This is a genomic window from Stenotrophomonas thermophila (assembly GCF_001499715.1).
Classification (GTDB): domain Bacteria; phylum Pseudomonadota; class Gammaproteobacteria; order Xanthomonadales; family Xanthomonadaceae; genus Stenotrophomonas; species Stenotrophomonas hibiscicola.
In genome coordinates this window covers 1-173,091 of the sequence record NZ_CVIW01000062.1, presented here as the reverse complement: position 1 = coordinate 173,091, position 173,091 = coordinate 1, and the positions used below count along the sequence as shown (strand labels likewise).

Annotated in this window: 139 protein-coding genes and 3 pseudogenes; 62 read left to right on the top strand and 80 right to left on the bottom strand. The window is 67.5% G+C overall.

From position 1 onward, the window contains the following. Window positions 1-624 (bottom strand): annotated as a pseudogene (locus BN1263_RS18550) (transposase); the annotation flags it as partial. A gap of 286 nt (window positions 625-910) precedes the next feature. Between BN1263_RS18550 and BN1263_RS18545 the strand changes: the two are divergent. From BN1263_RS18545 to BN1263_RS18505, 9 genes are read left to right on the top strand one after another with little or no spacing between them, the layout of a single operon-like run. Then, the gene (locus BN1263_RS18545) at window positions 911-2,542 is read left to right on the top strand and encodes a TldD/PmbA family protein (protein WP_058983266.1); all 1,632 of its coding nucleotides are present in this window, start codon (window positions 911-913) and stop codon (window positions 2,540-2,542) included. 30 nt (window positions 2,543-2,572) lie between these two features. Further along, a complete protein-coding gene (locus BN1263_RS18540) occupies window positions 2,573-4,207 on the top strand; it encodes a TldD/PmbA family protein (protein WP_058983264.1) in 1,635 nt (544 codons plus the stop codon). Between the two features lie 21 nt (window positions 4,208-4,228). Further along, window positions 4,229-5,563: a TldD/PmbA family protein gene (locus tag BN1263_RS18535; RefSeq protein WP_019661955.1), complete on the top strand. Its 1,335-nt coding sequence runs from the start codon at window positions 4,229-4,231 to the stop codon at window positions 5,561-5,563. After that, entirely contained in the window at window positions 5,563-6,270 is a 708-nt protein-coding gene (locus tag BN1263_RS18530) for a DUF4159 domain-containing protein (RefSeq protein WP_058983262.1), read from the top strand. The genes BN1263_RS18535 and BN1263_RS18530 overlap by 1 nt, the downstream gene beginning before the upstream one ends. A gap of 16 nt (window positions 6,271-6,286) precedes the next feature. Next, complete coding sequence (locus BN1263_RS18525; RefSeq protein ID WP_058983260.1) at window positions 6,287-7,270, top strand: AAA family ATPase; 984 nt, start codon at window positions 6,287-6,289, stop codon at window positions 7,268-7,270. Between the two features lie 7 nt (window positions 7,271-7,277). Next, entirely contained in the window at window positions 7,278-8,174 is an 897-nt protein-coding gene (locus tag BN1263_RS18520) for a DUF58 domain-containing protein (RefSeq protein WP_058983258.1), read from the top strand. Then, window positions 8,171-9,292 carry an N-terminal double-transmembrane domain-containing protein gene (locus tag BN1263_RS18515; protein WP_058983256.1) on the top strand — a complete coding sequence of 374 codons (1,122 nt, stop codon included), beginning with the start codon at window positions 8,171-8,173 and terminating at the stop codon, window positions 9,290-9,292. Before BN1263_RS18520 ends, BN1263_RS18515 begins: the two co-directional genes overlap by 4 nt. Next, on the top strand, window positions 9,289-11,454 hold the full coding sequence (locus BN1263_RS18510; RefSeq protein ID WP_058983254.1) for a hypothetical protein: 2,166 nt from the start codon (window positions 9,289-9,291) through the stop codon (window positions 11,452-11,454). Before BN1263_RS18515 ends, BN1263_RS18510 begins: the two co-directional genes overlap by 4 nt. Further along, the gene (locus BN1263_RS18505; RefSeq protein WP_058983252.1) at window positions 11,451-13,259 is read left to right on the top strand and encodes a hypothetical protein; all 1,809 of its coding nucleotides are present in this window, start codon (window positions 11,451-11,453) and stop codon (window positions 13,257-13,259) included. Before BN1263_RS18510 ends, BN1263_RS18505 begins: the two co-directional genes overlap by 4 nt. A gap of 71 nt (window positions 13,260-13,330) precedes the next feature. Here BN1263_RS18505 and BN1263_RS18500 read toward each other — a convergent pair whose 3' ends face one another. After that, a complete protein-coding gene (locus BN1263_RS18500) occupies window positions 13,331-14,005 on the bottom strand; it encodes a hypothetical protein (RefSeq protein ID WP_058983251.1) in 675 nt (224 codons plus the stop codon). 39 nt (window positions 14,006-14,044) lie between these two features. Next, window positions 14,045-14,557, bottom strand: a complete 513-nt coding sequence (locus BN1263_RS18495; protein ID WP_058983249.1) for a hypothetical protein — start codon at window positions 14,555-14,557, stop codon at window positions 14,045-14,047. A gap of 329 nt (window positions 14,558-14,886) precedes the next feature. On the opposite strand from BN1263_RS18495, the gene BN1263_RS18490 reads away from it, so the two are divergent. From BN1263_RS18490 to BN1263_RS18480, 3 genes are all read left to right on the top strand, one after another. Further along, complete coding sequence (locus BN1263_RS18490) at window positions 14,887-17,376, top strand: DEAD/DEAH box helicase (RefSeq protein WP_058983247.1); 2,490 nt, start codon at window positions 14,887-14,889, stop codon at window positions 17,374-17,376. Then, window positions 17,373-18,395 (top strand): ribonuclease H-like domain-containing protein, encoded by a 1,023-nt coding sequence (locus BN1263_RS18485; protein WP_058983245.1) that lies wholly within the window; start codon window positions 17,373-17,375, stop codon window positions 18,393-18,395. The genes BN1263_RS18490 and BN1263_RS18485 overlap by 4 nt, the downstream gene beginning before the upstream one ends. Before the next feature lie 78 nt (window positions 18,396-18,473). Next, window positions 18,474-18,788, top strand: a complete 315-nt coding sequence (locus BN1263_RS18480) for an I78 family peptidase inhibitor (RefSeq protein ID WP_058983243.1) — start codon at window positions 18,474-18,476, stop codon at window positions 18,786-18,788. Between the two features lie 40 nt (window positions 18,789-18,828). On the opposite strand, the gene BN1263_RS18475 is transcribed toward BN1263_RS18480, so the two are convergent. Both BN1263_RS18475 and BN1263_RS18470 read right to left on the bottom strand, forming a co-directional pair. Then, window positions 18,829-20,811 (bottom strand): M56 family metallopeptidase, encoded by a 1,983-nt coding sequence (locus BN1263_RS18475; RefSeq protein WP_058983241.1) that lies wholly within the window; start codon window positions 20,809-20,811, stop codon window positions 18,829-18,831. A gap of 3 nt (window positions 20,812-20,814) precedes the next feature. Continuing rightward, on the bottom strand, window positions 20,815-21,201 hold the full coding sequence (locus BN1263_RS18470) for a BlaI/MecI/CopY family transcriptional regulator (RefSeq protein WP_019661969.1): 387 nt from the start codon (window positions 21,199-21,201) through the stop codon (window positions 20,815-20,817). A gap of 189 nt (window positions 21,202-21,390) precedes the next feature. Here BN1263_RS18470 and BN1263_RS18465 point away from each other — a divergent pair, with 189 nt between their 5' ends. Continuing rightward, the gene (locus tag BN1263_RS18465) at window positions 21,391-22,458 is read left to right on the top strand and encodes a serine hydrolase domain-containing protein (protein ID WP_058983278.1); all 1,068 of its coding nucleotides are present in this window, start codon (window positions 21,391-21,393) and stop codon (window positions 22,456-22,458) included. A gap of 30 nt (window positions 22,459-22,488) precedes the next feature. Here BN1263_RS18465 and BN1263_RS18460 read toward each other — a convergent pair whose 3' ends face one another. Continuing rightward, on the bottom strand, window positions 22,489-23,595 hold the full coding sequence (locus tag BN1263_RS18460; RefSeq protein ID WP_058983239.1) for an SDR family oxidoreductase: 1,107 nt from the start codon (window positions 23,593-23,595) through the stop codon (window positions 22,489-22,491). 197 nt (window positions 23,596-23,792) lie between these two features. On the opposite strand from BN1263_RS18460, the gene BN1263_RS18455 reads away from it, so the two are divergent. Next, the gene (locus BN1263_RS18455; RefSeq protein WP_019661972.1) at window positions 23,793-24,101 is read left to right on the top strand and encodes a putative periplasmic lipoprotein; all 309 of its coding nucleotides are present in this window, start codon (window positions 23,793-23,795) and stop codon (window positions 24,099-24,101) included. Here the strand turns inward: BN1263_RS18455 and BN1263_RS18450 are convergent. Then, window positions 24,089-25,147, bottom strand: a complete 1,059-nt coding sequence (locus BN1263_RS18450; protein WP_058983237.1) for a DNA topoisomerase IB — start codon at window positions 25,145-25,147, stop codon at window positions 24,089-24,091. The genes BN1263_RS18455 and BN1263_RS18450 overlap by 13 nt on opposite strands. A gap of 111 nt (window positions 25,148-25,258) precedes the next feature. On the opposite strand from BN1263_RS18450, the gene BN1263_RS18445 reads away from it, so the two are divergent. From BN1263_RS18445 to BN1263_RS18435, 3 genes are all read left to right on the top strand, one after another. Then, entirely contained in the window at window positions 25,259-25,648 is a 390-nt protein-coding gene (locus BN1263_RS18445) for an I78 family peptidase inhibitor (protein ID WP_058983235.1), read from the top strand. Between the two features lie 174 nt (window positions 25,649-25,822). Beyond that, window positions 25,823-30,277 carry a glutamate synthase large subunit gene (gene gltB, locus BN1263_RS18440; protein WP_058983233.1) on the top strand — a complete coding sequence of 1,485 codons (4,455 nt, stop codon included), beginning with the start codon at window positions 25,823-25,825 and terminating at the stop codon, window positions 30,275-30,277. An 85-nt stretch (window positions 30,278-30,362) separates the two neighbouring features. Next, the gene (locus BN1263_RS18435) at window positions 30,363-31,808 is read left to right on the top strand and encodes a glutamate synthase small subunit GltD family protein (RefSeq protein ID WP_058983231.1); all 1,446 of its coding nucleotides are present in this window, start codon (window positions 30,363-30,365) and stop codon (window positions 31,806-31,808) included. Here the strand turns inward: BN1263_RS18435 and BN1263_RS18430 are convergent. Next, window positions 31,794-34,202 carry an ATP-binding protein gene (locus BN1263_RS18430; RefSeq protein WP_058983229.1) on the bottom strand — a complete coding sequence of 803 codons (2,409 nt, stop codon included), beginning with the start codon at window positions 34,200-34,202 and terminating at the stop codon, window positions 31,794-31,796. The two genes, BN1263_RS18435 and BN1263_RS18430, sit on opposite strands and share 15 nt — an antisense overlap. A 167-nt stretch (window positions 34,203-34,369) precedes the next feature. On the opposite strand from BN1263_RS18430, the gene BN1263_RS18425 reads away from it, so the two are divergent. Next, a complete protein-coding gene (locus BN1263_RS18425; protein ID WP_058983228.1) occupies window positions 34,370-35,236 on the top strand; it encodes a methylglyoxal synthase in 867 nt (288 codons plus the stop codon). Window positions 35,237-35,561: 325 nt separating this feature from the next. Here the strand turns inward: BN1263_RS18425 and BN1263_RS18420 are convergent, their stop codons facing one another. Genes BN1263_RS18420 through ttcA form a run of 3 tightly spaced genes read right to left on the bottom strand, consistent with a single transcriptional unit; the run spans window position 35,562 to window position 38,263 of the window. Further along, window positions 35,562-36,341, bottom strand: a complete 780-nt coding sequence (locus BN1263_RS18420; RefSeq protein WP_058983227.1) for a M48 family metallopeptidase — start codon at window positions 36,339-36,341, stop codon at window positions 35,562-35,564. Window positions 36,342-36,400: 59 nt separating this feature from the next. Next, a complete protein-coding gene (locus BN1263_RS18415) occupies window positions 36,401-37,306 on the bottom strand; it encodes a recombination-associated protein RdgC (RefSeq protein ID WP_021202267.1) in 906 nt (301 codons plus the stop codon). 36 nt (window positions 37,307-37,342) lie between these two features. Further along, entirely contained in the window at window positions 37,343-38,263 is a 921-nt protein-coding gene (gene ttcA, locus BN1263_RS18410) for a tRNA 2-thiocytidine(32) synthetase TtcA (RefSeq protein ID WP_186008986.1), read from the bottom strand. A gap of 90 nt (window positions 38,264-38,353) precedes the next feature. On the opposite strand from ttcA, the gene BN1263_RS18405 reads away from it, so the two are divergent. Continuing rightward, the gene (locus tag BN1263_RS18405) at window positions 38,354-38,557 is read left to right on the top strand and encodes a YdcH family protein (RefSeq protein WP_005407501.1); all 204 of its coding nucleotides are present in this window, start codon (window positions 38,354-38,356) and stop codon (window positions 38,555-38,557) included. 116 nt (window positions 38,558-38,673) lie between these two features. On the opposite strand, the gene plsB is transcribed toward BN1263_RS18405, so the two are convergent. From plsB to BN1263_RS18385, 4 genes are all read right to left on the bottom strand, one after another. Next, on the bottom strand, window positions 38,674-41,310 hold the full coding sequence (gene plsB, locus BN1263_RS18400; RefSeq protein ID WP_019662245.1) for a glycerol-3-phosphate 1-O-acyltransferase PlsB: 2,637 nt from the start codon (window positions 41,308-41,310) through the stop codon (window positions 38,674-38,676). Continuing rightward, complete coding sequence (locus tag BN1263_RS18395; RefSeq protein ID WP_058983223.1) at window positions 41,310-42,263, bottom strand: hypothetical protein; 954 nt, start codon at window positions 42,261-42,263, stop codon at window positions 41,310-41,312. Before BN1263_RS18395 ends, plsB begins: the two co-directional genes overlap by 1 nt. A gap of 423 nt (window positions 42,264-42,686) precedes the next feature. Continuing rightward, on the bottom strand, window positions 42,687-43,412 hold the full coding sequence (pyrF, locus tag BN1263_RS18390) for an orotidine-5'-phosphate decarboxylase (protein ID WP_058983220.1): 726 nt from the start codon (window positions 43,410-43,412) through the stop codon (window positions 42,687-42,689). Beyond that, on the bottom strand, window positions 43,409-44,332 hold the full coding sequence (locus BN1263_RS18385) for a 5'-nucleotidase, lipoprotein e(P4) family (protein WP_058983218.1): 924 nt from the start codon (window positions 44,330-44,332) through the stop codon (window positions 43,409-43,411). The genes pyrF and BN1263_RS18385 overlap by 4 nt, the downstream gene beginning before the upstream one ends. A 101-nt stretch (window positions 44,333-44,433) precedes the next feature. On the opposite strand from BN1263_RS18385, the gene BN1263_RS18380 reads away from it, so the two are divergent. Further along, window positions 44,434-45,087, top strand: a complete 654-nt coding sequence (locus tag BN1263_RS18380; RefSeq protein ID WP_058983217.1) for a YceH family protein — start codon at window positions 44,434-44,436, stop codon at window positions 45,085-45,087. A gap of 72 nt (window positions 45,088-45,159) precedes the next feature. Here BN1263_RS18380 and BN1263_RS18375 read toward each other — a convergent pair whose 3' ends face one another. Both BN1263_RS18375 and BN1263_RS18370 read right to left on the bottom strand, forming a co-directional pair. After that, window positions 45,160-45,687: a GNAT family N-acetyltransferase gene (locus BN1263_RS18375; protein WP_058983216.1), complete on the bottom strand. Its 528-nt coding sequence runs from the start codon at window positions 45,685-45,687 to the stop codon at window positions 45,160-45,162. 261 nt (window positions 45,688-45,948) lie between these two features. After that, complete coding sequence (locus BN1263_RS18370; RefSeq protein ID WP_058983214.1) at window positions 45,949-47,925, bottom strand: UvrD-helicase domain-containing protein; 1,977 nt, start codon at window positions 47,923-47,925, stop codon at window positions 45,949-45,951. Between the two features lie 100 nt (window positions 47,926-48,025). Between BN1263_RS18370 and BN1263_RS18365 the strand changes: the two genes are divergently transcribed. Next, window positions 48,026-48,646 (top strand): thymidine kinase, encoded by a 621-nt coding sequence (locus BN1263_RS18365; protein ID WP_021204637.1) that lies wholly within the window; start codon window positions 48,026-48,028, stop codon window positions 48,644-48,646. A 534-nt stretch (window positions 48,647-49,180) separates the two neighbouring features. On the opposite strand, the gene BN1263_RS18360 is transcribed toward BN1263_RS18365, so the two are convergent. The 4 genes from BN1263_RS18360 to BN1263_RS18345 all read right to left on the bottom strand — a co-directional run bounded on the left by BN1263_RS18360 (window position 49,181) and on the right by BN1263_RS18345 (window position 53,254). Next, a complete protein-coding gene (locus BN1263_RS18360; protein WP_058983212.1) occupies window positions 49,181-50,785 on the bottom strand; it encodes an OpgD/OpgG family glucan biosynthesis protein in 1,605 nt (534 codons plus the stop codon). A 105-nt stretch (window positions 50,786-50,890) separates the two neighbouring features. Then, window positions 50,891-51,703 carry a bifunctional DNA-formamidopyrimidine glycosylase/DNA-(apurinic or apyrimidinic site) lyase gene (gene mutM, locus BN1263_RS18355; protein ID WP_058983210.1) on the bottom strand — a complete coding sequence of 271 codons (813 nt, stop codon included), beginning with the start codon at window positions 51,701-51,703 and terminating at the stop codon, window positions 50,891-50,893. A gap of 19 nt (window positions 51,704-51,722) precedes the next feature. Continuing rightward, a complete protein-coding gene (locus BN1263_RS18350) occupies window positions 51,723-52,055 on the bottom strand; it encodes an EF-hand domain-containing protein (protein ID WP_058983208.1) in 333 nt (110 codons plus the stop codon). Next, a complete protein-coding gene (locus BN1263_RS18345) occupies window positions 52,052-53,254 on the bottom strand; it encodes a DesA family fatty acid desaturase (protein WP_058983206.1) in 1,203 nt (400 codons plus the stop codon). Before BN1263_RS18345 ends, BN1263_RS18350 begins: the two co-directional genes overlap by 4 nt. 187 nt (window positions 53,255-53,441) lie before the next feature. Here BN1263_RS18345 and BN1263_RS18340 point away from each other — a divergent pair, with 187 nt between their 5' ends. Further along, complete coding sequence (locus BN1263_RS18340; RefSeq protein WP_058983204.1) at window positions 53,442-54,227, top strand: ABC transporter ATP-binding protein; 786 nt, start codon at window positions 53,442-53,444, stop codon at window positions 54,225-54,227. 202 nt (window positions 54,228-54,429) lie between these two features. Here the strand turns inward: BN1263_RS18340 and BN1263_RS18335 are convergent, their stop codons facing one another. Next, a complete protein-coding gene (locus tag BN1263_RS18335) occupies window positions 54,430-55,632 on the bottom strand; it encodes a DUF4785 domain-containing protein (protein ID WP_058983202.1) in 1,203 nt (400 codons plus the stop codon). A gap of 11 nt (window positions 55,633-55,643) precedes the next feature. After that, window positions 55,644-56,522: a lipase family protein gene (locus tag BN1263_RS18330; RefSeq protein ID WP_058983200.1), complete on the bottom strand. Its 879-nt coding sequence runs from the start codon at window positions 56,520-56,522 to the stop codon at window positions 55,644-55,646. A gap of 262 nt (window positions 56,523-56,784) precedes the next feature. Here BN1263_RS18330 and BN1263_RS18325 point away from each other — a divergent pair, with 262 nt between their 5' ends. Then, the gene (locus tag BN1263_RS18325) at window positions 56,785-57,624 is read left to right on the top strand and encodes an acid phosphatase (protein WP_021204632.1); all 840 of its coding nucleotides are present in this window, start codon (window positions 56,785-56,787) and stop codon (window positions 57,622-57,624) included. 157 nt (window positions 57,625-57,781) lie between these two features. Here the strand turns inward: BN1263_RS18325 and BN1263_RS18320 are convergent, their stop codons facing one another. Then, a complete protein-coding gene (locus tag BN1263_RS18320) occupies window positions 57,782-60,052 on the bottom strand; it encodes a TonB-dependent receptor (RefSeq protein WP_058983198.1) in 2,271 nt (756 codons plus the stop codon). Between the two features lie 159 nt (window positions 60,053-60,211). On the opposite strand from BN1263_RS18320, the gene BN1263_RS18315 reads away from it, so the two are divergent. Next, the gene (locus tag BN1263_RS18315) at window positions 60,212-61,225 is read left to right on the top strand and encodes a TIGR00266 family protein (protein WP_019658836.1); all 1,014 of its coding nucleotides are present in this window, start codon (window positions 60,212-60,214) and stop codon (window positions 61,223-61,225) included. 173 nt (window positions 61,226-61,398) lie between these two features. Next, entirely contained in the window at window positions 61,399-62,391 is a 993-nt protein-coding gene (locus BN1263_RS18310; RefSeq protein WP_058983196.1) for a patatin-like phospholipase family protein, read from the top strand. 39 nt (window positions 62,392-62,430) lie between these two features. Here the strand turns inward: BN1263_RS18310 and BN1263_RS18305 are convergent, their stop codons facing one another. Together BN1263_RS18305 and BN1263_RS18300 are read right to left on the bottom strand one after the other, a co-directional pair. Further along, entirely contained in the window at window positions 62,431-64,428 is a 1,998-nt protein-coding gene (locus BN1263_RS18305; RefSeq protein WP_058983195.1) for a hypothetical protein, read from the bottom strand. A gap of 85 nt (window positions 64,429-64,513) precedes the next feature. Next, window positions 64,514-64,996 (bottom strand): Lrp/AsnC family transcriptional regulator, encoded by a 483-nt coding sequence (locus BN1263_RS18300; protein WP_004153377.1) that lies wholly within the window; start codon window positions 64,994-64,996, stop codon window positions 64,514-64,516. A gap of 125 nt (window positions 64,997-65,121) precedes the next feature. On the opposite strand from BN1263_RS18300, the gene phhA reads away from it, so the two are divergent. After that, window positions 65,122-66,015, top strand: a complete 894-nt coding sequence (phhA, locus tag BN1263_RS18295) for a phenylalanine 4-monooxygenase (RefSeq protein ID WP_019658833.1) — start codon at window positions 65,122-65,124, stop codon at window positions 66,013-66,015. Between the two features lie 31 nt (window positions 66,016-66,046). Beyond that, window positions 66,047-66,706 carry a DMP19 family protein gene (locus BN1263_RS20295; RefSeq protein ID WP_080398880.1) on the top strand — a complete coding sequence of 220 codons (660 nt, stop codon included), beginning with the start codon at window positions 66,047-66,049 and terminating at the stop codon, window positions 66,704-66,706. Between the two features lie 55 nt (window positions 66,707-66,761). Here the strand turns inward: BN1263_RS20295 and BN1263_RS18285 are convergent, their stop codons facing one another. From BN1263_RS18285 to BN1263_RS18245, 9 genes and pseudogenes are all read right to left on the bottom strand, one after another. Then, window positions 66,762-67,862: a GDSL-type esterase/lipase family protein gene (locus BN1263_RS18285; protein ID WP_058983192.1), complete on the bottom strand. Its 1,101-nt coding sequence runs from the start codon at window positions 67,860-67,862 to the stop codon at window positions 66,762-66,764. 101 nt (window positions 67,863-67,963) lie between these two features. Next, a complete protein-coding gene (gene kduD / locus BN1263_RS18280) occupies window positions 67,964-68,719 on the bottom strand; it encodes a 2-dehydro-3-deoxy-D-gluconate 5-dehydrogenase KduD (RefSeq protein ID WP_005421125.1) in 756 nt (251 codons plus the stop codon). 71 nt (window positions 68,720-68,790) lie between these two features. Continuing rightward, window positions 68,791-69,639 carry a 5-dehydro-4-deoxy-D-glucuronate isomerase gene (kduI, locus tag BN1263_RS18275; RefSeq protein ID WP_058983190.1) on the bottom strand — a complete coding sequence of 283 codons (849 nt, stop codon included), beginning with the start codon at window positions 69,637-69,639 and terminating at the stop codon, window positions 68,791-68,793. A 197-nt stretch (window positions 69,640-69,836) separates the two neighbouring features. Further along, window positions 69,837-70,895, bottom strand: a complete 1,059-nt coding sequence (locus BN1263_RS18270) for a LacI family DNA-binding transcriptional regulator (protein ID WP_019337388.1) — start codon at window positions 70,893-70,895, stop codon at window positions 69,837-69,839. Window positions 70,896-70,934: 39 nt separating this feature from the next. Then, a pseudogene (locus BN1263_RS18265) lies at window positions 70,935-72,438 on the bottom strand (family 43 glycosylhydrolase); the annotation flags it as partial. A gap of 104 nt (window positions 72,439-72,542) precedes the next feature. Beyond that, window positions 72,543-73,826: a TRAP transporter large permease gene (locus BN1263_RS18260; RefSeq protein WP_058983188.1), complete on the bottom strand. Its 1,284-nt coding sequence runs from the start codon at window positions 73,824-73,826 to the stop codon at window positions 72,543-72,545. 3 nt (window positions 73,827-73,829) lie between these two features. Continuing rightward, window positions 73,830-74,360, bottom strand: coding sequence for a TRAP transporter small permease (locus BN1263_RS18255; RefSeq protein WP_019658831.1), 531 nt, complete (start codon window positions 74,358-74,360; stop codon window positions 73,830-73,832). Between the two features lie 10 nt (window positions 74,361-74,370). Further along, window positions 74,371-75,372 (bottom strand): TRAP transporter substrate-binding protein, encoded by a 1,002-nt coding sequence (locus BN1263_RS18250; protein WP_021204623.1) that lies wholly within the window; start codon window positions 75,370-75,372, stop codon window positions 74,371-74,373. 40 nt (window positions 75,373-75,412) lie between these two features. After that, the gene (locus BN1263_RS18245; RefSeq protein WP_058983186.1) at window positions 75,413-76,240 is read right to left on the bottom strand and encodes a 2-keto-4-pentenoate hydratase; all 828 of its coding nucleotides are present in this window, start codon (window positions 76,238-76,240) and stop codon (window positions 75,413-75,415) included. Window positions 76,241-76,414: 174 nt separating this feature from the next. On the opposite strand from BN1263_RS18245, the gene BN1263_RS18240 reads away from it, so the two are divergent. The 3 genes from BN1263_RS18240 to BN1263_RS18230 are packed head-to-tail and all read left to right on the top strand — an operon-like array spanning window position 76,415 to window position 79,647. Continuing rightward, a complete protein-coding gene (locus tag BN1263_RS18240; RefSeq protein ID WP_058983184.1) occupies window positions 76,415-77,389 on the top strand; it encodes an alpha/beta hydrolase in 975 nt (324 codons plus the stop codon). Then, window positions 77,386-79,008 carry a carboxylesterase/lipase family protein gene (locus BN1263_RS18235; RefSeq protein WP_058983183.1) on the top strand — a complete coding sequence of 541 codons (1,623 nt, stop codon included), beginning with the start codon at window positions 77,386-77,388 and terminating at the stop codon, window positions 79,006-79,008. Before BN1263_RS18240 ends, BN1263_RS18235 begins: the two co-directional genes overlap by 4 nt. Window positions 79,009-79,059: 51 nt before the next feature. Next, complete coding sequence (locus BN1263_RS18230) at window positions 79,060-79,647, top strand: cysteine dioxygenase family protein (RefSeq protein ID WP_019658826.1); 588 nt, start codon at window positions 79,060-79,062, stop codon at window positions 79,645-79,647. Between the two features lie 34 nt (window positions 79,648-79,681). Here BN1263_RS18230 and BN1263_RS18225 read toward each other — a convergent pair whose 3' ends face one another. Together BN1263_RS18225 and BN1263_RS18220 are read right to left on the bottom strand one after the other, a co-directional pair. Continuing rightward, entirely contained in the window at window positions 79,682-83,485 is a 3,804-nt protein-coding gene (locus BN1263_RS18225) for a LamG-like jellyroll fold domain-containing protein (protein ID WP_058983182.1), read from the bottom strand. 138 nt (window positions 83,486-83,623) lie between these two features. Further along, window positions 83,624-86,374, bottom strand: coding sequence for a TonB-dependent receptor (locus tag BN1263_RS18220; RefSeq protein WP_029550752.1), 2,751 nt, complete (start codon window positions 86,372-86,374; stop codon window positions 83,624-83,626). A 285-nt stretch (window positions 86,375-86,659) separates the two neighbouring features. Here BN1263_RS18220 and BN1263_RS18215 point away from each other — a divergent pair, with 285 nt between their 5' ends. The 4 genes from BN1263_RS18215 (at window position 86,660) to BN1263_RS18200 (ending at window position 89,949) form a co-directional block, all read left to right on the top strand. Then, window positions 86,660-87,679 (top strand): sugar kinase, encoded by a 1,020-nt coding sequence (locus BN1263_RS18215; RefSeq protein WP_026346897.1) that lies wholly within the window; start codon window positions 86,660-86,662, stop codon window positions 87,677-87,679. Further along, complete coding sequence (locus tag BN1263_RS18210) at window positions 87,666-88,304, top strand: bifunctional 4-hydroxy-2-oxoglutarate aldolase/2-dehydro-3-deoxy-phosphogluconate aldolase (protein ID WP_058983180.1); 639 nt, start codon at window positions 87,666-87,668, stop codon at window positions 88,302-88,304. The genes BN1263_RS18215 and BN1263_RS18210 overlap by 14 nt, the downstream gene beginning before the upstream one ends. A 96-nt stretch (window positions 88,305-88,400) precedes the next feature. Next, window positions 88,401-89,429 carry an alcohol dehydrogenase AdhP gene (gene adhP, locus BN1263_RS18205; protein WP_021204618.1) on the top strand — a complete coding sequence of 343 codons (1,029 nt, stop codon included), beginning with the start codon at window positions 88,401-88,403 and terminating at the stop codon, window positions 89,427-89,429. Window positions 89,430-89,556: 127 nt separating this feature from the next. Then, window positions 89,557-89,949, top strand: a complete 393-nt coding sequence (locus tag BN1263_RS18200; RefSeq protein WP_058983178.1) for a hypothetical protein — start codon at window positions 89,557-89,559, stop codon at window positions 89,947-89,949. A 75-nt stretch (window positions 89,950-90,024) separates the two neighbouring features. Here the strand turns inward: BN1263_RS18200 and ligD are convergent. The 3 genes and pseudogenes from ligD to BN1263_RS18185 all read right to left on the bottom strand — a co-directional run. Then, a pseudogene (gene ligD / locus BN1263_RS18195) lies at window positions 90,025-90,972 on the bottom strand (non-homologous end-joining DNA ligase); the annotation flags it as partial. Between the two features lie 109 nt (window positions 90,973-91,081). Beyond that, window positions 91,082-92,002, bottom strand: coding sequence for a non-homologous end joining protein Ku (gene ku, locus BN1263_RS18190; RefSeq protein WP_058983173.1), 921 nt, complete (start codon window positions 92,000-92,002; stop codon window positions 91,082-91,084). 163 nt (window positions 92,003-92,165) lie between these two features. Next, complete coding sequence (locus BN1263_RS18185) at window positions 92,166-92,564, bottom strand: hypothetical protein (protein WP_058983171.1); 399 nt, start codon at window positions 92,562-92,564, stop codon at window positions 92,166-92,168. 147 nt (window positions 92,565-92,711) lie between these two features. Here BN1263_RS18185 and BN1263_RS18180 point away from each other — a divergent pair, with 147 nt between their 5' ends. Beyond that, on the top strand, window positions 92,712-93,050 hold the full coding sequence (locus tag BN1263_RS18180; protein WP_005411772.1) for a hypothetical protein: 339 nt from the start codon (window positions 92,712-92,714) through the stop codon (window positions 93,048-93,050). Between the two features lie 80 nt (window positions 93,051-93,130). Here BN1263_RS18180 and BN1263_RS18175 read toward each other — a convergent pair whose 3' ends face one another. After that, window positions 93,131-95,221 carry a TonB-dependent receptor family protein gene (locus BN1263_RS18175; protein ID WP_058983169.1) on the bottom strand — a complete coding sequence of 697 codons (2,091 nt, stop codon included), beginning with the start codon at window positions 95,219-95,221 and terminating at the stop codon, window positions 93,131-93,133. 172 nt (window positions 95,222-95,393) lie between these two features. Here BN1263_RS18175 and BN1263_RS18170 point away from each other — a divergent pair, with 172 nt between their 5' ends. The 3 genes from BN1263_RS18170 (at window position 95,394) to BN1263_RS18160 (ending at window position 98,691) form a co-directional block, all read left to right on the top strand. Next, window positions 95,394-96,596 carry an amino acid aminotransferase gene (locus tag BN1263_RS18170; protein ID WP_058983167.1) on the top strand — a complete coding sequence of 401 codons (1,203 nt, stop codon included), beginning with the start codon at window positions 95,394-95,396 and terminating at the stop codon, window positions 96,594-96,596. 259 nt (window positions 96,597-96,855) lie between these two features. Further along, on the top strand, window positions 96,856-97,872 hold the full coding sequence (locus tag BN1263_RS18165) for a class 1 fructose-bisphosphatase (RefSeq protein ID WP_058983165.1): 1,017 nt from the start codon (window positions 96,856-96,858) through the stop codon (window positions 97,870-97,872). 108 nt (window positions 97,873-97,980) lie between these two features. After that, a complete protein-coding gene (locus tag BN1263_RS18160) occupies window positions 97,981-98,691 on the top strand; it encodes a 2OG-Fe(II) oxygenase (RefSeq protein WP_058983163.1) in 711 nt (236 codons plus the stop codon). Between the two features lie 62 nt (window positions 98,692-98,753). On the opposite strand, the gene BN1263_RS18155 is transcribed toward BN1263_RS18160, so the two are convergent. From BN1263_RS18155 to dnaA, 17 genes are all read right to left on the bottom strand, one after another. Next, window positions 98,754-99,224, bottom strand: a complete 471-nt coding sequence (locus BN1263_RS18155; RefSeq protein WP_260833000.1) for a hypothetical protein — start codon at window positions 99,222-99,224, stop codon at window positions 98,754-98,756. Next, complete coding sequence (locus BN1263_RS18150; RefSeq protein ID WP_058983161.1) at window positions 99,221-99,511, bottom strand: hypothetical protein; 291 nt, start codon at window positions 99,509-99,511, stop codon at window positions 99,221-99,223. Before BN1263_RS18150 ends, BN1263_RS18155 begins: the two co-directional genes overlap by 4 nt. Window positions 99,512-99,652: 141 nt before the next feature. Beyond that, window positions 99,653-100,744 carry a PA0069 family radical SAM protein gene (locus tag BN1263_RS18145; RefSeq protein WP_058983158.1) on the bottom strand — a complete coding sequence of 364 codons (1,092 nt, stop codon included), beginning with the start codon at window positions 100,742-100,744 and terminating at the stop codon, window positions 99,653-99,655. A 143-nt stretch (window positions 100,745-100,887) separates the two neighbouring features. After that, window positions 100,888-101,631, bottom strand: a complete 744-nt coding sequence (locus BN1263_RS18140; protein ID WP_058983156.1) for a pyridoxine 5'-phosphate synthase — start codon at window positions 101,629-101,631, stop codon at window positions 100,888-100,890. A 9-nt stretch (window positions 101,632-101,640) separates the two neighbouring features. Then, window positions 101,641-101,910 carry a hypothetical protein gene (locus BN1263_RS18135; RefSeq protein WP_019658804.1) on the bottom strand — a complete coding sequence of 90 codons (270 nt, stop codon included), beginning with the start codon at window positions 101,908-101,910 and terminating at the stop codon, window positions 101,641-101,643. Window positions 101,911-101,950: 40 nt separating this feature from the next. Then, a complete protein-coding gene (gene cls / locus BN1263_RS18130) occupies window positions 101,951-103,411 on the bottom strand; it encodes a cardiolipin synthase (RefSeq protein ID WP_058983273.1) in 1,461 nt (486 codons plus the stop codon). Between the two features lie 101 nt (window positions 103,412-103,512). Next, window positions 103,513-103,926: an ExbD/TolR family protein gene (locus BN1263_RS18125; RefSeq protein ID WP_005411740.1), complete on the bottom strand. Its 414-nt coding sequence runs from the start codon at window positions 103,924-103,926 to the stop codon at window positions 103,513-103,515. Window positions 103,927-103,929: 3 nt separating this feature from the next. Then, window positions 103,930-104,355 (bottom strand): ExbD/TolR family protein, encoded by a 426-nt coding sequence (locus BN1263_RS18120; RefSeq protein WP_005411739.1) that lies wholly within the window; start codon window positions 104,353-104,355, stop codon window positions 103,930-103,932. Window positions 104,356-104,417: 62 nt separating this feature from the next. After that, window positions 104,418-105,179 (bottom strand): TonB-system energizer ExbB, encoded by a 762-nt coding sequence (gene exbB, locus BN1263_RS18115; protein WP_004132614.1) that lies wholly within the window; start codon window positions 105,177-105,179, stop codon window positions 104,418-104,420. 93 nt (window positions 105,180-105,272) lie between these two features. Continuing rightward, window positions 105,273-105,941, bottom strand: coding sequence for an energy transducer TonB (locus BN1263_RS18110; protein ID WP_005421199.1), 669 nt, complete (start codon window positions 105,939-105,941; stop codon window positions 105,273-105,275). A 143-nt stretch (window positions 105,942-106,084) separates the two neighbouring features. Further along, window positions 106,085-107,272, bottom strand: a complete 1,188-nt coding sequence (locus tag BN1263_RS18105; protein ID WP_058983155.1) for a tetratricopeptide repeat protein — start codon at window positions 107,270-107,272, stop codon at window positions 106,085-106,087. 132 nt (window positions 107,273-107,404) lie between these two features. Then, complete coding sequence (locus BN1263_RS18100; RefSeq protein WP_058983152.1) at window positions 107,405-108,211, bottom strand: M48 family metallopeptidase; 807 nt, start codon at window positions 108,209-108,211, stop codon at window positions 107,405-107,407. 71 nt (window positions 108,212-108,282) lie between these two features. Continuing rightward, window positions 108,283-109,128, bottom strand: a complete 846-nt coding sequence (locus BN1263_RS18095) for a CPBP family intramembrane glutamic endopeptidase (RefSeq protein WP_021204594.1) — start codon at window positions 109,126-109,128, stop codon at window positions 108,283-108,285. 67 nt (window positions 109,129-109,195) lie between these two features. Next, window positions 109,196-111,655 (bottom strand): DNA topoisomerase (ATP-hydrolyzing) subunit B, encoded by a 2,460-nt coding sequence (gene gyrB / locus BN1263_RS18090; RefSeq protein WP_058983151.1) that lies wholly within the window; start codon window positions 111,653-111,655, stop codon window positions 109,196-109,198. Window positions 111,656-111,767: 112 nt separating this feature from the next. Then, window positions 111,768-112,862 carry a DNA replication/repair protein RecF gene (recF, locus tag BN1263_RS18085; protein ID WP_058983149.1) on the bottom strand — a complete coding sequence of 365 codons (1,095 nt, stop codon included), beginning with the start codon at window positions 112,860-112,862 and terminating at the stop codon, window positions 111,768-111,770. Between the two features lie 979 nt (window positions 112,863-113,841). After that, window positions 113,842-114,942, bottom strand: coding sequence for a DNA polymerase III subunit beta (dnaN, locus tag BN1263_RS18080; protein ID WP_058983147.1), 1,101 nt, complete (start codon window positions 114,940-114,942; stop codon window positions 113,842-113,844). Between the two features lie 275 nt (window positions 114,943-115,217). Beyond that, entirely contained in the window at window positions 115,218-116,549 is a 1,332-nt protein-coding gene (gene dnaA, locus BN1263_RS18075; RefSeq protein WP_058983145.1) for a chromosomal replication initiator protein DnaA, read from the bottom strand. A 255-nt stretch (window positions 116,550-116,804) separates the two neighbouring features. Between dnaA and rpmH the strand changes: the two genes are divergently transcribed. The 6 genes from rpmH (at window position 116,805) to BN1263_RS18045 (ending at window position 124,607) form a co-directional block, all read left to right on the top strand. Beyond that, entirely contained in the window at window positions 116,805-116,945 is a 141-nt protein-coding gene (gene rpmH, locus BN1263_RS18070; protein ID WP_005411729.1) for a 50S ribosomal protein L34, read from the top strand. Window positions 116,946-116,950: 5 nt separating this feature from the next. Then, window positions 116,951-117,445 (top strand): ribonuclease P protein component, encoded by a 495-nt coding sequence (gene rnpA, locus BN1263_RS18065; protein ID WP_021203275.1) that lies wholly within the window; start codon window positions 116,951-116,953, stop codon window positions 117,443-117,445. Continuing rightward, window positions 117,445-119,160, top strand: a complete 1,716-nt coding sequence (yidC, locus tag BN1263_RS18060) for a membrane protein insertase YidC (RefSeq protein ID WP_021203276.1) — start codon at window positions 117,445-117,447, stop codon at window positions 119,158-119,160. Before rnpA ends, yidC begins: the two co-directional genes overlap by 1 nt. 177 nt (window positions 119,161-119,337) lie before the next feature. Then, complete coding sequence (locus BN1263_RS18055; RefSeq protein WP_058983143.1) at window positions 119,338-122,010, top strand: polysaccharide deacetylase family protein; 2,673 nt, start codon at window positions 119,338-119,340, stop codon at window positions 122,008-122,010. Between the two features lie 3 nt (window positions 122,011-122,013). Continuing rightward, window positions 122,014-123,363: a tRNA uridine-5-carboxymethylaminomethyl(34) synthesis GTPase MnmE gene (mnmE, locus tag BN1263_RS18050; protein ID WP_058983141.1), complete on the top strand. Its 1,350-nt coding sequence runs from the start codon at window positions 122,014-122,016 to the stop codon at window positions 123,361-123,363. Window positions 123,364-123,500: 137 nt separating this feature from the next. Then, a complete protein-coding gene (locus BN1263_RS18045) occupies window positions 123,501-124,607 on the top strand; it encodes a glycerophosphodiester phosphodiesterase (protein ID WP_058983139.1) in 1,107 nt (368 codons plus the stop codon). Window positions 124,608-124,701: 94 nt separating this feature from the next. On the opposite strand, the gene BN1263_RS18040 is transcribed toward BN1263_RS18045, so the two are convergent. Next, window positions 124,702-125,472, bottom strand: a complete 771-nt coding sequence (locus BN1263_RS18040; RefSeq protein ID WP_058983138.1) for a rhomboid family intramembrane serine protease — start codon at window positions 125,470-125,472, stop codon at window positions 124,702-124,704. A 93-nt stretch (window positions 125,473-125,565) separates the two neighbouring features. Then, window positions 125,566-126,528 (bottom strand): TerC family protein, encoded by a 963-nt coding sequence (locus tag BN1263_RS18035; protein ID WP_019658790.1) that lies wholly within the window; start codon window positions 126,526-126,528, stop codon window positions 125,566-125,568. A gap of 293 nt (window positions 126,529-126,821) precedes the next feature. On the opposite strand from BN1263_RS18035, the gene BN1263_RS18030 reads away from it, so the two are divergent. Together BN1263_RS18030 and BN1263_RS18025 are read left to right on the top strand one after the other, a co-directional pair. Next, entirely contained in the window at window positions 126,822-127,991 is a 1,170-nt protein-coding gene (locus BN1263_RS18030) for a class I SAM-dependent rRNA methyltransferase (RefSeq protein WP_019658789.1), read from the top strand. 135 nt (window positions 127,992-128,126) lie between these two features. Beyond that, window positions 128,127-129,368 carry a dipeptidase gene (locus BN1263_RS18025; protein ID WP_058983136.1) on the top strand — a complete coding sequence of 414 codons (1,242 nt, stop codon included), beginning with the start codon at window positions 128,127-128,129 and terminating at the stop codon, window positions 129,366-129,368. Window positions 129,369-129,417: 49 nt separating this feature from the next. Here BN1263_RS18025 and BN1263_RS18020 read toward each other — a convergent pair whose 3' ends face one another. From BN1263_RS18020 to BN1263_RS18010, 3 genes are all read right to left on the bottom strand, one after another. Continuing rightward, window positions 129,418-130,845 carry an amino acid permease gene (locus BN1263_RS18020; RefSeq protein WP_058983133.1) on the bottom strand — a complete coding sequence of 476 codons (1,428 nt, stop codon included), beginning with the start codon at window positions 130,843-130,845 and terminating at the stop codon, window positions 129,418-129,420. 204 nt (window positions 130,846-131,049) lie between these two features. Further along, the gene (leuE, locus tag BN1263_RS18015) at window positions 131,050-131,679 is read right to left on the bottom strand and encodes a leucine efflux protein LeuE (RefSeq protein ID WP_058983131.1); all 630 of its coding nucleotides are present in this window, start codon (window positions 131,677-131,679) and stop codon (window positions 131,050-131,052) included. A 14-nt stretch (window positions 131,680-131,693) separates the two neighbouring features. Further along, window positions 131,694-132,665: a LysR family transcriptional regulator gene (locus BN1263_RS18010; RefSeq protein ID WP_058983128.1), complete on the bottom strand. Its 972-nt coding sequence runs from the start codon at window positions 132,663-132,665 to the stop codon at window positions 131,694-131,696. Between the two features lie 91 nt (window positions 132,666-132,756). On the opposite strand from BN1263_RS18010, the gene BN1263_RS18005 reads away from it, so the two are divergent. Beyond that, a complete protein-coding gene (locus tag BN1263_RS18005; protein WP_058983127.1) occupies window positions 132,757-133,764 on the top strand; it encodes a zinc-binding alcohol dehydrogenase family protein in 1,008 nt (335 codons plus the stop codon). A gap of 68 nt (window positions 133,765-133,832) precedes the next feature. Here the strand turns inward: BN1263_RS18005 and BN1263_RS18000 are convergent, their stop codons facing one another. Continuing rightward, the gene (locus BN1263_RS18000; protein WP_058983123.1) at window positions 133,833-134,438 is read right to left on the bottom strand and encodes a glutathione S-transferase family protein; all 606 of its coding nucleotides are present in this window, start codon (window positions 134,436-134,438) and stop codon (window positions 133,833-133,835) included. Between the two features lie 45 nt (window positions 134,439-134,483). Here BN1263_RS18000 and BN1263_RS17995 point away from each other — a divergent pair, with 45 nt between their 5' ends. The 3 genes from BN1263_RS17995 to BN1263_RS17985 all read left to right on the top strand — a co-directional run bounded on the left by BN1263_RS17995 (window position 134,484) and on the right by BN1263_RS17985 (window position 137,178). Next, entirely contained in the window at window positions 134,484-136,040 is a 1,557-nt protein-coding gene (locus BN1263_RS17995) for a DNA recombination protein RmuC (RefSeq protein WP_019658781.1), read from the top strand. Between the two features lie 71 nt (window positions 136,041-136,111). Then, window positions 136,112-136,507 carry a hypothetical protein gene (locus tag BN1263_RS17990; protein ID WP_058983121.1) on the top strand — a complete coding sequence of 132 codons (396 nt, stop codon included), beginning with the start codon at window positions 136,112-136,114 and terminating at the stop codon, window positions 136,505-136,507. Window positions 136,508-136,632: 125 nt separating this feature from the next. Next, window positions 136,633-137,178 carry a glutathione peroxidase gene (locus BN1263_RS17985; RefSeq protein ID WP_058983272.1) on the top strand — a complete coding sequence of 182 codons (546 nt, stop codon included), beginning with the start codon at window positions 136,633-136,635 and terminating at the stop codon, window positions 137,176-137,178. A gap of 83 nt (window positions 137,179-137,261) precedes the next feature. On the opposite strand, the gene BN1263_RS17980 is transcribed toward BN1263_RS17985, so the two are convergent. The 6 genes from BN1263_RS17980 to BN1263_RS17955 are packed head-to-tail and all read right to left on the bottom strand — an operon-like array spanning window position 137,262 to window position 141,357. Continuing rightward, entirely contained in the window at window positions 137,262-138,275 is a 1,014-nt protein-coding gene (locus BN1263_RS17980; RefSeq protein ID WP_058983119.1) for an MlaA family lipoprotein, read from the bottom strand. Between the two features lies 1 nt (window position 138,276). Next, window positions 138,277-138,588: an STAS domain-containing protein gene (locus BN1263_RS17975; protein ID WP_058983118.1), complete on the bottom strand. Its 312-nt coding sequence runs from the start codon at window positions 138,586-138,588 to the stop codon at window positions 138,277-138,279. Beyond that, entirely contained in the window at window positions 138,578-139,240 is a 663-nt protein-coding gene (locus BN1263_RS17970) for an MlaC/ttg2D family ABC transporter substrate-binding protein (protein ID WP_021203288.1), read from the bottom strand. The genes BN1263_RS17975 and BN1263_RS17970 overlap by 11 nt, the downstream gene beginning before the upstream one ends. Next, a complete protein-coding gene (mlaD, locus tag BN1263_RS17965) occupies window positions 139,237-139,761 on the bottom strand; it encodes an outer membrane lipid asymmetry maintenance protein MlaD (protein WP_058983117.1) in 525 nt (174 codons plus the stop codon). The genes BN1263_RS17970 and mlaD overlap by 4 nt, the downstream gene beginning before the upstream one ends. A 58-nt stretch (window positions 139,762-139,819) precedes the next feature. Further along, window positions 139,820-140,569, bottom strand: coding sequence for an MlaE family lipid ABC transporter permease subunit (locus BN1263_RS17960; RefSeq protein WP_005414955.1), 750 nt, complete (start codon window positions 140,567-140,569; stop codon window positions 139,820-139,822). Beyond that, complete coding sequence (locus BN1263_RS17955; RefSeq protein ID WP_058983116.1) at window positions 140,569-141,357, bottom strand: ABC transporter ATP-binding protein; 789 nt, start codon at window positions 141,355-141,357, stop codon at window positions 140,569-140,571. Before BN1263_RS17955 ends, BN1263_RS17960 begins: the two co-directional genes overlap by 1 nt. Window positions 141,358-141,546: 189 nt before the next feature. Between BN1263_RS17955 and recC the strand changes: the two genes are divergently transcribed. From recC to recD, 3 genes are read left to right on the top strand one after another with little or no spacing between them, the layout of a single operon-like run. Then, on the top strand, window positions 141,547-144,894 hold the full coding sequence (recC, locus tag BN1263_RS17950) for an exodeoxyribonuclease V subunit gamma (protein WP_058983115.1): 3,348 nt from the start codon (window positions 141,547-141,549) through the stop codon (window positions 144,892-144,894). After that, window positions 144,891-148,571 carry an exodeoxyribonuclease V subunit beta gene (recB, locus tag BN1263_RS17945; protein ID WP_058983113.1) on the top strand — a complete coding sequence of 1,227 codons (3,681 nt, stop codon included), beginning with the start codon at window positions 144,891-144,893 and terminating at the stop codon, window positions 148,569-148,571. Before recC ends, recB begins: the two co-directional genes overlap by 4 nt. Continuing rightward, complete coding sequence (gene recD / locus BN1263_RS17940) at window positions 148,568-150,448, top strand: exodeoxyribonuclease V subunit alpha (RefSeq protein WP_058983111.1); 1,881 nt, start codon at window positions 148,568-148,570, stop codon at window positions 150,446-150,448. Before recB ends, recD begins: the two co-directional genes overlap by 4 nt. A gap of 332 nt (window positions 150,449-150,780) precedes the next feature. On the opposite strand, the gene BN1263_RS17935 is transcribed toward recD, so the two are convergent. The 6 genes from BN1263_RS17935 to BN1263_RS17910 all read right to left on the bottom strand — a co-directional run bounded on the left by BN1263_RS17935 (window position 150,781) and on the right by BN1263_RS17910 (window position 156,461). Then, window positions 150,781-151,179 (bottom strand): hypothetical protein, encoded by a 399-nt coding sequence (locus BN1263_RS17935; protein ID WP_058983108.1) that lies wholly within the window; start codon window positions 151,177-151,179, stop codon window positions 150,781-150,783. 94 nt (window positions 151,180-151,273) lie between these two features. Further along, window positions 151,274-153,313, bottom strand: a complete 2,040-nt coding sequence (locus BN1263_RS17930; RefSeq protein ID WP_058983106.1) for an FUSC family protein — start codon at window positions 153,311-153,313, stop codon at window positions 151,274-151,276. Between the two features lie 3 nt (window positions 153,314-153,316). Then, window positions 153,317-154,777, bottom strand: coding sequence for an efflux transporter outer membrane subunit (locus BN1263_RS17925; RefSeq protein ID WP_058983104.1), 1,461 nt, complete (start codon window positions 154,775-154,777; stop codon window positions 153,317-153,319). Further along, window positions 154,774-155,691 (bottom strand): efflux RND transporter periplasmic adaptor subunit, encoded by a 918-nt coding sequence (locus BN1263_RS17920; protein WP_058983271.1) that lies wholly within the window; start codon window positions 155,689-155,691, stop codon window positions 154,774-154,776. The genes BN1263_RS17925 and BN1263_RS17920 overlap by 4 nt, the downstream gene beginning before the upstream one ends. Next, entirely contained in the window at window positions 155,688-155,897 is a 210-nt protein-coding gene (locus BN1263_RS17915) for a DUF1656 domain-containing protein (protein ID WP_010487502.1), read from the bottom strand. Before BN1263_RS17915 ends, BN1263_RS17920 begins: the two co-directional genes overlap by 4 nt. Window positions 155,898-156,005: 108 nt before the next feature. After that, entirely contained in the window at window positions 156,006-156,461 is a 456-nt protein-coding gene (locus BN1263_RS17910; protein WP_012481667.1) for a MarR family winged helix-turn-helix transcriptional regulator, read from the bottom strand. A gap of 610 nt (window positions 156,462-157,071) precedes the next feature. Here BN1263_RS17910 and folE point away from each other — a divergent pair. The 4 genes from folE to BN1263_RS17890 all read left to right on the top strand — a co-directional run bounded on the left by folE (window position 157,072) and on the right by BN1263_RS17890 (window position 163,350). Continuing rightward, complete coding sequence (folE, locus tag BN1263_RS17905; protein WP_004141296.1) at window positions 157,072-157,683, top strand: GTP cyclohydrolase I FolE; 612 nt, start codon at window positions 157,072-157,074, stop codon at window positions 157,681-157,683. Between the two features lie 112 nt (window positions 157,684-157,795). Then, entirely contained in the window at window positions 157,796-159,265 is a 1,470-nt protein-coding gene (locus BN1263_RS17900) for a DUF3375 domain-containing protein (protein ID WP_058983101.1), read from the top strand. Continuing rightward, on the top strand, window positions 159,252-159,953 hold the full coding sequence (locus BN1263_RS17895; protein ID WP_019658765.1) for a DUF4194 domain-containing protein: 702 nt from the start codon (window positions 159,252-159,254) through the stop codon (window positions 159,951-159,953). Before BN1263_RS17900 ends, BN1263_RS17895 begins: the two co-directional genes overlap by 14 nt. Before the next feature lie 16 nt (window positions 159,954-159,969). Beyond that, on the top strand, window positions 159,970-163,350 hold the full coding sequence (locus tag BN1263_RS17890; RefSeq protein WP_021202048.1) for an ATP-binding protein: 3,381 nt from the start codon (window positions 159,970-159,972) through the stop codon (window positions 163,348-163,350). A gap of 97 nt (window positions 163,351-163,447) precedes the next feature. Here BN1263_RS17890 and BN1263_RS17885 read toward each other — a convergent pair whose 3' ends face one another. Further along, window positions 163,448-164,227 (bottom strand): sulfite exporter TauE/SafE family protein, encoded by a 780-nt coding sequence (locus tag BN1263_RS17885; protein ID WP_019658763.1) that lies wholly within the window; start codon window positions 164,225-164,227, stop codon window positions 163,448-163,450. An 81-nt stretch (window positions 164,228-164,308) separates the two neighbouring features. Here BN1263_RS17885 and BN1263_RS17880 point away from each other — a divergent pair, with 81 nt between their 5' ends. Continuing rightward, window positions 164,309-164,701 (top strand): YchJ family protein, encoded by a 393-nt coding sequence (locus tag BN1263_RS17880; RefSeq protein WP_058983270.1) that lies wholly within the window; start codon window positions 164,309-164,311, stop codon window positions 164,699-164,701. Here BN1263_RS17880 and BN1263_RS17875 read toward each other — a convergent pair. After that, window positions 164,683-165,966 (bottom strand): GGDEF domain-containing protein, encoded by a 1,284-nt coding sequence (locus tag BN1263_RS17875; RefSeq protein ID WP_058983099.1) that lies wholly within the window; start codon window positions 165,964-165,966, stop codon window positions 164,683-164,685. The genes BN1263_RS17880 and BN1263_RS17875 overlap by 19 nt on opposite strands. Before the next feature lie 150 nt (window positions 165,967-166,116). Between BN1263_RS17875 and egtB the strand changes: the two genes are divergently transcribed. From egtB to BN1263_RS17855, 4 genes are all read left to right on the top strand, one after another. After that, window positions 166,117-167,388 carry an ergothioneine biosynthesis protein EgtB gene (egtB, locus tag BN1263_RS17870; RefSeq protein WP_019658761.1) on the top strand — a complete coding sequence of 424 codons (1,272 nt, stop codon included), beginning with the start codon at window positions 166,117-166,119 and terminating at the stop codon, window positions 167,386-167,388. Continuing rightward, window positions 167,385-168,359: an L-histidine N(alpha)-methyltransferase gene (gene egtD, locus BN1263_RS17865; RefSeq protein ID WP_058983098.1), complete on the top strand. Its 975-nt coding sequence runs from the start codon at window positions 167,385-167,387 to the stop codon at window positions 168,357-168,359. Before egtB ends, egtD begins: the two co-directional genes overlap by 4 nt. A 78-nt stretch (window positions 168,360-168,437) precedes the next feature. Next, on the top strand, window positions 168,438-170,624 hold the full coding sequence (locus BN1263_RS17860) for a lytic murein transglycosylase (RefSeq protein ID WP_260832999.1): 2,187 nt from the start codon (window positions 168,438-168,440) through the stop codon (window positions 170,622-170,624). Between the two features lie 26 nt (window positions 170,625-170,650). Beyond that, the gene (locus tag BN1263_RS17855) at window positions 170,651-171,424 is read left to right on the top strand and encodes a DUF2628 domain-containing protein (protein ID WP_058983096.1); all 774 of its coding nucleotides are present in this window, start codon (window positions 170,651-170,653) and stop codon (window positions 171,422-171,424) included. A gap of 6 nt (window positions 171,425-171,430) precedes the next feature. Here BN1263_RS17855 and BN1263_RS17850 read toward each other — a convergent pair whose 3' ends face one another. Both BN1263_RS17850 and BN1263_RS20790 read right to left on the bottom strand, forming a co-directional pair. Next, window positions 171,431-172,618, bottom strand: coding sequence for a benzoate/H(+) symporter BenE family transporter (locus BN1263_RS17850; protein WP_058983094.1), 1,188 nt, complete (start codon window positions 172,616-172,618; stop codon window positions 171,431-171,433). A gap of 94 nt (window positions 172,619-172,712) precedes the next feature. Continuing rightward, window positions 172,713-173,091: hypothetical protein (locus BN1263_RS20790; RefSeq protein ID WP_222102702.1), on the bottom strand; the 379-nt coding region annotated here is incomplete at its 5' end.

Sequence of the window (173,091 nt, the reverse complement as noted above, 5' to 3'; positions counted from 1 at the left end):
ACCTCGTCCTGATCCGGATGGGCCAGGACATGGTTCTGGTAATAGAACGTACTGCGTGACAGCTCCGCCGCTTCGAGCAGAAGCGACAGCGTATGAACCTGCCTCAATCCTTGGATGGCTTGCGCTTTGCATCTTGCGCCGCCTGCTCTTCCCGGATCAAGGCATCGAGTTTTTTAGGTAGTCGGTCTCCGCACGCAGATAGGCGACTTCCTTGAGCAGCTCTTCGCGGCTCATCTCCTCAGGTGGCTTGGACGAACGGGTCTTTTTCATCGGCTTTCGGGGCAGCGGCGGAGGCGGTGCCAACGCTTGGGCACCGCCTTGAGCATACAGGCGCCGCCATCGCCCCACCGCGCCGGCATCACCGATCTGGAAGTAGGTGGTGGCCTCCCGCCCGGACATACCGTCCTGGCTCATTTTTTCCAGGACAGCCAACTTGAACGGGAGGTCATAGAACCGGGCCTGGCGATGAAATCCGCGCCAACCATGCAGCCGATAGGTCGCCACCCAGCGCCTGACCGTGGAGGCCTCCAGGCTGTGGCGACGAGCAACGGCTTTGACTGATGTGGAGGTCTTGCAGGCCTCTTTGGCGACTTGCAGTTTGAAACGAGCGTCGTATCTGTTCATGTATCCCTCGGGGTTGGATCTGGCGTCCAACTCCCGGGGGTCACTTCATGGATGGGTTCACGGCGTGTCCTGCCCATCCACACCGCCCCGCCATCCCACGGAATGCCGCTCTGGCTCTGGCTTTGGCCGTTGCATTGAGCAGGTGCAGGGCTGCAAGCGCTGCCGAAACCCTCCCAACCATGACTGCAGTCACTTGCCCGCACGCGCCGCGCTGGCGAAAGTCGAGAAGTTGACGTGATCGGCTCGACCCATTGTCGGCCGCACGCAAGCGAGAGAGAGAAACGCTGTGCAACGACGTGAGTTCCTGGCATTTTCCGGTCTGGGCCTGGCGGGCCTGCTGCTGCCGCATTCCCGTGCCATCGCCGCCGAGCAGTTGCTGGCCCCGGTCGACACCGCCCAGCGCAGGCGCCTGGCCGAGGTCGCGCTGGCCGCCGCACGCACCGCCAAGGCCAGCTACTGCGATGTCCGCATCGGCCGCTATCTCAACCAGTCGGTCATCACCCGCGAACACCAGGTCGGCAATGTGACCAACCGCGAATCATCCGGTGTGGGCGTGCGGGTGATCGTCAACGGCGCGTGGGGCTTCGCTGCAACCCATCAGCAGACCGAGGCCGCCGTGCGCGCCGCGGTCGAGCAGGCAGCGGCAATCGCCCGCGCCAATGCCGGCATCCAGACCCGGCCGGTACAGCTGGCGCCGACGCCGTCGGTCGGCGAAGTGCGCTGGCAGACGCCAGTGCGGAAGAACGCCATGGCGGTGCCGATCCAGGACAAGGTCGAACTGCTGCTGGCGCTCAACGCCGCCGCGCTGGATGCGGGCGCCGACTACATCAATTCCACGTTGTTCCTGGTCAACGAACAGAAGTACTTCGCCTCCAGCGACGGTTCGTTCATCGACCAGGACATTCACCGCATCTGGCTGCCGTTTACCGCCACCGCCATCGACAAGGCCAGCGGCAGGTTCCGTACCCGCGCCGGCCTCTCCTCGCCGATGGGCATGGGCTACGAGTTCCTCGATGGCGATGCGCGTGGAAAGGTCCAGCTGCCCGGCGGCATCACCGCCTACCGCGATTCCTACGACCCGGTCGAAGACGCCATCGCCGCCGCCCGCCACGCGCGCGAGAAGCTGAAGGCGCCGTCGGTGAAGCCCGGCAAGTACGACCTGGTGCTGGACCCGTCCAACCTGTTCCTGACCATCCACGAGAACGTCGGCCACCCGTTGGAGCTGGACCGCGTGCTCGGCTACGAAGCCAACTACGCCGGCACCAGCTTCGCCACGCTGGACAAGCGCGATGCCGGCTTCCGCTGGGGCAGCGACATCGTCACTTTCTTCGCCGACAAGACCCAGCCGGGCAGCCTCGGCGCCGTCGGCTACGACGATGAAGGGGTGAAGACGCAGCGCTGGGACCTGGTGCGCGACGGCATCCTGGTTGACTACCAGGCCACCCGCGACGAGGCCCATATCCTCGGCCGCGATGCATCGCACGGCTGCAGCTACGCCGATTCCTGGTCCAGCGTGCAGTTCCAGCGCATGGCCAATGTCTCGCTGGCACCGGGCAAGCAGCCGCTCAGTGTCGAGGACATGATCAAGAACGTGGAAAACGGCATCTGGATCCACGGCCGCGGTTCGTATTCGATCGACCAGCAGCGCTACAACGCGCAGTTCGGCGGCCAGCTGTACTACCAGATCAAGGATGGAAAGATCGCCGGTATGGTTGAGGATGCGGCCTACCAGATCCGCACGCCGGAATTCTGGAATGCCTGCACCGCCATCTGCGATGAACGCGACTTCCGTCTGGGCGGTTCGTTCTTCGATGGCAAGGGCCAACCCGGCCAGATCTCGGCGGTCTCGCACGGTTCGTCCACCACCCGCTTCAACGGCATCAACATCATCAACACCGCGCGCAGTCTCGGCGCTTGAGCCACCCATCCTTCGACATGGAGAGCAGCCTTGCAAAGACGTGACTTCCTGGCCCTGACCGGGCTTACTGCGGGCGGGCTGATCGTGCCCTCCTTCTTCGGCAAGGTGATCGCCGCCGAGCAGCTGCAGGCCAGCCTGGACCCGGCGCTGAAGAAGCGCCTGGCCGACGCTGCGTTGCAGGCCGCACGCAGCGCCGGTGCCACCTACTGCGACGTACGCATCGGCCGCTACCTGCGGCAGTTCGTGATCACCCGCGAGGACAAGGTGCAGAACGTGGTGAACACCGAGTCCACCGGCGTGGGCATCCGCGTGATCGTCAACGGCGCCTGGGGCTTTGCCGCCACCAATGCGCTGGGTACCGCCGATGTGGCCAGGGCGGCGCAGCAGGCCGCGGCGATCGCCAAGGCCAATGCTGGCGTGCAGACCGCGCCGGTGCAGCTGGCCAAGGCGCCGGGTGTGGGTGAGGTGAGCTGGCGCACGCCGATCCGCAAGAATGCGATGGAGGTGCCGATCAAGGAAAAGGTCGATCTGCTGCTGGACGTCAACGCCGCGGCGATGGGTGCCGGCGCCAGCTTCGTCAATTCGATGCTGTTCCTGGTGAACGAGCAGAAGTACTTCGCCTCCACCGACGGCTCCTACATCGACCAGGACGTGCACCGCATCTGGGCGCCGATGACGGTCACCGCCATCGATAAGTCCAGCGGCAAGTTCCGCACCCGCGAGGGCCTGTCCTCGCCGATGGGGCTGGGCTACGAGTACCTCGATGGCGCCGCGGCCGACAAGGTGCACAGCCCCAATGGCGTGGTCAACTACAGCACCTCCTACGACATGAAGGAGGACGCCGTCGCCGCCGCCAGGCAGGCACAGGAAAAGCTGAAGGCACCGTCGGTGAAGCCGGGCAAGTACGATCTGGTGCTCGACCCGTCACACACCTGGCTGACCATCCACGAGTCGATCGGCCACCCGCTGGAGCTGGACCGTGTGCTCGGCTACGAAGCCAACTACGCCGGCACCAGCTTCGCCACCCTGGACAAGCGCGAACAGCAGTTCCAGTACGGCAGCGAGCTGGTCAACATCTTCGCCGACAAGACCCAGCCGGGCAGTCTGGGCGCGGTGGCGTACGACGATGAAGGCGTGAAGTGCAAGCGCTGGGACCTGATCAGCAACGGCAAGCTGGTGGATTACCAGACCATCCGCGATCAGGCCCACATCCTCGGCAAGAGCGAGTCCGACGGCTGCTGCTATGCCGACTCGTGGTCCAGCGTGCAGTTCCAGCGCATGGCCAACGTGTCGATGGCACCGGGCAAGAAGCCGCTGAGCGTGCCCGACCTGATCAAGGACGTGGAGAACGGCATCTACATCATCGGTGACGGTTCGTTCTCGATCGACCAGCAGCGCTACAACGCGCAGTTCGGCGGCCAGCTGTTCTACGAGATCAAGAACGGCCAGATCACCCGCATGCTGGAAGACGTGGCCTACCAGATCCGCACGCCGGAGTTCTGGAATGCCTGCACCGCCGTGGCCGACGAGCGCGACTACCGCCTGGGCGGTTCGTTCTTCGACGGCAAGGGCCAGCCGGGCCAGGTCTCGGCGGTCTCGCACGGTTCGTCCACCGCGCGCTTCAACGGCATCAACGTCATCAACACCGCACGCAGCCTCGGCTGATCGGTCAGGAGCCCTTACACCATGAGTATCTTCACCGAAGCCCAGGCCAAGGCCATCCTCGACAAGGTCATCGCCCTGTCCAAGGCCGACGAGTGCACCGCCGTGCTGTCCGGCGCGATCAGCGGCAACATCCGTTTCGCGCTGAACAATGTCTCCACCAGCGGCATCGTCGACAACACCGAGCTGGCGGTCACCGTCGCCTTCGGCAAGCGCGTCGGCACCGCCTCGATCAACGAGTTCGACGACGCCGCGCTGGAACGCGTGGTGCGCCGTGCTGAAGACCTGGCGCGCCTGGCCCCGGAGAACCCGGAGTTCATGCCGGCCATCGGCAAGCAGAGCTACCGTCCCAGCCCGACCTTCAGCGAATCCACCGCCGCGATCGATCCGGCCTTCCGCGCGAAGGTCGCCGCCGATTCGATCGCCCCGTGCCGTGGCAACGGGCTCATTGCCGCCGGCTTCCTCGAGGACGGCCAGGGCTTCCAGGCGACCGCCAACAGCAACGGCAACTTCGCCTACCAGCGCACCACCAACTTCGATTACACCTGCACCGTGCGTACCGAAGATGGCCGCGGTTCGGGTTGGGTCGGCCGCAACCTGAAGGATGCCGCCGACTTCAAGGCCGACCAGGACATCCGCATCGCCATGCGCAAGGCCACCGAATCGGCCGAAGCCAAGGCGCTGGAACCGGGCAAGTACACGGTGATCCTGGAGCCGGCCGCGGCGGCAGGCCTGATCAGCTTCATGATGAACTTCTTCAGCGCACGCTCGGCCGATGAAGGCCGCAGCTTCCTGTCAAAAAAGGGTGGCGGCAACAAGCTGGGCGAGCAGGTCTACGACCCGCGCGTGACCATGATCGCCGACCCGTGGCATCCGGAGGCGCCGGTGCTGCCGTGGGACAATGAAGGCCTGCCGCGCGAACGCATGGCGATCATCGAGAACGGCAGGATCGCCAACCTGGACTACTCGCGATTCTGGGCGCAGAAGCAGGGCAAGACCGCCAAGGCCTCACCGGGCAACCTGCTGATGAGCGGTGGCGACAAGAGCACCGCCGAGCTGGTACGCGGCACCCAGAAGGGTATCCTGGTCACCCGCACGTGGTACATCCGCATGGTCGATCCGCAGACCGTGCTGCTGACCGGCCTGACCCGCGACGGTACCTTCTACATCGAGAACGGCCAGATCAAGCATCCGGTGAAGAACTTCCGCTTCAACGAATCGCCGGTGATCATGCTCAACAACATCGAAGAGCTGGGCAGGCCGGTGCGCGTGGCCGGTGATGAATCCAGCTTCGTGATGATGATCCCGCCAATGAAGCTGCGCGATTTCACCTTCACCTCGCTGTCCGACGCGGTCTGATGGATCGCCGGGCCTGCCTGCGCTGGTTGGCTGCTGCCGCTTCGGCGGCGGCGCTGCCGGCCTGGGCACAGGCAGGCCCGCGCAGTTCGCGCTACGACTTCTGGTTCACCCGCCTGCAGTACGACTCCGGTGACTGGGACGTGGACGCGCGCATGCCGTCCAACCTGATCACCTCGCTGATCGACTACACCTCGCTGCGCGTGGACCCGCAGGAGCACGTGGTGGCACTGGCCGACCCGCGCATGCTGGAAGCGCCGTTCTGCTACCTGGCCGGCCACACGCTGGTGGAGTTCAATGCCGCCGAGCGGCAGAACTTCGTGCGCTATGTGCGCAATGGCGGCTTCGTCTTCGCGGACGACTGCAACCACGACATCGATGGCCTGTTCGCCACCTCGTTCGAGGCGCAGATGGGGCGCCTGTTCGGCCCGAAGGCACTGCAGAAGCTGCCCAACAGCCACCCGCTGTACCGCAGCTTCTTCCGCTTCCCCGACGGCCCGCCCGCCACCAGTTTCGAACTCAACGGCTGGGGCGACGACCTGGTGCACGACTACCTGAAGGGCATCGAGGTCGATGGCCGCCTGGGGCTGCTCTACAGCAACAAGGACTACGGCTGCGAGTGGGACTACGACTGGCGCAACAAGCGCTTCCTGGCCGAAGACAACACCCGCTTCGGCGTCAACATCGTGATGTACGCGTTGAACAACTGATAGGACCTGCACGCCCATGACCTCCCCCGACCTCGATTCCCTGCTGCCGCGCCTGCACGATCTGCGCGCCGCGCTCGCACGCGCAGTGGTGGGCCAGAACACCGTGGTCGAGCAGCTGCTGATCGGCCTGCTGGCCGGCGGCCACTGCCTGCTGGAAGGCGCGCCCGGGCTCGGCAAGACCCTGCTGGTGCGCTCGCTCGGGCAGGCGCTGGAGCTGCAGTTCCGGCGCGTGCAGTTCACCCCCGACCTGATGCCCAGCGACATCCTCGGCACCGAGCTGCTGGAAGAAGACCACGGCACCGGCCATCGCCATTTCCGCTTCCAGCAGGGCCCGATCTTCACCCACCTGCTGCTGGCCGACGAACTCAACCGTACCCCGCCCAAGACCCAGGCCGCACTGCTGGAAGCGATGCAGGAGCGCACGGTCAGCTACGCCGGCACCACCTACGCGCTGCCCGCGCCGTTCTTCGTGCTGGCCACGCAGAACCCGATCGAGCAGGCCGGCACCTACCCGCTGCCGGAGGCACAGCTGGACCGCTTCCTGCTGCACGTGCTGGTGGATTACCCCAGCGAAGACGAGGAGCGGCAGATCCTGGAACAGACCACCGGCGGTACCACCGACGCGGTACCGAAGGTGATGGATGCCGAAGCGGTGACCGCACTGCAGGCGGCCGTGCGCCAGGTGCATGTCAGCCCCGATGTGCTGGCCTGGATCACCCGCCTGGTGCGTGCCAGCCGGCCGGGCCAAGGCGCACCGGCGGCGATCAACCAGTGGGTGAAGTGGGGCGCCGGTCCGCGCGCCGGCCAGTCGCTGGTGCTCGCGGCAAAAGCGCGCGCACTGCTGCAGGGCCGCTTCGCCGCCACCCGCGAGGACGTGCAGGTACTGGCCGCACCGGTGATGCGCCATCGCCTGCTGCTGTCGTTCGCCGCCGAAGCCGAGCAGAAGCGTGCCGACGACGTGGTCGCTGCCCTGCTGCAGGCCGTGCCGTTCCCGGGTTGAGCCACGCGTGGACGCCGGTACCCCGCTGACCTTGCCACCGGACTTGCGTGCGCGCCTGCGCCTGCTGCGGCTGCGGCCGCGCCTGGCCAGCGGTGCCAGTGGCATCGGCCAGCACGCCAGCCGCAGCCGCGGTGCCGGCCTCGAGTTCGCCCAGTACCGGGCCTACGAGCCGGGAGACGAACTGCGCCAGATCGACTGGAAGCTATACGCCCGCTCAGATCGCTTCTTCGTGCGCGAGTCCGAACGCGAAAGCCCGATCACGGTCTGGCTGTTGCTCGATGCCACCGCCTCGGCCGGCCAGGCCGATCGCGCGGCACCGCAGCGCACGCGCTTGGATCACATGCGCGGCGTGGCCGCCTGCGTGGTGGAACTGGCGCTGCAGCAGGGCGACCGTTTCGGCCTGCTGGCGATCAATGGCGATGGCCTGCTGCTGGTTCCCGCGGCGAACGGCGCACGCCAGCGTGATCGCGTGCATCTGCAACTGCATGCCTTGCAGGCGCGCGGCGCCTGGCCTGCGGCCGATCGCCTTCGGCCGCTGTGGGAACGCGTGCGCCCGGGCGACCTGCTGCTGGCGATCGGCGACGGCTTCGACGACTCCGGCATCGTGCTGCTGGAACAGCTGGCCAGCGCGCGCCGCGAAGTGGCACTGCTGCAGATCCTCACCGCCGACGAGCGCGACTTCCCGTTCGACGCCGGCCACCGCTTCCGCGATCCGGAGACCGGCGAGGAACTGCTGGGCGACGGCGCGGCGATCCGCGCCGACTACCTGCAGCGCTTCGCTGACGCACGCAGCGCATTGCATGCGCGCCTGCGGTCCAGTGGCATCGCCAGTGCCAGCGGCTGGCTGGACCAGCCGCTGGACCAGGCACTGCAGGCGCTGTTCGGCCGTGGGGGCGGTGCATGACCCTGCTGTTCCCGCTCGGCCTGGCCGCGCTCGCCGCAGGGCTGCTGCCGCTGCTGATCCACCTGGCCCGCCGCCATCCGTATACGCCACTGGATTTCGCCGCGCTGCGCTGGCTGCGTGCACAGATACGGCCGCGCCAGCGCATCCGCCTCGATGACTGGCCGTTGCTGCTGGTGCGGCTGCTGTTGCTGGCTGCATTGGCCATTCTGCTGGCACGACCTGCGTTGACCGGGCCTGCGCCAGCCCCCATTGCGTGGACGGTCGTTGCTCCAGGGCTGGACGCGACCGCACTACGTGGCACCGCCGAAGCCGGCAACTGGCATTGGCTGGCGCCCGGCTTCCCGGCCATTGATCAAGTGCCACCTGCGTCCACGGCGTCCCTGCCCAGCCTGCTGCGCGAACTGGACGCACAACTGCCTGCGGGCACCGCATTGACCGTGCACGTTCCCGATCCCCTGCCCGACCTGGATGGCGCTCGCCTGCAGCTGTCGCGCGAGGTGCAGTGGCGCCCGCAGCCGATGCCGGTCGCTGCGCAACCGGGTGCCGCAGCGATGCCGCGTCTGCGCGTGCACAGCGATGCGCCGGCCGCCGCCCAGCGATGGTTGAACGCAGTGCAGCGCGCGTGGGGCCTGCCGTCGCCGCTCGCTCCGCTGCCGACGGATGCCCTGCCGGAGCGCGGCGAGATTGGTGTGTGGAGCCGCAGCGATGCACTGCCGGCGAACTGGCAGGCGTGGCTGCGTGACGGCGGTCGTGTCATGACTGCCGGCAAGCCTGCTGCCAGTGCCAGCATCCTGCTGCGCGATGCCGAGGGCACACCGCTGCTGTGGCAGCAACGCATCGGCCACGGCTATCTGCTGTCGCTGCCGGGCGACTGGAATGCCGCCAGCAACGCCGCGCTGCGCGATCCGCGCCTACCGCGTGCCCTGCTGCTGACGCTGCAGCCGCCCACGGCTCCGCGCCTGGGCGATGCACGTGACCAGGCACCGCAGCGGGCCGCATTGCCTGCTGCAACGCCACCGCTGCGTGAGCCGACGCCTTGGCTGTTGCTGGCTATCGTGCTGCTGTTCGCGCTGGAACGCTGGATGGCCAGCAGCGCCTGCCGCAGGGAGGCCGCATGAATACCCTGCAGCACGCCTGGCAACGTGCGCGCCGCCGCCGTGCGCTCATCACCCTGCTGCTGGGCCTGCCATGGGCGCTGGCTGCGGCGGTGCTGGCCCTGCGTCTGGCAGGTTTCGATATCGCCTGCGTCGTCGGTACGATCAGCCTGCTCGCGTGTGCGGGCTTCGCCACTGCGCGTGCCCGCCAACTGGACCGGCAGTGGCTGCAGCGCCAGCTCGATGGCAGCGGTGTCAGCGAGGACAGTGCGGACCTGCTGTTCGCTGATGTCACCGCGCTCAATCCGCTGCAGCAGCGCCAGCGCACGCACGTGCTGGCCACACTGGAGCGCGCGACACCAGAACTGCGTCCGCGCTGGCCGCGCAGGGCATTGGCGCTGAGCTGGATCGCAGGCCTGGCCGTCGCTGTGCTGGCATTCGGCTGGCCACGTTCCAGCCCCGGCGCCGCGCCGGCCCGCACGCCGGCGCGTGGCGGCACGGCGGCTGCGGGTCCACTGCGCCTGCAGTCCACCCGCCTGCGCATCGATGCACCGGCCTACACCGGCCAGGCCACGCTTACCCAGAGCGCACTGGATGCCAAGGTTGCCGCCGACAGCCGGCTGTCGTGGTCGCTGCGCTTCGACCGCGCCCCGGACAAGGCATGGCTGCAATTCCACGATGGTCGTCGGTTGCCACTGAGCGAGCACGAAGGACAGTGGCAGGCACAGGACATTGCACGCACGCCGGTGCTGTACCGCGTTGTGAGCGAACCGGCACTGGCAGAGACCCGCCTGCATCGGCTGGATGTGGTGGCCGACCGTGCACCCAGCGTGCGCGTACTGGAGCCCGCGGCCAGCCTGGTGCTGGGCACGCCCGGGCAACGGCAGTGGGCACTGCGCTTCGAGGCCAGCGACGATTACGGTGTCGCGGCGCAGGCAACGCTGTCGATCACCACCACCCAGGGCAGCGGTGAGAACATCACCTTCGTGAAGCGCAGCGTCACGCTTGCCGGCAGCGGCGAAGCCACCGCGCGGCGTTTCGCCCACACCCTTGGTCTGGCGTCGCTGGGCGCGCAGCCCGGCAACGATGTGATCGCCCAGCTGGAGGTGCGCGACAATCACGCACCCACGCCGCAGACCGGGCGCAGCAGCAGTGTGATCCTGCGCCTGCCCAGCGCCGAAGTCGCGCTCGGAGCAGAGCTCGAGGGCCGCATCAAGAAGACCCTGCCTGCGTATTTCCGCAGCCAGCGGCAGATCATCATCGATGCCGAAGCGCTGATCCGGCAGCGACGCAGCCTGGCCGCCGAGGACTTCGTGAAGCGCAGCGATGCGATCGGTGTCGACCAGCGCATCCTGCGCCTGCGCTACGGCCAGTTCCTGGGCGAGGAAAGCGAAGGTGCGCCAAAGCCGCCGCCGACCAGCGACCTGCCCACCAGCGATGCGCCGACCGCAGAGGGCCACGACGACGATCACGAGCACGTCCATGGCACGCAGGCCGGTGCGCACGACGACCATGGCCACGATCATGGCGGTGCAGCCAACGCAGATATCCCGCCGGTGTTCGGCAGCGCGACCGACGTGCTTTCCGAATACGGGCACACCCATGACCACGCCGAGGCGGCCACCCTGCTCGACCCGCAGACCCGCGCCACGTTGAAGGCCGCGCTTGACCAGATGTGGTCGGCCGAAGGTGAGCTGCGCCAGGGCCGCCCGCAGCAGGCGCTGCCATTTGCCTACAAGGCGCTGGGCTTCATCAAGCAGGTGCAGCAGGCCGAGCGCATCTACCTGGCCCGGGTCGGGCCGGAGCTGCCACCCATCGATGAAAGCCGCCGACTGGGCGGTGATCGCGCCGGACTGGCCAGTCGCGAACTGCCATTGGCCGCGCGCACCCCGCCCGATCCGGCCATCGTTGAAGCCTGGCAGCGCCTCGGTGATGACAACGGCGCACCGGATCTCGATGCGCTCGCGGCCTGGCAGCAGCGCAACGCGGCCTACCTGCCCGATGCATTGGATCTGGCTGCGGCCATCGAGCAGCTGCGCATCGAGCCCGACTGCATCGACTGTCGCCAGCGCCTGCGTGCGCAGCTGTGGCGCGCGCTGCAGCGTCCACTGCCGCAGGCGATGCGGCGCAGTGCGGCCGATGCGATGGGACAGCGCTACCTCGATGCGCTGGAGGCGCAGCCATGACCGCCACCAGCCTGAACCTGTGGATTGCGCTGGCACTCACTCTGGTCGTGGTCATCGCCAGCGTGCGCCAGTTGCGTGGAAGCACAACGCACCCTGGCCGCCGGTGGAGCGTGATCGCACTGCAGGTCATCGTCGCCACGCTGCTGTACTTCTGCCTGATGCCGCCCACCCGCCAGCAGCCCGCAGGCGGGCTGGTCGTGCTTGGCGTCGATGCCGGCAAGGCCGGCGCACCCCCGGCCAGCGAAGGCCCGCTGTTGCTGTTGCCCGAAGCTGCCGATGTGCCCGGCGCACAGCGCGTTCCCGACCTGGCCACCGCGCTGCGCCAGCATCCGGCCGCCACGCTGACGCTGGTCGGTGCAGGCCTGGCCGCACGTGACCGCGACACGGTGCTGCCGCCGGATGTACGTTGGCAGGCCGCACCGGAGCCGCGCGGCTGGATCGCACTGCAACCACCGGCCGATGTCGCACCCGGTGCCCGCTTTGACGTGCAGGCACAGGCGCGTGGCGTGGCCAAAGCGAAAGCAGAACTGCTCGACCCGGCCGGCAGCGTGGTCGATCGCACGGAGGTTGCCGACGACGGCCGCGTGCAGCTGAGTGGTGTCGCCCGCGCCGAAGGCCGCAGCGTGTTCCAGCTGCGCCTGCTCGATGCCGACGGCCATGTGGTGGACAGCCTACCGGTGCCGCAGCAGACCCTGCCGTCCGCACCGCTGCGCCTGCTGGTGCGCGCCAGCGCGCCGGGGCCAGAGCTGAAGTACCTGCGCCGCTGGGCAGCCGATGCCGGCATCCGTGTGCAGGTGCAGGCGGATACCGGGGCCGGACTCAGCATCGGCGATGGCGCGGTGGCGATTGATGCAGCATCGCTCACGCGCAGCGATCTGCTGCTGCTGGACGAGCGCAGCCTCGTAGCATTGAGTGCGGGCCAGCTGGCCGCCGTGCGCCAGGCGCTGCGCGATGGACTGGGTGTGCTGGTACGCAGTGCGGGCGCACCTTCGGCCAGTGCACGCCAGCGCCTGCGCGATCTGGGCCTGCCAGTGCAGGGTGATGGCAGCAGCCACCCCCTCGAACTTCCCGGCGATGGCGAAGGCGCGATCCTCGCCGCACGCCGTGGCCCGCTCGCCGCTGGCACATTGCCGACCGGCTACGGCGAAGAGGCCGACCGCAGCTCGCACAGTGCCGCGCTGCCTTCGCTGGAAGCACTGGCGTTGCAGGCGCCGGGCGGCAGCGCACTGCTGCACGATCGAGCTGGCAACGCCATCGGTGGCTGGCGCGCGGTCGGCAAGGGCCGCATCGGCCTGCTGCCCATCACCGACAGCTGGCGTTGGGTGCTGGCCGGCCGCGATGACCGCCACGGCGAACTCTGGAGCGACGCGGTGGCCACGTTGGCACGCGCGCAGGACAGCGCTGATGCACTGTGGTCACCGCAGCCGATCGCCTGGGCAGGTGAACGACAGGCGCTGTGCGGTGTGCAGGCACCACTGCAGGCCTTCAACAAACGCGGCGACGACGTGCCCCTGATCGTCGATGGCACGGCGTCGGCGCTGCGCTGCGCCGGCTGGTGGCCCCGTGAGGCAGGCTGGCAACGCCTGCAGCATGGCGACAGCGTTGTCTGGCGCTATGTGTTCGACCCGAAGGATGCACCGACGCTGCATCGACAGGTGATGATCGATGCGACCACGCGGGCGTTGGCTGCCAGCACGCTGGCAGACGCGTCGGTGGTGCAACCCGTGCCGGGCTCGCGCTGGCCGTGGTGGCTGGCGTTCGTGCTGTGCGCCTCGCTGCTGTGGTGGCTGGAGCGGCGGCGCTGACCGCATCGATTGAATCGCGGGCAGCACCCACGCGTGGCGTGGATCTACTGGCCCCAATCCTCATGCGCCATTCAACGTTTTCCGGCGCGCCGGTACACACCGTTGAAACGCACGTTCATGCCACCGCATTCGCTGTTGTCGGCCACGATCAGCACCTCACCCAGCGAGTGCACGCGCACCCGGCACGTGTCCTCGGCGAACTCGACATCGGCACCCTGCGCTATGGCACGCGCTTCCACCTGGCCCAGGTTCGGCCCATACGGGCGCTGTTCCGGCGTGGGGTTGGCGGAGGGCCAGTAGGCGTCGCCATCCACGTGCAGTTGTCCACCCTGCACGGTGATGCGCAGGCCGTTGTCGCCATCTTTCCAGTGGCCCGCCCAATCCTGCAGCGCTGGCACGACCACCGGCAACGCCTGCAGCTTGCTGCGGTCGACCCAACCGGCGCTGCCACCCACCCTGTTCGGGAAGAACGCGCAGCGGTAACGGCCCAGGTCGCGACCGGTCACCACCGTATCGCCGTTGACCACATAGCTGCGCTGGCGGCAGGCCGGTTCGCCCTTGGCGGGGCAGCCATCCATGTCGCCGAGCAGGTACAGGCGCGGTACATCGACCACCCGCGCCAGCGCGAACCGGCTCTGTTCGGAGGGGAATGCGCCATTGCGGCAGGCGCCGCCATCGGCGATATCGGACGCGAAGGCGGAGGCCGGCAGCAACGCGGCCAGCAGGCAGAACGAACGCAGGGACATGACAGCATTACCGGTGGGCGGCCAGCAGCATATACCGGCCTACTTCACTGGCGCTGTGTCGCCGGCATCCTGCTCCTGTGAGAACCGCAGCGCGCGCTGCTGCTGTTCGGCGCTGAGCTCTGGCGGTGGCCGCGCCACGGCCGCCTGGATCTGGTCCGGCCCGCCGGTGAGTTTGTTGATGCCTTTGGCTGCCGCCATCACACCCTTGACCACGCCCATCATGATGTAGCCGCCGCCCATGCTGACCTGCTCCGGCGACGGCGGCTCGCTCCAGTCACGGCTGAAGCGGTTGTCGCCGAACTTCACCGGGTTCTTGAAGCGGTACAGGTCCACCGGCTCGTCATCCGGCTTGAGCGCGCGAACTTCTCCCAAGGTGGTGACGCCGTCCTGTGGCGGGGGGGGGGAGATCGGCGCGGGGGGTGCAGCCGGCGCATCTACAGGAGGTGCAGGCGCAGGACCAGACGCAGGCACCGACTGCTGCGCCTGCGCGATGCCCGCCAGCAACAGGCTGGCCAGCAGTGCTCCCTGCGTTCCCGGTCGTGCCACAGCCATCCACCCTGTTGGTTGCGTCCAGTGAACAAGGATACGGATGCGGGCTTCAGATTTCGTTGGCATCGGCGGGGGCATTCAGGGTGTGTCACGCATCGTCGCTGCGCGGACCGGGCACCGAAGTTTGCAACGAACTTCATTTCCCCCGGGGGATGGGGACGGCATCCATGGTGCAGTTCCTCCGCCGCAGCGAGGCGCTTGACACGGACATCGCGCAGCGTCCGGACCCGTGGCAATGAACGGTTCACGCCCTTCGCGCGCGATGTCTCACATCCTGAGACGTGGATGTGGTGCCATGTGACCCCTCGCAATCCGTCCCCGCTTCCTCTTCCATGGCCTACGAACTCGCCAAGCGCACCGCCGATGCCGAGCAGAAGCTCGCCACCCGCGATGGCCTGCCCGCCCGTGACGGCGCCCTGCTCAGCGCGCGCCTGCAGCGCCGCTACCAGGACCGCATCACCGGCAGCTTTGCCATTCCCGGCCGCGAGGGCCGCTATGCCCCCATTCCCGATGCGGTACCGCCGGCCCTGGCCGCGGCCCTGAAGGCACGCGGCATCGAGCAGCTCTACAGCCACCAGGCCGAGGCCTGGGAGGCCAGCCAGCGTGGTGAGCACGTGGCCATCGTCACCCCCACCGCCAGCGGCAAGTCGCTGTGCTACACCCTGCCCGTGGTCAGCGCGGCCATGCAGGACAAGGCCAAGGCGCTGTACCTGTTCCCGACCAAGGCGCTGGCACAGGACCAGGTGGCCGAGCTGCTGGAACTCAACCGTGCTGGCGATCTGGGCGTCAAGGCCTTCACCTTCGATGGCGATACCCCGGGTGATGCGCGCCAGGCGATCCGCCTGCATGGCGACATCGTGGTGTCCAATCCGGACATGCTGCACCAGGCGATCCTGCCGCATCACACCAAGTGGGCGCAGTTCTTCGAGAACCTGCGCTACATCGTCATCGACGAAGTACACACCTACCGCGGCGTGTTCGGCAGCCACGTCACCAACGTGCTGCGCCGGCTCAAGCGCATCTGCGCGTTCTACGGCGTGCAACCGCAGTTCATCCTGTGCTCGGCCACCATCGGCAACCCGCAGGCACATGCCGAGGCGCTGATCGAGGCGCCGGTCACCGCCATCACCGAATCCGGCGCGCCCAGCGGGCCGAAACAGGTGCTGCTGTGGAACCCGCCGGTGATCAATCCGGACCTGGGCCTGCGCGCCTCGGCGCGGTCGCAGAGCAACCGCATCGCGCGCATCGCGATCAAGTCCGGGCTGAAGACCCTGGTGTTCGCGCAGACGCGGTTGATGGTGGAGGTGCTGACCAAGTACCTGAAGGACATCTTCGATCACGACCCGCGCAAACCGCCGCGCATCCGGGCGTACCGCGGTGGCTACCTGCCCACCGAGCGCCGCGAGACCGAACGGGCGATGCGCGCCGGCAACATCGACGGCATCGTCAGCACCTCGGCACTGGAGCTGGGCGTGGATATCGGCAGCCTGGACGTGGTCATCCTCAATGGCTACCCCGGCAGCGTGGCCGCCACCTGGCAGCGCTTTGGCCGTGCCGGTCGCCGCCAGCAGCCCGCGCTGGGGGTGATGGTGGCCAGCTCACAGCCGCTGGACCAGTACGTGGTGCGGCATCCGGACTTCTTCGCCGAGGCCTCGCCCGAACATGCACGCATTGCACCTGACCAGCCGCTGATCCTGTTCGACCACATCCGCTGCGCAGCCTTCGAACTGCCGTTCCGGGTTGGCGATGGCTTCGGCCCGATCGATCCGGAGGTATTCCTGGAAGCGCTGGCAGAGACCGAAGTGATCCACCGCGAAGGCGAGCGCTGGGAATGGATTGCCGACAGTTATCCCGCCAATGCGGTCAGCCTGCGCGCGGTGGCCGACGGCAACTTCGTGGTGGTCGACCGCAGCGATGGCCGCCAGCAGATCATCGCCGAGGTCGATTATTCCGCCGCCGCACTCACCCTGTACGAGGGCGCCATCCACATGGTGCAGTCCACGCCCTACCAGGTGGAGACGCTGGACTGGGAGGGCCGCAAGGCCTACGTTACCCGCACGCATGTGGATTACTACACCGACAGCATCGACTTCACCAAGCTCAAGGTGCTGGACCGTTTCGACGGTGGCGTGGCCGGCCGTGGCGATTCGCACCATGGCGAAGTGCACGTGGTGCGTCGCGTGGCCGGCTACAAGAAGATCCGCTATTACACCCACGAAAACATCGGCTACGGCCCGGTGAACCTGCCTGACCAGGAACTGCACACCACGGCGGTGTGGTGGCAGCTGCCTCAGGCGCTGCTGCTGCGTGCGTTCGCCAGCAAGCAGGATGCGCTGGATGGTTTTCTCGGCGCCGCCTACGCGCTGCACATCGTTGCCACCGTGGCGGTGATGGCCGATGCGCGCGACCTGCAGAAGTCGGTCGGCAACGGCGATGGTTCCTGGTTCGCCATCGCCGATCAGAGTGGCCGTGGCCAGCTGCGCGGCAGCGAGGGCGATCCCGCTGGAGTGGAGCTGCTGCAGGAATTCGTGCCCACCGTGTACCTGTACGACAATTTCCCCGGCGGTGTCGGCCTCAGCGAACCGCTGTGGCAACGCCAGGCCGAGCTGGTGCAGCGCGCGCGCGAACTGGTGCAGCGCTGCGACTGCAAGGCTGGCTGCCCGGCCTGCGTGGGCCCGGTGCTGGCCGCGCAGGAAGACGATGAGACTTCGCCGCGCACGCTGGCGCTGCGCGTGCTCGACCTGTTCGATGCCGACGCCTGCCAGCATGTGCCCGACGTGGTGATCACCACGCGCGAGCCGATGGAGTTGCTGGCACCGTGAGCCTGAGCCTGGACAAGCTGCGCCTGCTGCGGAAGCAGGCCGGCGACCCGAAGGCGAGCACACCGGCCGCGCCGGACGTGCCCCCTGCGCCACCGGCACCCGTGGCCGCCAACGATGCGCGGCAACCACCGGCCGAACGTTCGGTGTTCGCCTGGGTCGAACAGGAAATCCGCCACAAGCCGACCGGCACTGCGGCCTCCGCACCGGCACCCGTACCGCTGCGTCGGCCGGAAGCAGGCAGCCTGCATCGCCTGCTCGGCCTGCGCTCCCGCGGCAGTACCACGCCGGCACGCGCCAGCGCACAGGATCGTCAGCTGCCCGGCGAGGAGATCGCACCGGGCCTGTTCCTGATCGAATCGCTGCAGCCGCAACCAATCCCGACCGCCCCGCTGTCATTGGCCTTCGCCAAGCGCGAGGACCAGCACGTAGCTGCGCGCGACCTGCTGTTCTTCGATACCGAGACCACCGGCCTGGCCGGTGGCACCGGCACGCGTGCCTTCATGATCGGCGCGGCCGACTGGTACGTGTGCCCGCAGCGTGGCGAAGGCCTGCGCATCCGCCAGCTGCTGATGTCCACCATGGCTGCGGAAGAAGCGATGCTGGCCACCTTCGCCAGCTGGCTGCAGCCCTCCACCGTGTTCTGCAGCTACAACGGCCGCAGCTACGATGCGCCGCTTCTGAAGGCGCGCTACCGGCTGGCGCGCCAACGCGATCCGATCACGGCGCTGGACCATGTGGACCTGCTCTACCCCACCCGCCGGCGCTATCGCGGCACCTGGGAGAACTGCAGGCTGTCCACCATCGAACGCCAGCTGCTGCGCGTGGTGCGCGAGGACGACCTGCCGGGCTCGGAGGCACCGGGAGCATGGTTGCGCTTCCTGCGTGGCGGTGACGCCGTGAACCTGCGCCGGGTGGCCGATCACAATCATCAGGACGTGGTGACGCTGGCCCTGCTGCTGCAGCGGCTGGTGCGCGAGGAACAGCGCGAGCGCGAGACACTGGCGCTGGTCGGGCAGTAATGACACGGGGCAGCGTTGACATGCCCTGACGGTGGCAGCGGTGACACTGCCGCCACCATCCACGCCTGGAGCCCGACGATGCGCCTCAATCCCCTGGTCCTGCTCGCCATCCTGCCCTTGGCCGCCTGCAGCCATGCCGGCAGCAGTACCGCCCCCGATCCCGCGCCAGCGCCCGTGGCCGACGCCGCGCACGAATGCAGGCCGGAGGCGCTCGAGGCCTTCACCGGCAAGACGGCTGACGAAGCCACCATCAAGAAGCTGGTGGCCGCCAGCGGCGCGCGCGGTGCACGGGTGGTCAAGCCAGGCATGGCGGTGACCATGGACTTCCGCCAGGACCGCGTGACCGTGCAGGTGGATGCGCAGAACCGCATCGAGCGCGCCAGCTGCGGTTGATCGACCCGGGGTAGTGCCGGCCAGCGGCCGGCACTACCGATCAGAGTTGCTCGGCCTTGCCGCTGGCCAGTGCACGCGCGATCACCTGCTGTGCCTGCTGCGATGCCTGCGCATGCACGCGTGCCTGGCGCTCGCCCAGCGCGGCCTGCTGGCTGCCCAGTGCCGCCTGGCGGCTGGCCAGTTCAGACTGCTGGTTGGCCAGACGCCGCATGTCACGGGTGCGGCCGGACTGCGTGGCCTCGCTGCGGGCTTCCTGCATCGCACGACGTGCCTCGGCGGCGGCCTCGCGTGCAGCCTCACGCGCAACGGCCATATCGCCGGTTGCACCGCGCGCTGCCTTCGCCGCTTCCGCGGCGGCCTCACGGTTGATGTCGTGGGCGGCCATCGCATTGCGTGCAGCCTCGGCGGCAATCAGTGCGATGCGGCGCGACTCCTCGCCCTGCAGGCGGCTCATCTCACCCATCTGCCTGCCGAGTTCGCCCTGCTGGCGACCCAGCGCACTCTGCTGGCGGCCCAGTTCGCTCTGCTGGCGACCCAGCTCTGCGGCACCACTGTAGGCACGCTGCAGGCTTTGGATCAGCATCGGGTCGCGCACCACATAGCGCTTGTCGCCTTGGCGGAACCACAGCGCCGGGCCCTTGCCGAGCTGCCTGCGGGCCACCGTCACGTCGTCCATGCCGCCGTTGGCGAAAGTCGAATCACCATCGACCAGCACAAAAGCCTCCCGGGGCGACTTGCCCAGGTCCAGGCGGCCGTAGGTAGTGATGGAGCGGGCGGCCGACGCCGTGCCTTCATCGTCTTCGGCCATGCCGGTGGAATCGTCGACGTCGGCCACGTCGGCATCGTCGGGCCCGGTCGCGTCAGCAGGTTCGGCCGGGGCTGCCGGTGCGGCAGGTGCCGCTGGGGCAGCCGCGGCCGCCGGCGGTGCGGACGGTGCTTCCGGGGCCTTAGGCGGTGGCGGCGCCACGGCCTTCGGCGCGGCCGGAGGGGCGGGCGGGGCGGGCGGCACCGGCGCTGCGACCAGCCGCATCGGCGCCACGCCCACCACCACCACCGCAGCGGTCAGCGCCACCGCCAGCAGACGCGGGCAGGACCGGGGCGACTGCAGCGAAAGCAGGCGACGCTTGAGGCTGGGGGTGCTCGGTGCGGCGCTGGCCACGCCCAGATGCGGCTGCGGGGCCACGCCCAACTGCAGCAACAGGCGGCCATAGGCCTGGCGGCTGGCGCCATGTTGGCCAACCACCGCTGCATCCACCGCTTCCTCGCGCGCCTGTGCATATTCACGCACCGACAGGCGCAGCAGCGGGTGGAAGAAGAACAGGTGCTGGGCCAGTGCAGGCAGCAGGCCCCATTGCAGGTCACGCCGCTGCAGGTGCTGCAGTTCGTGGGTCAGGGCCAGGTCCAGCGCATCGCCCTGCAGGGCATTGTTGCCGGCCGGCAGCAGCAGCACCGGGCGGAACGGCCCGACCAGCTGCGGTGCGTCCACCTGCGTGCTCATCCACAACCGCGGCGCAGGACGCACGCCGTGCGCATCGGAGGCCAGCTGCAGCGCCTGTACCAGCGCCTCGTCCTCGCAGGGATAGGCCGCAGCCAGCAGTGCGCGGCAGCGGCGCCACTCACCCAAGGTGCGCAGCGCCATCAGCAGCACGCCGGATGCCCACAGCGCAGCCAGTGCAACGGCCCACCACGCCACTGCCGGCACGTCCGCTGCAGGCATCGGCATCGCGGCCAGCAACTGTGCCGAGGCCTCCGGGGCCAGCGGGTAGACCATGTCAGCGGCCACGTCGGTTGCGGTCATCGCCACCGCCTGCGGGGCCGGCAGCCAGGGCAACTGCAACGGCTGGCTCCAGAACAGGCCGAGCACGGCCTGCAGCGAGACCAGCCACCACAGGCGGCAGCGGGTGGCCGCCGACAGCGACGGCAGCACGCGGCACAGGCCGTACACCAGCGCCACCAGCAGTACGGTCTGCAGGCTGGTCCAGCCCAGCCGTTCCAGCATCGGGATCAGCATCGTGGTGTCCATGGCTCAGCCCTCGTGGCGACGCGATTGGAGTTGGGCGACCAGCGCTTCCAGCTCGGCCAGCTCGTTGTCGCTGACCTGCTGGCGCTGCGACAGGTAGGCCACGAACGGCGACACCGAGCCCTGCAGGGTGTTGTCGACGAACTGGGCCACGGCACCCTGCAGCACGCTCTGCGGGCCACGGGTGGCCTGGTAGCGGTAGACGCCGTCCTGCTGCCGGCGCTGAAGATACCCCTTCGCCCGCAGCCGCTCCATCATCGTCAGCACGGTGGAACGGGCCAGGCCTCGGGCCTCTCCATATCCACTGGCGACCTCGCCGACGCTGGCCGGCGCATGTTCATCGATGTACTGCAGCAGGGCCAGCTCCTGGTCCCCGATGGTCTTGCCACGCATGACACCACTCCCTTGACTACACGTGTCGCCACTGTCAGCTTGACGACAGCTGTAGTCAACCCCCCGCAAGTCATGGGCCGACGAACGGTAGCGGCGCCGAGCACTTAAACCTTTGGCGCGCTGTCCGCATCCGATCCGCAACGCCCGCTGGAATTCCGCATGTTCCGTCCAATGCTCCGAGTCGTGCTCATGCTCATCAGTGCCCTGCCCTTCACCGCCGTCTCTGCCAGCCAGGACCATGCCAACGACCAGACCCGCCGCCTGATCCGCCAGATCATGATGCAGCAGCGCATCCCCGGGCTGCAGGTCGCGGTGGTCAAGGACGGGCAGATCGTGCTGTCTGAAGCCTACGGCCTGGCCAACGTCGAGAACGGCGTGCTTGCCTCGCGCCACACCCGCTTCCCGCTCAACTCGGCCACCAAGGCGTTCACCGGCGTAGCCGCCGCGCAGCTGGCTCAGCAGGGGCAGCTGGATCTGGACGCGCCGGCCTCACGTTACCTGGATGATCTTCCACCAGCGTGGAGAGACGTACGCGTACACCAGCTGCTGGCGCATACCTCCGGCCTTCCGGACATCCTTGATGCGAACGGGCTGTTGGGCGGTGGTTCCGAAGCACAGGCATGGGCGGCGGTGACGACCCGGCCACTCGAAGCAGCGCCCGGGCAGCGCTTCGCCTACAACCAGACCAACTACGTTCTTCTGGCACGGATCATCGCGAAGCAATCCGGCATGCCCTACGAACGTTTCCTCGCCACCGGCCAGTTCAGCAGCGCGCGCATGGCACGCACCACCTTCGGCGACAGCTACGACCTGATTCCGGATGCGGCGACGATGTACAGCCTGGCCCCGCGTGCCACCGACGCGGCCGATGCACCGCCGCGCCTGTCGCACTGGTTCTACGACATACCGCCTTCGCTGTGGGCAGGTGGCGGCATCCTCACCACCGCCGACGACACCGCGCGCTGGCTGGCGGCGCTGACCGAAGGCCGCCTGCTGCCGGAGGCGGCCCTGCGGCGGATGTGGAGCGCAGAGCGCTTGGCGGATGGCCGTGCCGGCCCGTGGGCGGGGGGCTGGCCGGTACTGCGCGCATCGCCCGACCTGCAGGTGGCAGGTATCGGCGGTGCGCGTGCGGCGTTCGTGGTCTATCCCGAGCGCGGCGTGGCGGTGGTGGTGCTGACCAACCTGGTCGGTGCCAATCCACAGCAGTTCATTCCACGCATTGCCGATTTCTATGCGCCTGCGGTGACCGCGCCTTGAGGCTGCCGGCCAGCGGCCGGCAGCCCCGTCTCACCCCCGTGGACCGCCCATCACCGGCAGGATCACCCCGCTGATGTAACTGGCACAGGCCGGAGAGGCCAGGAACACGTAGGCCGGTGACAGTTCCTCCGGCTGTGCGGGCCGGCCCATGTCGCTGTCCTTGCCGAACTGGGCGACGTCCTCGGCCTGCTTGTCGGCCGGGTTCAGCGGCGTCCACACCGGCCCCGGCGCCACGCAGTTCACCCGGATGCCACGTGGCAGCAGCTGGCTGGCCAGCGACTTGGTGAACGCATGGATCGCGCCCTTGGTGGCCGAGTAGTCGATCAGCGCCTTGCTGCCGAAGATGCCCGTTTCCGAACCGGTGTTGATGATGCTGGCGCCCTCGCCCAGATGCGGCAGCACCGCGCGCGCCATCTGGATGTAACCGCCGATGTTGGTCTGCAGGGTCTCCTGCAGGTGCGCGTCTTCCAGGTCTTCCAGCCGCTCGCAGTGCAGCTGGAACGCGGCGTTGTTGACCAGGATGTCGATGCCGCCGAACGCCTTGGCCACCTGCTTCACCGCTTTCTCGCAGAAGCGCGGATCGCGCACGTCACCGGCGATCACCACGCAGCGACCGCCTTCGCGCTCCACGTGCTGGCGGGTGATGTCCGCGTCCTCGGCCTCGTCCAGGTGCAGCACGGCCACGTCCGCGCCTTCGCGTGCGAACAGCACCGCCACCGCACGGCCAATGCCGGAGTCGCCACCGGTGACGATCGCACGCATGCCCTGCAGCTTGCCGCTGCCCGCGTAGTCGGGTGCAAGGAAGCGGGGCGCCAGCTCCAGTTCGTGCTCATGCCCGGGCTTGGCCAGCTGCTGCGCCGGCATCGCCTCCGGCTGGCGCCGTGCGCCGGCCTGGGTCGCGGTCTTCTTCGTGGCCTTGCTGGCCGCCCGGGCGTCCTTGGCCTTCTCCTGGTCCTGCAGGCGCCGCTGCCGGGCCGCGACGCGTGCTGCCCGCGGATCGCTGGCGGCCGCCTTGCGGGTCGCGGTCTTCACTACTCGCGGGCGATCGGGGTCGGCGACCGCCTTGGCCGGGGTGCTGCCTTTACGCACTTTCGGCGATGCCTTTCGGCGGGCGGGTGTCTTCTTGGTGGTGGCCATGCAGGTCTCCTCGGGAGGGAACGGGGCTGCCGGCCAGCGGCCGACACTACCGGGGGGGCGGCGCGCGCCGCACCTGCAGTCTCTCTACGCACGCTGTTGGCGGCAGTGAGCGCGCCGTGTCCACGATGTGCACGGCATTCATTCCGCCACCACGTGCGCCGTCGCACCCTGCACGCAACCACACAGGGAACGCCTCCATGAAACATGCCATCGCCACCGCCGCCGTCTGCTTTGCCCTCGCCGCCTGCAGCAGCACACCGATGGCCCAGGTGCAGCCGATCGACGGCGTGATTTCCGGCCAGTGCCACAGCGACAGGGTGCGCGGCGCGGTGGGCCTGGCCGCCTCGGACGCCACTGTGGCCCGTGCACGCGTGGACAGCGACAGCCTGCACGTGCGGGTCCTGCGCCACGACGGCCCGCGGGTGCCACCGGCCAGCGAAGGCGGCGACCGCCTGACCATCGAGAAGGGCCGCACCAACAATATCGTCGCGATCTACTGCGGCTGACGACTGCGGCTGAGCCGGCGTGCCCTGCGCAGCACGCGCAGGGTGGCCTGCTCCCACTGGCGCGGCCCGCGCAGGCCGGCCAGCTTGGCCAGTTCACCGCGCTCCCAGCCGACGAACACGCACGGGTCGATATAGGCCTTGCGGCACACCGCCGGCGTGTTGCCCAACCGGGCCGCCACCTGGCACACCACGCTGCGCTGTGCCTGCGCCAGCGCACGCCGGCTGGCCGGTTCCGGCAGCTCGGTGGCAGCAAACGCCTGCACCGCCGCGACGGTCCCGCCCCAGGTGCGGAAATCCTTGGCAGTGAAGTCCTCGCCCATCACCTCGCGCAGGTAGTCGTTCACCGCACCGGAGTCGACCGGCTGCAGCGCACCGTCGTCATCGCGGTACTGGAACAACGCCTGCCCCGGCAGCTGCTGCAGGCGCCGCACCAGCAGCCCCAGCCTGCGGTCGCCCACGGTCACCTCCTGCAGCTGCCCGGACTTGCCGCGGAAACGCATGCGCACCCGGCCGCCACGCAGCAGCTCCAGATGACGGTTACGCAGTGTGGTCAGTCCGAATGACCGGTTCTGCTGCGCATAGGTCTCATTGCCGACCCGCACCAGGGTGTCGGCCAGCAACGCGACCACCATGGCCAGCACTTTTTCCTTAGGGAAACCCGGCCGTTTCAGATCCCGCGACAACCGCCGCCGCAGCGTGGGCAAGGCCTCGCCAAAGGCGATGATGCGGTCGAACTTGCCGGCGTCGCGCTCCTTCGCCCAGTCGGGGTGGTAACGGTACTGCTTGCGCCCGCGCGCATCGCGGCCTGTGGCCTGCAGGTGGCCGTTGGCGTGGGCGCAGATCCACACCGCGGTGTAGGCCGGTGGAATCGCCAGTGCGCGGACGCGTTGCAGGGTGGTGGCGTCGCGTATCGCGTGGCCATCAGCATCGCGGTAACTGAAACCTTTTCCGGCGCGGCGCCGGCTGATGCCCGGCTGGGTGTCGTCGACATAGCGCAGGCCGGCCGCGCGCGCGGCCTGTCGTTCGGGAGTGGAGGCGGTCGGCATGCCAGTAGTGTCGCGGTCGCCGTGCCGCGATCCTGTCGATAACACAAGACAAACACGTGAGGGCCGGTTCGCCGCTATGCTCGGGTCTTCACAACCCCTTCCGGAGTCATGATGTCGTTCCCGATTCGCGCCCGTTCGCTCTCCGCCCTGCTGCTGCCGGCCGTGCTGGCCTTGACCGCCTGCCAGGCACCGGCGCTGGATGAACAGGATTCGGCCACGGCCCACGCCCAGCAGGCGGCCGAAGCCGCCAAGGCACCGGCCGACGAAGCCGGCAAGGCCATCGAGGCGCCGCCGGTCGGCACCTGCGATGCCAGCCAGGTGCAGAGCCTGGTCGGCCAGGCCTACACCGATGCGCTGGGCAAGCAGGCGCAGGAAGATGCAGGCGCCAGCCAGGTACGCGTGCTCAAGCCCAATGATGTGGCCACGATGGAGTTCCTCGGCGACCGCCTGAACATCGAAGTGGACGCCAAGGGCGCCATCAGCGGCGTGCGCTGCGGCTGAGTCCCGCCCCGCGCCGGCACTGGGTTGCCGGCGCGTTCTGTTGCACCTGCAACCGTGTATTGCGGCGTTGCAGCAACCTGTGATCTAGTCGAGGCATCCGGTGGCCTCACGATGCGCTCCAGGGAATGAGCGGGGACGAGTGTCGCCGCCAACCCTATACGCATCGAGGTAGAGATGGCCCCCCGCAACCGCCAAGGGCTTTACGACCCGCGCTCCGAGCGCGATGCCTGTGGATTTGGCATGGTCGCCCAGCTCGACGATCAACCATCGCGCCTGTTGGTTGATACCGCCATCGCCGCGCTTTCGCGCATGACCCACCGTGGCGGTGTTGCCGCCGATGGCCTGACCGGTGATGGCTGCGGCCTGCTGCTGCGCCGCCCCGATGCGTTCCTGAAACTGCTGGCCAGCGAAGCCGGCATCGCCACCGCCGCGCGTTTCGCCGCCGGCCTGGTATTCCTGCCGCGCGACGCCGACGCGGCGCAGGCCTGCCGCGCGCAGCTGCAGGCGCAGGTGGAAGCGGTGGGCTGCAAGGTCGCTGGCTGGCGCGAGGTACCGACCGACGACAGCGTCTGCGGCCAACTGGCGCGCGACACGCTGCCGCGCATCGAGCAGGTGTTCGTCGATGCGGGGGTTGGCCAGGATGATGCCGGCTTCGCGCTGGCGTTGTTCCTGGCCCGCCGCCGCAGCGAACAGCAGCTGCGCGATCACGCCGACTTCTACGTCACCACCCTCACCCCGGATGCGATCAGCTACAAGGGCATGGTGCTGCCGGACAAGCTCAGCCGCTTCTTCCCGGACCTGCAGCGCCGCGAGCTGGCCTCCAGCGCGATCGTGTTCCACCAGCGCTTCTCGACCAACACGCTGCCGCGCTGGCCGCTCGCCCATCCGTTCCGCATGCTCGCCCACAACGGCGAGATCAACACCATCGAGGGCAATCGTCGCTGGGCGCAGGCGCGCAGCAAGGTGTGGAAGACGCCGCGCTTCGATATTGGTGAATTCGACCCGGTCATCTCCATGCACGGTTCGGATTCGCAGAGCCTGGACAACATGCTGGAGCTGATGGTCGCCGGTGGCATGGAGTTGATCCAGGCGCTGCGCATCCTGGTGCCGCCTGCCACGCAGTCGCTGGAATTCAAGGATCCGGACCTGGCGGCCTTCTACGAGTTCCACGGCCTCAACAGCGAGCCGTGGGACGGCCCGGCCGGCATCGTCGCCTGCGACAGCCGCTATGCGGTGTGTACGCTGGACCGCAACGGCCTGCGACCGGCGCGCTGGATGCTCACCGCCGACCGCCACTTCCTGGTCGCCTCCGAAGCCGGCGTGTGGGAAGTGCCGACCGAGCGCGTGGTGCGCAAGGGCAAGCTCGGCCCCGGCGAGATGATCGCGATCGACCTCAAGCGCGGCGACCTGCTCGACTCCGATGCGGTGGACCGCATCAACCGTGGCCGTGCGCCGTACAAGCAGTGGCTGCAGCAGGGCGTGACCTACCTGCAGACCGAACTGATCGACCCCTCGCTGGTGGAAGAACCCTTCGACGAAGGCACCCTGCGCAGCTACCACAAGCTGTACCAGCTCAGCAGCGAGGAAGTGGAACAGGTGCTGCGGCCGCTGGCCGAGACCGAGCAGGAAGCCACCGGCTCGATGGGCGACGACACGCCGATGGCGGTGCTGAGCCAGCGCAGCCGACCGCTGTACGACTATTTCCGCCAGGCCTTCGCGCAGGTCACCAACCCGCCGATCGACCCGCTGCGCGAGGACTGCGCGATGTCCCTGTCCACCCAGCTCGGCAGGGAAACCAACATCTTCCATGCCGGCCCGGAGACGGTGAACCACGTCATCCTCAATTCGCCGGTACTGAGCCAGCGCAAGCTGCGCCAGCTGTTGAAGATGGACCAGTACGTGCAGGCCAACCGCCTGCTCGACCTTTCCTACAGCGAAGACGAAGGCCTGCGCGCCGGCATCGAACGCATCTGCAGCGAAGCGGAACAGGCCGCGCGCGATGGCATGGTGATGCTGCTGCTGTCCGACCGCTACCCGGTGGCCGGGCGGCCGATGGTGCATGCGCTGCTGGCCACCAGTGCCATCCACCACCACCTGTCTCGGCTGGGCCTGCGCTGCGACGTGAACCTCATCGTCGAGACCGGCACTGCACGTGACCCGCACCACATGGCCTGCCTGCTCGGTTTCGGTGCCACGGCGGTTTACCCGTACCTGGCCTACCAGACCCTGTTCGACCTGGGCCGTCGCGGCATCCTCAAGCTCAGCAAGGGCGGCGAGCAATCGCAGATCGGCCGCCGCTACCGCAAGGGTATCTACAAGGGCCTGTCGAAGATCATCTCGAAGATGGGCATCTGTACGGTGGCCAGCTACCGCGGCGCGCAGCTGTTCGAGATCATCGGCCTGGAACCGGAAGTGGTGGACCTGTGCTTCCCCGATACCGCCTCGCGCATCGGCGGCGCCGGCTTTGCCCGCCTGGATGCCGACGCGCGCGAACTGTGCGCGCAGGCCTGGGACGCGCAGCAGGGCGTGGATGTCGGCGGCCTGCTGAAGTACGTGCACGGCGGCGAATACCACATGTACAACCCGGACGTGGTGACCACCCTGCAGCGCGCGGCGCGCAGCGGTGACCCGCGTGCGTGGCAGCAGTACTGCGATGCGGTGCATGCGCGCCCGCCATCGGCGCTGCGTGACCTGCTGGAGCTGGTGCCGGCGGCCGCGCCCGTGCCGCTGGACGAGGTGGCTCCAGCCAGTACCCTGTTCCCGCGCTTCGATACTGCGGCGATCAGCCTGGGCGCACTGTCGCCGGAAGCACATGAAGCATTGGCCATCGCCATGAACCGCCTCGGCGGCCGCAGCAATTCCGGCGAAGGCGGTGAGGATCCCGCCCGCTATGGCACCGCGAAGCGCAGCAAGATCAAGCAGGTCGCCTCGGGCCGCTTCGGCGTTACCGCCGAGTACCTGGTCAATGCCGAAGTGCTGCAGATCAAGGTCGCGCAGGGCGCCAAGCCCGGCGAGGGCGGCCAGCTGCCCGGCCACAAGGTCAACGAACTGATCGCACGTCTGCGCTACGCGCGGCCGGGCATCGGCCTGATCTCGCCGCCGCCGCACCACGACATCTATTCGATCGAAGACCTGGCGCAGCTGATCTACGACCTCAAGCAGCTCAACCCGACCGCGCTGGTATCGGTGAAGCTGGTCAGCCATGCCGGCGTTGGTACCATCGCCGCCGGTGTGGTCAAGGCCGGTGCGGACCTGATCACCATCTCCGGCCATGACGGTGGCACCGGTGCGTCGCCGGTCAGCTCGATCCGCTATGCCGGCGTGCCGTGGGAGCTGGGCGTGGCCGAAGCGCACCAGGCGCTGCTGGCCAACGACCTGCGCGGGCGCACCCTGCTGCAGACCGATGGCGGCCTGAAGACCGGCCTGGACGTGGTCAAGGCTGCGCTGCTGGGGGCGGACAGCTTCGGCTTCGGCACAGCGCCGATGATCGTGCTGGGCTGCAAGTACCTGCGCATCTGCCACCTCAACAACTGCGCCACCGGCGTGGCCACCCAGGACGAGCGCCTGCGCGAGAACCACTTCACCGGCCAGCCGGAGCGCGTGGAGAATTTCTTCCGCCTGCTGGCCGAAGAAGTGCGTGGCTGGCTGTCCTACCTGGGCGCGCGTTCGCTGGAAGAGATCGTCGGCCGCACCGACCTGCTGCGGCAGATCGAGGCCGCGCCGCGTGACGGCGTGCGCGTGGACCTGTCGCGCCTGCTGGCCGATGCCCGTTACGAGGGCAGCCACTGCGCCGCCCAGCGCCTGTACGAGTCGCCGGACAGCCTGGCCACGCAGATGGACGGCCTGCTTGCCTCCGCCATTGAACACAAGCGCGGCGGCGAGCATCGCTTCCTGATCCACAACACCGACCGCAGCATCGGCACCCGCCTGGCCGGCGCGGTGGCGCGTGCGCACGGCAACCAGGGCATGGCCGAGGCACCGCTGGAACTGCGCTTTCGCGGCAGCGCCGGGCAGAGCTTCGGCGCGTTCAACGTGGGTGGCCTGCACCTGGAGGTGGAAGGCGAAGCCAACGACTACGTCGGCAAGGGCATGGCCGGTGGCCGCCTGGTGGTGCGACCGCCGCGCGGTGCCCGCTTCGAGGCACGCAGCACCGCCATCATCGGCAACACCTGCCTGTACGGCGCCACCGGCGGCGAGCTGTTCGCCGCGGGCAGGGCGGGCGAGCGCTTCGCGGTACGCAACTCCGGCGCGCTGGCGGTAGTGGAGGGTGCCGGCGACCACTGCTGCGAGTACATGACCGATGGCGTGGTACTGGTGCTGGGCAAGGTCGGGCTGAACTTCGGTGCCGGTTTCACCGGCGGCCTGGCCTACGTGCTGGACGTCGATCGCGATTTCGTCGACCGCTACAACCACGAGCTGATCGACATCCATCGCGTGTCCGCCGAGGGCTTCGAGAACTATCGCCAGCACCTGCACCGCCTGATCGGCCGCCACCGCGAGCTGACCGGCAGCATCTGGGCGCAGCAGATCCTGGACGAGTTCCGCGATTACATCGGCAAGTTCTGGCTGGTCAAACCGAAGGCCGCCAGCATCGAGTCGCTGACCGAAACCCTGCGACGCGCCGCGTAACGGTAGTGCCGGCCGTTGGCCGGCATCCCAGGATCACGTAGTGCCGGCCGCTGGCCGGCATCCGGAAAACACCACAGAGCCCGCCATGAGCCGCAAGCACGCTTTCCAGTTCCTCGACCTGCCCCGCACCATGCCGCAGCGCATTCCGGTGGAACTGCGCACCTCCGGCGACTGGGGTGAGCTGTACGGCAGGTTCGGCAAGGAAGACGCGCAGTACCAGGCCGGCCGCTGCCTGGACTGCGGCAACCCGTACTGCAGCTGGAAGTGCCCGGTGCACAACGCCATTCCGCAGTGGCTTCAGCTGGTGCAGGAGAACCGCATCCACGAGGCGGCCACGCTGTGCCACAGCACCAACCCGCTGCCGGAAGTGTGCGGCCGGGTGTGCCCGCAGGACCGGCTGTGCGAAGGCAGCTGCACGCTGGAGGAGTTCGGTGCGGTCACCATCGGCGCGGTGGAGAAGTACATCGTCGATACCGCATTGGCCAGTGGCTGGCGCCCGGATCTGGCCGCGGTGCAGCCGACCGGCCACAGCGTGGCGGTGATCGGCGCCGGTCCGGCGGGGCTGGCCTGTGCCGACCGCCTGGCTCGCGCCGGCATTGCCGCCGTGGTCTATGACCGCTACGAGCAGATCGGCGGCCTGCTGCAGTTCGGCATCCCCAGCTTCAAGCTGGACAAGGACGTGATCCGTCGCCGCCGCGACGTGCTGGAGGGCATGGGGGTGCAGTTCCGCCTCGGCGTGGAGATCGGCCGCGACATCAGCCTGCAGCAGCTGCTGGATACCCACGATGCGGTGTTCGTCGGCACCGGCGCCTACCGCTACACCGATGGCGGCCTCGACGGCCAGGACCTGAAAGGCGTGCTGCCGGCGTTGCCGTTCCTGGTGCAGAACAGCCGCATCGTCGGTGGTGATGATCCGAAGGGCCGGCCGATTGCCGGCTGGGAAGACACCATCGCCCTGCCCGATCTCAACGGCAAGCGCGTGGTGGTGCTCGGCGGTGGCGATACCGGCATGGACTGCGTGCGCAGCGCGATACGGCTGGGCGCGGCCAAGGTCACCTGCGCCTACCGCCGCGACGAAGCAAACATGCCCGGCAGCGCGCGCGAGGTCGCCAATGCACGCGAGGAAGGTGTGCGCTTCCTGTTCAACCGGCAGCCGCTGTCGATCGAAGCCGGCGCCGATGACGAAGTAATCGGCGTAACCGTGGTCGAGACCCGGTTGGGTGAGCCGGATGCGAACGGCCGCCAGAACGCGGTGCCGATCGATGGCAGCGAATCGCTGCTGGAGGCCGACGTGGTGATCATCGCCTTCGGCTTCTCGCCGACCGTTCCGGCATGGCTGGCCGCGCACGGCGTGGAAGGCCGGTCCAACGGCCGTATCGTGGCCGGAGGCAAGGATCGCCTGCCGTTCCAGACCGCGCATCCGCGCCTGTTCGCCGGTGGTGATGCGGTACGCGGTGCCGACCTGGTGGTGACCGCCGTGGCCGAGGGCCGCGATGCCGCCGCCAGCATCGTCCGGCTACTGGCCCACTGAGTCCGGCGCCAGCAGTACCGCCAGCAGCGCCCGCAGCACGTGCGGCTCCACCGGCTTGGCCAGGAAGTGGTCGATGCCAGCCGCGCGACAGGCTTCGCGGGTGCTTTCCATCACGCTGGCCGTGAGCGCGATGATCGGCACCTGCGCACGTGCCGGGCAGGCATCAGCGCGGATCGCCCGCGCCAGTGCGAAGCCGTCCATGCCCGGCATGTGGCAGTCAGTGATCACCAGCTCGAACGGCTGCGCCTGCCATGCTTCAAGCGCCGACTGCCCATCGGTACAGGCGTGGACCCGCAGCCCCAGCGCGCACAGGCGCTGCTCCAGCAGCTGCAGGTTGGTAGGATGGTCTTCAACCACCAGTACGCACGCCGCCGGCAATGGATGCTCATCCGCTGATGCCGCCGAAGGTGCGGCCATGGGTGCCTCGCAGGCCTCCAGGTCCAGATCCATCCATACCGTGGTGCCCTCCCCAGGGGAGCTGCGCAGCTGCAGCTCCGCCCCCATCGAGGTTGCCAGCTCGCGGCAGATCGCCAGGCCCAGCCCACTGCCGCCGAAGCGCCGCGTGGTCGAGCGCTCCGCCTGGGCATAGGCGGCGAACACCGCCTGCTGTCGTTCCTCGCTGATGCCCACGCCGCTGTCGCTTACCTGCAGGCGCAGCCGCTGCCCGCGGGCATGCTGCTGCAGTACCTGCAACCGCAGTTCCACGTGGCCGTGCCGGGTGAACTTCAGTGCGTTACCGGCCAGGTTGAACAGGATCTGGCGCAGGCGCAGGCCATCGGCCAGCGATCCCGGCTGCATCTCCGGATCAAGCACCACCTGCAGGTGCAGGCCGCGGCTGGCGGCCACCGGCATCAGCAGCTGCTGCACCGCGCGCACCAGTGCCGCCAGATCGGTGGGCCGCAACTGCAGCGGTGCGCCCTGCAGGCGCTGGCTGTGCAGTACATCGTCGAGGATCTGCCGCAGCATCCGCGCCGCATCATCCACCGTGGCCAGCACCTGCTGCTGGCGTGGCTCCAGCCTGCTGCCCGCCAGCCGTTCGAGCATGCCCAGCAGCGTGCTCATCGGCGTGCGGATCTCATGGCTCATCGTGGCCAGGAAGTGCGCCTTGGCCTGTGCCACCTGCTCGGCCTCGCGGCGCGCGTCGGCCAGCGCGCGGGTACGTGACTGCACCTCGCTGACGTCGATCCAGTAGCCGCTCCACTCGACGTCGCTGTCGTCGCAGGGCAACGGCCGCCCATGCGAACGCACCCATCGCCAGCCCTGTGGTGAACGGGTGCGGAAAGTGACGTCGATCGGGCCACGCGCCAATGCAGCCGTCTCGATACAGGCCATCACCTTGCTGCGGTCTTCAGGGTGGACCGCGGCCAACAGCCGCTGGTGATCGATGCGCGCGGTCTCCACGCTGATTCCGAACAGGGACTGCACGTCGCCGGCGATCTGCGGAAAGCTGTAGTGACCGCACGCCGACCGACGCGCCTGGTAGACCACCGCCGGCAGGTTCGCAGTCACCTCCTGCAGGCGCTGCTCCACGACTCGGCGGCGCACGCTTTCGCGATGCACCCGCCAGTAACCGTAGGCATGTACCAGCGCCAGGGCGAGCAGGATCAACGAGGCCGGCACCAGCCAGCGCAGGGGCGACGATGACGGGGAATTACGCGGCCGGTCCGGCAGCCAGTCCGCGCGGATCTGTTCGCGCTCGGTATCGGTCAGCTGCGACAGCGCGTGCTCGAAGCCGACGATGACATCGGCGCAGGCGGGCGTGGTCGCCAGCACCAGGGCATCATCGAAACCGGCCGGCGCAGCGATCAGCAGTGCATCGCCCTGGTAGCGGCGCAACGCGGCCTCGACGTCGCCGAGGTTGGCGACGACCGCATCGATCAATCCGGTGCCCAGCAGCGGGAGCGCATCGTCCAGCGCTGCCGGTGGCAGCAGCTGTGCACCCGCTGCCTGCTCGGCCAGCAGCCCCTGCAGCGGCATCCGGCTGGGGCTGGCCACGGTTCGTCCACGCAGATCTTCCAGGCCCAGCACCGGCGGCGTACCCTCCCGGCGGACGATCACCTGTGGCAGCTGCAGGTAGGGCGTGCTGGCCACCCACCCGGCGGGCAGCTGCGAGCGTGGCCACCCCAGCAGCGCCTGGGTGCCGGCCGGCAGCTCATCCCGGTCCACGCTGGCGGCCGGCACGGGCAGCAGCTGCAGTGGCCGTTGCCGGCCCAACAGCTCCAGGTACACCGCGCCGAGCCCCCGTGCCTCACCCTGTTCGCTGGACGACAAGGGTGCGCGGTCGGAAGGCCAGGCGATGCGCAGCGGTGTCCTGCAGCCCGTGGCGGAGGCCGTGGCAGCCAGCAGCAGGCTGGCCATGACAGCAATGGCTGCCGGGAAGCCGGCGACATTCACGGTAGGCATCCTCATCTCGCGGGCGGAAGGAACGGCCGCGCTGCGGTACCGCTGCCTGCCACGCTATCGACGTGCGGACCGATGGCAATGAAGAAAGTTGTAAAAGCATCCAGATAGGGGAATGCCGACATACACTGCCGCCTTCACCCGTAACTGCGGAGCGTTCGATGCGCATCGGCCTGGCTGCCAACCGTCTTCATCACCACGACGCGCGCGCCGCGCTGTTCCGTTGGCTGCGCAGCAGCGAGGCCGGCCTGCGCGAGCTGGGCGTGTCGCTGCATGCGGTCGGTCGCACCCATGACGCGATCGAACGACAGGGCTTCCTGACCGGGTACGCGGGCCTGCACCGTTACCCGTACGGACGCGAGGGCGGCCTGATGAAGCTGGTCGCCGAAGTCGTCGGCATGGGTCCGGATCGGACACTGGATGGCGCGATCTACCTGATCGACCCGGTCGATCCGTCCTCGGTATTTCCGGAAGCCACGGCGCTGAAGCGCCAGTGCGTGATTCACGGCAAGCCGTTCATTTCGACCGTGGCCACTGCACGCGACTGGGTCGAAGTGGAGCGCGTCCACGCCGGGCTGGCGGCAGACGGCGGCGCCGACGACCTGCATGCGTTCGAAGGCCAGACGCTGGCGCTGATCGCGCACGATGCGATGAAGCCGGCGATGCTGGCCTTCGCCGATGAGCACTTCGATGTGCTGGCCCGGTTCGGTGAGCGGGTGGCGACCGGCACCACCGGCCAGCGTTTGAACGAACTGGCCTGGAGCCGGGGCTGGCCGCGTGATACGCCGTGGGTGACGCGCTACCAGAGCGGCCCGATGGGCGGTGATGCGCAGATTGCCGACCGGGTACTGGAGGGGCGTTGCCAGCGTGCGATCTTCTTCGAGGACCCGCATGTGGCGCGCCAGCATGAGGCGGATATCCAGCTGCTGGAGCGTGCGGTGACGACGGTGACCGACCAGGCAGTGTGCATTACGGCGCCGCGGGTGGCGGCGCGGTGGGCGGCGGCGGCGGCGCTGCGGGCGGGGTGAGGGTTTCGGCCAACGGCTGGGCCCCTCGTGGTGGGTCGTTCAAATCAGAAGCCGTGCTCGGCCGGCCGGGGTGGATTGCGCAGGGGGCGCTGCAAGTACGTCCTTGTAAGCTCGGTCGCCGCATCCATGCGGCTCACGCCCCTGCGCAACCCACCCCGCCCGGCCACGGACAGTTTCCTGTGTGCCCATCACGGAAGGAAGAAGGAAGAGCAGGAGCGGGTCGCGCGCTGCGCGCGCTTTTGTAGAGCCGAGCCATGCTCGGCTGCTGTCGATCGCGAGGGCTGGATATCTGCGCCACGCGCGTCAGCCGAGCATCGGCTCGGCTCTACAGCAGCTGGCGAAGCATCGCCTTCAGCCTGCGGCCTTCCAGCTGGAAGTAGTCGCGCTGCTCGCGCCAGGCGGGGAAGCGTTGTTCCACTTCGTGCCAGAACGCAGGCGAGTGATTGGGCTGGATCAGGTGGCAGAGCTCGTGCACCAGCACATACTCGAACGCTTCCGGACGACCGAGCACCAGGGCCAGGTCCAGTGCCATGCTGCCGTCGGGGGCCAGCGAGCCCCATTGCGAGGACATCACCTTCAGCCGCAGGCGGCTGGGGGCGCGCGGCAGAGTGGGCAGGTACTTCGGCAGCCAGCGGCCGACGTCGGCGCGGGTCTGGGCTTCGTAGAACTCGCGCAGCAGACGGCGCAGGGTGGCGTCACCACCACGGGTGGGCCACTGCACGCAGGCGCCGTGCGCGTCGATCTCCAGGCGCGCATAGCGGCCTTCCTGCCAGCGCAGTGGCAGCAGTTCGCCGCGCAGGGGCAGCACGCCGTCTTCGCCGGGCTGCAGCGGCGCCGGCAGGCCCTGGCCCTGGTACTGGCGCAGCTGCAGTGCCAGCCAGTCGCGGTGCTGTTCCAGGAAGCGTTCGCCCATCGCCAGGCTTGCCCGCGGCGGCAGGGTCAAGCGCGCGCCCCGCTCATCCACGCTCAGCTTGATGCGCCGCGCACGCGGATCACGCACGCGCAGTACCTCGATCTCGGCATCCTCCAGGCGCAGGCGAACGGTGTCGCGCTGTACGGTGGCGGGCGGGGTCGGGCTGATCAGGCGGCGCAACAGACGGCTCATGCACCCAGCATAGCGCTGCTTCGGGCCGCCGGATGACCGGCGGCCGTCGGGCTGCCTGTTCAGTCAGCCTTGCTGAGCTTGAAGGCTTCTTCCAGCAACAGGAACAGGCGGCGGATCTCGGCGCTCTGCAGGGCGAAGCGGGCGTCGAACTCGGCGCGGCGGCCATCTTCGTCGGCATGCTCCAGCTGGTCCAGGGCACCGTCGAGGAACTTCAGCTTGCGCACGATCAGGTCGTCGCCGATCACGAAGGACAGGTTGTCCTCGAAGATCAGCGCCAGCTTGGTCACCTGCTTGCCGGCGTCCAGGTGCTTGTCGATCTCGTCGCAGCGCAGCTCCTGGTGCTGGCACTTGACCACCGCGCCACCTTCCACCGGGTCCTTCATCTCGCACTCTTCGCCCAGGCTCAGCCCGGTCGGCAGCGGCTCGCCGGCGATCCAGCCGGTCAGGATCGAGCGCGGCGCGACTTCGGCGTTCAGCGGCATCGCCGGGAAGCTGCCGAGCAGGCCGCGGATGTCGGACATGAAGTATTCGCCGGTCTTGCGGCTGGAGGTATCCACTGCCACGTAGCCGTGCTGCAGGTCGATGAAGGCGTCGTTGCGCGAGGACTTCACGAAGGCGCGCGGCAGCAGTTCATGCAGCAGGTCGTCCTTCATACGCTTGCGCTCGCGGCCACCCGGGCGGCGGCCTTCCTTCTCCTCGATCTCCTCCAGCTTGCGCTCGAGCAGGTCGTTGACCACCGCCGCCGGCAGGATCTTGTCCTCGCCGCCCACGGTCAGCCACAGGTGTTCGGCGATGCGGTGGGAGAGCTGCTCCTTTTCCTCGCGGCCGAACGGCGAGATGAAGCCGCGCGAGTTCATTTCCAGCGCGCCAACAGGCTTGAGCACGGCGTGCGGCAGCAGGGTATCGACTTCGGAAAAATCGGTGGCGGTCGGAAAACGGAAGAACGTCAGGTTGCGAAAGAACATGGAATTCCGGATGGCAAAGAGGAAGGGCGACCGACCTTAAACGGTGGGCGTCTCGGGATCTGCGTCGGCGTCGGCCGGGGAACCGGCCAGCCAGGCATGGGCATCGGGCAGCGGCGCGTCGTCGCGACGGCCCAGCGCCATGAAGTCGAACAGGGTAGTGTCGGCCAGCTGCGAGGGCCGGACGTCGCCCATGGCGCGCGCGATCTGCTCGATGCGGCCGGGATGGTCCTTTTCCCACTGCTTCAGCATCAGGCCGACCTGGCGGCGCTGCAGGTTCTCCTGGCTGCCGCACAGGTTGCAGGGAATGATCGGGAACCGGCGTGCCTGCGCGTAGTCGACGATGTCGCTTTCGCGCACGTAGGCCAACGGCCGGATCACCACGTGCCTGCCGTCATCGCTGCGCAGTTTCGGCGGCATCCCCGCCAGCTTGGCGTGGTGGAACAGGTTCATGAAGAAGGTGGCCACCATGTCGTCGCGGTGATGGCCCAGCGCGATCTTGGTGAAACCGTGGGTTTCGGCGTAGTTGTAAAGCGCGCCACGACGCAGCCGCGAGCACAGCGAACACATGGTCTTGCCTTCCGGGATGACCCGGCTGACCACCGAGTAGGTGTCCTGCTCGATGATGTGGTACGGCACGCCCAGCCCAGCCAGGTAGTCCGGCAGGATGTGCTCAGGGAAGCCCGGCTGTTTCTGGTCCAGGTTCACCGCCACCAGCTCGAACGGCACCGGTGCCTTCTTCTGCAGCTGCAGCAGCACGTCCAGCAGGGTGTAGCTGTCCTTGCCGCCGGACAGGCAGACCATGACCTTGTCGCCGGCCTCGATCATGCCGAAGTCGGCGATCGCCTCGCCGACCTGGCGGCGCAGGCGCTTGGCCAGCTTGTGCTGCTCGCGCTCGGCCACGCGTGGATCGCGGGCGGCGCGCGGCTGGGGATCGGGAAGGGAAATCACGGCACTCATGGGCTCCATTCTAACGGCTCGGAGCGGCCCCGGCCGGGGGCGGTATTCCCCTCTCCCGGCGGTCATCATCGCTGTGTATGCTCGGAACCTGTGGACACCTACGACCCCGCCGAGATCGTCGAACGCCTCGCCGCCCTGCGCGCCGAGCACCGCCTGCTGGATGAACAGATCACCCGCATGGCGGCCAACGGCGAGGACGAACTGGAAGCCAAGCGCCTGAAGCGGCGCAAGCTGCAGTTGAAGGATTGCATCGCCAGGCTGGAGAGCCTGCAGATTCCCGACGAGCCGGCCTGAGCCGGGTTCAGATGGGTGCCAACCCGGGTTGGCCTCCTGCTCCGGTACGTGCCAACCCTGGTCGGCACGACGGGAAGGTGTGCGGACCAAGGTCCACACCCACCGCAGGATTCAGTTCAATCCTGCGGCGCCGGCTCATCCGGGCGCGCCGCTTCCGGGCTGACCCGCTCGATGGTGTGGCGCAGCTCGCGGCCGAGGATGAACTTGGCATCCTTGGCCCAGGCATCCAGGCGCTCGTCGAACAGCAGCTTGCTGTTCTCGTCCGGCCACACCAGGCGCAGCTCGCGCAGCTTCTGGATGAAGCCACGGAACAGGGCCTTGTCGAAGAACTCCGGCGCCGCCGGCGCATAGAGCAGGCTCAGGCGCTGCGCGGCCTGCTGGCACAGGCTTTCCAGTTCGGCGGCGCCAAGCACGCCGGGGCCGTTCTTCACCAGCACCGAAATGGCGATGTAGTAGCGCTCGAACGCCTGCTGCAGCGAGTGCCCGATGGCGCGCAGGCGGAACACCTCGTCGGTCTGCCCGGTGTTGCGCGCCAGAATGCCGCCGTCGTCATCATTGACGTTCTGCAGCAACCCCTCACGCACGAACACGTTGATGGTCTGGTCGATGCGCTGGGCGAACTCGTCCTCGCTCCACGGCAGGAACAGCTCGGCCTGCAGGAACGGGTACACCGTACGGCCCAGCTGGACCAGGCCGGCGCGGCTCATGCGGCGGTTGTTCTGGAAGCAGCAGGCCACCCACGATGAGGCGGTGAACAGGTGCAGCACATTGTTGCGGAAGTAGCTCAGCAGCACCGCGGTATCGCCGCTGACGCTGAGCACATCGCCCAGCGGGTGCTTGATGCGGGTGAGGACGTTGATTTCCTCGGCGTGGGCGATGATCCGCTCCGGCGAGTGCGGGGTCACCGTCACCCGGTCCGAATATGGCATCTCGACCAGCAGGGTCTTGCACAGCTCGATCTGCGCGATCAGGTCGGCCTCGCCCATCGCGTGCTTCGGCGTGGACAGCAGAGCCAGCGCCAGCAGGTTGATCGGGTTGACGTCGGCGGCGCCGTTGATGCGCACCTGGATGCGTTCGGCCAGCGTATCCACCGTGGTCGACAGCCAGGCCGGCTTCTCGTCCTCTGACACCGCCTCGCCCTTCCACTCCGGCGCCTTCTCGGCCAGCACGTCGTTCAGTGCGATCGGTTCGCCAAAGTTCACCACCACCTGGCCGTAGTTCTGCTTGAGCACCTTGGGGATGCCCCACAGCAGCGACCAGATCGACTCCTTTTCCTTCGGCCGGCCGGACAGTTCGTCCAGATAGCTGCCGCCTTCCATCAGTTTCTCGTAGCCGATGTAGACGGGCTGGAACAGCACCGGCTTGCGCGGCTGGCGCAGGAACGCACGCAGCGTCATCGAGATCATGCCGCCCTTGGGCTGCAGCAGGCGGCCGGTGCGCGACCGGCCACCCTCAACGAAATACTCCAGCGAATAGCCACCGGCCACCAGCTGCGCGACGTACTCGCTGAGCACCGCCGAGTACAGCGCGTTGCCGCGGATCGAGCGGCGGATGAAGAACGCACCGCCCTTGCGCAGCAGGGTACCCACCACCGGCAGGTTCAGGTTGATGCCGGCCACGATGTGCGGCGGCACGATGCCACGGTCGTACAGCAGGTAGGACAGCAGCAGGTAGTCCATGTGGCTGCGGTGGCTGGGCACGTACACCACTTCGTGGCCCGGCGCGGCAGCCTTGAACTTGTCCAGGTGGTGCACCAGCACGCCCGCATAGATGCGGTTCCACACGTGGCTGAGCATGAAGCTGGCCGAGCGCACGACCGGGCTGGAATAGTCCGCGGCGATTTCCCAGGCGTAGGCGTGTGCCTTCTTCCAGGCATCGGCCGGCTTCGAATTGTCGCGCTTGGCCTGTGCGGCGATCGCCTCGCGCACCGGTTCGGCAGCCAACACCTGGTCCACCAGCAGGCGCCGCGTCGACAGGTCCGGGCCGATCACCGATTCACGGATGCGCCGGAAGTGCGTACGCAGCACGCGCTGCAGCTTGCGCACCGTGCGCTCCGGCTCCAGGCCTTCGTCCACGGTGCTTCGCAGCGAGATCGGCGGGGCGAAGCGCACGATGGTATTTCGCCCGTTCAGCAGCAGGCCCAGCAGGCGGCGGAAGCGACCGACCAGCGCCCAGTTTTCCGAGAACAGCACCGCGAACCAGCCGCTCTGCTTGTCCGGCGCGCGGCCGACGAAGATAGACACCGGCACCAGATGCACATCCAGGTCGTCGCGCACGCGGTGCGCCTGCAGGACCTTGGCCAGCGAATCGGAGTGGGTCTTGGCGCCGCGCTGCTCGGGAATCAGCGAGTTGCTGGAGCTGCGCCGCGACAGCGCCAGGTAGGCGCGCTTGCGCCCGGTCGGGTCACCGGCCAGCGGCACCAGCGGCGAGGGCAGCCCGGCCTGGCGGCAGGCCTTGTCCAGGATCAGCGCGTTGGACAGGCCGTAGTCTTCCAGCACGTACACGACCGGACGGCCATCGTTGTACTGGCCTGGGTCTTCCGGCTCGATCTTCAGCGACAGCCACGGCTCGACCAGGCGGCCCAGCAGGCGAGCCCACAGCGGGCGGCGGCCGGCCGGACGCGCGTGCACGGGCGGCGGCACCGGGTTCGGGCCGGTGCCGGTCGAGGGGGACGCCGGCACCGTATCGGCGGGCGTCGACTGGGATTCTTCGCCGGGAAACGGCAGCGGGTTCTGTTTCGACATCGGCGCCATTATGGCTTAGGCGGCGGCGTTGCTGCTTCCCCACCCCCAGCAGGGGCTTCAGCCGGTGATGGCGAGGCCGCAGCGCGGGCCGCGTCGGCCTTGCGCAGCAGCGCATCGGTGTCGGCCAGGGTGCGGGTCAGGTACCAGTGGCCCTCGCGGCGGCTCAGCGGCAGCTGCAGGATCATTTCGCGGCCAGCCAGGTCGTAGTGCAGGCGTACCAGCGCATTGTCACCCTCCACCGAGAGCAGCTCACCGCGCACGCTGCGCAGCGCCTCGTCCACGCCCAGTCCGTAGCTGCCCAGCACGGCCTTGAGGGTGTGGATGAACGGCGCCAGCTGCTGCAGGCTGCCTTCCATGCCGGCGGCCTGCAGGCCGGCCTCATCATCGAACCCAACCTTGCCGGCCGCGCCAACCAGTGCGGCGATGGTGCTGCGCGCGCGGGCGCGGTCACTGATCGGTGCGCCCTGCGCCCAGCTGGCGAGGGTTTCCACCAGGGCGATGTAGTGCGCCTGTTGGCCGGGCGTATAGCCCTTCTGATGGCGCAGGTACTGCACGCCGAAGTTGCCCATCGACTGCGCGGCCTGGCGGACGGCGCCGGCCTGTCCGGCCAGCTGGCGATCGAAGCTGCGCTGCAGTTCGGCGCTGGCGTTGGGCTTGCGCAGCGCGGCCAGCATCGGCAGCAGCTGGTCACCCAGCGGCAGTTCGGTCAGCGGCCACTGGCTGTGGCCTTCGGTCCAGGCCTGTTGCAGGCGCTGGTACTGGCTGGGCGGTACCGACAGCTTCGCGTAGCCGGCCAGATCGTCCTCGGCCAGGCGCAGGGCCATCGCCTGCACCGCCGCGACCGGTTCGGCTGCCGGCTTGGCCGGATCATCGGCTGATTCGCGGCACGCGGCCACCGCCAGCAGCAGCATGGCTGCCAGCCCCCATCCACGCGCAGACCTTCCTCGCACCGCCACGCTCATGCAATCGGACTCCCCGGACCGGTCCGCATCTTGCGGCCTGCGACGTGACAGCGGCAAGCCGGGACGTCACGGTTTCCGCTGTTGCCTGTGCAAGTCACTGACGGGAATAAAAAAGAGCCGGGATCACGGGGATCACAGGCTCTTCAAACCGGCGCAGGGCCGGTGGACAGTGTTGTGGCACATGTCCGGTCCGAGGACCGGATGGCGGCGATCCTACGCTGCCGCTCAAGTTAAGGCAACACTTCACGTAGTGCGCCTTAAACTATTGATTTTATTGATTCACCTGATGATGGGGGTGGAAGCAATGAAATCTACGGCAGGTTTTGCGGCGATTCGGGCACAACCGCTCGGTAGACGGATGCAAAAACGCCATCCCGCGCGGGCCGGGATGGCGTTCGGGCCTGCAGCCTTCGCAACGGAACCTCAGCGCGCACCCAGTGCCGACGCGATTTCCTGCTGGATGGCCCGGGCCGCGGCCTGCGGATCGGTGGCCAGGCGGATCGGACGGCCAACCACGATGGCATCGGCACCATCGGCAAACGCCTGGGCCACGCCAACGGTACGCTTCTGGTCATCGCCGATCGGGCCACCGGGGCGGATGCCCGGGCAGACGATCGAGAACCCGGCGCCGGTCGCGGCGCGGATCGGGCCGGCCTCCTGGCCCGAGGCGATCACGCCATCGATGCCGGCCGCCTGCGCGGCCAGCGCGCGTTCGACCACCACCTCCACCGGTTCACGGTCGATGCCCATCTGCGCCAGGTCCGGGCGGCCCATCGAGGTCAGCACGGTTACCGCCAGCAGGCGCATGTCGCTGCTGTTGGCGGCGGCGCAGGCTTCCATCATCGCCGGGTGCCAGCCGTGGATGGTGGCGTAGCTGACCGGCCACTGCGAAAGGCGCTTGATCACCGCCGCGGCGGTGGCCGGGATATCGAAGAACTTCAGGTCGACGAACACGCGCTTGTCGCGGCGGGCCAGCTCGTCCAGCACCTGGAAGTACTCGCCCGACGCCAGCAGTTCCATGCCGATCTTGTAGAACGCCACGCTGTCGCCGAGGCGGTCGACCCACTCCAGCGCCTGCGCGCGATCAGGCACGTCCAGCGCGAAGATCAGGCGCTCGTCGTCGCGCAGCGGCAGTGGCGCGCGGCTCATGGTGCGTAGTCCAGGGCAGCGCGCTTGGCGTCGTGGCGGGCCTGGCGCGACTGGCTGTAATCGTTGTTGAACTGCGCCGGCTCGAAGCCACCGTAGGTCGGGTTGGGCAGCATCCACCAGCGCTCGCCGAACCAGTCGTGGTACTGCTGCAGCAGTGCGTCACGGCCGTCGTTGGTGTTGGCGGTCACTTCCACGAAATCGCCCAGCTGGTCGCCGAACTGCATCAGCACGCGGTACTTCTGCCCGGCCAGGCGGCGGCGGCAGTTCTTCTCGCTGCCGGCCTGCTCGCACCCTTCGACCACGGTGCCCAGGCCCAGGAACACGCTGTCATCGGCCACCGGCAGGCCCTGCTCGCGCAGGTTGGCCAGGGTCGCGTCCTTCAGGTGCACGGCGCGGTTGGAGATGTACAGCAGGGTCACGCCCTTGGCGTTGGCAGCCTTGGCGAAATCCACCACGCCCGGAATGGCCTTGGCCTTCTTCTCGGCCACCCACTGGTCCCAGCTCAGCTCGTCGTATTCCTTGCCGTCGCGCACCAGGCGCGCCTGGTAGGGCGAGTTGTCCAGCACGGTCTCGTCCACGTCCAGTACCACGGCCGGCTTCAGGCCCTTGGCCTCGTTGCCGCGTTCTTCCGGCACCAGTGCGTCCCAGTGGGCTTCCTTCAACGCGACATCCAGGTGGTCGGCGGCGGCACGATAGGTCTGCTCGGTGATGGCCTTGTACTCCTGCGCGCGCTGCATCCACAGCACCGCATTGAGATTGTCGTTGGCCGTGGCATCGCGCGCGCCGTCAGCCTTGGCGGCAGAGGCCGGGGCCTCCGGCGCAACGGCTTCGGCGGCAGGCGCTTCCACGCGCTTGCAGGCGGACAGGCCCAGCGCCGCGGTAGCGAGCAGGGTCAGGGGCAGGGAAACAGGACGACGCATGGATTCACCGGCAATCAGATATACCGGCGCATTTTACCGGCAAAGGCGGCCCCGGGACGGCTATGCTTGGCGGTTGACCCGTTGTCCTTCCGGAGGCTGCCATGACCGATTCCACCCAGACCCCCGACGTCCCCCTGCTCGACGCCGTGCAGGCACGCCTGTTGGGCTGCCTGGTGGAAAAGGAGGCGACCACACCGGACACCTACCCCTTGACAGTCAATGCCGCCCAATCGGCCGCCAACCAGAAGACCGCGCGCGAGCCGGTGATGAACGTCGATGCCGGCAGCGTGCAGCACGCGCTGCGCCAGCTGGAAACGATGGGCCTGGCCCGCCAGCACTTCTCCTCGCGCGCGGACCGCTACGAGCACCGCCTGCAGGCCGCGCTGGACCTGACCCGGCAGCAGACCGTGCTGCTGGCGCTGCTGCTGCTGCGTGGGCCGCAAACCCTGGGCGAGCTGGTGTCGCGCAGCGAGCGTCTGTACCGTTTTGCCGACACCGACGAAGCCCGCCACGCCATCGAGCGCCTGCAGCAGCGCGCGCTGCTGGTGGTGCTGCCGCGCGCCAGCGGCCAGCGCGAAGACCGCTACATGCACCTGCTGTGCGGAGAAGTGGACGGCGCGGCACTGGCAGCGAAGTACGCCAGCGGCGGCGGTGGCAGCAGCGATGCGGCCGATCCGGGATTGGCCGAGCGCGTCGCCCAGCTGGAAGCAGCGGTGGCCGAGCTGCAGGCGCAGCTGGCGGAACTGCGCGGTTGAACGTCCACATCCGGTAGTGCCGGCCGCTGGCCGGCATCCAGGCATGACCAGGTTGCCGGCCAGCGGCCGGCACTACCCGACGTCAGCCGCGCCCGGCGTGGCATACAACCGGCTCGGGCTGTCCACGCCCGGCAACTGGATCACCCCGCGCTCCTGCATGCCCAAGCCCAGCAGGATCTTCCCGGACACCACGTTGTCCAGGTCGGTGATGCCATACAGATCGTGCAGGCCCAGCGCTCCGCGTGCATGCGCGAACACCGCCCGCGCCGCCTCACCGGCATAGCCCTGCCCGGCGAATTGCGAAAGCACCGCATAGCCGATATCCGGCCCCGGCAGGCCATCCCGCCGCACCAGCCCGGCATTACCCACCCAGGCACCATCGGACAACCGCTCGATGGCATACATGCCGAAGCCATTCAACGCATAGCTGTGCAGCACCCGCAGCGCAATGTACTCGCGTGCCTGTTCTTCGTCGCGCACGTTGCGGTCACCGATGAAACGCACGAAGCCCGGATCGTTGAGCAGGGCCAGCATCGGTGCCGCATCACGGTCAGGTTCAATGGCCCGCAGCCGCAGGCGCTCACTCTCGATCGGTTGCACAGGCAGACCTCCAGCCGAAACCCCGATTCTGCCTCAACCCCCGGCTGTTGCTTTTGATTTCCTCTGCATTGCCGTGGAAGGAAGCGCCCGGAATCTGTCAGAGGCCGGTCGGGGTGGGTTCGCGGGGGTATCCGCGCCATGGATGGCGCGGCTAAGCCCCCAAGGACGGGTTCACGGCGTCCCCCGCGAACCCACCCCGACCGGCCACACTGCGGAACCAACGCGCGCTCCACCACGGAGGGGCGGCGCCGTTGGAGCGCCCTAGTCGAACAGCGCCTCAATCGCCGCCAACCCCGCGCTCGCCCGTTCCTTCTTCCGCGCCGCATCCGCCACCGGATCGGCGCCATCGCGCTGGATCTCCTCGGCCGGAATCTCCTCGAAGAACCGGCTCGGCTTCAGGCGTACGTGTTCGCCGAACTTGCGCGTCAGCTTGCTGTAGCTCATCCACAGCTGGATCTTGGCGCGGGTGATGCCCACGTACAGCAGGCGCCGTTCTTCCTGCAGGTTGCCCTCGTCCAGGCTGACCTGGTGCGGCAGCACGCCGTCCTCGCAGCCGACGATGAACACGTACGGGAATTCCAGGCCCTTGGAAGCGTGCAGGGTCATCATGCGCACCTGGTTGCCGCCCTCGTCCTTGTCGCTGCGCGACAGCAGCGCCAGCTGGCCGGCCAGGTCGGCGGCGGTTGCACCGCGCGGGCCGCCCTCGAACCACTGCGCCAGTTCCTCGATGTTGTTTGCGCGGCGCTGGTAGCTGGCCTCTTCCTTGGCCTGCTGGCGCAGCTCGCTCAGCAACCCGGATTCCTTGGCCACCTTGCGGATCATGTCGCCGGACGTCACCTGGCGCATCTGTGCACGCAGGTCGCGCAGGATGTCGGTGAAGCGCGCCAGGCTGTTGGCCGCGCGCGGTGGGAGCTGCTGCAGGGCACCGATGGTTTCTGCCACATGCGCCATCGGCATGTCCTTTTCCTGGGCCAGCTCGGCCAGCTTGGCCAGCGTGCCGGCACCGACGTCGCGCTTGGGCGACTGCACCGCACGCATGAACGCGGTGTCGTCATCCGGGTTCACCAGCAGGCGCAGCCAGGCCAGGGTGTCCTTCACTTCCTGGCGTTCCAGGAACATGGTGCCGCCGGTCAGGTGATAGGGAATGCGCAGCAGTTGCATCGCCTTTTCCAGCGGGCGCGACTGGAAGTTGCCACGGAACAGGATGCAGAAGTCACTCCACGGCACGTTGCGCGATTGCGCCACGAAGGCGATCTCGGCGGCGACCTTCTCCGCTTCGTGTTCGCTGTTGCGGCATTCCCAAACACGGATGCGTTCGCCGTCGGCCTGGTCGCTCCACAGCTTCTTCAGGTGCTCATGCGGATTGTTGGCGATCAGCGCGTTGGCGGCGCGCAGCACGCGGTTGGAGCAGCGGTAGTTCTGCTCCAGCTTGATGATTTCCAGCGTGGGGTAATCGCGCCCCATCTGCTGCAGGTTTTCCGGGTTGGCACCACGCCAGGCGTAGATCGACTGGTCATCGTCGCCGACGCAGGTGAAGTTGCCCTTCTCGCCGGCCAGCTGCTTGAGCAGGCGGTACTGCGCGTCGTTGGTGTCCTGGCATTCGTCCACCAGCAGGTAGCCGATGCGCTCGCGCCAGGCCAGGGCGATGTCCGGATTCTCTTCCAGGATCTGCACCGGCAGACGGATCAGGTCATCGAAGTCGACCGCATTGAACGCGGTCAGCCTCAGCTGGTATCGCTCGTAGACGCTGGCCGCTTCCTTCTCGCGGTTGCTGCGTGCGGCGGCCATCGCCTGTTCGGGCGACAGGCCGGCGTTCTTCGCGCGCGACACCAGGTTCTTCATGTCCTCGATGTCGTCGGGCTTGGCCCCGTGCATCAGGTCCTTGATCTGCGCAGCGGCATCGTCGGCGTCGAAGATCGAGAATCCACGCTTCAGGCCCACCGCCGCGTGCTCGATCTGCAGGAACTTCAGGCCCAGCGCATGGAAGGTGCAGATCGTCACCTCGTCGGCATCCTGCTCGCGCAGGCGCTTGGCCACACGCTCGCGCATTTCCTTGGCCGACTTGTTGGTGAAGGTGATCGCCGCGATGCGGCGTGCCGGGTAGCGGCCACAGCTGATCAGGTGGGCGATCTTTTCCACGATCACGCGCGTCTTGCCGCTGCCCGCGCCGGCGAGCACCAGCAGCGGACCTTCGATGTGCAGGACGGCGGCGGCTTGGGGGGGATTGAGACCGTGCATGGGATGGGGATTGTAGCGGGGCGGGGTGACGACCACAGCGGCCTGCCGGCGGGTTGCTGAACGGCTTCGGCGAAGCGGGGCCGCGGCGTACAATCCGTCGATGGCCAAGCTCTACTTCTACTATTCGGCGATGAACGCCGGCAAGACCACCACCCTGCTGCAGAGCGCCCACAACTACCGCGAGCGCGGCATGCGGGTGGCGATCCTGACCCCGCGCCTGGACGATCGTGCCGGCGCCGGCGTGGTTGCCTCGCGGATCGGCCTGCGCGCCGAGGGCATGGCCTTCGACCGTGATACCGACCTGCAGCGCTGGGTAGAGCAGGACCTGGCGGCGAACGGGCCGATGGGCTGCGTGCTGGTGGACGAAGCGCAGTTCCTCACCCGCGCCCAGGTCTGGCAGCTCAGCGAGGTGGTCGACCAGCTGCGCATTCCGGTGCTGTGCTACGGGCTGCGCACCGACTTCCGCGGCGAACTGTTCGAGGGCAGCCAGTACCTGCTGGCCTGGGCCGACGAGATGCAGGAGATCAAGACCATCTGCCACAGCGGCAAGAAGGCAACGATGACGGTACGCGTGGATGAGCATGGCCACGCAGTACAGGACGGCCCGCAGGTGGAGATCGGCGGCAACGACCGCTACGTGTCGGTCAGCCGCGCCGAGTTCAAGAAGATCACCCGCGGCGAAGGGCGGATCGATCCGGCGCAGGCGCCCCTGCCGCTGTAAGGGGTGTTCTTTTGCAGGGCTTGCAGCCCTGCACCTGCTCAACGCCACGGCAACGGCCAAAGCCAAAGCGGCATTCCGCGGGATGGCGGGGCGGTGTGGGTGGGCAGGACACGCCGTAAACCCGTCCCTGGGGGCTCGATGGCGCCATCCATGGCGCCAACGGTCCTGCCCACCCAAACCGCCCCACCTCTGACAGTTTCACGCGGCTGTTGGTGGGTGCCGACCGTTGGTCGGCACATCTGTCAGATATCGAAATTCATCTATCGAAATTCATCTGGGGTCAGAGCCCGTTGCGCAGCAACGGGATCCGACCCCGTGCTCCGACAGATCGCGGCGATCTGTCGAAGGCGGGGTGGGTCCGGTTGAGGGGGCGTGAGCGCCATGGATGGCGCGACCGAGGCTACATGGACGTATTTACGCCGTCCCCCTCAACCGGACCCACCGCGCCTCCCCACAGGAAACCAGCTTCTGCCGTTGCTTCGGCTCTGGCCTCTGCAGGTGCAGGGCTGCAAGCCCTGCAAACCCGCACCCCTCTTAGTACAGCGTGCGCTCCGGCGCTCCGGCCGGCGGCGGGGTGTACTGGTACAGCCAGGTCTCGGTGAGGGTCTTGCCACCACTGCGCAGGAACAGGCGGATGTCGATCTGCTCGGTACTGCCTTCCGGCGGCACCAGGTCGAACATCGCGCGGTAGCCGTTGATCTCGCGCAGCGGCCGCGCCGACACGATCTCGACCCGGCCCCGGCTGGCTTCCACCACCGCCTCGACCTCGCCCTTGTCGATCAGCCTGGCAAGTTCGCCACCTTCGAAGTCCACCGCGAAGCGCCAGCTGAAGTACTCGCGCTTCTTGCCGACCACACCGCCCAGGCCGGTGCGGCTGGCCACGCAGTGCGCCATCGGCGGCCGTGCCGGCGGCTCGGCGCCCCAGTACAGGCGGTAACGGACCAGCAGCTCCTGGCCCGGCTGCGGCTTTTCCTTGGGATTCCAGAACGCCACGATGTTGTCGAAGGTCTCGTCCACGGTGGGGATCTCCACCAGCTGCACCGAGCCCTCGCCCCATTCGCCCTTCGGCTCCACCCACAGGCACGGCCGCTTCTCGTAGAACACGCCGTCATCCTGATAGTGGTCGAAGTTGCGGTCGCGCTGCAGCAGGCCGAAGCCGCGCGGGTTGCGGTCCACGAACATGTTGAAGCGCAGGTTGCGCGGGTTCAGCAGCGGGCGCCAGATCCATTCGCCGGCACCGGTCCACAGCGACAGGCCGTCGGTATCGTGGATCTCCGGGCGCCAGTCCCAGCCCATGCGGCGGTCGTTCTCGCCCACCTGGTACATGCTGGTGCACGGGGCGATGCCCAACCGCTCGATCGCCTTGCGCGGGTACAGCGCGCTGTCGATGTCCATCAGCAGCACGTCACCGTTGGTGATCGCGAAGCGATAGGCACCGGCCACGCTGGGCGAATCCAGCAGGCCGTAGACCACGATCGTGTCCGAATCAGCCGACGGCTGTTCCAGGTAGTAGGCGATGAAATCCGGGAATTCCTCCGGCTTGCCCATGCCGGTATCGATCGCCAGGCCACGCGCGGACTGGCCGTACTGACCCTCCTTGCCGACCGCGCGGAAGTAACTGGCGCCGAGGAAGGCGGCGAAATCGCGGTCGGTGTCCTTGCGGGTGTTCAAGCGGAAACCGGCGAACCCCAGGTCGGCCGGCAGCTCGCCGTCCTTGATGCCGCTCTTGCCGTAGTTGAATGCCGCGCCGTCATAGGCCAGCTCCTGCGCCTTGCCGTCGACCACGTCGAACATGCGCACCGGCGAATGGAAGTACAGGCCCAGATGGAAGAACTTGGCCTGGAACTTGCCTGGCTGGTCAGCCCACAGCGCATGGTCCTGGCGGTAACCGATCGACTGGTACTGGTCCCAGTCCAAGCCTTCCAGGCGGCCCGGCAGCACCCGCTTGTGGCTCTTGTAGGGCGCCTGTGCCAGCGCGCGCGCCTGGCCCTTGAGGGTAGCGAAGTCGAACGGCTGCGGCTGGCCGAGGCGGCGCAGGCCCATCTGGCCGCTCCTGCTGGCCGCGCACGCGGGCAGGGACGGCAGGCCGAATGCTGCCAGGGCGAGGGAGGCATTGCGGATGAAGTCGCGTCGTTGCATGCAGGCGCGTCAGGCACGAAGGGAAGGTCGGCCATGATAGGCAGACAAACGTTAACGGGCAGCGGAGACGTCTCCTGCCCGTTCAGCTGCCGCTGGCCGCCCGGCTCAGCGCTGGCAGTGGTTGCACCAGACGCTGGCGCGCTGGCCGATGGTGGCGTGCTTCAGCGCGCGGCCACAGTTCGGGCATGGCAGGCCGTCGCGGCCGTACACCAGCAGTTCCTGCTCGAAGTAGCCCGGTGCGCCGTCAGGGCTGATGAAATCACGCAGCGTGGTGCCGCCCCGGGTGATCGCATAGCCGAGGATTTCCTTCACCGCCCCGGCCAGCCGCTGGTAGCGTTCGCGCGAGATCTTGCCCGCCTCGCGCAGCGGGCTGATGCCGGCCTTGAACAGGCTCTCGGCGGCATAGATGTTGCCGACGCCCACCACCACCGCCTGGTCCATCAGGAAGGTCTTCACCGGCGCACTGCGGCCCCGGCTGCGGGCGAACAGGTAGTCGCCGTCGAAGGCCTCGTCCAGCGGCTCCGGACCCAGCCCCTGCAGCAGCGGGTGGACCTCGCCGACCGGCTGCCAGAGCAGGCTGCCGAAGCGGCGCGGGTCGTTGAACCGCAGCAGGCGGCCGTTGTCCAGGCTGATGTCGACGTGGTCATGCGCCCGCAGCGGGGTATCACCGGGCAGCACGCGCAGGCTGCCGGACATGCCCAGGTGCAGCACCGCGCTGCCGACGGCGGTATCCAGCAGCAGGTATTTGGCGCGCCGGCGGATGTCTTCGATGCGCTGCCCCGGCATCAGCTCGGCCACTTCCGGTGGAATCGGCCAGCGCAGGTCGGCGCGGCGCAGGATCACGCCATGCACGCGGCGGCCCTGCAGGTGCGGCGCCAGGCCGCGGCGGGTGGTTTCGACTTCGGGCAGTTCGGGCATGGGGTGATTCTACCCCCGCTCAACGCGGCGGCGCGGACAGCTCGCGGGCGTCGAGGAAGCCATCACCGTTGGCATCCTGCTTGTGGAAGCGCTGCACGATCACCTGCCGCTGCTGCTCGCGGCTGATCGCCCTGCCCTTGCCACCGGGCAGCTCCTCGGCCGTCAGCACACCATCACCGTTGCGGTCCATGCGGTCGAAGGCATACAGCATCCACTGCACGTACTCGGCCTCGCTGACCCTGCCGTCGCCATCGCGGTCCATCCGCTGCAGATAGCTGGCGGTGTCGGTGACCTGGGCCAGCGCCGCGCCCGGCAGCAGTGCCGCCAGCAGAAGCCCGTACCCTGCCCTCACGCGCCCACCAGGCTGTAGCCCTTCAAGCGTGCGGCGTAGGCCTGCAACGCCGCGATACCGCTTCCCTCGGCCTCGCGGCACCACGCCTGCAGCTGATGCAGGCGCTCGGCAGCATCGTGGCCGCGCGCCTCCAGCAGTGCCGCCAACCGTGCGCGGTACTCGACCAGGGTGCGGATGCGCGGGCGCTGTGCCACCCAGGCGCTCAGCTGGGCACGGCTGTCCGGCTTCAGCCAGCGGCCATCGTTGACCAGACCGCGGCGCAGCCGGCGCGGCAGCAGGCGGCGCAGCTTGGCTCCGGCCTGGGCGGCTTCCTCGCGCAGGGCTGGCATGAACACATTGCGCTGGTAGTCGGTCATCGCCTGGAAGCGGTGCGACAGCAGCGCCTTAAGGGTCTCGGCATCGGGCACGGCGATGTTCGGGCGTACGTCCATGGCCGGTGCCACCCGCAGCACCTTGGCCAGGCGCAGCGCCTGCAGCAGGCGGATCGCACTCCAGCCGATGTCGAATTCCCAGCGCCGCATCGCAAAGCGCGCCGAGCTGGGGAAGGCATGGTGATTGTTGTGCAGCTCCTCGCCACCGATCCAGAACCCCCACGGCGTCAGGTTCGTGGAGGTATCGGCCGATTCGTAGTTGCGGTACCCCCACCAGTGGCCCAGGCCATTGACCACGCCGGCCGCCCAGAACGGGATCCATGCCATCTGGATCGCCCAAAGGGCCACGCCGGGCAGGCCGAACAACACGCTGTTGATCGCCAGCAGCAGCACCGGGCCGAGCGTGGCATGCGGGGTATACAGGCGGCGCTCGATCGCATCATCCGGGGTGCCGCGCCCGTACTGTTCGATGTCCGCGCGCATGCCGCGCGCTTCGCGGTACAGCTCCACGCCGTGCCAGAACACCTTGCCGATGCCGCGGGTAACCGGGCTGTGCGGGTCGTCCTCGGTCTCCACCTTGGCGTGGTGCTTGCGGTGGATGGCCACCCATTCCCGGGTGATCATCGAGGTGGTCAACCACAGCCAGAAGCGGAACAGGTGGGCCAGCGCCGGGTGGAAGTCGACCCCGCGATGGGCCTGGCTGCGGTGCAGGTACAGGGTCACCGAGAAGATGGTGATCTGGGTGAAGACCAGCAGCACGGCCAGCATGGCCCACCACCCCAGGCCGAGAACACCACCGGTCAACAGGGACATCAGGGCATCAGGCATGGCAGCTCTCCGGATCTACGCGGGGATGGCAGACATGATGGGCGCTTGCGTTGCAAACTGCATCCCTGCGGCGGTGCTTGGCATCGCCATCCGTGGCACCGTTCACAGTTGGGGACCTGAGTTGTCGAGCCTTGATCCACGCGCCAGCCGCATTTCCGCCGCCCCGCCCGTCGCGGAGCTGCCCCCCTTGATCGAACTGGACCGCGCCACTGTGGTGCGTGGCCAGGTGAAGGTGCTTCATGGACTCAGCCTGCGCATCGCGCAGGGCCAGCACACCGCCCTGCTCGGCCCCAACGGCTGTGGCAAATCGACCTTCATCAAGCTGATCACCCGCGAGCTGTACCCGCTGGCGCAGGTCGATGGCTCCGTCGCGGTGAGGGTGCTGGGCCAGAACCGCTGGCAGGTGGACCGGCTGCGCTCGCAGCTGGGCATCGTCACCGGCGACCTCAGCAGCAACCTGGCCGACATGCCGGGGCTGACCGTGGAACAGGCGGTGCTGTCCGGCTTCTTCGCCAGCTACGTGGTGCCGGCCTTCCGCGAGGTGACCGCCGACATGCGCGCACGTGTCGGCGAGACACTGGCGATGACCGGCGCGCTGTCCCTGCGTGAACGTGCCTACGCCGAGCTGTCGGCCGGCGAAACCCGCCGCGTGCTGATCGCGCGCGCGCTGGTCAACCGGCCGCAGGCGCTGCTGCTGGACGAACCCTCCACCGGGCTGGACCTGGTCGCCCGCGAGCAGCTGGTGGCGACCATGCGCGTGCTGGCCCAGCAGGGCATCACCCTGGTGCTGGTGACCCACCACATCGAAGAGATCATTCCCGAGATCGAACGCGTGGTGCTGCTGCGTGACGGCCGCGTACTGGCTGACGGTACCCGCGCCGAGCTGCTGCGCAACGAACCGCTGTCGGCGGTGTTCGGCGGCGCGATCACCGTGTGCGAGCAGGAAGGCAGGCTGACTGCGTACGCGGGGTGAGGCGGAGCCCTCGGGAAACCCGAGGGGCTTGGAAAACCGGCGACGGTAGAGTCGACTGTTAGTCGACTATCGCGCGCAGCGCGGGATCTTTGCGATCCAGGCGAAAGGCAGTCGACCAACAGTCGACTCTACCCCGTCGTGATGCCATTCCATCACCATGCCGGTGCAGCGGGCCGAATGTTCCGGCCCGCCACCGCCTTGCTCAGAACTTCAACGCCAGCGCGCGCGATTCAATCGGTGCCATCCGGCTCTGGTCGAGCAGCTGCAGGTCGCGCAGTTCGTAGGGTGCGCCGAAGCCAGCCGGCAACGCGGCCTGGTCGAATGGCAGCACCAGCTGGCCACGCCCCGGTCCATCGAACCACTCGGCCGCATGCGCCTGCGCCACCGGCTTCAGCTGGCCATCGCGGCCGGTGGCATACAACGTGCCACGCGCCTCGTAGCGACCGGCGGCGGCCACCTGCAGCGGCAGCGCGACCTGGCGGCTGGCCGGGTCGGGTGCCGCCTGGCCACTGAAGCGAGCAGTGGGCCGTGCCACCGCGAAAGCCACCTTGCCGTCGCGCAGCACGCCATCGGCGTGGGCGAACACCTGCAGTTCCCACAGCCCCTGCACGCTGCCGACATCAGCCGGAATCCGCACCTGTGCACGCAGGGCACCATCGGTGGTGCGCAGCAGGCGCTGCGGCCAGCTGCGGCCATCCGGTGCGACCAGCAGGGCTTCACCGCCCAGGCCGCCACGGCGCGAGGCCAGCTGCGCGGTGGTGGCGCCGTCTTCCAGCAGGCGTGCCTGCAGCTGCACGTTGCCACCGGCCAGCACCTGCGCCTGGTTGGCCTGCACTTCCAGCCGCAGCGGGCTGTTCGGCTCAAGCACCTGCACCACATAGCGGCCCTGCGCCTGCGTGCTCTGCAGCGTGTACGCACCGGCCGAACTGGTCGCGCCGGTGCGCAGCATGCTGCTGCCATCACTCACCGGCATGCCGGCATCCTGCAGCGCGCGCGCATCGACACTGCGGGCCACGCTGCTGCGGCCAGCCGGGTCGCGCATCTGCAGGGTGTTGGCAGGCAGCGCGCGGGCACCTGCGGCCGGGCTCAGCTGGATCACCGCATCGGGCGCCGTCAGCGGCAGGTCCAGGCCGCGTTGCAGCTGCGAGCCATCGACCTGCTGCCAGTAGCTGCGGCTGACCGAAGCATACGGCGTGGCCGCCTGCAGCGGTTGTGCTGGGTCCAACGCCCAGGCGAAGGACAGCGGTGCACGTTCGCTGTCATCGGCCGGCAATGGCGCGGCAACCAGCGCCGCAGGCACCTGGTCGCCCACGCGGGCCGCCTGCAGAGGCTGCGCGGCCTGCGCGGCGGAAAGGGACAGGACTGCCAGCACCGCACTGGCCAGCAGGGTGGAATGAATCGTCATGGTCGTCTCCCTCACTGGGTCAGGTCGTTGCGCAGCAGGGTGCCGAGGCCGAAGCACTCGCGGCGGCTCTGGTTGTGGCTGAGCGGCTCTGCCCCCTGGGTGCGCTGCGTGTCGGTGAACCAGGTGGTGCCGGCGGCCTTCTGGCTGCTGCACTCCAGGAAGCCATCGGAGCAGGAGGACAGCCAGTTCTGGGTGAACTCCAGGCCGACATTGGCGGCGTAGCCACCGCAGTAGCTGTTGCTGTCCCATACCGCCGATTCCACGTCGCTGCCGACCACCGCACGGAACGGCTTGGGCAGGGCGGGACGGCCTGCGGTGCCGTACAGGTTCTGCGCGTTGTAGGTGGCCATGCTCGCCACCTGCTGCTGGCGCACCGCGTCGTTCTTGTAGCCCAGCAGCCAGCCCAGCGAGGTTTCGAAGGTATTGCCGTTGAGCACCGCATCGGCCAGCGGCGTGCCCGCCGAAGACGGCGCCAGCGCGGTGACCTTGCGCACCGTGCGGATGATCTTCGGATAGCGGCTGTCGTAGGTCGGGTTGGACAGGATCCAGCGCACCACGTTGCCGCCGTTGGAGTGGGTGATCACCACCAGCTGGGTGATGCCACGGCTGTCGATGAAACGGGTCAGCTGGTTGGCCAGGCAGCCGGCCGCTTCCGGTTTCCACATGTACTGGGTGAAATCGCAGTTGATGACCACGTAATTGCTGCTGTTGGGCAGGCCCTGGCGCACGGTGTCGATGATGGTCGGCTGCCAGTAGTCCTGGGTGGCGTTGGTCTGCGCGCCGGTGCCATGCACGAAGGCCACGCCGACCACGTCGGCGGCCTGCGCCGGCGCTGTTGCAAGCCCCAGGAGCAGGGCCAGGACGGTACTTCCTGTTGCGGTGCTGCGCATCGCGTCTCTCCCTCTGTCTTCGGATCCCCCCGACCCGGCTGGAACTGGACGGCCTCTGGTGCCTGCCGATGTGCCGATGCTCACGGCGCGGGCGCGTGAAAGTCCGTGCGCTGCGCCCGGATTCAGGAGACTGGCGTCACTTGATGACGTTTTTCATCTTGTTTCGATGACCATGCCGGTTCTGGCCGTATGACCGATGGCCACTGCGGTGCCGCACTGGGACTGCGATCATGACGCGATGTTCTTTCTCCGGAGCCCGTCCATGTCGCTGATCTCCCACCCTGCCCGCCCGCTGCTCGGCCTTGCCGTGGCCGCTGCCCTGGCCGGTTGTGCCGCCACCGCCGCCAAGCCGACCGCCGTCGAAGCCAACATCACCACCAAGGCGGTGGGTTATCTGGACAAGAGCGCGGTTCCGGCCAGCCTCGACCTGGTACCGGCACCACCGGTGGCCGGTTCGGCCGCGTTCGCCCTGGACGAGCAGGTCAGCCGTGAGGCCCGCGCGCTGCGTGGCAGCCCGCGCTTCGCCCAGGCCGGCGTCGATGCGGAACTCGGTTTCCCCGAAGGCGCCAACCACTTCTCCTGCGCCGCCGACATCGACGTCGATGCGGTGAAGACCCCGGCGCTGTATCGCCTGCTGGAGCGCAGCCGGATCGACGCCAGTGCGGCGACCAAGGCGGCCAAGAACCACTACCAGCGCCCGCGTCCGTTCATGGTCAACGGTGAACCGACCTGCTCGCCGAAGGACGAAGACGGCCTGCGCAAGAACGGCTCGTACCCGTCCGGCCACACCTCGATCGGCTGGGCCTGGGCACTGATCCTGTCGGAGATCGCGCCGGACCGCGCCGATGCCATCCAGGCCCGCGGCCGCAACTACGGCGAGAGCCGCCTGGTGTGCAACGTGCATTGGCAGAGCGACATCCTCGAAGGCCGCTTCATGGGCGCGGCCGCCGTGGCCCGCCTGCACGACAACGCGGCCTTCAACAAGGACCTGCTGGCCGCACGCAAGGAGATCGAAGCGGCGCGCAAGGCCGGCCTGCACTCCAGCCGCGACTGCGCCACCGAGAATGCGGTGCTGAAGGTGCGCCCGCAGAGCGCGCTGTAGGCCACGCCTCTGTAGAGCCGAGCCATGCTCGGCTCAGAGCAGCCGAGCCATGCTCGGCTCAGAGCAGCCGAGCGCAGGCTCGGCTCTACACGAAGCAGGAAACAGAAGGGCCGGCAGTGCGCCGGCCCTTCTGCATTGCATCAACGCAGCCACCGCATCAGAACTTCGCGGTGAACTCCACGCCCCAGGTACGCGGCTCGTTGAGGAAGCCGGTCAGGTTGTTGAAGTCGATCGCGCCGACCACGCGGGTCTGGTTGGTCAGGTTGCGACCGAACACCGCCACGTCGTACTGGCCGTAATCCCAGTTGTAGCCCAGGCGCAGGCCGCCTTCCAGCGAACTGCGGCCGCGGAATTCCGGCGACTCGTAGATGAAGAAGTTCACCGCGCTGCGGTAGGCCCAGTCGGTGTAGGCGTACAGCTCGCTGCCATCGCTGAGCGGGAAGCCCACGCGCAGGGTCGCGTTGTGGATCCATTTCGGCGCCTGCGGCAGCGGGTTGCCGTTCACCAGCGCATAGGTGCCGCCGTTGATGACCGTGGTCGGGTCGTTGATGGTGCAGCCACCGCCGCAGATCGCCACCGCAAGGTTCTTGTCCTTGATCTCGGTGTCGTTGTAGCTGCTGCCGAAGGTCAGCAGGACGTTGTCGGCCAGGTAGGCTTCCAGGTCCAGTTCCACGCCCTGGCCGATGGTCTTGTCGGCGTTGAGCAGGGTGGCGGTGTTGTTGGCACCGCCCACGGCGATCAGCTGCTGGCCGTCAACGTTGTAGCGGAACACGCTCAGGCCCAGGCGCGCGCGGCGCTCGAACAGGTCGGCCTTGATGCCGGCCTCGTACGAGATGACCTTCTCCGAATCGGCCTGCGACAGGCCCGGCGCAAAGGCCAGGCGGCCCTGGATCGACGGCGCGCGGAAGCCCTTGGCGACGCGGGCGTAGGCGTTGATGTCGTCGGTCAGCTTGTACACGCCGCTGACGTCCCAGCTGACGTCGTTGACGTCGGTGTTGGCCAGGTACGGGCCGCTGACCGGGGTGCCGAACGGAACGGCCTGCAGCACGCTGGCGCTGAAGTCCTTCTTGTCCTGGGTATAGCGCACGCCGGCACGCAGCTTGAAGCGGTCGGTGACATCGAAGTCGCCCGAAGCGAACACCGCCCACGCCTTGTTGCGCTGGTTCTGCACCACGTGGCCGGTCTGCGGATTGCCCGGGGTCAGCGAGTCGTAGTTGAAGTTGTTGATGGTCACGTCTTCATCGAAGTAGAAGACGCCGGCCTGCCAGTCGAAGCGGCCCCATTCGTTGGACTCGATGCGCACTTCCTGCGTCCACTGGCGGTGGTGCGGCAGGCCGTCGGCCGACTCCGACGAGAACGGAATCAGGCCCGGACCGTAATTGCCGGCGCCGAGGAAGGCCGCGCCGTAGCCGCCGTCGATGTCGCCACGGTTGAGCGACTCAGCGGTCTCGTAGCCGGTGATCGAGTGCAGGGTCACCGAACCGAGGTTCCACTGCAGGCGCGCGCTGCCGCCCCAGGTCTCCAGGTCGGAGAAGTTGACGCCGTCGTTGGCCACCTTGTCGCGGTCGAAGTTCTCGACCAGCGAATTGCCACCTTTCTGGATGATGTTGGCGCGGAACAGGCGGGCGGTACCGTTGAGCTTGCGCTTGTGCAGGTTGAACAGTGCTTCGAAGTCGTCGCCTTCGTACAGGAACTGCACGCGGCCGGCGGCTTCGTCATAGCCTTCGAAGCCACTGTTGGGAGCGCCGACGCGGGTGTTGTCGACCCAGTCGTCGCGGCGCTGGTAGATGGCCGAGACGCGTGCCGACCAGCGGTCGGTCAGCGGGCCGCCGTAGGCGCCCTGCACATTCCAGCTGTTGTAGCTGCCGTAGCCGACACGGAGGTAACCATCGGCATCCTGCGACGGGCGTGCCGAATCGAACTTGACCACACCGGCCGGGGTGTTGCGGCCGAACAGCGTGCCCTGCGGGCCACGCAGCACTTCCACGTTGGCCAGGTCGAACAGCGGGAATCCCTTCAGCAGCGGGCTTTCCTGCACCACGTCGTCATACACCAGCGACACCGGCTGCGAGGCATTGAGGTCGAAATCGGTGTTGCCCAGGCCGCGGATGTAGAAGCGCGGGAAGGCACGGCCGTAGGACGACTCGATGTTGAGGCTGGGCACGCGTGCGGCCAGGAAGCGGATGTCATCGCCGGCCGAGCCGAGCACATCCAGCTTCTCGCCCTGGATCGCGCTCAGTGCGACCGGTACGTCCTTGGCGTTCTCGACGCGCCGCTGCGCGGTCACCTGCAGGGCATCGAGGGCAACCGGATCCTTGGCAGCGGGAGTTTCCTGGGCGGCCGCAACCAGCGGCAGCAGGGCGGAAAGAGCGGCAACGAGGGGGCGCGCGACCGGAAGGCGGCCACGGGAAGTACGGGTCGGGGACATGGCGGTAGGCTGTGTTTGGAGGGGTGGTAAAACGGCGCTACCAGATAATTGTTGCAATACAGCACCTGCCCCGCAAATGCCCGCCGTTCATGGGCCTGTCGCCCCGGCCCGGGCGCCCTCGCTAGACTCGGGGGTTTCCAGCCCTGCGGAGCCGCCGCGATGACCCAGTGGTATTTCCATGCCTCCGCCCAGGCCGAGCGTATCGGCCCGCTTGATGACCAGGCTGCGCGCCGTTATGCGCAGGCCAACCCGCGCGCGCTGGCCTGGTGCCAGGGCATGAGCGGATGGACCTCGATTGCCGAGGTGCCCGAACTGCAATCTGCGGCCCCGGGCATGCCGAACAGCCCGCCGCCGGTCCCCTCCGCCAGCGGCCGCGCCGACGACATCGAATTCCGCATCGTCGGCCATGAAATGCAGTTCGTGGAGATCGAGCTCGACCCCGGCGAGAGCGCCATTGCCGAGGCCGGCGCATTGATGTTCAAGGACGCCACCGTGCAGATGGACACGGTGTTCGGCGCCGCCAACGGCGACCAGGGCGGCGGCTTCATGGGCAAGGTGATGGCCGCCGGCAAGCGCGTGCTGACCGGCGAGAGCCTGTTCGCCACCGTCTACACCCAGAGCGGCCACGGCAAGGGCAAGGTCGCCTTCGCCGCGCCCTACCCGGGCACGGTGCTGGCGATGAAGCTGGACCAGCACGGCGGCCGCCTGATCTGCCAGAAGGACAGCTTCCTGGCCGGCGCGCGCGGCGTGCAGATCGGCGTGCAGTTCCAGCGCAGGATCATGACCGGCCTGTTCGGCGGCGAAGGCTTCATCATGCAGAAGCTGGAGGGCGACGGCTGGGTGTTCATCCACGCCGGCGGCTGCGTGGTCGAGCGCGAACTGGCCGCGGGTGAGCGGCTGGACGTGGATACCGGCTGCGTGGTGGCCTACCACCCCACCGTGGACATGGACGTGCGCCGTGTTGCAGGCATCAAGAGCATGCTGTTCGGCGGCGAAGGCGTGTTCCTGGCCACGCTGACCGGTCCAGGCAAGGTCTGGCTGCAGTCGCTGCCGTTCTCGCGCCTGGCCGGCCGCATGTGGATGGCCGCGCCGCAGGGCGGCGGCCAGAACCGCGGCGAAGGCTCGGTGCTGGGCGGCCTGGGCCGGATGCTGGACGGCGACAACCGGTTCTGACCGCCTCGCGGTAGTGCCGGCCGCTGGCCGGCTGTTTCACGAGGGTGCCGGCCAGCGGCCGGCACTACCCGAAGCATCCGATGAATGGGCGGGCCGACCTACCCTGCCCGCCCTGCGGCACCTTCGGTATGCTGGCGCCCTTTCCTGAATCCGGCGCCGCGAGCGCACTGCCGATGAGCCTGTTCCGATCCCGCATGCTGCTGTCCGTCGCCCTGATCGGCCTGCTGGCCGGCTGCGGTGGCGACCCGGTCCGCCCTGCGCCGCCGCCGGCGCCAACCGTGGTACCGCAGGCCAAGCCGGTGAAGATCGGTATCGCCCTCGGCGGTGGCGCAGCCAAGGGCTTCGCCCACATCGGCGTGATCAAGATGCTGGAGGCCAACGGCTTCGAACCGGCCGTGGTGTCCGGTACCAGTGCCGGCAGCGTGGTCGGCGCGCTGTATGCCAGCGGCATGGACGCCTTCCAGATGCAGAGCAAGGCAGTGGCGCTGGACGAAGCGAGCATCCGCGACGTGCGCCTGTTCTCCGGTGGCCTGGTGCAGGGCCAGAAGCTGCAGGACTACGTCAACGAGCAGGTTGCCAACCGTCCGGCCGAGCGCCTGAAGAAGCCGTTCGCCGCCGTCGCCACCCAGCTGGAAACCGGCGAACGCGCGATCTTCGTGCGCGGCAACGTCGGCCAGGCCGTGCGCGCGTCCAGCAGCATTCCCGGTGTGTTCGAGCCGGTGAAGATTGGTGGCCGCAACTATATCGATGGCGGCGTGGTGAGCCCGGTGCCGGTGGATGCCGCGCGCCAGCTCGGCGCCGACTTCGTGATCGCCGTGGACATCTCCAGCAAGGCCAGCGGCAAGGCGCCGACCGACATGCTGGGCATCGTCAACCAGTCCATCTCGATCATGGGCCAGCGCCTGGGCGAACAGGAACTGGCGCGCGCCGACATCGTCATCCGCCCGAAGGTGCTGGACATCGGCGCCGCCGATTTCAGCCAGCGCGGCACCGCGATCCTGGAAGGCGAGAAGGCCGCAATGGCGGCGATGCCGCAGATTCGAGCGAAGATCCAGCAACTGCAGCGTGCACGTGCCGCCGCAGCGGCACCGGCCCCGGTGGCTGCACCGAAGTGCGAGGAACCCTCGCGCCTGGGCAGGCTGATGGGCCGCAAGGACAAGTGCTGACCTGAACCGGCGTGCCGCTGCCAGACAGCGACGCGCGTTCTAGCGCGCGGGCCGGTAGCCACTGGCCTGCTGCCGTTCGCGCCTGCGCATCTGGCGGGCCTGCTCCTGCAGTGCCGCCGTGTGCTGCAGCTGCTCCATGCCATCGGCCGGTACATGCAGCTGGCGTCGCGCACGGGTGAGCGCCAGATAGACCGCGCGCACCGGGTTGTGCCAGATGCGCCCACCCTGCCCCGCACGGAAACAACCGGGTGACAGCGAGACCACGTCGAACTGCAGGTTCTTCGCGTGTTCGGCCAGGCACAGCGCCACCCGCCCTTCAGCGGGCGTGTCCTGGTCGTCGAGCGCCTGCAGCAGTGACTGCACCCGATCGGCAGACGCAAACAGTTCGACCAGCGCGCCCTGCCCTTCGTCGGCCTGCGTGGCCAGGAAGCGCTCCCACTCCGGGTCCGATGCGCTGGCGTGGCGACGGCGCCACGCATCCAGCGGGCGCTGCAACACACCGCGCAGCGCGCGCAGCGATGCCGGATGCAGGTAGGGCCGCAGCCCGAGCGCCTGCAGCTGCGCCGCATCGAGGGCCAGATCGGCGACGCTGCCATGGATGCGCAGGCCCTCGCTTGGTACCTGCGCCCAGTGGCGGTAATGCAGCACACCGGTGGCGCGGTCGGCGGCACCGACGAACGGCCCACTGTCCTGGCCCAGTCCATCCAGCGCCAGGGTCTGGTTGACCAGGCCCTCGACCTGGTTGCCCTGGCGCACCGACTGGTGCATTTCCAGCACCTTCGACGCGCCCCAGCGCGGCACCGTGCCGGACAGGCACTGATGCGGATCGCCCAGACTGACCACGCCCGGCGCATGGCCGGCCAGCAACTGCTTCCACGACGGGCTGAGGTCATGCGCCTCGTCCACCAGCAGCATGCCCATGTCCAGCGGCGGGGGGGCGCCGCGCAGCGCCAGCCACTTGCCGATGTGCGCCGGGCTGAGGCTCAGCAGCGTGCCCCGCTGCAGCTCGGCGTCGAACATGCAGCGCCAGACGTGCTCGGCAGCCGCCATGTACGGTGACACGTCGAGCATCGCGGCGGGCACCGAACGGTCGAAATGCTGGAACGCCAGGCCCGGTGCCGACGATGCGCACCAGCGGTTGATGGCCTCGAACGCGATAAGCAGCACCTGCTCCGGGCTGCGCCCACCGATGCCCTGCAGGCCGATGCGGCCGGCAATCTCGCGCGGCGTACGGGTGCTGCGCCGGTAGCTGGCAACGAAGCCTCCGGTCCGGCCACTGCGCGCAGCGTGCTGGGCCAGGCGGTTGGCGAACTCGATCTGGGTCAGCAGGCGCACCGCGGTGCTGGCCGGCACGCGGGCGCGGAAGGCTTCCACCTGCCCACGCGAGGGCGCCACGTAGGTGTAGCGGCCCGGCCGCGCCTCCATCAGCGCCAGCACCAGGTGGCTCTTGCCGGTGCCGGCATAGCCATCGAGGTCGATCAGTTCATCGGGGTTGGCGGCGATGGCGCGCAGCACGCGGGCCTGCTCGGAGGTATACAGGCCATGGTGTTCGATCGCCCGCGCATCCTCGGCCGCAACGTCGTCCTGCGTGAGCGCCTCGTCACTGGAAAAGGTGGCGGGAAAGCGGATCTCATGCTCGGTCAGGGTTTCCTGGCAGGCCTGCTGCAGGGCCAGGCCCGGATACTCCGATGGCGACTGCGCGATGACGTCCTGCAGGATCTGCGCCGGCGCCAGCAGCACGCCGTGGGCGGCCAATGCGGTCAGCCAGGCATCCAGCTCCGGCTGGCCTCCGCCACCGGGGCCGGCCAGCTGCGCGGCGGCGCCTTCGTTGCCGGCAAACAGCGCGCAGGCATCATGCAGCAGGCGTTCGATCTCGGCCGGTGGATGGCCGCGCGTCCGGCACAACTGCGCGGCCATCAGCCCGGCCTGCTCCACTGCCGTCTGCGGCGGCGTGCCGTGAGCGATGTAACGTGCCAGCGACTTGCGCTGCAGCGGCAGGAAGATGGTGGTGGGCACCGGGTGCTGGAGTTCGGACATGCGTGGAACCGGAAAGGAACGCTGCGGCGCGCGCAGGGCGGTGATGCTCGGCTACCCGCCCGGCCGCGTCAAATCGCCGCAGCGCTCATTCCAGCTGCGACAACGGCAATGCCTGGAAACCCTTCACCGTGCGCAGCACGAAGCTGGAATTGGCGTCGGCCACGCCGCCGGCGTTGAGCAGGCGGTCCAGCAGGAAGTGCGAAAAGTGCTCCAGGTCGCGCACGTAGACGTGCAGCAGGTAGTCCATGTCGCCGGTCAGCGCATGGCAGGCCACCACCTCGTCCCAGCCCTGCACGCTGTCCACGAAGTGGCCGATGGCGGCCTGGTCGTGCTTTTCCAACTGCACGCGCACGAAGGCCTGCAGGCCCAGGCGCAGCTGCCGCGGCTCCAGCCGCGCGCCGTAGCCGACGATCACGCCCTCGCTTTCCAGCCGCTGCAGGCGGCGCAGGCAGGCCGAGGGCGACAGGTTCACCCGTGTCGCCAGCTCCGCGTTGGTGGCACGCCCATCCCGCTGGATTTCAGCCAGCAGGCGTATATCCGTGCGATCAAACTGGACTTCTCCGGCCATTGCTGCTCCGCAACATGGTGACTGCGCAAGGATATTGCGCCAACAATGCCAATCGGCGCAACTTTTGCAACCCTGTTGCGCGCGCCCTGCCCTAGCATCGTGGCTATCCCTTCAAGGAGTGCCCCATGGACCTCGCCCAGCCCCGCCGCGTCGAACACCAGCAGACCGACAAGGGCTACGTGCCGGTGTACACCACCGCGCTCGTCGAGCAGCCGTGGGACACCTACAGCGCCGACGACCACGCCACCTGGAGCACGCTGTACCAGCGCCAGCGCGAGCTGCTGGTCGGACGTGCCTGCCAGGAATTCCTGGACGCGCAGGACGAGATGGGCATGAACGCGCACATGATTCCGCGCTTCGACCAGCTCAACGAAGTGCTGGGCGCGGCCACCGGCTGGACCCTGGTCGGCGTCGAAGGCCTGCTGCCGGAACTGGATTTCTTCGACCACCTGGCCAACCGCCGCTTTCCCGTGACCTGGTGGATCCGTCGCCCGGACCAGATCGACTACATCGCCGAGCCGGACCTGTTCCACGACCTGTTCGGCCACGTGCCGCTGCTGATGAACCCGGTGTTCGCCGACTACATGGAGGCCTATGGCCGTGGCGGCGTCAAAGCCCACGCGATCGGCCCGGACGCGCTGCAGAACCTCACCCGCCTGTACTGGTACACGGTGGAGTTCGGCCTGATCGACACGCCCGACGGCCTGCGCATCTACGGTGCCGGCATCGTGTCGTCCAAGGGCGAGTCGCTGTACTCGCTGGAATCGGCCGCACCCAACCGCATCGGTTTCGACCTGCAGCGGATCATGCGAACGAAGTACCGCATCGACACCTTCCAGAAGACCTACTTCGTCATCGACAGCTTTGAACAGCTGATGCAGGCGACGTCGCCGGACTTCACCCCGATCTACGCGGCACTGGCCGACCAGGCGCACCTGCCTGCCGGTGACGTGCAGGCTGACGACCACGTGTTCCAGGCCGGCACGGGTGAAGGCTGGGCGGACGGCGGCGACGTGTGATGCGCGCTGCCGCGCGGGTATCCTGCACGGCATGACTGATGCATTTGCTTCGCTGCGCGTAACCGATGTCGCTTTCGACGACGACTTCATCCTGCTGACCCTGGCCGATGGCCGCCGTACCCGCCAGCCGCTGCGCTGGGTACCCGCGTTGTTCGAAGCCGATGCAGGGCAACGCGCGCGGTGGGTCGCCACCGCCGATGGCCTGGGCGTGAACTGGCCGGCCCTGCTGCCGGCGCGCGAGGCGGGCGTGGTCGATATCCTCAACCAGGTCTGGGAAGACCGCTACGAGGCCGCGCTGGCGCGACTGAAGGCAGCCGCGTGGACGCTGGATGCGCTGTCCGACGAAGACCAGCAGCTGGTGGCGCTGTGGCGCATGGAGGCCGACATCAACAACGGCGGCTTCATGCAGTTCCTGTGCAACTGGGGCGACCCGACCTGCCAGCTGGCGTTGCGTGCGCTGCAGGCGATGGGCGCGGCGAAGACCCACGCGATCCTGGCCGGCATGCGGGGGCTGGTCGACCGGCTGGAAGATGACCCGGCGGTCAAGCAACTGACCGACCTGTACGGCGCGATGACCGAACAGGAGCAGGAGGCGCTGCACGCCTTCGACGAAGCCTATTTCGAGCGACCGGAAGACCTGGCCAGGTTGGGGCTGAAGCACTTCGGCCCGGAGCCTGTCGAACGACGATGACCATGCACGCCGGCGCTGTTCTGTAGAGCCGAGCCCATGCTCGGCTGCGTTTCAATCAGCGCGGGTACACCAGCAGCACCACCAGATCCTCCTCACCCACCTGCTGCAGCGCATGGCGGCTGCCCTTGCGGGTCAGCAGCGCGTGCCCGGCGTGCACGTCGTACTGCCTGCCATCCAGCACATAACTGCCCTGCCCGCTCACGATGTAATAGATCTCGTCCTTGTGCTGCGGATGCAGGCCGATGCCCGCGCCTTTGTGCAGCACACGCTTGCGCAGCACGAACGGCAGCCCTTCGGCATCGGCGAAGAACGGATACGCCGTGGTCGGGCCGGCACCGCCGTGCGGGCCTGCTTGCGTGCGCACAACACTGTCTTCGTGCACCACCTGCGAGGGCAGGGCTGGGTCGCTACCCTGCCCTTCCGCCACCACGTCGCAGTCGATATCCCGCACCAGCGCCGGCTGCAGCGCGGGTAGCAGCGGCACCGCCTCGCGCAATACCAGGCAGGCCACCGCATGTGCGCCGGCCACGCTGAAATGGGTGCCGTCGGCCTTGTTCTGTTCGGGCACGAACAGGAAGTAGGGTCGCGCGCCCTCCTCACCCAGCGCGCGGATCCAGCGCATGCTGCGGTCATTCAGATCAATCAGCGCAATCTGCTCGCGCGCGGCCAACGCCTTCATCGACTGCGTGTAGCGGCCATGCGTATCCAGCAGTGAACCGAAGTCGTACAGCAGCCGCGCCACCGGCGTGACCAGCACCGGCGTGGCGCCCTTTGCGCGGGCCACCTGTACGTAACGCATCAGCAGGCGTGGGTAGTCGCTGTCCGGATCGGTGTAGCGCGTGCGGTCTTCGAACTTCGCATCGTTGTGGCCGAACTGGATCAGCAGCACGTCGCCTTGGCGCAGCTCGGCGGCGATGGCCTCCAGGCGCCCTTCCTCGATGAAACTGCGCGTGCTGCGCCCGCCCTTGGCGTGGTTGTGCACCTCCAAGCGCGCCGGGTCCAGGTAGCTCTGCAGCGCCTGGCCCCAGCCGGCCTGCGGCGCGCGCTCGGGGCCGTATGCGGCCGCAGTGGAGTCACCGGCAATGAAGACCCGCACGGGCGCCGCCTGCGCGGTGGTGCACGACAGCAGCAACAACAAAGGCAACAGGGTGCGCATGTCCGGTCTCCGGTAGTGCCGGCCGCTGCCCGGCAACCTCATGAACGGCGGAAGCATTGCCAGGACGCCGGCCAGCGGCCGGCACTACCGCGGATCACGCGTCAGCGCGCCAGCCAGCCACCATCGACCGGCAGCACGGCGCCGTTGATGTAATCCGACGCCGACGAGGCCAGGAACACCGCCGCACCGGCCAGGTCATCCGGCGTGCCCCAGCGACCGGCCGGGATGCGCTCCAGGATCGCCTTGTTGCGCGCTTCGTCGGCGCGCAGCTGGGCGGTGTTGTCGGTGGCCATGTAGCCCGGGGCGATGGCATTGATGTTGATGCCCTTGCCCGCCCACTCGTTGGCCAGCAGCCGGGTGATGCCGGCGATGCCGCTCTTGCTGGCGGTGTACGACGGCACGCGGATACCGCCCTGGAAGGACAGCATCGAAGCGATGTTGATGATCTTGCCGTGGCCCTGTTCGATGAAGTGGCGGCCGGCGGCCTGCGAAATGAAGAACGCGGACTTGAGATTGACGTTCATCACGTCGTCCCAGTCCTGCTCGCTGAAGTCCACCGCATCGGCGCGGCGGATCAGGCCGGCGTTGTTGACCAGGATGTCCAACCCGCCCAAGCCTTCGATGGTCTCGCGGACCACGCGCGCCACCGGCTCGATGCTGATCAGGTTGGCTTCGATGGCCAGGCAGCGGCGGCCCAGCGCGGTGATCTTTTCGATGGTATCGGTGGGCGGGGCGATGCCGGCCACGGCGACGTCGGCACCAGCGGCGGCCAGTGCCACGGCGATGCCCTGGCCCAGACCGGTATTGCCACCGGTTACCAGAGCGACCTTGCCTTCCAGGCTGAAGGGATTAGCCATTGCGTATGCGTTCCTTGATAGAGACGAGCGGTGTCGACGGCCGGCACACGGTGCGCGGCGGCCAGGCGGGCTTACTTGAGCTGGCAGATGTCCAGCACGTGCATGTCGGTGTAGTCCAGGTTCTCGCCACCCATCGCCCAGATGAAGGCGTAGTTGCTGGTGCCGGCGCCCATGTGGATCGACCACGGCGGCGACACTACCGCTTCGTTGTTCCGGATCACGATGTGACGCTGCGCGGCCGGCTCGCCCATGAAGTGGTAGACGCGGTCGCTGTCACCCAGGTCGAAGTAGAAGTAGACCTCGCTGCGACGGTCGTGCAGGTGCGGCGGCATGGTGTTCCACACGCTGCCCGGCTTGAGCACGGTCAGGCCCAGCAGCAGCTGCGAGGACTGGCAGGTGGCCGGCACGATGTACTGGTAGATGGTGCGCTCGTTGCTGGTTTCCAGCGCGCCGCGGTCCAGTGCAACGGCGTCCTTGATGGACAGCTGCCTGGTTTCGAAGCGGGCATGGGCCGGGGTCGAGGCCAGATAGAACTGGGCGGGGTTGGCGGCGTCCTGCGAGGCGAACACGACCTCCTTGCTGCCCATGGCCACGTACAGACCGTCCTTCGGACCCAGCGTGTAGCCGGTGCCATCCACGGTGACCGTACCGGTGCCGCTGCCGACGTTGATCACGCCCAGTTCCCGGCGCTCCAGGAACGGGTGGCCTGCGGCCGAAGCGGGTTCGGTCTGGGTCGGCAGCGCAAGCGGTGCGTCCACCGGGGCGGCGCCACCAATCACGAAGCGCTCGTAGTGGGTGTACTTGAGGGTCACCGCACCGGCGTTGAACAGGCCATCGAGCAGGTACAGGTCACGCAGCTGGTCGTTGCTGGCACCGTGGATGGCATCGGGATGGGTGGCGTAATGGGTCTTGCTGTACATGGCGTCTCCAGAGCGGGGGGCGGGCCGACGGGTCGGCCCCGGCGCGGTTCACGGTCAATTCTAGCCAGACAGGAAACCGGTGTCATTTTGCGTCGCACGATGCCGGGATGGCCCGGCCAGGGCGCGGTGGATCGGGTGGATGGGGCAGGGGCGTGTCACGACCAGAGGTCGTGACCTGCAGGATTGATCCTTGGGGATCAATCCTCCGGCGGCTGGCAGGAATCGCGGACGATCAGGTGCGGCCGCACGCTGGCAATGGGCAGCGCGGCCTGGCCTTCGGGCTGGATCAGCATCGCCGCGGCGGTGCGTCCGGTATCGCGCGTGTGCCGGCGCACCGAGGTCAGCGAGGGCCACAGGCGCGAGGCAAGCGGGCTGTCGTCATAGCCGACAATGGACAGCTGGCGCGGAATGTTGATGCCCGCGCGCAGCGCCACCTTGTAGATACCGGCGGCCATTTCATCGTTGCCGGTGAAGATGGCGGTCGGGCGGCGCTTGCCCAGCAGCAGTTTCTCGGCAGCGGCGACACCGGATTCGAAGGTGTAGCCGGCCTCGATGATGCGGTCCTTCGGCAACTCGATACCGCGTTGCGACAGTGCGTCGATGAAGCCGGCGGTACGTTCATGGGCCGAACGGTAGGCGCTGGGACCGGTCACCAGGGCAATGTCACGGTGGCCGAGCGAGAGCAGGTAGTCGGCGGCTTCGGCCGCACCATCGCGGTCATGGGTAACCACCATCTGCGAGCTTTCGTCCAGCGGCAGCGCTGCCACGCGGGTAAACCGGCAGCCGATCTCATCGAGCATGTCCGCCAGCGCCTGGTCTTCCGAGGCACGCGGCACCAGGATCACGCCGTGCAGCTTCTGCTGCTGCACGAAGCGACGCACGCCTTCGATGTAGCCGGGGCTGCGGCTGTCACAGGGATGCACCACCAGCTCGAAACTGGATCCACGCAATGCATCCAGCGCGCCGTACTGCATGTCCACGATGTACTGCGCGGTGGGGTTGTCGTAGACCATGCCGATCAGGAAGGAGCGGCGGAACGCCAGCCCGCGGGCCAGTGGATCGGGCGTGTAGCCCACTTCACGCATCAACGCTTCCACCTTGTCGCGCGTGTCCTTGCGCACCAGTGGCGAGTTGTTGATGATTCTTGAAACCGTTTTCTTGGATACACCCGACAGTCGCGCGATGTCGTTGATGGTGGCTGCCTTGCCCTTCGCCAATGCCGGCGTAGCGGCATCGTTCTTGTTGCGCACTGACATGTTTTGAACCCGGTAAGTCTGGGGATTCCGGCTCCGCGCTCAGTCCAGCGCGCGGTAGCGGAAGTTGCGGAAGGTTACCGCACCGTCGCCGGCCGCATACAGCGCCGGCTTCAACGCCAGGAACCTGCCCGCGACATTGTGATGGTAACCGGACACTTCCATCTGAACCGGATACTTCTGCCAAGTGTGCCCGTCGGTGCTGGAGTGGAAGGTGACGATGTGGCGGTTGTTGGTCACCCGGCAACCACAGCCGGCCGCCGCGGCCCGGGGCCGGTCGGGCAGGGCGCTCCTCGCCGTAGCGATGCATGATGAACGACTCGCCGTTGCTGCCCACGCCCGCGTACAGCCGGTCGCTGTAGAACAGCAGCGCGCCGCCCACGGCACCGGGGGCGATCTCCATCTCCACCTCGAACTGATAGGCCCGGTCGCCGGCGATGGTGGTCAGCGGCGAGGCGTCGCGCGGCGTGCTGCCCTTGCCCTGCAGGACAAGGCCGTTGCCACTGAAACCCAGCCGGCGGTACTCATCCTGCGCCGGGTTGAAGAACGCCCACTGCGGGCCAAGCGTGCTGCCGCGGAAATCATCCGACAGCGCCATGCCATGCGGCGACAGCGCCTGTCCGGCCGGCTTGCGCAGTGGCTGACCAAGGTCTCCGCCCGTGGCCCGGAACCAGCCGTCAGCGGTCCATTCGATCGGTTCGAGCAGGGCCTGCCGACCCAGCGTCCAGAAGCCGTTCTCGTACCCGTGGTACATCATCCACCAGCGTCCATCGGTCCCTTCGATCACCGTGGCGTGGCCGCGTGACCACCAGGGCTCGGCCGCCGACTGCGTGCGCGTGATCGGGTTGTTGGGCGCGTTCTCCCATGGTCCGTGGATCGAACGCGAGCGCGCGGTGATCACCATGTGCCCGGTCGGCGGACCGGCGGTGCCGCCCACTGCCGTGGTCATGTAGTACCAGCCGTCGCGGACGTGGATCTTCGGGCCTTCCTGCGCGTAGGCCTCAACGTCCCAGTCCTGCGGGTAGCGCCAGCCGTCATAGACGTGTTTCGGCGTGCCGACCACGCTCAACCCGTCGTCGGCCAGCTGCACGTAATCACCGCCACTGAGGAACAGGTAGCGCTTGCCGTCTTCACCCACTGCATGGCCGGGATCGATGTAGCCACCCAGGCCGATGTCGATCGGCGCGCTCCACGGGCCCTTGATGTCATCGGCCCAGACCACGAAGTTGCTGCGGCGCTCGCCGGTGCGGGCCGGGAAGTAGATGAAGTAGCGCCCCCGATGCTTGACGATGTCCGGCGCCCAGATCGCCCCCACGTTGCGGGTGACCGCATGTCCCAGCGGCTGCCAGTTCACCAGGTCGCGCGAGTGCCAGATCGGGAGGCCGGGGTAGGCGTCGAACGACGACAGCGTGAGGTAGTAATCGTCCCCGTCCTTGAGCACCGAGGGATCCGGATGGTCACCGGCCAGCACCGGATTGAGGAACGTGCCATCACCCCGGTCCGCCTGGCGCTGGTGTTCCAGCCCCCGCGCCCACTGCGCCGGGGCGCGCGCGGGCTCCGCCGCGGGTGCAGGCCGTGCCGGCAGCAACAGCACAAGCAGAGTGATGGTGGCGGCGATACACAGTGCACGCATGGCAGTCTCCTTGTGGCTCAGCCGCGCAGCGCGGCGGGCAGCCACAACGACAGTGAGGGGAAGAAGGCCACGACCAGCAGCACGGCGAGCGCGGCGAACCAGAACGGCCAGATCGTGCGCATGCTCTGGCCCACGCTGATCTTGCCGATGGCCGTGCCGATGAACAGCACAGAGCCCACCGGGGGCGTGACCAGACCCAGGCCACCGGTGAGCACCAGCACCAGGCCGAAGTGGATCGGATCGATGCCGTAGGCGCGGGCCACCGGCAGGAAGATCGGCGTGCAGATCAGGATCATCGGCGCCAGGTCCATGAAGGTGCCCAGCAGCAGCAGCATCACCACGATCATCAGCAGCACCATGAACTGGCTGTGCGCGAACGACTGCAGGAACTCGACGGCGGCCGCGGGCACCTGCAGGTAGGCCAGCAGCCAGCCAAACACGGCAGCGGTGGCGATCACGAACAGGATCACGCCCGTGCTGCGCGCAGCGTGGATGACGGTGTCGAAGAACTCGCGCCAGCGCAGTTGCCGGTACAGCACGGTGGTCACCAGCAAGGCGTAGACCACGGCGATCGCCGCGCTTTCCACTGCGGTGAAGATGCCGGCACGGATACCGATGAAGATCAGCGCGACCAGGCCCAGGCCGGGCAGGGCGGAGACGATGCGCAGGGCCACGGCGCGCCAGCCGGGAAAGACCTCCACGCCATAGCCGCGGCGACGTGCGACCACATAGCCGGTGACCATCAGCGCCAGCGTCATCAGCAGCGCAGGGACAATGCCGGCGGCGAACAGGTCGGCGATGGACAGGCCCCCGCCGGCGGCAGCGGAGAACAGGATCAGGTTGTGCGACGGAGGCACCAGCAGCGCCACCAGCGCGGCGGTGATGCTGACGTTGACGGCGAAATCGCGGTCGTAGTCGCGCTTGACCATCTGCGGGATCATCGTGCCGCCGACCGCCGAAACGTCGGCGATGGCCGAGCCGGACACGCCGCCGAAGAACAGCGAGGACAGGATCGAGACCTGGCCGAGGCCACCGCGCAAGCGCCCCACCAGCGACGAGGCCAGGGCGATCAGGCGCTCGGAGATGCCGCCGCGCATCATGATCTCGCCCGCGAAGATGAACAACGGAATGGCGATCAGCGAGGCCGAGCCGGTACCGGCCGAGATCTGCTGCACCAGCACGATGCTGGGGATATCCAGGTAGAGCAGGGTGGCCAGCGCAGCAGCGGCCAGCGCGTAGGCCACCGGCACGCCGAGCAGCAGCAGCACGGCAAACACGGAGAACAGGATGGTGATACCCATGGATCAACGATCTCCTTCAGCGTCTTCGGCGCCGGTGGCGCGGGCCTGCAGCGCGTTCCACGCACGGTTCAGCGCGAACAGCAGCATCAGCCCGCCGCCCACCGCCAGTGGCAGGTAGTTGATGCTCTGCGGCAGATCGGCGCCGGCGGTCTTGATGTCCAGGCCGTCGAGCAGCAGATCACCCGACCAGAAGGCGATGAAGCCTCCCAGCACCGCCACCACCAGCTGCACCAGCACGTCCACCGCACGGCGCAGGCCGGGGCCCAGGTAGGCATGCAGCAGGAAGAAGCCGAAGTGGCGGTTGGTGTGCACACCGCAGGCGGCACCCAGGCTCATCGCCGTGGCCAGCAGCAGCAGCGTGACCGGCTCGGTCCAGCTGGGCGAATCGTTGATCACGTAGCGCGCGAACACCTGCCAGCCCTGCACCACCACCAGCCCCAGCAGGGCAGCAACGGCGCCGTAGATGGCGATGTCGGCGATGCGGTCCAGCAGGCGCTGGCCAGGCCCGGTGGCGGGCGTCGTCGTCTCAATCATGGCAGTGTCCTCAGGCGGCGCGGATGCGGTCGACCAGCGCGGCGATCTCCGGCTGCTGCAGGTACTGCTGCAGCAGCGGCTGGGCGGCGGTGCGGAAGGCGGGCATGTCCACCTCGTTGGCTTTCACCCCATAGGCCAGCACGGCGCGGCGTGCGGCGTCCTCCGACGCATCCCACTGCTCGCGCATCACCTTCACCGACGCGCGCGCGGTCTGCAGCAGCAGCTGGCGGTCGTCAGGCGACAGGCGTTCGAAACTGGCGCGCGACATCAGCAACACATCCGGCGCGTACGAATGGTCGCTCTGCGACCAGTAGTGCGCCGCTTCGAAGTGGCGGCTGGAATGGAAGCTGCGCATGTTGTTCTCGGCGCCGTCGATCATGTGGGTTTCCATCCCGGAGAACGTGTCGCCCAGCGACATCGGCGTCGGGTTGGCGCCGAGCAGGCGCATCAGCTGGATGAAGATGTCCGATGAGGCGACGCGCAGCTTCAGGCCGTGCAGGTCCTTGGGCGAAACGATGGGGTGCTTGGTGTTGTAGAAGCAGCGTGCACCGGAATCGTAGATCGCCAGGCCGACCAGGCCGCGGCCCTGGAAGCCGCGCAGCACGGCTTCGGCCACACCGTCATCCAGCGCGGCACGCTGGTGCGCCACCGACGTGAACACGTAGGGCAGGCACAGCGCCTGGGTCAGCGGAAAGGCATTGTTCAGCGCACCGGCATACACGCGGGTGATATCGATGGCGCCGAAGCGCGCCATGTCGATCGCCTCGGATTCGCGGCCCAGCTGGCCGGAGTGGTACTGACGCAGGCGCAGGCGACCGTTGGTTTCGCGCTGCAGCGTTTCGCCGATCCACTTCACCGCGGTGACGGTAGGGTAGTCGGCCACATGCACGTCGGTGGCGGTCAACAGCGCGCCACCGGCCATATCGCCGCCCGGCCCGCGGCCACAGGCGGCGAGCATCGGGGTGGCCAGGGCAGCAGCGCCACCGGCCAGGAAGTTACGTCGTGTGATCATCTGCGCCCTCCCGCGCGTGTTCACCAGGGCAGCCCCGCGGTCATCCCGCGGGCACGGCCCGGCAGGCAATGTCACCGAAGCCGGCAAAGCGCACCAGCGCCGTTTGTCCTGCCTCGATATCGTGGATGCCGGTGGCATTGCCGGTGGCGATCAGGTCGCCCTTGCGCAGCGGCCGGCCACGCAGGGCCGAACGGGACAGCGCAAAGGCATAGGCCGCGCGCAGGCCACCGGGCAGGCGGGTGGCGCCACCGGTGCCGACCACCTCACCTTCGATCAGTGTCTCGGCACGCAGCGAGTTTTCGTCGCGTGCGGTCCAGTCGACGATCTCCGGGCCCAGCACCAGGCCGTTGTTGTTGCCAAAGTCGGACACCACCACGCGCGGACCAAGTTCGTTGATGGTGGCCAGCGGGCTGCTGGCCACTTCCACGCCGATATAGAGGCGCGCAGGCAGCGCTTCGGCCTGTTCCGGGGACCAGTCCAGCTGTCCGGCCGGCGCGTCCTCCAACAGCTCCAGCACGTACTCTGCTTCGACTGCGCCGAAGCCCCCGACGAAGACCGGGATGTCGGCTGTTCCACCGGTATCATTCCAGAGCTGACGTTTGAAGATCGGCCCCAGCAGGCGCTCATCGCCGGAGCCGTCGCGGCGCTCGGCAGCGATGTAACCCACCTTCCAGCCGACCACCGTATCGCTCCACAGGCCAATGGCCTGGTCCTGCACGTGGTAGGCAGCCACCAGATCGACGGGGATCTCTCCGGGGAACGCGGGCAGGGCCTTGCCTGCGCGGCGTGCATCGGTGAAGGCGCGGGCGATGGCGGCTGCACCGTCCGGCGCCGGCCTTTGCCCCTGTGTGCCGTGTTCGTTGCTCAAGAACGGTCTCCCTCTGCGTTGTTGCACTGCCCATCGACAGCGTCTGCAGGAGGTGTATATGGTAAACCGGTGTCATCACGCAAGCCGCAGCGCATCACACCCGCTTCCGGGGCGCCTGCGGCACGCTGCCCACCCTTCGCTGGAGCCCGGTCCGCCATGCGTCTACCCCCTCTTGTGCTGTTCCTGTGCGTTCTGTTGACGCTTGCCCCGGCACGTGCCAGCGACGTCCCGCTGCGCGACGGCCAGCGGCTTGCCGGGGGGGGGGGGGGCGAACGCCTGCCGCTGTGGCCGGACGGCCAGGTACCTGGCCAGAGCGCTCCGGCACGGAAGGCGCGGGTGGTTGAGCGCAGCCCCGATCCGGCCCATCCGGACCGGTTCGTGGACGGGATCGATGCGCCATACATGATCGTGCACGCGCCGCCACGTCCGAACGGGCAGGCGGTGCTGGTCATTCCGGGCGGCGGCTACCAGCGGGTGGTAATCGACAAGGAGGGCAGCGCGCTGGTGCCGGACTGGGTGCAGCGGGCAGGCTTCACCCTGTTCGTGCTTCGCTACCGCCTGCCGCAGCCGGGCAGGGACCGCCAGGCGGCGCTGGCCGATGCCCAGCGTGCGCTGCGGGTCGTGCGCGACCAGGCCGCGCGCCGCGGCCTGGAGGCGGACAATGTGGCGGTCATGGGCTTTTCCGCCGGCGGCCACGTGGCTGCGCGGCTGGCCACCGGCTTCGATGCGCCGGTCTATCCCGCACGCGATGCGATCGATCAGCTGAGCGCGCGCCCGGCACGGGTGGTGCTGGTCTACCCGGTCATCGACATGGGCGCGCATGCGCACAGTGGTTCGCGCGGGCGATTGCTGGGCGAGCGCCCTGACCCCGCATTGGCGACGCAGTACTCGGTGCAGGAGCACGTGCGTGCGGACATGCCGCCGACGATGCTGATCCATGCCAACGACGATCGCGTGGTCAGCGTGCACAACAGCGAGGTGATGGCGCAGGCGCTGGTCAGGGCGGGCGTCGAGCACGAACTGCATGTGTTCGCCCATGGTGGCCACGGCTTCGGCATGCGCCTGCAGCCCGGCTCCACCCTGGCGCAGTGGCCAGCGCTGGCGCAGGCATGGCTGACAGCAGGAAAGGATGCGGAGCGCAGCCGATGACGGGAGCACCCGACGATCTGCAGCGCCGCCGTTTCCTGCGCGACAGCGCGCGCTGGGCGCTGGCCACGGCCACGCTGGTGGCACTGCCGGCAGCGGCGATGCCCGGTGCACGCGACGAACGCCTGCCGATCGTCCGCGTGCGCGGGGGGCGCCTGCGCGGCCAGCATGAACAAGGCGTGCTGGTATTCCGCGGTGTGCGCTACGGCGCCGATACCGGCACCCATCGCTTCCAGCCACCACGCCGGGAAGCGGCATGGAACGGGATCGCCGATGCACTGGACTATGGCGCGGCCGCACCGCAGGGCGGCGCGGAAGGCCCCGGCAGCGAAGACTGCCTGTTCCTCAACGTCTGGACCCCCGCACTGGGGGATGGCGGCCGCCGCCCGGTGCTGGTCTACATACACGGGGGTGGGTTCAACAACGGCTCCGGCAGCGATCCGCTGTACGACGGCAGTGCGCTGTGCCGCCGCGGCGATGTGGTGGTGGTGACCCTCAATCATCGGCTGAACACCTTCGGTTACCTGTACCTGGGCGCACTTGGCGACGCACGCTACGCCGCGTCGGGGAATGTCGGCCAGCTCGACCTGGTACAGGCGCTGCAGTGGGTGCGCGAGCACGCGGCGATCTTCGGCGGTGACGCTGGAAACATCACCGTGTTCGGCCAGTCCGGGGGCGGCGCCAAGATCGCCACGCTGATGGCGATGCCGGCGGCACGCGGCCTGTTCCAGCGCGCGTGGACGATGAGCGGGCAGCAGGTCACCGCGGCCGGCCCGCGTGCCGCCGCGCAGCGCGCTGCCATCGCAATGGAGGCAGTGGGTGCAAAGGACCTGTCTGCCCTGCTGCGGCTCCCGGCCACGGATCTGCTTGCAGCCACCCGTGCCCGCGATCCATCGCGGGTGGAAAGCACGTCGCTGTACTTCGGGCCGGTACTGGACGAAGTCTCCCTTCCGGTGCATCCGTTCTGGCCGCAGGCGCCGCGGCAGTCGGCCAGCATTCCGATGGTCATCGGCAATACGCGCGACGAGACCCGTGCGTTCCTCGGCAACGATCCGGCCAACTTCACCTTGACCTGGGAGACGCTGCCGGCACAGCTGCAACGCCAGCAGTTCGTGGATCTGCTGCCGCAGACGGTGATCGCCGAGTACCGGCGCCTGTACCCGCATTACACGCCTTCGGAGGTGTTCTTCGCGGCCACTACCGCAGGACGCTCCTGGCGCGGCGCAGTGGAGGAGCTGGAAGCGCGTGCGCGCCAGCCCAGCGGGGCCGCGCCCACCTGGGCCTACCAGCTGGACTGGGGCTCACCGGTGGAGCAAGGCCGGCTGCGCGCCTTCCACACGCTGGACATCCCGCTGGTGTTCGACAACGCCGGCCTGCCCGGCGCACGCACCGGTGGCGGCGCGGACGCGCATACGCTGGCGGCGACAATGAGCGACGCACTGATCGCCTTCGCGCGCAACGGCGACCCCAATCATCGCGGAATGCCGCAATGGCCCCCCTACGCGCTGCCCCGGCGGCAGACCATGCTGTTTGATCGCCAGAGCGGCGTGGTGGACGATCCTCGTGCCGGCGAACGTGCGCTGTATGCAAAAGTACCGTTCGTGCAGCGCGGCACGCAGTGATGACACCGCGGTGCAAACATTCTGTTAACCCCTCTCGGCTAGAGTCGGGGCATGGGAACGATGTCCTTGCCACCGTCATTCACCGGCCGGGAGCGGCTGTTCGCTGCGATCGATGCCGCGGTGATGCTGGGCACGCCGGAGGCCATTACCGGTGCGCTGCAGCAGGTGCTGCGCGAGGCCATCGTCGATCCGTCCATCCAGCTGCCCCCCTGCGTGCGGCGCCCGGTCGAAGGGCATTACGCACGCCGTGAACTGCACCGCAGCCCGACCCTGGGCTACAGCGTCATCGCCATGTGCTGGGGCCCGGGCCAGGGCACGCCGCTGCACGACCACGATGCGATGTGGTGCGTGGAAGGCGTCTGGCAGGGCGAACTGATCGTCACTCCCTATGCGCTGATTGAACAGGATGGCGAACGTCATCGCTTTGCCGCCCAGCCCACGCTGTACGGGCACCGCGGTAGTGCCGGCAGCCTGATTCCGCCGCACGAGTACCACACGCTGTGCAACGCCAGCGACGCGGACGTGGCCGTGTCGCTGCATGTCTACGAGGGCGTGATGGAACGCAGCGCGGTGTTCGAGCCGTTGGATGATGGCTGGTACCAGCGCCGGATGAAACGGCTGGAGACCGAGGCGTCCTGACCCACGCCGGATCACGCCCGGCGTAATGCAGGCATCATCGCGGCACGCCGACCACGTTGTTGAGCCGGGTCACTTCCTCGCCACCGTCGGCCAGCGCCACGCGCACGCGCAGGCCGCTGCGGTCACCGGCCGGCAACGGCAGCCAGACCTGCACGGTCTTCGGCTGCAGGTCACTGGGTGCCCCCAGCGCCGGCACGTCCGTGCGGGCGATCTCGCGACCGCGCGCGTCTTCCAGCATTGCTACGGCCACGCCGGTGCCGACATGGCCCAGGCTGTGCACGGTCACCTGCAGCTGGCTGCCGTCGATGCGTACGTCGCCGCGACCCACGCCCAGGTCCGGCCGTGTTTCCACCGGTGTTCCCTCGGACACGCGTTCGAACTCGAACACCTCGGTACGCCCGGGACGGAACTGCAGCGCCACCGAAGCGCTGGTTTCCAGCTGTACGCGGCGTTCGGCGGGCGTGCCGTCGATGTGGCCATCGCCATCGGCATCCACGCCGCTGCGTATCCGCCAGGTCCCGCTGGCCACGTTCCAGCCGGTCATGTCGGCGCCGATGGTGCGCGTGCCCAGGTTGTAGCTGGTAACGGTGAAACGTTCACGCGACGGCGCATGCACCAGCAGGGCGACCTGTTCGGCCGCTCCATCGCGGTCGAAGCGCCAGCTGACGGTGTGGCCGGGCCAACTCTGGTTGCGCTTCAGCGCGATCCCACCCAGGCGTGCGCGCTGGAGGAATTCACTGGGCGCTTCCACGCGGTCGGACCACCAGTGGCCCTCGGTGTTCATGTACGCGCGCTGCACTTTCGCCTGCAGGCCGTCGGCATGCAGGGCGGCGATGTATGACCTGTCGCCGCTGGCCTGCCAGGCCATCAGGCTGGCGAAGCCGGTTTTTCCCGCGTCGGCCTCGGCGCGCAGCAGCGGATACCAGTCCTGTTGCCGGCCCAGTACGTCCACGACGTTTTCGCCCAGGTTGGCCAGTGCGCCCGGGCCGCCACGGGCCACGCGGTAGTCCAGTGCCTGCAGGTACTTCGCATCGCCGCTCCAGCGCCACGCCGCCCAGAAGGTGTGCATCGTGTCGCCACTGCCGGAGCCGTTGTTCAACTCGCCGCCGCGGGTGGCACCGCTGGCCCAGTTGATCTCGTTGGGCAGGGTGAAGCGTCCCTTGTCGTCCTTGCCTGCGTGGGCCAGATAGCCATCGGCCAGGCCGATCACCAGCCCGCGGCCGGTGGGATCGGCGTTGTACTGGCCCAGCAGGAACGCCGGGTGCAGCACCGGGAACGAATACGGCTTCTGCCACTGCCAGTTCGGTTCGCGGTAGACCTTGTTGCCACCGAACCAGTTGCTGGAGAACAGCAGGTGGCCCTGCGGGTTGCGCAGGATGATGCGCTCGTCGAAGGCCTTCACCGTTTCCATCAGGCGTTCCAGCGTCAGCGGATCGCCCCAGTTGAGGTAGAGCATGGCGCTGTTGGTGTTGATGCCTTCCTCATAGGAATGCAGCTCGTCGGTCTCGATGGTACTCAAGCCGTTGCTGAACATGCCGTTGCGGTACACCGCGTCGGACAGCGCGGTCAGCGAGGCGTTCAATCGATCCGGCTGCACGCCCATCAGGGCCAGCCCCGGCCACTGCTGGGTCAGGTCGGAATCGTCCGAAATGCCACCACCGAAGTCACCGTAGGCCACCTGCCGTTCGTCGATCCACCAGTCGACGAACTGCCGCACCTGCGCCAGGTCCTGCACCTGGTTGAATGCCCACGCCGGCACGCCCCTGGGCACGGCAGGCGCCGTGTAGGGCGGGCGGCCCTGGCTGTTGTAGCTGATGTAGTTCCAGTACAGGCGGCCGAGTTCATGGTCCGGGTCCACCCGCAGCAGGTCGCTCAGGTCCGCGTACACGCGCGCGTACAGGCGCTGGCGCTTGGACGTGGTGTGCTCTTCCACCAGGAAGCCCCAGTTGTCGCGGACCTGGTTGAAGCGGTCGGCCACGTGCTCCTTCAGCGCGTCGGCACGCGGCTTGAACACCAGCCGGACCTGCGCACCGTCGAGGGCATCGGCATCGAAGCCTGGTGCGGCCGAGGCGATGCTCAGCCACAGGCTGTCCGGGGTGAGGATGCGATCGCGCAGGTCCAGCCACAGCGTGCGCGCCTGCCGTGGCGGCACCGACACCGATACATCGATCATGTCGCGCGCCGGCCAGATCGGATCCTTGATGCGGATATTCAGCGGGATCAGTCCATCGTGGGTGGGCGGCAGGTCCAGCGCGGGAAGGTCGATGGCCACGCCGTCCAGGCCGTCGTGCATGTTCTCCCAGCTGTAGGCCCAGCTGCGGATCAGCGGCTGGTTGGCCGGCGCGTCACCTACCCCGGAAGGAATCAGCACGTGCACGATCGGCTGCGGATGTGCGGGCAGGGTGCCGGCATCCCGGCGGCGGGAACCGGCGCCCTTCGGCAGCGCCATCACCGTGCTCCGTTCGGCGGCCGGGAAACGTCCGTCGATGTAGCGGCGCAATGCGTCCAGGTTGGTGTAGTCGGGCAGCGCGTGGCTGTCGATGATGTAGGTCTGCTTCACCGTGCCTTCCGGCTCGGTGCCCTCGCTCACGTGGTAGGCCCAGATTTCCTGGATCGGTGTTTCCTGCTCGACGTTGCTGAAACGCAGCGCGCCGCCGCGCTGCGCGGCAATGTCGTCGACGCTGCGCACCACGCCGCGCGGGCGCCTGACCAGCACGTCGGTGGCATGTCCGGCGTCGGGCCCGTGGGAAAGGGTGCCGAAGGCCGCACCACGGATCTCCACCCGGTTCACCGTTTCGGTGGCCGGCAGGGTCAGGTCCAGGTGCTGGCCGCCTTCCACATAGGTGTTCCAGTCCGGAAGCTGGAAGTAGTCATTGCGGCCGGGCAGGCGCGAGCGGTTGTACACGCCCGGCCAGGTGGTTTCGGCGATGCCATCGGTGGCCTTCCACATCCACGCCTTCAGGTCGCGGGTGTCGGCGAATTCGATCTTGCGGATGCGGGTGCCGCCGGCCGCCAACGCTGGGGGTGCAGCCCCTTCCCAGCCGAAGCGGTGGCGCCAGGCGCGCGTGCCATCGCCGATCGCCACGGCGCTGGCTGGCTCGCGCCCGCGCGCCAGCGTTGCCACCGCCGGCGCATCCAGCATGCGGTCGTAGACCCGGATGTGCTGGAAATCGCTCCCACGCAGGAAGTTGTAGCGACTCTGCACCTGGTACGGTGCCATCACCCGCCCGGCCAGGCCGAGCTGGTCCAGCGCGGCATCGTAATCGCCGGTGGCCTGCGCGCGCGCCACTTCGCGGCCATCGATGAACAGGCGCACGCCGTGGTCCTCATCCCAGGCGAAGGCCAGGTGCAACCACTGGTCGGGACGCGGCAGTGCATCCATGCGGAACGACACGCGTGTGCGCGCCAGGTTGGCATCGGTGACGAAGGCATCGAAGCCGTGCCCGTTCCAGTCGATGCGCAGCCAGGCCATGTCCCAGCTGCTGTGGTCGGCGTAGCCGACGCGGAAGATCACGAACGGCGCTTCTCCCACCGCGTAGCGTGAACGCCAGTCGAAGGCCAGTGTGCCGCGCTGGGCCAGGATGTTGCCCGGCGCGTCCCAGGCAAGCACGCCGTCGTCTTCCCATTGGATGGCCTTGCCATGCTCGCCGTCGTCGACCACCGCGACCTTCTCGCGAAAGTTCGCTACGGCCTCACCGTGAGCGGTCACGGCCTGCAGGCCGTGATTGGCATCCACATGGAAGAGCAGGGTGGGGACATCGGCGGCGGCCGTCGCGGGGCCTGCAGCCAAGGCCATTGCCAGCAGCAGGCAGCGGGACACGGTCGTGCGGTGCGGCATGGAGACATTTCCTTTCAACGGGCGACGGCCGGCGGCGGGCCGCCGGACCGTAGCAAGGCCACGCCGCAGCGGCACCTTGCGGCGCAGCAGCGGTCATGGCGAACCGCGGCGCGTATCGGCACGCGCCGCCGGCGTTGCTCAGAACTTGTAGCGCACGCCCAGCAGGAACTGGCGGCCGGTTTCGGTGTACTGGAGTGGCAGGCGGCCGGTGGCGGGCGAGTACACCCATTCATCCGAGGCTTCGTTGGTCAGGTTGATGCCTTCCAGGCTCAGTTCCAGCTGGTCGCTGATCTTGTAGCGGATGGACGCATCAATGACCGTGGTGCCGGTCATGCCGTGGTAGCCGTCCAGGTTGAAGCCGGTTTCCTGACCGGGCACCTGGGTGAGGTAGTCATCGCGGTTGGTGGCGGAGACGCGGCCAGCGAAGGTCTCGCCTTCGTAGAACAGCGTTGCGTTCCATGACGATTTGGACAGGCCCAGCAGATCGTTCTTCATCACCGGCTGGCCAGCCGAGTTGATGTACTGGATCTTCGATTCGACCCAGGTGTAGTTCAGCTGCACGCCCAGGTTCGACCACTTGCCCGGCAGGAAAGTGAAGGGCTGGGTGTAGTTCGCCTCGGCGCCGTACAGCTCACCGCCGGGGGTATTGACTGGCCGGGTGAAGGTGAAGTCGTCGGTGGGCGAGGCGCCGGTACCGGTCAGCAGTTCGGCAGGCAGGCCGCTGTCGGTGTACGGGCGGTTCTCGCGCAGGGTCTGCACCGAGGTCTCGATGTCCTTGTAGAACAGGCCCAGGCCCGCCATCGCGCCTTCGGCGAAGTACCACTCGAAGCCCAGGTCGACATTGGTGGCGCGCGTCGGGTCCAGGTTGGGATTGCCGCTGGAGATGGTGCGCGCACCACCGGCCACGGCCACGGTTGCACCCGGCGTCAGGCTGCCCAGGCCCGGGCGGGTCATGACCTTGGCCGCACCCAGGCGGATCAGGAAATCGGGCGTGACTTCGGCCACCAGGTTGAACGAGGGCAGGGTGTCATCGTAGGTGCGGGTGGCGGTGGTGGAGGTGGTACCACTGGCCAGCGTCGACAGCCCGGTGGAGGTCTGCCTGGTGCGCACGTAGCGCACGCCGAAGTTGCCCGACAGCGGCAGCGAGCCGATTTCGGTGCTGAACTCGCCCATCAGGTAGGCACCACGGTCCTTCTCTTCCACGCTGCGCACGTTGTTGGCGCGCGGCGCGACGGCATAGATGCCGCTGTTGCTGTAGATGTCGAACTGGTCGGCGATTGCATCCAGGTTCGGCACCACCCAGTTGGATGGATTGCCATTGATGCCCTTCAGGCCGGCCTGGTTGATCATGTCCACGGGCACGATCCTGCTGCCGCTGGCGAAGGTCGGCACGGCCAGTTCGCTGGCACGGCGCAGTTCGGTGGTCTTGAACGTGTAGTCCTTGGCAAGCACGCCGCCCTTCAGGCGGAAGCCGGGGCTGATGTTCCAGTTGAAGTCGATCTGGCCGGTATCGAAGTCGTTGTCCACATACTGCGGGCGCAGGCGGATTTCCGCCAGTTCCCAACCGTTGGGGTCGGTCGGGTCGATGCCGTAGTTGAGGATCGGGAAGCGGCTGTTGCCACGGTAGTCGTAGCTGTAGCCCTTGACGTCGTACTTGTCCATGATGACGGTGGTCTGCACTGGATTCTCGTGCCTGGAGCGCGAGATGCCCAGCTTGCCGGACACGGTGAAGTCGTCGCCGAAACGGTGCTGGCCGTTCAGGCTGATCTGCTTGAACTCGGTGCTCCACTCGTCGTGGCGGTTCTCGGTACGGATGTCGACGTTGTCGAATTCACCGTACAGCAGCGCGCCGTTGCGGATCTCGCCGTTCCTGACGATGGTGCTCGGCTTGCCGACCAGGCGCGGGGTGCTGCTGCTGCCACGGCTGAAGGAAATCGCTTCGATGTACTGCTCGTCGCGGGTGGCATCGATCTTCGAGTACAGCATGTCCAGCGATACTTCACTGGCATCGCTGGGCTTCCACTGCAGCGAGCCGGTCACGCCCAGGCGCTTCTGCTCGTGTTCCATCTGCACGTAGCGCGGGAAGCGCGGGTGGAATACATCAGCGGCGCGTGCGGCGGCGAACGGCGATGACGCAGCGAAGTTGCCATTGCTCGGGCCGTTGGCCCAGCGGCCGGTGTTGGAGCCTTCCTCCAGTGCCTGGCGCTCGGAGTAGGCCACCGACAGGAGGGCGCCGAAGGTACCATCGGCGAAGGTGTTGGAGACCAGCGCGGCCAGCCGCGGGTCGGCCTTTTCGGCCATCTGGTTGTAGCCGGCCTGGCCGCTTGCGGCGAAGGTGAAGCCGTCGTAGTCGAACGGGCGCGCGGTGCGCAGGTCGACCGTGGCACCCAGCGAGCCTTCCTCGACGTCGGCCGAGGCGGTCTTGCGCACCACCAGCTGCGAGAACAGGTCCGAGGCAAACACGTTGAAGTCGAAACCGCGGCCGCGGTTGGTACCACCGCTCTGGTCACCGGCGCCGACGGTGGTCAGCGCTTCCATCCCATTGATGCGCACGCGGGTGAAATCCGGGCCCAGGCCGCGCACCGAGATGTTGCGGCCTTCGCCGGCTTCGCGTGTGATCACCACGCCCGGAATGCGCTGCAGCGATTCAGCCAGATTGAGGTCGGGAAACTTGCCGATGTCTTCGGCGACGATGGCATCGACCACGCCGGCCTCGCCGCGCTTGATGTCCAGCGCCTTTTCGACACTGGCGCGATAGCCTGTGACGTTCACCGTGTCCAGGTCGGTAGCGGTCTGCTGCTGGGCGGCCGCGCTGGTGGACAGGGCGAGTCCCACCCCCAGGGCCAGCAAGGTAACCGGTGTCTTTTTTCCATGGATCCGAGATTGCATGCCTTTCCCCTCTCCCAAAGGTCTGGTATCGCAGCTGCGCGGCGAAATGACACCGCTAGTCAAAACCGACGTTAGCAGCACCACCGGGATCGGGCATCTTGCACCGCAACAGATTTGCAATGTCTCCAAGACGCTTGCAGGACAAAGGTTTCGACATATCGCCCAAGCGCTCTCAAGGCGTCTTCCGTCTAGAATGACACCGCTAGTCAATCGCCACGCCCCTCGCGTGGTCCACTTACACGCCATGCAGTGTCCCATGCTGGTGGCACGCGTGAAGGAGCTGAGATGGGTCGTATCGTGTGTTTTGGAGAGTTGTTGCTGCGCCTGGGTGCCCCCGGCAACGAACTGCTGCTGCAGTCGCCGCAACTCCAGGTCCATGTGGGAGGGGCCGAAGCCAACGTGGGTGTCTCGCTGTCCCGGCTTGGACATCAGGTGGCCATGGTCAGCACTGTGGCCGGCAATGCGCTGGGGGCGCATGTACTGGGTGAACTGCGGCGGCACGGCGTGGATACGCGCGGTGTGCGCGAGGACGCCGAGGGCCGCATGGGCCTGTACTTCCTCACCACCGGCGCGGTACAGCGCGCGAGCGAAGTGGTCTACGACCGCGCGGATTCGGCGTTCGCGCGCAGCACTGCAGCCGACTACGACTGGCCAGCGCTGCTGCAGGACGCGCAGTGGCTGCACGTCTCCGGGGTCAGCCCGGCGTTGGGCCCGCACGTGGCGGCGGCCACGCTGGCGGCGGCGCGCGCGGCAAGACAGGCCGGTGTCCGCGTCTCCTTCGACGGCAATTTCCGGCCCCGCCTCTGGCAGCGCTGGGGAGGCGATGCGCAGGCGGTATTGCGCGAACTGTTCGCGCAGGCCGACATCGTGTTCGCCGACTACCGCGACATGGAGGTCGTACTGGGCACCCGCTTCACCCAGCCGGATCTGATGGAGCGGATCGACGCGGCCGCTGCCGCCGCGTTCGGTGCCTTTCCGCAACTGCAGTGGATGGCCTGCACGCAGCGGCAGGTGCTGAGCGTGGACCACCATGTGCTGGGCGCTGTGCTGCTGGGTTGCGACGGAACCCGCGCACAGGCCCCACTGCGTCATCTGCAGGGCATCGTCGACCGCATCGGTGGCGGTGATGCCTTCGCGGCCGGCATCCTGCATGGCATCCTGTCCGGCCTTGATGCCGACGCCACCGTGCGGTTCGGCCTGGCCGCCGGGGCGCTGAAGCACTCCATCCCCGGCGATTTCAATCCTGTCAGCGAAGCTGACGTGCTGGCCCTGATGGGCGAGGAGCGATTCGATGTCCGCCGCTGATCCGCGCGTACGCGCGGTCCTGAAACTGGCACCGGTGATTCCGGTGTACACCCCCGAAAACGTGAATGACGCGGTCGAAGTGGCCCAGGCCCTGTTCCGCGGCGGCCTGCCGGTGATCGAAGTGACCCTGCGCACGCCGCAGGCGCTGGACGCGATCACGGCCATGGTCGAGGCCGTACCGGACGCGGTGATCGGTGCCGGCACCGTGCTTACCCCGGCGCAGATGCAGGCGGCGAAGCAGGCCGGAGCGCGTTTCGCGGTGTCCCCCGGCGCCACGCCGGCACTGTACGCGGCCGCGCACGATGCCGACCTGCCGTACCTGCCCGGTGCGGCCACGGCCTCGGACCTGATCCTGGGCCTGGAGCACGGCCAAGACACGTTCAAGTTCTTTCCCGCCGTGCAGGCCGGCGGTGCCGCGCTGCTGGCGGCCTGGCACGGTCCATTCGCCGACGTGCGCTTCTGCCCGACCGGTGGCATCAGCGCGCAGACCGCGCCGCAGTTCCTGCACCTGCCCAACGTGCTGTGCGTGGGTGGCTCGTGGTTGACCACGCCGGCACTGCTGCAGACCCGCGACTGGGAGGCCATCGAGCGCCTCGCCCGCGAGGCCTCGGTGCTGGCCAGCTGAACCCGGCGCACGGATCTTCAAAGGTTTGATCGTGATCAAAGCGCCGGCCTCGTGCCGGCGTCATTCTGTGGGCAAGCGCACTACGGAGATCCGAACATGAATTCCACCATGAAGGCCGCTGTCGTGCGCGAGTTCGGCAAGCCACTGGTCATCGAGGAAGTCTCGGTACCACGCCCGGGGGCGGGCGAGGTACTGGTCAGGATCGAGGCCTGTGGTGTCTGCCACACCGACCTGCACGCCGCCGAGGGCGACTGGCCGGTCAAACCGAACCCGCCGTTCATCCCCGGTCACGAGGGCGTGGGGCACGTCGTGGCCGTGGGTGGCGGGGTCGGGCACGTCAGGGAAGGCGACAGGGTCGGCATCCCCTGGTTGTACTCGGCGTGTGGCCATTGCGAACACTGCCTGGGGGGCTGGGAAACGCTGTGCGAAACGCAGCGCAACACCGGTTACTCGGTCAACGGCGGCTTCGCCGAGTACGCACTGGCCGATGCCAACTATGTCGGCCTGCTTCCAAAGGACGTGGGCTTCGTGGAGATCGCGCCGGTGCTGTGCGCCGGCGTGACCGTCTACAAGGGCCTGAAGGTCACCGACACCAGGCCCGGTGACTGGGTGGCGATCTCCGGCATCGGTGGCCTGGGCCACATGGCCGTGCAGTACGCCCGCGCAATGGGCCTGAACGTGGCGGCGGTGGACGTGGATGACAACAAACTGGCGCTGGCGCGGAAGCTCGGCGCGCAGGTCACCGTCAACGCGCGTACCACCGACCCGGCCGCCTTCCTGAAGAAGGAGATCGGTGGCGCACACGGTGCACTGGTCACCGCGGTGTCGCCGAAGGCGTTCGAGCAGGCACTGGGCATGGTCCGCCGCGGCGGCACTGTCTCGCTCAATGGCCTGCCGCCCGGCAACTTCCCGCTGGATATCTTCGGCATGGTGCTCAACGGCATCACCGTACGCGGCTCGATCGTCGGCACCCGCCTGGACCTGCAGGAATCGCTGCAGTTCGCTGCCGAGGGCAAGGTCGCCGCCACCGTCAGCACCGACCGCCTGGAAAACATCAACGACGTGTTCGCGCGCATGCACGCGGGCACCATCGAAGGCCGCGTCGTACTGGACTTCGCCGCCTGACCCTCCGTGCATGGCCGCCGCCGCTCCGTCCCCCTCTCCCACGGACGCGGCGGCCATGCCGATCCATCGGTAGTGCCGGCCGCTGGCCGGCAACGCGGGCACTCTGTGGCAGCCGTACAATACGCGCATGCCCGGCGTGCTCAAGATCCTGTTCCTGTCCATCGTTGCCCTGCTCGGCGGTGTACTTTCACTTGCGCTGGTGAGCAGCGTCGCCAGCTGGCTGCCGCCGCTCCTGGGCATGCCGCCGGACAACAACAGCGCGCAGCTGGGCTGGGACCTGGCCTTCAGCGTGCTCGGTGGCATCGCGGGTATCGCCTTTGCCACCTACTACGCGCCCTGCTGGCCGCGTTCGCACGGCTTCTCGATCTGGTCGCTGATCGCGCTGGGCTGCGGCTACGCCATGTGGACCACGGGCGCGGATTTCCCGTTCTGGTTCGTCATTGCGCTGCTGGCGTCGCTGCCGCTGCAATTGCTGGCCGGCTGGTGGTTTGGCCGTCGTCCCTCGCGCGATGCAAGGTGATGCCGCCCCTGTAGAGCCGAGCCTGTGCTCGGCTTTCATGCACATTTACACAGGCAGCCGAGCATAGGCTCGGCTCTACAGGTCCATCCGCGGCAGCGTCTGCTTCAACGCATCGATGCCCTGCCACGGATCCGCTTTCAGCCGCTTCGCGCGCGCCAGCGCCTTGGCCATCGAAAACGCATCCGCCGCACCGACGCGTGCCAGTTCCTCCCAGCGCAGCGGTACCGCCACACCGGCACTTTCACGCGCACGCAGCGACCACGAGCACACGCTGGTGGCGCCCCGCGTATTGCGCAGCCAGTCGATGAAGATGACGCCGCCACGCTTGGCCTTGCTCATGGTCGACACGTAGTGGTCCGGCGCGCGCTCCGCCATCGCCCGGGCAAATGCCTCGCAGAACACCCTGGCCTGTTCCCAGTCGGCCCTGGGCTTCAGCGGCACCACAACGTGCACGCCCTTGCCACCGGACAACCGCACGAAGCTCTTCAGGCCGGCCTCCTGCAGGCGGTCACGGACGTCACGCGCAGCGGCCTTCACCTGTGCCCAGCTAACGCCTTCTCCAGGGTCAAGATCGAACACCAGCCGATCCGGATGCTCGGGGTCGGCGACGGTTGCACCCCAGGGATGCAACTCCAGGGTGTTCATCTGCACCAGCTGCAGCAGGCCCCGTGCGTCGTCGATGTAAACGTAATCCTCGCGCCCGCTCTTCTGCTGCAGCGGCACCGCATGTACCGCATCGCCCAGGCCGGCACCATGGTGCTTCTGGAAGAAGCAGGCCTTGCCGACGCCGTCCGGGCAGCGCAGTAGTGACAGCGGACGCGCGCTGATTTCCGGCAGGATCCAGCGCGCCATGCGCTGGTAGTAGTCGGCCACGGCGCCCTTGGTCAGCTTCTGCTTTGGAAAAACCACCCGCTCCGGATGAGTAATCTGGACCTCGCCTCCAGCTTCGGTATCTGCGATGTTCATTCCAAGGTCCTCCTTCGGCGTGTCGCTGCGCAGCCGCTTGAAACCAGCCTGGCGCAGGTAGGCCGCCGCGTCGGATCCCCCTGCGCGGGCGTGTCGTCAGGCGCCGGCGTCTGCCCTGCGCCGCCGCCAGGTCGGCGCTCTCGCCGGTACTGCTCCAACGACATGCTCAACCTGCCTTGCGGCGTGCAGCGGTCTTCTTTGCAGCTTTCTTCGCAGTCTTCTTGGCTGCCTTCTTTACCGTGGATTTGGTGGCTCCTTTCCGCGTTGCCGTCTTTTTCGCTGGCGTGCGCTTGTTGGCATCCAGGCTCTTCTGCAGCAGCGCCATGAAATCGACCACATTGGTGCTGGCGTCCTCGCGCGGTGCAGGCTCATCGTCGACCCGCGTGGTACCCCCCTTGGACTTGATGCGCTTGTTCAACACCTGCTGCAGGCGCTCGCGGAATTCATCGTGATACTGCGACGGATCCCAGTCGCCGGCCATCGACTCGATCAGCTGTTCGGCCATCGCCGTTTCCTTGCTGGTGATGCGATAGTCGGACAGCTTGCCGGTGGGCAGCTTGTACTCCTCCGGATCCACCAGTTCCTGTGGATAGCGCAGGATCATCAGCACCAGTGCGTCCTCATGCGGCATCACCGCGCACAGGTACTCGCGTGTGCGCACGACCACCCGCGCGATACCGACCTTGCCGGTGCTGCGCAGGGTCTCGCGCAGCAGCACATAGCCTTTCTCGGCCTTCTTGCCGGGCACCAGCAGATACGGTTTCTCGTAGTAGCGCGGATCGATCTGCGATGCATCCACGAACGATTCCACTTCTACGGCCTCGTGGCTTTCTGGTGCCGCCGAACGGATATCGCCTTCCTCCAGCACGACATAGCTGCCCTTGTCGTACTCGTAGGCCTTGACGATGTCCTTCCAGGGAACTTCCTCGCCCGTATCGGCGTTGACCCGCTCAAAGCGGATCGGCTTGCGATCGCGGGAGTCGAGCATGCGGAACTGCAGATCGACCTTGCGCTCTCCGGACATCAGTGACACCGGCACATTGAGCAGGCCGAACGAGAGCGTGCCAGTCCAGATCGGGCGGGCCATGGGCGTACCTTTGGCGGAGCAGGGCATCCAGCTTCGGATGGGCGGTGTAAACCACCCGTGTCGATACCGTGCACGCGGGTTCTACGGAAAACGGTAGTGCCGGGCACTGGCCGGCGGAACTCGCGGCCTGAAGTTTCCCGGGGTTGCCGGCCAGCGGCCGGCATTACTGCAGCAACGGCCTCACCGCCGCCGCCGGGATATGGTCCAGCGCGCGCCAGGCGTCCTCCACGACCGGGCGTGCCTGCGACCAGCCCAGCCGCGACTGCCCGCGCATCTGTTCCCAATGCTCGGCCAGTTCCTCGCAGGTATCGCCAGCATCACCGCGTGGCCAATCCGCGGCATGGGTCGTCAGCGCGAAGGCATATACCGGGCACAGATCGCGCCAGTTGCGGTGGCTTTGGCCACGCCTCTCCTCGTAGTCGCTGATCATGTACTGCAGGTAGTCCTGCGCCACCGCCTGCGGATCTTCCTGGCGGCGCGTGCGGCGCTGGGCAGTGCGCTGGCCGAGTGGATCGAGCAGGGCGTTGAACACGGACGGTGCGGGTCGTTCAAGACGGGGCATGGCCGGCTCCTGCAGCGGGGGCGGGTGGGCAGGAATACGCGCGGTGCCGTTACCGGGGGGTGAGCGAGATGTTCATGACGCCAGGTTCGCGACGGCTTTACCTGCGGGGCGGTGTAGTGGAATCCCCCCAAGGGCAGGTACCAGACCATGAGCCGAGAGACCTCGCGAGACCCGCTGCGGGAGAACCACCCGCCCATTCCCGGCGAGCAGCGCGGCAAGCGCGATGCCGACAACGCCGACTACCGCGGCACCGGCGCGCCGTTCTTCGATGCCGAGCACGACCACCTGCCGGTGAAGCACGAGGCTGAACAGGCGGCCCAGGACCGCAAGGATGGCGGTGACCGCCACCGTGGTGGCCAGGAGAGCCCGCTCAAGCGCCGCGAGCGCAAGCAGCGCGCCAGCGACAACCAGGACGAGGCGCTGGAGGAGACGTTCCCGGCCAGCGACCCGACCTCGCCGTTCGTGCCGGCCAAGGCCCCCGACTGACCGGTAGTGCCGGCCGCTGGCCGGCAACGTCTGGGCTGCCCTGCACAAAGCGATGCCGGCCAGCGGCCGGCACTACCAACTCAGCGCCACGACCATTGCAGGCCGACGTTGGCTCGCCGTCCCGGTCCCGGCTCGTAGAAGCGACCATTGCCGTCATTGACGATCACCGAGCCGATGTAGGCTTGGTCCAGCACGTTCTCCAGCCGGGCGAAGGCGCGCAGCTCACCGCCCGGCAGCGTCCATCGACGGCCGGCTTCCAGGTGCAGCAGGGCGTAGCCCGGCGCGCGCTCGGTGGCCACGTCATTGACCACAGTATCGCTGCTGGCCGAGGCCTCCAGCGCCCACTGCCACTCAGCGGGGCTCCACTGCAGGCGTGCGAAGGCCTGTTGGCGGGGCACGCCGGGCAGGCGGCTGCCTGCGGCCACCAAGGTGTTCGAGGTCAGGTAGAGCGAGCGCACCTGCGCCTGCAGCCAGGTCCATGCCAGCTGCAGTTCCAGCTGTTCGCCCAGCGGCTGCCGGTACTGCAGTTCCATGCCCTGGCGGCGGGTGCGGCCGATGTTGCGATAGGTGCTGCGCCCGCCGATATTGCTGGCAACTGCCAGCTCATCGTTGGTATCTGCGCGGAATACGCTGACATCGAGCTGGGCTCCGCCTTGCGCGTGCCACTTGCTTCCAATCTCCAGATTGCGGCTGCGGGCGGCCGCCAGATCCAGCGCCAATCCCGCCTGGCCGTCGGCGCGATAGCCCAGTTCGTTGAAGGTAGGCGTTTCGAAGCCACGTCCCACCGCCGCGTGCAGCCGCCACTGCGGGCTCGCTTCGAAGCTGATCCCGGCCGCCGGCGTGGTCGCCTGGTAGCGCCGGTGACCACTGTCATCCGGGTTGCGGGCGGTGATGTAGCGATCGTCCGAGTTGAAACGCACGGTGCTGTGGCGCAGGCCGGCCAGCAACGACCAGCGCGGGCTCCATTGCCACCAGGCCTGGGCGAACTGGTCCACGTTCTGCACGACGTCGATCTGGTCACGACGCAGCCGTCCACGCACGCCCAGGGCGCTGCCGAGGAAGTTCTCATGGCCGGTGCGATGCTGGCGCTGGCGGTCGGCGCTGAGCCCGGCCACCAGGTCCAGCGGCCGGCCGGCAAGGTCACCCTGCCAGCCCCAGCGCGCGTCCAACCCGCCGTAGCCGCCCTCCAGATCGATCACCCCACCGGCATGCAGGGGGTTGGCCTGGGCGGTCGGTGGGATCGGCAGGTATTGGCGTACCGCGCGCTGGCCGGCATAGCCCATCAGCTGCCAGCGCTGCGGCCCGGTTTCACGTGTCCAGCGCAGGCCGGCCTGCTGCTGGCGCACCGATTTGCGGGTGTTGTACTGGTGCGCGACTGCCGTGGCCTGGCGCGGATCAGCCGCCACCTGGGCACGGGTCAGGCCCAGCGGGTCCTGCGCATCCGGTGCATCAAGCGCATTGAGCAACAGCTCCAGCCGCCCGCCGCCCAGCTCGCCCCCGATGCGCGCGTTGAGCGATTCACGGCGTGCTTGGCTGTGATCGCGCCAGCCATCGGTGCGGAAGTGATTGGCGGCGATGTTGTAGTCCAGTACTTGGCCGGCCCCCTTCAGCTGTGCACCGACGCTCAGCGTGTTGTCGGCACCGGCGCTGAGCCGCAACCGCCACGGGTCGCCGGCCTGGCCCTGTTCGCTCCAGACCTGCAGCACGCCACCGGAGGAATTGCCGTAGAGCGCGGAAAACGGCCCACGCAGCACCTCGATGCGTTCGGCACCAAGCAGGCTGGCATGTGACAGCTGGCCTTGGCCATCGGGCATGGTTGCAGGGACCCCGTCGATCAACACCCGTACCCCGCGCACCCCGAAGGTCGAACGCGCGCCGAAGCCACGGATCGACAGCTGGGTGTCCTGGGCGAAGTTCTGCCGGTCGCGCGCCAGCAGACCGGGTACCCCAGCCAGCGCTTCGGACAGCTGCGCGCCGGTGCCAGCGCGGCTGGCATCGATCCAGACCGTGTCCTGGCTGGCCGGCAGCGCGAACAGGTCGATGCCCGGCACCCGTGCAGCCTGTACCTGCACCGCCGGCAGGGCGGTGGGCGCAGGCGCGGCCATCACCGCCCAGGGCGACAGCAGCAGGGCGGAAAGCGGCAGGCTACGGCGGCGTGCGGCAGTTTTCATGATTCAGGTTGATGGGTCGGGCGGCAACGCACGCCATGGTACGGGGCCGTGGATGACGATGGCGGCGGCCAGCCCCCGGCAGGCTTTGTTACGATGGGCTGTTTCCGGCCGAAACGCCGCAGACCGCGTAGCGCACTTCCTCCCCCTTTCCGTCTACCGAACGAGTACCGCCGTGTCCTTCTTTGCAAACGTGGAACTGGTCCCAGGCGACCCGATCCTGGGCCTGACCGAGGCGTACAACGCCGACAGCCGCCCGACCAAGGTCAACCTGGGTGTGGGCATCTACTACGACGAGAGCGGCCGCATTCCGCTGCTGCGCGCCGTCAAGCAGATCGAGCAGCAGCTCGCCGCTGAAGCCAAACCGCGCGGCTACCTGCCGATCGATGGCCTGCCGGCGTACACGCAGGCCACGCGTGAGCTGGTGTTCGGCAAGGATTCGCCGCTGCTGGCCGCTGGCCGCGTGACCACCGCGCAGACCGTTGGTGGCAGCGGTGCGCTGCGCGTCGGCGCCGACGTGCTGAAGAAGCTGCTGCCGCACGCCACCGTTGCGCTGAGCAACCCGAGCTGGGAAAACCACCGCGCCGTGTTCAGCGCGGCCGGCTTCGAGGTGCTGGATTACACCTACTTCGATCCGACCACCCACGGCGTCAACTTCGACGGCCTGCTGGCGGACCTGAGCAAGCTGGAAGCCGGCACCGTGGTGCTGCTGCACGCCTGCTGCCACAACCCCACCGGTGCCGACCTTACGGTCACCCAGTGGAAGCAGGTCGCACAGCTGCTGAAGGACAAGCAGCTGTTCCCCTTCATCGACATGGCCTACCAGGGCTTCGACAAGGGCATCGAGCAGGACGGCGCAGCAGTGCGCATCATCGCCGAAGCCGGCATCGACAGCTTCATCGTCGCCAACTCGTACTCCAAGTCGTTCTCGCTGTATGGCGAGCGCGTGGGTGCGCTGTCGATGGTGGCGCCGACCGCCGCTGACGCCAAGGCCGTGCAGTCGCAGGTCAAGCGCGTGATCCGCACCATCTACTCCAGCCCATCCACCCACGGTGCTGCGCTGGTGGCCGGCGTGCTGACCAACCCGGAACTGCGCGCGATGTGGGAGCAGGAGCTGACCGAGATGCGCGAGCGCATCCATGCCCTGCGCCAGGGCCTGGTCGAGAAGCTGGCCGCTGCAGGTGCCCCGCAGTTCGGCTTCATCAACGAGCAGGCCGGCATGTTCTCCTACTCCGGCTTGAGCCGTGAGCAGGTCGAGCGCCTGCGCGACGAGTTCGGCATCTACGCCGTCGGCACCGGTCGCATCTGCGTGGCCGCGCTGAACCAGAACAACCTGGAATACGTCGCCAAGGCCGTGGCCACCGTCGCCAAGGGCTGAAGCAACGCTCCAGTAGCTTGAGGACAAAGGCGCCGAAAGGCGCCTTTGTTTTTTGCGCCCTGGTCTCTGTAGAGCCGAGCCTACGCTCGGCTTGTGCGGCATGAAGGACGAAGAGCAGCCGAGCGCGGGCTCGGCTCTACAGAAGGAAGGCGCCACGAGCGCAACGCATCTGGAAACGATTACGCCTTCCCGCGCTCACGCACGCCCCCGCCATACGGGCGACAATAGGCGTTTTCCCGCTGCCGAGACCTGCCCGCCCATGTCCCGTACTTCGTTGACCCGCTTCCTGATCCAGGAACAGCACGCCGGCCGCATCAATGCCGACCTGCGCCAGCTGATCGCCGTGGTGGCCCGCGCCTGCACCAGCATCTCCATCGCCGTCAGCAAGGGCGCCCTCGGTGGCGTGCTCGGCGATGCCGGTACCGGCAACGTGCAGGGTGAAGCGCAGAAGAAGCTGGACGTCATCAGCAACGAGATCCTGCTTGAAGCCAACGCCTGGGGTGGCCACCTCGCCGCCTGCGCCTCGGAGGAAATGGACCACAGCCAGCCGGTGCCGGACATCTATCCGCGCGGTGATTTCCTGCTGCTGTTCGACCCCCTCGATGGCAGCTCCAACATCGACGTCAACGTCTCCGTCGGCACCATCTTCTCGGTGCTGCGTTGCCCGACCAATGTCGAACTGCCGGGCGATGACGCCTTCCTGCAGCCGGGCAGCAAGCAGATCGCCGCTGGCTACTGCATCTACGGGCCCAGCACCCAGCTGGTGCTGACCGTCGGCCATGGCACCCACGCCTTCACTCTGGACCGCGAGAAGGGCGAGTTCGTGCTGACCACCGAGAACATGCAGATTCCGGCGGCCACCCAGGAATTCGCCATCAACATGTCCAACCAGCGTCACTGGGAAGCGCCGATGCAGAGCTACGTCAGCGACCTGCTGGCGGGCATGGAAGGCGCGCGCGGCAAGAACTTCAACATGCGCTGGATCGCCAGCATGGTGGCCGACGTGCATCGCATCCTGACCCGCGGCGGCATCTTCATCTACCCGTGGGACAAGAAGGATCCGTCCAAGGCCGGCAAGCTGCGGCTGATGTACGAAGCCAACCCGATGGGCCTGTTGGTCGAACAGGCCGGCGGCGCCGCCTGGACCGGCCGCGAACGCATCCTCGACATCCAGCCCGACCAGCTGCACCAGCGCGTGCCGGTGTTCCTGGGTTCGCGCGAGGAAGTGGCCGAAGCCGTGCGCTACCACCACGCGCACGACGACGCGCAGGGCTGATTGGCGGTTGCCTGACGACGGTCATGGCAGATCGATGACATGACCGTGGGGTGACACCGGGGGCGGCAAACGGCACCATCAAGCCGTTGCCGCCTAAGGAATGCACGCATGCACGAGCAGGGCCCGGTCGATTTCATCGAAGTCATCCACAACGCGGTCCCCAGCGAGGTCTGCGCGGCGATCGTCGAGCGCATGCGGGCGGCGCGTGGCCTGCAGCCCGGTGCCGTGGGCAGTGGTGTGTTCCCGGAACTCAAGCACAGCAAGGATCTACGCATCAGCGGCCTGGACGGCTGGCGGGATGTGGACCATCAGCTGCAGCACGCGGTGTTCAACGGCCTGCTGACTTATCTACGCCGTTATCCACAAGCATTGATCGCGCCGCTGATGTTGCAGATCCAGGACAGCAACGGGCAACCGCGACGCCTGTCTGCCGAGGACTTCCCCGACATGCCGCCGCAGCAGCTGGCCGATCTGGCCCGTACCTGCCTGCGCCCGGGTGCGATCAACCTGCAGTGGTATGCGGCTGGCGAGGGCGGTTATCCGTACTGGCACTGCGAGCTGTACCCGAAGGACCCGCAGGCCGAGACCCTGCACCGGCACGTGCTGTGGACGCTGTACCTCAACGACGAGTTCGAAGAGGGAGAAACCGAGTTCCTGTTCCAGGAGCGGAAGATTGCACCGCGCACCGGCAGCCTGCTGATTGCGCCGACGGCGTTCACCCATACCCATCGGGGCAACAGGCCGCAGGGTGGGGACAAGTTCATCGCCACCAGCTGGATCCTGTTCCAGAGTGCGCAGAAGTTGTTTGGGGGAGGGTGAGGGCATCGCGCCCCTTCCGACTGGAGCCGGTATCCAGGCAAGTTCGTTATGCCGTCGGTGGATTACCGGGCCTCAGGAGAGCAGTAGTAGTCGCCGCTCCTGTCCGAGTCCCAGTAGGTTCCTCCATAGAGCTTCACCGTACTGCCCCTTGTCGTCAGCTCTACCGAGCGCGCCAGGCGATCCTCGCAGAAGACCATCAATCTGTAATCGCGCTGCCGTTTGTCTTTCTGCAGTCGCCACCGCTTCTCTGCGGCTTGTTTGATGAAGAAAGCGGCGATCTGCTCTGGATCAGATTCGAGTTCGGCGTCGAAGACGGCCCCCAGGAACGTGACCTTCGGTAAGAACGTAACGTTCGTGGGATGGACCCCTGAAGGGAGTTCAAAGGTATCGGTGGCAGCGCGCAGTTCTGCTTCTGTTGGCTTTCCGGTCCAATCGCCACGTCCGATGGATCCAAACATTGAAAGATAAGTACCGCTTGTCAGGGCCGCAATGACAGTGCACAGGAGCAGATGGCGCAACGGTACCTTTTTCAAGGCCCATTCTCCGACTGTCGTTGTTCGTCGCAACTTGAATCCCCCAAGGCTTCAGTCGTCTTTGCCCCGTGCACCGGATCATGGATGCTCGACGGAGCGAGGGGCTTGCGAGGACGACGGCGATACAGGATCCCTCCCGCTGCCCCACCAAATATGGCAGTGCCGAGGCCGATCAGCTCTTCGCTGCCTAGCGGATCCGCTGACAGCAATTTGGCCACCGTCAGTAGAAGAAAGTTCCATGGGGGCATCCACAGGAACGCGATGCCCAGCCAGTAGATGAACTTCATTTCATGCGCTCAAGGATCCGGAAGCGTCGACTCGACCCGGTAGGCGGAGCTGTTCTGCATCCATGATGCTGAACTCCCCTCTCCCCAGTCCCCGCCTTTGCTGCGGATTGTTACCGTTGCGTGGCGCTGCGGTCCAGCGTTCTAGAACAGACTGCCCTGCGGTGACTCTTTCTTCGGCGGCAACGGCTTCTGGAACCGGCTGCAATCCAGCTTCGGCCAATGGCTGTTCTGCGCATTGAAGCCCAGCCGCTTGCGTGCCAGCTTGAAGCGGTTGCTCAACAATTCCGCATACACACCCTGGCCACGCATGCGGGTACCGAACTGGCTGTCGTAGTCCTTGCCGCCGCGCAGCTGCTGGATGGTGCTCATCACGTGCGCGGCGCGATCGGGATGGTGCGTATCCAGCCAGTCGCGGAACAGCGGCGCCACTTCCAGTGGCAGGCGCAGCAGCACGTAGCCTGCGGTGCTCGCACCTGCGTCGCGTGCGGCTTCCAGCACGGCTTCCAGCTCGCTGTCGTTGATCCACGGAATCACCGGCGCCACCATCACCCCGACCGGAATGCCGGCTTCATGCAGCCGCTTCATCGCACGCAGCCGTGCGTGCGGTGCCGATGCGCGCGGTTCCAGCTTCGCGGAGAGATGCGGGTCCAGCGAGGTCACCGAGAAATGCACGCTGACCAGGTTCTCCGCCGCCAGCGGTGCGAGCAGATCAATGTCACGCTCGACCAGCGCGTTCTTGGTGATCAGCGAGAACGGATGCTTGGTTTCCAGCATCACTTCGATCAGCTGGCGAGTCAGTTTGAACTTGCGCTCGATCGGCTGGTACGCATCGGTGTTGATGCCCAGCGCGATCGGCTGCGGCACGTAACCCGGCTTCGACAGTTCCTTGCGCAGCAATTGTGGTGCATTGGTCTTGGCGAACAGCTTGGTTTCGAAGTCCAGGCCCGGCGACAGGTTCAGATAGGCATGAGAGGGTCGCGCGAAGCAGTAGGAACACCCATGCTCGCAACCGCGGTACGGGTTCACCGATTGGCTGAAACCGACATCCGGCGAGGTGTTGCGGGTGATGATGCTGCGTGCGGTTTCGGCGCGCACTTCGGTGCGCAGGCGCGGCGTGAGGAATTCCTCGCTCTCGTCCACCGCCCAGCCGTCGTCCACCGCCTCGCTGACGGTGCTCTCAAAGCGCCCGGCAAGGTGGGACGTGGAACCTCTGCCCTTGATCGCGATACCCATTGTGGCAGGGTACGCCGGGGCTGTCTCAATGGCTGCGACGCCGTCTGAAGGGTTCAGCGGGATGCTGAGCCGGGCGTGGGCTCGGCTCTACAAGGCACCCGTATCACCGTAGAGCCGAGCCCATGCTCGGCTGCACCCCTCGGTCACAGCAGCGCCAGGTACCCCCGCACCGTGGCGTCCAACCCGTCATACAGCGCCTCGCCGATCAGCGCGTGGCCGATGGACACCTCCAGCACGCCCGGCACATGGGCCAGGAAATCGCGCAGGTTGTCCTGCGACAGGTCGTGGCCGGCGTTGACGCCCAAGCCCACCGCCTGCGCCCGCCGCGCCGCAGTGGCGAACAGTTCCAGCATCGCCGCAGCGTCGCCAGCCGCGTGCGCTTCGGCGTAGGGGCCGGTATACAGCTCGACACGATCTGCACCGACTTCGGCCGCCTGCTCCAGCAGTGGGTTGCCAGCATCGACGAACAGGCTGACCCGGCAGCCCATCGCCTTCAGTTCGGCGATCAGTGGTCGCAGCCGCTCGGCATCCCGCTCGAAGTCGAAGCCATGGTCGGAGGTGATCTGTCCATCGCCATCCGGCACCAGCGTCGCCTGCGCCGGGCAGGTCTGCGCGCACAGCGGCAGCAGGCCTGGGTAGCCCTCGCGCGGCGGCGCGAACGGGTTGCCTTCGATGTTGAATTCCACGCCACGCGCACGGGTCAACGTGGACAGCGCCAACACGTCCTCGGCGGTGATGTGGCGGCGGTCCGGTCGCGGATGCACGGTGATGCCATGCGCGCCCGCATCCAGGCAGGCCTGGGCGGCACGCACCACGTCCGGTTCGGCACCACCGCGCGAATTGCGCAGGACGGCGATCTTGTTGACGTTGACGCTGAGCTGGGTCATGGAACGGGACTACTTGGAAAGAGGGGATGGATCGTGGTCGATGGGGTCTTCATCACGGCGGGCCTGGGCCTGCTCACGCAGGCGGCGCAGTTCTTCGGCATCGACCAGCGTGGACGGATCGCGCTGCAGATCACCGAAGCGGGCCACGTAGCGGCCACGTACCCAGGCCAGCAGGAAGGCGAGGGCGGCCAGCAGGCACAGGCTCATCAGCCCGGCGCTGGGAGTCTTCAGCGCGAAGGCGAAACAGCCCAGCGCCAGCAGCAGGTACAACCAGTACATAGTCGGGCTCCCCGGGTGATCGGCGCAGTGTAGCGCTGCGTCAGAGCAGCGGCGAGGCCAGCCGGGCGAAGGCTTCCGGCAGGCGGTGCAGCCACAGCGAGCGGCCGGCCTGGTCGTGCACCCGCGTGGAACGGTCGAATTCGCCCTGCAGCAGTTCGGCCAGGGCAGCCACCCGGTCACGGTCGCTGATCATCATCGACAGCTCGAAGTTGAGCCGGAAGCTGCGGTGATCGAAGTTGGCGCTGCCGACGATGCAGACATCATCATCGGCGATGAAGGCCTTGGTATGCAGCATGCGTGGGCCGTACTCGTAGATCTTCACCCCTGCGTGCAACAGTTCATCGAAGTAGGAGCGGGCGGCCTGGGTCACGAACCAGGAATCGCTCATCTTCGGTACCAGCAAGCGCACATCCAAGCCGCCGAGTGCAGCCGAGGTCAGCGCCATCCGCGCCGCTTCACCCGGCACGAAATACGGTGTGACCAGCCACACGCGCTCGTGCGCTTCCTGGATCGCCGCCACATGCAGGCGATGGATCGTTTCCCAGCCCGAGTCCGGGCCGGAGACCAGCACCTGGGCGTTGATCGCACCGTCACCGCGCAGCGGCATGTCGGCTGGCCACAGGCGGGCGATGTCCATGCGCGAGGGATCCTGCCCGCTGGCGTAGAGCCAGTCCTCGGCAAATACCAGCTGCAGGCTGCGCACTACATGGCCGCGGATGCGCATGTGCAGGTCGCGGTAGGCATCCGCCCTGCGGCTTTCATCCTCGTCGTCGGTGATGTTGATGCCACCAGTGAACGCCAGCCGGCCGTCGACGATCACCAGCTTGCGATGGGTACGCAGGTTCAACCAGGGGCGCTTGAACGGCTTCAGCAGCTGCCGTGGGTGGAACCAGATCGCTTCACCACCGGCGTCGAGCAGCGGCTGCAGGAAGCGGCGCGGCAGGGCGGAAGAGCCCACGGCGTCGAGCAGCAGGCGAACCTGCACGCCGGCCCGTGCGCGTTCCACCAGCGCGTCACGCAGGGCGGTGCCGGCATGGTCCGGGTTGAAGATGTAGTACTCCAGATGCACGTGGTCGCGTGCCTGTGCGACGGCCTCAAGCAGCGCCGCGTAGGTCGCCGCGCCGTCCACCAGCCATGTCACTTCGGTGGCGCTGCTCGGCGCAAGCCCGGTCGTGGCCTGGGCGATCTTGGCCAACTCGGTGCAGTCGGCGTCGGGTGGGCAGACGTCGCTGTAGTGCTCCATGCCCGACCGCGCGCGGCCACGGCGCAGACGCTGCCGCTTCACCTTCTGCGGGCCCAGCAGGTAGTAGATGAACAAGCCGAGGTAGGGCAGCAGCGCCAACGACAGGATCCAGCTCAGCGTGGCGACCGGCTCACGCTTCTGCAGCATGATCCAGCCGGTCAGCGCGAGCAGGTACAGCAGGTAGGCCACCGCCAGGATCGAGCCAAGGTGGGCGATGCCGTCGAGCCAATGACGCAGGGAGTCGAAGAGGGCGAGCATCCGCCGATCATAGCGGTCCAGGCCGGCAGGCATAAAAAAAACGCCCCTGTCTCCAGGGGCGTCTGCAGTCGCGTCATGACTGTTGTGTTGCGGTGTAGCGATTACTGCTGCACAAAACCGATCTTCTTCATCTGAGCGTTCTTCGCAGCGGCCAGAACCTTGGCCATCACGTCGTACTCGGAATCAGGGCTGGCGTCGATGCGCAGTTCCGGCTGGTTGGTCGGGTCACGCTGGACCTCCTGCTCCATCCGCTGCTGCAGCTCACTGGTATTGATCGGGCTGTTGTTCCACGAGACCTGGTTGCTGGCGTCGATCTTCAGTTCGATCGGCGGCGGCGGTTCGACCAGCTGCGGCGGTGGGTTGAGCACGCGCTGCGGCAGGTCCACGGCGATCGGGTACGTCATGATCGGCGCGGTCACGATGAAGATGATCAGCAGAACCAGCATCACGTCCACGAGGGGCGTGACGTTGATGTCTGCCATGGGGCCCTTGCCACCACCACTACTGAATGCCATGGCTTATTGCCCCTTTTCTTTGGTCGCGACGAAGCCGACGTCAAGCATGCCCTGCTCCTGCGCGACCTTGGTCAGGTCGTTGATGACACGCATCTTGGTGGTGCGGTCACCACGCAGGTTCAGCGGCGGCTGCGGGGTCTGCTGGGCGGCGGTCGCCAAGCGCGACTCGAGAGTCTGCTTGTTGATTTCTTCGTCGTTCCAGTAGATCGAGCCGTCTTCCTTGACTGCCAGGGTGATCGGTCCGGAACGCTTTTCAGCGTCTTCCGGCTTCTGGATCAGGTTGGCTTCCGGCAGATCCACCTTGACCTTGTGGGACATCAGGGGCGCCGTGATGATGAAGATGATCAGCAGCACCAGCATCACGTCCACGAGGGGCGTAACGTTGATGTCGGCCATGGGGCCGCCGCTGTTACCACTACTGAAAGCCATAACGGGCTCCGTCTAGATCTTGGTGACTACTTACGTTCGTCGCTGGGTGACGCGCGCCGCAATCAGCGGACGCGCGAGCCGGTGGCGAAGAAGTCGTGCAGGTCGTGCGCGAAGGTATCGAACTTGCTGATGGTCGCGCTGTTGATCTTGCTGAAGAAGTTGAAGGCGAACACGGCCGGGATCGCGACGAACAGACCGATCGCGGTCATGATCAGCGCTTCACCCACCGGGCCGGCAACGGCGTCGATCGAAGCGGAGCCGGTGGCACCGATCTTGATCAGCGCGCCGTAGATGCCCCACACGGTACCCAGCAGACCGACGAACGGAGCGGTTGCACCGACGGTGGCCAGCAGGGTCATGCCCGACTGCAGCTTGTTGCTTTCGCGGGTCACGGCCTGACGCAGGGCGCGGTCGACGAACTCCGAACGGCTCAGGTTCTCACCCACGCCGCCGGTGGCGCCGCCTTCAGCGCGCTGGTGGTGGGCAGCCGCCTGGGCAGCGTCCAGGGCGATCTTCGAGAACGGCTCGGAAGCCGGCTGTTCTTCCATCGCACGGATGGCGTCCTGCGCGTTCGGGGTGTCCCAGAACAGGCTGACGACGCGATCGGCGGCGCTCTTCAGGCGGGTAGCACGGAAGATGTTGATGACGGTCCAGTACCAGGACATGGCCGACATGACGACCAGGGTCAGCAGCACGACCCAGGAAACCGCGAAATCACCCGGCTTGGTGGTCATTTCGTGGATCAGGTGCTCGAAGCCCATCTGCGACAGGGCGTTGGACGGATTGCCCCCGGCAGCAGCGGCGATGAAAATTTCCTGCAGCATGACGCTTACCTTTGTTGTGTGTGGTGATAAAGGGTGTAGCTAAGCTAAACAATCGAACCGGGAGCGGGGGTGGCCGGCGGCCACCCGGGCGCATCAGTTCAGCGCAAAGTTGACCGGAACGCGAACGCGACCTGCCGTCTTCTTACCGCCTGCTTCAGCGGCGTTGAAGCGCCACTTGCGAGCCGCTTCCATCGCAGCACGGTCCAGGTCGCGGTTACGGCTGGACTTTTCCACCGTGACATTGGTGACGTTGCCGCTGGCATCGACATCAATGATCAGGATCACTTCGCCCTGGATACCTGCGCGGAAGGCTGCCGGCGGGTAGCGCGGCGGATTCATGGCCTTCGACGAGATGTCCACGCTGGCCTCGATCGAGGTCGGCGGTGCCGGCGGCGCCGGAGGCGACGGCGGGGTGACGATATCGTTCGGGCGCGGCTCCGGCACGTCGACAACCGGCGCCTGCGGCGGCGGCGGTACGGGCGACGGCTTCGGCGGCGACAGATTCTTCACCGGCGGTGGCGGAGTATCCTGCGGCGGCGGCGGCGGCGGCGGCGGTGGGGGCGGCGGCGGCGCGTCGACGATGGTCACCATGACGTTGCGCTCCTTCTCCGCAACGGCCTTAGGAGCCACGGCGGGAATGAGGAGCATCATGAAGGCGGCCAGATGCAGGGCAATTACAAACGCGATGCCGACGATGCGAGGCCAGCTCAGCCCCTTGTCATCGGGTTGTTCGTACCGGTGAACGACTAGTTGTTCCGTCATGCGCCAAGAGCTCAATAGTGGGGCCGGGATGCCGGGGGCGGAATCCCTGATCAGCGGTGCATGACACCGCAGGAACCTCCAAGCTTATACCAATCCTGAGCGCCTGCGCATCAACTGTGCAGGCATTCAGGCGTTATTCCTACTTACTTCAGGTTGATGATTTTTTTGGCATCAGCCTGGTTCTTCACGCCCTTCGCCAGCGCCTGCTGGGCGGCCTGCTTGGCCTCGGGGACGCGACCTTCGGCATGCAGGACGCGTGCCAGGTTCAGGTAGGTCTCACCGTCCTTGGACAGCGGGGCAGCCTTCTGCCACGCATCGATCGCCTGCGGCACCTGGTCGGAGTAGTAGTAGGACTGGGCCAGCGCCAGGTAGACCTGGTAATCCGGCTTCAGGATGCCCTTCTGCAACCCTTCGTTGATGACCGCGATGACGTCCTTTTCCTTGTGTTCGGTGTTGGCATAGATCGAGTACAGCTGCTTGTACTCGCGCTCTTCGGTGAGCTGGCCGCTGCTGCGCAGCTTGTCCATCACCGCGGCGGCCTTTTCCATCTGGTCGGCCTGCATGTACATGCTGGCCAGATTCAGCTGGGCTTTCTTGTCGTTCGGGTTCTTGGCGGCCAGAGCCTCGGCTTCCTTCACCGCTTCGCCGGACTGGCCGGCTTCGGCGAGGGCCGCCATCAGCAGCTGGTTCCAGTTGTCCTTCGGTTCGGTGGCACCGGCGATGGCCTGCTTCAGCACCGGGATCGCTTCCTGGTAGCGCTCCAGCTGGTACAGCGCCTGGCCCTTGGCGATCAGCTCTTCCGGCTTGGTCGACTTGCTCTCGGCGAAGTACTTGTCCAGGGTCGCCAGGCCTTCGGCGGTCTGGTCTTCCTGCAGCTGCAACTGGCCCAGCATCAGCATGGACTGGAAGTGGCCGTTGTTGTCCAGGCCGTTGAACTGCAGGACCTGCTTCAGGTAGGCAATGGCAGCCGGGGTGTCGTCGGTCTGGTAGGCAGCCTGCGACGCCAGCTGCGCGGCCAGCGACTTGTCATACTCGTTCGCGGCGCTGTCAGCCAGGATCGCGTCGGCCTGCGTGCGCGTCTCCGGGAACTTTTCCTTGTTGTAGCTGTCAATCATTTTCTGAAGCTTGCTGCCCAGCTTGGCCGATGCCTTGACGGTCGGCTCCTGGCGGGTCGCGTTGGGGTACAGCGCTTCGGCCTTGGCCTGCTTGCCGCCGCGGTTGCCACGCTCGGAGGAACGCGAGGATTGCGCGAAGGCATCAGTGACCACGGCGCCGGTCAGGGCGGTCGCGACGAGGACGGAAAGCACAGCTTTGTGGTTACGGAAAATCATCGTTCACCTCGATCGAACCGCCGGATAGCGGCAAAGTCGGACTGTCAGAAAAATCTGAGCCGCCAAACGTATCAGAAACAGATGGCGTGAGAAATCGTTTTATGTGCTGCAATACAGCATAGAACTGCGCACTCATCCGCACTTTGGCCGCAGCCCGGCGGCCTGCGCCTGCTGGTAGACCGGCGTCAGCCCCGGCGCATCGCGCCGCAGTTCCTGGATGCGGTTGGCCGGATCAGGGTGGGTGGACAGCCACTGCGGGCTGCGGCCACCACTGGCAGCCATCATGTTCTGCCACAAATCGACCGCCTGCCCCGGGTTGAAGCCGGCCTGGGCCATCAGTCGCTGGCCGATTACGTCGGCCTCACTCTCCTGGGTGCGCGAGCCGGGCAGCAGGAAGGCCGCCTGCGCGCCCATTCCGCCAAGCTGGTTGACCGTGCTGGCGGCACCTTCACCGTACGCCGCACCGGCCAACGCACCGAGCACCGCCAGTCCGGTCTGTGCGCCCATCTGGCGGGTGATGCGCTCTTCGTGGTGACGGGCAATGACATGCCCGATTTCATGGCCGATTACGGCAGCCAGCTGATCCTGGTTCTTGGCGACGGTGAAGATGCCGGTGTTCACGCCAACCTTACCACCGGGCAGGGCAAAGGCGTTGGGCTCCTTGTCGACGAACACGGCCGTCTCCCACCGTACGCCACGGTATTGAGGCGGCAGCTGCGCGACCAGAGCGTTGACCACGCACTGCACATAACCGTTCTGGCGGCCGTCGGTGCTGATCTTTTCCTTCTGCTTGGTTTCGGCGAACGCCTGTGCGCCGAGCTGGTCCAGCTGTGCCTGCGACACACCGCCCACCATCTGCCGGCGGCCGGTAGGGGAGGTCGTGGTCGCGCAGGCGCTGACCAGGGTGGTGATGACAAGGGCCAGCAGCAGTTGTTTCATGGGTCCACCCCCGTGTTCATATGCGCAGTGTGTAGCGTAGCGGCTTAATCTTTCGTCAAGCGGACACGGCGTTACGTTGCCCCGAAAAACACAAGCGCGGCAAGCGCCACGCCGTTGTTCAGGGCGTGCGCGGTGATCGCGGCCCAGAGCGTGCCGGTGCGCTGGTACAACCAGCAGAACGCGGCGCCCATGCCGCCATAGACCAGCCACAGCTGTGCGATTTCGGCCGGGCCGTTTGCACTGGTGCCAGGGATTTCATGGATCAGGGCGAAAGCAAGGCTGCTCAGTACAACACCCAGCCACGGGCGCCCCGCCTTCCACAGGCGTCCAAACAGCACGCGGCGGAACAGGAGTTCCTCGTAGGCCGGTGCCAGTACCACCGCGAACAGCATCAGGAACAACGGGAAGCGCGCGATCGCGCTCTGCATCAGCGCCAGGTTGGTGGGGACCGGTTCGATGCCGAACTGCTTGGCCAGGAAGGCGATACCGTTGCTGCCCAGCACGATCAGGGTCGCCACCAGCAGGGTCCAGCCCCAGGTGGAGGGGCGGCGCAGTGCCTGGCGCGACGCATGACGTTCGGCGGCGTTGGCCGGCCGTCGCCAGAAGTACAGCAGCAGCGCGGCGCCGCCGGTGGCAAACAGCGCCATGAGAATCTGCGCAAGTGCGCCGGGCTGGCCCAATGACGCGGCCACCGAACTGGCGTCGGGTGCGCCAGCGCCGGCCTGCGCGGTCGCGTAACCGACCACCACGCCACGGTACAGGCCCCACAGCACGCCGCTGATCAGGCTCAGGCCGAACAACGTGACAGCGGCGATGCCCAGGTCGATGAAGAACCCCGCCAACGGCGAAACCGCACGCGGCGCCACAGAAGACGGCGGGACCGGGGGCGGAGCGGAAACCGGGGCGGATGCGGACATCAGGTACCTGCGTTCAAGAGTCGAAAGCCGGCGCGCCTCCCCGCGCGCCGGCCGTGTCCGGATTGTGTCAGATATCCAGGTTTGCGACCTTCAGCGCATTGTCTTCGATGAAGTCGCGACGCGGTTCGACGACATCGCCCATCAGCGTGCTGAAGATCTGGTCGGCAGCGACAGCGTCTTCGATGCGCACCTGCAGCAGTCGGCGGGTCTCCGGATTCACCGTGGTGTCCCACAGCTGCTCCGGATTCATTTCACCCAGGCCCTTGAATCGCTGGATCTGGCGGCCGCGCTTGGCCTCCTCGAGCAGCCAGTTCTGTGCCTTGGCAAAGCTGTCCACTTCGATCGACTTGGCGCCGCGGGAAATGGTGGCGCCTTCGCGGATCAGGCCGTGCAGCAGCTTCGAGGCCTGATGGATCGCGCGCAGTTCGCCGCTTTCAAACGCCGACATCGGCAGCGCCTGGACGTGCTGTTCGCCCATGTGGCGACGGGTCACCAGCACAGCGGCCGGGCGCTCGTCGTTGGCTTCCTGCAGTTCCAGCGTAAAACGCGGGCTGCCCAGGCTGCCCTGGTTGAGCCGCTTGGCAAGTGCATCCAGCCCTTCGCCTTCACCCGCACTGCGCAGGCTCTCCAGGTCCATCGGCACGAAATCGACCAGCGCTTCAAGCAGGTTGCGGTCGTAACGATGTGCGTTGCGCTCGATCGAATCCAGCGCGGCCGCGTAGGCCAGAAGCAGCTTCTCCAGCGCAAGGCCTTCGATGCCCGGTTCGCCGGTGGCCGGCACCAGCGTGGCGTTTTCCACCGCGCTGCTGGCCAGGTAACTGTCCAGCGCCGGGTCGTCCTTCAGGTACAGCTCCTGCTTGCCCTGCTTGATCTTGTACAGCGGCGGCAGGCCGATGTAGACGTAACCGCGCTCGATCAGTTCCGGCATCTGACGGTAGAAGAACGTCAGCAGCAGGGTGCGGATGTGAGCGCCGTCGACGTCGGCGTCGGTCATGATGATGATCTTGTGGTAACGCAGCTTGTCCGGGTTGTACTCGTCGCGGCCGATGCCGGTGCCCAGCGCGGTGATCAGCGTACCGACCTGGTCGGAGGACAGCATGCGGTCGAAACGCGCGCGTTCCACGTTGAGGATCTTGCCGCGCAGCGGCAGCACTGCCTGGTTCTTGCGGTTGCGGCCCTGCTTGGCCGAACCACCTGCCGAGTCACCCTCGACGATGAACAGTTCGGACAGCGCCGGATCCTTTTCCTGGCAGTCGGCCAGCTTGCCCGGCAGGCCGGCGATATCCAGCGCGCCCTTGCGGCGGGTCAGGTCGCGCGCCTTGCGCGCGGCTTCACGCGCGCGCGCGGCGTCGACGATCTTGCCGGCGATCGCCTTGGCTTCGTTGGGGTTTTCCTGCAGGAACTCTTCCAGGCGCGCACCAAAGGCGTTTTCCACCGCCGGACGCACATCGGAACTGACCAGTTTTTCCTTGGTCTGGCTGGAGAAGCTCGGGTCCGGCACCTTCACCGACAGCACCGCGATCATGCCTTCGCGCATGTCGTCGCCGGTCAGGTTGATCTTGGCCTGCTTGGCGATGCCGTTCTGCTCGATGTAGTTGTTGAGCACGCGGGTCAACGCACCGCGGAAACCGGCCAGGTGGGTACCGCCGTCCTTCTGCGGAATGTTGTTGGTGAAGCAGTACATCGTCTCCTGGTAGGAGTCGGTCCACTGCAGCGCTACCTCCACGACGATGCCGTTGTGCTCGCCGGTGACCGAGATGACGTTCGGATGCAGCGGGGTCTTCAGCTGGGCCAGATGCTCCACGAAGCTGCGGATGCCGCCTTCGTAGTGGAAATCATCGCGACGGCCGTCACCGCGCTCGTCGGCAAGGACGATCTTGACGCCGGAGTTCAGGAACGACAGCTCGCGCAGGCGACGGGCCAGGATGTCGTAGTGGAATTCCACGTTGTCGTGGAAGGCGACGGTCGACGGCCAGAAGCGCACCGTGGTGCCGCGCTTGGTGGTGGTTTCCAGCTTGGCCAGCGCGGTCACGGCGGCGCCGTTGCTGAACTCCTGCTGGTAGTGGAAGCCGTTCTGGAACACATCCACCACCAGCTTCTGCGACAGCGCGTTGACCACGCTGACGCCGACGCCGTGCAGGCCGCCGGAAACCTTGTAGCTGTTGTCGTCGAACTTGCCGCCTGCGTGCAGGACCGTCATCACCACTTCGGCAGCGGACACTTCGCGACCAAGCTTGGCGCTCATCTGCTCGTGCTTGCCGGTCGGAATGCCGCGGCCGTTGTCGGACACGGAGACCGAGCCATCGGCGTGGATGGTCACTGCAACGTGGTCGGCGTGGCCGGCCAGCGCCTCGTCGATCGAGTTGTCGACCACCTCGAACACCATGTGGTGCAGACCGGTACCGTCATGCACGTCACCGATGTACATGCCGGGACGCTTGCGGACAGCCTCCAGGCCTTCCAGGGCCGTAATGCTGTTGGCGTCGTAGTTGCCGTTGTTTGCCGGGGTGTTCTGTTCGTCGCTCATTGCGCTTGCCGTAGGCTCCGCAGGTCGGCCACCGCGTGGAGCGGTGTGCCGAGAATGAAAGGATTCCAACCCGAATTATACCAGCCGGGGTCGTGCGGCCCTGGTGCGCCCACTATGGCACAGCCATGATCTGTGCATGTTCCACGTGGAACCGGGCGATGTGGGTCAGCGCCTGCAATGCCGCCGGAGTTTCGGTGGCGGTGATGAAGATCTGTGCCGGGCCATTGAGCAGGCGCTCCAATACCCGCGCCTGGTGAGTGCGATCCAGTTCCGAAGCCAGATCATCCAGCGCGATCACCGGCCACTCGCCGCGCTGCTCTGCGTAGTCCTCGGCCTGTGCCAGCAGGCACGCCAATGCCGTCAGCTTGGCCTGGCCGCGAGAGAGCGCGTCACGACCGGGAATGCTGTGGAAATCCACGCTCCAATCGGCCCGGTGCGGCCCGACCGAGGTGTAACCGGCCTGGCGATCACGTTCCCGTGCCAGAAGCAGGGCATCGGCCAGAGGAAGCTCATGCCGACGCCACCCCGCACTGAGTTCCAGGCCCTGGATGCCGAGCTGCGGCGCCAGGCTGGCAGCCAGCGCCACGGTGCGCTGCTGCAAGCGCTCCAGGTAGTGCTGGCGGCGGCTGGTCAGCGGTTCTCCGGCCTCGGCCAGCTCGTGATCCCAGGTATCGAGCATCCGCGACGGCCCGCCCTGCTTGAGCAGGGCGTTGCGCTGCTTCAGCGCCCGGGAGTAGCGGCGCCACAAGGCCAGAAAATCCGGTTCCACGTGGAACAAGCCCCAATCGAGGAAGCGGCGGCGGGGTTCGCCACCACCACTGACCAGTGCATGGCTCCCGGGTTCGAACGTCACCACGGCCAGTGCTGCGCAGAGATTGCCCAGCTGCGCGACATCTTCCCCGTCCAATCGCCCCTTCCAGTCCTGGCCACTGTGGCGCAACCCGGCCTTCCGGCGGTGCGGCGGGTGGTTGGCGCGTTGTTCGTCCCATTCGACGAAGATTTCCAGGGCTTCCTGGCCCTGGCGCACCAGACCATCGCGTACCCGGCCTCGGAAGCTCCGCCCATACGCCATCAGATGCAGGGCTTCGAGCACGCTGGTCTTGCCGGCACCGTTGTCACCGGTCAGCAGGTTCAATCCCGGCTGGGGCGACAGGTCCACCGCACTGAAGCGACGCAGTTGATGCAAGGCGAGGCGGCGGATCTGCATGGGGCGCGAAAGACCATCCGCACGAGGCGGTAGAGGGGCAGGGAATCCATCAGCTTACTGCATCGGTCAAGCCGGGCGCGGTGGCAGGCCGGTCGAGCCGAAGGTGCAGCTTCTGCACCCAACGATGGACGCGTTCCACGTGGAATGCGGATGACGCGCTCGCACGTTCCGGGCTGCAAAGGCCCGAAATTTCTTCAAATCTGCGCGAGGTTCCAGCGTCCAGGCCCTCGGATTTCGCCGATTTCGCGAGCACTCCAGGGCCACCCGCTGGACACCTCGCGGGTGGCTCCGGCGGATGACCCCGCCGATTCCTTCAAATCTGCGATCCGATGCCTTGGAGGGTTCCACAGATTTCAAAAAATTCAGGACGCTCGTTCCACGCTGTCCACAGCAGGGATGTATGACTTATACACAAGGTATGGGCAATCTGTGGATAAAAAAGCCCTTTTGTTAAGCGCTCAAAACTATCCACAGGTTCCCCCCCAGCCCGAGAACCGTCTATACAGGGGGTTTCAGACTTATAAATCCTTTTAAAAACAAATAGATAATACATTTTTCCACGAAATCTGGCTCTACCATCACCACCACGCTTTAGATTTATACCCAGATTTAGAAGCTAGGACTTCCCCAAATTGCCCCCGAGCCGGTCTGTGGACAGTGCCGTTTGCAGAAGCGGAGGACCTCCTCCAGGAAGAGGATCTGCTGCTTCCAGCAGTGAAGATCAGGACAGCGAAGTGGGATATGCGAAGAACTCGCTGCCAGAACCCCAAAAACATGGAGCCCGACGAGCACTGCAAGGCGACCCCCCAGGGTCCTGAATCCTGAGTTGCTTCGAGCAAGCGAGATCGAGTTGGTCTGAAGCCAAGCAGGGCGCGTCCGGACTTTCTCCGATCTGTTTCGACAATGCTCCACGTGGAACATAAAAAAACGCCCGGGAGGTCCCGGGCGCTTCTGGGTTCCACGTGAAACAGCGTTTCCGTCAGAGACGCAGCGGCATCACCACGTGGCGCGACTTCTCGCTGCTGGACTCACGCACCAGCGCCGAGGAGTTGGAGTCGCGCAGTTGGACGATCACTTCCTCGTCGCGCAGGGCGGAGAGGGCATCCAGCAGGTAGTTCACGTTGAAGCCGATGGCCAGATCGCTGACCGTGGTGTCGGCCTCGATCTCTTCCTGGGCTTCTTCCTGTTCCGGATTGTGCGCGCTGATCTTCAGGTTGCCCGGCGAGACTTCCACGCGAATGCCGCGGTATTTCTCGTTGGACAGGATCGCAGCGCGCTGCAGCGAGGCACGCAGTGCTTCACGATCAACCTTCACTTCGCGGTCGGCGCCGATCGGGATCACCGCTTCGTAGTCCGGGAAACGGCCATCGATCAGCTTCGAAGTGAAGGTGACATCGTCGCGCTTGACGCGGACGTGGCTACGGCCAACTTCCAGCTCGATCTCGCGATCGCCGCTTTCCAGCAGGCGCTGCAGCTCGGTCACGCCCTTGCGCGGCACGATGATCTGGCGCTTGGAACCGCTGGGCTTGGCCAGGTCGGTTTCGCAAAGGGCCAGGCGATGACCGTCGGTGGCGACGGTGCGCAGCGCATCGCCGCGCAGGTCGAACAGCAGGCCGTTGAGGTAGTAGCGCACGTCCTGCTGGGCCATCGCGAACGCGGTGCGCTCGATCAGCTCCTTCAGGGTTGCTTCGCCGATGGCCACGCGCTCGGTGGCTTCCACCTCGTCCACCGACGGGAAGTCATTGGACGGCAGGGTGGCCAGGGTGAAGCGGCTGCGACCGGCCTGCACGGTGATCTTGTCACCGGTCTGCGAGACGGTGATCCGGCTGCCGTCGGGCAGGGCGCGGATGATCTCGAACAGTTTGCGGGCGGGAATGGTGGTTTCGCCGTCCTGGGCATCTTCAACCGCGATCCGCGACACCATCTCCACTTCCAGGTCGGTACCGGTCAGCGACAGCTGGCCGTTCTGCACCTGGACCAGGAAATTGGCCAGAACCGGAAGGGTCTGGCGGCGTTCGACCACGTTGACGACCTGTGCCAACGGCTTGAGAAAGGCTTCGCGCTGCAGTGTGAAACGCATGTGGTTCCGTGCCCCTATGCTTTAAAAAATGTGGAATAAATCAAAAGCTTGGTGGTGCTGGTAGAGACAGAATCGCTGGAAAACAACGCTAAGTCTTTGTAAATAAAAGAGTTTCTGGCCTCGAAACCCTCTGTATTACCGACCCCCAGAGGGTGGGGAAAGCTGTGGATAACTCCGGCGCGATTTCAAACGCCATTTTTATCCACAACGTGTCCCGCGCTTGCTACCGGATTCTGCACCGTTTTGTGCGATGACGCCTCATCGGCATCCGTGCATCATTCGCTCAGCTTCCGGATCAGCTTGTCCCAGTCCTCGCGAAGCTTGCCGTCGGTTTCCATCAGGGTCCGGATCTGGCGGCAGGCATGCAGCACCGTGGTGTGATCGCGACCGGCAAAGGCGTCGCCGATCTCGGGCAGGCTGTGCTCGGTCAGCTCCTTGGTCAGGGCCATGGCGACCTGGCGCGGGCGGGCCAGCGAGCGGGTCCGACGCTTCGACAGCAGATCCTTGATCTGCAGGCCGTAGTAGTCGGCAACGGTTTTCTGGATGTTGGGAATGCTGATCGCCTGCTGCTGGGCGCGCAGCAGGTCGCGCAGGGTTTCCTGGGCGAATTCGGTGGTGATCGCGCGGCCGGTGAAGTTGGCGCGAGCGGTCAGGGTATTGAGCGCACCTTCGAGGTCGCGCACGTTGGAGCGCATCTTCTTGGCGATCAGGAACGCAACATCATCGGGAATCTCAGCGCCACGTTCGCGCGCCTTGGCCAGCACGATCGCGGCGCGGGTCTCGAAGTCGGGCGGTTCGATCGCGACCGACAGGCCCCAGGCAAGCCGCGACTTCAGGCGCGCTTCCAGGCCTTCGACCTCGCGCGGATAGCGGTCGCAGGTCAGGATGATCTGCTGCTTGCCATCGAACAACGCGTTGAAGGTGTGGAAGAACTCTTCCTGGGTGCGGTCCTTGCCGGCGAAGAACTGGATGTCATCGATAAGCAGCGCGTCGACCTGCTGGAACTGGCGCTTGAACTGATCCATGGTCTTTTCCTGCAGGGCCCGGATCATCGCGCTGAAGAACTGTTCCGAACGCAGGTACAGCACCTTCGCGCCCGGATTGGCCTGGCGCATGGCGTTGCCGGCGGCGAACATCAGGTGGGTCTTGCCCAGGCCGGTGCCTCCGTACAGCAGCAGCGGGTTGTGCGCGCGGTCGCCCGGCTTCTGCGCTGCCTGGAAGGCGGCGGCCAGGCCCAGCTGGTTGCTGCGGCCTTCGACGAAGTTGGCGAAGGTGTAGTGATTGTCCAGATTGCCGGCAAACGGCACCTGCGGTTCGCTGGACACAGGCGCCGACGGCGTGGAAACCGGCGCGTTCTGCGTCTCCACAGGGCGCGGGCGCGAGCCGATTTCAAGAAAAACGTCGCTGAAACCGGCGAAGTGAGCCAGCAGTTCGCGGATCCGGGCCAGGTACAGCTCGCGGACCTGGTCGACGATGAAGGCATTGGGTGCATACAGCACCAGGCTGTCCACGCGCAGATCGGCCTGCAGCGGCTTCAACCAGGTATGAACGTCTTCGGGCGGGAACTCCGCTTCGAGGCGCTCGAGACTACGGGACCAGGCATCCATCAGCAATAATCGTCCGGTGGCCGGTGCATGGACGCGACAAGGCGCCCAGACACAGGCCGGAAAGGGGGGAAATGGATGGCTCAGACTACCACCGAGCGCCCGCCTTCGGAATGCTTGTCCCCTACTTATTCACAAAAACATCCACAGCTATTGCACAGCCCGGTGAATTCGCGTAGTCCCCAGGGGTTGACGTGAGGGGGGAGACCTCTCTAGAATTTCCGGTTCTTTCCGTCCCATTCATACGAGAGGCCCCCAATGGCCACGAAGCGCACCTACCAGCCCAGCAACCTCAAGCGTAAGCGCGACCACGGCTTCCGTGCCCGTATGAAGACCGCTGACGGCCGCAAGATCCTGTCGCGTCGCCGCGCCAAGGGCCGCAAAGTCCTGAGCGCCTGATTGCCATGCCGCACATCGCGGCAGACGCAATCCCTTCGACAGTGAATACTGCAGACCCGCGCAAGCGATTCCCTCGCTCTGCGCGGGTTCGCACGCGTGCCGAATATTCAACGGTCTTCAACGGCGCCCGCCGTGTGTCCGATCCGCTGATGACCCTGCACTGGCTGCCGGCTGACCGGCCGGCCAGGCTGGGTCTGGCGGTTTCCCGCAAGGTTGATCCGAACGCCGTCGGGCGTAACCGGATCAAGCGCGTCCTACGCGACATCCTGCGTCAGACACGTACCGACATCCAGCCAGGCGACTTTGTCGTCGTGGCTCGTAGTGCTGCGCGTTCCGCCAGCAACGACGAGATCCGCCAGGCCTTCCTGCGCCTGCTGCGTCGCCTGCGTGCATTGCCCACGCCGGGCGTGGACGGCACAATGCCGCCGCCTGATGGCATCGCAACTCCTTCTTTGACCGAGCCGGCATCGCGTCCCGGCCCCGCCGAGCCTGTCCGCTGATGAACCAGACCCGCGTATTCCTCATTTTTGCCTGGCTGATGGTGGCCGTGCTGCTGTGGATGGAGTGGAGCCGTGAAAAGGCTGCCCCGACCCCGGCACCGACGACCACGTCGGCCCCGGCCGCTGCACAGAGTGTCCCGGGCGCGAACCCCGGTGCCATCCCCAGCGCCCAGGTGCCGGGCGCCCCCGGCCAGGCCGCCGCACAGGCCCAGGCCAGCGCTACCCCGGCCAGCCAGCGCGTGACGGTCACCACCGACGTGCTGCGCCTGGTGCTCGACGGCGGCCGCGTGCTCGACGCCGAGCTGCTGCAGTTCCCGCAGACCAAGGACGAAGGCAGTCCGCCGGTCCGCCTGCTGACCGAAGACCCCGCCCACCCGTACAGCGCGATCAGTGGCTGGGCCAGCGAAGACAAGAACACCCCGGTTCCCGGCGCCGACGGCTTCAAGCTGGTGGGTGACACCACCGACTTCGTGCTGGCCAAGGGCCAGAACGAACTGCAGATCCCGTTCGTGTGGACCGCCGACAACGGCGTGACCATCAAGCGCACCCTGACCGTCTCGCGCAACGAGTACGCCGTGCGCTTCAAGGACGAAGTCAGCAACGCCGGCACCGCGCCGTGGAACGGCTACGTCTACCGCACCCTGGACCGCACCCCGACCATCCTGTCGCGGAGCATGACCAACCCGGATTCCTTCAGCTTCAACGGTGCCACCTGGTACGATAATGACAAGAAGTACCAGCGTCGTGCGTTCAAGGACTACCTGGAAGACGGCACGCTGAACCAGAACATCACCGGCGGCTGGCTGGCGATGCTGCAGCACCACTTCTTCACCGCCTGGATCCCGCAGAAGGACCAGACCGCACACTACGTGCTCTCGCAGGTGGCCGGTCGTGACCTGATCGAAGCGCGTGGCCCGGCCTTCACCGTGGCGCCGGGCCAGTCGACCAGCACCGAAGCCCGCCTGTGGGTCGGCCCGAAGCTGGTCAACCTGATCGCCAAGGAAGATGTGCCGGGCCTGGACCGCGTGGTCGACTACAGCCGCTTCTCGATGATGGCGGTGATCGGCCAGGGCCTGTTCTGGGTGCTCAACCAGGTGCACAAGCTGGTCGGCAACTGGGGCTGGGCGATCGTCGGGCTGGTGGTGCTGCTGAAGCTGGTGCTGTACCCGCTGTCGGCAACCCAGTACAAGAGCGGCGCCAAGATGCGTCGTTTCCAGCCGCGCATCGCGCAGCTGAAGGAACGCTATGGCGATGACCGCCAGAAGTTCCAGACCGCGATGATGGAGCTGTACAAGAAGGAAAAGATCAATCCGATGGGCGGCTGCCTGCCGATCCTCATCCAGATGCCGATCTTCTTCGCCCTGTACTGGGTGCTGGTGGAATCGGTCGAACTTCGCCAGGCGCCTTGGTTCGGCTGGATCCAGGACCTGACCGCACGCGACCCGTACTTCATCCTGCCGGTCATCAACGTGGCGGTGATGTGGTTCACCCAGAAGCTGACCCCGGCACCGGGCATGGACCCGATGCAGCAGAAGATGATGCAGTTCATGCCGCTGGTGTTCGGCGTCATGATGGCCTTCATGCCGTCCGGCCTGGTCCTGTACTGGGTGGTCAACGGCGGCCTGGGCCTGCTGCAGCAGTGGTGGATGACCAAGCGCCATGGGGGGGAGCCGGTCCCGGCCACCACCGCTCCGGCGCCGGTCAAGAAGAAGTAATCCCGACCGCAGGTCACCTGCTTTGTAGAGTCGACTGTTAGTCGACTGGCGGACGAGCAGTCGACTAACAGTCGACTCTGCCGCTTCGATCGACGCGAGAAGCCCGCCGCAAGGCGGGCTTTTCGCATGCGGCGGTAGAATCGCCGGCACATCGTCCCTCCCGCCCTCGAGTCCGCCATGCCGCGTGCGTCGTCGTTCCGCCTGTTCCTGCCCCCGCTGTTGTTGACCCTGGTCGTTGCCGGTTGTGGCGACAAGGATGCGAAGGCGCCGGCGACCACCGTCACCCAGGCGAGCGCGCAGGCCGCGGCCGCCGCCGATCCCGCGGCCGCACCGATGCTGGCGGCCCTGCAGAAACAGCTCGACGGTTACCGCCGGATCATCGTGCTGCTGGCAGACGAGGAACAGCAGTCGGCCGCCGACCGCGGCACCTCCACGCGTGTGGGCCAGCAGCTGTTCCACGATGGCCTGGAACAGCGCACGGCGATCGCCGCGCAGTTCGACACCCTGCTGCGCGGCTCCAGCCCGCAGCGCTTCGCCACCCTCGGCACCGTGCTGGACTACATCGAGTCGGCGCCGGAACTGTTCGACGCCGACCGCCTGGCCTTCCGCGAAGTACTGCGTGATCTGCATGAGCGGATCAGCACCGATTCCTCGCTGCCGGCGGTGAAGCTGCACCAGCGCATCGGCGAGGACCTGGAGGCGCTCGATGAGATCGAGCGCAACTACAACCAGGAACTGACCCGCATCTTCAGCCGCTTCGAGCGCACCCGCGCCATCGAGCTGAAGCGCGAGAAGTGGGAGGACTACATCGCCCACCTGCACAAGGACTACAGCCGCGAAGCGATCCTGCGCGACTACGGCGTGATCGAGCCGTACCCGATGTCGATGAAGGACAGCGACCGCGAGATCTTCGGCCGCGACCTGCCGGCCAAGACCGTGGTGCTGACTTTCGACGACGGTCCGCACAAGGCCTATACCGATGAAGTGGTGGCCATCCTCAAGCGCTATGACGTGCCGGGTGTCTTCTTCGAAGTGGGCCGCAACCTGGGCAAGGTCGAGGCCGACGGCAAGGTCAGCCTCGGCCCGATGGCGAAGATCAGCCGCAACCTGATGGAAGAAGGCTATGCGGTCGGCAACCACAGCCTGACCCACGCCCAACTGTCGCGCACCACCGGTGACGCGCTGCGCCAGCAGGTGCTCGACACCGACACGCTGCTGAGGGATGTCGACAGCAAGCGCGCGCCGCTGTTCCGCTTCCCGTACGGCGCGCGCAACGCCGAAGGCCTGCAGCTGCTCAACGAGGCCGGACTGAAGTCGATCATGTGGAACATCGATTCGATGGACTGGGCCGACCCGGTGCCGGAATCGATCGTGCAGCGCGTGCTGGACCAGGTGAACAAGGAACAGCGCGGCATCATCCTGTTCCACGACATCCACGATCGTGCAGTGAAGGCACTGCCGCAGATCCTCGACCGGCTGATCGCCGATGGCTACCAGTTCGCCGGCTGGAACGGCCGCGACTTCACTGTCGCCCGTGCGCGAAAGGGCGATACCGGTGCCGCGACCGTCACCACCGGCTACGAGAAGTCGTGGGCGATCGTGGTCGGCATCGACAACTACGCCAAGTGGCCGAAGCTGGAATACGCCAGCCACGACGCGCAGGCGGTGGCCGATACCCTGACCGGGCAGTTCGGCTTCCCGTCCTCGCAGGTGATCGTGCTGAAGAACGAGCAGGCGACCCGCAACAACATCCTCGCGGCCTTCCACGATCGCCTGGCCGATGACCGCACCGGCAGGAACGACCGCGTGTTCGTGTTCTTCGCCGGCCATGGCGCGACCCGCCAGCTCGCTTCCGGGCGCGACCTGGGCTACATCATTCCGGTCGATTCGGACCCGAAGGAACTCGCCACCGACGCCATCGCGATGACCGACATCCAGAACATTGCCGAGAGCATGCAGGCCAAGCATGTGATGTTCGTGATGGATGCCTGCTACAGCGGCCTGGGCCTGACCCGCGGTGGGCCGTCGTCGTCGTCGTTCCTGCGCGAGAACGCGCGTCGCAGCGCGCGGCAGATGCTGACCGCCGGTGGTGCCGACCAGCAGGTAGCTGATGCTGGCCCCAACGGCCATTCGGTGTTCACCTGGGTGCTGCTGCAGGCGCTGGCCGGCAAGGGCGACCTCAACGGCGACGGCCTGATCACCGGTACCGAGCTGGCCGCCTACGTGGCGCCGGCCGTATCGGCGGTCTCGCACCAGACCCCGGCCTTCGGCAGCCTGCCCGGTTCGCAGGGCGGCGAGTTCGTGTTCCAGGTGCCGGACAGCCAGGAATTCCTCAACGCCGATACGCGCCAGCTGACCGCCGATGCGATCGCGCTGAACAACAAGGTTGAAGCCGCCAGCGAAGCCAAGGGCAGCCAGGCGCCGGTGACGGTGGCCGACCTGCAGGGCGGCAAGGCCAAGCTGGTGGTGCCCACTGCGGGCCCGGCGTCGGATCGCCAGCGCGCGCAGCAGGCCAATGACCGCGGCCTGCAGCTGTACCGCGAGAAGCAGTACGACGAGGCGGTGGCGCAGTTCACCGAGGCACTGAAGCTGCGTCCGGACTTCGCCCAGGCCGCCAACAACCTCGGCTTCGTCTACTACCGCCAGCAGCGCTATGCCGAAGCGGCGCGCTGGCTGGAGAACACGCTGAAGATCGACCCCTCGCGTGCAGTGGCCTATCTCAACCTGGGTGATGCCTACTTCAACGCCGGCGACAAGGCCAAGGCCAAGCAGGCCTACACCACCTACCTAGCCTTGCAGCCGCAGGGCAGTGGCGCGGCACAGGCGCGCGCACAGCTGGAGAAGCTCTGAGCCATGAACGACGCGATCCGCACCGACACCATCGTCGCCATCGCCAGTGCCCCTGGCGCCGGCGGTGTCGGCCTGCTGCGCCTGTCCGGCCCGCGTGCTGCGGCCATCGCCAATGCACTGGGTGCACCTGCACTGCGTCCGCGCCACGCGCACTACGCGCGCCTGCGTGATGCCGAAGGCGAGGTCATCGACGATGGCATCGTGCTGTGGTTCCCGGCACCGAACAGCTTCACCGGCGAGGAAGTGGTGGAACTGCAGGGCCACGGCAGCCCGGTGCTGCTGCAGCAGCTGGTCGCGCGCTGCATCGCGCTCGGCGCGCGCCAGGCGCGGCCGGGTGAGTTCAGTGAACGGGCATTCCTCAACGGCAAGCTCGACCTGGCCCAGGCCGAGGCCATCGCCGACCTGATCGCCGCGGGCGACAACCGTGCCGCGCGCGCGGCACGTCGCTCGCTGGATGGCGTGTTCTCGCGCCGCATCGACGCCGTGGTCGAGCAGCTGGTGCTGCTGCGCATCCACGTGGAAGCGGCCATCGACTTCGCTGACGAACCGCTGGATACGCTCGGTGGCGCGCAGGTGCGGTGTGGGCTGGAACAGGCGCGCAGCGATCTGGCCCTGCTGCGCCGCGATGCCGAACGCGGCCGTCGCCTGCGCGATGGCCTGCATGCGGTGCTGATCGGTCCGCCGAACGCCGGCAAGAGCTCATTGCTCAACGCGCTGGCCGGCAGCGAACGCGCCATCGTCACCGACATCGCCGGTACCACCCGCGACACCCTGCGCGAGACCATCCGCCTGGACGGCCTGGAGCTGACCCTGGTCGACACCGCCGGCCTGCGCGACGGCGGTGACGCCATCGAACGCGAAGGCATGCGCCGCGCCCACGTGGAAATCGAGCGCACCGACCTGGCGCTGATCGTGCTGGATGCGCGCGATCCGGCGGCCGGCGAAGCGGCGCTGGGCGAGGCCGTGGCGGCGGTGCCGCACAAGGTCTACATCCACAACAAGTCGGACCTGCTGGATGCGCTGCCGATGCTGGACGACCCGGACCGTGTGTTCGTCTCGGCTGCGACCGGTGCCGGCCTGGAGGATCTGCACGCGCGCCTGCGCTTGATCGCTTCGGCCGGGGCAGGGGAGCAGGCGGATGGCGAGTTCTCCGCGCGCACGCGGCATGTGGATGCAATCGAGCGTGCGCAGGAGCACGCGCAGCGCGCCGATGGCGAGCTGGCGCAGGAGCACCTGGAACTGGCCGCCGAAGAGCTGCGGCTGGCGCATGACGCGCTGGGCGAGATCACCGGGCAGATGAGTGCGGATGATCTGCTGGGAAGGATCTTCTCCAGTTTCTGCATCGGCAAGTAACTGTAGAGCCGAGCCCATGCTCGGCTGCTCTACCCGTCAGCCGAGCATGGGCTCGGCTCTACAGGTGCAGGCTTCCCCCACCTGTCACATTGCCGCCGCATACTGACGCCCATCACATACCGCTTGGGGAAGTCGCAGTGAAGTCGTGGGGTTGTGCGTTGCTGTTGTCGCTGGCCGTGGCACCATCGGTGGCCATGAGTGCTGAATCCTCCACCCCGGCCGCGCCCAAGGTGTCGGTCTATGGCCATCGCGGGGCAAGCGCGTTGCTGCCCGAGCACACCCTGGCCGCCTATGCCCAGGCCATCGCCGATGGCGCCGACTACATCGAACCGGACCTGGTCATGACCAGGGATGGAGTGATGGTGGCTCGCCACGAGAACGAGATCAGCGGCACCACTGATGTGGCCTCGCATCCGGAGTTCGCCAGCCGCCGCACCAGCAAGGTCATCGACGGGCAGAAGGTCGACGGCTGGTTCACCGAAGACTTCACCCTGGCCGAGCTGAAGACCCTGTACGCACGCGAGCGCCTGCCGGAGCTGCGCAGCTCCGCCTATGACGGGCAGTTCCGCATCGCCAGCCTGGATGAGATCCTGGCCTTCCTGGTTCAGCAGGCCGGGCGTGCCAACCGTGGCATCGGCCTGGTGCCGGAGATCAAGCACCCGACCTACTTCCAGTCGATCGGCCTGCCGATGGAAGACAAGCTGCTGGCCGCGCTGCGCGGCAACGCCTATACCAACGTCGGCCCGGTCACCATCCAGTCGTTCGAGACCGCCAACCTGCGCTACCTGCGCGGCAAGATCCCGCGCGGCAGCAACATCCGCCTGCTGCAGCTGCTGTGGAAGGGCGACACCCAGCCGGCCGACATCGCCAAGGCCGGTGGCAAGCTTACCTACGCGCAGATGATGGCCCCGGCAGGACTGAAGGACATCGCCAGCTACGCCGACAGCATCGGCCCGGAACTGCGCTCGATCATTCCGCTGGACGCCAACGGCGCGCTGAGCACTCCGACCACGCTGGTACAGGCCGCACATGCAGTGGGGCTGATGGTGATTCCGTACACCTTCCGTCCGGAGAACCACTTCCAGGCCAGCAACCTGCGCAAGGGCGCCGACACCGCGCGCAATCCCGAAGGTTCGATTGCCGAGATGCACGCCTATCTGGCGACCGGCATCGATGCGTTCTTCACCGATGATCCGGCGCTGGGCCGGCAGGCGGTGGATGGCATGGGCGCGGCGGGGAACTGATTCTCCCGGTAGTGCCGGCCGCTGGCCGGCAACCTCATGAACCTTCGGTGGGAATTCCCGGGTTGCCGGCCACCGGCCGGCACTACCCCACCTCTCAACCGCGCGGTTCGTCCGGCCGGCGGAACGGAATCACCACGTAGTCCTGGCCCTCGCGCGGCTGCCACAGCACCGGCACGCGCTGCGGTGACGGCGGCTCCAGCTCGTCGTCGGCCAGCGGTTCGGCCTCGTCTTCTTCGTCTTCCCAGCTGTAGCGCGGGCGCGGCGGCAGCGGGTCGGCATTGCGGAACAGCAGCGCGGCGATGATGCCGGCGAAGGCGCCGCCCATGTGCGACTGCCAGGACACGCCGTCGGCATGCGGCAGGATGGTCATCAGCATGCCGCCGTAGAACAGCATGCCGATCAGGCCGGTGGCGATGGCGGTGCGGTCGCGGCGCAGCAGGCCCAGGCTGGCCAGCAGGAACATCAGGCCGTGGGTCACGCCGCTGGCGCCCAGGTGCACGCTGCCCGGATTGCCCAGCATCCACGCGCCGATGCCCGAGCCCAGCCACAGCAGGGGCAGGGCGCGTACGGTTGCTTTCGGGTAGACACTTCCAGCCAGCGTGCCCAGGATCAGGATCGCGATGCTGTTGGCGGCGATGTGCTCGACCGAGGCATGCAGCATCGGGCCGCCGATCAGGCCAAGCAGGCCCTTGGCTTCCAGCGGCGCGACCGCCCAGGGCCGCCAGTCGAAGGTGCCCTGCAGGGCGAACACGGCCACCAGCACCAGCACGGCGGCCAGGCTGACATTGAACGCCCGCAGGATGCGCGAGCGGTCATTGCGGGGGGCCGGTACGTCGCCGGCGGGCAGGGGCGCGTTGTTGTCCATACCTCAGCAATGGCGGTGACTGGCGCGAAACCAAGGCCACCGCAACGGGAGAGTGGGTGCGGCCGACGGGACAATCCCTCCGGCCGGCCATGATCAGGCGTGGCCGGAGCCTTCCTTCGGCGGGTACTTCAGGCTCAGTACCACGGTGGCGGCGATGATGACCGCGACCACGCCCAGCGACACCGGGGTCGGGATCTTGAACAGGTCGATGATCATCATCTTGATGCCGATGAAGCCCAGCACCAGCGCCAGGCCATACGGCAGCAGGTGGAAGCGGTCGGCCATGCCGGCCAGCAGGAAGAACATCGCGCGCAGGCCCAGTACCGCGAACACGTTGGAGGTGAGCACGATGAACGGGTCGGTGGTGATCGCGAAGATCGCCGGGATGCTGTCCACCGCGAAGATCACGTCGGTGACCGCGATCAGGATCAGCACCGCGAATAGCGGGGTGAACCAGCGCACGCCGTCGCGCTTCACGCTCAGCGCGTTGCCGGCGTAGTCGGGCAGCAGGCGCAGGTGCTTGCGCATCCAGCGCAGGGCCGGGTTGGTCTCCAGGTCCGGCTCCTGGCCGGCGGCAAACCACATCTTCCAACCGGTGAAGAGCAGGAAAGCACCGAATACGTAGAGCAGCCAATGGAACTGGCTGATCAGCACGCTGCCGGCGAAGATCATGATCGTACGCAGCACGATCGCACCCAGGATGCCGATGATCAGCACCTTCTGGCGCTGCTCATCCGGCACCGCGAAGTAGCTCATGATCATCAGGAACACGAAGATGTTGTCGACCGCCAGCGCCTTCTCGACCAGGTAGCCGGTCAGGAATTCGAGGCCGACCTTGTTCGCTACCACCTGGCCGGCGGTCTCATTCAGGTAGTACCAGAGGCCGGCATTGAACAGCAGGGCCAGCGCGACCCAGCCGATGGACCACCACAGGGCCTCCTTGAAGGTGACCTTGTGCGGTCCACCATGGCGCATCAACACGAGGTCGACCAGCAGGGCGATGACCACCACCGCTGCGAAGCCGCCCCACAACCACACGTTACCGATCGTCTGCATTGGGAATGTCCGTTGGAAAGATGAATGCCAGGCCGGACGGCGAGGATCTGCAACGGAGGATCGGGAGGGGGATCCAGGGACAGAGCTTCGCCAGTACGGCGAAGGTCTCGCTCGCAGTTCCAGTCGGCTGGAACTGCCGTTGCACCGGAGCCTGCGGGCTCGAAATGACGGCGACAACGTCTGGGAGCTACTCCCCTTCTGCTGCCGATTCTGCGGCCTGGCCGGGCCGCCGTCAAATGCCGCGCCGGGCCCTGGATTTCCGGCCCCCGGTGCCCCCCGGCTACAATGACCGGATGAATACCCCCCTTCCGATTGTCCGCCTCAAGAATGCGTGGCGTTCCAGCCACCCGTGGATCTTCCAGAAACTGGTCGAGAAGCCGACCGTCCGGCCCAAGCCCGGTTCCATCGTCGACGTGGTCGGCATCGATGGCGAGTTCATTGGCCGCGGGTTCTACAACGGGCACTCGCGCATTGCCGTGCGCATCCTTGAGACCGACCAGAACGTGCCGGTCGATGCTGGCTGGTTCTCGCGCAAGATCGCCCAGGCGGTGTCGCTGCGCCGTGAGGTGCTGAAGCTCGACGCGGTCTCCGACGCCTGGCGCGTGGTGCACAGCGAAGGCGACGGCCTGTCCGGCCTGGTGGTGGATCGCTACGGCGACCTGGTGGTGGTCGAGTTCTTCGCCGCCGGCATGTTCCGCCACCGCGAATGGATCTACGACGCCCTGCGCGAGCAGTTCCCAGGCTGCCGTTTCCACAGCTTCGCCGACGAACACGTGCAGAAGCAGGAGAGCTTCGACTTCCACGGCAACACCACCACCGAAGCGGCGGTGATCACCGAGTACGGCATCAAGTTCCGCGCCGACCCGGCCGGTGCACACAAGACCGGCTTCTTCGCCGACCAGCGCGAGAACCGCGAGTGGCTGAGCCAGCAGGTGGAAGGCAAGAGCGTTCTGGACCTGTGCTGCAACACCGGTGGCTTCGCCGTGTACGCAGCAGCGCGTGGCGCCTCGGAAGTGGTCGGCATCGATATTGATGAGGACGTCATCCAGATCGCCAAGGGCAATTCGCGCCTGAACAACGTGCGCCCGAAGTTCATCCAGTCCGATATCTTCCCGTGGCTGCGCGACGCCGCCAACCGCGGTGAGCAGTACGACGTGGTGATCCTGGACCCGGCGAAGATGACCCGCGACCGCGACCAGGTCATCACCGCACTGAAGAAGTACCTGGACATGAACAAGCTGGCGCTTGGCGTGGTGAAGCCGGGCGGCCTGTTCGCCACGTTTTCCTGCACCGGCCTGGTGGCCGAGGACCAGTTCCTCGACATGCTGCGCCGCGCGGCCTATTTCTCCGGCCGCACGATCCAGATCCTGAAGGTCGCCGGCGCCGGCCCGGACCATCCGTTCATGGCCCACGTGCAGGAATCGCGTTACCTCAAGGCCGTGTTCTGCCGCGTGGTGGATTGACCGCGTGACTGCCGATCTCTGTAGAGCCGAGCCCACGCTCGGCTGATCTGTCTGGCAGCCGAGCCCATGCCCGGCGCTACAAAACGGCGGGCCACAGCGCTATCGTCGGGCTCTTCCCAACACCGGTGAGAGCCCATGCCATCGTTGCGCCACCTGTCCTTCGTGCTTGCCGTGGCGCTGTGCGCGCCACTGTCCGCCCAGGCCATCGAGTTCAGCACGCAGGAGCTGGCCCGCGCCAAGGCCCTGCAGCAGCGCCTGGTCACCCTCGACAGCCATCTGGATACGCCGGCCAATTTCGGCCGCACCGGCTTCGACATCGAACAGCGCCACGACCGCAACGCACTCTCGCAGGTGGACTACCCGCGCATGGTCGAAGGCGCGCTGGACGGCGGGTTCTGGGCGATCTACACCGACCAGGGCGACCGCAGCCCCGCCGCTCACCTGGCCGAACGTGACCACGGGTTGCAGCGGTTGCTGGAAATACGCGAGATGCTGGCCGCCAACCCCGAGCGGTTCGCGCTGGCACTGACCGCCGACGACGCGGCGCGGATCAAGGCGGCCGGCAAGCGTGTGGTCTACATCAGCATGGAAAACGCCAGCCCGCTGGTGGCCGATCCCAGCCTGCTCTCGTTCTACCACCGCGCCGGCCTGCGCCTGCTCAGCACCGTGCACTTTGCCAACAACGAGTTCGCCGATTCGGCCACCGATCCCAAGGGTGCGGAATGGAAAGGACTTAGCCCGGCCGGCAAGGAGCTGGTGCGGCAGGCGGTGAAGCTGGGCATCGTGATCGACCAGTCACATGCATCGGATGCGGTGTTCGACGATCTGCTGGCAATGATGCCGGTACCATTCGTGCTGTCGCACAGCTCGGCCAAGGCGGTCTACGACCACCCGCGCAATCTCGACGACGCGCGCCTGCGCAAGCTGGCCAAAGCCGGCGGCGTGATCCAGGTGAACGCCTATGGCGGCTACCTGATCGACACCGCGAAGACGCCCGAGCGCAAACAGGCCGAGGAAGCGCTGAGCAAGCAGCTGGGCGGCTGGGAAGGCATGGGCATCGAACAAGGCGTTGCCCTGCTGAAGGCCGAACAGGCACTGGACCACGAGCACCCGGTGCGGCACGCCAGCCTGGACGACTTCTTCGCCCACTTCGACCACATCCTCACGGTGGTCGGCCCTGAGCACGCGGGCATCGGCCTGGACTGGGATGGTGGTGGCGGACTGAGTGACCTGCCCGATGTCAGCCAGCTGCCGAAGATCACCGCGTGGCTGCTGCGCAAGGGCTATACCGAGAAGCAGATCGCCGGCATCTGGGGCGGCAACCTGCTGCGGGTGATGCGCCAGGCGCAGGACTACGCCGCAAAGCAGGGCGGTTGAAACGCCCTGCGGTGGTGCCGGCCAGCGGCCGGCACTACCGGTGATCGGTCTATTTCGCGATCAGCGCATTGCGTCGGCTGTACAGCAGGTACAGCACCAGGCCGGCCACGTTCCACAACAGGAAGTACAGCTGGGTGGTGTGCGGCAGGCTGATGAACAGGTAGATGCAACCCAGCGCGGCCAGCGGGCCAACCACGAAGGCCAGCGGCGTGCGGAACGTGCGCGCGCGGTCCGGCTCGCGCAGCCGCAGCACCACCAGGCAGATGCCTACCGCAGTGAACGCGGCCAGGGTACCGGCGTTGGCCAGTGCGGCAATCTCGTCCAGGCGCGCCACGCCGGCCAGCGCGGAAACCACGACCGCAGTGAACAGCGTGGTTGCCACCGGCGTGCCGGTACGTGCGTTCACCTTGGACAGGCGACGCGGCAGCAGGCCGTCGCGGCTCATCACGAAGAAGATGCGGCTCTGGCCGTACAGGAAGGCCAACAGCACGGTCGGCAGGGCGATGATCGCGATCACGCCGATCACCATCGCCGCGGTCGGATGGCCCAGCTGGCGCATGATCAGCGCCAGCGGCTCGGCGCTGTGGCCGAACACCGCGTAGCTCATCGCACCCACGGCGGCCAGCGCCACCAGCACGTAGACGATGGTGCAGCCGATCATCGAACCGATGATGCCGATCGACAGGTCGCGGCCCGGGTTCTTGGTTTCCTCGGCGGCGGTGGAGATCGCATCGAAGCCGTAGAAGGCGAAGAAGATGATCGCCGCTGCCGCCATCACGCCGTGCTCGACGCCGTCGGGGCCCATCGACTTGGCGAAGCCGTACGGCATGAACGGCTGCAGGTTGGCGCTGTCGAACGCGGGCAGGGCCACGGCCACGAAGATGGCCAGCGCGATCAGCTTGAACACCACCAGGATGGCGTTGAGTGTGGCGCTTTCCTTGGTGCCGGCCATCAGCATGCCGGCCACCAGCCAGGTGATGATGATCGCCGGCAGGTTGATCATGCCGCCTTCCACGTGCGGGCCGGCCGCCAGCCAGGCCGGCAGGTGCACGTTCCAGCCGAACTGGGTGTGGACCCATTCGAGGAAGCCGACGAAGTAGCCGGACCAGCCCACCGCCACCGTACTCACCACCAGCGAGTACTCCAGGATCAGGCTCCAGCCCACCACCCAGGCGAACACCTCGCCCAGCGCACTGTAGCTGTAGGTGTAGGCACTGCCGGCGGCGGGCATCATCGTCGACAGCTCGGCGTAGGACAGCGCCGCGCAGGCACAGACCGCACCGGCGATGGCGAAGGAGATCAGCACGGCCGGGCCAGCCAGGTTGGCACCGACGCCGATCAGCGTGTAGATGCCGGTACCGACGATGGCGCCGATGCCCAGCGCGATCAGGTGCGGCCAGCTGAGCGTCGGGATCAGGCGCCTGCCGGCTTCGTGGACGGTGACGGAATCTAGGGACTTGCGCCGGAACAGGGACATGCAGGCCTCGGAAGGGGTGACTTAGAACGACAAGTTCCCGAGTGTGACCGAACGCAGCGCAGCATTACCACTGACGGGGGTCATGATTGCCGGCGCGCGCGCTGCACCGCGACCAGACTGCCGGAATCGGCATAAAGCAGGCCGGGGCGCCAGAGGCGGTGCCGGCGAACAGCAGGGCCAGGCCGAGCAGCGGCAGCCGCCCGTTCATCCGTTCAACCCCAGCCGGATGCCGAACCCCACCAGGAACAGGCCGGCCACGCGGCGCAGCGCATCGCTGATCCGCGGGTGCTGGATCAACCGGCGGCGGGCCAGGTTGCCCACGCCGATCAGCATCGAGCAGTAGGCGATGCTGAGCACCAGGATGATGCCGGCCAGCGCGGCGAAGGTGGCGATGCCCTGGTGTGCCTTCGGATCGATGAACAGCGGCAGGAAGGCCATGTAGAACAGGATCGCCTTCGGGTTGAGCAGGCTGACCAGGATCGCCTGCTGGAAGTAGCGGCCCGGCTGCATGCGGATCGGACCAGCATCACCGCCCTCGTGCTTGGGCGTGCGCAGCAGGCTGATGCCCACCCACACCAGGTAGGCCGCACCCAGGTACTGCACGGCGTGGAACACCAGCGGGTTGGCCTTGAGCAGTGCGGCCACGCCGGCCAGCGCCAGCCACATCAGGATCTGGTCGCCGACCAGCAGGCCGGCCAATGCGGTGTAGCCGCCACGCACGCCGCCACGGCCGGTGGCGGTCAGCAGGGTGAAGGTGCCGGGGCCGGGCAGGGCGAGAAACACCAGCACGGCGACCAGAAACGTCCACAGGTCCTGGATGCCCATCCACGGCATGGCGGTGTTCTCTCTTACGCGGGGCCGCCATTGTCGGCCAGCACCACGGCGGAGGACAGGGGGCCGGTGGGGCCAACCGGCATGCCAGACAGCAGCGGTTGCAGGTGCTGGCGCAGCTGCGCGTGCAGCTGCCGCACCGCGGGTGAGAACTGCTTGCGGTGCGGGCACACCAGCTGCAACGGGATGTCGCTGCCGACACCGCCCAGCAGCAGCTGCAGGCGCCCGGCCAGCACGTCCTCGCGCAGGTCCAGCCAGGACTTGTAGGTGATGCCTTCGCCGGCCACGGCCCAGCGCCTTACAACATCGGCGTCGTCGCAGACCAGGGGGCCGCGCACGGCAACCACGGTACGACGCCCATCGACGTCGAAAGACCAGCGATCGTAGGCACGACCGCTGAGCTGGTAGACCAGGCAATCGTGCTCACGCAGTTCGTCCAGGCGCGTGGGCGTGCCCCGTCGCTGCAGGTAATCGGGCGAGGCCGCCAGTACGCGCCGATTGCCTTCCAGCAGGGGCAGGGCGACGTAGTTGGCGTCGTCGAAGTGGCCGATGCGGATGGCCACGTCGACCGGGTCGCGGAACACATCGGCCACTTCATCGGACAGGCGCAGGTGCAGGCGCAGCCGGGGATGGGCCGCGCGGAACGCGCCCAGCCAGGGCAGCAGCAGGTTGCGGCCCAAGTCCGACGGCGCCGACAGCTGCAGGGTGCCGTGCAGTTCGGCGTCCTCGGCCTGCACGCGCGCCTGGCCCTCGCGCAGGGTGGCCAGCACGTCCTGTGCGTAGGGCAGGTACAGCGCGCCCTCGCCGGTCAGGCGCAGGCTGCGGGTGGTGCGCACGAACAGGCGCAGGTCCAGCTCGCGTTCCAGCCGCGCCACTGCCGCGGCGACCTGCCCCGGCAACAGGTCGGCCTCGCGGGCCGCTTGCGAAAAGCTGCCCAGCGCAGCAGTGCGGACGAACAGCTGCAGATCGTCGAAGCGGATCATCTTCATCGCCAGAGTGAAAGTGCTGCCCGATTCTGCGCCTTTCTGCGAGACCGCGTGCGGCGCAACCTGTCGCCTCCTTCCCCACTGGACCGCTGCCATGCGCGCCATTGCCTACACCCACGCCGGCCTGCCGATCGATGATCCCCAGGCCCTGATCGACCTCGAACTGGAGTTGCCGCAGCCCGGCCCGCGCGACCTGCGCGTGGCGGTGCGCGCGGTGGCGGTGAACCCCGTCGACACCAAGGTCCGCCGAGGCGTGGCCACCGACGGCCCGCGCGTGCTGGGCTGGGATGCGGTCGGCATCGTCGATGCGGTGGGCAGCGAGGTGACCCTGTTCCAGCCCGGCGATGCGGTCTACTACGCTGGCGTCATCGATCGCCCGGGCAGCAATGCCCAGTACCAGTTGGTGGACGAACGCAGCGTCGGCCGCAAGCCGGCCAGCCTCGATGACGCCGCTGCCGCCGCACTGCCGCTGACCGCGATCACCGCCTGGGAGCTGCTGTTCGACCGCCTGCGCATTCCCGAGGACGGGGGCGAAGGCCAGACCCTGCTGGTGATCGGCGCTGCCGGTGGTGTCGGCTCGATCCTGGTGCAGTTGGCGCGGAAGCTCACCAGGCTGACCGTGATCGGCACCGCCTCGCGCCCGGAGACCCAGGACTGGGTGTATGCGATGGGCGCCCACCATGTGATCGACCACCGCCTGCCACTGGCCGAGGGCCTGGCGCGGCTGGGCATCAGCGAGGTGCAGCACGTGGCCAGCCTGACCCATTCCGACCAGCACTACGCGCAGATCGTGGAGCTGCTGGCGCCGCAAGGGCAGTTCGGCCTGATCGATGACCCGGGCCAGGTGGATGTGATGGCGCTCAAGCGCAAGGCGCTGTCGCTGCACTGGGAATCGATGTTCACCCGCCCGCTGTACAAGACCGCGGACATGCAGCGCCAGCATGAGCTGTTGAACCGGGTGGCCGAGCTGATCGATGCCGGCGTGCTGCAGACCACGCTGGGCGAGCACTTCGGGCGCATCGACGCGGCCAACCTGCGCCGCGCCCACGCGCTGCTGGAAAGCCACCGCGCCAAGGGCAAGATCGTGCTGGAAGGCTGGTAACACCAGGCCTTTCCCGCGTCGTTGGGGTCAGATCCTTTTCCCTTTGGGAAAGGGATCTGACCCCTGCCTCAGGCCACGCCGTTGTCGACGTGTTCGGCGAAACCGGGCTGCTGGCGCAGGCGTTCGAACCAGGCCTTCACGTTTGGCAGTGTGGGTTTTCTGCCGGGCGTGCTGCGCCAGCGCTGGGTCGACAGCCCCAGCACGATATCGGCGAGGGTGAAGGTGCTGCCCGCCACGTAGCCATCGGTAGCGGTCAACTGCGCGTCGAGCACGCCCATCAGCCGGTTCCACTGCGCCAGGCTGGCCTCGGCACGGGCATCGTCCGGGTAGTCCGGATGCTGGCGTACGCGCGCCATGAACACGTGCCGCCAGGCGCTGTTGAGGTCGCTGGCCTGCCAGTCCATCCACTGCTCCACCCGCGCGCGGTCCTGCGCCGCACGTGGCAGCAGATCCTCGCGTCCGGCGCGCGCGGCAAGGTAGCGGCAGATGCTGTTGGATTCCCACAGTACGAAGTCGCCATCGCGCAGCACCGGCACCTGCCGGTTGGGGTTCAGCGTGGCCAGCAGATCAGGTGGGGGGACCGGCTCGTGATGCAGGGGCAGATCCAGCCCCGCGCACAGCCACAGTACCTTGCGCACGTTGATGGAAGTGGGCTTTCCGTATAGAGCGGGCATGGTCCTGACGCAGCAGCTGAGACTCGGCCAGCCTACACTTGCCCCATGCAAACCGAATACCTGCTCATTGCCGGCCTTCTATTGGCCGTGCTCATCCTGCAACTGGTCGCCCTGCTGCGCCGTCCGCCGCATGACCGCCTGGAACAGGCCGTGCGCGAGGAGGCCCGCGCCGGGCGCAGCGAACTGCGCGAACAGCTCGATGGCTTCGCCCGCGCGCTGACCGATCTGTCCACCCGCACCGATCAGCGCCTGGACCTGCTGCGCGAAGCGCTGGGCGAAGATGCCCGCAAAGCGCGTGCTGAAGTGGCCGACAGCCAGCAGCGCGGCGCAGCGTTGATGGGGCAGCGGCTGCAGGAACTGCGCGGCCAGCTGGAGACCTTCGGCCAGCAGCAGGAGGCACGCATCCATGCGTTTGGCCAGCAGCTGCAGGAGCTCACTGCGCGCACCGATACCCAGCTCGGGGCGCTGCGCCAGACCCTGGTGGACGATGCACGCAAGGGCCGCGAGGAGGGAGCGCAGTCGCAGCAGCGCCTGACCGACAGCCTGGGCCTGCGCCTGCAGGAACTGACCCAGCGCAACGAGCAGCGCATCGCCGAGATGCGTGCCACGCTGGAGGAACAGCTGCGCGCGCTGCAGAACGACAACGCCCAGAAGCTGGAGCAGATGCGCCACACCGTGGACGAGAAGCTGCAGTCGACGCTGGAAACGCGGCTGGGCAACTCCTTCAAGCTGGTCTCCGAGCGCCTGGAACAGGTGCAGCGTGGCCTCGGCGAGATGCAGCAGCTGGCCACCGGCGTGGGCGACCTCAAGCGCGTGCTGACCAACGTCAAGAACCGCGGCAGCTGGGGCGAAGTGCAGCTGGAGAACATCCTCGAGCAGACACTCACCCAGGAGCAGTACGCGCGTGCGGTGAGGGTGCGCCCGGATAGTGGCGAGATGGTCGATATCGCCGTGCGCCTGCCGGGCCGCAGCAGCGACGACACGCCGGTGTGGCTGCCGATCGACTCCAAGTTCCCGCGCGAGGATTACGAGCGCCTGCTGGACGCACAGGAACAGGGCGATGCCGAGGGCGTGCGCCTGCAGGGCATCCAGCTGGAGCGCGCGGTGCGCGTGCAGGCCAAGTCGATCTGCGACAAGTACATCGTGCCACCGCACACCACGGACTTCGCGGTGATGTTCCTGCCCACCGAAGGCCTGTATGCCGAGGTGATCCGGCGTCCGGGCCTGGTCGACCTGCTGCAGCGCGAGCACCGTGTGGTGGTGGCCGGACCGACCACGGTCACCGCGTTGCTCAACAGCCTGCAGATGGGCTTCCGCACGCTGGCCATTGAAAAGCGATCCAGCGAAGTGTGGGGCCTGCTGGGTGCGGTCAAGAGCGAGTTCGGGAAGTTCGCCGGCATCCTGGAAAAGGCCGAGAAGCAGATCACTACCGTTGGCCGCAGCATCGGGGAGGCCAGCCGCAAGACCCGTACCATCGAACGCCGCCTGCGTGGCGTGGAGTCGCTGGCGTCCGAACAGGCGCAGTCGCTGCTCGGCGACCTGGCCGAGGGTGATGCGGTGGCCGAGGAGGAAGGCAGTGACGGCGAGGGCGACGAGGCCTGAGCCACACTGACACGCCGCCTGCATCGCCGATGGGTATGCTGGCGGCCTGTCCGCTTCGACCAGGTACCACCATGCGCCTGCCCCGCTTCACCAGCCTTGTCCTGACCGCGCTGCTCGCCGCCTGCAGCAGCACGCCAACGACTGTGGACACGACCACGCAGGCCGCCTCCAGCATCCCCGAAGCGGACGAGGCGTACCGTGAAGCGCGCGACGTGGACTGCCAGGCCGCCGGTGGCACCCTGCAGCGGCTCGGCCGGCTGCAGCGCGAGCAGTGCGTGATTCCCTATGCCGACGCCGGCAAGGCCTGCAGCCGCAAGAGCGACTGCAGCGGCCAGTGCCTGGCCACGGGCGACGTGGCCGCCGGCAGTGCCGTCACCGGTACCTGCCAGCGTGACGTGCGCCAGAACTTCGGTTGCCGCCAGCGCATTGATGACGGCAAGGCGCAGGGCACGATCTGCGTGGATTGAATCCTGCCTGTAGAGCCGAGCCCACGCTCGGCTGATGCCACAGCAGCCGAGCGTAGGCTCGGCTCTACAACCGCGCGCACAGCGCTATGCTGGTGGGCCATTTCCCGCTGTTGCCGGAGCCCCACGTGAGCACCCCGATCCAGGACATTTCCCTCACCACCATCGACGGCCAGCCGTCCTCGCTTGCCGACTACCAGGGCAAGGTGCTGCTGCTGGTCAACGTCGCCTCCAAGTGCGGCCTGACCCCGCAGTACGAAGGCCTGCAGGCGCTGTATTCGGAAAAGCACGCGCAGGGCCTGGAAGTGCTGGGCTTCCCCGCCAACAACTTCCTCGGCCAGGAGCCGGGCAGCGAGGCGGAAATCCAGCAGTTCTGCCAGCTTACCTACGACGTCAGCTTCCCGATGTTCTCCAAGATCAGCGTGGCCGGTGACGACACCCACCCGCTGTACCAGCAGCTGACCGCCGCCCAGCCGCAGTCGATCGGCGAGGGTCCGCTGCGTGAGCGCCTGGCGAGCAAGGAGATTCCGATCCACGCAGCGCCGGCAGTGCTGTGGAACTTCGAGAAGTTCCTGGTTGGCCGCGACGGCAAGGTCATCGCCCGCTTCGCCCCGGACGTGGCTGCCGATGACGCGCGCCTGCGCGACGCCATCGAGGCCGCGCTGGCGGCTTGAGGAAAGCGTGCCAACCGAGGTTGGCATCTGCCGGAAAGAAAAACCCCGCCGAAGCGGGGTTTTTCATGCGCTGCAGACTGGACTCAGTGCGTCCACTGCGGCATCGGCATCGCATCGACCGGGATCGGCGAATTGGCATCGTCGTGGCCACGGTCGCGCTTGCTGCGCAGATCGTTCTCGATCTGGTAGTTGCGGCGCTGCATCCACGCATCGCGGACCAGCGAGTACTCGTCCACGGCGGTGTCACGCAGGTCGTCGACCGCCAGCAGCTGCGCGCGGGTATCCACCAGCTGCAGGCCCTGCAGGCCGATGCGGACCTTGTCCTCCTCGATGCGGCGGATCGGCGACAGCGGAATGTCACCGGCCAGGCCGAATACATCGCGTACGGTGCGCGGGCCGAAGAACGGCAGTTCCACGTAGCGCGAACGCCGCCAGCCCCACGCACCCAGGGTCTGGCCGAAGTCTTCATTGCGGCGCGGCACCATCGCCTTGCTGGCCGGATCGAACAGGCCACCGATGCCCAGCGTGCTGTTCATCAGAAAGCGGCCGAGGCTGTCCCAGGCATCGGCACCGCGGCCCTGCAGCAGCTGGTTGGTGATGGTCACCGGTGCCCGCAGGTTGCTGAAGAAGTTGCTGACGCCGGTGCGGGCGAAGCGCGGCACTACGTGGGTGTAGGCCGTGGCCAGCGGACGGGCAATGCCGCGGTCGACCGCGTTGTTGAACTTGTGCACCTTGCGGTTGAACGGTTCCCATGGGTCGTAGGCTGCCGCACTGCCGGTGTTGCCGCTGCCGCCATAGAGGGCATCGAAGTCGTCATCACCACCGGGGGCGGTCGCCGCTGCGGCCCTGGCCGCATCGGTGTCGGCGCCGCGGGCCGGTACGGAGGGGGGCGTGGCCGGTGCAGGGGCGGCAACCACGGCTGCGGCCGGCGCGGCACCAATCGTAGCGGTATCGCCGGTGGGGGCGGAGGTCTCGGCGATGGTGCTGGCCGGGACCACGGTACTGGCTGCCGGTGCATCGCTGCGTGCGGGCTTGCCCGCGCAGGCGGTCAGCGCGGCGGCCAGGACGATCAAGGGGAGAGTGCGTACGACGTTCATGTCAGCTCGCAGCAGAAGTAGCGTTGAAATCCAGGTCGGGCGACAGCCGGTAGGCTGCGCTCAGCTCGTTGTAGCCGGCCGGCGCGCCGGAGACGACCAGTGGGTGACCGCTCCTGCTCGCGCGTGCGGCCAGCTCGGCCAGCAGCGCCAGGCCGGCGCTGTCCACGCGGTCCACCTCCCCCAGCTCCAGCCGTGACAGCTTTGCCGGCAGGGCCTGCAGCTGCGGCCACAGCGCGATCACCGCGGCACGGTCGAGCACCCCGCGCAGGCGCAGGGTGTCGCCTTCCAGCAGTGCCAGTGCGTTACTTGCCATTGCCCGCGGGCCCGGCCTGCATGCTGCCGCTGTGCAGTTCGCTGGCCACCTGCTTGATGCCCTTCTGGCGCAGCGGGGTATCGAACTGGTTGCGGAAGGTCTGCACGTAGGAAATGCCTTCAATGTTGACGTCGAAGATCTTCCACTGGCCGTTCACGTTGCGCATCCAGTACTCGACCGGAGTCGGCTCGTTGCCGGCGCGCACCAGTTCGGTGCTGACACGCACGCCACGATTGCCCGGCAGCGGGCTTTCACCCTTCAGGCGGAAGCTTGGCTTGCCCTGGATGTTGAGCAGGGTCGAGCCGTAGCGCTGCATCAGGCTGTCGGCCATCGCATCGGCGAACAGCTTGATGTCGGCGTCGGAAGCGCCGCGGGCGTGCGGGCCCAGCACCAGGCGCGCGGCGTAGTCGCGGTCGAAGGTGCGGGTCAGTTCGCTGTCGATGTAGCTGCGCAGGCTGGCCGGGTTGCTGGTGAACTCGCTCTTGCGCTGCTGCAGCGTGGACAGGATGCGGCTGCTGGCATCGATCACCACCTTGCCGGCCTGGCTCTGCGTTGCGGCAGCGGCAGGTGCGGCGGCCTGGGCCTGGGCCAGGAACGGGGTGGCTGCCAGCAGCGCCGAGGCGAGCAGGGCCGGGATCAGTTTCATTTTCATGGTTGCGGTTCCGTTGCAGGCGCCTGCGCGCCATCGTTGGGCTTCTGAGCAGCGCCGCCACCGGCGCCGCCACTGAACATGTACTTGCCGACCAGCTGGATCAGGTCCACGGCCGGCTGGGTGAAGACGATCTCGTCGCCGGCCTTCAGCACGTCCGGGTCACCGCCCGGCTGCAGACCGATATAGCTCTCGCCGAGCAAACCACTGGTGAAGATGCCGGCCGAGGTGTCCGCCGGCAGGTCCTTGACCTTGCTGTCCATGCGCAGCGTCACGATGGATTCGAACTTCACCGGGTCCAGGTCGATCGAAGCGACCTGGCCGACGGTCACGCCGCCGATCTTCACCGGCGCCTGCTTGCGCAGCTGGCCGACCTGGGAGAAGCGCGCCTTCAGGTCATAGCCCTCACTGCCCCAGCTCCAGCGCTGGTTGGTCGAGGCCACGGCCAGCACCAGCAACGAGGCCAGAGCCAGCAGCAGGAAGGCGCCGACGGAAAATTCGAGTCTGGGACCGCGGATGGCCATGTGGATTACCTGATCGAGTCGTTGTGGCCGCGCGCGCCTGCGCACGGCCGGGGGAGGGTTAGGTGAACAACATTGCCGACAGCACGAAGTTGAACATCAGCACCAGCAGCGAGGCGTTGACCACCGCACGGGTGGTCGCCACTGAAGTGCCTTCAATGGTCGGCTCGGCGTGGAAACCAACATAGGCGGCCACCAGCGCGGCAGTGCCGCCGAAGATCGCCGACTTCAGCATCGCCACGCCGAAGTCGTCCCAGAAATCCACGCTGTTGCGCAGCGCCGACCAGAACACGCCGTTGTCCAGGCCCAGCACGTGCACGGCTTCGAAGTAGCTGGCGCTGATCGCCAGCGAACAGAAGATGCCGGTCAGCAACGGCACGGTCAGCACCGCCGCCCAGAAGCGCGGCGCTACCGCCTTGGCCACCGGGTCGATCGCCATCAGCTCCAGCGCCTTGATCTGGTCGGTGGCACGCATCAGGCCCAGTTCGGCGGCGATCGAGCTGCCGGCGCGGCCGATGAACAGCAGCGCGGTCAGCACCGGTGCCAGCTCGCGGTACAGCGACAGGCCGAGCAGGGTCGACAGCGCGTCGGCCGCACCGAAGGTGGTCAGCGTGCGGTAGCCCTGCAGCGTCAGCACCAGGCCGACAAAGGCACCGCCGACGGCGATGATGGGCAGCGAGCGCGCGCCGATCTTGTAGATCTCGCGGGTCAGCTCGGCAAGGAAATCACGCGTGGGCAGCGAACCGCGCAAAACGGTCAGCGAGAAAAGGCCGGCGCGGCCAAGCGAACGGGTGGCTTGGACGAACGGCATCAGGCAACCCTCGCGCGCGGCGCGGCATCGAACGGGATGGGGCCATCGGGCTGGCCATGCAGGAACTGCCGCAGCAGCGGGTCCTGGCTGGAATGCAGCGCCTCGGGCGTGCCCTGGAATACGATGCCGCCATTGGCAATCGCGATCACCTGGTCGCAGATCGGCAGGGTCTCGTGCACGTGGTGGCTGACGATGATGCTGGTCAGGCCCAGGCTGTGGTTGAGACGTTGGATCAGGCTCATGATCACCCCGGAGGCGATCGGATCCAGCCCGGTCAGCGGCTCGTCGTAGATCATCAGCGGCGGGTCCAGCGCCAGCGCACGGGCCAGCGCCACACGGCGCGCCATGCCGCCGGACAGCTCGCGCGGCCAGGCATCGGCGGCGGCCAGCAGGCCCACCGCATGCAGCTTCATTTCCACCAGGCGGCGCAGCACGGCGGTCGGCAGGCGGGTGTGCGTGCGCAGCGGCAGGGCGACGTTTTCGGCCACAGTGAGGTCGGTCAGCAGGCCATTGCCCTGCAGCAGCACGCCCACGCTCTTGCGCATTTCCAGCAGTGCGCCGCTGTCATGCGGGATCGGCTTTCCGAACAGAGTGACCTCGCCGGCGACCGGGCGCAGTTCGCCGGTCAGTGCCGCCAGCAGGGTCGACTTGCCGCTGCCGGACGGACCGAGCACGGCAGTGATGCTGCCCCTAGGCACCTGCAGCGACACGTCGCGCAGGATCGTGCGCCCGCTCCGGTCGATGCGGACGTTGGATAACTGCACCAGACTGGAGGTGGAAGCCGACATGGGCACCATTAACGTTTTTTAGACATCGAAGGATCGGGCCCGTCGGCTGAACATAAGCAGACTGGACGGTCCAGTATTGTTGCACGGCAAGGCCTCGCGTAGGCCGGGACAATCGGCCGGCGGGCCGGAACAATCCGTACCGCTGGCGGGCCAACCATTGAATACTGCCTGCCGTGCTGCACACTGTGCATGATGAGTGACCCGGGCAGCGATTTCCGCCTCTACCATTCCAATTCCCTGGACGTGCTGGCCGCGCTGCTGGCGCGCAATGTGCGTGTGCCGGTGCAGGGCCAGCCGCTGCTGGCGCCGGAAGTGGTGCTGATCCCGCAGGTGGCGATGCGGCGCTGGCTGCAGGCGACACTGGCCGCGGAATTCGGCGTCGCCGCCAACCTCCAGTTCCTGACCCCCGGCGAGTTCGTGGCGCGGGCGCTGAAGGCCAACGTCAGCGGCGAGCAGGACGATCTGGACGCGGCCGGCCTGCACTGGAAGCTGTATCAGGCACTGCGCGACCCGGCGCTGCTGGCGCAGCCGCCGATGCGCGCGCTGCAGTCCTATCTTGCCGGCGATGACGCATTGAAACCATGGGCGCTGGCCGGCGAGCTGGCCTCGGTGTTCGAGAAGTACCAGGCCTGGCGCCGCGACTGGCTGCTGCGCTGGGCAGCCGGTGCCGATCCGGCCGACCCTCAGGCGATCCTGTGGCGCACCATCACCCGCGGCCGCGACTACCGCGCCCGCCGCATCCAGGAGTACCTGGACCGCTTCGAAGGCGCCGGCCAGCCCCTACCGCAGGGCCTGCCGCCGCGCATGTCCGCGTTCGCAACGCTCAACATCTCGCCTGACGTGCTGCGTGTGATGGCCACCCAGGCACGGGTAGGCGAGCTGCACTTCTATATGCCCACCCCGGTGCAGTCGTACTGGGGAGATCTGCAGACGCTGGCCGAGCGCCTGCGCAGTGGCGCACCGGATCCCTTCGGTGAAGCGGCCGGCGAGAACCGGCTGCTGGAAGCGTGGGGTGCGGCCGGGCGCGACTTCATGGCGGTGCTGGGCAGTTACGAGGTGGTGCATCCGGCCGGCGAAATCGCCGCCTATTCCGATCCGGAGGAGGACACCGGGCCAAGCCTGGACGAAGGTGGCCTGTCCGACAGCCTGCTGCATCGCCTGCAGCGTGACCTGTTCCACCGTCGCGCGCTGCCCTCGGGTGAACTGCGCGACGGCCTGCGCAGCGACGACCCCAGCCTGCAGGTACACGCCTGCCACACCCGCCTGCGTGAGTTGCAGGTACTTCACGACCAGCTGCGCAGCCTGCTGCAGGACCCGCGCTTCGACCCGCCGCTGCAGGCACGTGAGATCGCGGTGCTGGCGCCGGACATCGATCCCTATGTGCCGTATCTGGAAGCGGTGTTCGGCGGTCGCGGCGGCGAGGAGGAACACATTCCGTATGCGCTGGCAGACAGCAGCCCGCTGGCGGGCGAGCCGCTGGCCGATGTGTTCGTGCATCTGCTGGGCCTGCCGGTCTCGCGCTTTGGCCTGAACGAAGTGCTGGACCTGTTGGCCAGCGCCCCGCTGGCCGAAGCGGCCGGGCTGGAAGCGGTGGACTTCGACCGCCTGCATGGCTGGCTGCAGCAGGCCGGTGCACGCTGGGGCCTGGATGCGAAACACCGCAACCAGCACAAGGCACCGGCCGACGACGCCTACACCTGGCAGTTCGCGCTGGATCGCCTGGTACTCGGCCATGCCACCGGCAGCGAGGCCGACGTGGCCGGCGTGGCGCCGTGGATCGAACTGGAAGGCGGTGCGCTGGACGCGCTGGACCGGTTGCTGCGCCTGCTGCGCGTGCTGGCGGTCTACCAGCGACGCCTCGGCGAGCTGCTGACACCGGCGCAGTGGCGGCAGCGTCTGCTGTCGCTGCTGGACGCGCTGCTGCCGACCGCGCCCGGTTCACCCAACAGCCAGCGCGCGCTGGAGCGACTGCGCAAGCTGCTCAACCAGTTTGCCGACGATGCCGCCAAGGCCGGCTTCGAGGACGGCGTGCCGCCTGAAGTGGTCCGCGCACATTTCGCCGGCGCATTGGGCGAGGCCGACACGCGCGCACCGCTGCTGACCGGTGGCATCAGCTTCGGCCGCATGGTGCCGATGCGGCTGCTGCCGTTCCGGGTGATCTGCGTGCTCGGCCTCAACGATGGCGATTTCCCGCGCCGGGACCCGGCCGCGGGCCTCAACCAGCTCACCGCCGAGCTGGATACGCCGCGCCGCCGTCCTGGCGACCGCTCCACCCGCGAGGATGATCGCTTCCTGTTCCTGCAGCTGTTCGCCGCCGCGCAGGAGGTGTTCTATCTCAGCTATCTCGGCGCCGATCCGCGCGATGGCAGCGTACGTGAGCCGTCGGTGCTGGTCAGTGAACTGATCGATGCCGCCGCCGCGTATCACCTCGATCCGCCGGCGGCGGTCCGCGATTTCACCGTGCGCCACGCACTGCAGCCGTTCTCACCGGCTGCCTTCGGCGATGGCGATCCACGTCGCTTCAGCTATCGCCGCCAGTGGCATCCGGCCGCCGGGCGCCTCAGCGGCCAGCGGGGCGACCTGCAGCCGTGGTTCGATGCACCATTGCCGCCGCCGCTCGACGACGCGGTGGAAGACGAGGTCGCACTCGATACCCTGCGTCGTTTCCTGTGCGACCCGGCCGGGCAGTTCCTCGCACAGTCGCTGGGGCTTCGCCTGGCCGACGAGGTCGAGGAGGTGGATGACCTGGAACCGCTGGTGCTGTCCGCGCGCGGGCCGGAAAAGCGCAGTGTGCAGGCGGCGGTGGTACGCGCCACGCTCAGCGGCGATGCCGAGCCGTTGTACCCGCGGCTGCGCGCGCGTGGCCTGCTGCCGTCGGGTCCATTGGGCGAGCGCCAGTTCGAGGTGGAGCAGTTGAAGACACGCCCGTATGCCAGTGCGCTGCTGGGCTGGATGCAGGGCGAACCACTGGAAAGCCGTCGCTACGAAGTGGACATCGATGGCGTGCGCCTGCATGGCCGCGTGGCCGATCGGCATCCCGAAGGGCTGGTGCGCCTGCGTGCCGGCACACTCAATGGCAATGCAGTGATCCGCCACGGCCTGGACTGGCTGCTGGCGAACGCTGCGGGCGATGCGTTGCCGCTTGTGCAGTTCCATGACGGCGGCGATGCCGGTCCCGGTCCGCACGTGCTGCCGGCATTGAGCGCTCCCGCTGCACGCGCAGCACTGCGCGCGCTGCTGCAGCTGCGCCAGCGTGGCCTGCGTGAACCGCTGCGCTTTGCCCCGTATACCGGCTGGGTGCTGTACAACGCGCCGGCAGAAAAGCAGCGCAGCGAAGGCTGGAAGCAGTGGCACGGCAGCGACCGCAGCTGGGGTGAATCCAGCAGCGATGCCTGGCAGCTGCTGCTGCGGGGTGCCGACCCGTTCGCCACCGATGCCGGCTACGCTGACCTGCTGCGCAACAGCCAGGTGGTCTTCAGCGCGGTGCGCGAAGGCCGCGCTCTCGGCACCGAAGCACGCCAGGAGGGCAACGCATGAACACCGCCATGGCCGAAGACGGCATCGAATCCCTCAGCCGCGATCCCTATCTGGCCCTGCCGCTGGAGGGCATCCGGCTGATCGAAGCCAGCGCCGGCACCGGCAAGACCTTCACCCTGGCCACGTTGTTCACCCGCCTGGTGGTGGAGCAGGGCCTGCGCATCGGCCAGATCCTGGCGGTGACCTTCACCGACGCCGCCACCCAGGAACTGCGCAAGCGCATCCGCGAGCGCCTGGCGCTGGCCGCGCGCCTGGTCGACCTGGAAGCGGCCGACGGTGAAGCACCGGAGGTGCGATTGACGCGCGACGTGCTGCAGCGCCATCTGCAGGGCGGCACCGAGAGCGCCGCCGCACTGAAACGCCGCCTGCAGGTGGCCGCAGACGAGATCGACCTGGCGTCCATCTTCACCATTCATGGTTTCTGTACGCGCGTGCTGCGCGAGCATGCGCTGGAAAGCGGCCACACCTTTGATCCGCCGGAACTGCTGGCCAGCGACCGTGAACTGCTGGAGGAGCTCGCGGCCGATCTGTGGCGCGTGCATGCCAACGACCCGGCCACGCTGGAGCCGCTGACCTGGCTGTGGTCGAGCCCCGACGCGCTGGCCGCCGATCTGCGCGCGCTGCTGGCTACGCCGCCTCTGCACCCGCTGCCACGGCCGGTGGCGCTGGCCGATCCACACCCAGCATTGCAGGCCACCGCCGCCGAACTGCAGCAGGCGCTGCGCGAGCATGGCGAGCAGTTCTTCATCGACCTGTGCGATGCCGTCGACAACAAGTGGATCAACGGCGTGTCTTACAAGCTGGGTTGGCTGCACCCGCTGGGCCGGCAGCTGCTGGCCTGGGCTGGCCGCGCCGACCCGCGCGAGCTGCTGGCCGGCGATCGCCTGCCGGCACTGCTGCCGGAGGTGCTGGCCAGCAAGACCAACAAGAAATTCGCCGAGCGCACGCCGTCGTCGCCATTGCAGGCACCGTTGGCGCGCTATGTCGTGCTGCTGGCGGAACGCGATGCCTGGTTGCGTGCCACCGCATTGAATTTCCTGCACGCGCTTCGCGCCGACGCCACGCAGCGGCTGCAGGCACTGAAGCGCGTCCGCCGGGTGCAGACCTACGACGATCTGATCGATGGCGTAGCGCTCGCCCTGGAAGGCCCGCAGCGACTGACGCTGGTCAGGCAGTTGCGCGCGCAGTACCGCATCGCGCTCGTTGATGAGTTCCAGGATACCGACGATCGCCAGTGGGGCATCTTCCACACCGTGTTCGGTGATTCGCCGGAGGTGCGCGAGCTGGGCCTGGCACCGGCGTTGTTCCTGATCGGCGACCCCAAGCAGGCGATCTACGGTTTCCGCGGCGGTGATATCCACACTTACCTGAAGGCCAAGCAGGTAGCGCAGCAGGCGCCGGTACTGGACCAGAACTTCCGCTCGCGACCCGCTGTGCTGCGCGCGCTGCAGGCGCTGTACGACAACGCTGGCGAAGACGCCTTCCTCGAACGCGACATCCAGTTCGAGCCGGTGCGGCCCGGTGGCGTGCGCAGCGATGCGGACTACCAGCGCGACGGCCATGCCGCCGCGGCGCTCACCCTGCGCGTGCTGCGCAGTGGCGGTGACAAGGCGATGAGCGCCGATGCCTCGCGCGATGCGGCGACCCAGGCCTGCGTGGCCGCGATTCACCAGATCCTGGTCGAGGCGCGTGCGGGCAATGCCGTGTTGCGTGGGCGCCCGGTGCAGCCCGGTGACATCGCGGTGCTGGTGCGCTCGCATCGCGAGGCCACCCTGGTACAGCGCGCACTGGCCGCGGTCGGCATTCCGGCAGTGGCAGCCGGCAAACAGAGCCTGTTTTCCACGCCTGAAGCGCGTGATCTGCGTGCGCTGCTGCTGGCACTGCTGCAACCGGCCGACGAGGGCCGCCTGCGCGCAGCGCTGGCCACGGTACTGCTCGGCCAGCGCGCAAGTGCGATTGCGGCGATGGAACGCGACGGCGACCTGCAACGCGGGTTCCAGGCGCAGCTGCTGCACTGGCGAGAGCGCTGGCAGCGCGGCGGGCCGTTCGCGGTGATCGCCGATGTCTGTGCCGCGCAGGGCGAGCGTCTGCTGGCGCTGATCGATGGCGAGCGCCGCCTCACCAATTACCTGCAGCTGGGTGAACTGCTGCAGGAAGCCTCCGCGCAGGCGCTGGGCATGCACGGGCTGCTGGACTGGTTGCAGGGGCAGATGGCCAGCGCCGACCAGGATGACGAGCAGCAGCTGCTGCGCCTGGAATCGGATGCGCGCCGCGTGCAGATCATCACCCTGCACAAGAGCAAGGGCCTGGAGTATCCGCTGGTGTTCCTGCCCTTCGTCGGCATCGACGGCGGCGCACCGAACACGGCCTCGCACTGCACGGTGCATGTGGGCGGCCAGCGTCAGCTGCACTGGAAGCTGGACAAGGACGACGCCTGGGAAGCGGCCACCGCGCAGCGCGAACGCGAGCAGCGCGCCGAGGATGCGCGCCTGCTGTATGTGGGACTGACCCGCGCCGAGCATGCGCTGTGGATCGCCGTGGGTGATCTGGCCGGGCTCGGCAAGACGCGGCTGGCGCCGCTGCTGGGTGACCTGCAGGCGCTGCGCGCGCTCGCCGATGTGCACATCGATGACAGCGAGGCGCCGGCCACGCTGCCGCAGCTGGCGGCCGAAGTGGAAGGTGAGCTTCCAGCCGTGCGTGCACTGACCCGGCGCGTGCCGCACGACTGGTGGGTCTACAGCTTTACCCAGCTGGCCCACGCAGATGCAGGCGTTGGCAGCGATATCGAAGCGGCCGCCACCGAGCTGCCGGCACCGGCCGCCGACGAACCGGCCGGCCCGGAACTGCCATTGGAACCGGCGCTGCCTGAACCCACCGCGGCCGCCGAGGACAACGCCCCGCTCGATCCGCGCTTTATGGGCAGTCGCTTCGGCAACGTGCTGCATGAGGCAATGGAGAACGTCGACTTTGCTGCATGGGCTGACTGGCAGCCGGGCCTGGAAGCGCCCGAGGGGCAGGCCGAGGTACTGCGCAAGGCGCTGCACGACGAAGGCTATGCCGACGTCGACCTGGACGACGGCGTGGCGGTGCTGGTGCCGCTGGTTGGCCACACCCTGACCGTGCCGCTGCCCGAAGGCGGCGCGCTGCACAGCCTGGGAGAAGGCGAGCGCCGCGCCGAAATCGACTTCCATTTCGCCATCGAACCAACCACGGTGCCGGCCCTGCTGCAGGTGCTGCATGCGCACGGCATTTCCAGTGGCCGGCGCGGCTTCGGCCAGCGCCGCCGCGTGGAAGGGCTGATGACCGGCATGATCGACCTGACCTACGTGCGCGACGGGCGCTGGTACGTGCTCGACTACAAATCCAACCGCCTGCCCGGCTACAGCCCGGACCTGCTGGCCATTGCCATGCGCCACAGCGAATACGACCTGCAGGCGCTGATCTACACCGTGGCCCTGCATCGCTGGCTGCGCTTCCGCCTGGGCGCGGCCTACGACTACGAGCGCGACATGGGCGGCATCCGCTACCTGTTCTGCCGCGGCCTGGATGCTGCCGGCAACGGCGTGCATGTGGACCGCTTCCCGTTCGCGCTGGTGGATGCACTCGACGCGCTGTTCGCAGGTGGCGAACAGGCCCAGGCCGAATTGGCCGCACGTGCCCGTGGGGCCAGCGCATGAGCCTGCTGAAGGAACTGCACCAGAAGGGCCTGCTGCGCACCCTCGATCACGCGTTGGCGACCAGCCTGCAGCGGTTGCGCGACGACACGTCGGACAGTGTGGCGCTGGCGGCGGCGCTGGCCTCGCTGGCGGTGTCGCAGGGCCATGCCGGGTTTGATCCGGCACAGCCGCAGCGGTTGCTGGACGGCGTGCCCGAGTGGCCTGCCGCGCAGGACTGGCTGGCGCAGCTGCGCGCATCGCCGTGGGTAGCGACGCCGGAGCAGGCCGATGCCATCGCCGAGGATGCGCCGCTGGTGCTGGAGAACGGCCTGCTCTACCTGCGCCGCTATCGCGAGTACGAGCGGCAGTTGGCGGCTGGGCTGCAGCGCATCGGCCGGCATCTGCTGCCGGCGCCGGACATGACGGCGTTGGCGCCGCTGTTCGCGCAGCTGTTCCCGCAGGCATTGAACAGTGAAGATCACCAGGCACGCGCAGCCGGCGTGACCCTGCGCCATCCGCTGGCACTGGTCACCGGCGGCCCCGGCACCGGCAAGACCACCACCATCGCGCGCCTGTTGCTGCTGCTGGCGGGGCAGGCCCGTGCCGCCGGCCAGCCGCTGCCCGAAGTGGCGCTGGCCGCGCCTACCGGACGCGCCGCCGAGCGCATGGCCGAGAGCCTGCGTCTGGCCGTGCAGCGCCTGCAGGAGAACGGCGTGGACCCGGCGCTGTGCGCGGCATTGCCCAGTACCGGCACCACCCTGCATCGCCTGCTCGGCGTGATTCCCGATTCACCGCGCTTCCGCCACCACGCTGATAATCCACTGCCGGTGGATGTGGTAGTGGTCGACGAAGCGTCGATGATCGATCTGCCGATGATGGCCAAGCTGGTTGACGCGGTCGCCAGCGGCACGCGGCTGATCCTGCTCGGCGATCCCGATCAGTTGCCCTCGGTCGAGGCCGGTGACGTGCTCAGTGCGATCCTGCGTGCCAGCGGTGATGGCATCGGCACCCGCGCCGATGATGCGCAGGCACTGCAGGGTCTGCTGCTTCCGGCTACGCTGCAGCCGCAGGCGGCACCACGCGCCTTCGCTGGCCGCCGCGTGCAGTTGCAGCGCGGTTACCGGCAGAGCGATGCGCTGGACCTGGCACCGCTGGCGCATGCCGTGCGCGAAGGCGACAGCAGCGCCGCATTGCAGCTGCTGCGCGGTGGGTCGCTGGCAGGCGTGCATTTCCACGAAGGCGAGGCCGATCCATTGCGCGGCCAGCGCGAGCACCTGCTGGGCCACTGGCGTGCACTGGCAGACGCGGCCGATCCAGCGCTTGCCCTGCAGCAGGCCGGGCGCCTGCGCGTGCTGACCGCGTTGCGCGAAGGCCCGCAGGGTGCGCGCGGGCTCAACAGCCGCATCGAACAGCTGCTGGCCGGCAACACCCCGGGCTACTTCCAGGGCCGCCTGCTGCTGGTCACCGAGAACAGCTACCGGCACCGCCTGTTCAACGGCGATATCGGCATCTGCCTGCGCGATGGCAGCGGCGCGATGGTGGCCTGGTTCCCCGGCGACAGCGTCGACCAGCCGCGCGCCTTCCACCCGGCCGCACTGCCCGCGCACGAAAGCGCCTTTGCGATGACCGTGCACAAGGCACAGGGCTCGGAGTTCGATGAAGTGTGGTTGCAGCTGCCGCGCCAGGACAGCCGCGTGCTGTCGCGCGAGCTGGTCTACACCGGCCTCACCCGCGCCCGCCAGGTGCTGCATGTGGCGGGCAGCGCAGAGGTGCTGCAGGCCGCATTGAAACGCCACGCCAGCCGGTTGGGTGGCCTGGCCTGGCGGCTGGGTGCGGAAGACGTGATCGAATTACCGACGCGTAGTGAACAGCCTACGGTGCAGGGCACGTTGTTTTGACGCGGGCGCGATGCGCTTCCTGTAGAGCCGAGCCATGCTCGGCTGATGGGCCACGGAGTCGAGCGTGGCTCGACTCTACAGAAGCGTACTTCGATCATTTCCACGCTCATCCACGCATGGCGTGGATCTACTGGCCATCAGGAAACTGTCGAAGGCGGGGTGGGTCCGGTTGAGGGGGCGTGAGCCGCATGGATGCGGCGACCGAGCTTACATGGACGTACTTGCAGCGTCCCCCGCAACCGGACCCACCCCGCCAACCTACGGAATGCAGGCTTCTGCCGTTGACGTTGACGTTGATTCGGCAGGGGCAGGGCGCAGCCCTGCCGCCCCCGTCATTCCGCGATCAACACCAACCCATCCGGGAACACGATCGCCGCTTCATCGGCACTCACATCGAAGAAGCCCACGCCGTGTTTCTCGGCCAGGTCCTGCACGCGGCCGTGCGCGCGCTCGGCCACCGAGTACGCGAACGCGCCATAGATCACCTCGCGGCCGATGCTGTACTCGGTCACCTCGGCACGGTCGTCATCGTCGTTGCTCAGCGGCCCGTTCAACGGCGGGAAGTCCTGCGCCATCTCCGCGAACCACGCCTGCAGCGCCGGGCTGCTGACCGCCGGGTCGTCGTACTCGTGGCGCTCGTTCCACTGCGTCTGCTTTTCGAACCAGGCGATGAAGGCCGCCGCCTCACGTGGAGCGGCGCCGGCCTCGAACACCATCATGTCGTAACTCATTGAACCGTCCTGTTGCAGCGCCAGGGTCGGATCCCTCTCCGGAGGAGAGGGCACTAACCCCTGCGCGGAGTCTGTGGACGCACAGAGTATCGCGCTACGGCTGCGTCGCTGTGCGCATCGCCAACCCCGGCGCCAATCCCTTCGCCTCCGGGAACAACGCAAAGCGCAGCCCGATCAGGCCCATCAGCGCCTCGTCGCGCGCCTTGCAGGCGGCCACGCTGCCGACCCGTCCCAGCGAGGTATCCAACCGCTCGCGCAATGCGTCGGCCGCCACCATCGGCTTGCGCGCCGCGATCTGCCGCCGGTAGTGCCCAGCGATCTCCTCCAAGATGTGCTCGACGGCTTCGCGGCTGCGCTCGGGCAGTTCCAGCCGTGCACGACGCAGCTGCAGGATGTTCAGGCCGATGCGCGCCTCGTTGAGCATGTCCACGGAGGCGATGTCGCTGCCCTCCGGCGTCGCCGCCAGGCGCGGGGCGAGCAGGCCCAGCAGGTCGAGCATGCGTGCGGCGAAGCGTTGCCGATCCTGCTGGCCACGTCCTTCGGCGGCTTCGGCCAGCGTGGTCCAGCCCTGCCGCACCAGCCGGCGTGCGGTCCACTCGGCACCTACCGAACGGAACAGGCGGGTCATCACCACTGCAAAGCCAATGCCGATGAACATCGCGATCGACGAGTTGAGGAAGGTCTGGATGTTGGCGCTGTAGGTGTTCTGCAGGCTCAACAGCGCGGCCAGGTTCACCGTCAGCGGCAGCGCGAACAACGCGCTCTTGGGGTGGTGCAGCATCAGCCCCAGCGGCAGGAACGCCACCGCCAGCACCAGTGCCAGCAGGCCGAAGTCGTGCACGGCCGGGAACACGCCGAACAGGTACACGCCGGCCACCACCGAGGCGACCATCGCCCACACCAGGAACGACACCATGCTCGGTGCCGGATCGTCCTGTGCGGCGAAGAACGCGGCGGTCACCGCGGCCATCATCGCGCCGTTGCCGCCGCCTTCCCATCCCAGCGCGATCCACAGCACGCAGTAGCTCATCAGCGCCACGCCGGCACTGAGCGCGGAGAACAGCGCCATGCCGTAGTCGACGTGCTTGTCGGCGGCCACCCGTTCGGTGCGGATGCGGTAGTGCGCACGGTCCAGCGGCGCGGTGCCGTGGTCGATGGCGTGCTGCAGGGTGCGGCAGTCCTGCCACAGGTCCACCAGTTCTTCCAGGCGCAGCAGCAGGCTGGCCAGCTGCAGGTGCTGCAGGTCGCGGTCCACCTGCGGCTTCAGCGCACTGATGCGTGCGCGCAGGCGGGCGTACTCGCTGGCATTGGTCGGCCCGTCGAGCCAGTCGTGGATGTCGTCGATCAGTTCCGGCAGGCCTTCCGGCAACGCCTGGCCATCGCTGCGCAACGCACTCAGGCGGTCGGCGATCGAGGACAGCACCGGCAACAGCAGCAGCATGCGCTCGCGCAGGCGCTCCATCGACACCGCCGACCCTGCATGGCGTGGATCATCGCGGCGCAGGAATTCGATCAGCGCCTCGAACTGCACCAGATCGGCGGCCAACCGGTTGCGTGGCGCGTGTGCACGGCCACGTTCCAGGATCTGCCGGCACCACTGTGCGGCGTCCTCCATCCAGTTGCCGATGCGGGCGCGCAGCATCGGCCGCACCGAGGCCGGGAACAGCAGCGAGGCGAACAGCACCGCCACCACCGTGCCGAGGATGATCTCCTCGCTGCGCGCCACCACCGTGTCGAAGATGGTTTCCGGCGAGGTCACTGCGGGGAAGCCGATGAAGGCGGTGGTGTAGCCGGCCAGCAGGAACGCATAGCCACGCGGGCCGCGGTTGAGCAGCGCCATGAACAGGCAGCCGGCCAGCCAGATCGACATCGCCGCACTCAGCACCAGCGGCGTTTCCACCAGCGCCGGCAGCACCAGCAGCGTGGCCAGGCCGGCCACCAGGGTGCCGACGATGCGGTACACGCCCTTGGCCCGGGTCGGGCCCAGCAGCGGCTGGCTGACGATGTAGACCGTGCCCATCGCCCAGTACGGGCGCGACAGGTTGCCGGCCATGGCGATGTACAGCGCGGTCACCGCGGCCAGGTAGGTCTTGATCGAGAACAGCCAGGCCTGGCGGTCGGTCAGCGCGTTCATGGCTTACTTCGCTGCGGTCGAGGCGTTGGGCGCGGTGGCGCTTGCCTGCCAGCCACCGCCCAGCACCAGGAACAGATGGATCTGGTCGCGCGAGACCTGCGCTTCGGCGGCCGCCAGCGTGGCATCGCTGGTGGCCAGGCTGCGGTCGGCATCCAGGCTGGACAGGTACGGCGTGCGGCCGCCCTGGTACAGCCGGCGGTTCTGCTCGGCAGCCAGTGCGGCCTGTTCCTGCGCGATGCGCAGCGACTGCAGCCGGCGCAGGTCCTGCGCATAGCGGTCCAGCGCGGTCTGGGTCTCGCGCAGCGCCTGCAGGACCGTGTGGTCGAACTCGGCCAGCGCCGCGTCGGCACCGGCTTCGGCGGCGTGGATGCGCGCGTGCGTGCCCGACGACGGCAACGTCCACGAAATCAGCGGGCCGATCGACCATTGCTGGGTCATCGGCGTGCCGAAGTCTTCCAGCAGGCCGGCGGCACCCACCGAGGCACCCAGGCGGATGTCCGGATACAGTTCGGCGGTGGCCACGCCAATGCGCGCGGTGGCCGAGGCCAGCTTGCGTTCGGCCTGGCGCACGTCCGGGCGGCGCTGCAGCAGCGCACGGCCATCACCGACCGGCAGGGGCTGCGCCAGGCCGGGGGCGTGTGCACAGTCGATCACGCCAGCCGGCAGCTGGCCCGGGGTCTGCCCGAGCAGGGCGGCCAGCGAATAAGCGGCCGCCGAGCGCTGCGCATGCAGCGGCGGCAGTGCAGCTTCCAGCAGCGCCACCTGGGCATTGGCGCGGGCCAGCTCCGGCGGCGTGCCACGGCCAGCCGCGATCAGGCGCTCGGTAACGGTGCGGCTGCGCTGTTGCAGCTGCAGCGAATGCTCGGCCACGTGCAGTTCGTGGTTGGCATGGCAGATTTCCAGGTAGCTGTCGGCCACCTGGGCGACCACACTGACCTGGGCCAGATCGCGCGCCGCAGCGACCGACTGCTCGTCGGCACGCGCTGCCTCGGCGCCGCGCTTGAGCTTGCCGAACAGGTCGAACTGGTAGCTGACCGCGAACTTGCCATCGGCCAGGTTGATCACCGGCAGCTCGTGCTCCTGCAGGAACGATTCGGCCGACAGCTGCGCGCGGCTGACGCCGGCCTCGGCCTCGTACTCGAAGCCGCCCGCGTCCAGCGCCTGTTCGTACACGGCGGCAGCGCGGCGCAGGTGCGCATCGGCGGCCTTCAGTTCCACGTTGTCACGCAGTGCCTGGGTGATCAGCCCGTCCAGCACCGGGTCGTTGTACAGCGACCACCAGCGGTCGGGCAGCGCCTGGTTGGCGGCCACCTGCGGGTTCTGCGTATCGATGAAGGCCGCATTGGCCTCCGGGCGCTTGAACGCCGAGCCTTCCGGCAGCGCGTAGTCCGGGCCGACGGTCCTGCACGCGGCCAGGCTGGCCAGCGCGACGATCAGGCCGAGACGGGGCAGGGTGGCGTTCACAGGCCCGCCTGTGTCGGCGCGGTGCCGACCTTGTCTGCATGCTTCGTGCTGTTGGTCTGTACGGTCACCGTGGCGGTACGGCCGGCAATCAGCTCAACGCCCTTTGGCACTTCGTCGATCGCGATGCGCACCGGAATGCGCTGCGCCAGGCGCACCCAGTCGAAGGCCGGGGTCACGTTCGGCAGCAGGGTGCTGCCGTTGCTGCGGTAGCGATCCTCGATGCCGGCGGCGATGCTCTCGACATGGCCGCGCAGCGGCGCCGATTCGCCCATCAGGCGGATGTCCACGCGCTGCCCCGGGGCCACGCCGCGCAGGCGGGTTTCCTCGAAGTAGCCGTCGATGCGGAACGAGCCGGTGTCCAGCAGCGCCAGCACCGGCTTGCCGGCCACCACGTAGTCGCCGACGCGCATGGTGCGGTCGTTGACCCGGCCATCGGCCGGCGCGCGCACCTCGGTGCGGCCCAGGTTGAGCTCGGCCAGGTCGACCGCCGCCTGTGCGGTGGCCAGCGCCGCCTGTGCGGCCTGCAGCTTGGCGCGGCGCACTTCGGCGTCCTCGGCGGCGACCAGGTCCTGCAGGCTGCGGTCGCGGCCGATCTCGCGGCGCAGCTGTGCCACCGAGGCTTGGCGCTCGGCCAGGCTGGCCTTGGCCTGCTCCAGCGCGATGCGGTAACGGGCGCGGTCGACCACGAACAGCAGGTCGCCCTTCTTCACCGCCTGGTTGTCGGCCACGTTCACCGTTTCCACCAGGCCCGAAACATCCGGCGCCACCTGCACCACGTCGGCGCCGACATGGGCGTCGCGGGTCCACGGCTCATCCATGTAATAGACCCACAGCTGGCGCAGCACCAGCAGGGCGACGATCACGGCTGCGCTGGTCAGCAGTATGGGCAGGGTCTTCTTCACGATCTTGTTCACGATTGCATCCAACGCAGGAGGTGGAACAGCAGGCCCAGCACGATTCCGTACAGCGCCAGGTTGAACAGCGCCGGGTGCCATACATGGCGATAGGCGCCGGCACGCTGCAGCAGCGCGTGCAGGCCGCTGTTGACCAAGTAGGCCAACAACATCAACCCGAGCAGGGTCGGGACGAACACTCCATGGAGACTGAATTCACCGGGCATCGGAAGGGGCGGGGGCGAGGTGGGGGAGGGGAGGGACAACAGAACAACGGCAACGGGCAAAAGCCGCTGGCGTGTGCACGGCAGCGGCGGGGTTCGGGGGCAGCGGTCTTACGTGATGCGGTCGGCGGCCTCGGCCAGCAGGCGCCATGCCTTCAGCACGGCGTGCAGTTCATCCATGGAAAGCTCGCCGAACACGTCCTGGCGCAGGCCGATCAACTGGTCTTCCAGCTCGCTGACCAGCGCATGGCCCGCGTCGGTCAGCCACAGCAGGTTGGCGCGGCGGTCGCTGGCGTCGCTCTCGCGGCGGACCAGGTCGCTGGCGCACAGCTTGTCCAGCAGGCGCACCAGGGAAGGACCCTCCATGCCCAGCTGCTGGGCCAGCGCCACCTGGCGGATGCCGCCGCCGGAGCGGCCGATCATCAGCAGGGGCATGGTGCAGGCGGTGGAGATGCCGTAGCTGCCGAGCCGACTGTCGGCCAGGCGCTGCCACTGCCGCCCTGCGTACAGCAGGCCGGAGCTGAGCTGCATCTGCAGCACGGTGCGCTCGTCGAGGGGTCGGTCCATAAGAGATAGATAGGATACTACTAATTTCATTCCTATCAATGGGTTTTTATGAATGGGTGGGTGTGTTGAGGAAAGCGTTGCGCCTGCCTGGTGTCGGGTGGGGCGGCGGGGGCCGGACGGGGCAGGACACGCCGCAAGTACGTCCCTGTAGGCTCGGCCGCGGCATCCATGCCGCGGACGGTCCTGCCCCGCCCGGCCCCCGCTGCCTTCCCATCACCCTGCGAGCGCGGTGGGTTGGCTCTTGGAAGCAAGAGCAGAAGCAGTGCGGACCAACGGTCCGCACCCACCAAAGCAGAAGACACCACAGCAGCGGCGCGCTGCTTCCGAAGCCATGAACCCCCGCCTTTGCCCCCGCTTTCGGGCGGTCCGGCCGCGCCCGCAGGAAACTGTCAGGGATGGGGAAGGGCGGCAGGGCAGGACCGCGAGGCGCATGGATGCGCCGACCGAGCCCCCATGGATGGGTTTACGGCGTGTCCTGCCCTGCCGCCCTTCCCCATCCAAGCCGATACCAAACAAGGCGCCGCCCGCCCCCCCGATGAACCGTCCCCACAGGACGACCCACCCCCCGGTCGGGTACGATGCTCGCCCCCCGTTCGGGACGCTGTACGCAATGAGCAAGAACAACGAAAAGGCCGCCCCGCAGGGCGACGTGACCCAGGACCAGGCCGAGGATGCCGTGCGCACCCTGCTGCGCTGGGCCGGTGAGGACCCGTCCCGTGAAGGCCTGCTGGATACCCCCCGCCGTGTCGCCGAAGCCTATGGCGACTGGTTCAGCGGTTACCGCGACGACCCGCGCGCCTACATGGAGCGGACCTTCGAGGAAGTGGCCGGCTACGACGAACTGATCGTCCTGCGTGACATCGAGTACGAAAGCCACTGCGAACACCACATGGCGCCGATCATCGGCCGCGTGCATGTCGGCTACCTGCCGGCCGGCAAGGTGGTGGGCATCAGCAAGCTGGCCCGCGTCGTCGAAGCCTACGCCCGCCGTTTCCAAGTGCAGGAGAAGATGACTGCGCAGATCGCCCAGTGCATCCAGGACGTGCTGCAGCCGATCGGCGTCGGCGTGGTCGTCGAAGGCGCCCACGAATGCATGACCACCCGCGGCATCCACAAGCGCGGCGTCAGCATGGTCACCTCCAAGATGCTGGGCAGCTTCCGCGACGACGCGCGTACCCGCGCCGAGTTCCTGCGCTTCATCGAAGTGGGCGGCAAGCGCTGAGCCGCTTGCCCGCACCGCGCCGGCCCCTGGTGGCCGGCATGCCCACGGCTGCCCACGCAGCCGCCGTGGGTGGCTGCTTGTCCCCACCAGACCTCATGACTCTTTTCGCTGCATGAAGCATCGCGAACGCATTGCCCGTTACCGTCACCTGCGCGAACAGCCCCAGTGGAAGCTGCTTGCCGCCGACCATGCCCCGGAAATCATCGGCCTGTTGCAGGGCCTGCTGATGGACGGCGAGCGCACGTTGCCTTCGTCGGTGCTCAACGAGCGCCTGCAGCGTGCGCTGGACCAGCTCAACGGCGACGAACTCTCGCGCGAGCTGCCGCGGACCGCGCAGGCCTACATCGCGCACTGGCTGGCCCAAGGCTGGTTGGAGCGCCGCCTGCCCGAAGGCGCCGACCAGGAACAGTACGAGCTGTCGACCGCAGCGCTACAGGCGATCCGCTTCGCCGACGGCCTCGAGCAGGCTCGCGTGGCCGCCACCGAGAGCCGCCTGGCACTGGTCATCGAACAGCTCTCGCAGCTGGCCGCCCAGACCGAGTCCGACCCCGATGCCCGCCTCTCGGCGCTGCGCGACGAGCGCGACCGCATCGACGCCGAGATCGCCCGCGTCGGCGCCGGCCGCGTCACCGCGCTGGATGGCAAGCGCGCCCTGGAACGTGCGCGCCAGATCATCGGCCTGGCCGACGAGCTGACCGAGGATTTCCGGCGCGTGCGCGATGACTTCGAGCAGCTCAACCGCGAGTTCCGCGAACGCATCATCGACGATGAAGGCGAGCGCGGCGACGTGCTGTCGCAGCTGTTCGAAGGCGTGGACGTGATCGGCGAGAGTGATGCAGGGCGCAGCTTCCAGGCCTTCTGGCGTCTGCTCAATGACGCCGAGCAGAGCGCCCAGCTCGATGCCGCGCTGGAAGCGGTGCTGGCGCGTGGCTTTGCCCGGCGCCTGGACCGCAACGAGCGCAACTTCCTGCGCGGCTTCACCAGCACCATGCTCGAGCGCGGTGGCCAGGTGCACGACGTGCTGCAGCACTTCGCGCGCAGCCTGCGCGGCTTCGTACAGAGCCGTGGCTATCTGGAGCAGCGCCGCCTCAACCAGCTGCTCAAGCAGGCGCAGTCCGAAGCGCTGGCGCTGCGTGACGAGTTCCCCGCACAACGCGGCATCGGCCGCGACCTGCAGCTGACCACCAGCCGCCTGCGTTCGTGGTCGCAATGGAAGCTGCACGATCCGCGCAGTGCCCAGGTCGATGGCAACGTCGAGTACAACGACGCGGCCGCGATCAGTCTGGAAAGCGTCGGCGATCTGGTCGCTTCGTCCGAAATCGACTTCCGCACCCTGCGCCGCGACCTGCACGACCTGCTCGATGCACAGCCGCGGCTCAGCATCGCCCAGGCCCTGTCGCAGCGCGAAGCGCCGCAGGGCCTCGGCAGCGTCATCGGCTACCTGTCGCTGGGCACGCGTTTCGGCAACGTGGTCGCCGGCGAGCAGGAGCTTGCGCAATGGCGCGGTGGCGACGGCCAGATCCGCCGCGCCCGCATCCCGCTGGTTTGGTTCACCCAGGAGAGACGCCATGAGCTGGCATGAAGATCCCATCGAAGCACCGCAGGCCGACGTGGCGGAAGACGCCTACGAGGCCGAGCCGGCGGCGACCATGGCGCAGCCCCGCCGTGGCAACGACGTGTACTACCTCGGCGACACCGGGCGCCTGCCGCTGGATGCGCGCCGCGCGCTGTGCCAGCTGCTGATCGGCCCCAGCATCGACCAGCTGCGCCACGCCAAGCTGTGGCCCGCGCTGATCCGCAGCGAAGCGGCCATCCGCTCATCGCTGGCGGACCTGTTCCTGGAACTGGTGCTCGACCGCGACAGCGGCGTGGCGTTCACCCGCCAAGCCGATACCGAAGACGTTGATGCGCCGGTGCTGCTGCGCACCTCGCCGCTGACCTTCATCGACTCGGTGCTGCTGCTGTACCTGCGCCAGCAGCTGGCCGAGGCCGATGCACGCGGCAACCGCGCGGTGGTCGCCGACGCCGAGATGGCCGAAGCGCTGGCCATCTATGAAAAGAACCTGTCCACCGACCGCGCCGGCTTCAACCGCCGCGTTGCCTCGGCGGTGCAGAAGATGAAGGACAACCACATCCTGACCCGCCTCAGCGGCCAGGATGACCGCCACGAAGTCTCGCCGGCGCTGAAGCTGCTGTTCTCCGCAGAAGACGTGTCCCAGCTTTCGGCGGTGTACCGCCAGCTGCGCGAAACCCCGGCCGCCGAGGCCTGAGAGACCCGACCATCGCATGGCTATCTCCAAGCACACTCCCGCACTGTTCAACGAAGGCCTGCCGGACCCGCGCCTGCAGCAGTTCCGCATGCGCCGCCTGCAGGTGCACAACTGGGGCACCTTCAACGGCCTGACCGAAGTACCGATCGCCGAGCGCGGCTTCCTGTTCGTCGGCCGCTCCGGCTCGGGAAAGTCGACCCTGCTCGATGCCATGTCCGCGCTGCTGACGCCACCGGCCATCGTCGACTTCAACGCCGCTGCGCGTGAAGCCGAGCGCAGTGGCCGCGACCGCAACCTGGTGTCCTACGTGCGCGGCGCGTGGGCCGACCAGCAGGACAGCGGCACCGGCGAAATCGCCACCCAGTACCTGCGCAAGGGCGCGACCTGGACCGCACTGGTGCTGGAGTACCGTGCTGGTGATGGCCGCGTGGTCAGCCTGGTGCGCCTGCTGTGGATCTCCGGCAACGGCACCTCGGCCGGTGATGTGCGCAAGCACTACATGATCGCCGAGCGCCCGTTCGACATCGCCAAGGACCTCGGCGGTTTCGACCTGGACCTGCGCAAGCTCAAGCAGAAGCTGTCCGACCTGCACCACTTCGACACCTTCTCCGGCTACGCCGAGCGCTTCCGCGACCTGCTCGGCATCGACAACGAGATGGCGCTGCGCCTGCTGCACAAGACGCAGTCGGCGAAGAACCTGGGAGACCTCAACGTCTTCCTGCGCGACTTCATGCTCGACACGCCGAAGACCTTCGACGCCGCCGAGCGCCTGGTCAGCGATTTCGCCGAGCTTGATGGCGCACACCAGGCGGTGGTCACCGCCCGCCGCCAGGTGGAAACCCTGCTGCCGGCGCGCGCCTACTACAACGACCTGAAGGAAATGCACCGCCGGCGCGGTGACGACGAAGCCTTGAAACTTGGCGTCGACAGCTTCCGCGAGAGCCGCCGCCAGGCGCTGATCGAAGCGCGCCTGCGCGAGATGGACGTGCGTGACCGCGGCCTGCTTGGCGAAGAAGCCCAGCGCCGTGCCGCACTGGACAATCACACCGAGCGCCTGGCCGAACTGGAGCTGCAGCGCCGCCAGCAGGGCGGTGAGCGCATCGAGGAACTGGAACGCGAGCAGGGTCGTGCCGAAGCTGAGCGCGACCGGCGCCAGGCCAAGCGCGAGCAGGCACGCCAGGCGGCACAGCAGCTGGGGGCCGAACTGCCGGACGACGCGCACGGTTTCGCCGAACTGGTCGAGCGCGCGCAGAACGAGCTGCAGGATCGCCAGCGTGCCTCCTCGGCACTGGACGATGCGATCAGTGATCGCCTCGGTGGCAAGCGCGATGACGAGCGCCGTTTCGGCGAAGTCCGTGCCGAACTCGAAGCGATGCAGCGCACACCGTCCAACATCCCGGCGCCGATGCAGAAGCTGCGTGCGCGCCTGGCCGAAGAGACCGGCATCGCCGAGGCAGCGTTGCCGTTCGTAGGTGAACTGATCCAGGTCCGCGCGGAAGAGCAGGGCTGGCAGGGTGCCATCGAGCGCGTGCTGGGCGGTTTCGCGCTGTCGCTGCTGGTCGACGACAAGCACTACAACGATGTTGCCGAGTGGGTGAACCGCACTCACCTGGGCATGCGCTTCACCTACTACCGCGTGCGCCGCAACGATGATGCGTTCGCGCGCGAACCCTCGGCGAAATCGCTGCTGCACAAGCTTGAACTGCGCGAGCATGTGTTCGAAAGCTGGCTGCGCCGGGAGCTGGGCAAGCGCTTCGACTACGAATGCGTGGATGCCAAGCAACTGCGCAACGTCGACCGCGGCATCACCCGCGAAGGCCAGGTCAAGCATCCAGGTGACCGTTTCGAGAAGGACGACCGCAGTGCAGTGGGCGACCGCCGCCGCTGGATCCTCGGCTTCAACAACCACGACAAGGTCGGTGCCTTCGAGCGCGAAGCCCAGGAACTGGCCAAGCGCATCGCCAGCTGCGAGACCGACATCGCGCGCCTGCGCGGGCAACGTGACCGCGACAACGAACGCCGCCTGGCCTGCCACGAGCTGGTCAGCATCAGCTGGAACGAGATCGACATCGCCGCTCCGCAGCAGCGCCTGAGCGATATCGAAGCCACCCTGCGCGACCTGCGCGAAGGCAACGCCGACCTCGCCAGGCTGGCCAAGCAGATCGACGCCGTGCGTGCGGATATCGAACAGGCACGCCGCACCTATGAGGACGTTCGCGTCGAACGCGGCCAGCTGGTCAAGGAGCGCGACCGTCTCGATCGCGCCCGCCAGCAGAGCCGTGCACTGGTGTTGCCGACCCTGGCCCAGGAGCAGGAGGCCGGGCTTGCCGAGCGCCTGCAGGAGCAGGGTCCGCTCAGCCTGGAAACGCTCGAAGCGCACATGCGCCAGGTCAGCAACGCGCTGAACGAGCAGCTGTCGTCCTCGCAGCAGGACCTCAACCGCATCGAGAACCAGCTGATCGGCTGCTTCCGCCGCTTCATCCAGCAGTGGCCGGAGGAGTCGGGTGACTTCACCGTCTCGGTGGCCTCGGCCGAGGACTTCCTCGCCCGCCTCGAACGCCTGGAACGCGATGGCCTGCCGCAGCACGAAGAGCGCTTCTTCGATCTGCTGCAGAACCAGAGCAAGAACAACCTGCTGGCCCTGCAGCGCCACAGCGCCGAAGCCCGGAAGTCGATCGGACAGCGCCTGGATGAAGTGAATGCCAGCCTGGAGCAGGTGCCGTTCAACCGTGGCACGCTGCTGACCATCGAACTGAGCGACCGCCGCCTGCCGGAAGTTGCCGAGTTCCACCTGCAGCTGCGCGAGGTGCTGTCGCAGCAGCAGACCGAGCAGCGGGAGCTGGCCGAATCGCAGTTCACCGTGCTGCGCCAGCTGGTCAACCGACTGGGCTCGCAGGAAGGCGAGGACAAGCGCTGGCGCGAGCTGGTGCTGGACGTGCGCATGCACGTGGAGTTCATCGGCGTCGAGCTGGATGCGGAAACGCGCCAGCAGGTGGAGATCTACCGCAGTGGTGCCGGCAAGTCCGGTGGCCAGCGCCAGAAGCTCGCCACCACCTGCCTGGCGGCAGCGCTGCGCTACCAGCTCGGCGGCGCCGACAGCCAGCTGCCCAGCTACGCGGCGGTCGTGCTCGACGAGGCCTTCGACAAGGCCGACAACGAGTTCACCGCGCTGGCGATGAACATCTTCGACAACTTCGGCTTCCAGATGGTGGTCGCCACCCCGCTGAAGTCGGTGATGACGCTTGAACCGTTCATCGGCGGCGCCTGCTTCGTCGAAATCAGCGGCCGCCACGACTCCGGGGTGTTGCTGATCGAGTACGACGAAGAAGGCAAGCGCCTGAAGCTGCCCGAGCGCAGTCGCCAGCAGGCCAACGAACCGGAAGAAGCCGAGGCCTGACCCGGCCGATCGAATGGGGAATGCCGGCCAGCGGCCGGCACCACCCATGGGCGGGGTCCACGACCCGGCAGTGCCGGCCGCTGGCCGGCAACCGCTTTCACGAACCGCGGAACGTGTCCCACGCCATCCGCGCGATCAGCACCACCACCAGCCCCACGAACAGCTTGCGGATGAACGGCGTGCCGCCCTTCAGCGCCAGGCGCGTGCCCACCACCGAACCGATGATGTTGGCTGCGGCCATCGGCAGCGCGAACAGCCACAGGATGTTGCCGGTTGGTACGAAGAACGAGATCGCTGCCACGTTGGTCGCCAGGTTCACGACCTTCGATGCCGCTGACGCGCGCAGGAAATCCAGCCCGAAGAAGCGTACGAACAGGAAGATCAGGAAGCTGCCGGTACCCGGCCCGAAGAATCCATCGTAGAAGCCGATCGCCGCACCGATCGCCAGTGCGATCACCAGTTCGCGGCGGCCGATCTCCTGTGGCCGGTGCAACGCGCCGAAGTCCTTCTTCCACAGCGTGTAGGCCAGCATCGCGATCAGCAGGACCAGCACCAGCGGGCGCACCGCGTCCTTGGGCAGCAGGCTTACCGCAGTGGCCCCGGCGAAGGAGAAGATGAAGGCGGTACCAGCCGCGAACAGTACCGGCTTCCACGGGAAACGCACGTTGCGCGCGTAACGCCAGGCAGCCGCACCGGTGCCGAACATCGAACTGAACTTGTTGGTGCCGAACAGCATCGCCGGTGTCTGCTGCGGCAGCACCGTGAACAGTCCCGGCAGCTGCACCAGGCCACCGCCACCGACGGCGGCATCCACAAGACCGGCGATGAAGGCGATCACCACCAGCCACCACAACTCGGGGGGAACCAGTTCCAGCACGGCGATCAATCAAGGTGGGGGCGCGACAGCATACGCCCTTCGCCGATGGATGCTGGCGGCGCCCCGCGCGACAATGCGCGCATGAGCCGAAAACCTGCCGATCCCTGTCCCTGCGGGATTCCCGCGGAGTACGCCGCCTGCTGTGGCCGTTTCCATGCCGGCGACACCGTTCCCGACGCCGAACGCCTCATGCGTTCGCGCTACAGCGCGTACGTGCGGGGCCTGGCAGGCTACCTGCGCCAGAGCTGGCATCCGGACACGCGTCCGGTCGAGTTGTCGCTGGATGACGCGCCCGGGCAGCGTACGCACTGGCTGGGCCTGACCGTCCATGAGCACACCGTCACCGGCGCTGACAGCGCCGAGGTGAGGTTCACCGCCCGCTACCGGGTAGGTGGCGGCAGCGCGGTGAAGATGACCGAACACAGCCGCTTCCTGCGCATCGACGGTCGCTGGTACTACCTCGACGCAGTCTGAGCCTCAGCCCGCTGTCCGGCGTTCGCCCGGATCTGGTTGCGGCCGCCGTCCTTGGCGGCGTACAGCGCCCGGTCGGCGGCCTTGACCACCGCTGCCGGGCGCGGGTCCACAAGGCTGTCGGCCAGGCCGATGCTCACCGTCACCTGCACCACCGGGCCGTTGCCGCCGCGCCCGCGTTGCTGACGCCCGGCGTCATCGTCGCGGCTGCGGGTGCTGCGGTCGCGCAGCTGCATGCGGGTGTCCTCGATGCTCTGCCGCAAGGCTTCCACGGCATCCATGCAGGCGTCGGCCGGCTGGCCCAGGAACACCACCGCGAACTCCTCGCCGCCGTAGCGGAACGCACGTCCACCATCACCGACCCGCGCCAGCCGCGAGGCCACCAGGCGCAGCACGTCGTCGCCGGTGTCGTGGCCGTGGGTGTCGTTGAACGATTTGAAGTGGTCCACGTCCACCATCGCGATGCTGTAGGTGCCGCGCGCCCGTTGCAGGGTCTCATTGAAGGCGCGGCGCCCCGGCAAGCCGGTCAGTTCGTCGCGGAACGCCATGTGGAACGACTCCTGCAGCATCGCGCCCAGCATCAGCAGCAGGGCCGCACTGGCCAGCGCAGGCAGCAGCACCGGCTGCAGGAAGACCCTCGGCAGCATCCACCACAGGCACAGCAGCGCCAGCAGCATAGCCGTGTGCAGCGGCCGCGGATGCCGCCATGCCTGCCAACCCAGCGCCGCCGTGGCCAGCAGGAACAGCAGCGCCGGCAGCTGCGCCAGCGCGTTCCAGTCGGCCGGGATCCACGCCCAATGACGGTTCGACAGCAGATCATGCATGCCGCGCGGCTGCTGCGCGGCCAGCAGCAGGAAGATCAGCAATGCCGTACTGCTGGCGACGGAGCGCAACAGCAGGTCGTGCCTGCGCCGCCCACGCTCCGGCCACAACGACAGGCCGGCGAACAGCAATGGCAGCCACGCCGAGATGGCATGGAAGCGCAGCGGTGTCAGCGCGCTGACATGGCCGCTGCGCAGATAGCCGCCGACATCCTGGTGTAGCAGCGCGAACATGACTGCCACCACCAACAGCAGGCAGAGCGCACGCACCTGGTGGTAGAGAAGGGCCAGGCCGGCACCGAGGCAGGCCAGCAGCCAGGGCAGAACGCGTTGGGCCGGACTGGCGACGTCTTCGTTGCCCAACGCCGCCCACAGCACCACGGCAACCAGCACGGCGGGCAGCACGAACAGGTAGTGCGCAGGCTGGCGGAGCGGATGCAGGGGCAATCAGGAATTCCAGCGCGGTGACGACGCGGCCGCAGCATTGCCGTTAGCGGCGTTCGGGGCGGCTTCTTGAATGCGGCAGGCCCATCCATGTGAACGAAGTGACGCCGGACCATGACATCGCACTCACCCGCCGGCACCGATGCTGTCGGCATGGACAGCGTACCCGCCGCCGTCGCTGCCCCGCAGCACGATCTCGCCCACCAGTTCGCACGCGTGCGTGCGCGCAGCATGCAACTGGCCGGCCCGCTCAGCGCCGAGGACGCCATGCTGCAGAGCATGGCCGATGCCAGCCCCAGCAAGTGGCACCTGGCCCACACCACCTGGTTCTTCGAACGCTTCGTGCTGGCCGGCTTCCCGGCTGCGCCTGCACATGACCCTGCATGGGACTACCTATTCAACAGCTACTACAAGAGTATCGGCCCCGCCCATGCCCGGCCGCAGCGCGGCCTCCTCTCACGGCCCTCGCTGCAGCAGGTGCATGACTATCGCCAGCAGGTCGATGCACAGGTGCAGTCGCGGCTATCGGCAGGTGACCTGGACCCACACGCGCTGCACAACCTGCAGCTGGGCCTGCAGCACGAACAACAGCATCAGGAGTTGTTGTTGACCGACATCAAGCACGCGTTCTGGTGCAATCCGCTGCAGCCGGCCTACCGCGAGGACCTGCCCACCCCCCCTGGCGCTGCCAGTGCACAGGGCTGGATCGAATCACCCGAGCGCATCGTTACCGTCGGCGCTGCAGCCTGGCCGCAGCACGCTGCGTTTGCCTACGACAACGAATCGCCGCCGCACCGCGTGCTGCTGCCGGCACATGCTCTGGCCGAACGTCCCGTCAGCAATGCCGAGTACCGTGCTTTCATCGATGCCGGCGGCTACCGCGAACCGCGCTGGTGGCTCAGTGAAGGCTGGGCATTGCGTGAAGCCGAGGACTGGCAGCACCCGCTGTACTGGGATGACACCCTGCAGCGCGAATACACCCTGGGCGGTTGGCGCGAACTGGATCCGCACGCGCCGGTCTGCCATCTCAGCTACTTCGAGGCCGATGCCTGTGCCCGCTGGGCCGGGGCACGCCTGCCCAGCGAGTTCGAGTGGGAGGCCGCGGCCGCGTCTCAGGCGGTGCGGGGCCACTTTGCCGATGACGATCACCTGCACCCGCAGGCGGGGCAGGGCAGCGGCCTGCGCCAGCTGTTCGGTGATGTCTGGGAGTGGACTCACAGCGCGTATGGCGCCTATCCCGGCTACCGCCCTTTCGCGGGCAACCTCGGTGAGTACAACGGCAAGTTCATGTGCGGCCAATGGGTGCTGCGCGGCGGCAGCTGCGTCACGCCACGGGGCCATGTGCGCGCCAGCTATCGCAATTTCTTCATGCCGCCGGCGCGCTGGCAGTTCTCCGGACTGCGCCTGGCCAGGGACCTCACATGAGCACCGTGCACGACGCGCTGCAGGCGTTGACCGACCTCACCCCCGGCCGCCAGCAGATCCTCACCGACGTGGTGGCCGGGTTGTCGCGCGCACCGCGCCAGCTGCCATCCAAGTATTTCTACGATGCACGCGGCTCACGCCTGTTCGAGCAGATCACGCAGACCTGCGAGTACTACCCCACGCGTACCGAGCTGGCGCTGCTGGCGCGGGTGCTGCCGGACATCGCCCGCAGCGTCGGTCCTCATGTTCATGTGGTGGAGCTGGGCAGCGGCAGTGGCCGCAAGACCGCGCTGCTGCTGGCGGCGCTGCAGGACCCCGTGGCCTACACCCCCATCGAGATCTCGCGCGCCGCGCTGCTGTCCAGCATCGACCATCTGGCCCCGGCGCTGCCGGACGTCGAGATGCTGCCGGTCTGTGCCGACTTCACCCGCGCGGTCGCCGTCCCGGCACCGGAACGCGAGCCTGCGCGGCGCCTGTTGTTCTTCCCGGGCTCCACGTTGGGCAACTTCGTCGAAGAGGATGCCATCGCACTGCTGCGCGCGATGCGCCAGACCATGGGCCGCGATGGCCTGGCCCTGGTCGGCATCGATCTGCACAAGGACCCGGCATTGATCGAAGCCGCCTACAACGATGTGCAGGGCATCACTGCTGCATTCACCCTCAACCTGCTGGCGCGCCTGAACCGCGAGATCGGCAGCGACTTCGATCTGGACGGCTTCCGCCACCGCGCCCGCTACAGCATCGCGCGGCTGCGCATCGAAACCGATCTGGTCAGCCAGCGCGCACAGGACGTCCGTCTGGATGGCCGCACCTTCCACTTCCAGGCCGACGAGCCGATCCGCGTCGAATACAGCCACAAGTACACCGACGACAGCTTCGAAGCGTTGCTGCTGCCAGCGGGCCTGCAGGTCGTGCGGCGCTGGGATGCTGAAAGCCCGGCCTATGGCCTGCGCCTGCTTCGCGTCCTTTAGCCGCCGCCAGCCCGCGCTGCTTCAGGTTCGCCTACGCTGCGCCTAAGATGGCCCTGCAACGGCAACACGGAGGACGCCATGCCCATTCTGACCACGCTCGGCCTGGCGGCCGTGCTCGCCGCGGCACCCGCTTCGACAGCAGCGCCTGCGGCCAGCAGCGATGCCGCTTTCAGCCGCTGCCTGGCCGTCCTGCAATCGACAGCCGCCAGCCAGGGCATCAGTGCCGACCGCTTCAATGGGATTATCGCCGGGCTCACCCCCGATCCCAGCTTGCTCGGCCTGCTCGACGCGCAGCCGGAATTCACCACGCCGATCTGGGACTACCTGGCCGCGCTGGTCGATCGCCAGCGCGTGGACGATGGGCGCGTCCTGCTGCAGCAGCATCGGGCCCTGCTTGATCGGGTGTCGGCCCAGTACGGCGTCGATCCGGCCACCATCGTCGCGGTCTGGGGCGTGGAGAGCGACTACGGCCGTGTGTTCGGCAAGCGCCCGCTGCTGCAGTCGCTGGCCACGCTGTCCTGTGCCGGCCGCCGCCAGCCCTTCTTCCGCGGTGAGCTGCTGGCCCTGCTCAAGTTGATCGACCGCGGCGACCTGCAGGCACAGGGGCTCACCGGTTCCTGGGCCGGCGCCTTCGGGCATACGCAGTTCATGCCCAGCACCTATGCACGCATCGCCGTGGACGGTGATGGCGATGGCCGCCGCGATCTGGTCGGCAGCATTCCCGATGCGCTGGCCTCCACCGCCAATTACCTCAAGCGCGCCGGCTGGCGCAGCGGAGAGCCGTGGGGCATGGAAGTGCGTATCCCGCCCGGTTTCGACGCCAGCCAGGCCGGGCGCACCCAGCGTCGGGCGCTGGCCGACTGGCGTGCGCAAGGTGTGACCGCATTGGATGGCAGCGCGTTGGCCCCGGCCAACCTGCCTGCCGACGCGCGCGCGGCCCTGCTGCTGCCGGCGGGCGGCAAGGGCCCGGCGTTGCTGGTGTTCCGCAACTACGACGCGATCTACAGCTACAACGCTGCCGAAAGCTACGCGCTGGCGATCGCCACGCTGGCCGACCAGCTGCGTGGCGGCACGGGCCTGGCCACGGCCTGGCCGACCGATGATCCCGGTATCGGCCGCGATGAGCGCCGCCAGCTGCAGACCCTGCTGCTGGCCCGCGGCCACGACATCGGAAGCGCCGACGGCATGATCGGTACGGCCACGCGTCGCGCCATCCAGGTCGAGCAGCAGCGCCTGGGCTGGGCCAACGCAGATGGGCGCGCGGGACAGCGTATCCTTCGCACTCTGCAGAACGCGCCGCGCACTGCACCGGTGCCCACGCGTTTCATGCTTCCCAGCAACTACAGTGCCGTGCAATCGCCGGCCATACGGAGTCGATCCCACGTGCAGCAGATCCAGGGTGTACGCAGCGGGCAGTACCAGGGGCTCGATGCCTGGCTGGTTGAAACCGGCGACGCCAGCGCGGCCATCAGTGTGTTTGGCGGCCAGCTGCTTTCCTTCGTGCCCAAGGGCCAGCCGGATCTGATGTGGCTGTCCCCCCGGCGCGCCGAACTGCCCACGCCGATCCGCGGAGGCAGCCCCGTCTGCTGGCCGTACTTCGGCCGCCAAGGCCAGGACAACGACGTGCCCGCCCACGGTTTCGTCCGTACCGTGCCGTGGGAACTGCAACAGGCCCGTCGCCTGGACGACGGCAGCATCGAGCTCACGCTGGCACCCCCGGTGCTGCAGAGCCTGGACCTGCGATTGAGGATGACTGTGCGCGTAGGCCGCCAGTTGACCCAGCGACTGATCACCGAGAACGTCGGCAGTTCCCCTGCCAGCATCACCCAGGCGCTGCACAACTATTTCCGCGTGGGTGATGCCAGCGCGGTGGATGTGGACGGCGTGGACGGACTGGACTATCTGGACAAGTTCGAGAACTATGCGACGCCGCGTCGGCAGCAGGGCGCCTGGACGTTGCGCGATCCCCGTGATCCCGGGCGCAGCGACCGCATCTACACGCAGGCCAAGGGTCACTATGTCCTGCGTGATCCGGTGCTGAAACGCCGCATCGACATCCGTACGGAAGGAAGCCGCTCGCTGGTGGCGTGGAATCCCGGTGCCGAGGCTGCAGCGAAGATGGCAGATGTGGGTGAGGGCTGGCGCGACTACGTCTGCCTGGAAGCGGCCAACGCCGGACCCGACGTGGTGACCCTGCCGCCGGGTGGCAGCCATGTGCTGTCACAGACATTGTCCGCGGCACCGTGGACACCGGTAACCCGGTAACGAATCAACGCAGCAAGGATGTTTTCATGCAGGACGCACAGTGGTGGTACGCCAACAGCAGGCAGAGCGAAGGACCGGTGGACCTGGCCGCCCTGCGTCGCCTGCAGCAGGACGGCACGGTGACGGCACGCACGCTGCTGTGGCGCGAAGGCATGCCCTCGTGGCGCCCCTTGGCGGAGCTGGAACAGGATTCAACGCCCATCGAGATGGCGCCGGCTCCGGATATCGACACAGCCCCACCGGTTGAGGTCGTTGCGCCAAGTGTCGGCGATCCGTCCGATCCGTATCGAGCCCCCGCCGCTGCACCGGATACGGCTGCCGCCGCGGGGCTGGAGGGCGAGATGGCCTTGTACGGTAGCGTGGTCGGCGGCAACTTCCCGATCTATCGCCAGCGCTGGCGACTGGATCAGGGCATTGCCACCGCCAGTGGAACCTGGCACTGGCCGGCCTTCCTGCTCGGCCCGATCTGGATGATGTACCGCAGGATGTACCGCCTGGCGGCAATGTGGGTCGGCCTGCTGCTGCTGATCAGCGTGGTGGAGACCTTGCTGGATGTGCCCGAAGGCGTGTCGCTGGTCATCACCATCGCGCTCAGCGTCACCACCGGCACCTTTGGCAACACCTGGTACCTGGCACACTGCCAACGCCTGATCGCCCAAGCCCGTGCCGTCAGCGGCGGCGATGACGCACGGCTGCGCAGCGAGCTGACCGCACGCGGCGGCACCAGCGTGGTCGCCACACTGGCCGCCATCGTCATCTCGGTGGTGTTGAGCACCGTCGGCGCCGCACTGGCGGGGTAGGACAGGTCAGCGGCCCTGACGCGGCCGCAGCACCAGCAGGCACAGCGCACCGGCCACCAGGCCCCAGAACGCCGAACCGATGCCGGCCAGTGAGACGCCGGAGGCGGTGACCAGGAAGGTGACCAGTGCCGCCTCGCGGTCCTGCTCTACCGCCAGCGCACTGGCCAGGCTGTTGGCGATGGTGCCGAACAACGCGATACCGGCCACGCAGGCCACCAGCTCCTTTGGGAAAGCCGCGAACAGGGCGGCCACGGTGGCACCGAACAGCCCGATGACAATATAGAAAGCCCCAGCGGCCATGGCGGCGGTGTAGCGCCGTGCCGGATCCTCGTGCGCATCACGGCCCATGCAGATCGCGGCCGTGATCGCGGCCAGGTTCAGTGCGTAGGCACCGAACGGCGCCAGCAATGTATTGACCACGCCGATCCAGCCGATCAGCGGCGACACCGGCGCGTCATAGCCGGAGGCACGCATCACTGCCACACCGGGGATGTTCTGCGAGGCCATGGTAACCACGAACAGGGGCAGGGCGATGCCGGCTACCGCAGTCCAGGACAGGGACGGGGTCACCCATTGCGGCACCGCCAGCTGCAGCTGCACCTGCTGTGCGTGCAGCAGGCCACGGCTGGCTGCGACCGCGATGCCGACCAGCAGTGTGGCGATGACCGCATAGCGCGGGAACAAGCGGCGTCCCGCCAGCCAGGTGGCGAACATTGCCATTGCCAGTACCAGTTGGGAATTCATGGCCACGAACACGTCCAGACCGAAGCGCAGCAGCACGCCGGCCAGCATGCCGGCGGCCAGCGCCATCGGCACCCGCTGCATCAATCGTGCGAACACCCCGGAGAAGCCTGCCAGCATGCCAAGCACCGCAGCGAGCAGGAATGCGCCGGTGGCTTCAGCGAGCGAGTCGCCACCAGCACCGACCACCAGCATCGCCGCGCCCGGTGTCGACCATGCGGTCACCACCGGCACGCGATAGCGCAGCGACAGCCCGATGCAGGTGACACCCATGCCCAGTCCCAGTGCCCACATCCATGAGGCGATCTGTGCCTGGTCGGCACCGACAGCCTGTGCGGCCTGGAACACGATCACTGCGGAACTGGCGAAGCCGACCAGCACGGTGATGAAGCCGGCGACCACGGCCGGCACTGAAAGGTCGCGCCACCATGCTTGCCGCACCTGCATGTTCATTGCCGTCTCTCCTTGTTGCATCCGTGCATTGATAGCCGTTGCGGCGTTGACCGCGCAACGCGCGGGCAACGCCGCAGTGATCTTCGAGCGTACGTCATGCCTGAAGTCGCGGCGCTTCTGTCATCACCATGAAAAAAAGCCTTGACGAAATCTGCAGGATCTCTAGAATTCGCCCCCTTGCTGCAACGCATCGCTTCCTCGGAAACGGCACGCGATCAGCAACGCCATCACCGGCGAACGAGTTGATCGAACGAAGGTGTTGACGGACTCGAAAAGTCCGGCATAATAGGCGGCTCGCAACGACGAAAGGCCCACGGGCCCAACGACGAAGCAGCATCGGCAACATCGTCCACTCCGGTGAGGCGGCCTTGAAAAAAGGTGTTGACGAAGCGGAAAAGCCGGCTATAATGGGCGGCTTCGCTACGAAGGAAACTTCGCGGCACACGGGAACGGCGCTGAGGCCACTTCCCCTG

What these genes read in the sequence shown, in the direction of transcription:
- BN1263_RS18535 (WP_019661955.1), top strand. Translation starts at nt 4,229, where the DNA reads ATGAGTATCTTCACCGAAGCCCAGGCCAAGGCCATCCTCGACAAGGTC.
- BN1263_RS18530 (WP_058983262.1), top strand. Translation starts at nt 5,563, where the DNA reads ATGGATCGCCGGGCCTGCCTGCGCTGGTTGGCTGCTGCCGCTTCGGCG.
- BN1263_RS18525 (WP_058983260.1), top strand. Translation starts at nt 6,287, where the DNA reads ATGACCTCCCCCGACCTCGATTCCCTGCTGCCGCGCCTGCACGATCTG.
- BN1263_RS18515 (WP_058983256.1), top strand. Translation starts at nt 8,171, where the DNA reads ATGACCCTGCTGTTCCCGCTCGGCCTGGCCGCGCTCGCCGCAGGGCTG.
- BN1263_RS18510 (WP_058983254.1), top strand. Translation starts at nt 9,289, where the DNA reads ATGAATACCCTGCAGCACGCCTGGCAACGTGCGCGCCGCCGCCGTGCG.
- BN1263_RS18505 (WP_058983252.1), top strand. Translation starts at nt 11,451, where the DNA reads ATGACCGCCACCAGCCTGAACCTGTGGATTGCGCTGGCACTCACTCTG.
- BN1263_RS18500 (WP_058983251.1), bottom strand. Translation starts at nt 14,005, where the DNA reads ATGTCCCTGCGTTCGTTCTGCCTGCTGGCCGCGTTGCTGCCGGCCTCC.
- BN1263_RS18495 (WP_058983249.1), bottom strand. Translation starts at nt 14,557, where the DNA reads ATGGCTGTGGCACGACCGGGAACGCAGGGAGCACTGCTGGCCAGCCTG.
- BN1263_RS18490 (WP_058983247.1), top strand. Translation starts at nt 14,887, where the DNA reads ATGGCCTACGAACTCGCCAAGCGCACCGCCGATGCCGAGCAGAAGCTC.
- BN1263_RS18480 (WP_058983243.1), top strand. Translation starts at nt 18,474, where the DNA reads ATGCGCCTCAATCCCCTGGTCCTGCTCGCCATCCTGCCCTTGGCCGCC.
- BN1263_RS18475 (WP_058983241.1), bottom strand. Translation starts at nt 20,811, where the DNA reads ATGGACACCACGATGCTGATCCCGATGCTGGAACGGCTGGGCTGGACC.
- BN1263_RS18470 (WP_019661969.1), bottom strand. Translation starts at nt 21,201, where the DNA reads ATGCGTGGCAAGACCATCGGGGACCAGGAGCTGGCCCTGCTGCAGTAC.
- BN1263_RS18465 (WP_058983278.1), top strand. Translation starts at nt 21,391, where the DNA reads ATGCTCATCAGTGCCCTGCCCTTCACCGCCGTCTCTGCCAGCCAGGAC.
- BN1263_RS18460 (WP_058983239.1), bottom strand. Translation starts at nt 23,595, where the DNA reads ATGGCCACCACCAAGAAGACACCCGCCCGCCGAAAGGCATCGCCGAAA.
- BN1263_RS18455 (WP_019661972.1), top strand. Translation starts at nt 23,793, where the DNA reads ATGAAACATGCCATCGCCACCGCCGCCGTCTGCTTTGCCCTCGCCGCC.
- BN1263_RS18450 (WP_058983237.1), bottom strand. Translation starts at nt 25,147, where the DNA reads ATGCCGACCGCCTCCACTCCCGAACGACAGGCCGCGCGCGCGGCCGGC.
- BN1263_RS18445 (WP_058983235.1), top strand. Translation starts at nt 25,259, where the DNA reads ATGTCGTTCCCGATTCGCGCCCGTTCGCTCTCCGCCCTGCTGCTGCCG.
- gltB (WP_058983233.1), top strand. Translation starts at nt 25,823, where the DNA reads ATGGCCCCCCGCAACCGCCAAGGGCTTTACGACCCGCGCTCCGAGCGC.
- BN1263_RS18435 (WP_058983231.1), top strand. Translation starts at nt 30,363, where the DNA reads ATGAGCCGCAAGCACGCTTTCCAGTTCCTCGACCTGCCCCGCACCATG.
- BN1263_RS18425 (WP_058983228.1), top strand. Translation starts at nt 34,370, where the DNA reads ATGCGCATCGGCCTGGCTGCCAACCGTCTTCATCACCACGACGCGCGC.
- BN1263_RS18420 (WP_058983227.1), bottom strand. Translation starts at nt 36,341, where the DNA reads ATGAGCCGTCTGTTGCGCCGCCTGATCAGCCCGACCCCGCCCGCCACC.
- BN1263_RS18415 (WP_021202267.1), bottom strand. Translation starts at nt 37,306, where the DNA reads ATGTTCTTTCGCAACCTGACGTTCTTCCGTTTTCCGACCGCCACCGAT.
- ttcA (WP_186008986.1), bottom strand. Translation starts at nt 38,263, where the DNA reads ATGAGTGCCGTGATTTCCCTTCCCGATCCCCAGCCGCGCGCCGCCCGC.
- plsB (WP_019662245.1), bottom strand. Translation starts at nt 41,310, where the DNA reads ATGGCGCCGATGTCGAAACAGAACCCGCTGCCGTTTCCCGGCGAAGAA.
- BN1263_RS18395 (WP_058983223.1), bottom strand. Translation starts at nt 42,263, where the DNA reads ATGAGCGTGGCGGTGCGAGGAAGGTCTGCGCGTGGATGGGGGCTGGCA.
- pyrF (WP_058983220.1), bottom strand. Translation starts at nt 43,412, where the DNA reads ATGAGCCGCGCGCCACTGCCGCTGCGCGACGACGAGCGCCTGATCTTC.
- BN1263_RS18385 (WP_058983218.1), bottom strand. Translation starts at nt 44,332, where the DNA reads ATGCGTCGTCCTGTTTCCCTGCCCCTGACCCTGCTCGCTACCGCGGCG.
- BN1263_RS18380 (WP_058983217.1), top strand. Translation starts at nt 44,434, where the DNA reads ATGACCGATTCCACCCAGACCCCCGACGTCCCCCTGCTCGACGCCGTG.
- BN1263_RS18370 (WP_058983214.1), bottom strand. Translation starts at nt 47,925, where the DNA reads ATGCACGGTCTCAATCCCCCCCAAGCCGCCGCCGTCCTGCACATCGAA.
- BN1263_RS18365 (WP_021204637.1), top strand. Translation starts at nt 48,026, where the DNA reads ATGGCCAAGCTCTACTTCTACTATTCGGCGATGAACGCCGGCAAGACC.
- BN1263_RS18360 (WP_058983212.1), bottom strand. Translation starts at nt 50,785, where the DNA reads ATGCAACGACGCGACTTCATCCGCAATGCCTCCCTCGCCCTGGCAGCA.
- mutM (WP_058983210.1), bottom strand. Translation starts at nt 51,703, where the DNA reads ATGCCCGAACTGCCCGAAGTCGAAACCACCCGCCGCGGCCTGGCGCCG.
- BN1263_RS18345 (WP_058983206.1), bottom strand. Translation starts at nt 53,254, where the DNA reads ATGCCTGATGCCCTGATGTCCCTGTTGACCGGTGGTGTTCTCGGCCTG.
- BN1263_RS18335 (WP_058983202.1), bottom strand. Translation starts at nt 55,632, where the DNA reads ATGACGATTCATTCCACCCTGCTGGCCAGTGCGGTGCTGGCAGTCCTG.
- BN1263_RS18330 (WP_058983200.1), bottom strand. Translation starts at nt 56,522, where the DNA reads ATGCGCAGCACCGCAACAGGAAGTACCGTCCTGGCCCTGCTCCTGGGG.
- BN1263_RS18325 (WP_021204632.1), top strand. Translation starts at nt 56,785, where the DNA reads ATGTCGCTGATCTCCCACCCTGCCCGCCCGCTGCTCGGCCTTGCCGTG.
- BN1263_RS18320 (WP_058983198.1), bottom strand. Translation starts at nt 60,052, where the DNA reads ATGTCCCCGACCCGTACTTCCCGTGGCCGCCTTCCGGTCGCGCGCCCC.
- BN1263_RS18315 (WP_019658836.1), top strand. Translation starts at nt 60,212, where the DNA reads ATGACCCAGTGGTATTTCCATGCCTCCGCCCAGGCCGAGCGTATCGGC.
- BN1263_RS18310 (WP_058983196.1), top strand. Translation starts at nt 61,399, where the DNA reads ATGAGCCTGTTCCGATCCCGCATGCTGCTGTCCGTCGCCCTGATCGGC.
- BN1263_RS18305 (WP_058983195.1), bottom strand. Translation starts at nt 64,428, where the DNA reads ATGTCCGAACTCCAGCACCCGGTGCCCACCACCATCTTCCTGCCGCTG.
- BN1263_RS18300 (WP_004153377.1), bottom strand. Translation starts at nt 64,996, where the DNA reads ATGGCCGGAGAAGTCCAGTTTGATCGCACGGATATACGCCTGCTGGCT.
- phhA (WP_019658833.1), top strand. Translation starts at nt 65,122, where the DNA reads ATGGACCTCGCCCAGCCCCGCCGCGTCGAACACCAGCAGACCGACAAG.
- BN1263_RS20295 (WP_080398880.1), top strand. Translation starts at nt 66,047, where the DNA reads ATGACTGATGCATTTGCTTCGCTGCGCGTAACCGATGTCGCTTTCGAC.
- BN1263_RS18285 (WP_058983192.1), bottom strand. Translation starts at nt 67,862, where the DNA reads ATGCGCACCCTGTTGCCTTTGTTGTTGCTGCTGTCGTGCACCACCGCG.
- kduD (WP_005421125.1), bottom strand. Translation starts at nt 68,719, where the DNA reads ATGGCTAATCCCTTCAGCCTGGAAGGCAAGGTCGCTCTGGTAACCGGT.
- kduI (WP_058983190.1), bottom strand. Translation starts at nt 69,639, where the DNA reads ATGTACAGCAAGACCCATTACGCCACCCATCCCGATGCCATCCACGGT.
- BN1263_RS18270 (WP_019337388.1), bottom strand. Translation starts at nt 70,895, where the DNA reads ATGTCAGTGCGCAACAAGAACGATGCCGCTACGCCGGCATTGGCGAAG.
- BN1263_RS18260 (WP_058983188.1), bottom strand. Translation starts at nt 73,826, where the DNA reads ATGGGTATCACCATCCTGTTCTCCGTGTTTGCCGTGCTGCTGCTGCTC.
- BN1263_RS18255 (WP_019658831.1), bottom strand. Translation starts at nt 74,360, where the DNA reads ATGATTGAGACGACGACGCCCGCCACCGGGCCTGGCCAGCGCCTGCTG.
- BN1263_RS18250 (WP_021204623.1), bottom strand. Translation starts at nt 75,372, where the DNA reads ATGATCACACGACGTAACTTCCTGGCCGGTGGCGCTGCTGCCCTGGCC.
- BN1263_RS18235 (WP_058983183.1), top strand. Translation starts at nt 77,386, where the DNA reads ATGACGGGAGCACCCGACGATCTGCAGCGCCGCCGTTTCCTGCGCGAC.
- BN1263_RS18230 (WP_019658826.1), top strand. Translation starts at nt 79,060, where the DNA reads ATGGGAACGATGTCCTTGCCACCGTCATTCACCGGCCGGGAGCGGCTG.
- BN1263_RS18225 (WP_058983182.1), bottom strand. Translation starts at nt 83,485, where the DNA reads ATGCCGCACCGCACGACCGTGTCCCGCTGCCTGCTGCTGGCAATGGCC.
- BN1263_RS18220 (WP_029550752.1), bottom strand. Translation starts at nt 86,374, where the DNA reads ATGCAATCTCGGATCCATGGAAAAAAGACACCGGTTACCTTGCTGGCC.
- BN1263_RS18215 (WP_026346897.1), top strand. Translation starts at nt 86,660, where the DNA reads ATGGGTCGTATCGTGTGTTTTGGAGAGTTGTTGCTGCGCCTGGGTGCC.
- BN1263_RS18210 (WP_058983180.1), top strand. Translation starts at nt 87,666, where the DNA reads ATGTCCGCCGCTGATCCGCGCGTACGCGCGGTCCTGAAACTGGCACCG.
- adhP (WP_021204618.1), top strand. Translation starts at nt 88,401, where the DNA reads ATGAATTCCACCATGAAGGCCGCTGTCGTGCGCGAGTTCGGCAAGCCA.
- BN1263_RS18200 (WP_058983178.1), top strand. Translation starts at nt 89,557, where the DNA reads ATGCCCGGCGTGCTCAAGATCCTGTTCCTGTCCATCGTTGCCCTGCTC.
- ku (WP_058983173.1), bottom strand. Translation starts at nt 92,002, where the DNA reads ATGGCCCGCCCGATCTGGACTGGCACGCTCTCGTTCGGCCTGCTCAAT.
- BN1263_RS18185 (WP_058983171.1), bottom strand. Translation starts at nt 92,564, where the DNA reads ATGCCCCGTCTTGAACGACCCGCACCGTCCGTGTTCAACGCCCTGCTC.
- BN1263_RS18180 (WP_005411772.1), top strand. Translation starts at nt 92,712, where the DNA reads ATGAGCCGAGAGACCTCGCGAGACCCGCTGCGGGAGAACCACCCGCCC.
- BN1263_RS18175 (WP_058983169.1), bottom strand. Translation starts at nt 95,221, where the DNA reads ATGAAAACTGCCGCACGCCGCCGTAGCCTGCCGCTTTCCGCCCTGCTG.
- BN1263_RS18165 (WP_058983165.1), top strand. Translation starts at nt 96,856, where the DNA reads ATGTCCCGTACTTCGTTGACCCGCTTCCTGATCCAGGAACAGCACGCC.
- BN1263_RS18160 (WP_058983163.1), top strand. Translation starts at nt 97,981, where the DNA reads ATGCACGAGCAGGGCCCGGTCGATTTCATCGAAGTCATCCACAACGCG.
- BN1263_RS18150 (WP_058983161.1), bottom strand. Translation starts at nt 99,511, where the DNA reads ATGAAGTTCATCTACTGGCTGGGCATCGCGTTCCTGTGGATGCCCCCA.
- BN1263_RS18145 (WP_058983158.1), bottom strand. Translation starts at nt 100,744, where the DNA reads ATGGGTATCGCGATCAAGGGCAGAGGTTCCACGTCCCACCTTGCCGGG.
- BN1263_RS18140 (WP_058983156.1), bottom strand. Translation starts at nt 101,631, where the DNA reads ATGACCCAGCTCAGCGTCAACGTCAACAAGATCGCCGTCCTGCGCAAT.
- BN1263_RS18135 (WP_019658804.1), bottom strand. Translation starts at nt 101,910, where the DNA reads ATGTACTGGTTGTACCTGCTGCTGGCGCTGGGCTGTTTCGCCTTCGCG.
- cls (WP_058983273.1), bottom strand. Translation starts at nt 103,411, where the DNA reads ATGCTCGCCCTCTTCGACTCCCTGCGTCATTGGCTCGACGGCATCGCC.
- BN1263_RS18125 (WP_005411740.1), bottom strand. Translation starts at nt 103,926, where the DNA reads ATGGCATTCAGTAGTGGTGGTGGCAAGGGCCCCATGGCAGACATCAAC.
- BN1263_RS18120 (WP_005411739.1), bottom strand. Translation starts at nt 104,355, where the DNA reads ATGGCTTTCAGTAGTGGTAACAGCGGCGGCCCCATGGCCGACATCAAC.
- exbB (WP_004132614.1), bottom strand. Translation starts at nt 105,179, where the DNA reads ATGCTGCAGGAAATTTTCATCGCCGCTGCTGCCGGGGGCAATCCGTCC.
- BN1263_RS18110 (WP_005421199.1), bottom strand. Translation starts at nt 105,941, where the DNA reads ATGACGGAACAACTAGTCGTTCACCGGTACGAACAACCCGATGACAAG.
- BN1263_RS18105 (WP_058983155.1), bottom strand. Translation starts at nt 107,272, where the DNA reads ATGATTTTCCGTAACCACAAAGCTGTGCTTTCCGTCCTCGTCGCGACC.
- BN1263_RS18100 (WP_058983152.1), bottom strand. Translation starts at nt 108,211, where the DNA reads ATGAAACAACTGCTGCTGGCCCTTGTCATCACCACCCTGGTCAGCGCC.
- BN1263_RS18095 (WP_021204594.1), bottom strand. Translation starts at nt 109,128, where the DNA reads ATGTCCGCATCCGCCCCGGTTTCCGCTCCGCCCCCGGTCCCGCCGTCT.
- gyrB (WP_058983151.1), bottom strand. Translation starts at nt 111,655, where the DNA reads ATGAGCGACGAACAGAACACCCCGGCAAACAACGGCAACTACGACGCC.
- recF (WP_058983149.1), bottom strand. Translation starts at nt 112,862, where the DNA reads ATGCAGATCCGCCGCCTCGCCTTGCATCAACTGCGTCGCTTCAGTGCG.
- dnaN (WP_058983147.1), bottom strand. Translation starts at nt 114,942, where the DNA reads ATGCGTTTCACACTGCAGCGCGAAGCCTTTCTCAAGCCGTTGGCACAG.
- dnaA (WP_058983145.1), bottom strand. Translation starts at nt 116,549, where the DNA reads ATGGATGCCTGGTCCCGTAGTCTCGAGCGCCTCGAAGCGGAGTTCCCG.
- rpmH (WP_005411729.1), top strand. Translation starts at nt 116,805, where the DNA reads ATGGCCACGAAGCGCACCTACCAGCCCAGCAACCTCAAGCGTAAGCGC.
- rnpA (WP_021203275.1), top strand. Translation starts at nt 116,951, where the DNA reads ATGCCGCACATCGCGGCAGACGCAATCCCTTCGACAGTGAATACTGCA.
- yidC (WP_021203276.1), top strand. Translation starts at nt 117,445, where the DNA reads ATGAACCAGACCCGCGTATTCCTCATTTTTGCCTGGCTGATGGTGGCC.
- BN1263_RS18055 (WP_058983143.1), top strand. Translation starts at nt 119,338, where the DNA reads ATGCCGCGTGCGTCGTCGTTCCGCCTGTTCCTGCCCCCGCTGTTGTTG.
- mnmE (WP_058983141.1), top strand. Translation starts at nt 122,014, where the DNA reads ATGAACGACGCGATCCGCACCGACACCATCGTCGCCATCGCCAGTGCC.
- BN1263_RS18040 (WP_058983138.1), bottom strand. Translation starts at nt 125,472, where the DNA reads ATGGACAACAACGCGCCCCTGCCCGCCGGCGACGTACCGGCCCCCCGC.
- BN1263_RS18035 (WP_019658790.1), bottom strand. Translation starts at nt 126,528, where the DNA reads ATGCAGACGATCGGTAACGTGTGGTTGTGGGGCGGCTTCGCAGCGGTG.
- BN1263_RS18030 (WP_019658789.1), top strand. Translation starts at nt 126,822, where the DNA reads ATGAATACCCCCCTTCCGATTGTCCGCCTCAAGAATGCGTGGCGTTCC.
- BN1263_RS18025 (WP_058983136.1), top strand. Translation starts at nt 128,127, where the DNA reads ATGCCATCGTTGCGCCACCTGTCCTTCGTGCTTGCCGTGGCGCTGTGC.
- BN1263_RS18020 (WP_058983133.1), bottom strand. Translation starts at nt 130,845, where the DNA reads ATGTCCCTGTTCCGGCGCAAGTCCCTAGATTCCGTCACCGTCCACGAA.
- leuE (WP_058983131.1), bottom strand. Translation starts at nt 131,679, where the DNA reads ATGCCGTGGATGGGCATCCAGGACCTGTGGACGTTTCTGGTCGCCGTG.
- BN1263_RS18010 (WP_058983128.1), bottom strand. Translation starts at nt 132,665, where the DNA reads ATGAAGATGATCCGCTTCGACGATCTGCAGCTGTTCGTCCGCACTGCT.
- BN1263_RS18005 (WP_058983127.1), top strand. Translation starts at nt 132,757, where the DNA reads ATGCGCGCCATTGCCTACACCCACGCCGGCCTGCCGATCGATGATCCC.
- BN1263_RS18000 (WP_058983123.1), bottom strand. Translation starts at nt 134,438, where the DNA reads ATGCCCGCTCTATACGGAAAGCCCACTTCCATCAACGTGCGCAAGGTA.
- BN1263_RS17995 (WP_019658781.1), top strand. Translation starts at nt 134,484, where the DNA reads ATGCAAACCGAATACCTGCTCATTGCCGGCCTTCTATTGGCCGTGCTC.
- BN1263_RS17990 (WP_058983121.1), top strand. Translation starts at nt 136,112, where the DNA reads ATGCGCCTGCCCCGCTTCACCAGCCTTGTCCTGACCGCGCTGCTCGCC.
- BN1263_RS17980 (WP_058983119.1), bottom strand. Translation starts at nt 138,275, where the DNA reads ATGAACGTCGTACGCACTCTCCCCTTGATCGTCCTGGCCGCCGCGCTG.
- BN1263_RS17975 (WP_058983118.1), bottom strand. Translation starts at nt 138,588, where the DNA reads ATGGCAAGTAACGCACTGGCACTGCTGGAAGGCGACACCCTGCGCCTG.
- BN1263_RS17970 (WP_021203288.1), bottom strand. Translation starts at nt 139,240, where the DNA reads ATGAAAATGAAACTGATCCCGGCCCTGCTCGCCTCGGCGCTGCTGGCA.
- mlaD (WP_058983117.1), bottom strand. Translation starts at nt 139,761, where the DNA reads ATGGCCATCCGCGGTCCCAGACTCGAATTTTCCGTCGGCGCCTTCCTG.
- BN1263_RS17960 (WP_005414955.1), bottom strand. Translation starts at nt 140,569, where the DNA reads ATGCCGTTCGTCCAAGCCACCCGTTCGCTTGGCCGCGCCGGCCTTTTC.
- BN1263_RS17955 (WP_058983116.1), bottom strand. Translation starts at nt 141,357, where the DNA reads ATGTCGGCTTCCACCTCCAGTCTGGTGCAGTTATCCAACGTCCGCATC.
- recC (WP_058983115.1), top strand. Translation starts at nt 141,547, where the DNA reads ATGATGAGTGACCCGGGCAGCGATTTCCGCCTCTACCATTCCAATTCC.
- recB (WP_058983113.1), top strand. Translation starts at nt 144,891, where the DNA reads ATGAACACCGCCATGGCCGAAGACGGCATCGAATCCCTCAGCCGCGAT.
- recD (WP_058983111.1), top strand. Translation starts at nt 148,568, where the DNA reads ATGAGCCTGCTGAAGGAACTGCACCAGAAGGGCCTGCTGCGCACCCTC.
- BN1263_RS17935 (WP_058983108.1), bottom strand. Translation starts at nt 151,179, where the DNA reads ATGAGTTACGACATGATGGTGTTCGAGGCCGGCGCCGCTCCACGTGAG.
- BN1263_RS17930 (WP_058983106.1), bottom strand. Translation starts at nt 153,313, where the DNA reads ATGAACGCGCTGACCGACCGCCAGGCCTGGCTGTTCTCGATCAAGACC.
- BN1263_RS17915 (WP_010487502.1), bottom strand. Translation starts at nt 155,897, where the DNA reads ATGCCCGGTGAATTCAGTCTCCATGGAGTGTTCGTCCCGACCCTGCTC.
- BN1263_RS17910 (WP_012481667.1), bottom strand. Translation starts at nt 156,461, where the DNA reads ATGGACCGACCCCTCGACGAGCGCACCGTGCTGCAGATGCAGCTCAGC.
- folE (WP_004141296.1), top strand. Translation starts at nt 157,072, where the DNA reads ATGAGCAAGAACAACGAAAAGGCCGCCCCGCAGGGCGACGTGACCCAG.
- BN1263_RS17900 (WP_058983101.1), top strand. Translation starts at nt 157,796, where the DNA reads ATGAAGCATCGCGAACGCATTGCCCGTTACCGTCACCTGCGCGAACAG.
- BN1263_RS17895 (WP_019658765.1), top strand. Translation starts at nt 159,252, where the DNA reads ATGAGCTGGCATGAAGATCCCATCGAAGCACCGCAGGCCGACGTGGCG.
- BN1263_RS17890 (WP_021202048.1), top strand. Translation starts at nt 159,970, where the DNA reads ATGGCTATCTCCAAGCACACTCCCGCACTGTTCAACGAAGGCCTGCCG.
- BN1263_RS17880 (WP_058983270.1), top strand. Translation starts at nt 164,309, where the DNA reads ATGAGCCGAAAACCTGCCGATCCCTGTCCCTGCGGGATTCCCGCGGAG.
- egtB (WP_019658761.1), top strand. Translation starts at nt 166,117, where the DNA reads ATGGACAGCGTACCCGCCGCCGTCGCTGCCCCGCAGCACGATCTCGCC.
- egtD (WP_058983098.1), top strand. Translation starts at nt 167,385, where the DNA reads ATGAGCACCGTGCACGACGCGCTGCAGGCGTTGACCGACCTCACCCCC.
- BN1263_RS17860 (WP_260832999.1), top strand. Translation starts at nt 168,438, where the DNA reads ATGCCCATTCTGACCACGCTCGGCCTGGCGGCCGTGCTCGCCGCGGCA.
- BN1263_RS17855 (WP_058983096.1), top strand. Translation starts at nt 170,651, where the DNA reads ATGCAGGACGCACAGTGGTGGTACGCCAACAGCAGGCAGAGCGAAGGA.
- BN1263_RS17850 (WP_058983094.1), bottom strand. Translation starts at nt 172,618, where the DNA reads ATGAACATGCAGGTGCGGCAAGCATGGTGGCGCGACCTTTCAGTGCCG.